Origin of the sequence: Pseudomonas batumici, assembly GCF_000820515.1 — a bacterium.
GTDB classification, from domain to species: Bacteria; Pseudomonadota; Gammaproteobacteria; order Pseudomonadales; family Pseudomonadaceae; genus Aquipseudomonas; species Aquipseudomonas batumici.
Genome location: NZ_JXDG01000068.1, coordinates 111,476 through 304,814, shown reverse-complemented (window position 1 = coordinate 304,814; position 193,339 = coordinate 111,476). Strand labels below are relative to the sequence as shown.

Annotated in this window: 179 protein-coding genes, 1 other RNA gene and 1 pseudogene (1 of these 181 only partly in view); 82 read left to right on the top strand and 99 right to left on the bottom strand. The window is 63.9% G+C overall.

The genetic code is table 11. The annotated features are described in order from the left end of the window. Positions 1-120 precede the first annotated feature (120 nt). The 11 genes from UCMB321_RS26995 to tssA form a co-directional block, all read right to left on the bottom strand. Positions 121-555, bottom strand: coding sequence for a DcrB-related protein (locus UCMB321_RS26995; protein WP_040071742.1), 435 nt, complete (start codon positions 553-555; stop codon positions 121-123). Between the two features lie 15 nt (positions 556-570). Next, on the bottom strand, positions 571-2,502 hold the full coding sequence (locus UCMB321_RS26990; RefSeq protein ID WP_040071741.1) for a type VI secretion system Vgr family protein: 1,932 nt from the start codon (positions 2,500-2,502) through the stop codon (positions 571-573). Positions 2,503-2,506: 4 nt separating this feature from the next. Beyond that, positions 2,507-5,188 carry a type VI secretion system ATPase TssH gene (gene tssH / locus UCMB321_RS26985; protein ID WP_040071740.1) on the bottom strand — a complete coding sequence of 894 codons (2,682 nt, stop codon included), beginning with the start codon at positions 5,186-5,188 and terminating at the stop codon, positions 2,507-2,509. Next, positions 5,181-6,233: a type VI secretion system baseplate subunit TssG gene (tssG, locus tag UCMB321_RS26980; RefSeq protein ID WP_040071739.1), complete on the bottom strand. Its 1,053-nt coding sequence runs from the start codon at positions 6,231-6,233 to the stop codon at positions 5,181-5,183. The genes tssH and tssG overlap by 8 nt, the downstream gene beginning before the upstream one ends. Then, the gene (gene tssF, locus UCMB321_RS26975) at positions 6,197-8,056 is read right to left on the bottom strand and encodes a type VI secretion system baseplate subunit TssF (protein WP_040071738.1); all 1,860 of its coding nucleotides are present in this window, start codon (positions 8,054-8,056) and stop codon (positions 6,197-6,199) included. Before tssF ends, tssG begins: the two co-directional genes overlap by 37 nt. After that, positions 8,053-8,577 carry a type VI secretion system baseplate subunit TssE gene (gene tssE, locus UCMB321_RS26970; protein ID WP_422393869.1) on the bottom strand — a complete coding sequence of 175 codons (525 nt, stop codon included), beginning with the start codon at positions 8,575-8,577 and terminating at the stop codon, positions 8,053-8,055. Before tssE ends, tssF begins: the two co-directional genes overlap by 4 nt. Before the next feature lie 146 nt (positions 8,578-8,723). Next, the gene (locus tag UCMB321_RS26965; RefSeq protein WP_040071737.1) at positions 8,724-9,212 is read right to left on the bottom strand and encodes an Hcp family type VI secretion system effector; all 489 of its coding nucleotides are present in this window, start codon (positions 9,210-9,212) and stop codon (positions 8,724-8,726) included. Between the two features lie 19 nt (positions 9,213-9,231). Then, the gene (locus tag UCMB321_RS30865) at positions 9,232-9,423 is read right to left on the bottom strand and encodes a hypothetical protein (RefSeq protein WP_157016072.1); all 192 of its coding nucleotides are present in this window, start codon (positions 9,421-9,423) and stop codon (positions 9,232-9,234) included. 37 nt (positions 9,424-9,460) lie between these two features. Beyond that, positions 9,461-10,954 (bottom strand): type VI secretion system contractile sheath large subunit, encoded by a 1,494-nt coding sequence (gene tssC, locus UCMB321_RS26960; protein ID WP_040071736.1) that lies wholly within the window; start codon positions 10,952-10,954, stop codon positions 9,461-9,463. 15 nt (positions 10,955-10,969) lie between these two features. Beyond that, positions 10,970-11,485 (bottom strand): type VI secretion system contractile sheath small subunit, encoded by a 516-nt coding sequence (gene tssB, locus UCMB321_RS26955; RefSeq protein WP_040071735.1) that lies wholly within the window; start codon positions 11,483-11,485, stop codon positions 10,970-10,972. A gap of 81 nt (positions 11,486-11,566) precedes the next feature. Further along, complete coding sequence (gene tssA, locus UCMB321_RS26950; RefSeq protein ID WP_209437210.1) at positions 11,567-12,595, bottom strand: type VI secretion system protein TssA; 1,029 nt, start codon at positions 12,593-12,595, stop codon at positions 11,567-11,569. Positions 12,596-12,986: 391 nt separating this feature from the next. Between tssA and tagH the strand changes: the two genes are divergently transcribed. The 13 genes from tagH to UCMB321_RS26885 all read left to right on the top strand — a co-directional run bounded on the left by tagH (position 12,987) and on the right by UCMB321_RS26885 (position 30,939). Beyond that, positions 12,987-14,423, top strand: coding sequence for a type VI secretion system-associated FHA domain protein TagH (gene tagH / locus UCMB321_RS26945; protein ID WP_040071733.1), 1,437 nt, complete (start codon positions 12,987-12,989; stop codon positions 14,421-14,423). 174 nt (positions 14,424-14,597) lie between these two features. Then, entirely contained in the window at positions 14,598-15,110 is a 513-nt protein-coding gene (gene tssJ, locus UCMB321_RS26940) for a type VI secretion system lipoprotein TssJ (protein ID WP_040071732.1), read from the top strand. A gap of 15 nt (positions 15,111-15,125) precedes the next feature. After that, positions 15,126-16,460: a type VI secretion system baseplate subunit TssK gene (gene tssK / locus UCMB321_RS26935; protein WP_040071731.1), complete on the top strand. Its 1,335-nt coding sequence runs from the start codon at positions 15,126-15,128 to the stop codon at positions 16,458-16,460. A gap of 6 nt (positions 16,461-16,466) precedes the next feature. Then, entirely contained in the window at positions 16,467-17,786 is a 1,320-nt protein-coding gene (locus tag UCMB321_RS26930; protein ID WP_040071730.1) for a DotU family type VI secretion system protein, read from the top strand. Then, on the top strand, positions 17,783-21,289 hold the full coding sequence (gene tssM / locus UCMB321_RS26925; protein ID WP_040071729.1) for a type VI secretion system membrane subunit TssM: 3,507 nt from the start codon (positions 17,783-17,785) through the stop codon (positions 21,287-21,289). The genes UCMB321_RS26930 and tssM overlap by 4 nt, the downstream gene beginning before the upstream one ends. Beyond that, the gene (gene tagF, locus UCMB321_RS26920) at positions 21,286-21,939 is read left to right on the top strand and encodes a type VI secretion system-associated protein TagF (RefSeq protein ID WP_040071728.1); all 654 of its coding nucleotides are present in this window, start codon (positions 21,286-21,288) and stop codon (positions 21,937-21,939) included. Before tssM ends, tagF begins: the two co-directional genes overlap by 4 nt. Next, positions 21,940-22,668, top strand: a complete 729-nt coding sequence (locus tag UCMB321_RS26915) for a PP2C family protein-serine/threonine phosphatase (RefSeq protein WP_040071727.1) — start codon at positions 21,940-21,942, stop codon at positions 22,666-22,668. A 13-nt stretch (positions 22,669-22,681) separates the two neighbouring features. Then, positions 22,682-25,753, top strand: a complete 3,072-nt coding sequence (locus UCMB321_RS26910) for a serine/threonine-protein kinase (protein ID WP_040071726.1) — start codon at positions 22,682-22,684, stop codon at positions 25,751-25,753. Then, positions 25,753-26,469: an ABC transporter ATP-binding protein gene (locus tag UCMB321_RS26905; protein WP_040071725.1), complete on the top strand. Its 717-nt coding sequence runs from the start codon at positions 25,753-25,755 to the stop codon at positions 26,467-26,469. Before UCMB321_RS26910 ends, UCMB321_RS26905 begins: the two co-directional genes overlap by 1 nt. Further along, positions 26,466-27,671, top strand: coding sequence for an FtsX-like permease family protein (locus UCMB321_RS26900; protein ID WP_040071724.1), 1,206 nt, complete (start codon positions 26,466-26,468; stop codon positions 27,669-27,671). The genes UCMB321_RS26905 and UCMB321_RS26900 overlap by 4 nt, the downstream gene beginning before the upstream one ends. Next, complete coding sequence (locus UCMB321_RS26895) at positions 27,664-29,391, top strand: formylglycine-generating enzyme family protein (protein WP_040071723.1); 1,728 nt, start codon at positions 27,664-27,666, stop codon at positions 29,389-29,391. Before UCMB321_RS26900 ends, UCMB321_RS26895 begins: the two co-directional genes overlap by 8 nt. Positions 29,392-29,476: 85 nt before the next feature. Continuing rightward, positions 29,477-30,421 carry a type VI secretion system-associated lipoprotein TagQ gene (tagQ, locus tag UCMB321_RS26890; protein WP_040071722.1) on the top strand — a complete coding sequence of 315 codons (945 nt, stop codon included), beginning with the start codon at positions 29,477-29,479 and terminating at the stop codon, positions 30,419-30,421. A 140-nt stretch (positions 30,422-30,561) separates the two neighbouring features. Beyond that, positions 30,562-30,939 carry an SCP2 sterol-binding domain-containing protein gene (locus UCMB321_RS26885; protein ID WP_040071721.1) on the top strand — a complete coding sequence of 126 codons (378 nt, stop codon included), beginning with the start codon at positions 30,562-30,564 and terminating at the stop codon, positions 30,937-30,939. A 150-nt stretch (positions 30,940-31,089) separates the two neighbouring features. Here UCMB321_RS26885 and UCMB321_RS26880 read toward each other — a convergent pair whose 3' ends face one another. From UCMB321_RS26880 to exbB, 6 genes are all read right to left on the bottom strand, one after another. Beyond that, the gene (locus tag UCMB321_RS26880; protein ID WP_040071720.1) at positions 31,090-32,490 is read right to left on the bottom strand and encodes an aminoacyl-tRNA deacylase and HDOD domain-containing protein; all 1,401 of its coding nucleotides are present in this window, start codon (positions 32,488-32,490) and stop codon (positions 31,090-31,092) included. 78 nt (positions 32,491-32,568) lie between these two features. Continuing rightward, positions 32,569-34,644, bottom strand: a complete 2,076-nt coding sequence (recG, locus tag UCMB321_RS26875) for an ATP-dependent DNA helicase RecG (protein ID WP_040071759.1) — start codon at positions 34,642-34,644, stop codon at positions 32,569-32,571. A 5-nt stretch (positions 34,645-34,649) separates the two neighbouring features. After that, complete coding sequence (locus UCMB321_RS26870) at positions 34,650-35,570, bottom strand: hydrogen peroxide-inducible genes activator (RefSeq protein ID WP_040071719.1); 921 nt, start codon at positions 35,568-35,570, stop codon at positions 34,650-34,652. Between the two features lie 101 nt (positions 35,571-35,671). Then, the gene (locus UCMB321_RS26865; protein WP_040071718.1) at positions 35,672-36,421 is read right to left on the bottom strand and encodes a TonB family protein; all 750 of its coding nucleotides are present in this window, start codon (positions 36,419-36,421) and stop codon (positions 35,672-35,674) included. Then, positions 36,418-36,843: a TonB system transport protein ExbD gene (exbD, locus tag UCMB321_RS26860; RefSeq protein ID WP_040071717.1), complete on the bottom strand. Its 426-nt coding sequence runs from the start codon at positions 36,841-36,843 to the stop codon at positions 36,418-36,420. The genes UCMB321_RS26865 and exbD overlap by 4 nt, the downstream gene beginning before the upstream one ends. A gap of 6 nt (positions 36,844-36,849) precedes the next feature. Continuing rightward, complete coding sequence (gene exbB / locus UCMB321_RS26855) at positions 36,850-37,842, bottom strand: tonB-system energizer ExbB (protein ID WP_040071716.1); 993 nt, start codon at positions 37,840-37,842, stop codon at positions 36,850-36,852. A gap of 191 nt (positions 37,843-38,033) precedes the next feature. Here exbB and UCMB321_RS26850 point away from each other — a divergent pair, with 191 nt between their 5' ends. Continuing rightward, positions 38,034-38,891 (top strand): SDR family oxidoreductase, encoded by an 858-nt coding sequence (locus UCMB321_RS26850; RefSeq protein ID WP_040071715.1) that lies wholly within the window; start codon positions 38,034-38,036, stop codon positions 38,889-38,891. A gap of 2 nt (positions 38,892-38,893) precedes the next feature. Here the strand turns inward: UCMB321_RS26850 and UCMB321_RS26845 are convergent, their stop codons facing one another. The 6 genes from UCMB321_RS26845 to UCMB321_RS26820 form a co-directional block, all read right to left on the bottom strand. Then, positions 38,894-39,628 (bottom strand): lipoprotein, encoded by a 735-nt coding sequence (locus tag UCMB321_RS26845; RefSeq protein ID WP_040071714.1) that lies wholly within the window; start codon positions 39,626-39,628, stop codon positions 38,894-38,896. An 86-nt stretch (positions 39,629-39,714) separates the two neighbouring features. Beyond that, entirely contained in the window at positions 39,715-40,095 is a 381-nt protein-coding gene (locus UCMB321_RS26840; protein ID WP_040071713.1) for a RidA family protein, read from the bottom strand. A gap of 37 nt (positions 40,096-40,132) precedes the next feature. After that, the gene (spoT, locus tag UCMB321_RS26835; protein ID WP_040071712.1) at positions 40,133-42,238 is read right to left on the bottom strand and encodes a bifunctional GTP diphosphokinase/guanosine-3',5'-bis pyrophosphate 3'-pyrophosphohydrolase; all 2,106 of its coding nucleotides are present in this window, start codon (positions 42,236-42,238) and stop codon (positions 40,133-40,135) included. A 60-nt stretch (positions 42,239-42,298) separates the two neighbouring features. After that, positions 42,299-42,562: a DNA-directed RNA polymerase subunit omega gene (gene rpoZ, locus UCMB321_RS26830; RefSeq protein WP_040071711.1), complete on the bottom strand. Its 264-nt coding sequence runs from the start codon at positions 42,560-42,562 to the stop codon at positions 42,299-42,301. Between the two features lie 167 nt (positions 42,563-42,729). Beyond that, complete coding sequence (gmk, locus tag UCMB321_RS26825) at positions 42,730-43,350, bottom strand: guanylate kinase (RefSeq protein WP_040071710.1); 621 nt, start codon at positions 43,348-43,350, stop codon at positions 42,730-42,732. Positions 43,351-43,362: 12 nt separating this feature from the next. After that, positions 43,363-44,226, bottom strand: coding sequence for a YicC/YloC family endoribonuclease (locus UCMB321_RS26820; protein ID WP_040071709.1), 864 nt, complete (start codon positions 44,224-44,226; stop codon positions 43,363-43,365). 225 nt (positions 44,227-44,451) lie between these two features. On the opposite strand from UCMB321_RS26820, the gene rph reads away from it, so the two are divergent. Together rph and UCMB321_RS26810 are read left to right on the top strand one after the other, a co-directional pair. Further along, positions 44,452-45,174 carry a ribonuclease PH gene (gene rph, locus UCMB321_RS26815; protein ID WP_040071708.1) on the top strand — a complete coding sequence of 241 codons (723 nt, stop codon included), beginning with the start codon at positions 44,452-44,454 and terminating at the stop codon, positions 45,172-45,174. A 34-nt stretch (positions 45,175-45,208) separates the two neighbouring features. After that, positions 45,209-45,577, top strand: a complete 369-nt coding sequence (locus UCMB321_RS26810; protein WP_040071707.1) for a DUF4870 domain-containing protein — start codon at positions 45,209-45,211, stop codon at positions 45,575-45,577. Between the two features lie 80 nt (positions 45,578-45,657). On the opposite strand, the gene UCMB321_RS26805 is transcribed toward UCMB321_RS26810, so the two are convergent. Continuing rightward, a complete protein-coding gene (locus UCMB321_RS26805; protein WP_003176915.1) occupies positions 45,658-46,437 on the bottom strand; it encodes an exodeoxyribonuclease III in 780 nt (259 codons plus the stop codon). Between the two features lie 83 nt (positions 46,438-46,520). On the opposite strand from UCMB321_RS26805, the gene pyrE reads away from it, so the two are divergent. Both pyrE and UCMB321_RS26795 read left to right on the top strand, forming a co-directional pair. Then, the gene (gene pyrE / locus UCMB321_RS26800; RefSeq protein WP_040071706.1) at positions 46,521-47,162 is read left to right on the top strand and encodes an orotate phosphoribosyltransferase; all 642 of its coding nucleotides are present in this window, start codon (positions 46,521-46,523) and stop codon (positions 47,160-47,162) included. A gap of 36 nt (positions 47,163-47,198) precedes the next feature. Then, positions 47,199-47,756 (top strand): hypothetical protein, encoded by a 558-nt coding sequence (locus UCMB321_RS26795; protein WP_040071705.1) that lies wholly within the window; start codon positions 47,199-47,201, stop codon positions 47,754-47,756. A 140-nt stretch (positions 47,757-47,896) separates the two neighbouring features. On the opposite strand, the gene argB is transcribed toward UCMB321_RS26795, so the two are convergent. From argB to coaBC, 4 genes are all read right to left on the bottom strand, one after another. Then, complete coding sequence (gene argB, locus UCMB321_RS26790; protein ID WP_040071704.1) at positions 47,897-48,802, bottom strand: acetylglutamate kinase; 906 nt, start codon at positions 48,800-48,802, stop codon at positions 47,897-47,899. A gap of 64 nt (positions 48,803-48,866) precedes the next feature. Continuing rightward, positions 48,867-50,264, bottom strand: a complete 1,398-nt coding sequence (locus tag UCMB321_RS31250; protein ID WP_209437214.1) for a phosphomannomutase/phosphoglucomutase — start codon at positions 50,262-50,264, stop codon at positions 48,867-48,869. A 1,280-nt stretch (positions 50,265-51,544) separates the two neighbouring features. Further along, on the bottom strand, positions 51,545-52,000 hold the full coding sequence (dut, locus tag UCMB321_RS26780; RefSeq protein WP_040071702.1) for a dUTP diphosphatase: 456 nt from the start codon (positions 51,998-52,000) through the stop codon (positions 51,545-51,547). A gap of 5 nt (positions 52,001-52,005) precedes the next feature. Then, positions 52,006-53,214: a bifunctional phosphopantothenoylcysteine decarboxylase/phosphopantothenate--cysteine ligase CoaBC gene (coaBC, locus tag UCMB321_RS26775; RefSeq protein WP_040071701.1), complete on the bottom strand. Its 1,209-nt coding sequence runs from the start codon at positions 53,212-53,214 to the stop codon at positions 52,006-52,008. Positions 53,215-53,347: 133 nt separating this feature from the next. Here coaBC and radC point away from each other — a divergent pair, with 133 nt between their 5' ends. After that, positions 53,348-54,022: a RadC family protein gene (gene radC / locus UCMB321_RS26770; protein WP_040071700.1), complete on the top strand. Its 675-nt coding sequence runs from the start codon at positions 53,348-53,350 to the stop codon at positions 54,020-54,022. 135 nt (positions 54,023-54,157) lie between these two features. Here the strand turns inward: radC and UCMB321_RS26765 are convergent, their stop codons facing one another. Next, positions 54,158-55,747 carry an ABC transporter substrate-binding protein gene (locus tag UCMB321_RS26765; protein ID WP_040071699.1) on the bottom strand — a complete coding sequence of 530 codons (1,590 nt, stop codon included), beginning with the start codon at positions 55,745-55,747 and terminating at the stop codon, positions 54,158-54,160. A 451-nt stretch (positions 55,748-56,198) separates the two neighbouring features. On the opposite strand from UCMB321_RS26765, the gene rpmB reads away from it, so the two are divergent. The 3 genes from rpmB (at position 56,199) to UCMB321_RS26750 (ending at position 58,168) form a co-directional block, all read left to right on the top strand. Continuing rightward, positions 56,199-56,432 (top strand): 50S ribosomal protein L28, encoded by a 234-nt coding sequence (rpmB, locus tag UCMB321_RS26760; RefSeq protein WP_007921114.1) that lies wholly within the window; start codon positions 56,199-56,201, stop codon positions 56,430-56,432. A 12-nt stretch (positions 56,433-56,444) separates the two neighbouring features. Then, positions 56,445-56,600: a 50S ribosomal protein L33 gene (gene rpmG / locus UCMB321_RS26755; RefSeq protein ID WP_003177274.1), complete on the top strand. Its 156-nt coding sequence runs from the start codon at positions 56,445-56,447 to the stop codon at positions 56,598-56,600. A 161-nt stretch (positions 56,601-56,761) separates the two neighbouring features. After that, positions 56,762-58,168, top strand: coding sequence for a hypothetical protein (locus tag UCMB321_RS26750; protein ID WP_040071698.1), 1,407 nt, complete (start codon positions 56,762-56,764; stop codon positions 58,166-58,168). On the opposite strand, the gene UCMB321_RS26745 is transcribed toward UCMB321_RS26750, so the two are convergent. Continuing rightward, positions 58,169-58,531, bottom strand: coding sequence for a cupin domain-containing protein (locus UCMB321_RS26745; protein WP_040071697.1), 363 nt, complete (start codon positions 58,529-58,531; stop codon positions 58,169-58,171). It lies immediately after the preceding gene. 237 nt (positions 58,532-58,768) lie between these two features. Here UCMB321_RS26745 and UCMB321_RS26735 point away from each other — a divergent pair, with 237 nt between their 5' ends. Beyond that, a complete protein-coding gene (locus tag UCMB321_RS26735) occupies positions 58,769-60,262 on the top strand; it encodes an aldehyde dehydrogenase (RefSeq protein ID WP_040071695.1) in 1,494 nt (497 codons plus the stop codon). A 226-nt stretch (positions 60,263-60,488) separates the two neighbouring features. Then, complete coding sequence (locus UCMB321_RS26730) at positions 60,489-61,634, top strand: MFS transporter (protein ID WP_040071694.1); 1,146 nt, start codon at positions 60,489-60,491, stop codon at positions 61,632-61,634. A 10-nt stretch (positions 61,635-61,644) separates the two neighbouring features. On the opposite strand, the gene UCMB321_RS26725 is transcribed toward UCMB321_RS26730, so the two are convergent. Both UCMB321_RS26725 and UCMB321_RS26720 read right to left on the bottom strand, forming a co-directional pair. Further along, a complete protein-coding gene (locus tag UCMB321_RS26725; protein ID WP_209437209.1) occupies positions 61,645-63,198 on the bottom strand; it encodes a phospholipase D family protein in 1,554 nt (517 codons plus the stop codon). A 60-nt stretch (positions 63,199-63,258) separates the two neighbouring features. Beyond that, positions 63,259-64,692, bottom strand: coding sequence for an aminotransferase-like domain-containing protein (locus UCMB321_RS26720; RefSeq protein WP_040071757.1), 1,434 nt, complete (start codon positions 64,690-64,692; stop codon positions 63,259-63,261). Positions 64,693-64,874: 182 nt separating this feature from the next. Here UCMB321_RS26720 and UCMB321_RS26715 point away from each other — a divergent pair, with 182 nt between their 5' ends. Continuing rightward, a complete protein-coding gene (locus tag UCMB321_RS26715; RefSeq protein ID WP_040071693.1) occupies positions 64,875-65,120 on the top strand; it encodes a DUF1127 domain-containing protein in 246 nt (81 codons plus the stop codon). 248 nt (positions 65,121-65,368) lie between these two features. Beyond that, entirely contained in the window at positions 65,369-65,722 is a 354-nt protein-coding gene (locus UCMB321_RS26710; RefSeq protein ID WP_040071692.1) for a YkgJ family cysteine cluster protein, read from the top strand. A gap of 145 nt (positions 65,723-65,867) precedes the next feature. On the opposite strand, the gene UCMB321_RS26705 is transcribed toward UCMB321_RS26710, so the two are convergent. Next, a complete protein-coding gene (locus tag UCMB321_RS26705) occupies positions 65,868-66,356 on the bottom strand; it encodes an Lrp/AsnC ligand binding domain-containing protein (protein WP_017125528.1) in 489 nt (162 codons plus the stop codon). 158 nt (positions 66,357-66,514) lie between these two features. Between UCMB321_RS26705 and dadA the strand changes: the two genes are divergently transcribed. The 6 genes from dadA to UCMB321_RS26675 all read left to right on the top strand — a co-directional run bounded on the left by dadA (position 66,515) and on the right by UCMB321_RS26675 (position 72,807). Beyond that, the gene (gene dadA / locus UCMB321_RS26700; RefSeq protein WP_040071691.1) at positions 66,515-67,819 is read left to right on the top strand and encodes a D-amino acid dehydrogenase; all 1,305 of its coding nucleotides are present in this window, start codon (positions 66,515-66,517) and stop codon (positions 67,817-67,819) included. Beyond that, positions 67,791-68,144, top strand: coding sequence for a RidA family protein (locus UCMB321_RS26695; protein WP_040071690.1), 354 nt, complete (start codon positions 67,791-67,793; stop codon positions 68,142-68,144). The genes dadA and UCMB321_RS26695 overlap by 29 nt, the downstream gene beginning before the upstream one ends. 88 nt (positions 68,145-68,232) lie before the next feature. Beyond that, the gene (alr, locus tag UCMB321_RS26690; protein WP_040071755.1) at positions 68,233-69,306 is read left to right on the top strand and encodes an alanine racemase; all 1,074 of its coding nucleotides are present in this window, start codon (positions 68,233-68,235) and stop codon (positions 69,304-69,306) included. A gap of 129 nt (positions 69,307-69,435) precedes the next feature. Beyond that, a complete protein-coding gene (locus UCMB321_RS26685; protein ID WP_040071689.1) occupies positions 69,436-69,984 on the top strand; it encodes a cupin domain-containing protein in 549 nt (182 codons plus the stop codon). 187 nt (positions 69,985-70,171) lie between these two features. Further along, complete coding sequence (locus UCMB321_RS26680) at positions 70,172-70,642, top strand: c-type cytochrome (RefSeq protein WP_040071688.1); 471 nt, start codon at positions 70,172-70,174, stop codon at positions 70,640-70,642. 242 nt (positions 70,643-70,884) lie between these two features. Next, positions 70,885-72,807, top strand: coding sequence for an acetyl-CoA hydrolase/transferase C-terminal domain-containing protein (locus UCMB321_RS26675; RefSeq protein ID WP_040071687.1), 1,923 nt, complete (start codon positions 70,885-70,887; stop codon positions 72,805-72,807). An 11-nt stretch (positions 72,808-72,818) separates the two neighbouring features. On the opposite strand, the gene UCMB321_RS26670 is transcribed toward UCMB321_RS26675, so the two are convergent. The 9 genes and pseudogenes from UCMB321_RS26670 to UCMB321_RS26635 form a co-directional block, all read right to left on the bottom strand. Next, positions 72,819-73,829 carry a fimbrial protein gene (locus tag UCMB321_RS26670; protein WP_245220856.1) on the bottom strand — a complete coding sequence of 337 codons (1,011 nt, stop codon included), beginning with the start codon at positions 73,827-73,829 and terminating at the stop codon, positions 72,819-72,821. 95 nt (positions 73,830-73,924) lie between these two features. Next, positions 73,925-74,446, bottom strand: a complete 522-nt coding sequence (locus UCMB321_RS26665) for a fimbrial protein (protein WP_040071686.1) — start codon at positions 74,444-74,446, stop codon at positions 73,925-73,927. 59 nt (positions 74,447-74,505) lie between these two features. After that, the gene (locus UCMB321_RS26660; RefSeq protein WP_040071685.1) at positions 74,506-75,036 is read right to left on the bottom strand and encodes a fimbrial protein; all 531 of its coding nucleotides are present in this window, start codon (positions 75,034-75,036) and stop codon (positions 74,506-74,508) included. Between the two features lie 76 nt (positions 75,037-75,112). Further along, positions 75,113-75,577: a fimbrial protein gene (locus UCMB321_RS31535; protein ID WP_245220855.1), complete on the bottom strand. Its 465-nt coding sequence runs from the start codon at positions 75,575-75,577 to the stop codon at positions 75,113-75,115. A gap of 15 nt (positions 75,578-75,592) precedes the next feature. Then, a pseudogene (locus tag UCMB321_RS31915) lies at positions 75,593-76,057 on the bottom strand (fimbrial protein); the annotation flags it as partial. Between the two features lie 74 nt (positions 76,058-76,131). Next, positions 76,132-78,732, bottom strand: coding sequence for a fimbria/pilus outer membrane usher protein (locus UCMB321_RS26650; RefSeq protein ID WP_040071684.1), 2,601 nt, complete (start codon positions 78,730-78,732; stop codon positions 76,132-76,134). 136 nt (positions 78,733-78,868) lie between these two features. Beyond that, entirely contained in the window at positions 78,869-79,654 is a 786-nt protein-coding gene (locus tag UCMB321_RS26645; RefSeq protein ID WP_040071683.1) for a fimbrial biogenesis chaperone, read from the bottom strand. A 19-nt stretch (positions 79,655-79,673) separates the two neighbouring features. Further along, positions 79,674-80,444, bottom strand: a complete 771-nt coding sequence (locus UCMB321_RS26640; protein ID WP_040071682.1) for a fimbria/pilus periplasmic chaperone — start codon at positions 80,442-80,444, stop codon at positions 79,674-79,676. A 61-nt stretch (positions 80,445-80,505) separates the two neighbouring features. Then, on the bottom strand, positions 80,506-81,069 hold the full coding sequence (locus UCMB321_RS26635; RefSeq protein WP_040071681.1) for a fimbrial protein: 564 nt from the start codon (positions 81,067-81,069) through the stop codon (positions 80,506-80,508). A 299-nt stretch (positions 81,070-81,368) separates the two neighbouring features. On the opposite strand from UCMB321_RS26635, the gene UCMB321_RS26630 reads away from it, so the two are divergent. Further along, on the top strand, positions 81,369-82,037 hold the full coding sequence (locus UCMB321_RS26630) for a response regulator (RefSeq protein ID WP_040071680.1): 669 nt from the start codon (positions 81,369-81,371) through the stop codon (positions 82,035-82,037). A gap of 14 nt (positions 82,038-82,051) precedes the next feature. On the opposite strand, the gene UCMB321_RS26625 is transcribed toward UCMB321_RS26630, so the two are convergent. Together UCMB321_RS26625 and rep are read right to left on the bottom strand one after the other, a co-directional pair. After that, complete coding sequence (locus UCMB321_RS26625; protein WP_040071678.1) at positions 82,052-82,621, bottom strand: xanthine phosphoribosyltransferase; 570 nt, start codon at positions 82,619-82,621, stop codon at positions 82,052-82,054. 56 nt (positions 82,622-82,677) lie between these two features. Beyond that, on the bottom strand, positions 82,678-84,687 hold the full coding sequence (gene rep, locus UCMB321_RS26620) for a DNA helicase Rep (RefSeq protein WP_040071677.1): 2,010 nt from the start codon (positions 84,685-84,687) through the stop codon (positions 82,678-82,680). Between the two features lie 269 nt (positions 84,688-84,956). Between rep and UCMB321_RS26615 the strand changes: the two genes are divergently transcribed. Beyond that, positions 84,957-86,627 (top strand): putative bifunctional diguanylate cyclase/phosphodiesterase, encoded by a 1,671-nt coding sequence (locus UCMB321_RS26615; protein WP_040071676.1) that lies wholly within the window; start codon positions 84,957-84,959, stop codon positions 86,625-86,627. 24 nt (positions 86,628-86,651) lie between these two features. Here the strand turns inward: UCMB321_RS26615 and UCMB321_RS26610 are convergent, their stop codons facing one another. Then, entirely contained in the window at positions 86,652-88,055 is a 1,404-nt protein-coding gene (locus tag UCMB321_RS26610; protein ID WP_040071675.1) for a NorM family multidrug efflux MATE transporter, read from the bottom strand. A 152-nt stretch (positions 88,056-88,207) separates the two neighbouring features. Between UCMB321_RS26610 and UCMB321_RS26605 the strand changes: the two genes are divergently transcribed. Together UCMB321_RS26605 and UCMB321_RS26600 are read left to right on the top strand one after the other, a co-directional pair. Continuing rightward, on the top strand, positions 88,208-89,128 hold the full coding sequence (locus UCMB321_RS26605) for a LysR substrate-binding domain-containing protein (RefSeq protein WP_040071674.1): 921 nt from the start codon (positions 88,208-88,210) through the stop codon (positions 89,126-89,128). Positions 89,129-89,218: 90 nt separating this feature from the next. Beyond that, positions 89,219-90,433, top strand: coding sequence for an aldose 1-epimerase family protein (locus UCMB321_RS26600; protein ID WP_040071673.1), 1,215 nt, complete (start codon positions 89,219-89,221; stop codon positions 90,431-90,433). A 66-nt stretch (positions 90,434-90,499) separates the two neighbouring features. On the opposite strand, the gene UCMB321_RS26595 is transcribed toward UCMB321_RS26600, so the two are convergent. From UCMB321_RS26595 to UCMB321_RS26585, 4 genes are all read right to left on the bottom strand, one after another. Next, positions 90,500-91,993, bottom strand: a complete 1,494-nt coding sequence (locus UCMB321_RS26595) for a YifB family Mg chelatase-like AAA ATPase (RefSeq protein ID WP_040071672.1) — start codon at positions 91,991-91,993, stop codon at positions 90,500-90,502. 346 nt (positions 91,994-92,339) lie between these two features. After that, complete coding sequence (locus tag UCMB321_RS26590) at positions 92,340-92,903, bottom strand: hypothetical protein (RefSeq protein ID WP_040071671.1); 564 nt, start codon at positions 92,901-92,903, stop codon at positions 92,340-92,342. Positions 92,904-93,151: 248 nt separating this feature from the next. Beyond that, positions 93,152-93,322: a helix-turn-helix domain-containing transcriptional regulator gene (locus UCMB321_RS30405; protein ID WP_245220853.1), complete on the bottom strand. Its 171-nt coding sequence runs from the start codon at positions 93,320-93,322 to the stop codon at positions 93,152-93,154. A 9-nt stretch (positions 93,323-93,331) separates the two neighbouring features. After that, entirely contained in the window at positions 93,332-93,592 is a 261-nt protein-coding gene (locus UCMB321_RS26585) for an accessory factor UbiK family protein (protein WP_040071670.1), read from the bottom strand. 416 nt (positions 93,593-94,008) lie between these two features. On the opposite strand from UCMB321_RS26585, the gene glnK reads away from it, so the two are divergent. The 4 genes from glnK to sutA all read left to right on the top strand — a co-directional run bounded on the left by glnK (position 94,009) and on the right by sutA (position 96,790). Continuing rightward, positions 94,009-94,347, top strand: a complete 339-nt coding sequence (glnK, locus tag UCMB321_RS26580; RefSeq protein ID WP_002555808.1) for a P-II family nitrogen regulator — start codon at positions 94,009-94,011, stop codon at positions 94,345-94,347. A 33-nt stretch (positions 94,348-94,380) separates the two neighbouring features. Continuing rightward, positions 94,381-95,721: an ammonium transporter gene (locus UCMB321_RS26575; RefSeq protein ID WP_040071669.1), complete on the top strand. Its 1,341-nt coding sequence runs from the start codon at positions 94,381-94,383 to the stop codon at positions 95,719-95,721. Between the two features lie 211 nt (positions 95,722-95,932). Then, the gene (locus UCMB321_RS26570; protein ID WP_040071668.1) at positions 95,933-96,358 is read left to right on the top strand and encodes a secondary thiamine-phosphate synthase enzyme YjbQ; all 426 of its coding nucleotides are present in this window, start codon (positions 95,933-95,935) and stop codon (positions 96,356-96,358) included. 102 nt (positions 96,359-96,460) lie between these two features. Beyond that, positions 96,461-96,790 carry a transcriptional regulator SutA gene (gene sutA, locus UCMB321_RS26565; protein WP_040071667.1) on the top strand — a complete coding sequence of 110 codons (330 nt, stop codon included), beginning with the start codon at positions 96,461-96,463 and terminating at the stop codon, positions 96,788-96,790. 69 nt (positions 96,791-96,859) lie between these two features. Here the strand turns inward: sutA and UCMB321_RS26560 are convergent, their stop codons facing one another. Genes UCMB321_RS26560 through lptM form a run of 6 tightly spaced genes read right to left on the bottom strand, consistent with a single transcriptional unit; the run spans position 96,860 to position 101,461 of the window. Further along, positions 96,860-97,567, bottom strand: a complete 708-nt coding sequence (locus UCMB321_RS26560) for an HAD family hydrolase (RefSeq protein ID WP_040071666.1) — start codon at positions 97,565-97,567, stop codon at positions 96,860-96,862. Beyond that, positions 97,567-98,463, bottom strand: coding sequence for a tyrosine recombinase XerC (gene xerC / locus UCMB321_RS26555; protein WP_040071665.1), 897 nt, complete (start codon positions 98,461-98,463; stop codon positions 97,567-97,569). Before xerC ends, UCMB321_RS26560 begins: the two co-directional genes overlap by 1 nt. Positions 98,464-98,465: 2 nt before the next feature. Further along, the gene (locus UCMB321_RS26550) at positions 98,466-99,191 is read right to left on the bottom strand and encodes a DUF484 family protein (RefSeq protein WP_040071664.1); all 726 of its coding nucleotides are present in this window, start codon (positions 99,189-99,191) and stop codon (positions 98,466-98,468) included. Between the two features lie 13 nt (positions 99,192-99,204). Further along, positions 99,205-100,035: a diaminopimelate epimerase gene (gene dapF, locus UCMB321_RS26545; protein WP_040071663.1), complete on the bottom strand. Its 831-nt coding sequence runs from the start codon at positions 100,033-100,035 to the stop codon at positions 99,205-99,207. Between the two features lie 4 nt (positions 100,036-100,039). Beyond that, positions 100,040-101,287, bottom strand: coding sequence for a diaminopimelate decarboxylase (gene lysA / locus UCMB321_RS26540; RefSeq protein ID WP_040071662.1), 1,248 nt, complete (start codon positions 101,285-101,287; stop codon positions 100,040-100,042). Positions 101,288-101,296: 9 nt separating this feature from the next. Then, complete coding sequence (gene lptM / locus UCMB321_RS30400) at positions 101,297-101,461, bottom strand: LPS translocon maturation chaperone LptM (protein WP_040071661.1); 165 nt, start codon at positions 101,459-101,461, stop codon at positions 101,297-101,299. Between lptM and UCMB321_RS31115 the strand changes: the two genes are divergently transcribed. The 4 genes from UCMB321_RS31115 (at position 101,460) to rnk (ending at position 102,902) form a co-directional block, all read left to right on the top strand. Further along, positions 101,460-101,690: a hypothetical protein gene (locus UCMB321_RS31115; RefSeq protein ID WP_167337465.1), complete on the top strand. Its 231-nt coding sequence runs from the start codon at positions 101,460-101,462 to the stop codon at positions 101,688-101,690. The two genes, lptM and UCMB321_RS31115, sit on opposite strands and share 2 nt — an antisense overlap. Beyond that, entirely contained in the window at positions 101,677-102,045 is a 369-nt protein-coding gene (gene cyaY / locus UCMB321_RS26530) for an iron donor protein CyaY (protein ID WP_040071660.1), read from the top strand. The genes UCMB321_RS31115 and cyaY overlap by 14 nt, the downstream gene beginning before the upstream one ends. A 2-nt stretch (positions 102,046-102,047) precedes the next feature. Further along, a complete protein-coding gene (locus UCMB321_RS26525; protein WP_040071659.1) occupies positions 102,048-102,269 on the top strand; it encodes a DUF1289 domain-containing protein in 222 nt (73 codons plus the stop codon). Positions 102,270-102,488: 219 nt separating this feature from the next. Continuing rightward, a complete protein-coding gene (rnk, locus tag UCMB321_RS26520; RefSeq protein WP_040071658.1) occupies positions 102,489-102,902 on the top strand; it encodes a nucleoside diphosphate kinase regulator in 414 nt (137 codons plus the stop codon). A 70-nt stretch (positions 102,903-102,972) separates the two neighbouring features. On the opposite strand, the gene UCMB321_RS26515 is transcribed toward rnk, so the two are convergent. From UCMB321_RS26515 to UCMB321_RS26505, 3 genes are all read right to left on the bottom strand, one after another. Further along, the gene (locus UCMB321_RS26515; RefSeq protein WP_040071657.1) at positions 102,973-105,819 is read right to left on the bottom strand and encodes a class I adenylate cyclase; all 2,847 of its coding nucleotides are present in this window, start codon (positions 105,817-105,819) and stop codon (positions 102,973-102,975) included. Between the two features lie 173 nt (positions 105,820-105,992). Further along, entirely contained in the window at positions 105,993-106,238 is a 246-nt protein-coding gene (locus tag UCMB321_RS26510; RefSeq protein WP_040071656.1) for a TIGR02647 family protein, read from the bottom strand. Positions 106,239-106,414: 176 nt separating this feature from the next. After that, positions 106,415-106,699 carry a hypothetical protein gene (locus UCMB321_RS26505; RefSeq protein WP_040071655.1) on the bottom strand — a complete coding sequence of 95 codons (285 nt, stop codon included), beginning with the start codon at positions 106,697-106,699 and terminating at the stop codon, positions 106,415-106,417. Between the two features lie 124 nt (positions 106,700-106,823). On the opposite strand from UCMB321_RS26505, the gene UCMB321_RS26500 reads away from it, so the two are divergent. Beyond that, the gene (locus UCMB321_RS26500) at positions 106,824-107,483 is read left to right on the top strand and encodes a glutathione S-transferase family protein (protein WP_040071654.1); all 660 of its coding nucleotides are present in this window, start codon (positions 106,824-106,826) and stop codon (positions 107,481-107,483) included. 97 nt (positions 107,484-107,580) lie between these two features. On the opposite strand, the gene argH is transcribed toward UCMB321_RS26500, so the two are convergent. Beyond that, entirely contained in the window at positions 107,581-108,975 is a 1,395-nt protein-coding gene (gene argH / locus UCMB321_RS26495) for an argininosuccinate lyase (RefSeq protein ID WP_040071653.1), read from the bottom strand. Between the two features lie 275 nt (positions 108,976-109,250). Here argH and UCMB321_RS26490 point away from each other — a divergent pair, with 275 nt between their 5' ends. From UCMB321_RS26490 to UCMB321_RS26455, 8 genes are all read left to right on the top strand, one after another. Beyond that, positions 109,251-110,333: a sensor histidine kinase gene (locus tag UCMB321_RS26490; protein WP_040071652.1), complete on the top strand. Its 1,083-nt coding sequence runs from the start codon at positions 109,251-109,253 to the stop codon at positions 110,331-110,333. Next, the gene (locus tag UCMB321_RS26485) at positions 110,330-111,076 is read left to right on the top strand and encodes a LytR/AlgR family response regulator transcription factor (RefSeq protein ID WP_040071651.1); all 747 of its coding nucleotides are present in this window, start codon (positions 110,330-110,332) and stop codon (positions 111,074-111,076) included. Before UCMB321_RS26490 ends, UCMB321_RS26485 begins: the two co-directional genes overlap by 4 nt. Positions 111,077-111,215: 139 nt before the next feature. Next, complete coding sequence (gene hemC / locus UCMB321_RS26480; RefSeq protein ID WP_040071650.1) at positions 111,216-112,157, top strand: hydroxymethylbilane synthase; 942 nt, start codon at positions 111,216-111,218, stop codon at positions 112,155-112,157. Then, entirely contained in the window at positions 112,154-112,921 is a 768-nt protein-coding gene (locus tag UCMB321_RS31530; RefSeq protein WP_040071649.1) for a uroporphyrinogen-III synthase, read from the top strand. The genes hemC and UCMB321_RS31530 overlap by 4 nt, the downstream gene beginning before the upstream one ends. Positions 112,922-112,939: 18 nt before the next feature. After that, the gene (locus UCMB321_RS31525) at positions 112,940-114,067 is read left to right on the top strand and encodes a uroporphyrinogen-III C-methyltransferase (RefSeq protein WP_040071648.1); all 1,128 of its coding nucleotides are present in this window, start codon (positions 112,940-112,942) and stop codon (positions 114,065-114,067) included. After that, on the top strand, positions 114,064-115,287 hold the full coding sequence (locus UCMB321_RS26465) for a heme biosynthesis protein HemY (RefSeq protein ID WP_040071647.1): 1,224 nt from the start codon (positions 114,064-114,066) through the stop codon (positions 115,285-115,287). The genes UCMB321_RS31525 and UCMB321_RS26465 overlap by 4 nt, the downstream gene beginning before the upstream one ends. A 225-nt stretch (positions 115,288-115,512) precedes the next feature. After that, positions 115,513-116,025 carry a disulfide bond formation protein B gene (locus tag UCMB321_RS26460; protein ID WP_040071646.1) on the top strand — a complete coding sequence of 171 codons (513 nt, stop codon included), beginning with the start codon at positions 115,513-115,515 and terminating at the stop codon, positions 116,023-116,025. Positions 116,026-116,213: 188 nt separating this feature from the next. After that, on the top strand, positions 116,214-116,672 hold the full coding sequence (locus tag UCMB321_RS26455; RefSeq protein WP_040071645.1) for an Rsd/AlgQ family anti-sigma factor: 459 nt from the start codon (positions 116,214-116,216) through the stop codon (positions 116,670-116,672). Between the two features lie 65 nt (positions 116,673-116,737). Here the strand turns inward: UCMB321_RS26455 and UCMB321_RS26450 are convergent, their stop codons facing one another. Further along, the gene (locus UCMB321_RS26450; RefSeq protein ID WP_040071644.1) at positions 116,738-117,403 is read right to left on the bottom strand and encodes an FKBP-type peptidyl-prolyl cis-trans isomerase; all 666 of its coding nucleotides are present in this window, start codon (positions 117,401-117,403) and stop codon (positions 116,738-116,740) included. Positions 117,404-117,575: 172 nt separating this feature from the next. Here UCMB321_RS26450 and UCMB321_RS30385 point away from each other — a divergent pair, with 172 nt between their 5' ends. Next, complete coding sequence (locus UCMB321_RS30385; RefSeq protein ID WP_084615161.1) at positions 117,576-118,685, top strand: AlgP family protein; 1,110 nt, start codon at positions 117,576-117,578, stop codon at positions 118,683-118,685. Here UCMB321_RS30385 and UCMB321_RS26435 read toward each other — a convergent pair. Then, the gene (locus UCMB321_RS26435) at positions 118,682-119,146 is read right to left on the bottom strand and encodes a TIGR02444 family protein (protein ID WP_040071643.1); all 465 of its coding nucleotides are present in this window, start codon (positions 119,144-119,146) and stop codon (positions 118,682-118,684) included. The genes UCMB321_RS30385 and UCMB321_RS26435 overlap by 4 nt on opposite strands. A gap of 50 nt (positions 119,147-119,196) precedes the next feature. Between UCMB321_RS26435 and UCMB321_RS26430 the strand changes: the two genes are divergently transcribed. Beyond that, the gene (locus UCMB321_RS26430) at positions 119,197-121,107 is read left to right on the top strand and encodes an ATP-binding cassette domain-containing protein (RefSeq protein WP_040071642.1); all 1,911 of its coding nucleotides are present in this window, start codon (positions 119,197-119,199) and stop codon (positions 121,105-121,107) included. Between the two features lie 77 nt (positions 121,108-121,184). Then, a complete protein-coding gene (locus tag UCMB321_RS26425) occupies positions 121,185-121,817 on the top strand; it encodes a LysE family transporter (protein ID WP_040071641.1) in 633 nt (210 codons plus the stop codon). A 154-nt stretch (positions 121,818-121,971) separates the two neighbouring features. Here the strand turns inward: UCMB321_RS26425 and UCMB321_RS26420 are convergent, their stop codons facing one another. From UCMB321_RS26420 to UCMB321_RS26400, 5 genes are all read right to left on the bottom strand, one after another. Next, positions 121,972-122,715 (bottom strand): hypothetical protein, encoded by a 744-nt coding sequence (locus tag UCMB321_RS26420; protein ID WP_040071640.1) that lies wholly within the window; start codon positions 122,713-122,715, stop codon positions 121,972-121,974. 3 nt (positions 122,716-122,718) lie between these two features. After that, positions 122,719-123,309 carry a penicillin-binding protein activator LpoB gene (gene lpoB, locus UCMB321_RS26415; protein WP_040071639.1) on the bottom strand — a complete coding sequence of 197 codons (591 nt, stop codon included), beginning with the start codon at positions 123,307-123,309 and terminating at the stop codon, positions 122,719-122,721. A 42-nt stretch (positions 123,310-123,351) separates the two neighbouring features. Next, positions 123,352-123,726, bottom strand: coding sequence for a YcfL family putative periplasmic lipoprotein (locus UCMB321_RS26410; protein ID WP_040071638.1), 375 nt, complete (start codon positions 123,724-123,726; stop codon positions 123,352-123,354). A 17-nt stretch (positions 123,727-123,743) separates the two neighbouring features. Continuing rightward, positions 123,744-125,141 (bottom strand): COG3014 family protein, encoded by a 1,398-nt coding sequence (locus UCMB321_RS26405; RefSeq protein WP_040071637.1) that lies wholly within the window; start codon positions 125,139-125,141, stop codon positions 123,744-123,746. 179 nt (positions 125,142-125,320) lie between these two features. Beyond that, on the bottom strand, positions 125,321-126,667 hold the full coding sequence (locus UCMB321_RS26400) for a COG3014 family protein (protein WP_040071636.1): 1,347 nt from the start codon (positions 126,665-126,667) through the stop codon (positions 125,321-125,323). 203 nt (positions 126,668-126,870) lie between these two features. Between UCMB321_RS26400 and UCMB321_RS26395 the strand changes: the two genes are divergently transcribed. Both UCMB321_RS26395 and UCMB321_RS26390 read left to right on the top strand, forming a co-directional pair. Further along, complete coding sequence (locus UCMB321_RS26395; RefSeq protein ID WP_040071635.1) at positions 126,871-128,769, top strand: FTR1 family protein; 1,899 nt, start codon at positions 126,871-126,873, stop codon at positions 128,767-128,769. Between the two features lie 250 nt (positions 128,770-129,019). After that, positions 129,020-130,261 (top strand): sterol desaturase family protein, encoded by a 1,242-nt coding sequence (locus UCMB321_RS26390; RefSeq protein WP_040071634.1) that lies wholly within the window; start codon positions 129,020-129,022, stop codon positions 130,259-130,261. Here UCMB321_RS26390 and UCMB321_RS26385 read toward each other — a convergent pair. After that, positions 130,239-130,841: a DedA family protein gene (locus UCMB321_RS26385; RefSeq protein ID WP_040071633.1), complete on the bottom strand. Its 603-nt coding sequence runs from the start codon at positions 130,839-130,841 to the stop codon at positions 130,239-130,241. The genes UCMB321_RS26390 and UCMB321_RS26385 overlap by 23 nt on opposite strands. A gap of 207 nt (positions 130,842-131,048) precedes the next feature. Here UCMB321_RS26385 and hemB point away from each other — a divergent pair, with 207 nt between their 5' ends. After that, entirely contained in the window at positions 131,049-132,062 is a 1,014-nt protein-coding gene (gene hemB, locus UCMB321_RS26380; RefSeq protein WP_040071632.1) for a porphobilinogen synthase, read from the top strand. A gap of 18 nt (positions 132,063-132,080) precedes the next feature. Continuing rightward, positions 132,081-134,303 carry a polyphosphate kinase 1 gene (gene ppk1, locus UCMB321_RS26375; RefSeq protein ID WP_040071631.1) on the top strand — a complete coding sequence of 741 codons (2,223 nt, stop codon included), beginning with the start codon at positions 132,081-132,083 and terminating at the stop codon, positions 134,301-134,303. Here the strand turns inward: ppk1 and ppx are convergent. Next, the gene (gene ppx / locus UCMB321_RS26370; RefSeq protein WP_040071630.1) at positions 134,290-135,798 is read right to left on the bottom strand and encodes an exopolyphosphatase; all 1,509 of its coding nucleotides are present in this window, start codon (positions 135,796-135,798) and stop codon (positions 134,290-134,292) included. The two genes, ppk1 and ppx, sit on opposite strands and share 14 nt — an antisense overlap. A gap of 426 nt (positions 135,799-136,224) precedes the next feature. Here ppx and UCMB321_RS26365 point away from each other — a divergent pair, with 426 nt between their 5' ends. The 4 genes from UCMB321_RS26365 to UCMB321_RS26350 all read left to right on the top strand — a co-directional run bounded on the left by UCMB321_RS26365 (position 136,225) and on the right by UCMB321_RS26350 (position 140,750). Beyond that, entirely contained in the window at positions 136,225-136,878 is a 654-nt protein-coding gene (locus UCMB321_RS26365; protein WP_040071629.1) for a DUF1120 domain-containing protein, read from the top strand. 152 nt (positions 136,879-137,030) lie between these two features. Beyond that, complete coding sequence (locus UCMB321_RS26360; protein WP_280806665.1) at positions 137,031-137,711, top strand: fimbria/pilus chaperone family protein; 681 nt, start codon at positions 137,031-137,033, stop codon at positions 137,709-137,711. A 70-nt stretch (positions 137,712-137,781) separates the two neighbouring features. Beyond that, complete coding sequence (locus UCMB321_RS26355) at positions 137,782-140,202, top strand: fimbria/pilus outer membrane usher protein (RefSeq protein WP_245220852.1); 2,421 nt, start codon at positions 137,782-137,784, stop codon at positions 140,200-140,202. Next, complete coding sequence (locus tag UCMB321_RS26350) at positions 140,199-140,750, top strand: DUF1120 domain-containing protein (RefSeq protein WP_040071626.1); 552 nt, start codon at positions 140,199-140,201, stop codon at positions 140,748-140,750. The genes UCMB321_RS26355 and UCMB321_RS26350 overlap by 4 nt, the downstream gene beginning before the upstream one ends. Positions 140,751-140,754: 4 nt before the next feature. Here the strand turns inward: UCMB321_RS26350 and UCMB321_RS26345 are convergent, their stop codons facing one another. The 4 genes from UCMB321_RS26345 to UCMB321_RS26330 are packed head-to-tail and all read right to left on the bottom strand — an operon-like array spanning position 140,755 to position 143,601. Then, positions 140,755-141,492, bottom strand: a complete 738-nt coding sequence (locus UCMB321_RS26345) for an amino acid ABC transporter ATP-binding protein (protein ID WP_040071625.1) — start codon at positions 141,490-141,492, stop codon at positions 140,755-140,757. Beyond that, positions 141,479-142,129, bottom strand: a complete 651-nt coding sequence (locus UCMB321_RS26340) for an amino acid ABC transporter permease (RefSeq protein WP_209437213.1) — start codon at positions 142,127-142,129, stop codon at positions 141,479-141,481. Before UCMB321_RS26340 ends, UCMB321_RS26345 begins: the two co-directional genes overlap by 14 nt. Continuing rightward, the gene (locus tag UCMB321_RS26335; protein WP_040071622.1) at positions 142,126-142,791 is read right to left on the bottom strand and encodes an amino acid ABC transporter permease; all 666 of its coding nucleotides are present in this window, start codon (positions 142,789-142,791) and stop codon (positions 142,126-142,128) included. The genes UCMB321_RS26340 and UCMB321_RS26335 overlap by 4 nt, the downstream gene beginning before the upstream one ends. A 24-nt stretch (positions 142,792-142,815) precedes the next feature. Further along, positions 142,816-143,601 carry a transporter substrate-binding domain-containing protein gene (locus UCMB321_RS26330; RefSeq protein WP_040071621.1) on the bottom strand — a complete coding sequence of 262 codons (786 nt, stop codon included), beginning with the start codon at positions 143,599-143,601 and terminating at the stop codon, positions 142,816-142,818. A 250-nt stretch (positions 143,602-143,851) separates the two neighbouring features. On the opposite strand from UCMB321_RS26330, the gene UCMB321_RS26325 reads away from it, so the two are divergent. The 5 genes from UCMB321_RS26325 (at position 143,852) to UCMB321_RS26305 (ending at position 149,219) form a co-directional block, all read left to right on the top strand. Beyond that, positions 143,852-144,550, top strand: a complete 699-nt coding sequence (locus tag UCMB321_RS26325) for a FadR/GntR family transcriptional regulator (RefSeq protein WP_040071620.1) — start codon at positions 143,852-143,854, stop codon at positions 144,548-144,550. A gap of 276 nt (positions 144,551-144,826) precedes the next feature. After that, positions 144,827-145,153 (top strand): thioredoxin TrxA, encoded by a 327-nt coding sequence (gene trxA / locus UCMB321_RS26320; protein WP_040071619.1) that lies wholly within the window; start codon positions 144,827-144,829, stop codon positions 145,151-145,153. A gap of 242 nt (positions 145,154-145,395) precedes the next feature. Then, positions 145,396-146,655, top strand: a complete 1,260-nt coding sequence (gene rho, locus UCMB321_RS26315; RefSeq protein ID WP_040071618.1) for a transcription termination factor Rho — start codon at positions 145,396-145,398, stop codon at positions 146,653-146,655. Between the two features lie 129 nt (positions 146,656-146,784). Next, on the top strand, positions 146,785-148,251 hold the full coding sequence (gene ubiD, locus UCMB321_RS26310; RefSeq protein ID WP_040071617.1) for a 4-hydroxy-3-polyprenylbenzoate decarboxylase: 1,467 nt from the start codon (positions 146,785-146,787) through the stop codon (positions 148,249-148,251). After that, a complete protein-coding gene (locus UCMB321_RS26305; protein ID WP_040071616.1) occupies positions 148,251-149,219 on the top strand; it encodes a CDP-6-deoxy-delta-3,4-glucoseen reductase in 969 nt (322 codons plus the stop codon). The genes ubiD and UCMB321_RS26305 overlap by 1 nt, the downstream gene beginning before the upstream one ends. Positions 149,220-149,328: 109 nt before the next feature. Here the strand turns inward: UCMB321_RS26305 and UCMB321_RS26300 are convergent, their stop codons facing one another. Beyond that, positions 149,329-149,778, bottom strand: a complete 450-nt coding sequence (locus UCMB321_RS26300) for a hypothetical protein (RefSeq protein ID WP_040071614.1) — start codon at positions 149,776-149,778, stop codon at positions 149,329-149,331. Positions 149,779-150,126: 348 nt separating this feature from the next. On the opposite strand from UCMB321_RS26300, the gene UCMB321_RS26295 reads away from it, so the two are divergent. Both UCMB321_RS26295 and UCMB321_RS26290 read left to right on the top strand, forming a co-directional pair. Then, complete coding sequence (locus UCMB321_RS26295) at positions 150,127-150,774, top strand: gamma-glutamylcyclotransferase (protein WP_040071613.1); 648 nt, start codon at positions 150,127-150,129, stop codon at positions 150,772-150,774. A gap of 222 nt (positions 150,775-150,996) precedes the next feature. Then, the gene (locus tag UCMB321_RS26290; RefSeq protein ID WP_040071612.1) at positions 150,997-152,082 is read left to right on the top strand and encodes an anthrax toxin-like adenylyl cyclase domain-containing protein; all 1,086 of its coding nucleotides are present in this window, start codon (positions 150,997-150,999) and stop codon (positions 152,080-152,082) included. 7 nt (positions 152,083-152,089) lie between these two features. On the opposite strand, the gene UCMB321_RS26285 is transcribed toward UCMB321_RS26290, so the two are convergent. Both UCMB321_RS26285 and UCMB321_RS26280 read right to left on the bottom strand, forming a co-directional pair. Further along, entirely contained in the window at positions 152,090-152,698 is a 609-nt protein-coding gene (locus UCMB321_RS26285) for a flagellar basal body-associated protein FliL (protein WP_040071611.1), read from the bottom strand. Between the two features lie 118 nt (positions 152,699-152,816). Next, a complete protein-coding gene (locus UCMB321_RS26280; protein WP_040071609.1) occupies positions 152,817-153,794 on the bottom strand; it encodes an NADPH:quinone oxidoreductase family protein in 978 nt (325 codons plus the stop codon). Between the two features lie 157 nt (positions 153,795-153,951). Here UCMB321_RS26280 and UCMB321_RS26275 point away from each other — a divergent pair, with 157 nt between their 5' ends. Then, entirely contained in the window at positions 153,952-154,368 is a 417-nt protein-coding gene (locus UCMB321_RS26275; RefSeq protein ID WP_040071608.1) for a flagellar basal body-associated protein FliL, read from the top strand. A gap of 2 nt (positions 154,369-154,370) precedes the next feature. On the opposite strand, the gene UCMB321_RS26270 is transcribed toward UCMB321_RS26275, so the two are convergent. The 4 genes from UCMB321_RS26270 to UCMB321_RS26255 form a co-directional block, all read right to left on the bottom strand. Beyond that, positions 154,371-155,489, bottom strand: a complete 1,119-nt coding sequence (locus UCMB321_RS26270) for an ABC transporter permease (protein WP_040071607.1) — start codon at positions 155,487-155,489, stop codon at positions 154,371-154,373. Next, complete coding sequence (rbbA, locus tag UCMB321_RS26265; RefSeq protein ID WP_040071606.1) at positions 155,489-158,212, bottom strand: ribosome-associated ATPase/putative transporter RbbA; 2,724 nt, start codon at positions 158,210-158,212, stop codon at positions 155,489-155,491. Before rbbA ends, UCMB321_RS26270 begins: the two co-directional genes overlap by 1 nt. Next, on the bottom strand, positions 158,209-159,174 hold the full coding sequence (locus UCMB321_RS26260) for an HlyD family secretion protein (RefSeq protein WP_040071605.1): 966 nt from the start codon (positions 159,172-159,174) through the stop codon (positions 158,209-158,211). Before UCMB321_RS26260 ends, rbbA begins: the two co-directional genes overlap by 4 nt. A gap of 120 nt (positions 159,175-159,294) precedes the next feature. Continuing rightward, on the bottom strand, positions 159,295-159,744 hold the full coding sequence (locus UCMB321_RS26255) for an EVE domain-containing protein (RefSeq protein ID WP_040071604.1): 450 nt from the start codon (positions 159,742-159,744) through the stop codon (positions 159,295-159,297). A 185-nt stretch (positions 159,745-159,929) separates the two neighbouring features. Between UCMB321_RS26255 and UCMB321_RS30860 the strand changes: the two genes are divergently transcribed. After that, positions 159,930-160,088: a hypothetical protein gene (locus UCMB321_RS30860; protein ID WP_157016069.1), complete on the top strand. Its 159-nt coding sequence runs from the start codon at positions 159,930-159,932 to the stop codon at positions 160,086-160,088. A 46-nt stretch (positions 160,089-160,134) separates the two neighbouring features. On the opposite strand, the gene UCMB321_RS26250 is transcribed toward UCMB321_RS30860, so the two are convergent. The 4 genes from UCMB321_RS26250 to UCMB321_RS26240 form a co-directional block, all read right to left on the bottom strand. Further along, positions 160,135-160,740 (bottom strand): 5-formyltetrahydrofolate cyclo-ligase, encoded by a 606-nt coding sequence (locus UCMB321_RS26250; protein WP_040071749.1) that lies wholly within the window; start codon positions 160,738-160,740, stop codon positions 160,135-160,137. An 86-nt stretch (positions 160,741-160,826) separates the two neighbouring features. Beyond that, a non-coding RNA gene (gene ssrS / locus UCMB321_RS30380) (6S RNA) lies at positions 160,827-161,005 on the bottom strand. Positions 161,006-161,036: 31 nt separating this feature from the next. Then, positions 161,037-161,354 carry a cell division protein ZapA gene (locus UCMB321_RS26245; RefSeq protein WP_040071603.1) on the bottom strand — a complete coding sequence of 106 codons (318 nt, stop codon included), beginning with the start codon at positions 161,352-161,354 and terminating at the stop codon, positions 161,037-161,039. Then, on the bottom strand, positions 161,351-161,560 hold the full coding sequence (locus tag UCMB321_RS26240; protein WP_040071602.1) for a TIGR02449 family protein: 210 nt from the start codon (positions 161,558-161,560) through the stop codon (positions 161,351-161,353). The genes UCMB321_RS26245 and UCMB321_RS26240 overlap by 4 nt, the downstream gene beginning before the upstream one ends. 145 nt (positions 161,561-161,705) lie before the next feature. Here UCMB321_RS26240 and UCMB321_RS26235 point away from each other — a divergent pair, with 145 nt between their 5' ends. From UCMB321_RS26235 to gcvH, 6 genes are all read left to right on the top strand, one after another. Continuing rightward, complete coding sequence (locus UCMB321_RS26235) at positions 161,706-162,260, top strand: YecA/YgfB family protein (RefSeq protein WP_040071601.1); 555 nt, start codon at positions 161,706-161,708, stop codon at positions 162,258-162,260. Positions 162,261-162,288: 28 nt separating this feature from the next. Beyond that, positions 162,289-163,623 (top strand): Xaa-Pro aminopeptidase, encoded by a 1,335-nt coding sequence (pepP, locus tag UCMB321_RS26230; protein WP_040071600.1) that lies wholly within the window; start codon positions 162,289-162,291, stop codon positions 163,621-163,623. Next, a complete protein-coding gene (gene ubiH / locus UCMB321_RS26225) occupies positions 163,620-164,807 on the top strand; it encodes a 2-octaprenyl-6-methoxyphenyl hydroxylase (protein ID WP_040071599.1) in 1,188 nt (395 codons plus the stop codon). The genes pepP and ubiH overlap by 4 nt, the downstream gene beginning before the upstream one ends. Positions 164,808-164,842: 35 nt before the next feature. Beyond that, complete coding sequence (locus UCMB321_RS26220) at positions 164,843-166,060, top strand: 2-octaprenyl-3-methyl-6-methoxy-1,4-benzoquinol hydroxylase (RefSeq protein ID WP_167337467.1); 1,218 nt, start codon at positions 164,843-164,845, stop codon at positions 166,058-166,060. Positions 166,061-166,283: 223 nt separating this feature from the next. Beyond that, complete coding sequence (gcvT, locus tag UCMB321_RS26215; protein ID WP_040071597.1) at positions 166,284-167,366, top strand: glycine cleavage system aminomethyltransferase GcvT; 1,083 nt, start codon at positions 166,284-166,286, stop codon at positions 167,364-167,366. A gap of 58 nt (positions 167,367-167,424) precedes the next feature. Next, a complete protein-coding gene (gene gcvH, locus UCMB321_RS26210) occupies positions 167,425-167,808 on the top strand; it encodes a glycine cleavage system protein GcvH (protein WP_040071596.1) in 384 nt (127 codons plus the stop codon). A 92-nt stretch (positions 167,809-167,900) separates the two neighbouring features. Here the strand turns inward: gcvH and UCMB321_RS26205 are convergent, their stop codons facing one another. The 6 genes from UCMB321_RS26205 to UCMB321_RS26180 form a co-directional block, all read right to left on the bottom strand. Beyond that, complete coding sequence (locus UCMB321_RS26205) at positions 167,901-169,040, bottom strand: DegT/DnrJ/EryC1/StrS family aminotransferase (RefSeq protein WP_040071595.1); 1,140 nt, start codon at positions 169,038-169,040, stop codon at positions 167,901-167,903. Between the two features lie 229 nt (positions 169,041-169,269). After that, a complete protein-coding gene (locus UCMB321_RS26200) occupies positions 169,270-169,587 on the bottom strand; it encodes a DUF2388 domain-containing protein (protein WP_040071594.1) in 318 nt (105 codons plus the stop codon). Between the two features lie 69 nt (positions 169,588-169,656). Next, the gene (locus UCMB321_RS26195; RefSeq protein WP_040071593.1) at positions 169,657-170,106 is read right to left on the bottom strand and encodes an NfeD family protein; all 450 of its coding nucleotides are present in this window, start codon (positions 170,104-170,106) and stop codon (positions 169,657-169,659) included. Positions 170,107-170,116: 10 nt separating this feature from the next. Further along, positions 170,117-171,037, bottom strand: coding sequence for an SPFH domain-containing protein (locus UCMB321_RS26190; RefSeq protein ID WP_040071592.1), 921 nt, complete (start codon positions 171,035-171,037; stop codon positions 170,117-170,119). Between the two features lie 112 nt (positions 171,038-171,149). Continuing rightward, the gene (gene tfpB, locus UCMB321_RS26185; RefSeq protein WP_040071591.1) at positions 171,150-172,931 is read right to left on the bottom strand and encodes a type IV pilus assembly ATPase TfpB; all 1,782 of its coding nucleotides are present in this window, start codon (positions 172,929-172,931) and stop codon (positions 171,150-171,152) included. A gap of 142 nt (positions 172,932-173,073) precedes the next feature. After that, positions 173,074-173,412 carry a hypothetical protein gene (locus UCMB321_RS26180; protein ID WP_040071590.1) on the bottom strand — a complete coding sequence of 113 codons (339 nt, stop codon included), beginning with the start codon at positions 173,410-173,412 and terminating at the stop codon, positions 173,074-173,076. Between the two features lie 140 nt (positions 173,413-173,552). On the opposite strand from UCMB321_RS26180, the gene UCMB321_RS26175 reads away from it, so the two are divergent. Next, the gene (locus tag UCMB321_RS26175) at positions 173,553-174,029 is read left to right on the top strand and encodes an Lrp/AsnC family transcriptional regulator (protein ID WP_040071588.1); all 477 of its coding nucleotides are present in this window, start codon (positions 173,553-173,555) and stop codon (positions 174,027-174,029) included. Positions 174,030-174,033: 4 nt separating this feature from the next. Here the strand turns inward: UCMB321_RS26175 and UCMB321_RS26170 are convergent, their stop codons facing one another. The 7 genes from UCMB321_RS26170 to UCMB321_RS26140 form a co-directional block, all read right to left on the bottom strand. Continuing rightward, entirely contained in the window at positions 174,034-174,699 is a 666-nt protein-coding gene (locus UCMB321_RS26170) for an alginate O-acetyltransferase AlgF (RefSeq protein WP_040071587.1), read from the bottom strand. Beyond that, positions 174,696-175,355, bottom strand: coding sequence for an SGNH/GDSL hydrolase family protein (locus tag UCMB321_RS26165; protein WP_040071586.1), 660 nt, complete (start codon positions 175,353-175,355; stop codon positions 174,696-174,698). Before UCMB321_RS26165 ends, UCMB321_RS26170 begins: the two co-directional genes overlap by 4 nt. 18 nt (positions 175,356-175,373) lie before the next feature. Further along, positions 175,374-179,270, bottom strand: coding sequence for a cellulose biosynthesis protein BcsC (locus tag UCMB321_RS26160; protein ID WP_040071585.1), 3,897 nt, complete (start codon positions 179,268-179,270; stop codon positions 175,374-175,376). Between the two features lie 23 nt (positions 179,271-179,293). After that, on the bottom strand, positions 179,294-181,591 hold the full coding sequence (gene bcsB / locus UCMB321_RS26155) for a cellulose biosynthesis cyclic di-GMP-binding regulatory protein BcsB (RefSeq protein WP_040071584.1): 2,298 nt from the start codon (positions 181,589-181,591) through the stop codon (positions 179,294-179,296). Then, on the bottom strand, positions 181,588-183,789 hold the full coding sequence (bcsA, locus tag UCMB321_RS26150; protein WP_040071583.1) for a UDP-forming cellulose synthase catalytic subunit: 2,202 nt from the start codon (positions 183,787-183,789) through the stop codon (positions 181,588-181,590). The genes bcsB and bcsA overlap by 4 nt, the downstream gene beginning before the upstream one ends. Next, positions 183,786-184,853, bottom strand: a complete 1,068-nt coding sequence (gene bcsQ / locus UCMB321_RS26145; protein ID WP_040071582.1) for a cellulose biosynthesis protein BcsQ — start codon at positions 184,851-184,853, stop codon at positions 183,786-183,788. Before bcsQ ends, bcsA begins: the two co-directional genes overlap by 4 nt. A gap of 242 nt (positions 184,854-185,095) precedes the next feature. Further along, positions 185,096-186,463, bottom strand: a complete 1,368-nt coding sequence (locus tag UCMB321_RS26140) for a CYTH domain-containing protein (protein WP_040071581.1) — start codon at positions 186,461-186,463, stop codon at positions 185,096-185,098. 159 nt (positions 186,464-186,622) lie between these two features. Between UCMB321_RS26140 and argE the strand changes: the two genes are divergently transcribed. Then, positions 186,623-187,783 (top strand): acetylornithine deacetylase, encoded by a 1,161-nt coding sequence (gene argE / locus UCMB321_RS26135; protein ID WP_040071580.1) that lies wholly within the window; start codon positions 186,623-186,625, stop codon positions 187,781-187,783. A gap of 158 nt (positions 187,784-187,941) precedes the next feature. Beyond that, positions 187,942-189,240 carry an amino-acid N-acetyltransferase gene (gene argA, locus UCMB321_RS26130; RefSeq protein ID WP_040071579.1) on the top strand — a complete coding sequence of 433 codons (1,299 nt, stop codon included), beginning with the start codon at positions 187,942-187,944 and terminating at the stop codon, positions 189,238-189,240. A gap of 206 nt (positions 189,241-189,446) precedes the next feature. Here the strand turns inward: argA and gshA are convergent, their stop codons facing one another. From gshA to UCMB321_RS26115, 3 genes are all read right to left on the bottom strand, one after another. Beyond that, positions 189,447-191,030 carry a glutamate--cysteine ligase gene (gene gshA, locus UCMB321_RS26125; protein WP_040071578.1) on the bottom strand — a complete coding sequence of 528 codons (1,584 nt, stop codon included), beginning with the start codon at positions 191,028-191,030 and terminating at the stop codon, positions 189,447-189,449. Between the two features lie 199 nt (positions 191,031-191,229). Beyond that, positions 191,230-191,613: a PaaI family thioesterase gene (locus tag UCMB321_RS29605; RefSeq protein ID WP_052451361.1), complete on the bottom strand. Its 384-nt coding sequence runs from the start codon at positions 191,611-191,613 to the stop codon at positions 191,230-191,232. Next, positions 191,613-193,339: the 3' portion of a Tex family protein gene (locus UCMB321_RS26115; RefSeq protein WP_040071577.1), read on the bottom strand. The gene runs 598 nt beyond the window's last position; 1,727 of the gene's 2,325 nt are visible here — the last part of the coding sequence; the start codon falls outside the window, past its right edge; it ends in the stop codon at positions 191,613-191,615. Before UCMB321_RS26115 ends, UCMB321_RS29605 begins: the two co-directional genes overlap by 1 nt.

The window sequence follows — 193,339 nt, the reverse complement described above, 5'->3', positions numbered from 1 at the left end:
GATTGCCACGTTGGCCGCGACCTCGAGCACACCGCCGAGAATATCGGCCATCATCGAGGTATGGGACAGTCCATCGCCCAGCCGGGCGGCCCAAAGTGCGTCAGACATGCACGGCTTCCGTCAGGTCACCCGGTCGAATTGCAGGGACTGCTTGATCGTCGCCCAATGCGCGGCCTCGGCATCCCCCAGTTTGTCGGCCTTGACGTAGCTCAGGGCGAGCATCTTGCGGGTGCCCGGCAACACCAGGGCGAGCTGGTACTGGAAGACCTTCTCCGCACCCTTGCTGAACTGGCTGCGTAACTCGATGCCATCCACTGACTGATCGGCCCCCAGGCGCACGGCCTGGCCCGGCTGGTAGCGCAGTTCCTGAACCTGCTGTTCCAGGCGCTTGAGCTGGGCGTCGAAGTTGCTTTGCAGGGTTTCGCCGTCGGCCAACTGGCTGCGGCTGACGATCAGGGACGTCCCCAGCTCCGGGAACTTGAGGATATTGATCGAGGCATCCAGCAGCTCGCTCTCGGGCAGGGCGAACTGGAATTCATTGAGGCGGTAAGTCATGGCTCGCGGGTCTCGTTATTTGGGCTTGGGGAACATCGCCTCGACGCTGGCGTCGATGCTGCCTTTGACGCCTTGGCCTTCAGGCGATGCACCGGGGCCGCCGCCGTTGTTCAGGTGCAGGGTGCCGCCGGTGTTGAACTCGGCATCGCCCGAGGCGTGGAAGCTGATCTGCACGCCGCTCAGGTTGATCTGCCCGCTGGCATTCAACTCCAGCACGCTTTCGCCGCAGACCAGGCGCAGGTTCTCGCCGACCTCGATGACGTAGCTCTGGCTGATGCTGTCGGTCTTCTTGCGGCCCACCACCAGGATGTCGTCGTCCTTGACCGCGCGCAGGCGCACCGAGCCGATGGTCACCGTCTCGTCGTGCCCGATGCTCTTGTTGCGGTCGTGGCCCACCGAATGGCTTTCGTCGACCTCGACCACGATGTCCTGGTTGCGCTCGGCATGGATGTACAGCTGCTCGGCGCCTTTCTTGTCTTCCATGCGGATTTCGTTGAAGTTCGCCGGCGTGCCGCCCTTGCTCGAACGGCTTTTCATGCCGCTCTGGGTCGCATTGGCGGGCAGGTCGTAGGGCACCGTCTGTTCGGCGTTGTAGACCCGACCGGTGATGATCGGCCGGTCGGGGTCGCCTTCGAGGAAGCTGACGATGACTTCCTGGCCGATCCGCGGGATCTGCATCGAACCCCAGTTCTTGCCGGCCCAGGCTTGCGACACGCGAATCCAGCAGGAGCTGTTTTCGTTGGACTGGTCGTGGCGGTCCCAGTGGAAGTGCACCTTGACCCGGCCGAACTGGTCGGTCCAGATTTCCTCGCCGGTCGGGCCCACCACCACGGCGGTCTGCGGGCCCTTGACGGTAGGGCGCGAGGTATTCGCCAGCGGGCGGAAGCTCTGTTGCGCGTCGATGCAGCTCAGGCTGCTTTCGAACTGCGTACCGGGCGAGGCGCCGCCGGTTTCCAGGCTTTCCTGGGCGATGTAGTAACGCGCGCCGACGATCAGGTATTCGCGGTTCTGGTCCAGGCGGCTGAAGCCGGTGAGGCTGAACAGATGCCCGGAGCCCAGGCCGCGGGCGTTGCCGTTGAGCTCGACCCGTTCATGCAGGCTCTGGATGGCTTCGATGCGGGTGCGCGCATAGTGCTCGCCGTCCTGGCTCTGCACGTAGGTGCCGGGGTAGTCGTACAGCGGGTAGTCGCCGGCAGTGTGCGGGCGCGGCATGGCCGAGCGCACGTCGATCCGCGCGCTGGGGCGCTGGAAGTCGTAGTCGTTGAGTTCCAGGGAGCCGGGCTGGACTTCCTGGGCCAGGTGCCAGCCGTTGAGGTGATCGCGCTCGCGATGCTGGCCGTCCGGCGGGTAATACGGCAGCGACTCATAGCCCGGGGCGCTTTGGTGGGCGCCGTAGGCGTCGGCCAGGACCAGCACGTGGCGGTCCTTTTCGTGGCGGAAGTAGTAGTAGATGCCTTCCTGCTCCATCAGCCGGCTGACGAAGTCGAAGCTGCTTTCACGGTATTGAACGCAGTATTCCCACTCGCGGTAGGGCTGGCTGAGGGCGTCTTCGAAGTCGGAGAAACCCAGGTCGCGGAACACCTGCTTGATGATCTGCGGGATGCTCTGGTGCTGGAAGATCCGGCAGTCGGAGGTGCGGGTCAGCAGCCACAGCCAGGGCCGCAGGGTCACCGAATAGCTGGCGAACTGGCCCTGGCTGACGTTCTGGCTGCAGCGCGCGACGATGCCGTGGAAGTAACGCAGACCGCCCTGGACCTGCAGCGACAGGCTCATGGGTTTGCCCAGCAACTGGTTGAGGTCCAGGGCGCCGTCGTTGGAGGTCAGGTGCAATTCGTAGTCGAACAGCCGCCCCAGCTCCTCGCCGCCACCGAAGTCCTTGAGCAACAGGACATCCGGCCCGAGGGGGCTGTTGATCTGGGCCAGGCGGGTGGCTTGGGTGAATAGCATCGGCTCAGGCGCTCGCGTCGCTGAACTGGTAGTGCAATTCGTTATCCCGCTCGCTGATCCGCACCCCCGCCAGCGCCTTGCCTTCGAGCATGCGGGTGAGGAATTCGCGGCTCATGTCCGGCAGCAGGCTGTTGGTCAGGATGGTGTCGATCATCCGCCCGCCGCTTTCGGTCTCGGTGCAGCGCGAAACGATCAGGTCGACGACCTCGTCGTCGAAATCGAAGGCCACCTTGTGGGTGCTTTCCACGCGCTTCTTGATCCGGCCCAGCTGCAAGCGGGTGATCGCCTTGAGCATGGTGTCGCTCAGCGGGTAATACGGAATGGTCACCAGGCGCCCCAGCAGCGCCGGCGGGAAAATCTCCAGCAGCGGCTGGCGCAGGGCCTTGGCGATCTCTTCCGGGTCCGGCACGTTGCCGGCGTCCTTGCACAGGTGCGAGATCAGCTCGGTGCCGGCGTTGGTGGTGAGCAGGATCAGGGTGTTCTTGAAGTCGATCACCCGGCCTTCGCCGTCCTCCATCACGCCCTTGTCGAACACCTGGAAGAAGATCTCGTGCACGTCCGGGTGGGCCTTTTCCACCTCGTCCAGCAACACCACGCTGTAGGGCTTGCGCCGTACCGCTTCGGTCAGCACGCCACCTTCGCCGTAGCCGATATAGCCGGGCGGGGCACCCTTGAGGGTGGAGACGGTGTGGGCTTCCTGGAACTCGCTCATGTTGATGGTGATGACGTTCTGTTCGCCGCCGTACATGGCTTCGGCCAGGGCCAGGGCGGTTTCGGTCTTGCCCACGCCCGAGGTGCCGGCGAGCATGAACACACCGATCGGCTTGCTCGGGTTGTCGAGGCCGGCGCGGGAGGTCTGGATGCGCTTGGCGATCATCCGCAGCGCATGGTCCTGGCCGATGATGCGTTTTTGCAGGTGCTGGTCGAGGTTGAGCACGGTTTCCAGTTCGTTGCGGGCCATGCGGCCCACCGGAATACCGGTCCAGTCGGCCACCACCGAGGCCACCGCCTGGTAGTCCACGGTCGGCAGGATCAATGGGTTTTCGCCTTGCAGGGCGCTGAGGCGCTGTTGCAGGTCCACCAGTTTTTCCCGCAGCGCGTGACCCTGTTCCGTGCCGACCTCGCTGTCCACCACACCGGCGCTTTCACGCAGCTCGGCGCGGGTGGCGAGCAGTTCGTCCACCAGGGCTTTCTCCTCGGCCCAGCGCGTTTCCAGCTCGGCCAGGCGCTCGCGCTCGGCGCTCAGCAGGCTCTCGCTGTGGCTGCGGCGCGCGGCGGTATCGACGCCGATGGCATGCTCGCGGGCAATGATCTGCAACTCGATTTCCAGCGCTTCGATACGCCGGCGGCTGTCGTCCACTTCGGCGGGCACCGCGTGCAGACTGATAGCGACCCGGGCGCAGGCGGTGTCCAGCAGGCTGACGGATTTGTCCGGCAACTGGCGCGCCGGAATGTAGCGGTGCGACAGCTTGACCGAGGCCTCCAGCGCTTCGTCGAGGATCTGCACCTGGTGGTGTTTTTCCATGGTCGAGGCGACGCCGCGCATCATCAGCAGGGCCTTGTCTTCCGACGGTTCGGCGACCTGCACCACCTGGAAGCGGCGGGTCAGGGCCGGGTCTTTCTCGATGTGCTTCTTGTACTCGGCCCAGGTGGTGGCGGCCACGGTGCGCAGGGTGCCGCGGGCCAGGGCCGGCTTCAGCAGGTTGGCCGCGTCACCGGTGCCGGCGGCGCCACCGGCACCGACCAGGGTGTGGGCTTCGTCGATGAACAGGATGATCGGCTTGGGCGAGGCCTGGACGTCTTCGATGACCTGGCGCAGGCGCTGTTCGAACTCGCCCTTCATGCTCGCGCCGGCCTGCAACAGGCCGACGTCGAGGCTGCGCAGTTCGACGTCCTTCAAGGCCGGCGGCACGTCGCCGGCGACGATGCGCAGGGCGAAGCCTTCGACCACGGCGGTCTTGCCGACGCCGGCCTCGCCGGTGAGGATCGGGTTGTTCTGACGGCGGCGCATGAGGATATCCACCAACTGACGGATCTCTTCATCGCGGCCGACGATGGGATCGAGCTTGCCGCTGCGGGCCTGCTCGGTCAGGTCCACGGTGAAACGCTTGAGCGCTTCCTGCTTGCCCATGGCGCTGGGGGCTATGGCGCCGCTGGCTTCGCCCGGCACCGCACCGGCGTTGAAACCGTCACTGGCGCCGAGGTGGTTTTCCGGCGAGTCGCCGACGTACTCGGCGAAGCGCTCGCTCAGGGCTTCGACCTTGATCTTGTCGAACGTAGGCGACAGCGCCAGCAGGGCATGGCGCAGGCTCGGGGTCTTGAGGATGCCGAGCACCAGGTAGCCGGTGCGCACCTGGCTTTCGCCGAACATCAGGCTGCCGTAGACCCAGCCACGTTCCACGGCTTCTTCGACGTGGGACGAGAGGTCGGTGATCGAGGTCGAGCCGCGCGGCAGGCGGTCCAGGGCCTCGGTCAGGTCGCGGGCCAGGCGGGCCGGTTCGATATCGAACTGACGGATCAGCCGGTGCAGGTCCGAGTCCTGCAATTGCAGCAACTGGTGCAGCCAGTGGCTCAGTTCCACATAGGGGTTGCCCCGCAGTTTGCAGAACACCGTGGCGGCTTCGATGGCCTTGTAGGCGAGGCTGTTGAGTTTGCCGAATAACGCGGCGCGGCTGATTTCACCCATGGTCCGGGCTCCTTGAATGGTGGGCCGAGGTGGCCTGGTCGGCGTAGTGCCGGGCCAGGATCAGGTCCTCGGCATCTTCTTGGGGTTGGCCGAGCCAGGTGTTGAAACCCAGGCGGAATTGGCCGTTGAGTTGCAGCTTGGGCACTTGCGGTTGTTCCAGGACCAGGTTCAGGTCCCAGTCCAGTTCGTGCCCCAGGTATTCGGCGACCCAGGCCACCAGGTGGCGGAAGGGTTCGCCGTCGGGCAACAGGCCCATGTAGTCGGCCAGCTTGAGCGGACCGACGCGGATGCGGAATTTGTGCTGGCGGTCCCAGACGTGGCGGCCCAGGCAGAAGTCGACGCCCAACTGGTGCGCGCTGACGCCGAGGCGGCTGCGTTCCGGCAGGTGCAGCCATTGGCCGACGTATTCCTCGATCTGCACCGGCAGCCCGAAATACTCTTCCAGGATGGCGCGCAGGCCGTCCGGGTAGCGGGTCTGGGCGGCGAGGTGGCCGCTGAAGTGCAACTTGGCGGTGTCTGGAATCAGCCCCTGGTTCAGCAGGCTGGGCATGCCTCGGCCACTGAGGGCAGCCAGGCGCGCAGACCAGTAGTCGTCGTCCGGGCGGTCGTGGCTGACGGTCGGCCGTGCTTCGGCCCAGGCCCGGTAGAACAGGCTCAGCAGGCGGTGGTGGAAGATATCGAGGAAGCGCTTGCTGGTGCTGTCGGTGTTATTGCGCTGGCGTTCGCGCATGTATTCGGTCAGGTGCAGCGGCAACGGGCCGTTGGGGCCGCCGAGACCGAAGAAGAACTGCTCCAGGCGCGCCGGCGTGGTTTCGCTGGCCGGTGTCATGGAGGCCAGGGTGGCCGGGGCGAAGGCGCAGTCGAGCTGTTGACCGAGGCGCAACGGGTCGTCGGCCAGGCGCTGGGAATGGCCGAAGCGCGGCAGGTGCGGCGATTCGCACTCGATACGCCGCAAGGCCTGGAAGAAATCGTATTCCCAGGGTTCGGCCTGCATCGCCGTGAGCGTGCTCACAGGGTCGGACGGCGTCCGGGCTTGGCTTTCCATCGCATGATCTCGCCGCGTTCGGTGGTACGGATCACCGTCTCGGTAAAACTGTTGATCGACACGTAGCGTGCCAGGAAGCGTTCGAACACGGCGCCGAGGAGGAACACCCCGGTGCCGCGAAACGCGTTTTCGTCGAATTCCAGAGTGATCTCCAGGCCACGTCCGAAGACGATCGGCCCGGGCATCGGCAGGCGCCGGGTGCAGGGTTTGCTGCTGACCTCGCGCAGGCCCTCGATCTGCAATTGCAGGGCGGCGTCGTTGCTCTCGCCGTACAGGCGCAGCAGTTCGCGCAGGGCGGCGGCGCCCTGGCCGGCTTCGCTCAGCGACAGGTAGTTCAGCGACAACTGGCTGATCAGGCGCCAAGCCTGGTTGTCGTGGGCATGGCTGGCCCGCGGTCGGCTGGGTCCGGCCAGGCAACGGATCGCCGAGACCGGGGCGCTGTCGGCCAGGGTGAAGTCGCTCTTGCCGGTGCCGACGTTCATGAACAGCGGCAGGTCGCGGTTGGTGCACAGGGCGCTGACGCCCAGTTGGCGCAGGTCGTGGCGGTAGGGCGCCTGCCGGCTGTCCACCAGGCTGATGAAGGTTTCACTGCCGACATAGGTCGAGCGGGTGCCTTTGCGCCGTTGTTCGCTGGACAGCACCCGGGGTTCGCGGCGCAGGGTGTAGTAGGCCTGGTCACGGCCGTAGCGCGACGGATCGCGCACGGCATAGAACGGCAGGAACGGCTGGTCGGGCCCGGTGCCGTGGCCGGTGACGCCGGTCAGCGAGTGGATCTCGAAGTCCATGGGCCGGGTACGGTCGGCGATCACGTGGTGTTCGTTGACCCGCTCGGACAGGTGGATACGGTCCACGCGGCGCGGGAACAGGTTGATCGCCGGGGTGCAGAAGGGCACGAACTGCGCGGCGCCGACGCTGTTTTCCAGGCTCGGGTCGAAGCGCTCGAAAAGCACGATCAGTTCCAGCTCCTGGCCGGCGCAGCGCTTGACCGCGCGGCCCAGTTCGGCGAATTCGACGAACAGGTAGCGCTGGGGCAGGGCGAAGTATTCCTGCAACAGCCGATAGCCCTGGAACGCCTGGGCCACCACCGGCATCGCCGCTTCGCGGTCGTCGAAACCGCAGGCGCGCAGGGCGTCGCCGGGCAGGCGTTCGACCCAGTCGCCGCCCGGGGCGCGGGCGAACACCGCGCAGGCATTGCCCAGCAGTTGCTCGTACAGGCGAAACGGCTGCTCGTCGGCACCGTTGAGGTAGAGCGGCAGGCTGTCCAGGTCGAGCTGGTTGAACGGCAACTCGGCGCCGGTACGCAGGGTCAGGCGCAGGCCGGCCTTGGCTTTCGGTTCGCTGGCGGCCAGGCGGCCGAGCACGGCCGACGGGTTGCCGAAGTATTCCGCCTGGCTGACCTGCAACGGCCACAGCGTCACGGCATGGGCGCTGCGGTATTCGCAGGACGTCTGGGTGTCCTTGCCCAGGGTGGCGCGCAATACGCTGTCGCGGGGCAGGGTGAAACCGCCGGCCAGGGAGCCTTCGTCCGGGTCGGTTTGCAGCTGCACCACGGTCATCGAAGGCGTTGGCGCCAGGTAATGCGGGTAGGCGATTTCCAGCAGGTTGTGGGTGAAGGTCGGGTACTCGGCATTGAGCTTGAGCTGCACCCGGGCGGTGAGGTAGGCGAAACCTTCCAGCAGGCGCTCGACGTAGGGGTCGGCGCAGTCGAGTCCGGACAGCGTCAGCCGGCCGGCGATCTTCGGGTATTCCTTGGCGAACTCGGCGGCGCTTTCGCGCACGTGTTGCAGTTCCTGGTTGTACAGGTCGAGCAGGCGCGGGTTCATGAACGTCTCCGTTGCTCGGCGGGCACCACGCGCACATGGCCGGATTCCAGGTCGAGGTCGGTGCGCAACAGCAGCGGCAACGACACCGGCAGGGCCCAGAGATCGCCTTCGATCTCGAAGCTCAGGGCGTTGTGGTTCATCTCGCCGTGGGCGACCTGGGCGCGGACCCGCAGGGTGTGGCTGAGGATGCGCGGCTCGAAGGTGGTGATGGCGGTGTGGATCAGGCCTTCGAGGGCGGCGACATCGATGCTCGAGGCACTGTTGCCCGCCAGCGCCGGCAGGCCGTAGTTGACCACCGAGGTCCCGGCCGGGGTGTGCAGCGTGGCGTCGGCGTCGAGCAGGCTGGTGCTGTTGAGCAGCCAGGTCAGGTCACGCAGCACCGAGGCCTTGAGCTGGCTCAGGGACAGTACGCGTTTGTCGCCGCCTTCCTGGAGGTTGCCGGGCTCGTCGTCGGTCAGCCGGTCGAGCAGCGACGGTTGCAGGCGCTCGCGCAGGGTGAGGTCGCTCAGCACGTTGCTCATCGCGCAACGTCACAGGGGCTGGGCGCTGCGGGGTGGCAGCTCCGCTGGGCGGGAAACGCAGGCTTGGCCATGCTCGGGCACCGGGATTGAATCGAATTCGGGGTAACACCAGACGCCCCCGACGCCGAGCGGCGGGGGCGTGGGGATCAACGCTTGGTGTTCGAACGGATGTTCCAGCCGAACTTGACCGGGCCGCCTTGCTTGGAGCCGTCGGCTTTCTGCTCCTGATACTCGACCGAGACCTGGGCGAAGTTCAGGGTGACGTTTTCGGTCAGGCGATCATCGCTGCCCGAACCACCGGTGCTCAGGGAGGTGATCAGCACTTCTTCCAGGTCGATCTTCATGTACTCGACCTGGCTTTCGCCGCCGGCCTTGCGCACCACCAGGGTGACCTTGTCGATGTGCTTGCCGCTGGCGCAGTGCATCATCAGGTTCGGCGACGCCTTGTCGACGTACTTGGTCAGCGACAGGTCCTGGATATTGACCTTGCCGGCGCCACCGCCACCGCCCATGTGCATGTTGCCGGATTGGGACATGCCCCAGCTCCAGTTGAGGACATCGATTTCCTCTTTGTGAGCCTTGTCCTGGGACTCGCCCTTGATGTCGCCGATCTTGATGAAGATATCAACAGCCATGTTTTCTCCAGTGTGGTCTTCACCACGATGTTGTTAGCCAGGACCCACCATGGTTGGCAGTGGGTTCGCTTTTGTTGCGGATGACGCGGTCCTTGTGGGAGCCGGCTTGCTGGCGATCGGCCGCGAAGCGGTCGTAACTCCTGAGTGCCCGGTCTTTCAGGAAGACCGCGTCCACCGGTTTTGCGAGTGCTGCGCACTCGATCGCCAGCAAGCCGGCTCCCACAGGAGGCGGCGTGTCGCTCCAGTAATCAGGCGCCCTTCGCCGACGGCAGCTTCGAGACCAGGCGCAACGAAACCGTCAGGCCTTCGAGCTGGTAGTGCGGACGCAGGAAGAACTTGGAGGTGTAGTACCCCGGGTTGCCCTCGACGTCCTCGACCACCACTTCCGCCGCGGCCAGCGGGTGCTGGGCCTTGGTGGTTTCGGTGGAGTGGGCCGGGTCGCCGTCCACGTAGTTGAGGATCCAGTCCTGCAGCCAGCGCTGCATCTCGTCCTTCTCCTTGAACGAGCCGATCTTGTCGCGCACGATGCACTTGAGGTAATGGGCAAAGCGGCAGGTGGCGAACAGGTACGGCAGGCGCGCGGCCAGGTTGGCGTTGGCGGTGGCGTCCGGGTCGTCGTACTCGGCCGGCTTTTGCAGCGACTGGGCGCCGATGAACGCGGCGAAGTCGGTGTTCTTCTTGTGCAGCAGCGGCATGAAACCGTTTTTCGCCAGCTCGGCTTCGCGCCGGTCGGAAATCGCGATTTCGGTCGGGCACTTCATGTCCACGCCGCCGTCGTCGGTCGGGAAGGTGTGGGCCGGCAGGTTCTGTACTTCACCGCCGGATTCGACGCCGCGAATCCGCGAGCACCAGCCGTAGTACTTGAACGAACGGTTGATGTTCACCGCCATGGCGTAGGCCGCGTTGGCCCAGGTGTACTTGTCGCTGTCGGCGCCGTCGGTGTCTTCTTCGAAGGCGAAGGCTTCTACCGGGTCGGTCTTGGCGCCATAGGGCAGGCGCGCCAGGAAGCGCGGCATGGTCAGGCCGATGTAGCGCGAGTCTTCCGATTCACGCAGCGAACGCCAGCCGGCGTATTCCGGGGTGGTGAAGATCTTGGTCAGGTCGCGCGGGTTCGACAGTTCCTGCCACGAGCCCATGCCCATCACGGTCGGCGAGGCGGCGGCAATGAACGGCGCATGCATCGCCGCGCAGACCTTGGACAGCTCGCCCAGCAGCTCGACATCCATCGGCGACTGGTCGAAGTAGTAGTCGCCCACCAGGCAGCCGTAGGGCTCGCCGCCGAACTGGCCGTATTCCTCTTCGTACATCTTCTTGAAGATCGGGCTCTGGTCCCAGGCCGTGCCCTTGAACTTCTTCAGGGTCTTGTGCAGTTCCGGCTTGGCGATGTTCAGCACGCGGATCTTCAGCTGCTCATCGCTCTCGGTGTTGTTGACCAGGTAGTGCAGGCCACGCCAGGCGCTTTCCAGCTGCTGGAACTCAGGGTGATGGATCACCTGGTTGACCTGCGCGGTGAGCTTGGCGTCGATGGCGGCGATGATCGACTCGATGGACTTGATGGCGTCGTTGGACACCAGGTCGGTCTGCGCCAGGGCCTGTTCGGCCAGGGTGCGCACGGCACCTTCGACGGCTTCGCGGGCACGTTCGGTCTTGGGCTTGAACTCCTGCATCAGCAGGTTGGCGAACTCGCTGGGCTCGGTGGTGGTGCCTGGCAACGCCTGATTGTCTTGCTGCAACTGGGTCATGATCGTTCGTCCTGATTAAGCGCTGGGCTCGGAGTCCTGGGGCTTTGGCGCACTCGCCAGGGCCTGGAGCAACGCCGGATCCTTGATGGCCTTCATGATGATTTCTTCGGCACCGGTCTTGCCGTCCATGTAGGTCAGCAGGTTGGCCAGTTGGGTACGGGCTTCGAGCAGCTTGTTCAGGGCATCGACCTTGCGCGCGACGTTGGCCGGGCTGAAGTCGTCCAGGCTCTCGAAGGTGATGTCCAGGCTCAGGTTGCCTTCGCCGGTCAGTTCGTTCGGCACGTGGAACGCCACGCGCGGCTGCATGGCCTTGAGGCGCGAGTCGAAGTTGTCGACGTCGATCTCCAGGAATTTGCGGTCCGCGACCGGCGGCAGCGGCTCGGCGGGCTTGCCGGCGAGGTCGGCCATCACGCCCATGACGAAGGGCAACTGGACCTTTTTCTCGGCGCCGTAGAGTTCTACGTCGTACTCGATCTGGACCCGTGGCGCGCGGTTGCGCGCAATGAATTTCTGAGAGCTGGTGTTCGCCACGTTGTTGCTCCTGGTCGCTCAAGCGACGGTGTTGGCGTTATCGGTGGTTGCCGTTAACTAAGCGGCGCGGTCCCGGTGGGCTTATTCGCCCTCGGGGCCCCGCAGGTTTTCAAATTGGGACAGGCCGTCGGGAATCAGGTTGCGGACGATGGTCGCGAAGTCGGCGTGCACCAGGTTCTTGGCCCGGGTCAACAGCACCGGCAGCGGGCTCGAAGGCTCGTGGCGGGCGTAGTAGTTCAGCAGCCGGTCGAGGCTGCGCAGGACGTCGTCGCGGTTGCCGATCTCCCCCGGCGCTGCGGTGCGCGTGGCTGCCGGGGCCGCAGCGGCGCTGTCGTGCCCGCTGGGGGCCGGCTCGGACTCGTTCACGGTCGATTCGCCGGCGTCGCTGCCGGGGGCGTATTCGGCGAGTATCTGCACGGCCAGTTTGAGCGGCTGGCGCAGGGCGCCGAGGTCGACACCCTGGGCCGAGCCGACCTGGTCGCTGACGAAGCGCTCGATGCTGTCGATGGCACCGCGGGCTTCGTTGAGCGCGGCGCGCACCGCCTCCAGCTGCTCGGGGTCGCTGTCGCGCAGAGCGCCGGCCAGTTCGTCGGCGTTCAGGTTTTCGTCGGAGAAACCCTGCAGGCCGCTGGCATTCAGCGCGGCGCGCAAGGTCACGGTGCCGAAGGCCCGGGAGCGGGTCAGCACGCTTTCGCGCAACAGGCGGATATTGGTGTCGCAGGCCAGGCCCGAGAGCGCGTTGATCCGCACCGTGGGGTCGTTGTCGTCATCGGCGTCGAGCAGCGGATAGAGTTCGCCCCAGTACTGCTGGAGCAGCTGGCTGACCAGGGTCAGGGCGTTGGCGAGGCCCGGCAGGCCATCGAGGGCCAGGGCGCTTTGCACGAGAAAATGGCTGATGCGCAGGTCTTTGCTGCGTTGCAGGAGCGCCGTGCTCGACTGCTCGATGGCGCGCCATGCCGGCGGCTCGGCCGCTTGCACCGAGTCGCCCATGATGCGCTCGGGTTTGCCTTGGGCGTCACGCTCCAATTGCAAGAATTGCGCGTCATATTCCAGGTCCTCGCCACAGGGCGAGTTTGCTGAAACAGCGGCGAGCAACAACGGCACATCCACCAAATCGATCTCCTTATCCGCCCGCTGAATAGTCGGGCAATTCCTGCGAAAGTTCTCTCAGAAAACTCTCATATTTCTTGGTGGTATATACGAAGTGACATCATAGTGACATCATCCGTAAACAAGAAGTTGTGCATTTTTGGTGTAGTAGTTATAGCTTGTCAAGGTAAGCTAGCGGCCCTTTGTTACCGTTGTGACACACTCGTCAAGGCTGTCGACCATTGGGTCAGGCCGTGTGCGTTTTTAGGGATTTTGTAGGTAGAATTCACCAGGTTCGGCGAACTGGCTGAAATAGATAGGTTTTTTCCAGGATTTTCATAGCCCTGGCGAGACCCGGCGCAAGGTGTTTGCGCCGGGTGGCTTGTGCGTGGATGTACAGCAAGGAGGCGCAATGTCGCTGTGTTTGACTATCACTAGTTATCACAAGATCACCCCTGGCCAATGTCCGGAGAAATCCATGGACAAGGGAGTGATGGCAATTGGCCGTAGTTCCGAGAATGACTGGGTTCTTCCCGATCCGGAGCGGCTGGTTTCCTCGAAACATTGCGTTATTCAATACAAAGACGGTCGTTACTATCTGACAGATACCAGTACCAATGGCGTGGAGTTAGTTCAGGCCGGTATTCGTTTGCGCAGAGGCAACAGCGAGCCGTTGCAGGACGGCGAAATCATCCGCATCGGTGAGTACGAGATCCGTGCGCGTATCGATTTCAACCTGCAACTGGCGCCCGAGAGTCTGTCGGGGGGCGATTCATCCAACAGTTTCGAAGCGCTGATGGGGCGGGCGGCAGCCGCGCCCGCCATCTCGCCGCCAAGCACCCCGGCCGCGCATTTCCAGGGCGGTTCGGCGATGGATACGTTGCCGGACCTGTTCGATTTCCTGGCGCCGTCGAGCATTCCTCCGGCAACCCAGCCGGATCATGTGCCAGCGCAACAGCATGATTTTCGTCCGCCGACGCCGGTGATCAGCTCGGCGCCCGCGGTGGTGCCGCCAGCGCCGGGCGCGGCGGTGATTCCCGAGGACTGGGATCTGTTTGGCGACACGCCCAAGGCACCAGCCAGTACGCCGGTGACTGTTCCTGTTTCCGTACCTGTGGCGATTGTCGAGGCTATCGTCGAGCCGACTCCGACTCCGACTCCGACTCCGACTCCGACTCCGATCCCGGCTCCGATCCCCACGCCGACGGTGGCCCCGGTTACCCAGCCAGCCCCCGTGGCAATGTCGAGCGGTGCGGCGCGAGCCGATTTGCTGCAAGCCTTCCTGCGCGGTGCCGGTCTCGACCAACTGCGTATCGATACCGCCCAGGCGGAGGCGCAGATGGAGGCCATCGGCCGCAGCTACCGGCTGATGGTCGAGGGGCTGATCGATGTGCTGCGGGCCCGCAGCAGCCTCAAGGGCGAGTTCCGCATGCAGCAGACGCTGATTCGCCCGGTGGAAAACAACCCGTTGAAATTCGCCCCGAATGCCGATGAAGCGCTGCTCTTGCTGCTGCGTCACGGCAACCAGGCCTTCATGGCACCGGACCAGGCGGTCAGCGACAGTTTCGACGACCTGCGGGCGCACCAGATGGCGGTGATGGCCGGCGTGGAAGCAGCGATCAAACACCTGCTCAAGCGTTTCGAACCTTCGGCGCTGGAGACCCGCCTGAGCAAGCCCGGCGGTTTGTCGAACCTGTTCAGCGGTTCGCGCCAGGCCCAGTACTGGCAGCAGTTCACCGAGCTGTACACGAATATTTCCCGTGAGGCCGAGGAGGATTTCCAGGACCTGTTCGGTCGGGAGTTCAGTCGCGCGTACGAGGAACACAGCGCGCGGTTGCGCAAGGGATAAGCCCACCACGGACTTTGTAGGCGCTGGTTTGCCAGCGATGAGGCCCTTGAGTCTTGTGCCGCCTGGCCGGACGCCATCGCCGGCAAGCCGGCTCCCACAGGGTTTCGGGCAAGGCGCTGGTTTGCAGTTGTTATATGGATAAACGGACAGTCAGCAGGTCATTGAGGACGCAGGATGATTCACCGAGTTTTACTGGCCGCAGCCCTCACGCTGCTGCTCGGCGCATGTGCCAAGGACGCGGCCGCTCCAGCGCCCGTCGACGCCCCTGTTGCTGCCGATAGCGCCACGGCTTCCCTGCATTTCCACGCCATTGCCGGCCTCAACCCCGGCGCCGACGGCGTACCCGCGCCCGTGCGCGTACGGATTTTCGAGCTGAAGAACAGCGCCAACTTCAACCGCGCCGACTATTTCGCCCTGGCCGATCGCGCCCAGGCCACCCTCGGCGTCGACCTCATCGACCAGGACGAAGTACTGGTACAGCCCGGCGAGCAACTGGACATCGAGCGGGCGCTCAACCCGGCGACCCGCCAGGTCGGCCTGGTGGTGGGCTACCGCGAAGTCGACCAGGCGCTCTGGCGCACGCTGCTGACCATCGCGCCCAAGCAGCTCAACGACTATCAGATCAGCCTCGATGTGCGCGCCGTGCGCAGCGCCGTCGTCGTGACCCCAACCCGCACCGCCCCCTAGGCAAACGGAGAAGCCATGTCCTGGAACAATCGAGTGGTCTGGTCGGAAGGCATGTTCATCGGAACGCAGCACTTCCAGCAGCATGACCGTTATCTGGAAAACCTGATCGATGCCCGCAGCCGGCCATTGGCCGTCGGCGCCTGGGGTTTTTCCGAGCTGCTGATTGACCAGGGCCTGCTGGCCCAGGGCAAGCTGGCCATCGTCTCGGCCCGGGGCCTGCTGCCGGACGGCACACCCTTCAACATCCCCCACGATGACCTCGCGCCGAGCCCGCTGACCATCGACGAGCACCTGCGCGACGGCCTGGTCTACCTGGCCTTGCCGCTCAAGCGCGCCGGCTCGCGGGACACCGTCGACGAAGGCGAGGAACTGGGCGGGGCGCGCTACCTGAGCCAGGTCCGCGAAGTGCGTGACGACAACGCGCCGTTCGAGAACCGCGCGCCGGTGGCCTTGGGTTCGCGGGCCCTGCGTCTGTTGACCGCCGCGGATGGCCTGGGCGATTACGCCGCCATCGGGCTGGTGCGGGTCAAGGAAAAGCGCGCCGATCGGGCCCTGGTCCTTGATGACAGCTATGTGCCGCCGGTGCTCGATGTGGCGGCGAGCAAGCCGCTGACGGCATTTCGCAGCGAGCTGCTGGGCCTGCTGCACCAGCGTGGCGAAGCCCTGGCCGGGCGCGTGGTGGCCTCGGGGGCCGGCGGCGCCTCGGAAATCGCCGATTTCATGCTGCTGCAACTGGTCAACCGCGCCCAGCCGCTGATCGGCCACCTGAACCAGATCAGCCCCTTGCACCCGGAACGTCTGTACAGCGAGCTGGTGAGCCTGGCCGGCGAGTTTTCCACCTTTTCCAGCAGCGGTCGGCGCCCGGCCGCGTTCCCTGCGTATCAACACGATGACCTGGCGTTGAGCTTCGCCCCGGTCATGCAGGCCCTGCGCGAAGCCCTGTCGATGCTGATCGACAGCAAGGCGACGCCGATTCCGATTGTCGAGAAAGCCTATGGCATCCACGTGGCGATGCTCGCGGACCGCAGCCTGATCGACAGCGCCAGCTTCATCCTGGTGGTGCGCGCCGATATCCCCAGCGAAACCCTGCGCGGTCGCTTCGCCCAGCAGAGCAAGATCGGTTCGGTGGAGCACATCCGCGACCTGGTCAACCTGCAATTGCCGGGTATCGGCCTGTTACCGCTGCCGGTGGCGCCGCGGCAGATTCCGTTCCATGCCGGGTCCACCTACTACGAACTCGACCGGGGCAGTGAGCACTGGAAGCAACTGGTGAACTCCGGCGGTTTCGCCTTCCATGTCGCTGGCGAGTTTCCCGGCTTGAACCTGGCCTTCTGGGCCATCCGAGGATAAGCCGCGATGAATGCCAACGATGATGCATCGGGCCAGTCGCTGCCCGCCAATGACCGTACCCAGTTCATGCCGCGCCCCGGTGGCCGCGCGCCGGAGGCTGCCCGGGCCGAACCGGTGGCGCCGCTGTCGATGCCGGCCGCGCCGCTGCCGGTCGGCCAGTCACAGGGCCTGAACCCGCTGGAGAGTGCCGCCGGGCCCTTGCTGGCGCTGCTCACGCGCCTGCGCAACACCATTGCCCATCCGGCACCGGCCAGCCTGCGGGCGCAGTTGCTGGCCTACCTGCGGCAGTTCGAGGAGCGCGCCGAAAGCGCCGGTATGGTCCGCAACGATGTGTTGCTGGCGCGCTATGCGCTCTGTACCGCCCTCGACGAGGCGGTATTGAGCACGCCTTGGGGCAGTGCCGGCGACTGGGGCAAGCAGAGCCTGCTGATCACCGTGCACAACGAGGCCTGGGGCGGCGAGAAGGTCTTCCAGTTGCTCGATCATTGCCTGCAAAGTCCGCGCGAGCGCCTGTACCTGCTGGAGCTGTTGTACCTGTGCATCTGCCTGGGCTTCGAAGGCCGCTATCGGGTGATGATCGACGGGCGCAGCCAGCTCGATGCCCTGCGCGAGCGCACCAGCGCGGCGATCCGCAGTGCCCGCGGCGAGTATGAGCGCGAGCTGTCGCCGCACTGGCGCGGGCTGGCGGTGGTGCGTGATCGCCTGAGCCAGTTCATGCCGCCCTGGGTCGGCATCGCCATCGGCCTGGCGCTGTTGCTGGTCCTGCTGTTCGGCCTGCGCCTGAAGCTGGCCGCCGACGCCGAACCGGTGTTTCGCAATATCCATGCCCTGGGCGAGATCCCGGTGCAGACCATCGACCGTCCGGTGGTCCAGCCCAAGGTGGTGGAGCGGCCGCGCCTGGCCGGTTTCCTCGCCGATGACATCAAGGCCGGCAAGGTCGCGGTGGAAGACAAGGTCGACCGCTCGGTGGTGACCATTCGCGGCGACGAACTCTTCGCTTCGGCCAGCTCCAGCATCGTCGACGACTACCAGCCGCTGATGCTGCGCATCGCCGACGCCATTCGCAAAGTGAAGGGCCAGGTGCGGATCACCGGCCACAGCGACAACCGACCTATCGCGACCCTGCGCTTCCCGTCCAACTGGGCGCTGTCCCAGGCCCGGGCCGAGCAGGTGTTGCAGATCCTGGCGGCGAAGACCGGCCAGCCGGAACGCTTCAGCGCCGAGGGGCGCAGCGACACCGAGCCGCTGGCCTCGAACGCCACGGCCGAGGGCCGGGCGAAGAATCGTCGGGTGGAAATCACAGTCTTGGCGGAGGGAGTCGAGTGAAGGCGTTTTTCGGTTTTGTCATTCGCTGGGTCATCCCGCTGTTGGGGTTGATCGCCCTCAGCCTGATTATCTGGTTTGTCGGCCCGTTGCTGGAAATGCTGGTGCCGGAAGGTCGGCGCTGGGCGCTGATCGTGTTGATTTTCGCGGTGTGGATCGCCTACCGCGTGTTCCGCCTGATCCAGGCCCGGCGCCAGGCGGCCAGGGTCCTGCAGAGCCTGGCCGCGGAAACGCCGCCGGACCCCGCCAGTGTCGCCACCGCCGAAGAACTGGCGACCCTGCGCCAGCGCATGGCCGAGGCCCTGGCGTTGCTCAAGAAAGCCAAGCTCGGCGGTGACGAGCGCCGCAACCTGTACGAGCTGCCGTGGTACGTGATCATCGGTCCGCCAGGTTCGGGCAAGACCACCGCGCTGGTGAACTCCGGGCTGCATTTCCCCTTGGCTGCGCAGTTCGGCGCCGGGGCGATTCGCGGTGTCGGCGGTACGCGCAACTGCGACTGGTGGTTCACCGACCAAGCCGTGCTGCTGGACACCGCCGGCCGCTACACCACCCAGGACAGCCATGCCCAGGTGGACAAGGCGGCCTGGCTGGGTTTCCTCGACCTGCTGAAAACCCAGCGCTCGCGGCGGCCCATCGACGGCGCCTTCATCGCCATCAGCCTGTCGGACCTGCTGCTCAGCACCGACGCCGAGCGCGCGGCCCATGCTACGGCGATCCGCGCTCGTATCCAGGAGCTGTATACCCAACTGGGCGTGCGCTTCCCGATCTACCTGATGCTGACCAAGCTCGACCTGGTGCCGGGGTTCATGGAGTTCTTCGACGCCTTGAGCAAGGAAGAGCGGGCCCAGGTCTGGGGCATGACCTTCGACCTGGACGACGGCAAGAACGCCGAAGGTCCGCTGGTGCGGTTCCGCGACGAGTTCGCCGGGCTCGAGCAGCGCCTCAATGCGCGGCTGGTGGAACGTCTGCAACAGGAACGCGATCCGGCGCGGCGCGACCTGATCTACGGTTTCCCGCAGCAGTTCGGGGCGTTGAAGGCGTGCTTGCAGGATTTCCTCGACGGCGTGTTCAAACCCAATGCCTATGAAGATCGTGCCTTGCTGCGCGGCGTGTACTTCACCAGCGGCACCCAGGAAGGCAGTCCCATCGACCGCCTGATCGGCGCCATGGCCCAGAGCATGAACCTGGACCGCCAGCAGCTGGCACGGCAGAGCGGCACCGGGCGCAGCTACTTCATCGAGAAGTTGTTCACCGCCGTGGCCTTCGCCGAGCGCGGGCTGGTGGGGGTCAACCCCAAGGTTGAACAGCGGCGCAAATGGCTGGCGCGCGGGGTGCTGGCGGCCACGATGGCGGTGGTGCTGGTGGTCGGTACGCTCTGGTGGGTGAGCTTCCGCGCCAACGAGGCCTATATCGCCCAGGTCGACCAGAAGGTCGCGCCCCTGGGCCAGAGCGTGCAGAACCTCAGCCCGGCGCAACGCGATGTGCTGGCGGTGCTGCCGTTGCTCAATGCGGTCAAGCACCTGGCCGGCGATGCGCCGGGCTGGGCCGAAGGCCTGGGCCTGTACCAGGGCGACATGCTCGAAGCCGAGTCCGCCAGCGTCTATCGCAAGTTGCTGATCGCGGTGTTCGCGCCGCGTCTGCTGACACGGGTCGAGGAGCAACTGCACAGCGGCGGCAATTCGGACTTCCTCTACGAAGGCTTGAAAGCCTACCTGATGCTGGCCGACAACGAGCATTACGACCCGCAGTTCATCAAGGCCTGGATTGCCCTCGACTGGGACCGCAGCCTGCCACGGGATTTGCCGCCGGAGCAGCGCGTGGCCCTCGGTGAACATCTGCAAGCCCTGTTCGAGCGCCGTCCGCCGAATGCCCGGCTGGACGAACGACTGATCGACGACCTGCGTCGCCAACTGCAACAACTGCCGGTGGCGCAGCGGGTCTATGACCGGGTCAAGCGCCAGAAGCTGCCGGAAGGCGTGCCGGACTTCCGCCTGAACGAGGCCGCCGGGCGTGATGCGGCGCTGGTGTTCAGCCGCAAGAGCGGCAAGCCCCTGGGCGATCCCCTGAGCGGTTTCTTCACCGCCAAGGGTTATCGCCAGGCCTTCCTGCTGGCCAGCCTGAACCAGGCCAATACCGTGGCCGAGGAACAGTGGGTGCTGGGCCGCGACGCGGCCGAACAGCAGAATGTCGCCAGCCTGGCGGCGGATGTGCGGCGCCTGTATTTCCAGGACTACCTGCGCCAGTGGGATGCCTTGCTCGCCGATATCGACTTCGTGCCCATCACCAGCGTGGCCCAGGCTTCCGACGTGCTGCGGGTGCTTTCCGGTCCGACCTCGCCGCTGAAGAAGCTGCTGGTGGCGGTGTCCAAGGAGACCGATCTGCAACAGGAAGAACGCCTGCTGGCGGCCCAGGGCAAGCCGGTCGCGGGTAATGTCGACCAGCTCAAGCAACGCCTGGGTTCCCTGCTCGGCCAGGAACAGGCAGCGGGCAACAGCGCCGCGCCGGTGGAGACCCAGGACCCGGTGAGCGCGCACTTCGCCGAGCTCAACGCCCTGGTCAACAAGGGCGAAGGCGAGCCGGCGGCCATCGACGCCTTGCTGGCGGACCTCAATGCGCTCTATGTGCAGGTCAGCGCCATGTCCGGCGCCAGTGGCGATGCGCTGCTCGGCGAGGCGAAGAACCAGGCCTCGGCCGCCGCCACGCGGGTCAGCCTGAACGCCGAACGCCAGCCACCGCTGGTACAGGGGTTGGTCAAGTCGGTGGTCAGCTCCACCACCAACAGCATGATGGGCGGGGTGCGTAACCAACTGAACGCGGCCTGGACCAGCGAAGTGGTCAACGTCTATCGGCAATCCCTCAGCGGCCGTTATCCGCTGGCGCCCGGCAGTGCCCGGGATGCGACGCTGGAGGACTTCGGCCTGTTCTTCGGGGTCGGCGGGGTGATGGACAACTATTTCCGCAAGTACCTGCAGCCCTATGTCGACACCTCGGCGACCCCCTGGCGCTGGCAGCCGGGGGCGGCACAGAAACTCGGCATTGCGCCGGGTGTGTTGCAGACCTTCCAGCGTGCCGCGGCGATTCGCGATGCGTTCTTCCGCTCCGGTGGCACCCAGCCGACCGTGCGTTTCGAACTCAAGCCGGTGGCGATGGACGCGTCCATCACCCAGTTCCAGCTTGAACTCGACGGTCAGCAGGTCGGCTATGACCATGGCCCGAGCCGGCCGGTGGCGATGCAATGGCCGAACCCCGGCAGCGTCGGTGTGGTGCGTTTGTCGATCACGCCGCCGTCGAGCAGCGGGCGCTCCGGGATCACCCTGGACGGACCCTGGGCCTGGTTCCGCCTGCTGGAGCAATCGGACCTGGTGGCCGGCAACTCGCCGGATCGTTTCAACCTGCGGCTGCGGGTGGACGGCGCGAGCATCTCCTACGAACTGCGCGCCAGCAGTGCCTTCAACCCCTTCAAGAGCCGCGTGCTCAGCGGCTTCAGCCTACCGGAGCGGTTATGACGACGGTGGGTTTCTACGGCAAGCTGGCCAGTCGCGGCGACTTTGTCAGCCGCGGCCTGCCGCAGAGTTTCATCCAGCCCTGGGATGCCTGGCTGGCCTCGGGGTTGCTCGCCAGCCAGCAGCAACTGGGGGCTGATTGGTTGAACGTGTACCTGGTCAGCCCGCTCTGGCGCTTCGTGCTGGCGCCGGGCGTCTGCGGACCGGACGCGGTGGCCGGGGTGTTGATGCCGAGCATCGACCGGGTCGGCCGCTACTTTCCGCTGACCGTGGCCCAGCCCCTCGATCCCGGGCATGCCCTGGCGGCGGTGGTCGGCGGTGCGGATGCCTGGTTCGAGCAAGCGGAGGCCCTGTTGCTGGCGACGCTGGAAGAGGGCGCCGGTTTCGAGGCGTTCGACCAGGCCATCCAGGACCTGGGTGGCCTGCCGTTCGCCAACAAGGCGCCCTGCAGCGAGTTCGCCGGGTTGCAGCGCCTGGCTGCGCTCGACGCGTCGAGCCGCGCCGGCGCCCTGGCCGAGCAGGCCTGTGTCGGCAGCAGCCTCTGGTGGGGGCGTGGCTCGCAACGGATCGAGGCGGGCCTGATGCGCTGCGCGGGTCTGCCGGCGACCGCCGATTTCGGCAGTTTCCTCTTGGGCAAGGGGGTATCGATCTAGATGGCTCACGCACCTGCAATCACTTACCAGTCGGCCAGCTACAGCCATGTCGGCATGGTCCGCCAGATCAACGAGGACGCCTTCCTGGAGCTGCCCGGCGCCGGGCTCTGGGTGGTGGCCGACGGCATGGGCGGGCATGCGGCGGGAGACTACGTCAGCAGCCTGATTGTCGACAGCCTGCGGGTCATTCCGCCCTCGGACTCCCTGGCGATCTACACCACGGCCCTGCGCATGCGCCTGGCCGAGGTCAATGCCGCCGTGCGCGAGGAAACCGCCAACCGCGGCGTGGCGATGATGGGCAGCACCGTGGTGCTGATGGCCGTGCGCGGGGCCGAGGGCGTCTGCCTGTGGGCCGGCGACAGCCGCCTCTACCGCCTGCGCGACGGTCAGTTGGAGGGCATCTCGCGCGATCACAGCTACGTCCAGGACCTGCAGGACAGCGGCCTGCTCAGCGAGGCCGAGGCGCGGGTGCATCCACGGGCGAACATCGTCACCCGGGCCATCGGCGTGGAGGCGCACCTGGAGTTGTCGATGGTCCCGTTCCAGGTGCTGCCCGGCGACACCTACCTGTTGTGCAGCGACGGCCTGAACAAGACCGCCGAAGACGCCGAGATCCGCGACGTGCTCGTCCATGCCGACCCCTACGACGTGGTTCGCAGCCTGGTGCACCTGGGGCTGACCCGGGGCGCTCCGGACAACATCACGGCCATCGTCGTCAAAGCCACCTGAAGACCCCGCACACATGGACATTCTGATTCCCGGATTCGATATAGGCGCAGTCATTGGCGAAGGCGCCATGGCTACCGTCTATCTGGCGACCCAACGGTCGCTGGAGCGCAAGGTGGCGCTGAAAGTGATGGCGGCCGCGCTGGCCGCCGACCCGACCTTCTGCGAGCGCTTCCTGCGCGAAGGCCGGACCCTGGCGCGGCTGTCGCATCCGAACACCGTGACCATCCACGACATCGGCAATGTCGGCGAGCTGTACTACATGGCCATGGAATACCTGCCCAACGGCACGCTCAAGGAGCGGATCGCGGCGGGACTGAGCCCGGAGCAGGGCTTGGTGTATGTCCGCCAGATCGCCTCGGCCCTGGGCTATGCCCATGCCCAGGGGCTGGTGCACCGTGACGTCAAGCCGGCCAACATCCTGTTCCGCGCCGACGGCACGGCAGTGCTCTCGGACTTCGGCATCGCCAAGTCGCTGGACGACCGGACCCAGTTCACCCAGGCCGGGTTTGCCGTGGGCACGCCGAGCTACATGAGCCCGGAGCAGGCCCGCGGCCAGGAGCTCGACGGACGTGCCGACCTGTATGCGCTGGGGGTGGTGCTCTATGAAATCCTCGTCGGCAAGTTGCCCTACAGCGGCACCGATGCGCTGTCCACGGCCCTGGCGCACCTGACCGAGCCGCTGCCGGAGTTGCCGATCCAGCATGGGCGCTACCAGGAAATCCTGCGCCGGCTGCTGGCCAAGGACCCGGCGGAGCGTTTCCCGGATGCGGCGGCCTTGCTGCGGGCGCTGGACAACCTGCCGGCGGAAAACCTCGACGCGACCTTGCTCCAGCCTTTGGCGATAGCCGCGGTGACGCCGCCGGCCAGCGACCTGGGCGGACTGACGCCGGTGTCGATCGAGATTCCCACGGCTGTGCCGGCACCTTCGCCAACCCCGCCACCCGTGCCGCCATCGCGACCCGCTCCGACGCCGGTTCTCGACCGCTCTGCCGAATCCGCACAACGGCGCGGTCCGGTGCTGACGCTGGTCGCCGTGGCGGTGGCCGCCGCCCTCGGCTTGGCGGGCGCCGGTTACTGGTGGCTGGGTGGTGCGAAGCATCCCGCCGCGCCCAGCACGGTCGCGCAGTTGCCGGCGAAAAAGACGCCGCCGTCGAATCCACCTCCGACCTCGAACCCGCTGCCGGTGCAGTCGCCCGCTGTCGCCCAGCCCGTGGCGGTGGACAGCGACGGTGGCCAGCGCCCCTTGTTGATGGTTGGCAAGAAGACCCTGTTCCAGCGGGTCCTGAGCAAACCCGGCGCGAGCTTTTCCAGCGAGCCGGGAGCCAAGCCGGACAAGCCGCTGCCGGCGTTCTCGGTGCTGTACGTCTACCAGCGCAAGACCGTCGACGGCAGCGTCTGGCTGCGGGTCGGCGCGGCCAGCGATGGTCGCAGCGAAGGCTGGCTGCCACAGGATGCGGTCAGCGACTGGAAGCAGAGCCTGGTGCTGAAATTCACCGAGCGCTCCGGGCGGGCGCCGGTGATGTTCCTGCGTGACGCCACCGATATCGACAAGCTGCTGGCCAACCCGTCGGCGGCGAAGAACCTGCTGCTCAATGCGCAGAAAAACCCGCAGGACGATCAGCGCGTGCTGGCCCTGGAGCCGGCCGCCAGCGCTGTGCCGCAGAACCAGTTCTACCTGCTGCCGATCTTCGATTCGCGCGAAAGCCTGGATGAGAACGGCCAGCCGGTGCAGTTGCTGAATGTCGCCTCCATCGACCCCGGCAGCACGCCGAAAGCCCTCGGCAATGGCGCCGCACCGGCGCCCGCCGCCGATAGTTTCCGCACGGCCATCGTGCTGGTGGTGGACACCACGGAATCGATGCAGCCGTACATCGATCAGGTCCGCGACGTGGTCCACGAGCTGCAAAGCCAGATTGCCCAGCGTGGCGAGCTGGACAGCGTGAGCTTCGGCCTGGTGGGTTTCCGCAACAATGTCCAGAAAACCCCGGGCCTGGAGTACCTGACCAAGACCATGGTGACCCTCGACCAGGGTCGCGACCCCGAGCGCTTCCTGGAGCTGGCACGGCAAGTGGAGGCGTCGACGATCTCGAGTCATTCGTTCAACGAGGACTCCTTCGCCGGGGTCATGCAGGCGGTCGACGGCATGGACTGGTCGGGCTACGGCGGCCGGCTGATCCTGCTGGTCACCGATGCCGGTTCATTGCGCAAGAACGACCCCTACAGCAGCACCCGGATGAACGAAGCGGAGATCCGCCAGGCCGCGCTGGGCAAGCAGATCAAGATCTACGCGTTGCACCTGCGCACCGATGCCGGGAAGAAGAACCATGCCTTCGCCGAGCAGCAGTACCGGACCCTGACTGCCGACGCCAACCCGCAGATCGGCGATTTGTATATCCCGGTCCAGGGCGGCGACGTGCACAAGCTCGGTGAACGGGTCGGCGAGATCGGTTCGGTGTTCGCCAACCTGGTGCACCAGGTGCGCAGCAACCAGACCCAGGCCGTGCCGCTGCTGGCCGCCTCGCCGAGCCTGGCGGACAAGTCGGCGGCCATCGGTTATGCCATGCAGATGGATTTCCTCGGCCACAAGGCGGCCAGCCAGGCGCCGCAGCTGGTCAGCGCCTGGACCGCCGACCGCGACCTGACCAACCCGGCGCTGCCGGCGTTCCAGGTCTGCGTGATGCTGACCAAGCTGCAACTCAACGAACTGCAACAGTCGTTGAAACTGATCGTCGACGCGGCGCGCAAGACCCAGACCTCGCCTAAGGACTTCTTCCAGGAAATCGCCAGCGCCAGTGCCTACATGAGCCGCGATCCGCAGGCCCTGCGCAAGGGCGGCAACCTGGCCGACGGCGGCATCCTCGGCGAGTACCTGGAAGGCCTGCCGTACCGCAGCAAGTCGTTGAACATGACCCAGGACCTCTGGCTGTCGCTGAGTGTGGCCGAACAGGAAGACTTCATCGACGAACTGGACTCGAAGATCCACCTCTACGAAACCTTCCACAACGATGTGGCCAACTGGGTCCGGTTCGGCGATGCCGAGCCGGGCGATGCGCTGTACCGCGTGCCTTTGTCGACGCTGCCGTGATGATCAGTCTGCGAGAAGTGCGCAAGACGCGGGGCGAGGGGGCCCAGCGCTACAGCCTGGAGGTGCCGCGCCTGAGCTTGGCGCCCGGCGAGCAATGGGCGGTGGTGGGGCCCAGCGGTTGCGGCAAGAGCACCTTGCTCGATCTGCTGGCGCTGGTCCTGGCGCCCGACCGGGCGGGCCTGTTTGTCTACGACGATCCGGCCGGCGCGCTGGATATCGCCGCGCTCTGGCGCCAGGGCCGGCACGATCGCCTGGCGGCCCTGCGCAGCCGGCAGCTCGGCTATGTGCTGCAGACCGGCGGCCTGCTGGGCTTTCTCGATGTGCGCGGGAATATCGCCTTGTCGCGCCAACTGCTGGGCCTGAAGGACGACGGCAGCGTCCGGCGGCTCGCCGAGCAACTGGAAATCGCCGATCAACTGGAGAAGAAGCCCCAGGCCCTGTCGGTGGGCCAGCGCCAGCGGGTCAGTTGCGCCCGGGCCCTGGCCCATGGGCCACGGCTGCTGCTGGCCGACGAACCCACTGCAGCCCTCGATCCGCTGAATGCCGGACGGGTCATGCAGTTGCTGCTGAGCCAGGCCCGGGAGCAGGGCGCCTGTTGCGTCATCGCGACCCATGACGAAGCCCTGGTGCGCGAGTTGGGTGTGCCGGTGCTGCGGATTGCCTGCCAGCGCGATGGCGACGGCGGTGTCACCGCGACCCTGGCGGTGACGCCATGACCCGCACGGCCCTGGTTGCCGGCCTGGCCTGGCAGGATTATCGCGCCGACTGGCGGCTGTCGGCCTGTGCGGTGCTGGCGCTGGTGGCGGTGATCGCGCCGTTGCTGGTGCTGTTCGGCCTCAAGTTCGGCCTGGTCAGCAGCCTCACCGAACGCCTGGAGCGCGACCCGACGGTGCGCGAGATCATTCCCCTGGGCGGCGGGCGTTTCAGTGCGGCGTTTATCGCCGGGCTGGGGCAGCGTGAGGACGTCGCCTTTGCCCTGCCGCGTACCCGGCAGATCGCGGCGACCGCCGACCTGTCGGCCAGCGCCCAGGGGCCGGTGGTCAATGTGGAGATGCTGCCCACCGCCGACGGTGACCCCCTGCTCGGGAACTTGCCCGCACCGGCGGGCCTGGCGGCGATGCTGCTCAGCCAGACGGCGGCGGAGAAACTCGGGGTGAGGGCTGGCGACTGGTTGCAGGTGTCTTTCGGTCGGCAGGTGGCCGGTCGCCTGGAAAGTCGTCAGACGCAGATCCAGGTGCAGGCGGTGTTGCCGCTGGAAGCCTTCGAGCGCGACGCGCTGTTCGCCCCGCTGGGCCTGTTGGAAGCCGCCGAGGACTATCGCGACGGTCGTGGCGTGCCGGTGCTCGGCTGGGTCGGTGAGCCGGCGGGCACCGCCGCGCAGCGGGTCTATCCGGGGTTTCGTCTGTATGCCCGGGGGCTGACCGATGTCGAACCGCTGCGGCGTTATTTCGTCGAGCGCAACCTGCTGGTCGCGACCCAGGCCCAGGCCATCGCCCAGGTGCAGTCCTTGAGCCGCAACCTGGCCATCGTGTTCTGGGTCATCGCCACCCTGGCGCTGGGCGGTGCCTTCGCGGCGATCTTCGCCGGCGCCCTGGCGGCGGTGGAGCGCAAGCGCCGCGAGTTGTCGGTGCTGCGCCTGCTGGGTCTCGGCACCGCCGCGCTGCTGCTGTTCGTGGTGCTGCAAGCGCTCTACAGCGGCCTGTTGGCGGCGCTGTTGAGCGGCGTGCTCTACAGCTTGGCGGAGTGGGGCCTGAACCGTTTGTTCGTGCAGGCGGCCGGCGAGTACGCCAGTCACCTGCTGTTGCCGCATTACCTGCTGGCACTTTTTACCGTGTTGGTGGTCTGTGCCCTGGCTGCTGCCCTGGGGGGCTGGCGCGTGGCGCGGATAGAAGCTTCGGAAGGAATCAGAGATGTATAAGTTGCGCAGCGCGGCCCTGGCGGTTCTCGTCGTTTCCCTGTGCCTGGGCGCCTGGGCGCGGGCCGATGAGGACAGTGAAAAGCTGGACAACCCCAAGCCCTTGGCCGATGACATCAGCCTGCCGCTGCCCTGCGAGGGCGAGATGGTCTTTCGCGCGGTCTATGTGCTGGCGCGCGGCACCCTCGACGACCGTGAGATCAGCCTGGGCTACCCCTTCAGCGAGGACGAGCCGGGGTACAAGCAGTCGTTCATTTCCGGTTATCGCCGGGACTTCATCAACGGTCAGTTCACCCTCAAGGACCTGCCCGACCCCTGGCAGAAATCCATTGCCCCGACCTTGCCGAAGACCGACGCCGACTCGCCGCTCAAGCCGATGTTCTATTTCATCGGCAAGTACCCGGTGACGGCCCGCCAGTACGCCCTGGTGATGGCCCAGGCCCAAGCCCTGGCCAGCGGCGAGCCGGCGCCGGCCTGCGAGGCGCCGAGTGGTGTCGCCGGGCGTCTGCCCAAGGTCAAGGTGTCGCGGTTCGACGCCGAGCGTTTCTCGGCGGTCTACAGCGCCTGGCTGATGAAATATCACCGCGACCTGCTGCCGGTCAGCGGCCGTGGCTCGGCGGCCGAGGACGGCGGCCTGGGCTTTGTCCGCCTGCCCACCGAAGTCGAGTGGGAGTTCGCCGCCCGGGGTGCCCAGGCGGTCAGTCGCCAGGACCTGGAAGGGCGCCTGTTTCCGCGGCGGGCACCGGGCAGCGACAGCGATGGACCGCTGTCCGACTACGCGGTGTTCAACCAGGTGGCCGGCGGTACCGGCCAGGCGGCGCGGCTGATGCCGATCGGCACCAAGCTGCCCAACCCCATCGGTATGTTCGACGTGATAGGCAACGCCGCGCAGATGGTCCAGGAGTCGTTCCAGCTGGTGCATGCCGGGCGGCGCCAGGGCACCTACGGCGGTTTCGTGGTCAAGGGCGGCAACTACCTGGAGGGCGAAGGCACGCTGTTTACCGGCATGCGCCGCGAGTACCCGCTGTTCGCCGCCGATGGCACCGAGCAGAGCAACGAGACCACCGGTTTTCGGGTGGCCGTGGGGGCGCTCTCGGCGCCGCGCTCGCGCTACAAGGAGCTGTTCAGCCAGTGGCAGCAGGAGGGCCGGCTGGCTTCCCTGACCGACGCCATCGACGACGCCCAGGACCCGACCAAGCGCCTGGACGGGATCATTTCCGCCAGCACCGACCCGAAGCTGCAGGCCGAGCTGGGGCTGGTCAACGAGGAGCTCAAGCGCAACGTCTCGCTGATCGCCCGCCAGCGTGAAGAGGCCGCCGGCAACCTGATCCAGTCGGCGGCCCTGGTGGCCGAGACCGTCAACAACTACAACATTCGCCTGACCAACCTGAAGAAGAGTCGCCAGCAGGCCCTGGATGCCAAGGATGAGGCTGGCGCCAAGCTGTTCGCCGTCGCCATCGAGAATGGTACCAGCGCGCTGGACGGCGCGGTGGCGATCTATATCGACAACCTGGCAACGGCCACGCGCTACACCGATGCGGTGATCCAGGCGCAGTTCCAGCGGGTCAAGGAAGAACTCAATCGCAAACCCGTGCTCGGCCATAGCCTGGTGGCACGGGCGACCTTGTTCGTTCGTCATGTCGGAGATTACCGCAAGCAACAGCGGGCCGACCCGGCGGCGATCTTGAAAGCGTTGCTCGCATCGACCGCCCAGCAGTCATGAGCGGTCGGTATCCGGCGAGCGTAGAGGGGACTCGGACGGCAGGGTGCCGTACCGGGCAAGTCAAACCAAAAAAGGGAATACGAACATGATCTTCACCAGCAAACCCCTTGTATCGACCTCCAAGTGCCGTGCCGCGCTGTGGGTAGCCGCCGGATTCAGCACCGTGCTGATGGGCGGTTGCGCCACTTCGCCGACCTCGAAAGTCGGTGCGACCACCAAGGTCGAGTACTACCCGACCTGCTACGAGCCGGTGCAGCACCTGCGTGCCACTGATTCGGACATGACCAAGTCGATCGCCACCGGCGCGGTGATTGGTGCCCTGGGCGGTGCCGCCCTTGGCGCGCTGACCGGCGATGACCCTGCCAAGCGCGGACGTAATGCCGCCATCGGCGCCGCCGGCGGTGCCCTGGCGGGTGGCGCGGCGGGTTACTACACCGAGAAGCAGAAGCAGATCGCCGACGATAACCAGCGTATCGGCTCCTATGCCCAGGACATCAACAAAAGCGCCGCCGACATGGATCGCAACACGGCTTATGCCAAGGCGTCGCAGAGCTGCTACCAGCGTGAGTTCGCCAGCCTGGTCTCGGCGCGCAAGGCCAAGACCATCGGTGATGCCGAAGGCCGCAAGCGCCTGGCGGAAATCGTCTCTGGCCTGAAAGAGTCCAACGACCTGATCGTCGCGGTGAACGGGCGTGCCGCCGAAGACCTGAACAACTATACCCAGGCCTATGAGAAGGACCTGCAGCAGGTCGGCGTGCAGCGTACCGACGTGGTCACCGTGGCGACCGCCGACACCACCCCGGTTGTCGCGCCGACCACCACCAAGGGCAAGAAGGCGAAAGTGGCGAAGAAGCCGGTGCTGCCGACCGTGCCTAAGGAAGCGGTAGCCACCGAGAAGACGCTGCAGGACGCCAACGCCAAGAAAGCTGCGAGCCAGGATGTGGCCAGCAGTGGCCAGTCGCAGGTCAACAGCATGTGCAAGAACCCGGACCTGGGCGACTGGGCACCGGTTCCTTGCCCGAACGCGTGAGTGGCGGATCGTCTGACAATTTGTTGGTATAAGCGTTAAACGCCAGCCGATCTCCCGGGTAAAGTGGGAGATCGGTGGCGTTCTTCAGGTAAAGCGCTACACTGCGCCGGCTGTTTATCTTTTCTGCCGAGGCTGTGTGCATGAAATTTCGCTTTCTTCTCTGGGCAATGGGCCTGTTGATGGCCCGGGCCAGCCGCAATAACCCCGCCTTCCAGCAGCAACTGGCCGACAAGGCCCTGGTGTTCCAGCTGCAGACCCTGGACGGCAAGGTCGCCCGTCACTTCATCGTCAAGGATCAGCGCATCAACAGCCAGTCCGGGACTTATCCGGAGCCTGCGTTTGCCATTGCCTTCAAGGATGCCGCCTATGGCTTCGCCACGTTGCAGGCGAAGAACAAGCAACTGGCATTCATGACGGGGATTCAGGACAAGTCGGTCCAGATCAAGGGCAATCCGGCGCTGGTGATGTGGTTCCAGGGGTTGATGAAGTACCTCAAGCCGAAGAAAAAGAAGGCCTGAAGCCCAGGTTTGCTGGGCGAACGGGTAAACCTGTAGGAGCGAGCTTGCTCGCGATGGTAGTCCAGGCACCGTGGGGTATCAGATGCCCCGCGTTATCGTTGACGTCCATCGCGAGCAAGCTCGCTCCTACAATGAAGCCCCTTAGGCGTCTCAGCCCTGGCTGAACTGCGAAGCCAGTTCGCGCAGCAGTACTTCGGCTTCCAGCACCTTGTTGACCACATCATCGGCCTTGTCGCGGGTCAGCCCCAGGCGTTCCAGCAAGGCATCCGGAATCTCTTCGTCCGGGCCCGAGCCGATATTGCGACTGCGCAGCAGACGCACCGCCAGGCACACCAGGTTCGGATAGGCGGCATAGTCGCCGTCGTAGCCCGGGTCATGCTGGAAGCGCAGCGCGGTGGAGAGTTCCTCCGGCATGTCCCAGTAACGCATCAGCCAGCCGCCGATCTGCTCGCGGCTGATGCCCAGCAGGTGCTGCTCGATGTAGCTGTGGCACAGGTGCGGGTTGACCTCCAGGTGCCGGCAGATCAGCGAGAAATGCGGCGGGAAGACGTGGGCCAGCAGCAGGTAGCCGAAGTTGTGCAGCAACCCGGCGAGGTAGGTCAGGCCGCCTTCCGGGCGCTGGGCGCGCGGCATGGCGCGGGTCAGGCCTTCGATCACCGCGGCGGTGTAGATCGATTGCTGCCAGTAGGGCGTGCTGTGTTGCGGGTGGTCCTTGGGCAGGCTCAAGGTCTTGCCCAGGGCCAGGCCCAGCGCCAGGTTGATCACCAGGTCGAAACCCAGCACGCGGACAATGGCGTCCTCCACCGAGCGAATCTTGCCCGGCGAGGCGTAGTAGGGCGAGGCCGCCCAACTCACCACCTGGGCCGCCAGCGCCGGATCGGTTTCGACCACGCCGGTGATGTCGTCGATGGTCGCGTTGGGATCGACCCGCAACTTGATGATCTTTTGCGCGGTTTCCGCCAACGGCGGAATCTCGATGGTCTCTTCCAGGCGCTGCTGGATACGCCGCGCGGTGAAGGCTTGTACCGCCTGGGTGATTTCCTCGCGGTCATCATGCGGGCGGTCGAGGTTGGGGCGGATGCCGGCCACAGGCTCGCCGAAACTCGCGGCGCTGGCCTTGCTCAGCATGCTCTTGAAGTCGTCGCTGGCAATTTCCAGCAGCAGGCCGGCTTCGCCGGAGTTGATCAGCAGGCTCGGTTCACGCAGTAGTTGCTCTTCGTACAGGCACGGCGAACTGGTCAGCCCGGGCAGGCCCGGCAGCAGGTGCAGGCTGTGTTTGCCGAGCATGCGTTCCATGCGTTCGGTGGGCACGGCCGTCAGCCGCCGACCGGTCAGTTCGGTCAGGCGATTGAGATCCAGCAGTTGGTCCTGGGGAAACAGGACCATGAGTGCGCCGACCGCATCGTCGAGCAGCACGGCCTGGACCTTGCGCGCGGCCGGTAGACCAGGATGGTCCAGCACCTCGCTATAGCGGATGGCGAGCTTGTCGAGCAGCAGCCGGACCACAGACGGGGTGTGCGGGGTTGCATCGATGAGGGCAACTTCTGTCATGGTCTGTATCCGGGTTCCTACAATCTCCCCAGTATAACCAGCTTGACCGCCCTAATGGTCTATAAACTGTGAGGTCTATCACACTTGGCCGTATTGTTGGCCGTGGCGCAGCCAGCGCTCCAGCAGCGGGCTGACATGCTGCGGCCAGCGTGCCAGCAGGGCTTGCGCGGCATCGCGCACGGCCGGCAGCAGGTCGGCGTCGCGCATCAGGTCGGCGACTTTGAATTGCAGGAGCCCGGTCTGGCGGGTGCCGAGCATTTCCCCGGGGCCGCGCAGCTCCAGGTCTTTCTCGGCAATGATGAAGCCGTCGTTGGTCTCGCGCATGATCCCCAGGCGTTGGCGGCCGATCTGTGACAACGGCGGATGGTAGAGCAGCACGCAGTGACTGACGGCGCTGCCTCGGCCGACCCGGCCACGCAACTGGTGCAGTTGCGCGAGCCCCAGGCGTTCGGGGTTTTCGATGATCATCAGGCTGGCATTGGGCACGTCGACGCCGACTTCGATCACCGTGGTCGCCACCAGCAGTTGCAGGGCGCCGGCCTTGAATTCGGCCATGACGGCGGCCTTTTCCGCCGGTTTCATGCGACCGTGGATCAGTCCGACGCGCAATTCGCCGAGGGCGGCGCCGAGTTCTTCGAAGGTGGTTTCGGCGGCCTGGCAGGTGAGTTCTTCGGATTCTTCGATCAGCGTGCAGACCCAATAGGCCTGACGGCCTTCGGCGCAGGCGGCGCGCACCCGCTCCACCACTTCGAAGCGCCGGCTGTCGGCCACCAGCACGGTATTTACCGGCGTGCGGCCCGGCGGCAGCTCGTCGAGGATCGAGGTGTCGAGATCGGCATAGGCGCTCATGGCCAGGGTGCGCGGGATCGGCGTGGCGGTCATGATCAACTGGTGCGGGCACATCCGCCCGCCGACGCCTTTCTGGCGCAGCGCCAGGCGCTGCTGGACGCCGAAGCGGTGCTGCTCGTCGATGATCACCAGCGCCAAGTTGCGGAACTGCACTTCGTCCTGGAACAGCGCGTGGGTGCCGACCACCATCGGGGTGCCACCGGCGATCTGCTCCAGGGCGGCGACGCGGGCCTTGCCCTTGAGCTTGCCGGCCAGCCAGGCGGTTTCGATGCCCAGCGGTTCCAGCCAGCGGCGGAAATTGAGGAAGTGCTGTTCGGCGAGGATCTCGGTCGGCGCCATCAGGGCCACCTGGTGACCGGCTTCCAGGGCCTGCAAGGCGGCCAGGGCGGCGACCACGGTCTTGCCCGCGCCGACGTCACCCTGGATCAGCCGCAGCATCGGTTCCGGTTGGCTGAGGTCGTAGGCCACCTCGTTGCCGACCCGCTGCTGGGCACCGGTCGGCGGGAAGCCCAGGTTGGCGAGAAACTGCCCGGGCAGCCTTTGCGCTTTCGGTAGGGTTGGCGCGCGCAGGGCCCGCAGGCTTTCGCGCAGGCGTTGCTGGGACAGCTGGTGGGTGAGCAGTTCCTCGAAGGCGAGGCGGTGCTGGGCCCAGTGATGACCCAGGGCGAGCTCGTCGACATCGGCATCGGCGGGCGGCTGGTGCAGGTAGCGGATGGCTTCGTCCAGCGGCGCCAGCTGGTAGTCGCGGGCCAGTTCCTGGGGCAGCCAATCCGGCAGGCTGCGCGGGCCGAGCATCGCCAGGCTTTGCTGGCAGAGCAGGCGCAGGCGTTGTTGGGTCAGGCCTTCGGTCAGGGGGTAGATCGGGGTCAGGGTGGTGTCTATCGGCGGCGGTTCGTTGCCACTGATGGCGCGGTATTCCGGGTGGTAGATTTCCAGGCCAGAGGCCCCGGGCCGGGCTTCGCCATAGCAGCGCACATGGGTGCCGCGCTTGAGTCCGTCCTTTTGCGCGGTGCTGAAATGGTAGAAGCGCAGGCTCAGGCTGCCGGTGCCGTCGTTGAGGCGCACCAACAGGCTGCGGCGCTTGCCCATGACCACGTCGGCGCCGCTGACCACGCCTTCGACCACCGCGTCCTGACCTGGGCGCAAGGCACCGATGGGCACCACGCGAGTGCGGTCCTGGTAGCGCAAGGGCAGGTGGAACAGCACGTCCTGGATCGTCTCCAGGCCAACCTTGGCCAGCTTCTCGGCCATGGCCGCGCCGACGCCCTTGAGCGCCGTGACCGAGACTTGCGACAGTTCAGTCACGTCGATCAGCTCGCTACGGGAGGCTTGGCCACCGAGCACAGGCGGATCGAGTCGGCGAGGATTTCAATCGCCTTGGGCCGCGGGAAGCTGGCGCGCCAGGCGATGGCCACGGTGCGAAACGGCACGGGCGGCGCCAGCGGGCGCACTTCGATCACGCCGGGGGCGTAGTGATGGCTGTCCACGGCCGACAGCGGCAGCACCGAAATGCCCAGGCCGGAGGCGACCATATGGCGGATGGTTTCCAGCGAGCTGGACTCGACCGTGGTGTGCTTGGCCGTGTCGCCGCCCTTGGCCAGGGTCGGGCAGGCTTCGAGGACCTGGTCGCGGAAGCAGTGGCCCTCGCCCAGCAGCAGCAGGCTCTTGTCGTTGAGCAGGGCGCTGTCGATGCTTTCCTTTTGGGTCCAGGCGTGCGAGGCCGGCATCAGCACGTAGAACGGTTCGTCGTAGAGCGGCAGGGTCAGCACGTCGGCTTCGTTGAACGGCAGGGCGATGATCACCGCGTCCAGCTCACCGTTGCGCAGCTTGTCGCGCAGCACGTGGGTGAAGTTTTCCTCGATGTACAACGGCATCTGCGGCGCGACCCGGTGCAGTTGCGGGATCAGGTGCGGGAACAGGTAGGGGCCGACGGTGTAGATCGCGCCGACTTTCAGCGGGGCGGTCAGCTGGTTTTTCCCGGCCTGGGCCAGTTCGCGGATGCCCTGGGCCTGTTCGAGGACCTTCTGCGCCTGGGCGACGATGCTTTCGCCGACGGGGGTCAGGCGCACGGCGCTCTTGCTGCGCTCGAAAATCAGCACACCGAGTTCGTCCTCCAGCTTTTTCACGCCTACCGACAGGGTCGGCTGGCTGACATGACAACGCTCGGCCGCGTGACCGAAGTGTTGTTCCTGGGCGAGGGTGACGATATAGCGTAGTTCTGTGAGAGTCATAGCGAGCGTCCATAAGGTTGCCGGGCAAGCATAACGGCTACCATCGATAGACGCACGTTATCAGACGCAGTCTGAACACAGACCGTCGTTATCTCTCTGCATCAGCGATTGCGCCTGTCGATGGAGTACACGAACGGCGCGACGATTTCGATGCTGCCGTTGGTCAGCATCTCGGCCGGCGGCTTGGGCAGTGGCTCGGCACGACGGATCATTTCCAGGGTGGCCCGGTCCAGATCGGCGTTGCCCGAGCGGCCCACCAGTTCATACGAGAGCACCTTGCCTTCGCCATCCACCACGAAACGCAGGCGGTTCAGGCCTTCCTTGCCACGGGATTGCGCGGCCGGCGGGTACTTCTTGTACTTGCCCAGGTGCGCCAGCAAGGTGCCTTGCCAGTTGGCTTTCGCCGCGAGCTGCTGGGGCGAAGGCCCTGGCGCCGGTGCCGTGGGTTTTTCCGTTGGCGTGTGGGTTGGCGGCGTGTCGGCAGGTTTCTCCTCCGCGGGCTTCTCCTTCACCGGTTCCGGCTTCACCTGTGGCTTGGGCGGTTGCGGCTTGGGTTTCGGCTTGACCGGCTTGGGCACCGAGATCGTCGGCTGCGGCGCTTCGGCCAGCTTGGGCAACGGCAATTCTTCCACGGGCGCGGGTGGCTGTGGCGGGGTGATCACCTTGGGCGGTGCCGGGGGCGGTGGGGCCGGGGGCAATGGCGCCAGTTCGACCATCATGGCCTGTGGCGGCAGCTCGATGGGCTTGGACACCGACCCGTTCAGCACGGCGAGGATCGCTACCGCGTGAATACCCAGCACCAGGCCCAGGCTGGCGCCGTAACGCGTCAGCTTTTGGCGCGTATTGATCATTTCTTGGCTGCCGTCTCGAGTCCCACCAGGCCGACCTTCAGATAGCCGGCGGCGCGCAAGGCGTCCATCACGCGCATCAGGTCGCCATAATCCACGCCTTTATCGGCCTGGAAGAAAATGGTCGTGTCCTTTTTGCCGTGGGTCCGGGCGTCGAGGGTGGCGCCCAGGGCATCGGCCTTGACTTCGTCTTCACCGAGGAACAGCCGCTGGTCCGACTTGACGCTGAGGAACACCGGTTTTTCCGGCCGTGGTGCCGGCTTCGCGGTGGACGCGGGCAGGTCGACCTTGATGTCCACGGTGGCCAGGGGCGCGGCCACCATGAAGATGATCAGCAGGACCAGCATCACGTCGATAAACGGCGTGACGTTGATTTCGTGGTTTTCGGCGAGGTCGTCGCCACCTTCGTTCAAATGCAGGCCCATGGCTGATTACCCCACTTTCACCATGTGCGGCGTTTGCGTGGAGCGCTCGGGCGGCAGGTGGTCGAGGTCACGGCTGACCAGCAGCAACACCTGGGCCGAAGCGTCGGCTACCTGGGCCTTGTAGCCGGCGATGGAGCGGGCGAAGACGTTGTAGATCACCACGGCCGGAATGGCCGCGACCAGGCCCAGGGCGGTGGCCAGCAGGGCTTCGGCGATACCCGGTGCGACCACGGCGAGGTTGGTGGTCTGGGTCTTGGCGATGCCGATGAAGCTGTTCATGATGCCCCACACGGTACCGAACAGGCCGACGAAGGGCGCGGTGGAACCGATGGTGGCGAGCACGCCGGTGCCGTGGCTCATGTTGCGCCCGCAGGCGGCGACCAGGCGCTCGAGACGGAAGCTCACGCGTTCCTTGATGCCTTCTTTCTCACGGCTGTTGGTCGACAGGTGCATTTCTTCCAGGGCGTCATGCACCAGCAGGTGGGCGAGGGTGCCTTCCTGGCGGGCGGTTTCGCTGGCTTCCCTGAGGGTGCGGGCCTTTTTCAGGGCGAGCATCTCACGGCGCAGGCGACGCTTGGCGCCCAGCAGTTCGAAGCCCTTGGCGATCCAGATAGTCCAGGTGATGATCGAGGCGATGGCCAGGCCGATCATCACGATCTTGACGACGATGTCGGCGTTCTTGTACATGCCCCACGGGGACAGGTCGTGGGCCATGCCCAGGCTGTTATCCTCGGCGGGCAGCGCGTCGGCATCCGTGGTGTCGCCCGATGTGGCATGCTCGGCCTGGACTGGAGCGCCGGCGGTCGGTGCCGCGACAGGCGCGGCATGCTCGGTCGGGGTTGCTGCGACAGTGGCGGGTGCACTGTGCGGTGCGGCTTCGTCGGCGAACGTCAGTGTCGGTGCCAGCAACAGGCTGAGCAGCAACGCCGCTGCCGAGCGCCAGGCGCGCGATGGGCTATGGGGCAGGGGTGATGAAGCGGGGCGTTTAGTGCGTGTCATGCTGGCCGGACCTGAGAGAAGATAGAAGAGGGTCTTGTCCTTCCAGGCCTCGTGGGGCCGAGAACATTTGGTCGTGCATTATTGCAAGTAATTCTTGTTAGCAACAGTAATAGCGTCTCTTTTTTTCTTCCATTGCTAACTGCTGGTCAATTTTCAGCGCCAGCCTGTGGTTTTTTTCGTGGAGATCCGTGATGTCTGCTCCTTCTGTTCTGATTGCCGGTTGCGGCGATGTCGGTAGTCGCCTGGCAACGCAGTTGCTCGGTCAAGGTTGGCGAGTCCATGGTCTGCGCCGCTCGATCGCGCGTTTGCCGGAGGGTGTCGTGGGGGTGGCGGGCGACCTGTTCGCCGAGCAACGGCCCGACACCTGGCCGAGCGGCCCGCTGGATTACCTGGTGTATTGCGCCGCCGCGACCGATCACGACGAGGCGGGTTATCGCGCAGCCTACGTCGAAGGGTTGCGGCATGTGTTGAGCTGGCTCAGGCAATCGGGCCAGCGGCCGCGGCGCCTGCTGTTTGTGTCCAGCAGCAGTGTGTATGTCCAGCAGGCGGGGGAGTGGGTCGACGAGACTTCGCCGGCCGAAGCCGAAGGTTATTCCGGACGGTTGATGCTGGAGGCCGAGCAGATGGCGCTGGACAGTGGTATTCCGGCGACCCGGGTGCGTCTGACCGGGATCTACGGTCCGGGTCGCGAGTGGTTGTTGACCCAGGTTCGGCGCGGCTATCGGGTGGTGGTGGAGCCGCCTTTATATGCCAACCGGATTCATGTCGACGACGCGGCCGGGCTGCTGGCGTTCCTGCTGCAGGCCGATCGTGCCGGGCAGGCGCTGGAGGATTGCTATATCGGTGTCGATGATGCGCCGGCGCCGTTGGCCGAGGTGGTGGGCTGGTTGCGCGAGTACCTGGGGGTGACCGAGTGGGCGGAGGACGCCAGTGTCCGCCGCACCGGCAGCAAGCGCTGTAGCAATGCCCGGGCGCGGGCCCTGGGCTGGGCTCCACGCTATCCGAGTTTTCGCGAGGGTTATGCGGCGATTCTCGAGGGTCGTTGCTGAGGTTATTTCTCCAGCAACCACTGACGGGCGCCGGGGTTGAGCTGCGGCTGTTCGTCGGCCTGGGCCGAGTTCAGCGCCTGGAAGATTTCCAGCTGCTTGCCCTTGCGCACGAAGATCCAGGCGCTGCCCTTGCCGCCTTGCTGCAGCCAGATGCTGTCGTTCTGGCCGCTCATGGAGGCGCAGTCGCCGGCCAGGCACAGCGCGTAGCGGTCGCTGCCGGGCAAGCCTTGCAGGCGTCCGTCCGGCAGGAATTTCACCTGGCCACCTTCGCCCGGGCCGCTGGTAATCTTCCAGTCGCCCCCCATGTAGGCCGAGTACAGGGCCTGCTCGAAGCTGGCGCCCACCGGCGCATTGGCCGGCAGTTCGGTCTCGGCCCGCACGAACGGCTGTTCCGGTTCCGAATCGCTGGCACCCTGGATCAGCTCCTTGCCGTCGCGCGCCAGCGACGTCCCGGCGCTGCCATAGAAGTCGACATGCCACTGCTTGCCGTCCGCGCGCACATGACCCTCGGGGCGCTCGAAGCCGTTGCTGTACTTGGCCTGACCGTTACGGGTGTCGATGTTCCATTCCAGGTTCGGCCCGTAGGTCTCCAGGGCGTTACGCAGGCTGCCCTTCTTGACGGCGGCATCGATGGCGGCCTGGTTGATCCAGGTGCCGCTGATATCGTACTTGGCAGGGTCGCTGGCGCAGCCGCCGAGCAGGAGGGCAAACACCGAGAGGGCAAGCGCTTTGCGCATGGTGGAATCCTTTGCAGACGAAGCTGGCGCAGCGTGAGGGCTGCGCCAGGCAGTGCGGGGTTGTTCGTGAACGGCGTGGCGGGCGCTTATTCGAGGACCAGGATCGCGTCCATCTCGACCTGCGAGCCGCGTGGCAGGGCGGCAACGCCGATGGCGGCGCGGGCCGGGTAAGGCTGCTGGAAGTACTTGCCCATGATCTCGTTGACCTTGGCGAAGTGGCTCAGGTCGGTGAGGAAGATGTTCAGCTTGACGATGTCCTTGAACGAACCGCCGGCCGCTTCGGCCACGGCCTTCAGGTTTTCGAAGACCTGCACGGTCTGGGCTTCGAAGCCTTCCACCAGCTCCATGGTTTTCGGGTCCAGGGGGATCTGGCCGGACATGTAGACGGTGTTGCCGGCCTTGATCGCCTGGGAGTAGGTGCCGATGGCGGCCGGGGCCTTGTCGCTGCTGATAACGGTCTTGCTCATGAACGGGTTCCTTGTAATGGGCGGCTACGTTGGGGAGCTATGCGCGCATGCGGGTGATGCGGATCACGCCGGTCAGGGCGCGCAGTTTCTTGATCACGCGGGCCAGGTGCACGCGGTCGTGCACGCTGACCACCAGTTGGACCACGCTGATGCGACCATCGCGTTCGTCCATGCTGATTTTCTCGATGTTGCCGTCGGCGGCATTGACGCTGCTGGCCAGCAGGGCGATCAGGCCGCGCTGGTGTTCCAGTTCGACACGCAGCTCGACGTTGAATTCGCCGGTGACATCCTTGGCCCAGGAGAGCTGGATGCATTTTTCCGGATTGTGGCGGATCTCGCTGATGTTGCGGCAGTTGTCCAGGTGCACCACCATACCTTTGCCGGCGGACAGGTGACCGACAATCGGGTCGCCCGGGATCGGCGTGCAGCACTTGGCGTAGCTGAGCACCAGGCCTTCGGTACCGCGGATCGCCAGCGGGCCTTCAGGGCTGGGCAGTTGTTCGCCTTCGCCCAGCAGGCGGCGGGCGACCACATAGGCCATGCGGTTGCCCAGGCCGATGTCTTCCAGCAGGTCTTCGATCAGTTCCAGGCGGTATTCGTGGAGCATGGCCTGCACGCGTTCGCCCGGAATCTTGTCCAGGGCACTGTCGAAACCGTTGAGCACCTTGTTCAGCAGGCGTTCGCCCAGGCTGATGGATTCGGAGCGGCGTTGCAGTTTCAGGGCGTGGCGGATATGGGTGCGCGCCTTGCCGGTGACCACGAAGTTGAGCCAGGCCGGGTTCGGGCGCGCGCCGGGGGCGCTGACGATCTCGACCGTGGAGCCGCTTTGCAGCGGTTCGGACAGCGGCGCGAGACGGCGATTGATCCGGCAGGCAATGCAGCTGTTGCCGACATCGGTGTGCACCGCGTAGGCAAAGTCCACCGCCGTGGAGCCTTTCGGCAGCTCCATGATCCGGCCCTTGGGCGTGAACACGTAGACCTCGTCTGGGAACAGGTCGATCTTCACGCTTTCGATGAATTCCAGGGAGTTGCCGGCCCGTTGCTGCATTTCCAGCACGCCTTTGACCCACTGGCGGGCCCGGGCATGGGTGCCCTTGGGCTGCTCGTCGCCGCTGGACTTGTACAGCCAGTGGGCGGCGATGCCGTTGTTGGCCATCTCTTCCATTTCGCGGGTACGGATCTGGATCTCGATCGGTACGCCGTGCATGCCGAACAGCGTGGTGTGCAGCGACTGGTAGCCGTTGGCCTTGGGAATCGCGATGTAGTCCTTGAAGCGTCCGGGCAAGGGTTTGTACAAATTATGCACAGCGCCGAGGACCCGATAGCAGGTGTCGACCTTGTCGACGATGATCCGGAACGCGTAGACGTCCATGATCTCGTTGAAGGCCCGGCGCTTGCCGCGCATCTTGGTGTAGATGCCGTACAGGTGTTTCTGGCGTCCGCTGACCTCGCCCTGGATGCCGTCGACAGCCAGGCAGTGGCTCAGGGATTCTTCGATCTTGTTGACGATTTCCTTGCGGTTGCCCCGGGCGCGCTTGACCGCCTGGTAGATCCGCGCGGAACGCATCGGGTGCATGGCCTTGAAGCCGAGGTCTTCGAATTCGACGCGGATCGCATGCATGCCCAGCCGGTTGGCGATGGGCGCATAGATCTCGAGGGTTTCCTTGGCGATGCGCCGGCGCTTTTCGCCGGAGAGCACTTCCAGGGTGCGCATGTTGTGCAGGCGGTCGGCCAGCTTGACCAGGATCACGCGAATGTCGCGGGCCATGGCCATGGCCATTTTCTGGAAGTTTTCCGCCTGGGCTTCGGCCTTGGTCTCGAAGTTCATCTGGGTCAGCTTGCTGACCCCGTCGACCAGTTCGGCCACGGTTTCGCCGAACTGCGCCTGCAGCGCTTCCTTGGCGATTCCGGTGTCTTCGATCACGTCATGGAGCATGGCGGCCATCAGGCTTTGATGGTCCATGTGCATGTCGGCAAGGATATTGGCCACCGCCAGCGGATGCGTGACGTAGGCTTCGCCGCTACGACGGCGTTGACCGTCATGGGCTTGTTCGGCGTAGAAGTACGCCCGGCGGACCAGATTGACCTGGTCGGCGCCGAGGTAGGTCGATAAGCGATCGGCGAGGGCGTCTATGCTCGGCATGAGGTTTCCCCCGGCCGAAGCCTTGTACCCTGCGCCGTGCTACGTCGACCAGGCATAGGCTTAGACGGCCTCGTTGGACTCGTCCTCGAAGGCGGCGAAGACTGGGTCTTCATGGACGATATCCTGTTCGGCGATGAACTCGTTCGTCACATAACCTTCGGCGATTTCCCGCAGGGCCATTACGGTCGGCTTGTCATTTTCCCACGCCAGCTTCGGCTCTTTGCCGCCGGTCGCCAGTTGACGAGCACGCTTGGTGGAGAGCATGACCAGCTCAAAACGGTTAGCCACATGTTCTAGGCAGTCTTCAACGGTTACGCGGGCCATGGTGTTCCTCGTAGCAAATACGGTAGTCGCGGTGCCCGGATGGGCGGGCGGACTAAACAGTTTAAAAAATCACCAGCGATTAGGGAAGCGCTGATTTCTCCACCAGGTTCGCCAACGCGCCACGAGTACCAATGTAAAGCCCTCGCGACGCTTTTGGGAAGTGTTGCTTATGCCAACAATTCACTCAACAGTTGAGTGAATTGTTGCTGCTGGGGCAGTTGTTGCAGGCGATTGGCGCGGAAAATCGCCTTCAGGTCGTCCAGTGCGTGGGCAAAATCGTCGTTGATGATCAGGAAATCGTATTCGACGTAGTGGCTCATTTCGCTGACCGCTTCGCGCATCCGCCCTTCGATGATCGCGTCGCTGTCCTGGCCACGGTTGGTCAGGCGCTGGCGCAGGGCCTGCTGGCTGGGCGGCAGGATGAAGATGGAACGGGCCTCGGGCATTTGCCGGCGCACTTGTTCGGCGCCCTGCCAGTCGATTTCCAGGATCAGGTCGTGGCCTTCGTCCAGGGTCTGCTGCAGGTGGCTCTGGGAGGTGCCGTAGAGGTTGCCGAAAACTTCGGCCTGTTCGAGGAAATCACCGTGCTCGACCATGCGCACGAACTCGGCGCGGTCGACGAAGTGGTAGTTCACGCCGTTTTCTTCGCCCGGACGCATGGCGCGGGTGGTGTGCGAGACCGAGACGCGGATCTGCGGCTCGGCATCGATCAGGGCCTTGACCAGGCTGGTCTTGCCTGCGCCCGACGGTGCGGAAATGATGTAGAGGGTGCCAGTGCTGTGGGTCATGTCGGGTTAGCCTTACTCGATGTTCTGTACTTGTTCGCGCATTTGCTCGATCAACACCTTGAGGTTGACCGCCGCCTGGGTGCTGCGCGGGTCGAAGGCCTTGGAGCCGAGGGTATTGGCTTCGCGGTTGAGTTCCTGCATCAGGAAGTCCAGGCGTCGGCCGGCCGCGCCGCCGGACTTGAGGACCCGGCGGACTTCGATGATATGGGTGGCGAGGCGGTCGAGCTCTTCGGCCACGTCGCTTTTCTGCGCCAGCAGGACCATTTCCTGTTCCAGGCGGGCTGGGTCCAGCTCGGCCTGCATGTCGGCGAAGCGGTCGAGGACTTTCTGGCGCTGGCTGGCGAGCATCTGCGGGACCTGTTCGCGCAGGGTCGCGACATCGCCCTCGATGGCGTCCAGGCGCTCCACGATCAGGCGGGCCAACTCCGCGCCTTCGCGCTGGCGGCCGTTCTTGAGTTCCTTGAGCCCTTGGTTGAACAGGGCCAGGGCCTCGTTGTTCAGGGCCTGCGGGTCGCTGGCGTCGGCCACCAGCACGCCGGGCCAGGCGAGGACTTCCAGCGGATTCAGCGCGGCGGGCTGCTTGATCAGGCCGGCGACGGTTTCGGCGGCGGCGATCAGCTGGGTGGCGCGCTCGCGGTCGATCTGCAGGGCCTTGCCGGTGGTTTCCTCGGTGAAGCGCAGGGTGCATTCCAGCTTGCCCCGCGACAGGCCCTGGCGCAGGGCTTCGCGAACCGCGCCCTCGAGGTCGCGGAACGACTCCGGCAGGCGCAGGTGGGGTTCCAGGTAGCGGCTGTTGACCGAGCGCAGTTCCCAGCTCAGGGTGCCCTGGCTGACGGCGCTTTCGACGCGGGCGAAGGCGGTCATGCTGTGGACCATGGAAGTACCTCGCGATTCAGGTTCGCCGCCGCTTGGGCGGGCAGGACCGGTGAATGAATTAAAGCCGACGGGCAGCAAAGGCGCAGGATTGTAGCGCAGTGCGGCCGTTGCCCCCAAACCGCCGCGATGTCGCGGAGCGGGCCCTGAGGTATTTAGAGGTGCCCAGCGCAGTCCCTGGCCTCTATAATGCCCAGTAGATTTCCGTCCCCGTACAGGTATTCCCAGATGAAACGTCCAAGTGGTCGCGCCGCCGATCAGCTCCGCTCGATCCGCATCACCCGCAACTACACCAAACACGCCGAGGGATCTGTACTGGTCGAGTTCGGTGATACCAAAGTGATCTGCACGGTCAGCGTCGAGAACGGCGTGCCGCGTTTCCTCAAGGGCCAAGGCCAGGGTTGGCTGACCGCCGAATACGGCATGCTGCCGCGCGCCACCGGCGAGCGTAACCAGCGTGAGGCGAGTCGCGGCAAGCAAGGCGGTCGCACCCTGGAGATCCAGCGCCTGATCGGTCGTTCGCTGCGGGCCGCGCTGGACATGTCCAAGTTGGGCGACGTGACGCTGTATGTCGACTGCGATGTGATCCAGGCCGACGGCGGCACCCGCACCGCCTCCATCACCGGTGCCATGGTCGCGCTGGTCGATGCCCTGGGCGTGATCAAGAAGCGCGGCGGCCTGAAGGGCGGCAGCCCGCTCAAGCAGATGATCGCCGCGGTATCGGTGGGCATGTACCAGGGCGAGCCGGTGCTCGACCTGGACTACCTGGAGGACTCGGCGGCCGAGACCGACCTGAACGTGGTCATGACCAGCACCGGTGGTTTCATCGAGGTGCAGGGCACTGCCGAAGGCGCGCCGTTCCAGCCCGAGGAGTTGAACGCGATGCTGGCGTTGGCGCAAAAAGGCATGAGCGAAATCTTCGAATTGCAGAAGGCCGTTCTGGCCGACTGAGTGTTCGGACTGTTTCCAGGATAAGGAGAGCGCCATGAGTGACGAGCAACTACCCGTACCCGCCCCGAGCCAGGAAGTCAGGCAATGGGCGATGTTCTGTCATTTGTCGGCGTTTCTCGGCTACTGGTTTCCGTTCGGCAGCCTGATCGGACCGCTGATCCTGTGGCAGATGAAGCGCGAGCAGGACCCGTTCATCGACGCCCAGGGCAAGGAAGCGCTGAACTTCCAGATCACCGTGGCGGTGGCTGCGATGATCTGTATCCCGCTGATGTTCGTCCTGATCGGCATTCCGCTGTTTGGCCTGCTGGTGATCGCGGCGGTGGTGCTGACCATCATTGCCGGCATCAAGGCCAACGAGGGCGTGGCTTACCGCTACCCCTTCACCTGGCGACCGCTCAAGTAGCCTCGGCTGCCGTTATATCAGGCAATGACGCGCAAAAAAGCCGACGTGATGTCGGCTTTTTTGTCGCTGCGAAAAGACGCTTAGATGGTCAGCGTCCAGTCGTAGTCGACGATCAGCGGTGCGTGCTGCGAGAAGCGCGGCTGGCGCGGCAGGCGTGCGCTGCGCACGAAGCGCCGCAGGCCCGGGGTCAGCAGCTGATAGTCGAAACGCCAGCCGAGGTTGAGCATCTCGGCCTGTTCGTTATCCGGCCACCAGCTGTACTGGTCGCCTTCGCGGCTGACTTCGCGCAGGGCGTCGACATAGCCCATGTTGCCGACAATCTCGTCCATCCAGGCCCGTTCCGGCGCCAGGAACCCCGGGGATTGCTGGCTGTCGCGCCAGTTCTTGATATCCAGCTTCTGCTGCGCCACGTACAGCGAGCCACAATAAATGTACTCGCGACGTTTGCGCCGCTGTTTGTCCAGATAGCGGGCGAAGTCATCCATAAGCTTGAACTTCTGGTTCAAGTCTTCATCGCCGTTCTGCCCCGAGGGAAGCAGCAAGGTCGCGATGCTGACCTTGTCGAAATCGGCTTGCAGGTAGCGCCCGTAGCGGTCTGCCGTCTCGAAACCGAGACCGCTGATGACAGCCTTCGGTTGCAACCGCGAGTACAGAGCCACGCCACCTTGGGCGGGGACTTCGGCATCGCAGGCATAAAGGAAGTAGCCATCCAGTTGGAAGGCTGGGTCGTCCAGTTCAAAGGCGGAGGCGCGGGTGTCCTGCAGGCAGATGACGTCGGCATTCTGTGCTTGCAGCCAACTGAGCAAACCACGCTCGACTGCGGCCTGAATACCATTGACGTTCACACTGATGATCCGCATAAATGGCCCCAAAAATCACGTGCGTGTATGATACCCCAAGGTCTACCTAATTAGCTAAATCCGTGGTATTTGGGGCTTTTTTCATGCAGGCGTATCAACGCGATTTCATTCGTTTCGCCATCGATCGCGGGGTTTTGCGCTTCGGTGAGTTCACCCTGAAGTCCGGGCGTACCAGCCCTTACTTCTTCAATGCCGGCCTGTTCAACAGCGGTTCGGCTCTGGCTCAACTGGGTCGTTTCTATGCGGCGGCGATCGTCGAGAGCGGCATTGCGTTCGACGTGCTGTTCGGCCCGGCCTACAAGGGCATCCCCCTGGCGGCGGCCACCGCCGTGGCCCTGGCCGAACATCACGGGCGCGATCTGCCCTGGTGCTTCAACCGCAAGGAAGCCAAGGCCCACGGCGAAGGCGGCAGCCTGGTCGGCGCGCCGTTGGCCGGTGATGTGCTGATCATCGACGACGTGATCACCGCCGGGACCGCGATCCGCGAGGTGATGCAGATCATCCAGGCCCAGGGCGCCAAGCCCGCCGGCGTGCTGATCGCGCTCAACCGCCAGGAGCGCGGCAATGGCGAGCTGTCGGCGATCCAGGAAGTCGAGCGTGACTTCGCGATTCCGGTGGTCAGCATCGTGTCCCTGACCCAGGTCCTGCAGTTCCTGGCCGATGATGAGCAGCTCAAGCAGCATCTGCCTGCGGTCGAGGCTTATCGCGCGCAATACGGGATCTGATTCCCCTTGCGCCGCGGGTATCGGTGGTTGCCCCTGATGTTCTGCGCGTCCTTTGCCGCGCAGGCCGAGGACACGTCCGGCGCGCTGCTGTATCGCTATGTCGACAGCAAGGGCGTCACGGTGCTCGACCGCCAGGTGCCCCCGGAGTACGCGGGCAAGGGCTATCAGGTCCTGAACGCGCGGGGGCGGGTGCTGCAGACGGTCGCCCCGGCCCCGACGGCCGAGGAGCTTGCCCGTCTGCAGGCGCAGAAAGTCCAGGATGATGCCAATGCGCAGCTGTTGCAGCGCTATTCCAGCGTCCATGAGGTCGACAAGGCCCAGGCGCGCAAGCTCGCCGAGCTGGATGCGATGATCGCGAGCATCCAGACCAATCTTCAAGCCTTGCTGGCGCAGCAGGTCAGCCTGCAAGGCCAGGCGGCGGAGCAGGAGCGGGCGGGGCACGAGGTGTCGCCGCAACTGTTGGGGCAGCTCGCGGGGCTGCGTGACGAACAGGCGCGGATGAGGGCGGATATTGCCAAGTACCAGGCGGCACGGGTCCAGGCGCAGCAGGATTTCGCGGCGGATCGGGCGCGGGTGGAGCAGTTGACGCGCTGATCCCGATCCAGGGTCGGCGCAGTCTCTGTAGGAGCCGGCTTGCTGGCGATTCAGGCGACGCGGTGTATCAAGCCACCGCGTTATCGTTCATCGTCGGAACGCCGCCCGCAGCAAGCCGGCTCCCACAGGCTTCTACTTGATCAGTGACGCTTGCGGTTGCTGATCAGGGTGCCCATGCCGGTATCGGTGAAGATCTCCAGCAGCACCGCGTTCGGCACGCGACCGTCGATGATCAACGAGCTGCCGACGCCACCCTGTACCGCTTCCAGTGCGCAGCGAATCTTCGGCAGCATGCCACCGTAGATGGTGCCGTCGGCGATCAGGTCGTCCACCTGGGCCGTGCTCAGGCCGGTCAGGACCTTGCCTTCCTTGTCCATCAGGCCGGCAATGTTGGTCAGCAGCATCAGCTTCTCGGCCTTCAGGGCCTCGGCGATCTTGCCCGCCACCAGGTCGGCGTTGATGTTGTAGGACTCGCCATTGGCACCGACGCCAATCGGCGCGATCACCGGGATGAAATCACCCTTGACCAGCAGGTTCAGCAGGTCGGTGTTGATGCCGACCACTTCGCCCACCTGGCCGATGTCGATGATTTCCGGCTGGGTCATTTCCGGGGTCTGGCGGGTCACGGTGAGCTTTTTCGCCCGGATCAGCTCGGCATCCTTGCCGGTCAGGCCGATGGCGCTGCCGCCGTGACGGTTGATCAGGTTGACGATGCTCTTGTTCACCTGCCCGCCGAGGACCATTTCCACCACGTCCATGGTCTGGGCGTCGGTCACGCGCATGCCGTCGATGAAGTGGCTCTCGATGGAAAGACGCTTGAGCAGGTCACCGATCTGCGGACCACCGCCGTGGACCACCACCGGGTTGATCCCCACCGCTTTCATCAACACGATGTCGCGGGCAAAACCGGTTTTCAGCTCTTCGCTTTCCATGGCGTTGCCGCCGTACTTGATTACCAGCGTCTTGCCGACGTATCGGCGGATGTAAGGCAACGCTTCGGAAAGAACCTTGGCGGTATTGGCAGCGGCATCGCGTTCGAGGGTCATTCAGGGCTCCGGTGGAACAAGTGGTCGGATGGTGCAAAGACTACGCTTTTACACCGTCCAAAGGTCAGAACGGTAGTGGGAGATCAGGGGCAACACGTTTCAATTGGCTGTGGAACACGTCCTTGATGCGCTGCAATTCGGCGTCTGTGTCGGCTTCGAAGCGCAGGACCAGCACCGGCGTGGTGTTGGAGGCGCGTACCAGGCCCCAGCCGTGGGGGTAGTCGACCCGCACACCGTCGATGGTGGTCAGGTTGGCGTCGCCCCAGTCGGCATCGCTTTGCAGTGCATCAATGATGCTGAATTTGCCCTCATCGGTCACATTGATATTGATTTCCGGCGTGGAAATATCGTTCGGGAAGGTCGCGAACAGCTCCTCGGCGCTGGATTTCTCCTGGCTGAGGATCTCCAGCAGGCGCGCGGCGCTGTAGAGGCCGTCGTCGAAACCGAACCAGCGTTCCTTGAAGAAGATGTGACCGCTCATTTCGCCGGCGAGCAGGGCACCGCTTTCCTTCATCTTTTTCTTGATCAGCGAGTGGCCGGTTTTCCACATCACCGGACGACCGCCGTATTCGCGGATCAAGGGCGTCAGGCGACGGGTGCACTTGACGTCGAAAATGATATCCGCGCCCGGGTTGCGTGCCACTACATCCTTGGTGAACAGCATCAGCAGGCGGTCGGGGTAGACGATGCTGCCGGTGTTGGTCACCACGCCCACGCGGTCGCCGTCGCCATCGAAAGCCAGGCCCAGGTCGGCATGGCTTTCCTTGACCTTGGCAATCAGGTCCGCCAGGTTCTCGGGCTTGCCCGGGTCCGGGTGGTGGTTGGGGAAGTGGCCGTCGACCTCTTCGAACAGCGAGATGACTTCGCAGCCCAGGGCTTCGATCAGCTTGGGTGCGATGACCCCGGCGGCGCCGTTGCCGCAGTCGACCACGACCTTGAGTTTCCTCGCCAGCACGATGTCGTCGCGGATCTGCTCGAAGTAGCGGCCGAGGATGTCGACCTTCTCGATGCTGCCCTTGCCGCTGCTCAGGTCGTGGGTCTTGAGGCGGGTGTGCAGGGCCTGGATCTGCTCGTTGGCCAGGGTGTCGCCGGCGATGACGATCTTGAAGCCGTTGTAGTTCGGCGGGTTGTGACTGCCGGTGAGCATGACCCCGGACTTGCCGGCCAGCACGTGGGTGGCGTAGTACAGCGCCGGGGTCGGCACCAGGCCGACATCGCTGACATGGCAGCCGCTGTCGTGCAGGCCCTGGATCAACCGCTGGACCAGCTCCGGTCCGGACAGGCGACCGTCACGGCCGACCGAAACATTCGGTTCGCCCTGGGCCAGGCTCTGCGCGCCGACGGCGCGACCGACCCAGTAGGCGGTTTCGCCATTCAGGGTCTCCGGGACCGTGCCACGGATATCGTAGGCGCGGAAGATGCTGTCAGGGAATGTCGGGATGACCGGGGCACTGCTGTTCATGGCGTGGTGAGGCTCCGTTCCCAGGAAATCCTGGTGTTCGTCGAGAATGTCGATATCGAGAATATCGGTGTCCTGGAACAGCGGATCGGTCCAGACGGCACTTGGGGTGACGGGCTGGATCGGCGCTGGGGCGTTGCGGGTGGCAAGGCCCGGATCAATGCCGTCCGGGGCAGGAGAGGGCTCGGGGTGACCGTTGCGCAGGGAAAAGCGCGCCAGTTCCTGAGCCAGTCCATTGAGCGCCGGCAGGCTCAAGCTGAAGGCTTTGACGGCTTTCCCGCCGGAGAGTTCGTGAAACAGTTGCTCCAGTTGTCGGGCATCGCTGTCGAGACGGTTTTGCAGGCGTTTGTGGGTCAGGCAGATGCCCAGCAGGACGCTGCCCAGGGCGAGCAAGGCGGCGAGGGCCGTCAAGACGTAGGCGCTCAGGGGGTAGGACAGCTTGAGCGAGGGGCCGGGGCTGAATTTCAGTGCCCAGTTGGTGTAGCCGACGCTAAAGGAAACACTTTCGTCCGTTGTGGCGGTTCCGCGCTGGTCCAGCACCTGTTCCGGGCTGCCGAGGACACTTTGCGTCAGGCGCAGCTCGCCGGTCTCCGGGTGCCATTGGCTCAAGGGCTGGAGCAGTCGTTGCAGATCGAAGACCAGCAGCAATGTGCCGCCGCTTTGTGTGCCCGAGGGGGGCTTGAGCGAGGCCACGCTATAGACCAGCCAGCGTTGACCGACCTTGTAGGCTTCAGGGGGCGGCTTGGTGCCTCTTTCGGCCCGGGTGATCAGGTCCAGCGCCGAGAAGTTCAGCGGAGCCGCACGGTCGCTGGTCGGCTGGGCCCGGCCAGGCAGGTACAGTTGGGCGTCCACCAGGCCGTTGACGAAGCGCAGGCCGGCTTCCGTGGCCTTTACCTGTTCGGCGTTCTGGCTTTGCAGGGCCTTGAGCAACGAAGGGTCCAGGGCCGCCGCCTCGGTCTGTGCGATAAGGTCGCTGCTTGCCTGACTCAGGCCCGCGGCGGCCACGGCGCCGGGCATTTGCTTCAGGGTGGTGCGCAGTGTCTGGTTCCAGGGCCCGACCACGCCAAACCACAGGAGCGCGGCGGCCAGGGCCAGCCCACCCAAGGCAATCCGCAATCCCGGTAACAAGGGTTTGGCGGCGTTGCCTGGAGGCGTGTGACCGTTACCTTCATGAGCGTCGACGGGTGTTGCATTGCGCTTGAAGCCTTTCAAATATTGCCTCCGCGAGATTCATCCTGAAATTCAACGCGCCCCGTCTCAGGCCGGGCCTGGACCAGCTTAGGTCAATGGCTGCCCGAGTGCCCGAAACCGCCGGCACCGCGCTGGCTTTCGTCGAAGGCCTCGACCACCTCGAAGTGCGCCTGGACCACCGGCACCAGCACCAGTTGGGCGATGCGCTCGCCGACGGCGATGTTGAAGGCAGTCTGGCCACGGTTCCAGCAGGAAACCATCAGTTCGCCCTGGTAGTCGGAGTCGATCAGGCCCACCAGGTTGCCCAGCACGATGCCGTGTTTGTGGCCCAGGCCGGAGCGCGGCAGGATCAGGGCGGCGAGGCCCGGATCGCCGATGTACACCGACAGGCCGGTGGGGATCAGCAAGGTCTGGCCCGGCTCCAGTACGGTGTCCTGCTTGAGCATGGCGCGCAGGTCGAGGCCGGCGGAGCCGGGCGTGGCGTACTGGGGCAGCGGGAATTCGCCGCCGATGCGTGGGTCGAGGATCTTGGCTTGCAAAGCGTGCATGAAAATTAAACCTGGTTCAGTCGTTCGGCGATAAAGGAAACCAGCTGGCGGGCAATCTTGCCCTTGCTGGTCTGGGCGAAGAGTGTCGCGTGGAGCTCGCGGTCGATCACGCTGCAGGCGTTTTCCTCGCTGTTGAAGCCAATGCTGGGGTTGGCCACGTCATTGGCGACGATCAGGTCGAGGTTCTTGTCCTTGAGCTTGCGTGCGGCGTAGTCGAGCAGATGTTCGGTTTCGGCGGCGAAGCCGACACTGAACGGACGGTCGGGGCGGCCGGCAAGGGTGGCCAGGATGTCCGGGTTGCGCACCATCTGTAGCAGCAGGCCGTCGCCGTTCGTAGGGTCTTTCTTGAGTTTTTGCGGGGCAACGACTTCCGGGCGGTAGTCCGCGACTGCGGCCGAGGCGATAAACAGGTCGCAGGGCATGGCGGCTTCGCAGGCGGCGAGCATGTCGCGGGCGCTGACCACGTCGATGCGGGTCACCCGGTCCGGGGTCGGCAGGTGCACGGGGCCGGTGATCAGGGTGACGCGGGCGCCGGCTTCGACGGCGGCTTCGGCCAGGGCGAAGCCCATTTTCCCGGAGCTGTGGTTGGTGATGTAGCGCACCGGGTCGATGTTTTCCTGGGTCGGGCCGGCGGTGATCAGCACGTGCTTGCCGGTCAGGGCCAGGTGCTGGAAGCAATCGGCGGCGCAGTGCGCCAGGTCCGTGGCTTCGAGCATGCGGCCCAGGCCGACGTCACCGCAGGCCTGGCTGCCGGAGGCCGGGCCGAAGACTTTCAGGCCGCGGCTTTGCAGCAATTGGGTGTTGGCCTGGGTGGCCGGGTCGCGCCACATGGCCTGGTTCATGGCCGGGGCGATGGCCACGGTGGCGTCGGTGGCGAGCACCAGGGTGGTCAGCAGGTCGTCGGCGATACCCTGGGCCAGGCGGGCGATGAGGTCGGCGGTGGCCGGTGCGATCAGCACCAGGTCGGCCCATTTCGCCAGCTCGATATGGCCCATGGCGGCTTCGGCGGCCGGGTCGAGCAGGTCCAGGTGCACCGGGTGCCCGGACAGCGCCTGCATGGTCAGCGGGGTGATGAACTCGCTGCCGCCACGGGTCATGACCACGCGCACTTCGGCGCCCTGGTCGAGGAGTCGGCGAACCAGCTCGGCGCTCTTGTAGGCGGCAATGCCGCCGCCGACGCCGAGAACGATGCGTTTCCGATACAGCCGCTGCATAGACCTGCCTTTTAGTCCGGTGATGGCTACCCCCGACGACGCCTCCCCAGGCCGGATCAGGGGTGAAAATGATGGGCTAAGATAACACAGCGACCGCCAGGGAACAGCGGCGCCAAAGGGACAGGGAGGTGCAATGAGTATTCGTGACTGGCCGGCGGCGGAACGGCCGCGGGAGAAGCTGCTGGAACAGGGGGCGGCGAGTCTTTCCGACGCCGAGTTGCTGGCGATCTTTCTGCGCACCGGCGTCTGCGGCAAGAGCGCGGTGGACCTGGCCCGGCACTTGTTGAGCCGGTTTGGCAGCCTGCGCAAGCTGTTGGAGTCCGACCAGCAGACGTTCGGTCGCCAGTTGGGCCTGGGGCCGGCCAAGTTCGCGCAATTGCAGGCGGTGCTGGAGATGGCCCGCCGTCATCTGGCCGAGCGTCTGCGGCGCGACTCGGTGCTGGAAAGCCCGCGGGCCGTGCGCGATTACCTCAAGGCGATGCTACGGCACGAGCCCCATGAGGTGTTCGCCTGCCTGTTTCTCGACAGCAAGCACCGGGTGTTGGCGTTCGAGCCGCTGTTTCACGGCAGCATCGACAACACCAGCGTCTATCCGCGGCAGGTGGTCAAGCGGGCGCTGGCGCACAACGCGGCGGCGTTGATCCTCTGCCACAACCACCCTTCGGGGGTCGCCGAGCCCAGCCAGGCGGATCATGTGCTGACCAAGCGCCTCAAGGCGGCGCTGGAGTTCGTCGATGTGCGGGTGCTCGATCACTTTATCGTCGGCGAGGGGGAGCCGTTGTCGATGATGGAGCGTGGCTGGTTGTAACGAGATCGGGCAAACACCGCGATCCCTTGTAGGAGCCGGCTTGCCGGCGATGAGGCCCTCAAGACTTGCGTCGACATTGAGGACGCCATCGCCGGCAAGCCGGCTCCTACAGAAGCGGTGTCGATCAATGCCTCATCAAGGCTTGATGCTGACCCTGGAGAAATCCTGCCGCCCGAACGGACTCACCTCATAGCCCTGGACGTTCTTGCGCAGCAAGGCGAAGGCGGTCGGATGAGCCAGCGGCACCCACAACGCCTGCTGCTGGATCTGCGCCTGGGCCTGTTCGTAGAGCTTGCTGCGTACCCCTTGCTCGCTGGTGGTCTTGCCGGCGCTGATCAGTTTGTCCAGGCCCGCATCGCAGTAACGGGCGAAGTTGGTGCCCGATTTCAGCGCCGCGCAGGAGAATTGCGGGGTCAGGAAGTTGTCCGGGTCGCCGTTGTCACCGGCCCAGCCCATGAACAGCAGGTCATGTTCGCCGGCCTTGGCCCGCCGAATCAGCTCGCCCCATTCGATCACGCGGATCTGTGCCTGGATGCCGACTTCGGCGAGATCGGCTTGCAGCAATTGGGCGCCGAGACTGGGGTTGGGGTTGAGCAGGCTGCCCGACGGGCGCGTCCAGATCGTGGTCTGGAAGCCGTCCTTGAGCCCGGCCTTGGCCAGCAGGGCCCTGGCCTTTTCCGGGTCGTGGGCGTAGCCGGGCAGGTCCTTGGCATAACTCCAGGTGTTGGGCGGGTACGGGCCGTTGGCGGCCTCGGCGGTCTCTTCGAACACCGCCTTGAGGTAGCTGGTCTTGTCGACGGCCAGGTTGATCGCCTGGCGCACTTCCGGCTTGTCCAGCGGTGGATGCTGGCTGTTGATGGCAACGAACGCGGTCATGAAGGCGTCGGTCCTTTCCACCTTGAGTGTCGTCTCCTTACTAGCGGCAACGACATCCAGGGGTTTGGGCGAGAGGGCGATCTGGCACTCGTTACGTCGCAACTTTTGCAGGCGGACGTTGGCATCCGGGGTGATGGAGAAGACCAGGCTGTCGACCGCCGGTTTGCCGGCGAAGTAGTCCGGGTTGGCACTGTAGCGGATCGAGGCGTCTTTCTGGAAACGACCGAACACGAACGGGCCGGTGCCGATGGGCTGGCTGTTGAGTTTTTCCGGCGTGCCCGCGGCCATCAGCTTGTCGGCGTATTCCGCCGAATAGATCGAGGCGAAACCCATGCTCAGGGCGGCGAGGAAGGTCGAGTCGGGGTGATCGAGGGTAAAGCGCACGGTCAGCGGATCGGTGGCCTCGATCCGCTTGATCAGGCTCGGCAGTTGCAGCGACTGGGCGTGGGGAAAGCCGCTCTGGGCGATCTGGTGCCACGGGTTGGCCGGGTCTAGCATGCGTTCGAAGCTGAACCGCACGTCGGCGGCGGTCAGGTCGCGGGTTGGCTTGAAGTAGTCGGTGTGATGGAATTTCACCCCCGGATGCAGCTTGAAGTCGTAGACCAGTCCGTCGTCGGACACCGTCCAGCTGTCGGCGAGGCTGGGGACCAGTTTGCCGCTGGCGGCGTCGAAGTCCACCAGGCGGTTCATCAGCACGTCGGCCGAGGCGTTGGTCGTCGTCAGCGAGTTGTACTGCACCACGTCGAACCCATCGGGGCTGGCTTCGGTGCAAACGTTCAAGGAATCGGCGGCCTGGGCCGGCAGCCCCAGGAAAGGGACGAGCAATAGCGGTAGGGCAGCGAGACGCATATTCAGTATCCTTTGCAGGTCGTTGTCCCATCTGCGAGTGCAGTCTGGAAAAGTCCTACCCTAGAGGTATGGACGGTAATTGACTATCCCGTTTTTACCGGGTTGCTCAGTTTGCCTGCTTCCCCCGATGTTTTCACCGCACGGTTTGGCGGGCCTTTTGGGCCGGCGACAGGCATTTGTGCGACGAGCGGCCTTTTATGGCGCAAGCCCGCGTTGCTGGCGTCCTGCACGGTCATTCCCGGTGCGGCGTTGCGGTTTTAATTGCACGGGATGTTGTTGCACCTGAGTCTTTCTGGTATAAAGCAGCGCTCTTTTCTAGGGGCCCGGTTCCTTCGCTTGTAGGTGTAGCCGGTAAGACCCTTAAAGAAACGCGGCGCCTGGCGCCAAATGACTGAGAGATTAAGCGGCCAACCCATGCCGGGTTGGGCATGTGGTTTTAGAGGGCTGAGGCATGTCTAGAGTCTGTCAAGTTACCGGTAAGGGTCCGGTGACTGGGAATAACATTTCCCACGCAAACAACAAAACCCGTCGTCGTTTCCTGCCGAACCTGCAGCATCACCGCTTCTGGGTCGAGTCCGAGAAGCGTTTCGTGCGTCTGCGCGTATCCGCCAAGGGCATGCGTATCATCGACAAGCGCGGCATTGATGTCGTGCTGGCCGAACTCCGTCGCGATGGCAAGGTATAAGGGAGCTAAATCATGCGTGAATTGATTCGTTTGATCTCGAGCGCCGGTACTGGTCATTTCTACACGACTGACAAGAACAAGCGCACTACTCCGGACAAAATCGAGATCAAGAAATATGATCCGGTTGTTCGTAAGCACGTGATCTACAAGGAAGGCAAAATCAAGTAATTGATTTTTTCTTTCGAAAAAAACCCCGACTGGTTCGGGGTTTTTTTTCGCCTTTTTTCGGCCGGATCCTGCCTGTTGCGTGCCTGATTCCTACATTTTTCCCGTTGCGCCTTTCCTAGACTGGGGTGAACACCGAACGGATGCGGATGTGGAGAGCGCTCATGATGATTGCGAAAATGTGTGGAGTCCTGTTGTTGGTGGTCCTGGCGGCGGGCAGTATTGCGGTTCAGGCCGTGGACCGGGGCAGCACAGAAAGCACCGAAAGTATCGAGAGCATTGAGAGTACCGACGCCTATGTGCGGCGCATGGCCGAGGCGACCGTGATGGCCTGGCCGACGCTGGCGAACCTGTTCGACACGACCCGGGTGTTTGCCGATGTCCAGTTGCTGGTCAGCGACGGACAGCGGGCGTGGCTGATGAATGCCCGGGGTGGGCATGAGGTCGACATGCGGGCGGTCGGCGCCCTGGGGCTGCCCTTCGAATACCGACGCTTCGAAAAGATCGAGTGGCAGGGGCGTCCGGCGCTCTTCGTGGGCCTGGGACAGCATTTGCCTGTTGGCGAGGTCCAGCGGCTCAAGCATCCGCAAGCGGTCCCCGAGCTGTTCGACCTGGCAACCCACGAAGCCTTCCATTTCTACGCTGAAGACGACTGGGCCCGCGGTTCGCTGTCGGAGCGCAGCAGCCTTTACCCGGCGCTCGTCGAACCGCGTCTGTACCGCAACCGGATCATTCGCCATTTGCTCGCCGCTATCCGGGGTGAGGCCGATGCGTTGGGGCGCGCCAGTTACTGGTACCGGCGTTGGTCGAGCGAGTTTGCCGACGAGGCCGAGCGCATCCGCGATACCGACCGCTCCGAGGGGAGTGCGCGCTATGTGGAGTCGGTCGCGCAGTTGTTGGCGATGGGGCTGGAGCCCCGGAGTCCCGAGTGGGAGGCGCGGCTGTTGAGGCAACTGATCCCGCTGGGGCGTGCCGACTACCTGGCGGTTGATCATGAGAGCTATGCGTTGGGCCTTCTGGCCGGGTACTTGCTCGATCGTCGACGGTTGGACTGGTTGCCCCGTGTTGCACAAGGGGAAACCCCAGTGGGCCTGCTATTGGGGCCGATCGCGCCGATCAGTGACACGCCCGATGAGGTGCTGGGCCAGCGGCTTCGCGAGTCCCTGGCGGGGACCAACCGTCGGGCGGCAGAGGCGGTCGAGCCATTCCTGCAGCGCTTCAAGGATCCGGCAAGCCGACATCTGCTGGTGCCGGGCACGGCGATGAAAGGCAGTTTCGGCAGCGAGCATTCCTTCCGTCTTGCCGGAATACCGGAGATCATCGAAACCGGGGTTGATGCGCTGTTTGCGCTCAAGGATGGGCGAATCGACCTCCGGGAGGCGACGGTGGCGACACAGCTCAAGGATGCCTGCGGCCGGGAAGAGCTGTATTGGGTGCTGGCCCTGAGCGAAGCTGATTTCCGGGGGCATGACCAAGGCCGTCTTCGGGTCAGGCGTGACGGCCTCGATGTGGATATTCCTTATCCGACAAGGGCCGTCGATGGCGAACGGTCCTGGTGCGCCCGGACCTGATCAGGCCTTCTGTTCGAATACCACGTAGATCTTGCGGCAGTGTTCCAGCACTTCCCAGGTGCCCTTGAAGCCCGCCGGAATCACGAAACGATCGCCGGCGCGCAAGGTCTTGGCATTGCCCTCGCCGTCGCGCAGCACCGAGACGCCCTGGACGATTTCGCAGTATTCATGTTCGGTGTAGTTCACCGTCCACTGGCCTGGCGCGCCTTCCCAGACGCCGGCATTCATCTGCCCGCAGGGGCTGGCGTAGTGGTTGTGGATCGTCTGCTCGGGGTCGCCCTTGAGCACTTTCTCCGATGCCGGACGAAAGCGTTCCGGCGCGGTGCCGGCGTCGCTGAAATCGACGATGTCCTGGATGTTCATGCTGCTCTTCCTCTGCGGTGACGGACCAGTGATCGGGAGCATCGAGTCTATGTTTATTAAAATGAACATGGCAACGGCGTTTCACCCCCTTATTGTCAAATATATTGAAACTTCAGGTGCCGCTGGTTTAGGGTGGTGGGTGCCGTGGGTCCACATCAGGGCCTGTCGGGCAGAATTTCGGAGGGTGCTGGCGCAAGCGCGCGCGGCTCTCGTATTTCATAAGAGGAGGACACTCGAATGACCACCCTGACTCGTGCTGACTGGGAACAACGCGCCCGTGAGCTGAAGATTGAAGGCCGTGCCTACATCAATGGTGAATACACCGCCGCGGTGTCGAGCGAGACGTTCGAGTGCATCAGCCCGGTCGATGGCCGCCTGCTGACCCGCGTGGCCAGCTGTGATGTGGCTGATGCCCAGCGTGCCGTGGAAAGTGCTCGCGCGACGTTCAATTCCGGTGTCTGGTCGCGCCTGGCCCCGGCCAAGCGCAAGGCCGCGATGATTCGTTTCGCCGCGTTGCTGAAGGTCAATGCCGAGGAGCTGGCCCTGCTGGAAACCCTCGACATGGGCAAGCCGATCAGCGACTCCCTGCACATCGACGTTCCCGGCGCGGCCCAGGCCCTGAGCTGGAGCGGCGAGGCCATCGACAAGATCTATGACGAAGTGGCCGCCACCCCGCACGATCAGTTGGGCCTGGTGACCCGTGAGCCGGTGGGCGTGGTGGCGGCCATCGTGCCGTGGAACTTCCCTTTGTTGATGGCCTGCTGGAAGCTGGGTCCGGCGCTGTCCACGGGTAACTCGGTGATTCTCAAACCCTCGGAGAAATCCCCGCTGACCGCTATCCGCATCGCCGCCCTGGCCGTTGAAGCCGGCATTCCGGCCGGTGTGCTGAACGTGCTGCCTGGTTACGGTCATACCGTTGGCAAGGCCCTGGCCCTGCACATGGATGTCGACACCCTGGTGTTCACCGGATCGACCCGGATCGCCAAGCAGCTGATGGTCTATTCCGGCGAGTCCAACATGAAGCGTGTCTGGCTCGAAGCCGGCGGCAAGAGCCCGAACATCGTCTTTGCCGACGCTCCGGACCTGCAGGCCGCCGCCGAATCCGCGGCCAGCGCCATTGCCTTCAACCAGGGCGAAGTCTGCACCGCCGGTTCGCGCCTGCTGGTGGAGCGTTCGATCAAGGACCGTTTCCTGCCGTTGGTGATCGAAGCGCTGAAAGCCTGGAAGCCGGGCAACCCACTGGACCCGGACACCAATGTCGGTGCCCTGGTGGATACCCAGCAGATGAACACCGTGCTGTCGTACATCGAGTCGGGTCATGCCGATGGCGCCAAGCTGGTGGTCGGTGGCAAGCGTACCCTTGAGGAAACCGGCGGGACCTACGTCGAGCCGACCATTTTCGACGGGGTGAGCAATGCGATGAAGATCGCCCGGGAAGAAATCTTCGGGCCGGTGTTGTCGGTGATTGCCTTCGACAGCGTGGAAGAGGCGATCAACATTGCCAACGACACGCCGTACGGCCTGGCGGCGGCGGTCTGGACCGCGAACATCTCCAAGGCGCACCTGACCGCCAAGGCCCTGCGCGCCGGCAGCGTGTGGGTTAACCAGTACGATGGCGGCGACATGACCGCGCCGTTCGGTGGCTTCAAGCAGTCGGGCAACGGCCGTGACAAGTCGCTGCATGCGTTCGACAAGTACACCGAGCTGAAGGCGACCTGGATCAAGCTGTAATCATCAGGGCGCAACAAAACCTGTAGGGGCGGCCGGTCGACGCTCGATTGCCGGCGATGACGTCCGCAAGATCGATGCAAGACTTGCCGGCCTCATCGCCAGCAAGCCGGCTCCTACACCGGATGTTGCGTACATGATCGGGCGATGCCAATAACACAGCCGGACTCTCCGCCAGGAAGTCCGGCTGTGTTGTCTTGAACTGAAATTATCCACAGGAGCGTGGAACATGCGTTGGGCGACTTATTTCGCCGTGCTGGCTTCGGTACTCAGTGTCGGGCTGGCACTGGGCGTGAGCATGCCGTTGGTCTCCCTGCGGTTGGAAAGCTGGGGCTATGGCGCCTTCGCCATTGGCGTGATGGCGGCGATGCCGGCCATCGGTGTCTTGCTGGGAGCCAGTATCTCCAGTCACCTGGCGGCGCGTTTCGGCACCGCCAGGCTCATGGCTCTCTGCTTGTGGGCCGGAGCCTTGTCCATCGGCTTGCTGGCGCTGCTGCCCAGCTATCCGGTGTGGCTGGTGCTGCGCCTGATGATTGGCGTGAGCCTGACGATTGTCTTCATTCTCGGCGAAAGCTGGATCAACCAACTGGTGGTCGAGCAGTGGCGCGGACGCCTGGTGGCTCTGTATGGCAGTACTTATGCGTTGAGCCAACTGTCCGGTCCGTTGCTGCTGGCCGCCATGGGTACCGAGGGCGATTACGGTTTCTGGGTCGGCGTGGGGTTGTTGGTGGCCGCGCCATTCCTGTTGCTGGGGCGTAGTGGTGCGCCCACCTCGGAGTCCAGTCGTGTCACCTTGATGGACTTGCTGGGTTTCTGTCGGAGTTTGCCGGCTATTGCCTGGGCCATTTCGCTGTTTGCCGCCTTCGAGGCGATGATTCTGACGTTGTTGCCGGTTTACTGCCTGCGCCAGGGCTTTACGGCGGATATTGCCTTGGCGATGGTCAGCACCGTGGTGGTGGGTGATGCCTTGTTGCAGTTGCCGATTGGTGCCCTGGCCGACCGCGTTTCCCGGCGCGCGCTGTTCATCGGCTGTGCCCTGGCCCTGATGCTGTCGAGTCTGGCGGTGCCCCTGTTGATCGATACCTTGCTGATCTGGCCGTTGTGGGTGCTGTTCGGCGCCAGCGCGGGTGGGTTGTTCACCTTGTCGTTGATCCTGATCGGCGAGCGTTATCGCGACGATGCGCTGGTGCGGGCCAATGCCCATGTGGCGCAGTTGTGGGGCATCGGCTGCCTGATCGGGCCGTTGGTGGCGGGAGCGGGCAGCCAGTGGATCAGCGGGCAGGCCTTGCCGTTGTTCATGGCGGCTGGAGCATTGGGCCTGCTGGTGTTGCTGTTACGCCAGGGTGCCTTCAGCGCGGCACAGCCGACCGGCTGATCGCGAACCTTCAGAGCATGCGCTCCAGCCCGATGTGGTTGGCGAACCAGGCGTTGAACCGGCGCCACCAGTTGCCCGGCTCCTGGTTCAGTTCGTGGAGCTGCCCGTGGTCCTCGGTGACCCAGGCAATCTCTCCCTGCTCCAGGCGCGGTTGGTAGCTCAAGGCCGGGGCCATGCCGCGCAAGGCCAGGGCCCGAACGTGCTCCGTCAGCTCCGGGCTGTCCACCAGGACACCGACTTCGGTGTTCCACAAGACCGAGCGTGGGTCAAAGTTGAACGAGCCGATAAAGGATTTCTGCCGGTCGAAAATCATCGCCTTGCTGTGCAGGCTGGAGTCCGAACCCTTGTAGGTCGCGCTGTGAAACAGGTGCGGCCCGCTGCCGCCACGGTCCCCGGGCTGGCGCCGCAGTTCGAAGAGTTTCACGCCGTGCTCCAGCAGGGCCTTGCGGTAGGGCGCATAACCGCCGTGCACGGCCGGTACGTCGGTGGCTTCCAGCGAGTTGGTCAACAGGCTGATGGAGACCCCCGCGTCGGCGCGCCCGGTCAGGTAGACCAGCCCCGGCTGACCAGGCACGAAGTAGGCGGAAATCATCATCAGTTCGGTATGAACGTTGGTCAGTTCCGGCGCCAGTTGAGTGGTCAGCAGCAGGCGTGGATCCGGCTCTTCCCTGGCCAGGACCTTGCTCGGCGCATCCCACAGCGCCTGGTTCCAGGCCCAGATCAGCTCGCGGCGCCAGGTGTCCATGTGTGGCTCGCTCTTGTAGGCCCGCAGTTTCAGGTACAGGGCGGTATTGTGCTGGCGATAGCTGCCCAGCGAGTCCTTGAGCCGCTGCCGGGCATCGGCCAGTTCCGCCGCTGAAGGCGTGTCGGTGAGGAAATCACCGATGGGCACGCTCAGGGCACTGTTCCAGTACTGGTCGAAGCTGTGCCCGAGCTGTTCGGCCACGGGGCCGAAGCCGAGCAGGTCGATGTCGGTGAAGTTCAGGTCCGGCTGGGCGCCGAAATATTCGTCCCCCAGGTTGCGGCCACCGACGATGGCCGCGCTGTTGTCGGCCAGCCACAATTTGTTGTGCATCCGTCGATGTTGCTGCGACAGGTTGAACAGGCGCCCCAGGGCGCGGGTGGCGCCGGTGCTGCGGCCCAGGTTCAGCGGGTTGAACAGGCGGATCTGGATATTCGGATGCGCGGCCAGCGTGGCGATGACCGAGTCGAGCCCGTCGCTGGCGGTATCGTCCAACAGGATGCGCACGCGCACGCCGCGATCGGCGGCCTGGAGCAGTTCATCCACCAGCATGCGGGTGCTCAGGCCGTCATGGACGATGTAGTACTGCAGGTCCAGGCTGACCTGGGCATTGCGGATCAGCTCGGCCCGGGCCCTGAACGCCTCGCTGCCGTTGGGCAGCAGGCGAAAGCCCGAGCGTCCCTGCCAGGGCGCGGCCTGGGCCTGGATCGAACGGCCGAAGGTCGACTCGCCCGCCGCCATGGCCTGGCTGGGAAACCGTGGAACATCCAGGGATGCGCATCCGCTCAACAGCAGGGCAATCAGCAGCAAGCAGGCTTTCAACGGTCAGCGTCCCGGGTCATGGCAGGTGTCGGCATCCGGACGCTGTCCGGCGGGTAAAGGTCAATCGATACTGCTCTCGTTTTGTGCCAGTAATGTGATTGCGGCCGCGCCGACTTTGCGTACGGCCTCTTCGATCAACGGCGTTGGCTTGGCAGCGTAGTTCATCCGCAGGCAATTACGGTATTTGCCCGAGGCCGAAAAGATACTGCCCACCGCTATCTGTACGCCCTGGTCCTGCAGCGCCCGGTTCAGGCGCAGGGCATCGAAGCCCTCGGGCAGTTCGACCCAGAGCATGAAGCTGCCCTGGGGGCGACTGGCCCGGGTGCCGGCGGGAAAATAACGGCTGATCCAGTCGATCATCAAGTCGCGATTGCGCTGGTACTGGCTGCGCATGCGCCGCAGATGCGGCTCGAAGTGGCCGTTTTTCAGGAAGTCGGCGATGGCCAGTTGCGGCTGCGGCGCGGTGGAGCCGGTGCTGATGTACTTCATGTGCAGCACCCGCTCGAGGTAGCGCCCGGGGGCGACCCAGCCGATGCGCAGGCCGGGGGCGAGGGTCTTGGAGAAGGAACTGCAGAGCAGGACCCGGCCATCTTCATCGAAGGACTTGATGGTGCGCGGACGAGGGTAGGTGTAGGCCAGTTCGCCATACACATCGTCCTCGATAATGGCCACGTCGAAGCGCTGTGCCAGGGTCAGCAGGGCACGCTTGCGCGACTCCGGCATGATATAGCCCAGCGGGTTGTTGCAATTGGGCGTCAACTGTATGGCCTTGATCGGCCACTGTTCCAGGGCCAGTTCCAGGGCGTCGAGGCTGATGCCGGTGATCGGGTCGGTGGGGATTTCCAGGGCCTTCATGCCCAGTCCCTTGAGGGTCTGCATGGCGCCGTGGAAGCTGGGGGAGTCCACCGCGACGATGTCCCCCGGCTCGCAGATGGAGCGGATGCTGGTGGACAGGGCCTCGTGGCAGCCGGTGGTGATGACCAGGTCGTTGGGGCCGAGTTGGCAGCCGGAGTCGAGCAGCAGTCGCGCCACTTGCTCGCGCAGCCCGAAGTTGCCGTGGATATTGTCGTAGGACAGGCCGCGCATGTCCTGGCGGCGGCTGATCTGCGCCAGGCTGCGCAGCAGCGGTTTCAGGGTCGGGCTGTCGAGGTCCGGCATGCCGCGGCCCAACTGTACGGTGTCTTCGCGGGGAACGGACCGGATCAGCTCCAGTACCTGCTCCCACTGCGAGATGTCCACGGGGCGTTGCGCGGGACGCCCGACCACCGGCAACGCCGGCAGTTCGCGGCCGACAGGCACGAAATAGCCGGATTTGGGTTTCGGTTGGGCCAGCCCACTGTCCTCCAGGACCCGGTAGGCCTGCTGCACCGTGCTCAGGCTGACACCATGTTCCACACTCAATGCCCGTACAGAAGGCAGGCGATCGCCAGGGCGATAGAAGCCTTGTTCTATACGGGTTCCAAGCAGTTCGGCGAGGTTGACGTAGAGGGTCATGGCGCAGTTCTCGGGCAGGGTGGAAAGCATTGGCCGGTACAGATAGGGTGAAAATACAGGATTCAGTCGTGCTTTGGCGAGTTCTGTATGGAATTAATAAAAATTGATTGAATCTGTAATGGTTTTGGCCGTTCGCCCATCCTGTGTACCTATGGCAATCGAGTAACAAAGGAGCACAGGTAATGAACGGTTTAAGCGATGTGCGTCTGGTTTTGCGCAGTCAGGAACTGGTGATCGAACAGGAACGGGCAATCACGGCGTTTTCCGCCCGTCGTTGCACGCCGGCCTTCGGTCTCATGGGTCTGTTCTGGCACCGCCTGCGCACCCGCAAGGCCTTGCTTGAACTCACGTCCGAGGAGCTGCGAGATATCGGCTTGAGCCAGGAGCAGGCCTGGGAAGAAGGCTTGAAGCCGTTCTGGCGGCCGTAGCCCGAAAGGGGCCCCTGAGGGCGCTGCGAAACCTGTGGGAGCTGGCTTGCCAGCGATGGCGTCCGGACGGGCGCCGCAAGGCTCAAGGGCCTCATCGCTGCGATGCGGCGTCCCGACAAGCCAGCTCCTACAGGATTGGGGACCTACTCAAGATCTTTGTTAGACGCCGTACTGTGGACAGCGGTGTGTTCAAGGTTCGGTCTTTTCAGGCAGAATCCGTGCTCATTCTTCTTTCCGGTCGTCGTTCGATGAGTTGCAACAGTCAGAAAATCCGCTTTCTGCGTCAGCAAATTCCGTCTTTCGAATGCGTGCCGGGCTGTCACGACTGCTGTGGGCCGGTGACCACCTCCTCCGAGGAGATGGCCCGCTTGCCGCGCAAGACCGCCGCCGAGCAGGAAGCGGCGCTGAACGAGCTCAATTGCGTACACCTGGGGCCGAACGGTTGCACGGTGTACGACGAGCGTCCGCTGATCTGTCGCTTGTTCGGCACGACGCCGACGCTGCCCTGTCCCAATGGCCGACGCCCGGTGGAGCTGATTCATCCACGGATCGAACGGCAGGTGCACGAATATATCGCCAGCACCCGGCAAGTGCTGGTCTAGGCTCTGCACGAAAACTGCCTGCGCGACGATCATGCTGCGTTAAAAACAGGCTCGGAATGCTCATTTAGTGGACTAAACTCCGCTTCCTCGCCTGTTTTTGCCTTGCCTGATCGCCGCTCGGCGAGTTTTCGTACAGACCCTAGATTCAATCCGGAATCGGCAGGTTCAGGCTCTCTTTCACTTCCTCCATCACGATGTAGCTCTTGGACTCCCGCACATGGGGCAGCTTGAGCAGGATGTCGCCGAGCAATTTGCGGTAGGAGGCCATCTCGGAAATCCGCGCTTTGACCAGGTAGTCGAAATCCCCCGACACCAGGTGGCACTCCAGCACATGAGGCAGCTTCAGCACGGCGCGGCGGAACTCTTCGAAGGTATCGCCCGACTTGTAGTCGAGGCTGATCTCGACGAACACCAGCAGGCTGCCCTTGAGGTGTTGCGGGTTCAACCGGGCGTTGTAGCCCATGATGATGCCTTCGCGCTCCAGCCGACGGACCCGTTCGGTGCAGGGCGTGGTGGACAGGCCGACCTTTTCCCCCAGCTCGGTGAACGAGATGCGCCCGTCGGCCTGCAGGATGCGCAGGATGTTGCGGTCGATCTTGTCCAGCTCGCGCTTGGTCTGATGGTTGGTTCTCATTAGGGAATGCCCCTCCGTCAAAAGCGATAGTGCCGAGAATTCTCGCCAAATATAGGCACTTATATAGTGAAAAGCACTGGCTATTGTTTTTTAAACTGCGCGCATCCTGGTTTCGAACATTAAACACCGGCGTCTGGCGCGGATCGAGAGGTAGACACATGCGAGTTCTGGTATTGGGTAGCGGCGTCATTGGTACCACCAGTGCTTATTATCTGGCCCGGGCCGGTTTCGAAGTGGTGGTGGTCGACCGTCAGCCGGCCGCCGCCATGGAAACCAGCTTTGCCAACGCCGGCCAGGTCTCGCCCGGCTATGCCTCGCCCTGGGCCGCGCCAGGTGTGCCGCTCAAGGCGATCAAGTGGTTGCTGCAGCGTCACGCACCGCTGGCGATCAAGGCCACCGCCGATGTCGACCAGTACCTGTGGATGGCGCAGATGCTGCGCAACTGCACCGCCAGCCGCTATGCGGTGAACAAGGAGCGCATGGTCCGCCTGTCCGAGTACAGCCGTGACTGCCTCGACGAGCTGCGCGCCGAAACCGGGATTGCCTACGAAGGCCGCAGCCTGGGCACCACCCAACTGTTCCGCACCCAGGCGCAACTCGATGGCGCCGCGAAGGACATCGCCGTGCTCGAGGAGTCCGGCGTGCCTTACGAACTGCTCGACCGCGCCGGCATCGCCCGGGTCGAGCCGGCCCTGGCCAGCGTCACCGATATCCTCGCCGGTGCCCTGCGCCTGCCGAACGACCAGACCGGCGACTGCCAGATATTCACCACCCGCCTGGCCGAAATGGCCGTCAAGCTGGGTGTGGAGTTCCGCTTCGGTCAGGACATTCAACGGATCGACCATGCGGGCGACCGCATCAACGGCGTGTGGATCGACGGCAAGCTAGAAACCGCCGACCGCTACGTGCTGGCGCTGGGCAGCTATTCGCCGCAGTTGCTCAAGCCGCTGGGGATCAAGGCACCGGTCTACCCGCTCAAGGGCTACTCGCTGACCGTGCCGATCACCAACCCGGCCATGGCCCCGACTTCGACGATTCTCGATGAAACCTTCAAGGTCGCGATCACCCGTTTCGACAACCGTATCCGCGTCGGCGGCATGGCGGAAATCGCCGGTTTTGACCTGTCGCTGAATCCGAAAAGACGCGAAACGCTGGAGATGATCGTCGGCGATCTTTATCCTCAGGGCGGAGACCTCGAACAAGCCAGCTTCTGGACCGGTTTGCGTCCGACCACACCTGATGGCACGCCGATCGTGGGGGCGACCTCTTTCCGCAATCTGTTCCTGAATACCGGCCACGGTACGCTCGGTTGGACCATGGCATGTGGTTCAGGTCGCCTGCTGGCTGACCTGATGGCGAAGAAAAAGCCGCAGATCAGTGCCGAAGGCCTCGATATTTCCCGCTACGGCAAAACGCCCCAGGAGACTGCAAAACATGTCAATCCAGCGCCAGCTCACCAATGAGCGCATGAGCCAGATCGTCGTGCATAACGGCACCGTGTATCTGGCAGGGCAGGTCGGCGACGACCTGAGCGCCGGGATTGAAACCCAGACCCGGGAAACCCTCGCCAATATCGAGCGTTTGTTGGACCTGGCGGGTACCGACAAGAGCCGGCTGCTGTCGGTGACGATTTACCTGAAAGACATCGATGCCGACTTCGCCGGCATGAATGCGGTATGGGACAAGTGGCTGCCCAAAGGCGTCGCACCGGCCCGTGCCACAGTCGAAGCCAAGCTGTGCGAGCCGGAAATCCTGGTCGAGCTGTCGGTCGTGGCCGCTCTGCCTTAAGTACGATCCCTCTCCCGGTGCGATGGCGGATGCATTGTCTTTCGCACCGGTTTTTTATTCCCCGTTGACCGTCCAGAAGTTTGCCGCCATGCGTCCTGCCCGTGCCCTGATCGACCTCCAAGCCCTGCGTCACAACTACCAATTGGCCCGTGAAGTGTCGGGTGCCCGAGCCCTCGCGGTGATCAAGGCCGACGCCTACGGCCATGGCGCGGTGCGCTGTGCCCAGGCCCTGGAGGCCGACGCCGACGGTTTTGCCGTGGCCTGCATCGAGGAGGCCCTGGAGCTGCGGGCCGCCGGTATCCGTGCACCGATCCTGTTGCTGGAAGGTTTTTTCGAGGCCGACGAGTTGGCCTTGATCGTCGAGCACGATTTCTGGTGCGTCGTGCATGCGCTCTGGCAGTTGGAAGCCATCGAGCGGGCGGTGCTGGCCAAGCCGATCAACGTCTGGCTCAAGCTGGACTCGGGCATGCACCGGGTGGGGCTGGAGCCGGCGCAGTACCAGGCGGCTTACCAGCGTCTGCAGGCCAGCGGCAAGGTGGCGAAGATTGTGCTGATGAGCCACTTCGCCCGTGCCGACGAATTGGGCTGCCAGCGCAGCGCCGAACAGGTGGCGGTCTTCGAAGCGGCGCGCCAGGGCTTGTCGGCCGAGGTCAGCCTGTGCAATTCCCCGGCGGTGCTCGGCTGGCCGCAGATTCCCAGCGATTGGGTACGTCCCGGCATCCTGCTGTTCGGTGCCACCCCCTTCGAGGAAGAAAACCCCGTGGCCGCGCGCTTGCAGCCGGTCATGACCCTGGAGTCGAAAGTCATCAGCGTGCGCGAGCTGCCGGCGGGTGAGCCGGTGGGCTATGGTGGCCAGTTCGTGACGCCCCAGCCGATGCGGATCGGCGTGGTTGCCATGGGGTATGCCGACGGCTATCCGCGTCATGCGCCGACCGGCACGCCGGTGCTGGTGGCCGGTCAACGCAGCCGGTTGCTGGGCCGGGTGTCCATGGACATGCTCTGTGTTGACCTGACCGATGTGCCCCAGGCCGGACTGGGTTCTACGGTGGAGTTGTGGGGCAAGAACGTGCTGGCCAGCGAGGTGGCGGCCGAGGCCGGGACCATTCCGTATCAGATTTTCTGCAACCTGCGTCGGGTACCACTGCTCTACACCGGGAGCTAGCGGCAAAGCACGCCGCGCCACAGGTCGTCTCCCCGAACGGGATTGGGCCCTGAGTGTTGTAAATACTGAACGCTATGCCATGATATCGCTCAATTACAACATCGCCTGAATCCCTGGGAGACTGCCGTATTGGACGTCGGTGAACGACTGCAATCCATCCGTAAACTGAAAGGTCTGTCTCAGCGTGAACTCGCCAAACGCGCGGGCGTCACCAATAGCACCATTTCAATGATCGAGAAAAACAGTGTCAGCCCCTCGATCAGTTCGCTGAGAAAGGTTCTTGGCGGCATTCCCATGTCCATGGTCGAGTTCTTTTCCGAGGAAATCCTCCAGGAAAAACCGACCCAGATCGTCTACAAAGCCAATGAGCTGATCGATATTTCCGATGGTGCCGTGACCATGAAGCTGGTCGGTCGTGCCCATCCCAGCCGCGCCATCGCCTTCCTCAACGAGATCTATCCTCCAGGTGCCGACACCGGCGAGGAAATGCTCACCCACGAAGGTGAGGAGACGGGCATTTTGCTGGAGGGTCGACTGGAGTTGGTGGTTGGCGTAGAAACTTTCGTCCTCGAAGCGGGCGACAGCTACTATTTTGAAAGCACCAAGCCGCACCGTTTCCGCAACCCGTTCGATACGCCAGCGCGACTAATCAGCGCAGCGACACCGGCGAATTTTTAAACGCGAGAGGCGCCAGATCAGGGATTTCAAGGCGCCCGGCAGTGCCGATTCACCGCTCGGCTAATACCCTTGTGAGTCTTGGGGTTGTTTCAGAGTGGCAATCGAACCGCTATACTCACGCCCGCCTGCGAAACCGTGGTTCGGGGCGTGATTAGCCACCATTGAGGGTGTACGCGTGAATCCAATTATGAAAATGCTGGCCGTACCAGCAACCGTAGTCGCCCTGTGGGCAGTCAGCGCTCAGGCTTCGACAATCAATGAAGACATCGCCAAGCGCCTCGAGCCGGTGGGCCAGGTGTGTGTGCAGGGCCAAGAGTGCAAGGGGATGGCAGTGGCGGCTACCGCGGGTGGCGGTGGCGGGGCCAAGACGCCGGATGAAGTGATTGCCAAGCATTGCAACGCTTGCCATGGCACCGGCCTTTTGAATTCGCCGAAAATCGGTGATACCGCGGCCTGGAAAGAGCGGGCCGATCATGTAAGCACCGTGATTGCGAGTATTGCCGGAGCCTCGGCCGAGGAGAAAGCCAAGAAAGGCGTTGCGGGCCTGGCGGCAGTGGCGACTCATGGCTTCAACGCCATGCCACCGAAGGGGACTTGCGCCGACTGTACGCCTGAAGAGCTTCAGGGTGCCATCGAGAAGATGTCCGGCTTGAAATAACACCGATATTCACGAAAAAGCCGCTGATGAGCGGCTTTTTTGCATCTGTCGAAAAGCAGACTTGTAGGAGCCGGCTTGCCGGCGATGAGGCCCTTGAGTCTGGAGTTGCATTCACGGACGCCATCGCCGGCAAGCCAGCTCCCACAGGGCGGTGTTTCCCGGCAGGCACCGGGCTGTCATTTTCAGCCAATTCCCGGCAAGCTCGGTCCAACCTCAATTCAGGGAAAGGCGAGGAGGGTCGGATGGTGCAGTCCTGTTCTATCGAACGTGCAGTCGACGAGGTGCTGGCGCGGCTGCCGGCGCATATTCACATGGCCAGCCCCTTGGGCCTGGGCAAACCCAATCGTTTTATCAATGCGCTCTACCAGCGCATCAGGCAGTTACCGGAACGCCGGCTGACCATCTACACGGCCTTGACCCTCGGCCGCCCGTCCCTGGGCGACGGCTTGCAGCGGCGTTTCCTCGAACCCTTTGTCGAACGGGTGTTCGGTGATTACCCCGAACTGGACTTCCTCGCCGCCCTGCGTCGGGACAGTTTGCCGCCGAATATCCAGGTCCAGCAGTTCTTCATGCAGCCCGGCAGCCTGTTGCACAGCACGCAGGCCCAGCAGGAATACGTCAGCAGCAACTACAGCCATGCCGCCCGCGACATCAACGCCGCCGGCCTGAACCTGGTCGCGCAACTGGTGGCCGAGGACCCGGAGCACCCCGAGCGCCTGAGCCTGAGCTGCAACCCGGACATCACCCTTGACCTGCTGCCGATGATCGCCCGGCGCCGGGCCGCCGGCGAAACCATCCTGATGCTGGCGCAGGTCCACAGCGACCTGCCCTACATGCCAGGGGATTCGGAACTCGGCCGTGATGCCTTCGACCTGCTGATCGACGACGTGGAGCGCAGTACCCTGTTCTCCACCCCGAACATGCCGGTGGATACCCAAGATCACTTCATCGGCCTGCACGCCAGCACCCTGGTGCGCGATGGCGGCACCCTGCAGATCGGCATAGGCTCGATGGGCGACGCGCTGACCGGCGCCTTGCTGGCCCGCCAGTCGAACAACCAGGGCTACCAGGCCTTGTTGGCGGATATCGACCTGTCGCCCTGGAAAGCGCTGCTCGACAAGGAGGGCGGCATTGAGGTGTTTTCCGAGGGGCTTTACGGCTGCAGCGAGATGTTCGTCAACGGCCTGCTGGTGCTGGTGGACGCGGGCATCGTGCGGCGCAAGGTTTATGCCGACCTTGAGCAGCAACGCCAGGCCAATGCCGGAACCCTGGGCAGTGCCGGGCAAGCCGGTGGCGTGATGGTGCATGGCGGCTTCTTTCTCGGCCCGCGCAGTTTTTATCAGCGTCTGCACGAGCTGTCCCGGGACAAGCTGGGCGAGTTCAACATGACCGCCATCAGCTACATCAACGAGCTGTTTGGCCAGGAAGAACTCAAGCGCCTGCAGCGCCGCGCCGCGAGGTTTATCAACAGCGCCTTCACCATGACCTTGCTCGGCGCGGGCGTGGCGGACCAACTCGAAGACGGACGGGTGCTCAGTGGTGTCGGCGGGCAGTACAACTTCGTAGCCCAGGGACATGCGCTGGAAGGCGCGCGGTCGATCCTGATCCTGCGCAGTTGGCGCGAGTCGGGCGGCGAGGTCAGTTCGAACATCGTCTGGGAGTATGGTCATTGCACCATCCCCCGGCATCTGCGCGATATCGTGGTGACCGAGTACGGCATTGCCGACCTGCGCGGCAAGACCGACGTCCAGGTGATCGAGGCGTTGTTGAATATCGCCGATTCGCGCTTTCAGGCGGAGCTGATCGAGCAAGCGCAAAAAGTCGGCAAGCTACCGGGCAGTTTCCGGCTCGATCCACGTTTTGCCGATAACAGCCCGCAACGTTTGCAGGCGATTCGGACACGGCACCCGCATTTGTTCCCGGAGTATCCGCTGGGTTGTGATTTCACGGCGCAGGAGCGGGATCTGCTGCGGGCGCTGAATTGGCTCAAGAGCAAATTCAAGCTCACGGAGATGCTCGACCTGGGCAAGGCAGCACTGGACGCCCCCGAACCGGCGGCCTTTGCGGCGCACCTGGAGCGCATGGGGTTGAGCCACCCGGAGGACCTGAAGGAGGAACTGCTCCAGCGGTTGCTGCTGGCGGGGCTGCAGGCCACTGCGGGCTAGCGGACAGGGTCTTAGTTGTAGGTGATGTTGACGGTGACGGCACTGGCCAGCTTGCCCTGGGTCAGGGGGCCGGTGGTCTTGTGATACTCCGCCCCCAATCGCAGCACGGCCCGGTTGGCTGACACCGCCACGGTGCGGGTGCTGTTGTGGCTGACCGTCTGGCCCGGTGTATGCAGCCATAGCGCAACGCCGCGAGCCGTGTCGGTGTTGGCAAAGAGCGCGGCGTTCCCGGGGGCCGGCGTGCCGGTGAACCTGAAGGTGACACTCGAGGCATTGCTGCAGTTGGCGGTCAGGTCGAAGTATTTGAGGCCGGTCGAGATGCCGGTGAAGTTCGAGATCCGCACGGGGTCCAGTCTGATGGTGCGGTCGAGGTCGCTCGTAGCCAGATTGCAGGTAGGCACCGGAGCAATGATAGTTCCTCTGCCCAACAGGATATTGTATTCACGCGGGTTGAAATGCGAGGGCGTTGGTTCCCACCATGTCCTGGCAATAACGCGAGGAACAATGCCGCCAGAAGAGATTGCACCGGTTTTTATCAGCCTGTAGTTGATTTCATAGGCGTAGGTCCTGTTGCTCGCCGCAGGGTTGGTCTGGCTGTAGGTTCGCTGTGTGGTGTTACTCAGGATCCCGGTGACGATATTGTGCGAACCGACCCCAGTGTCGCCGTGGGTCCTGAATACAATCCCGATGCCGGGCATGCCTGTCGGATAGACGCTATAGGATCGGGAACCATCGTTATAGGTCGATACCGCACCGGCAGTCCCCTGTGCGCTGAATTTCACGTTGGTGCCGCTATCGCAGTACCAGCTGACCCGCTTGGTGCCCTGGCTGACACTCGGAAAATCTCTCCATCCGGTGAGCGGGCTACCGACGGCAGCATTGATATCCGTCACCGTGACCGTGCCAATATCGCCGGAATACCCACCTGGATGGTAGACGGAAGACGTGCACGCGGCGAACGCCTGCCCGGACATGGACAAGAGCAGTGCCGCCGCGGATATTGCCTTGTAAGGTCTGTTCATTTGCCGCCCTTGTTTTTTCAAATACTTATTGTTTTTGAGGTTTCTGGAGTAGGCACACGCTGTCTACCTGAACCGGTTGCCTGCTCACTCATGTCTCAGTTGTAAGTGACGTCCACGGTCGCCAGGCTTTCCAGCTTGCCTTCGCTGACCGCACCGGACTTCCAGTAGGCCGCCCCCAGTGGCAGCACGGCCAGGCCGCCGCTTGGCGTCAGGGTGCGGGCGTTGTCATTGCCGTCTGCGCGGATGGTCTGTTGCACGCCCCCCAGGCGCGAGTACAGCCACAGCGCCAGGCCGTGGGCGTCGCCGGTGTTGGCGAACCGCGCGCCATCCGAGGGGGCCGGCGTGCCTTGGAACGTGAAGGTCACGCTCTTGATGTCCGAGTCGCAGCGGGCGCTCAGCTCGAAGGGCTTGTGACCCGCCGAGTCGGCGCCCGCGAAGTCACCGACCTTGACCGGTGGCAGGGCTATGGGGCGCTCGATGTCATCGGTAATCAGGTTGCAGGTGCCGCCCTCGATAGTACCTTCGATCTGCAGATTGCTCGGGTTCAGGGTCTCCGTGGCTGAAGCTTGGGCGATGGCCGCGAGCGCCAGCCCCAGGGGTATCAGGTAGGTTTTCATCGGGTGTTGTCCGTTCTGGCGGGCCGGCGGAAGGTGGCGGCCTATTAGGGCTCGGGGCGTCAGTTGTAGGTAATGGTCACGCGCGCGGGGGTGATCAGGTTGCCTTTGGTGACGGTGCCGACTTTTATGTAGTGCGCGGCCATGGGGATTACCGCACGGCCGGCGGTTGTTGGAATGGTTCGCGAGCGAGCGGTAGGGTTGCCGTTGGCTGGGATGTTGGAGCCAGTTCCCCCGATGCGCGATTGAATCACGGTAGCGATGCCGCGGACGGTGCCGCCGACATTGGCGAAGCGCTCCGGTGCGACGGAGTCCGGTGTGCCGTCAAAGGTGAAGGTGACATTCCTGATATCCGAGTCGCAGTTGGCGGTCAGGTTGAATGTCTTGAGCCCGGTCCAAGTGGTGGAATCGAAGTCGCTGACCTTGACTGGGGGCAATTCGATCGTGCGGCCGAGATCGCTTGCGTCCAGGTGGCAGGTGCCACCCTGGATATCCCCTGTGAACCGCAGGGTGGTGGTCTGGACAGCTTGAGCCGTGCCGGTGATCGTGGCAGCGGCAACCAGTAGGGACAATACGAAAAGAGGTGTTTTCATTGCAGGTATCCTTGTCAGTTAAAGCGTTGATTGACGCATTGCATTCGACGAGCGATGCCACGAGCGGTCTGTTGGCTCAGTTGTAGGTGATGTTGACGGTGACGGTACTGACCAGTGAGCCTTTGGTCAGGGCACCGGTGGTCTTGTGATACTCCGTCCCCATTCGCAACACGGCTCGGTTACCTGACACCGCCACGGTGCGGGTGCTGTTGTGGCTGACGGTCTGGCCCGGTGTATGCAGCCATAGAGCAACGCCGCGAGCCGTGCCGGAGGTGTTGGCAAAGAGCGCGGAGTTCGTGGGCTCCGGAGTGCCGGTGAACCTGAAGGTGACGTTCGAGGCGTTGCTGCAGTTGGCGGTCAGGTCGAAGTATTTAAGTCCGGTCGAGATGCCGGTGAAGTTCGAGATCCGCACGGGGTCCAGCGGGATCGTGCGGTTGACGTCGCCAGGGGCGAGGTTGCAGGTGGCGGTGGGGGAGACGAAGCTGACTGCGTTGTTCAGTACAACCGTGTGGATAGTGCGCCCATCCCAGTTGTTCACCATGAGGTTTCCGCTGGGGACTGTACCGCTTGATACGTTGCCTATTTTGTAGAACTGAGCCTCCATCGTAACGATAGTGTGTTCATAGCTTGTGTAGGTCAGTGCAGCCGAGCTGCTGTGGAGGGGCATTAAGTATGGGGTCCCCCACTTGAGAGTCGCGTAGACCCGTATGCCAATCCCTGGAACATTGGTTCGATAGACACCCCCCACACCAGGAAGCGCCACCGAATCAGCGGTTGTATATCGTCCGGTGGTTTGCTGCATGATCGGCGGGGTGCAGGTGCTGATGCCGCTGGGGTATGCGCCACTGAAGGCCGTTTTTGCGATCAGGGCTCCCACTGCCAGACTTGACGGCACGCTGATCGTGGCTGGAAACGTCGCGCCGCTACGGGGGTTGTTCGGGTAATAGTTGCAAGCGGCTTGAGCCGCCACGGGCAGTAACAGTGTCAGCAATGCGAAAACTGATTGGATGGAGCATTTCATTTTCTGTCTAGCGTGAAATAAGCTCTGGAGTCTGTCGACAGGGGCGTTTGCGGAGCAGTTATACGTGACCATGATCAAGCCTCATCCGCAGCTGTATCAGACGGGGCCGACCGAGGCGCATCGGTAATCTCGGCCCGACATTTCCCATCCATCTGCCGCAAGCCTTCGGACTCGGCCAGCGTGCCCAGGTCATAGGCGATCCGGCAGATGTCCGTGCTGGCAGGGCCCCACTTGACCGCCAGTTGGCCGCGATCCTGCGGTACCCGGACAAACGCCTTGCTGCTTTGTCCGACCGTGCCCACGCTGGCACCGCTTTCATCGAACACATCGGCACCGAAGGGCAACGGGCTGCCATCCTCGCGCAGGGCATTGATGATCAAGGCCCGCCCGCTGCTGGTCTCGTACTTCATCACCACCACGGCGCCGGCCCGGGGCGCGACGTTGTGCGAGGCGGACTTGAGCTCCACGTCATGGGACATGTCCTTGGGGTCCAGTTCGACCACGTTCTGGCGGTACGGTGTGAGGTGCGGCACCACGGCGTAACCGTTGTCGTCCACCTGCGAGTTATTGCTGCCGACCCAGGCGCCCTTGGCGCCGGGCGCGTTGACCAGGCCGATGGTGTCGCCCAGTTCCGGGGTCAGGGTCACGCCGTCGGCATGGGCCACCAGGCCGCCGGACAGGCCCAGGGATTGCGAGTGGTAACCGTTGCCCTGGCTGTAGCTGGTGGAGGCCAGGGCGTAGCGGCTGCGGTATTGCAGGTCGGCGTTGAAACTGTTACCGCCGCCATTGTCGGCGTGGCTGGCCGAGGCCCCGTAGCTGATCTCGTTGCGTTCACCCCAGGTGCCGCTGAGGCCGGTCCGGACGCTGTTTTGGTTGTCGCCGTGGATCAGTGTGCTCGACAGGTTGGGCGCACGGTTTGAGTAACCCAGCGGCAGGCTGATGGTGAGGTCGATCTGGTTGCTGCTGCGCTCGGTCAGCAGGTCGCGGGTACGTTGGGCACTGACGGTGTAGTTCATGCGTTGCCAGTTGCTGCTGTAGCCGGCGCTGAAGCTCAGGCTGCCGCCCTTGCGGTTCCAGTAGTTCTGCGACGAGCCGCTGAGGAACAGCGAACCCCGCTCCAGGCTCTGGTTGATGCTGAGATCCAGGCGATCGCGTACCCGGCTGATATTGTCCAGGTTGCCTCCGCCCTGGGCCAGTTCACGCAGTTGCGCGGTATCCCGCGCGGTGAGGAAGCCGTCGGTGGAGTAACGGAAGGCGCCGAGGGCGAAGTTGGTCCCGGTGTCGGCGAAGTTCTTGTTGTAGCGTGCCTGCAGGCTCTGGCCCCGGCGATTTCCGTTCCCCGGCAGCTCGGCATGGGAGGTGGTCACATCCAGCGAAATCGCTCCCAGCGGGGTATTGAGGGCCGCGCCGAGGATTTGCGAGTGATAGCCTGACGAGGCCAATGCACCGGTATAGCCGGTGAGCAGGTTGTTGAGGCCGTACTGGAAAGTGCCCTGGCTCAGCCAGGGGGTGCTGTTGACGCCGAGCTCGGCCATCTCGCCCAGGCTCAGCGAATAGCGGCTATAGCCCGGTCGGAGCAGCTTCACATCGGAAGCGAAAGGTACGATGAATTGCCGCTGCCGCCCGTCGGCCTCGGTGACGGTGACCTCCAGGTCGCCGCCGTAGCCGGTGGGGAACAGGTCGTCGAGCGCGAATGGCCCCGGGGCCACGCTGACTTCGTCGAGCAATATGCCGCGCTGGCGTATGCTGACCCGGGCGTTGCTCTCGGCCACGCCACGGACGATGGGCGCATAGCCGGTCTGCGAGTCGGGCAGCATGCGATCGTCGGTGGAGAGGGTCGCGCCGCGCAGGCGAAGGCTGTCGAACAACTCGCCGGTGGTGTAGATCTCGCCGGTCATGAGTTGCGATTGCAGGCCGGGCAGTTCCCGTTGCACGTAGGTGGCGCTGCTCTGGTAGCTGCTGCCGGCATTGCTGCTGCTGTAGGCGCCGTTGTGCCGCAGGTGCCAGCCGTCCAGGTTGAGACCGGTGTTCAGTCTCAGGGAGTTGGAGAACGATGAATGGCCCTGGTTGTTGTTCCTGAAGCCATTGGCGTCGTAGCGGACGAACGCCGCGTTCACGCCCGTGTCCCAGTGCTCCGGGCTGACATAACCGCGGGCCTTGCGTGCCAGGTAGATCTGCGGGACTTGCAGGTCCAGCCGGCTCTCACCGGTATCGAAGCGGGCGCTGGCACCGGGTAGATAGGTACTGATATCGCCGCAGGTTGGCGTGCTCGGCAACGGCGGCGGAACGGTTTCGCCGGCCTCGGCGGCCTTTTGTGCCACCCCGTCGAGGTCGACCCCGAGCCTGATCAGCAGGGCGCGGTCCAGGCAAAGCTGCGCGTTTTTCTGGCCCTCGACCCCGGCGAAGGTCAGTTCGTCGCGGCCGATCCAGTTGCCGTTGACGGTGATATCGGCACGATAATGTCCCGGCAGGACCACATTGCCTTCGTTGAAGCGCGAGATGTCGATCTGCCCGCCACCTCCCGGAAAGAAGGCCGGGTTGAACTCCACCCGCTCGACCTCGTCGGCGGCCAGGGCGCTACCGGCGCCCAGCAGCAGGAGGCTGTGAATGACGTGGGCCAGGCGGCTGCGCACAGGGCGCGATCCGCCGGCTACAGGTTGTGTCTTCGATCTCATCGCTAACGTTCCAATCCTTGTGTATTGCCGGATTCGGGCAAGCCGTTCCCTGCCGTCGCGTGTTCAGGATCGCGACGGGGTCGGAGTTGTCGTCATGGGTGGGCGTTCGAGTGACGCCGGGTCTTCGTTCAGCCCGTCATGGCGTGACCTGGGCCTTGTGCGTGTGCCGGGCGCCGTAGTCGTCGATGAGCTGGAATTCGACCTGGGCGCCGGCACTCGGCGCCGACTTCAGGCTGGGCAGGGGGAAACGGTTGCTGGCATGGGGATTGACCATGTTCTCGGCGGCCGTCTCGCCGACCGGCTTGGCATGGCGTTGGCCGGCCGCCAGCAGATCCACCGAATCGAAGTTCAGGTGGTAGGGCGTGGGGTTATGCACTTCCAGGGCTGGCCCCTGTTCGGTTTTCACCAGCTTCCAGAGCAGTTTTTCGGTGGCCTGTACCGCCTCGTACGGCAGGCCCTGTGGTCGGAAGAACACCTTGATGCGAGTCTTGAACGCCAGTTGCAACTGGTTGCTCTGCTCCGAATCCCGGGCCTTGGGTGGGACTTCCAGCATGTTCAGCCAGAACAGGCTCTCGCGATCCGTGGGCAGCGCTTCACCGGTGTAGGTCAGGCGCACGACCTGCTGCTTGTCCGGCTCCATCCGAAAGATCGGTGGCGAGGCGACAAACGGCACCTTGGCCTGTTCCGGTGTCACTTCCTCGTCGCCACTGTCCAGCCAGACCTGCACCAGTGCCGGTTTCTGGTTCTTGCTCTCGAACCGAATGCTTACTTCCTTCTGGTTCGCCGGATACACCACGCGGGTGCCGGTGATGATGACGCTGGCCTGCACCGTGAAGCCGGCTATCAGCGTCAGGGTCGCCAGGACGAGCCGGGCGACGAGGCGAGTGAAGCGGGTGGTGTGCTGGGATCTGAGGATGTTCATGGGCAATCGTCGGTCCGGTTCAAGAGGGTATGTCGGCGCTGTGGCTGACGCGTGCGCCAAGGTCGCTGATCGCGCTGAACTCGACCTTCAGGGCGCCGCTGGGCAGGGTTCGCAGGGCCGGCAGCGGGAAGCGCTTGATATCGCCGGACGGCAGCAACAGGCTGTCGTTGACCTCCTTGTTCGGGGCCTTTGGATAACGTTCACCGCGGCCTTTGCCTACCAGTTCGACCGAGCCCAGCGAGATGTGATACGGCGTGGGGTTGACGACTTCCAGTGCGTGGCCACCCTCGTGGGGCACCAGCTTCCAGCTCAGCCTGGGGGCCGCGGCGCCCTTCGGATAGGGCAACCCCTGCGGTCGGAAGAACACGCGCAGGCGGGAGCGAAACGACAGTTCCAGCAGGTTTCTGTCCTTGGCATCGGCGGCGCTCGGTTGGACTTCCAGCACATTCAGCCAGAACAGGCTTTCGCGGTCCGTGGGCAACGGCTCGCCGGTATAACGCAGGCGCGGGGCCTGCTGCTTTTTCGGTTCGATGCGCAGGATCGGCGGCATCGCGGTGAAGGGCGCCTGCGCGGTCGCGGGCGTCGCGCGTTTGTCGCCGTCGTCGAGCCAGAGCTGAACCAGGGCAGGGCGTTCGCCCTTGTTCTCCAGCCGGACCACGACTTCCTGTTGTTCGGCGGGATAGATCACGCGCGCGCCATGGATGACCACGGCGGCAAATGAGGAGGTAGCGTGCAGCGATGCCGTCAGAAGGGCACAGATGACCATGCCCGAACGAGCCAGGTTGTTCATTGGCGAAGCTCTCGTGTTGAAGGCTGGACCCGCGACAGGGCGCAGGTCCATTGGAGGACGCTTAGTCGGCGTACTCGACCATGAAGCCAACCCGGGTGTTGACCTCGCCTTCGCCCGCGGCAGCGGTGGCGTAGTACTGGGCGCCCAGGGGGATGAGCGCCTGGTTGTCGGAGATGACCACGCCTTCGGATTTTTCGGTGTAGAGGTGGATCGGCGTGCCGTCGCGCTTGGTCACCTCGACCTGGACGTTGCTGGCGGCGTCCGAGGTGACGTCAATGTTCAGGCGGCCGGTGGTGACGTCGATCGCCGGGCTGCTCGGGTCGAACGCGACCATGGCAGTGCGGCCGTTGGTGCAGGCCGTTTCGCCCGGTGCGCCGACGCGAATCGTGAAGCCTGTGTGGTTGCGGCGATCGCCGGCGTTCGTCAGGAGGGAGGCGGGCACGCCGCCCAGGTCGACGTCCTTGACCACGGTGCCACCGCCCGGCGCTTCGCCTTCGATGGTGCAGGTCACGTCGGTCACCAGGCCGCTGAAGTTGATGATGCCGTCGTTGGCTGCGGAAGCCGGCAGGGCGATGAGGGCGGCCAGGGCGAGAGACACGGCGGCAGAGACTTGAGAGATTTTCATCGGATTACCTTGAATGGTTTCAGTTGATGTCCCATCCGACAGGCTTGTAGGGAAGGCACTAGCCTGTTGGATGAGGGTTACCACTCTCGTGCAAGCCGGCCCTCTGGCCTATCGAGATACCTCGAAGCGTGACACTTTCGTGATTTCTCGAGCGGTTTGTCGTTTGTGCTCTGGGTGTCGGCTGCTATAAGTCTGAAAGTTCTGTAGGTCTTAGCCGGGCCCCTCCCGTTGCCGGCCTGGCTTTATCGTTCAGGAGGTCTGATCCAATGAGTTACGTATTTCCTGGTCCCCGCACCGTCATGCTGCTGGACGACCATGAGGTGATAAGGGTCGGCACGGCCTTGTGGTTATCCAAGGAGTCCGATCTCGAAGTCGTCGGTTCCTTTTCCACGAGTGGGGAGTTGTTCGCCGCGCTGGCCAAGCAGCGGCCCGATATCGTCGTCGTCGATTTCATGCTCGGTCCGATGGAGATCGACGGCATCAACCTGATCCGGGCGCTCAGGGTGCGTTATCCCGAATGCAGGACCCTGGTGCTGTCGGCGCATTACACACCCGCGACCGTGTCGCTGGCCCTGCAGGCGGGAAGCTGGGGGTTCTTCGGCAAGTCCCAGCGGTTGGACGAACTGGCGGCCGCCATCCGTACCGTGGCCTGCGGCAAGATCTACCTGCACCCGGCCATGGCCCGGGAGGTGGGGGTGTCGGAGGCGGCGCTGTGCAAGGCGTCGGTCGCCGCCGAGCAGACGTGCGCCTTTGCCCACGAGGAGATTCTTTCGCCGCGGGAGCGGGAAGTGTTGCGCTGCTTCCTGGATGGCATGTCGGTGAACGGGATTGCCGCCAAGTTCTCGCGCAGCGCCAATACCATCAGCACGCAGAAACAGTCGGCCTACCGCAAGCTGGGGATCAAGACCGACAGCGAGCTGTTCAAGTTATCCGGTTCGCTGCGGGACTCGAACACGATAGGCCTCTGATTTCCAGGCGCTGCTCAGAGAAAGCTGACGACCCCTCCGGCCAGGGATTTGACCCGGGCCAGCGATTCCACGCGATACCCCTGGGCATCCAGCTCCGCACGGCCGCCCTGGAACGACTTCTCGATCACGATGCCCAGGCCCGCCACGGTGGCGCCGGCTTGCTTGATGATCGAGATCAGCGCCTGGGACGCTTTACCATTGGCCAGGAAGTCATCGATGATCAGCACGCGATCGCTGCTGGTCAGGTGGCGCGGGGAAATCGCCACGGTGTTTTCCACCTGCTTGGTGAAGGAATATACCGTCGCCGACAGCAGGTTCTCAGTCAGGGTCAACGACTGGTGCTTGCGGGCGAAAATCACCGGCACGCCAAGGTTCAACCCGGTCATGATCGCCGGGGCAATCCCCGAGGCCTCGATGGTGACGATCTTGGTGATGCCCGAGTCGGCGAACAGTGTGGCGAATTCGTCACCGATCAGTTTCATCAACTGCGGGTCGATCTGGTGATTCAGGAAGGCGTCGACCTTCAGGACCTGATCGGAAAGCACGATGCCTTCTTCGCGAATTTTCTTGTGCAGTGCTTCCACGGAACGTCCTCGAATAGCGCCTTGTGCGCTGAAGATAGATTAAAAAGTGCTCAATTCTAGCGCTTTAACATCGCGCGTATATCCGCCAGCGCCGAATTGCCGCGTACGGCCTTCACTTCGGTCGGCGTGTCGTCGTTGCCTTCCCAGGCCAGGTCGTCCGGTGGCAGCTCATCGAGGAAACGGCTCGGCGCGCAGTCGATGACCTCGCCGTATTGCTTGCGCTTGGCAGCGAAGGTGAAGGCCAGGGTCTGGCGGGCACGGGTAATGCCGACGTAGGCCAGGCGCCGTTCCTCCTCGATGGTATCGGCCTCGATGCTGGAACGGTGCGGAAGGATTTCTTCCTCCATGCCCATGATGAACACGTAGGGGAACTCCAGCCCCTTGGACGCGTGCAGGGTCATCATCTGCACGCCTTCGGCGCCGTCCTCTTCTTCCTGCTGGCGTTCGAGCATGTCGCGCAGCACCAGCTTGCCGATGGCATCCTCGACGGTCATGTCGCCGTCTTCGTCCTTTTCCAGGGTGTTCTTCAGCGCTTCGATGAGGAACCAGACGTTGCTCATCCGGTAGTCCGCGGCCTTGTCGCTGGAGCTGTTGGTGCGCAGCCAGTTCTCGTAGTCGATGTCCATGATCATGCTGCGCAGGGCCGAGATCGGGTCTTCGCCGGCGCACTGTTCACGCACCCGGTCCATGAAGCGCTTGAAGCGCGACAGGCGATCGGTGAAACGGCTGTCCAGGTGTTCGCCCAGGCCGAGTTCGTCGGTGGCGGCGTACATCGAGATCTTGCGCTCGGTGGCGTAGTTGCCGAGCTTTTCCAGGGTGGTCGAGCCGATCTCCCGGCGCGGGACGTTGATCACCCGCAGGAAGGCGTTGTCGTCGTCCGGGTTCACGATCAGGCGGAAGTAGGCCATCAGATCCTTGACTTCCTGACGTCCGAAAAAGCTGTTGCCGCCCGACAGACGATAGGGGATCTGGTGGTGCTGCAGCTTCAGTTCGATCAGCTTGGCCTGGTAGTTGCCCCGGTACAGGATGGCGAAATCACTGTAGGGCCGGTCGGTGCGCAAGTGCAGGCTGAGGATCTCCATGGCCACGCGCTCGGCCTCGGCGTCCTCGTTGCGGCAACGGATCACGCGGATTTCGTCGCCGTGGCCCATTTCGCTCCACAGCTGTTTTTCGAATTCGTGCGGGTTGTTGGAGATCAGCACGTTGGCGCAGCGCAGGATACGGCTGGTGGAGCGGTAGTTCTGCTCCAGCATCACCACTTTCAAGGACGGATAGTCGTCCTTGAGCAGCATCAGGTTTTCCGGCCGCGCACCTCGCCAGGCGTAGATCGACTGGTCGTCGTCACCCACCACGGTGAACTGGTGGCGCTTGCCGATCAGCAGTTTCACCAGCAGGTACTGGCTGGCGTTGGTGTCCTGGTATTCGTCCACCAGCAGGTAGCGGACCTTGTTCTGCCACTTTTCCAGGATGTCGTCATGTTCCTGGAACAGCTTCACCGGCAGCAGGATCAGGTCGTCGAAGTCCACCGCGTTGAACGCCTTGAGCGTGCGCTGGTAGTGGGTGTAGACGATGGCCGCGGTCTGTTCCTTGGGATTGCGCGCGTTCTCCAGGGCTTCGGGCGGCAGGATCAGGTCGTTTTTCCACGAGCCGATCATGTTCTTGATCTCGTCGACGCCGTCGTCGCCCGCGTACTCCTTCTGCATGATGTCGGTCATCAGGGCCTTGACGTCGGTCTCGTCGAAGATCGAGAAGCCCGGCTTGTAGCCCAGCCGCACATGCTCCTTGCGGATGATGTTCAACCCCAGGTTGTGGAAGGTGGACACCGTCAGGCCGCGGCCTTCGCCGCCCCTGAGCAGGGTGCCGACCCGTTCCTTCATTTCCCGCGCGGCCTTGTTGGTGAAGGTCATGGCGACGATGTACTGGGCACGGATGCCGCAGTTCTGGATCAGATGGGCGATCTTGCGGGTGATCACGCTGGTCTTGCCGGAGCCGGCACCGGCGAGCACCAAAAGAGGGCCGCCGACGTAGTTCACGGCTTCTTGCTGCCGGGGGTTGAGTCGGGACATGAGGGCGTCAGACGTCTGCTGCGAAAAAAGGGCGGGCATTTTAACAGGCTGGACGGATTCTGCCGCGACTCTCCGACACTGTGACGCGCCCCGCTATCTAAATTTGCCGGTTTTGTTACTTTCCCGCAGGATGCGCGACAAATTTCGAGCTATTGTTCACATTTGTGCTACAGCGCAAAGCACTTGATAATCAATCGTATTTAAGATTGCCTCCAGAGCGTGTCGCAATGTTGATCGCCAACGTTTTTTGCAGAGTCTAGGGAGTCAGCTTGACTACGCCTGTTGAACCCTTGCGTTTGCTGCTACTGGCCGATGAGTCGGAGTGGGCGGCCTTGTTGCGCGAGTGTCTGGCTCCGATGGGAGACTCGACCGTGCTGATCCATGCGCCGTCCTGGGAGGCGGTCAGCCGGTTGTTCGACGCCGACCGCACGGCGCTGTTATTGACGGTGCCGGGCTTGCAGCCGGCGCCGGGGCGCTGCCGCCTGCCCACCGTGCTGCTGCTGGAAGAAGAGCCCTTGATCGCGCCCTTGGGGGCCAGCGACTGGCTGGTTCGCCAGGGGCTCGATGCGCCGACCTTGCGCCGTTGCCTGCGTCATGTGCGTGAACGCGGCGTGCTGGAAAACACCTTGCAGCGCCTGGCCGAGCAGGACCCGCTGACCGGCATCGCCAATCGCCAGGGTTTCCAGACCCTGCTGGCGGCGCGGCTGGCCGAGAACGCTGGGCGCGGCCTGGCTCTCGGGCACCTGGACCTGGACAATTTCCGGCATGCCAACGACGCCCTGGGTCATCAGGCCGGCGACCGGCTGATCCTGCAGGTGGTCGCGCGGCTCAAGGGCCAGCTCGAGGCCGGTGATCAACTGGCGCGCCTGGGCAGCGACGAATTCGCCCTGCTGATCGACACCCGCCGCGCCCCCCAGCGGGCCGAGCGCGTGGCCGAACGGATTGTCGAGGCCATGGCCGAACCCTACTGGGTCGACGGCGAGAGCCTGCTGATCGGTTGCAGCCTGGGCATCGCCCATAGCCGTGCCAACGCCGGTGCCGACCCGCTGATGTGGCACGCCCATATCGCCATGCAGCAGGCCAAGAGCACCCAGGGCTGCACCTTTCACACCTTCAATGAGCGCATCAATCGCAACGCCCGCAGCCTCGCCGATCTGGAAAGCGAGTTGCGCCGGGCCCTGCGCCGCGATGAGCTGGAATTGCATTACCAGCCGCGCCTGGACCTGGGCAGCGGCCAGATCGTCGGCCTCGAAGCCCTGGTGCGCTGGCGCCATGGCGAGCGCGGGTTGTTGCCACCCAGCGAGTTCGTGCCCCTGGCCGAGCAGAGCGGGCTGATCGTGCCATTGGGCTACTGGGTGATCTCCCGGGCGTTGCGGGATATGCAGACCCTGCGCGAGCGCGGGCTGGCGCCGTTGCACATGGCGGTCAACCTGTCGTTCCGGCAGTTCCAGGACAGCCAGTTGCTCCCGACCTTGAGTCGGCTGATTGCCGAGCGCGGCGTCGAGGCGCAGTGGCTGGAGTTCGAGCTGACCGAAACCGCGGTGATGCGCCGCAGCGACCTGGTCAAGCAGACCATGGATGCCCTGGGGCGGCTGGGGGTGCGCTTTTCCCTGGACGATTTCGGCACCGGGTTTTCCTCCTTCGTGCACCTCAACAGCCTGCCGATCGCCTTGCTCAAGGTGGACAAGAGTTTTGTCGGCGGCATGGAGCTGCGTGAGGAAAACCGCAAGCTGGTGCATGCCATGATCAACCTGGCCCACAACCTTCATCTGGACGTGGTCGCCGAAGGGGTGGAAACGCCGGAGCAACTGGCGCTGCTGCGTGACTTCGGCTGCGACCAGGTCCAGGGTTACCTGATCAGCAAGCCGTTGCCGCTGGCGGATCTGCTGGAGTACCTGACCTTTGGCGCCAGCCTGCCGGCGGTGCAGGAAGGGGGCTGACGCCGCCCGATGCAGCCCGTTGGCTCAGGCTGCATCCATGACGCTGGGTTGTGGGCTTTGCGCCGGATCGCGTCCCAGCATCCGCTTCATCCGCCATTCGAACGCCAGCGTCAGGCTCACGGCCGCGCAGGCCAGGCCCAGTGCCAGGCCCCACCAGACACCGGTCGGCCCGCCGTTGAAGTCGAACGCCAGCAGCCACGCCGCCGGGGCTCCGATCAGCCAGTAGCAGCCAAGACCGACGAGGAAGGTGGTCTTGGCGTCTTTCAGGCCGCGAATCGCGCCCATGGCGATGGTCTGGGTGCCATCGAACAACTCGAACCAGGCGGCCACCGCCAACAGGCTGACGGCCAGTTCGATGACCGGCTGGAACGCCGGGTCGTTGCGGTCCAGGAACAGCCCCACCAACTGATTCGGCGCCAGCCAGAACAGGGCGGCAAAGGCCAGCATGGTGGCCGCGCCGAAGGCGATGCCGACCCGACCGGCCAGGCGTGCGTCCAGCAGTTGCCCGGCGCCATAGTGCTGGCCGATGCGCAGGGTGATGGCGTAGGAGATCCCCGCCGGTACCATGAAGGCCGCCGAGACGATCTGCAGGGCGATCTGGTGGGCCGCCAGTTGCGTACTGCCCATGGTGCCCATGCACAGCGCGGCAAAGGCGAACAGCCCGACTTCCACTGCATAGGTGCCGCCAATCGGCAGGCCCAGGCGCCAGAGCTCGCGCAGATACTGCCCGTTCGGCCGCGACAGGCCCCGCAGCAAGGGGTAGTGGCGGTACGCCGGATGCCGCCTGATATGCCAGGCCAACGCCAGGGCCATGCAGCTGGCGACAAGGGCGGTGACCAGGCCGATGCCCACCAGGCCCAGCTTGGGCAAGCCGAACATCCCGGTGATCAGGGCATAGTTGAGGACAAAGTTGGCCACGGTCCCGCACAGGCTGATCACCATCACCGGCGTGGCGCGGCCCAGGGCGCTGGTGAAGCCGCGCAGGGCCATGAAGCTCAGATAGCCGGGCAGGGCGAACGGCAGCACCGTGAGGAACTGTCCGGCGGCATGCACGTTGCTGGGCGTCTGGCCGAACATCAGCAGCACCGGCTTGAGGTTCCACAGCAGCAGGCCGGCCGCCAGGGCCATCGCCCAGGCCAGCCACAGTCCGGCCTGGGTCAGGCGGGTGGCGCCTTCGACATCGCCGGCGCCCTGGCGAATGGAGACCAAGGTGCCCACTGCCGCGATCACGCCAATGCAGAAAATCGACACGAACGAATAGCTCGCCGCGCCCAGGCCACCGCCTGCCAAGGCCTCGGGGCTGAGCCGGGCCATCATCAGCGTGTCGGTCAGCACCATCAGCATATGCGCCAACTGCGAGGCAATCAGCGGCCCGGACAGCCGCAGGATGGCCCAGAGTTCGGTGCGTGCTGAATGCTTCATGATCATCAGGCTCGACAGGTGGAAGGCAGTGAGAACCGTTGATTTTCAGCGTTCGGGGAGATTTGCACAAAGGGATAAAACCGATTGCTCGCATGATAAAAACTCATGCAGGGCGGTTTCTGCTAGGGTTGGCCCATTGCGTTATCGGAGCGCTCCCCATGTCCCGTCGTCTACCTCCTCTCTATGCCTTGCGCGCCTTTGAAGCGGCGGCGCGCTACAGTTCGTTCACCCGGGCGGCGGAAGAGCTGTCCATTACCCAGAGTGCGGTCAGTCGACACATTCGTACGCTGGAAGAGCACTTTGCCTGTCGGCTGTTCCAGCGCAACGGGCGCAACCTGCAACTGACCGAATCGGCGCGTTTGCTGCTGCCGGGTATCCGCGAGGGTTTCGGTGCCCTGGAGCGGGCCTGCAATACCTTGCGCGCCGAAGACGATGTCCTGCGTATGAAGGCACCCTCGACCCTGACCATGCGTTGGCTGCTGGCCCGGCTCAGCCGCTTCCGGCATTTGCAGAAGGGCAATGAGGTCCAGCTCACCAGTGCCTGGATGGATGTCGACAGCGTGGACTTCAACCAGGAGCCGTTTGATTGCGCGGTGTTGCTCAGCAACGGTCATTTCCCGCCCGATTGGGAGGCCAGCTACCTGTTTTCCGAGTGGTTGATTCCGGTGGGAGCACCCACGTTGCTCAACGAGCAGCCTTGGGATGCCGAGCGCCTGGCCGGCGTCGAGTTGCTGCACCCGACCCCCGATCGTCGAGACTGGCGCAGTTGGCTGGAGCGCATGGGCCTGTCCGAACGGATCTCCCTCAAGGGCGGCCAGGTGTTCGATACCCTGGAACTGGGCATGATTGCCGCCGCTCGGGGGTACGGGGTGTCCATGGGCGACCTGCTGATGGTGGCCGAGGACGTGGCGCAAGGGCGTCTGAGCCTGCCATGGCCGACCGCCGTCGACAGCGGTGAGAAATATTACCTGGTCTGGCCGAAGACCCGTCCGGGCGGGGAGCGTCTGCGGCGTCTCAGCGATTTCCTCCAGGGCGAGGTCGCCGCCATGGTCCTGCCTGAAGTCCAGCGGTTGGGCTGATACGGTTTTCTCGGCGGTATTTGTTCGGCCAGCTTGCTGAAACGTTTCATCAGCGCTATAAAAGTCGAACAACTCCAATAAGGACCGCCCATGACCTCCCTCCGATTGCTCTTCGGCGTCACCGCCTTGACCGCCGCTTCCCACGCCATGGCCTGGGATTACGTGTTGCTCGACAGCGACACTCCCGCGCAGAACCGCCAGATCACCAGCCAGCAACTGGGGATCAAGACCGCCAAACCCTTCTCCGTAACGATGCGCACCTTGCACGGCGGTCGCCAGGAAGGGGTCAGCATCGTCGATATCGACAATGGCACGATGAAACTGTCGGTAGTGCCGACGCGGGGCATGAACGTCCTGCAGGCCTCCGTGGGCAATGTACGCATGGGCTGGGATTCGCCGGTCAAGGAAGTGGTCAATCCGTCCTTTATCGAGCTCAACGGTCGCGGCGGCCTGGGTTGGCTGGAGGGCTTCAACGAGTTGGTGGTGCGTTGCGGCTATGAGTGGGTCGGGCACCCGGGGCTCGATAACGGCGAATTGCTCACCTTGCATGGGCGGGCGGCGAATATTCCGGCCAGCAAGGTCACCCTGCATATCGATGAACAACCGCCCTATGCCATTCGGCTGCAAGGCGAGCTGAAGGAGCAGGCGTTCAAGAAGGTCGACTTCTCCGTGGTTACCGAACTGTCGACGCTGCCCGGCAGCGTGAGCTTTGCGCTCAACGACACCTTGACCAACAACGGCGACTACCCGAAGGAATACCAGGCGCTGTATCACAGCAACTTCAGCACCCCGTTCCTGGAGCAGGGCGCGCGTTTCGTGGCGCCGGTGAAGCAGGTATCGCCATTCAACGACAAGGCCAAGGGCGACCTGCCGGATTGGCAGACCTATCGCGCGCCGACCAAGGACTATGACGAGACCGTCTACAACGTCGTGCCGTATGCCGACGCCAAGGGCGATACCCTGGCGGTGTTGCATAACAAGGCCGGTAGTCTCGGGGTTTCGCTCGGCTTCAATACCCAGCAGTTGCCGGTGTTCTCCCTGTGGAAAAACACCGATACCCAGGGCCAGGGTTATGTCACCGGGCTGGAGCCGGGCACCAGTTTCTCCTATAACCGCCATTATCAGCGTCCCTTGGGGCTGGTGCCGACTATCGAGGCCGGGCAGAAACGCCAGTTCCAGATCAGTTACAGCCTGCTGGCGGACAAGGCGGCTGTGGATAAGGCGGTGCAGCGGGTGACGCAGATTCAGGACGGGCGCAAGACGGAGGTGCGGGGCACGCCGTTGGTGGATTTGAGCAAGGAATAACCCTCTGGGGATGGGCGGGCCGATGACGTGATGTTTCGGCCTGGCCTTGTTCACGCGATGTCATGTCTATTGGGACACTGGCCGATATTGCAACGCTTCGGCCAGATGATCCCGGCCTATGTTGTCCACCTGTTCCAGGTCCGCCAACGTACGTGCCACCTTGAGAAGCCGATGGGCTGCCCGTAGCGAAAGCGTCAGTCGTTCACATGCCGTTTCCAGCCACTTTTCATCGCCTGTGGATAACTTGCAGTGCGCACGTAACCCCGGTAAATCCAAAAATGCATTGGCGCAGCCTTGGCGTTGTTGCTGGCGTTGTCGGGCTTCGGCGACGTGGGCGGCGGCCTGGGCGGTGCTGTCGCCGTCCTGGCGGATGGGGCTGAGCGCCGTGGCTTCGCGGGCCACAGTCAGGTGCAGGTCGATGCGGTCCAGCAGCGGGCCGGAGAGCTTGTTGCTGTAGCGCTGGATCTGTTCCGGGGTGCAGCGGCAGCGTCCGCTGGGGTCGCCAAGATATCCACAGGGACAGGGATTCATTGCCGCCACCAGTTGGAAGCGCGCCGGGAAGCGCACGCGGTCGCGGGCGCGGGAAATCACGATATGGCCGGATTCCAGCGGCTCGCGCAAAACCTCCAGTACCTTGCGGTCGAATTCCGGCAATTCATCCAGGAAGAGCACGCCGTGATGGGCCAGGGTGATTTCACCGGGGCGCGGTCGAGGGCCGCCACCTACCAGTGCCGGGCCCGAGGCTGAGTGGTGGGGTTGGCGAAACGGCCGCTGCGGCCAACTGCTCAACGGCACATGACTGGCGACCGACTGGATGGCTGCAACTTCCAGCGCTTCCTGTTCGTCCAGCGGCGGCAGTAAACCGGGCAGGCGGCTGGCGAGCAGGGTTTTCCCGGTGCCGGGTGGGCCGCTGAACAACAGGTTGTGCGCCCCGGCGGCGGCGATCAGCAGGGCGCGTTTGGCGGCGAGTTGGCCTTGCACTTCGCTCAGGTCCGGGTAGGGCTTGCTCAGGTGCAACAGGCCGCTGGATTCGAAGGGTTTGATCGGCGCATGCCCGTTGAGATGGGCCACCAGTTGCAGCAGATGGTCGACGGCAATCACGGTCAGCCCGGAGGCCAGCGAGGCCTCTTCGGCATTGGCCTGCGGCACCACCAGCGTGCGCCCGGCGGCGCGGGCGGCCAGTGCCGCCGGCAGCACGCCTTGCACCGGACGGATGGCACCGGACAAGGCCAGTTCGCCGAGGCACTCCATGTTGTCCAGGGTCAGAGCGGGCACCTGCACGCTGGCGGCCAGGATGCCGAGGGCAATCGCCAGGTCGAAGCGTCCGCCGTCCTTGGGCAGGTCGGCCGGGGCGAGGTTGAGGGTGATGCGCCGGGCGGGAAAATCGAGGGCCGAGTTGAGGATCGCGCTGCGGACCCGGTCCTTGCTTTCCTTCACGGCGGTTTCGGGCAGCCCGACCAGCGTCAGGGTAGGCAAGCCGTTGGCCAGATGAGTTTCGACGGTGACGGCGGGGGCTTCCACGCCCACCTGGGCGCGACTGTGGACGATGGCCAGGGACATGCTCTTTCCTTGAACGCGAAGGGGCCGCTTCCTGCGGTTCTGGAAGACTAGTTGAGCGGAGGATGGGCTTGGGGGCTTTTGTGTGTCCAGACGATTCGTTGTCTGTTCGTGGGGGAGTGACGCACCGTTAACGCTGGGCAGTGAGGTCGCCAGAAACAAGTAGGCCCCGCATAACGGGGCCACATATACCTAGGTTCTTCACCGTTTCAGTAACCCGGGAGTGGAACGGCTAGGGCTGCGAAGAGATTGTATTGAAATCCTTTTTCTCTTGGTAGTGATGGCTACAGTGGATCGCGCGCCTGAACACGCCTTGGGCTGGCACCAGAAGTAGCGCTGGAGAAACTTATTATTTTTCGTGACAAGCAACTTCTGTACTCGGGGCTGCGCCCTTGTCTGACGACAACTCACATTGCAGTTCCAGGACTTCTTGGGGCAAGGCCCGGCTTCCGCGTTCGAAGCCCCATCCCCGCATCCATTGATTATTGTGTTCGAACTGGATTTGTAGCCGGCTCGCAGGTGTATCACCACGTAGCGGATTTTCAGCGGCTTGATCACGGCTTCGTGGCGTAGGTGTGTCATCGGTTTCTGCTGCGGGTAGATCAACCTCGAAGGGGTAAAAATAAAACTCCCCTTTCGCATTGGTGTAGGTCAACTCGGAGACGGTTACCACGAATTTGAATTCTCTACGGGTTTGCAGTGTTGTGGTCTGGGCAAGCGCCTGGGCCATCACGTGTTGCAGAGGGGTGGTGGTTTCTCGCGGGACTTCGGTAATGATTCTGATCCTCATATTCTCCACAGGTCGGCCATCCTTAAGGACAGTTCCCGAGACTTCGGGGACCTTGATCTTGCTCGCGCAACCGACGATCAAAAGTAGCGAAGTGAAGATGAGAAACCTTGCTGTTCTTTTCATGAGTATTCAAACTGTATTTCAATAGACAGATTGCAGCGACAAGATAATGAGTGGGTAGCGTGTGGTTTGATCAATGATGTTCCCGCAGCAGATCATGATAATTTTAGAGTAATAGATACATATCGTATGTTCTATTAGGCAATAAAAATCGTAAATATGTCGTTGGGGATATTGTAACGACTGGTGTTTTCGATGGGGGGCAGCGCAGGGTATTCAATTGAGTGGGACGTTTTTCGTCCCGCACTCTCTTAGTGAGCTGTAAGTGGCTGAACCGCCAGCCTCAGCCCCATAACGCGCAGGATCGCGGTAAGGCTGCTGACAGCCGGGTTGCCTTCAGCAGACAAGGTTCGATAGAGCTGAGTCGGATTCAGCTCGGCTGCCTTGGCTACGCCACGCACACCGCCAAAAGCTTCGGCCATGATGAACTGTCACTCCACCGGCGGATTCAGCTTCGCCTCCAACTCCGCCACCTTCGCCTCCAGGCTCTCCAGTCGCGCACGGGTTCGGGCCAACACCACCATCTGGCTGTCGAACTCCTCCCGGCTGACCAGGTCCAGCTTGCTGAAGGCGCTCTGCAACAGCACCTTGAACTGGCTTTCGAATTCCTGGCGGGGCAGGGGTGTTTCGCCGCTGAACAGACGGGAGGCGTGGCCGCTCAGGGCATCGAGGAAAGCTTTGGGCGCAAGCATGGCTAAGGTTCCGGAAACAGATTACCGATCAGTGTACCACGCAGTGTCTATAGTGATTTTCATGGGTGTGGGTGCACGCTTTTTGCGCATCGCGCCGGAGCAGTGCGCACCGTTGTTGTGCGTATACCCCGGGCGCAAGGCGGTTTTTCACCCCTCTCGGCGACCAAGGGATTGAAATCATTGGTTTTTACAGAGCTGGCAAGCTTTCTGCTTAGTTGCCGGTGACCCATGCACTGATGCAGTCGCTGTGACGGATGCAGTGCGGCAGACGAAGCTGGGAAGTTTCGCCGGCAGCGGTTAGCTGGCGTCGAGCGGTCGATGAAGGCCGACGATGCGTTACAAAGCCAGGCACTGCGCTTAGACTTGAGTCGGGTTTGTTTTCCTGGGGCAAGTCCACCAATTCGGGAGAGAGTTTCATGAAGCTAGTCACTGCCATCATCAAGCCGTTCAAGTTGGACGACGTGCGCGAGTCGTTGTCCGAGATCGGCGTGCAGGGCATTACCGTTACCGAGGTCAAGGGATTTGGCCGGCAGAAAGGTCACACCGAGCTGTATCGCGGCGCGGAATATGTGGTCGATTTCCTGCCCAAGGTGAAGATCGACGTCGCCATTGACGACAAGGATCTTGACCGGGTTATCGAGGCGATAACCAAGGCTGCCAACACCGGCAAGATCGGTGACGGCAAGATCTTTGTGGTCAATCTGGAACAGGCTATTCGCATCCGTACCGGCGAAACCGATACCGACGCAATCTAAGCCGCCAAACCCAACGCCCCAGGAGAAAACAATATGACTCTGCGTAAATTCGCAGGGCTAGGAGCCCTGTTGTCCCTCGTAATGCCAGCCTTGGCCATGGCAGCGGACCCGGTACCTGCTCCAGTCCTCAATTCCGGCGATACCAGCTGGATGCTGACTTCCACAGCCCTCGTGCTGTTCATGACCATTCCAGGCCTCGCGCTGTTCTACGGCGGCATGGTGCGCTCGAAAAACATTCTTTCCGTGATGATGCAGTGCTTCGCCATTACCGGCCTGATCACCATCCTGTGGTTCATTTACGGCTACAGCATGGCGTTCGATACCACCGGGATGGAAGCCAACGTCGTCAACTACAACTCCTTCGTCGGTAGCCTGGCCAAGGCCTTCCTCGCGGGTATCACGCCAGCCAGCATCACCGGGCCGACGGCGCTGTTCCCCGAAGCGGTGTTCGTCACCTACCAGATGACCTTCGCCATCATCACCCCGGCGCTGGTCGTCGGTGCCTTCGCCGAACGCATGAAGTTCTCCGCGATGCTGGTGTTCATGGGCGTGTGGTTCACCCTGGTCTATGCGCCGATTGCGCATATGGTCTGGAGCGGTCCGGGTTCCCTGCTGGGCGACTGGGGCGTGCTCGACTTCGCTGGTGGCACCGTGGTGCACATCAACGCCGGTGTCGCCGGTTTGGTAGCCTGCCTGGTGCTGGGCAAGCGTAAAGGCTTCCCGACCACCCCGATGGCGCCACACAACCTCGGTTACACCCTGATGGGTGCGGCCATGCTGTGGGTCGGCTGGTTCGGCTTCAACGCCGGTTCCGCATCGGCGGCCAACGGCACCGCCGGTATGGCGATGCTGGTCACCCAGATCGCTACCGCTGCCGCCGCCCTGGGCTGGATGTTCGCCGAGTGGCTGACCCACGGTAAGCCAAGTGCCCTGGGCATCGCTTCGGGCGTGGTCGCCGGCCTGGTTGCCATTACTCCGGCTGCCGGTACCGTTGGCCCGATGGGCTCGCTGATCATCGGCCTGGCGGCCGGTGTGGTGTGCTTCTTCTGCGCCACTACCCTGAAACGCAAACTGGGCTACGACGACTCCCTGGACGCCTTCGGCGTACACGGTATCGGCGGTATCCTCGGCGCGATCCTCACCGGTGTGTTCGCGGCACCGTCCATGGGCGGCTTCAACGCAGCCACCACCGACGTCGCGGCACAAGTCTGGATCCAGTGCAAAGGTGTCGGCTTCACCGTCATCTACACCGCAATCGCGACGCTCATCATCCTCAAGGTGCTGGACGCCGTGATGGGGCTGCGGGTGACCGACGAAGACGAGTCGGTGGGCCTGGACCTGGCGCTTCACAACGAGCGCGGCTACAACGTGTAAATGCAGCAAAAAAAATGCCCGGCTTGCCGGGCTTTTTTTTGTCTGGAATTTGTCCTTGAAAAAAGGACTGAAAGGATTTATCCAAAGGCATTACGGCCAAACCCCCGGAGTGTTTTTGTAAGGGCCGATTGCTTACAGCAAAGCAAGAGTATTAGGCGCTTTGCTTTTTTCCAGAGCGCGCTAGAATGCGCGCCGAAGGGCGGAGAACTGTATGTGGCAACAGACACTGATTACCTTGCGGGCCAGGCCCCGGGGTTTTCATTTGGTGACCCAGGAGTTACTCGACGGCTTGCCTGAACTCAAGGCCTGCCAGGTCGGCCTGTTGCATTTGTGGCTGCAACATACCTCGGCTTCGTTGACCATCAACGAGAACGCCGATCCGGCGGTCCGTCGTGACTTCGAGCGTTTTTTCAACCGGCTGGTACCCCAGGTCGAGGCCGATTATGAACACAACGACGAAGGCGCGGACGATCTGCCGGCGCACTTCAAGGCCAGTTTGCTAGGCTGTCAACTGACGTTGCCGGTGACGGCGGGACGGTTGGCCCTGGGCACCTGGCAAGGTGTCTATCTGGGCGAGCACCGGGATCATGGCGGTGCCCGCAAAGTCCTTGCCACCCTTTACGGTGATGGGGCATAAGCCGCTGTGGTTCAGCGGATGTTGAATTTTTTCTGGCGGCCTTCGACAGTCGGCGCAGCTGGGCTATAACTAATCTGCTTTTCGCAAGTCATGAGGTAGAACATGAGCGACGATGATCTGGAAAACGACGACCTCGAAGTCGGTGAAGACGACGAAACCGAAGAAGGTCTGGAAGCGGCAGCTGAAGACGTAGACGTTGCCGATGACGATGGTGGTGACGCGCCGGTCCCGACCGCCAAGGGCAAGGCCAAGGCTGCGGTGTCGGTTGACGAGCTGCCGAGTGTCGAAGCCAAGAACAAGGAACGCGACGCCCTGGCCAAGGCCATGGAAGAGTTCCTCGCTCGTGGCGGCAAGGTGCAGGAGGTCGAGGCCAATGTGGTCGCCGATCCGCCCAAGAAGCCGGACAACAAGTACGGCAGCCGGCCTATCTGAGCCGCGGCGTCTGCTTTCTGCTTCGTTGAAAAAGCCCGCCGTCGCCGCGGGCTTTTTCATGGCTGCTGATCAGGCGTGGGCGTTCCAGCCGGCCAGCAGTGCCGGCAACTCGGTCAGGCTGCGAACCTGCGCGTCCGGTTGCCGGTCTGCCTCCCAGGCCTTGCCCGTCGGGTTGTACCAGACCGCCCGCAGGCCCGCCTGCTGGGCCCCGGCAATGTCATCCCCGGGGTGGTCGCCGATATGCACCGCGGCGCTGGCCGGGATATTCCCGCCGCGTACCAGGGCCTCATGGAACAGGCGTGAGTCCGGCTTGGCAATGCCAATGTCTTCGGCGCACAGCGCAAAGCGGAAGTAGTCGGCGAGGCCGAGGCGGCGTACGTCGGCGTTGCCATTGGTGATCACCCCCAGGGCAAAGGAGCGGCCCAGGGCCTCCAGGGTCGGCTCGACCTCCGGAAACACCTCGATCTGGTGTCGGGCGTGGATAAACACCTCGAAGCTCTGATCCGCCAGCTCCGAAGCCTGTGCGTGCGGGTAACCGGCCTCTTCCAGGGCATGGAACAGCACCCGGCGGCGCAAGGCGCTGATGCGGTGCTTGAGCGCCGGCTCCTTGAGCAGCACCCGTTCGCGAATCGCCCACAGGTGTTCCACCGGCACGCCACCCAGGTTCGGTGCATGCTCGGCCAGCCATTCGCGCAAGACATTCTCCGCACTGTGGATCACCGGCGCGGTATCCCACAGGGTATCGTCGAGGTCGAAGGTGATCAGCTGAATCGTCATTACTCACTGTCCTTGCTGCGTTTGGCCCGGGGATGGGCGCTGTCATAGACGGTTGCCAGGTGCTGGAAGTCCAGGTGGGTGTAGATCTGCGTGGTCTTGATGTCCGAGTGGCCGAGCAGCTCCTGCACGGCGCGCAGGTCCTGGGACGACTCCAGCAGGTGACTGGCGAAGGAGTGCCGGAGCATGTGCGGATGCAGGTTCTGTCCCAGTTCGCGCTCGCCGGCGGCCTTGACCCGCAGTTGAATGGCCCGGGGGCCGAGGCGGCGGCCTTGCTGGCTGACGAACACGGCATCGTCCACCGGGTTGCTCAGGGCGCGCAGCGGCAGCCAGCTCTGCAAGGCTTCCCGGGCTTTGCGGCCGACCGGCAGGACACGGGTCTTGCTGCCCTTGCCGTGGACCTGCACCAGGCCGTAGGCCAGATCCAACTGTTCCAGATCAAGCCCGGTCAGCTCCGACAGGCGCAGGCCCGAGGAGTAGAACAGCTCGAGAATGGCCTGATCGCGACGGGCGATAAAGTCGTCCTCCATCGCCCCGTCCAGCAGTTGCAGGGCCCGGTCGGTGTCCAGGGTCTTGGGCAGGCGCCGTTCAGCCTTGGGCGGTGCCAGGCCGGTGGCCGGGTCGTGATCGCACAGGCCCTCGCGGTTGAGGTACTGGTACAGCCCGCGCACCGCTGAAAGCAGGCGCGCCAGGCTGCGGGAGGACTGGCCTTGCTGGTGCAGGCGGGCGATCAGGCGGCGCAGGCGCTGGATATCCAGGGCGCTCCAGCTGCTGATACTTTCCTTTGTGCAATAGGCCAGGACCTTGTTCAGGTCGCGGCGATAGGCTTGCAGCGTGTGGGGCGACACCTGGCGCTCACTGCGCAGGTGTTCGCAGTAGGCGTCCAGCTGTCGCTCCATGGCTAGCGCACCGAGCGCAGGGCAGGGGTGAAGCGCGGAATGACGCGGCCCATGACTTCGGCGATGTAGCTGAGGAACAGGGTGCCCACCGAGCTTTTGTAGTGTTGCGGGTCACGGCTGGCCACGGCGAGGACCCCATGTACGCCCTGGTGACTGATGGCGACCACGGCGGTGGAGCCGATCTGCTTGCGTTGTTCTTCGCCGAACAGGAAGTCCAGCTCGTGCTCACGCAGGCTGCCGCTGATGCTCTTGCCTTCCGAGAGCAGGCCGCCGATGGCTTGCTGGGCTTCGGCGTGGCTGACCCAGCGGCCTACCGGCATGGCGTTGTCACCGAACAGGATCAGGCTGACGAAGGGCACCTGGAAATCCTGGCGCAGGCTGTCTTCCACAGCCATGACCAGATCGTCCAGGCTGGCGGCGTCCATCAGGGCGAGGATCAGGCGGCGGGTCTTCTCGAACAGGCGATCGTTGTCGCGGGCGACATCCATCAGTTGCGACAGGCGATGGCGCATTTCGATGTTGCGCTCACGGAGGATCTTCATCTGGCGCTCGACCAGAGACACCGTGTCGCCGCGCCGATGAGGAATGCGCAGCGCCGGCAGCAGTTCCTCGTGCTCGACGAAGAAATCCGCATGCGCCTCCAGGTAGGCGGCGACCTGCGCCGCCTCAAGGCTCTGTGCAGGCGGCTCGTGGGGCTGTTCGGCTGGAACCTGAGGCTGGTCGGTCATGGTATTGGCTCGCTTATAGACGCACTTGTCCTTCATACACCCGAACGGCAGGGCCAGTCATCATCACCGGCTGGCCGATACCTGCCCATTCGATGGACAGGCGTCCGCCGGGCAGATCGACGGTGACCGGCGAATCCATCCAGCCCTGGCTGATGGCGGCTACCGCGGCGGCGCAGGCACCGGTCCCGCAGGCCTGGGTTTCCCCGGCGCCACGCTCCCAGACTCGCAGTTGTGCCCGGTGGCGGTCAATCACCTGCAGGAAGCCGACGTTGACCCGGGCCGGGAAGCGCGGGTGATGTTCGAGCTTCGGCCCCAGTTCATGCACCGGCGCGCTGTTGATGTCGCTGACCCGCAGCACCGCATGGGGATTGCCCATGGACACGGCGGCCAGCTCGACGCTCTGGCCGTCGACGTCCACGGTGTAGCGGGTGGCCTGGCACTCGGCCTGGAACGGGATCTCAGCCGGCACCAGGCGCGGCGGGCCCATGTTCACGCTGATCTGGCCGTCCTGGCGGACATCCAGCTCGATGACCCCGCTCTTGGTTTCGACACGGATCTGGCGCTTGGCGGTCAGGCGCTTGTCGAGCACGAAACGGGCGAAACAGCGGGCACCGTTGCCGCACTGTTCCACTTCCGAACCGTCGGAGTTGAAGATCCGATAGCGGAAATCCACTTCCGGGTTGCTCGGCGCCTCGACGATCAGCAACTGGTCGAAGCCGATACCGGTGTGGCGGTCGCCCCAAAGCTTGGCGTGCTTGGGTTGGATGTGCGCGTGCTGGCTGACCAGGTCGAGGACCATGAAGTCGTTGCCCAGGCCGTGCATCTTGGTAAAACGCAGCAGCATGGTCTTACTCCGGCAGCAGGCTTTCGCCGGCATACAGCTCGGCAACCGTCTCGCGACGACGCACTTCGAACATCTGTTGGCCATCCACCAGCACTTCGGCCACGCGGCCGCGAGTGTTGTAGTTGGAGCTCATGACGAAACCATAGGCGCCGGCCGAGTGCACGGCCAGCAGGTCGCCTTCCTCGAGGGCCAGCTGACGTTCCTTGGCCAGGAAGTCGCCGGTCTCGCAGATCGGCCCGACGATGTCGTAGACACGGCCGGTACCTTCGCGTGGACGCACGGCGCTGACGTCCATCCAGGCCTCGTACAGGGCCGGGCGGATCAGGTCGTTCATCGCCGCGTCGACGATGGCGAAATCCTTGTGTTCGGTGTGCTTGAGGTACTCGACCTGGGTCAGCAGCACGCCGGCATTGGCGACGATGTAGCGGCCCGGCTCGAACATCAGCGCCAGGTCGCGACCGGCGATGCGCTCGCGCACGGCCTTGATGTAGTCGGCCACCAGCGGCGGCTCTTCGTCGCGATAGCGTACGCCCACGCCGCCACCGAGGTCGATGTGCTGCAGGTAGATGCCGCATTCGCCGAGCCGGTCGACCAGCGCCAGCAGGCGGTCGAGGGCATCGAGGAAGGGTTCCAGGCTGGTCAGTTGCGAACCGATATGGCAATCGACGCCCAGCACTTCCAGGTTCGGCAGTTGGGCGGCGCGGATGTAGACATCCTCGGCAGCGGCAATGGCGATGCCGAACTTGTTTTCCTTGAGCCCGGTGGAGATGTACGGATGGGTGCCGGCGTCGACGTCCGGGTTGACCCGCAGCGAGATCGGTGCCCGTACGCCCAGCTCGGCCGCCACCACTTGCAGGCGCTCCAGCTCGTCGGTGGACTCGATGTTGAAGCAGTGCACGCCGACTTCCAGGGCGCGGCGCATGTCGTCGCGGGTCTTGCCGACACCGGAGAAGACGATCTTGTCCGCGCTGCCGCCGGCGGCCAGGACACGCTCCAGTTCGCCACGGGAAACGATGTCGAAACCGGCGCCGAGCCGCGCCAGGACGTTCAGCACGCCCAGGTTGGAGTTGGCCTTCACCGCGAAGCACACCAGGTGTGGCGTGCCTTCGAGGGCATTGGCATAGGCGTTGTACTGCGCCTCGATGTGGGCGCGGGAGTAGACGTAGGTCGGCGTGCCGAAGCGCTCGGCAATGGAGGACAAAGCTACACCTTCCGCGAACAGCTCACCGCCACGGTAGTCAAAAGCTTCCATGGTGATCCCTTAGTAGGAGGTGTCGTGCTGGTGCGCTTTGGTTTGCGAGGACTTGGCCTGGTCGTTCGGATTCTGGTTGTCATCCGGCAGGTACAGCGGACCTTTCTGGCCGCAGGCAGAGACGAGGCAAGCGATCGCAAGGAGCGCAGCAAGGGAAGAGATCAGGCGCTTCATGGCGAAATCCTTTGAAAAAGCATTGATTGCGCCGGAGTATACCGGCCACCCGGCGGCTTGCCTATGCGGGCCGCTGGCCGTCCGGCGGTGTCAGGGCACCGTTGCGCCGATTATTGATGTCACTCTTGGCCCCACGTGGTTATGCTTTGCAATCGTCTGGGAGTGCTCGTATCTTGCGGCGCTTGAAGGGACAGGTATTTTTCGAGGTTCGCGCAATGAGTTTGACTGAAGCCCGTTTTCACGATCTGGTCGATAACACCCTGGAAAACCTGGAAGAGGTGTTCGACGAGAGCGGTCTGGATGTGGACGTGGAAAACTCCGGTGGTGTGCTCACCGTGAAGTTCGAAGGCGGCAGCCAGCTGATCTTCAGCCGCCAGGAGCCACTGCGCCAGCTTTGGCTGGCGACGTCCAAGCCCACCGGCGGCTATCACTTCGAGTACAAGGAAAGCAGCAACGAGGATGAGGACGGCAGCTATTGGTTCTGTGTGAAGAGCGAAGAGAAGCTCAACGAGATCCTGGCGCGCTTTACCCAGCCCTTCGGCGAGGGGCAGGACGACATCAACCTGGATTTCGAAGAGATCTGAGCGTGACGCAGCAAACCGCCCCGGTACGCCCCGCCAAGCCGTTGTACAGCAACGTCAGCCCGGCCGTGCCGTCGCCTTGCGTGAGTCTGTGCCGGCTGGATGAGCAGAAAATTTGTATCGGCTGTTTTCGACACGTCGAGGATATTCGCGAGTGGCGCTCGGCGGACGATGCGCGCCGCCGGGTGATCTGCGAGCAGGCCCGGCAGCGCCAGGCGCAGGCCTGACGGGCTGCGGGGCACTGTAGCCAGGGGCTTGCCACAGGTCATTCCTCTCCCATGCAGGCCCCATCTCTCCACAGGGACCGGGCGCTTTCTCCGGGTTGTGTATTTACGCCGCTGTGGTAGTGTCCGACTACGCCTCATGTTGACGAGGCCTGTGAAAACCCCGCCTTTCGTGGCGGGGTTTTGCTTTTATCGTGCAGAAAAAAGGAGTCTGCCTGGATCATGAGCACCGCACCTTCCATCATCCTCACCCGCCTCGACGTGCAACGTCTGGAACGCCTGATCGACAGCCTGGATGACACGCTGCCCGGCGTCATCGCCTTGCAAGCCGAACTGGACCGCGCCGACAGCGTGGTCGGTCACGAAGAAGTGCCGGCCGGGGTGGTGACCATGAACTCCCGGGTGCATTGCCGGGAAGAAGGCAGCGGCAAGGACTATCACCTGACCCTGGTGTATCCACAGGATGCCAATGCCGATGAAGGGCGGATTTCCATTCTTGCGCCGGTGGGCAGCGCCTTGCTCGGTTTGCAGGTCGGCCAGCACATCGACTGGCCGGCCCCGGGCGGCAAAACCCTGAAGCTGAACCTGCTGGAAGTGGAGTATCAGCCGGAAGCCGCCGGTGATTTCCACCTCTGAGCCCGCTGCGGCGTCCTCGGCCGGGTGCCGCCGCGAGTAGCCCGACCGCGGGCTTTCGTCAGGGATGCCCTCAGATCTGCTCCAGCGCCAGGTTCAGCGCGCTTTCCAGCTCGGCCTTGTAGCGCAGGTAGAGATTGCTCGAACCCTGTCCGTCACCGATCAGCGCGCTCAGGTCCAGGTCGGTGATGTAGCAGCGGTAGCGTTCGACTTCCTGGCGCTGCCCGACGATTTCCTTGGCGACCGTGATAAACAGCTGGTCGCCGTATTCCAGTTCGGAAAACTCCCGCTGATTGCAGTACAGGCTGACCTGGACTTCGTTCGTCCCGGCCTTGCCGACAATCGCCTGGACGTCATAGAACGGCTTGTTGACCGGCGTCTGCGGCGCCGGCCGGGTTTCAATCCGGCGCGCCCGCCCCGGGGCCGAGGGCAGCAACTGGTAGTACAGGGTTTCCAACGCCACCGAAGGCTGCGTGGTGTCCATGGGCATCAGCGCTTCGCGGCGGTAGAGGATCGACTGCAGGAAGCGTTGCAGCGGCACCAGCAGGCTTTGCTCGTCGTGGAAGGGCAGGCGCTGTTGCCACAGGGCGTTGAACTCGTCCAGTACGTACAGCTCGGCGTACGTCTCGTTGATCCGGTAGAACACCTGCACGCAGCCGGGCTGGCCCATGGGCAGCACCAGGGCCAGGTCGTGCTCCTCCAGCGCCCGGATGTCCAGGTACAGCGGGCTGTAGGCGGACAGCTCCTGGCTCAGGTAGTTGAGCAGCGCCGGCAGGCTGTCCAGGGCGATGTGCTTGACATGGCTCTGCAGCAGTTCCAGCACGTGATAGCGCTGCTGGATCTGGACCAGGTAACGATGGTTGAGATGGCCGAGCAGCAGGTCCTGGGCCGTGTCGAGTACTTCTTCCACCCGTTGGGCGATGAACTGCGCGCGGTTGTGGCAGAAGCAGCGCACCCGCAATCGCGGCAGTTCGCGACCGATCGGCAGATGGTTGAGGTAATCGCGCACGCATTCGAGCAGTGCGTGAGGGCCGTGGTAACGCTTGATCAGCACTTCGTTCCAGCTGTTGAGCGTGACCTGGTCGAGAGTCAGCACCAGGTTCTCCCTGACGCCGGCGTAACTCAGGGAGTCGGTGCGCTCGGTGGTCATCAGTATATTCAGGTCGCGGTGATGCTTGAGCGGGTCCACCCCGACGTTCACCAGGATCAGCACGTCGGCCGGGATGCTGGGGCGCAGCAACTGTTCCTCGCCGACGCTGCCCAGCGGCAGGGCGAGTGTCTGTTGCAGGCTGCCCAGCAGGTTGAACAGTTCGAACTCGGTCAGGTCGCTGCTGCCGGGGTGCAGGGACAGGCGCGTGCTGCTGTCGATGACGCCATTGCGGTGGCACCAGGTCAGCAGTTCCAGCAGCTCGCGGCTGCGCTTGATCGGGGCGAAATTTTCCCATTCCAGGGCGTTCAGGCTGCCGTTGTACAGGCTCCAGTAGGTGTGCCCCGGCTCCTTGCGGTTGGGCGACTGGACCAGGGTGAGGGTGTCTTCGGCCAGGTCCGGGGCGATGCCGGGGTTGATGAACTCGATCTTCCCGGCCTTGCGCTCGAACGCGGCGTACAGGCGGCGGCCGAGGACATTGAGGTCGCGCTTGTTGATCAGGCTGACCGCCTGTTCGGTGCGGACGAACTGGGTCAGGAAGCGGTAGCTGTAGTTGAGTTCGTTGACCAGCGCCCGGCGTTCGGCGCTGACCTGGCGGACTTTCCACTGGCTGCGGCTGTCGAGCAGCGCCAGTTGCCGGCGGTCCCAGCCCCATTCGCTGGCCAGCCGCGTCAGCAGCTGACGCTGCCAGCTCTGGTTGCGCGCGCTCTGGCCAGTGAGTTTGCGGTTGACCTTCAGGTACAGGCTGCGCCGCACCAGTTCCAGGCGTTCCGGTTCGTTGCGGGCCTTGAGGTATTCCTCGATACGCCGGTAGACCACGATGTAGGGGTCCAGCTCGTCGAGGTCCAGGTGATTGGCGAACACCGCCTGCTTGAAGCGCAGGCTCAAGCACTCGACTTGCGGATGCTCGCTGGCGTAGACCTCGATCAGCAGCAGCTTGAGTACCGATTTGTAGGGTGACTCGATGCCCTTGAACAGTTGCCAGAGCCCGGCGCCGATGAATTCTCCCGGCGGGATCCGGGCCAGGTGGCCGAGGTCGAGGGTCTCGTTGGCGCCGATGAAGCGCTTGGACAACAAGGTGTGGGTGTACTGGTCGTAGCGCCGCTCCTCGTACACCGGCACCAGCCACCACAGCGGCGTGCGCCCGGCGAGCCAGATCGCGGTGCGGTAGAACTCGTCCAGCAACAGGTAATGCTGGGTGGTGCCGCAGTCTTCCGAACTCAGTTGCGCGTCGCGCTCGCCGCGCACGAAGCGGCTCGGATCGATCAGGAAGAAATGCGCCTCGGCGCCCTGGCTGGCGGCCCAGTCCTCCAGCAACTGGCACTTCTTGCGCAGTTCGGCGAGTTCGCCCGGGCTCAGTTCGCTGGCGTGGCAGACCCACACATCCATGTCGCTCTGCTCGGCCTGGGCCAGGGTGCCGAGGCTGCCCATCAGGAACAGGCCGTGGATCGGTCGCGGTGGATTGCCGTGGCGGGTCTTGTAGGAAAACGAGCGAGTCAGGCGCTGGGCTTCGGCCAGGGCCAGTTCGTCGGGCTCATAGCCCGACAGCCCGGCCGGGGTGCTGCCCGAGACATAGCCGGGCAGCAGGGGGTGATTGACGTGGAAAAACAGCGGCAGCAGGTTCAGCACCACCTGTTGGCGCGGCGACAGGCCTTCGAGGGCACGGTCCAGGCGCCCCTGGTTGAGTTTCAGGAAACGCGCGCGCAGCTGGCTGAGGACTTTGCGATCGATTCCCTCGTCCAGGTTCGGGCGAATTTCGTGGGTACGCGTCATGTCTCACTCAAACCGGCTTGCGGGTCTCGAAAGGAAGGGGGTCGCAAGGGTCGCAGTTTAGCGCCGAAGAGGCAGGACGTTTAAACAGATTTTTCTTGACGCCGGTTTTCCGGCATTTTTCGTCGGCGCCCGCGAGATCCGGCAGGAGGAGATCCCGTGGGCGCGGCGAGGGGTCAGGCGGTTTCTTTGACGGCCAGGATGGTCAGCAGGCCCTGGGCATGCTCGGCTGCGTCACGGCCCAGGCTGGTCAGGTAACCGCCGTCGGGTTGGGTGATGAGTTCTTTCTCGAACAGACGTTGGGCGGCGGCGATGGCTTTTGGCGCGGCAGTCTGATGAATCTTCAGGCCTTCCTGGGAATTGTCCAGATTGAACAGTGCAAGGATTTCCAGTTCGGCAACCAACTCAGGGGTATACGACATAAGGACTCCAGACTTTCTAGGAATTATTGGACGACAGCGCCCCTAAGGTGATCGCAGTTGGGCGCTCTGTCCAGCATTCGATGCGTAGGCGGCCGGACGGTGGGTACAACGCCCCGGGCCCGGGTTGTGGCGGGGCGTTTTCAGTGTAGACAGGGGGCGCTGCAAATCCAGTGGATTCACGAGTTCTCGGGCGGCAGCTCGGGCAAGGCACGCAATGCGCTCTCGTACCATTGGGTATTGAACGGGCGATCCTCATCGAGCATCGCATCGATCTCCACCGCCAGCACATGGGCCATGAGGTTGAGGATCTCTTCGCGCTCGTAGCCCACCAGGGTCAGCTTGTTGAAGGTCGCCTTGGCCGCCGGCGGGTTGTCGGTCTCGATCTGGTTTTCGATGGCCTGGGTCAGGGTGCTCTCGGCGAACGCTTCGTCGTCGTTGTCGATATCGGTTGGCTCGCTCATGGCGGACTCCTCAAGGAAAGGCCGCCAGTTTAACTGCATTCAGGGGGTGATGCCGCTGGCAAGAGAGCGTTCGAGGTTCTATAACTGCTCGGGCCAATCCCCTGCACGGCCTGGAGGCTTTGTGATGCTCAAGCTTTATGGATTTGCGGTCAGCAACTACTACAACATGGTCAAGCTGGCGCTGCTGGAAAAGGACCTGCCCTTCGAGGAAGTGCCGTTCTATGCCGGGCAGAGCCCGGAGGCCCTGGCGATCAGCCCACGGGGGAAGGTCCCGGTGCTGGGCACCCCGCAGGGGTTCGTCAACGAAACCGCAGTGATCCTGCCCTATATCGATGACACCCAGCCGGGGGTGAAACTGTTGCCGGCCGATCCTTTCCAGCGTGCCCGGGTGTTGGCGCTGGCCAAGGAAATCGAGTTGTACATCGAGTTGCCGGCGCGGGCGTCGTTCGGCGAGGCGTTCTTCGGGATGGTGTTGCCGGAGGCGATCAAGGAGAAGACCCGGGCCGAATTGCTCCTGGGCTTCGCCGCGCTCAAGCGCCATGGCGCGTTCGCGCCTTATGTGGCGGGCAGCGAGTTCAGCATGGCGGATATCTACTTTCTCTACAGCGTCGACGTGGCTTGCGAGGTTGGCCAGATACTGTTCGGGATCGATTTGTTGGCGGATATGCCCGAGGCCAAGGCGTTGCTGGAGCGCCTGCATCAGTGGCCGAATGTGCAGCGGATCGCGGCGGACAAGGACGCGGCGATGCCGGCGTTCCTGGCGATGATTGCTGCCAAGCAATAAGAAAAAACACCGTTCTGTAGGAGCCGAGCTGGCTCGCGAAGCTTTTGGCGGCCTTAAGGGCCCCTTCGCGAGCAAGTTCTGCTCCTACAAGTCAGGGTCAGCGGCTGGCGAGCAACGCCTGGCCGCGAACGACCGCTGCCTTCACTTGCGCCGGTGCCGTCCCGCCGATGTGATTACGGGCATTGACCGAGCCTTCCAGGGTCAAGACCGCAAACACGTCCTGGTCGATCTGGTCGCTGAACTGGCGCAGTTCTTCCAGGCTCATTTCCGCCAGGTCCTTGCCGGTGTCCACGCCGTACTTCACTGCATGGCCAACGATTTCGTGGCAGTCACGGAATGGCAGGCCACGCCGCACCAGGTAATCCGCCAGGTCGGTGGCGGTGGAGAAACCGCGCAGGGCCGCCTCGCGCATCATCGCGTGCTTGGGCTTGATCGCCGGAATCATGTCGGCAAACGCCCGCAGCGAATCGCGCAGGGTGTCGGCGGCGTCGAACAGCGGTTCCTTGTCTTCCTGGTTGTCCTTGTTGTAGGCCAGCGGCTGGCCTTTCATCAGGGTCAGCAGGCCCATCAGGGCACCGAACACCCGGCCGGTCTTGCCGCGAACCAGCTCCGGTACGTCGGGGTTCTTCTTCTGGGGCATGATCGAGCTGCCGGTGCAGAAACGGTCCGGCAGGTCGATGAACTGGAACTGCGCGCTGGTCCACAGCACCAGCTCTTCGGAGAAACGCGACAGGTGCATCATCGCGATGCTGGCCGCCGAGCAGAACTCGATGGCGAAGTCTCGATCCGAGACGTTGTCCAGGGAGTTGCCGCCGACCGCGTCGAAACCCAGCAACTGGGCGGTGTATTCACGGTCGATCGGGTAGGTGGTGCCGGCCAGCGCCGCACTGCCCAGTGGCATGCGGTTGGTGCGCTTGCGGCAGTCGACCAGGCGCTCGTAGTCGCGGCTGAGCATTTCGAACCAGGCCAGCATGTGGTGCCCGAAGGTCACCGGCTGGGCGGTCTGCAGGTGAGTGAAGCCCGGCATGATGCTGTCGGCTTCGCGCTCGGCCTGTTCCAGCAGGCCTTTCTGCAGGCGGGTGATTTCAGCCAGGATCAGGTCGATCTCGTCGCGCAGCCACAGGCGGATATCGGTGGCCACCTGGTCGTTACGGCTGCGGCCGGTGTGCAGCTTCTTGCCGGTGATGCCGATACGGTCGGTCAGGCGCGCTTCGATATTCATGTGCACATCTTCCAGGTCCACGCGCCAGTCGAACTGGCCGGCCTCGATTTCGCCCTGGATGGTGGTCAGGCCGTCGACGATGCTGTCGCGCTCGGCGTCGGTCAGCACGCCGACCTTGGCCAGCATCGTGGCGTGGGCGATGGAGCCCATGATGTCGTGACGATAGAGGCGCTGGTCGAACGTGACGGAGGCGGTGAAGCGTGCGACGAAGGCGTCGACGGGTTCACTGAAGCGGCCGCCCCAGGACTGATTGGTCTTGTCGGTGCTCATGGATTCGCTCGTGATCTGCTGAAAGTGGGTTGCCGGAAAAGTTGTCGCCGATCATAGCAGGGTTGCGCCAATGCCCGTCAGCCAGGCCGGCGCGATATCGAAAACACCAGCGCCCCCTTGGACGTCGGCTTGTCCCGGGCGGTGAAGCGCCCCGGCAGCCGTTATTGTCGCCAGCCGGCTTGCACAGGGTAGGTATCCGGCATCGGCGAATTATATTTCGACCGAATCTGTCGGGCGGCTTGTCGCCGCGGGTGCCTGCGCAGAGACTGGGCGCCATGCCTATTTCACGATCGAACGACGGGCGTGAGGCGTCCGCGACCCAGGAATTCTTCCTCCCGGAACTCTGCCTGCCCGAGGCGCTGCTGGTGCTGGTGGTCCTGGCCGAATTGCTGGTGATGGTGCTGGTGCTGGCCGAACCGATGCCCGTCGGCTTCGGCTGGATGCGCCTGGCGCTGACTTCCTTGTATGTGCAATGGATCGTGCTGTTGTCGGCGGCCTTGTTGTGTGGCTCGCGGGCCTGGCTGGCGCGCTTGCGTCCGGGGCTGGCCGGCGGGTTGTGTTGTGCCCTGGTGGTCGGCTTGAGCCTGGCCGGCACCGGCCTGACCGAGTATTTTTCCCTGGCGGGCCCGCCCTCGGGCGAAGGTAGGGCCTGGCGCTATCTGCGCCATGGCTTGATCAGCCTCATCATGTCGGTCCTGATGTTGCGTTACTTTTACTTGCTGAGTCAGTGGCGTCGCCAGCAGCAGGTGGAGTCGCAGGCCCGCATCGAGGCCTTGCAGGCGAGGATCCGTCCGCACTTCCTATTCAACAGCCTGAACAGCATTGCGAGCCTGGTGGCGACCGATCCGCAGCAGGCCGAGCAGGCCGTGCTGGATCTATCCGACCTGTTCCGCGCCAGTCTCGCCAAACCCGGCAACCTGGTGTCCTGGGGGGACGAGCTGGAATTAGCGCAACGATATTTGTCAATTGAGCAATATCGTCTTGGCAACCGTCTACAGTTGGACTGGAGGGTGGGCACAATTCCAGAGGATTTGCCGATCCCGCATTTAACCTTGCAACCACTGTTGGAAAACGCTCTGATCTACGGCATCGCACCGCGCATCGAAGGCGGCGTGGTCAGGGTCGAAGCCGACTATGAAGAGGGAGAGTTCATATTGTGTATCAGCAATCCCTGCGACGATGTCGCACTGCGGCAGGTGTCGAGCGGTACTCAATTGGCGCTGACGAATATCGGTGCCCGACTTACGGCACTTTTCGGACCTCGCGCTAGTCTTAGCGTGGATCGCCGTGACGGTCGTCACTTCACCTGTCTACGCTATCCTTGTGCGAGACTCACGCAGGAATCCAGTGCAATATGAATGTCCTGATCGTTGATGACGAACCCCTGGCCCGCGAGCGCCTGAACCGTTTGGTCGGCGAGCTCGAGGGTTACAGTGTCCTGGAGCCCAGCGCCACTAATGGCGAAGAGGCATTGACCCTGATCGACAGCCTCAGGCCCGATGTCGTCTTGCTCGACATCCGCATGCCCGGCCTCGACGGCCTGCAGGTGGCCGCCCGGTTGTGCGAGCGCGAAGCTCCCCCCGCCGTGGTGTTCTGCACCGCCCATGATGAATTTGCCCTGGAAGCGTTCCAGGTCAGCGCCGTGGGTTACCTGGTCAAGCCCGTGCGTGCCGAGCACCTGCTCGAAGCGCTGAAGAAGGCCGAGCGTCCCAACCGTGTGCAACTGGCGGCCTTGACGCGTCCCGCCGCCGAATCCGGTACCGGCCCGCGTACTCACATCAGCGCCCGCACCCGCAAGGGCATCGAGCTGATTCCGCTGGACCAGGTGATCTACTTCATCGCCGATCACAAGTACGTGACCTTGCGCCACGAAGGCGGCGAGGTGCTGCTGGATGAGCCGTTGAAGGCCCTGGAAGACGAATTCGGCGACCGCTTCGTGCGTATTCACCGCAACGCGCTGGTGGCCCGCGAACGCATCGAGCGGCTGCAACGGACGCCGCTGGGACATTTCCAGCTGTTTCTCAAGGGCCTCAACGGCGATGCGCTGATCGTCAGCCGGCGCCATGTCGCGGGCGTGCGCAAGATGATGCAACAGCTTTAATCCGTGCCTTGCGCAAGGCGCAAGGTACCGTCCACCGGGTATTTCCAGGCCGGGAAGGCCGCGTATTGGCTGATACAAGTCAAAGCGGGGCGGGCCGAGCTGTTATTATCTGCCGTATCTATTCAGTACGGATCGATCCATGTCTTCTCGCGAAATCCGCATCGCTACCCGTAAGAGCGCACTGGCCCTGTGGCAGGCCGAATACGTCAAGGCCCGCCTGGAGCAGGCCCATCCCGGCCTGTCGGTCATCCTGGTGCCCATGGTCAGTCGCGGCGACAAGCTGCTGGACTCGCCGCTGTCGAAAATCGGCGGCAAGGGACTGTTCGTCAAGGAGCTGGAAACCGCGCTGCTCGAGCACGAGGCCGATATCGCCGTGCATTCGATGAAAGACGTGCCGATGGATTTCCCCGAAGGTCTCGGCCTATTCTGCATCTGTGAGCGCGAAGACCCGCGCGATGCCTTCGTTTCCAACACCTTCGCCAGTCTTGACGCGCTGCCCGCCGGCAGCGTGGTCGGCACCTCGAGCCTGCGGCGCCAGGCACAATTGCTGAGCCGTCGGCCCGATCTGCAGATCCGCTTCCTGCGGGGCAACGTCAATACCCGCCTGGCCAAGCTGGACGCCGGCGAATACGACGCCATCATCCTCGCCGCGGCCGGCCTGATCCGGCTCGGCTTCGAAGACCGCATCACCTCGGCCATCAGTGTCGAAGACAGCCTGCCGGCCGGTGGCCAGGGCGCGGTGGGCATCGAGTGCCGCAGCGCCGACACGGAAATTCATGCCCTGCTGGCACCGCTGCACCATCCCGACACCGCCGTGCGGGTCACCGCCGAGCGCGCCTTGAACAAGCATCTGAATGGCGGCTGCCAGGTGCCGATTGCCTGTTACGCCGTGCTCGAAGGCGATCAGGTCTGGCTGCGTGGCCTGGTCGGCGATCCCAATGGCGGCCTGTTGCTCAGCGCCGATGCCCGTGCCCCGCGAGGCGAGGCCGAGGCCCTTGGCGTCCAGGTTGCGCAGGCGCTGCTGGCGCAGGGCGCGGATGCGATTCTCCAGGCGGTCTACGGCGAGGCCGGCGAAGAGTGAGCGGCTGGCGCCTGTTGTTGACCCGGCCGGCGTCAGAGTCAGCGGAGCTGGCGAGCGCCCTGGCCGAAGACGGGGTTTTCAGCAGCAGCCTGCCGTTGCTGGAGATCGAGCCCTTGCCGGTCGACGGGGCTGGGCGGGCGATGATCTACGACCTGGCCCACTACCAGGCGGTGATCGTGGTCAGCAAGCCGGCGGCGCGCCTGGCAGTCGAACTGGTGGACCAGTACTGGCCGCAGCCGCCCTTTCTGAAATGGTTCACGGTCGGCGCCGCGACCGCCGGGATACTCGCCGATTACGGCCTCGAGGTTGCTTATCCGGCCGAGGGCGACGACAGTGAGGCCCTGCTGGCCTTGCCGGCGCTGCAGCAGGCGCTGGCGCACCCCGAACCGCGGGTCTTGATCCTGCGTGGCGAGGGCGGGCGCGAGCTGCTGGCCGAGCGTTTGCGCAGCCAGGGTGTTAGTGTCGACTACCTTGAGTTGTACCGTCGGTGCTTGCCCGACTATGCCGAAGGCGTCCTGGCACAGCGTGTCTCGACGGAACGCCTGAACGCCCTGGTGGTCAGCAGTGGGCAGGGCTTTGAACACCTGCACCAGCTGGCGGCGACGGCCTGGCCGGAACTGGCGCGCCTGCCGTTGTTTGTTCCAAGCCCGCGGGTGGCCGAGATGGCACGCGCCGCGGGGGCTCGATATGTGGTGGATTGCCGTGGTGCCAGTGCCACGGCTTTGCTAGCGGCGTTGCGGGAGCATCCCGTACCCGCTCTCTAGAATGCAAAGGATGGACACGTGAGCGAAACAGCCTTGCCCAAAGAAGAAGCCCAGCCGGTGGTCGATGCCCCGGTTCAACCGCCGGCGGCGCCCGTGGCGCGCCGTGGCAATGGCCTGGCGATCCTCGCCCTGTTGCTCGGCGCTGCCGGCGTGGCGGCGGGTGGCTGGGGCGTCTGGCAGGTGCGCAACCTGCAAGCCAATCACCAGCAGCAGACGGGGCAACTGCAAGACCTGGACAGTCAGGCGCAGTCCCTCAAGCTGAGCGAACAGCGACTGGCCGCGCGCCTGGATCAGTTGCCGGCTGCCGGCGAGCTGGAAGAGCGCCGTCGCCTGGTCACGCAGTTGCAGGGCGATCAACAGCGCCTGAGCCAGCGGCTGGAAAGCGTGCTGGGTGCCAGCCGCAAGGACTGGCGCCTGGCCGAGGCCGAGCACCTGCTGCGCCTGGCCAGCCTGCGCTTGTCGGCCTTGCAGGACATCACCAGTGCCCTGGCCCTGGTGCAGGGTGCCGACGATATCCTGCGTGAACAGAACGATCCGGGTTCCTTTGCCGCCCGCGAGCAGGTGGCCAAGAGCCTCGCCGCGCTGCGCAGCACCGAGCAGCCGGACCGCACCGGCCTGTTCCTGCAACTGGGGGCCTTGCGCAACCAGGTGACCCAGCTCAACGAACTGGCGCCGGAGTACAAGGATCGCGGCGACTCCTTGCTCGGCCTGACCGCCGACGGCGATGGCGCCAGCCGCTGGGCCGTGTGGTGGGACGAGATCTCGCGTTATATCCGCATCGACTTCAATGCCAACAAGAACATCCGGCCGTTGCTCGCCGGGCAGAGCCTGACGCAGGTCCGCCTGGCCCTGAGCCTGGCCCTGGAACAGGCCCAGTGGGCCGCCTTGAACGGCCAGGCCGGGGTCTACACCCAGGCGTTGACCGAAGCCCGGGACGTGTTGGTCGGCAGCTTCAATCCGGACAATCCCCAGAGCAAGATCATGCTCGAGCGCCTGGCCGAGCTGAGCAAGCAGCCGGTGACCGTGGTCACACCGGACCTGGCCGGGACCCTGGCGGCGGTGCAGGCCTATCTCGAGCGGCGGCATGTCGAGATCGAGACCCCGGTCAGCAGCAATGCGACCCCGGCCGAGGAGACCAGCCCATGAAGCGTTTCCTGCTGATCCTGGTGCTGGTCATCGCCATTGCGGCCGGCCTCGGCTATGCGATCTCGCGGCACGCGGGCTACGTCCTGATCGCCTATGACAGCTTCCGTTACGAATCCAGCCTGTGGGCCTTCCTGGCCGTGCTGGTGCTGGCATGGCTGGTGCTGTGGTCGGTGAAGTTCCTGGTGGGATTGGTGACCACCTCGAGTTCCGTGGCCAATCCCTGGTCCCGACGCAATCGCAGTCGCCGTACCCAGCTGGCCATCGAACAGGGCCAGATGGACCTGGCCGAGGGCCGCTGGGCCAGCGCCCAGCGCCATTTGCTGCGTGCCGCCGAGGCCGAGCGCCAGCCGCTGCTGTACTACCTCGGCGCGGCGCGGGCGGCGAACGAACAAGGCAAGCACGAGGAGTGCGACAACCTGCTGGAGCGTGCCCTGGATCGTCAGCCCCAGGCCGAGTTGGCCATTGCCCTCAGTCACGCGCAGTTGCAAGTGGACCGTGGCGACAGCGACGGGGCGTTGAATACCCTGCAAGCCATGCACGATCGTCATCCCCACAGTATTCAGGTCCTGCGCCAGTTGCAGCGCCTGTATCAGCAGCGCGGCGACTGGTCGGCGCTGATCCGCCTGTTGCCGGAGCTGCGCAAGGACAAGGTGCTGGGGAAGGGCGAGTTGGCTGAACTGGAGCGTCGGGCCTGGGGTGAGAACCTGAGCCTGGCGGCCCGGCGCGAGGAGGGCGAAGCGGGCCTGCAAGCGCTGGATCGTGCCTGGCAACAATTGAGCTCGGCCCAGCGCCAGGAGCCGCAATTGGTGTTGGCCTATGCCGAGCAGCTGCGTCAGCTCGGTGCCGATGCCCAGGCCGAAGAAGCGCTGCGCGAGGCCCTCAAGCGCCAGTACGACAGCCACCTGGCGCGGTTGTACGGATTGTTGCGTGGACGTGACCCGGCCCGTCAGTTGCAGACCGCGGAGGGCTGGCTGAAGGAGCATCCGGAGGATGCCGGCCTGCTGCTGACGCTGGGGCGCCTGAGTCTGCAAAACAGTCTGTGGGGCAAGGCCCGCGACTACCTGGAAAGCAGTCTGCGGGTGCAACGCCATCCCGAAGCCTGCGCGGAGCTGGCGCGCCTGCTGGCCCAGCTGGGTGACACCGAGCGCAGTAACCAGTTGTTCCAGGAAGGCCTGGGCCTGCTGGACAAGCGTTTGCTGGCATCGCCGCTGCCGGCGTGAAAGTTCCCGGGAGACGGGGTGCCACTTCCGGCATCCCGTTTTTGTGTGGCGGGATGCTTCCCTTTCCGCAATGAAGTCGGATTCCTACTGTTTACTTAATGGTTTCATAGGATGTCCGTCGGTAATTCCTTACAGGCTTAAGGAATTGTCTGCTCTGACTCGTCTTGAAAGGGTCAAGGGCTTTCCTCTACCGTAACTGCCTGTCTCTCCTGTTACGGATAAGCCATGTTCTTGGCCCGCTCACGTTCTCTGTTCTCCCTGGCCTTGTTGACAGGTGCCCTGGTCATGGGGGCGTCGCTGTACCTGGAGCGGGTGACCGGGCTGGAGCCTTGCTCGCTGTGCATCGCGCAGCGTTTTTTTCTCGCGGGGTTCTGCCTGGTCAGCCTGGTGGCGATGCTGCACGGTCCGGGGCGCATCGGGCGCTGGATCTATGGCGGCCTTGGCCTGCTGCTGGCCCTGGCCGGTGCCGCCACGGCGGCGCGGCAGGTGTTGCTGCAGCGGGTGCCGGCCGAGCAGTTGATGATCTGCCAGCCCGACCTGCAATGCCTGATCCGGCAGGTGCCACCCCTCGAGGCGTTCAAGCTGATGTTTCGGGCCACCGCCGAATGCGCGCAGATCCAGTGGACCCTCTTCGACCTGAGTATTCCCGAGTGGAGCCTGCTGGCGTTTGTCGGCATGAGCCTGCTGATGATCTATCAACTGGTGGGGCCGGATTCGGCGGCGGGCGGGCAGAAGTAACCGGCGGTCGTGCCCTGGATTAAACACTTGTATGAACTTTCTCTCCTGCGTACCTTGAAGCGGCTGTCGAGCGGGCATAATCTGGCCCGCATCGCCTTATCGCAATTAGCGTGTTCTGTTTGGCCAAGTCAGGAGCCCCGAGGTGCTCGGGGTGTCGGTCGGCATGACCCAGAAGGGAAGAGATCACCATGCTCGAAAGTTGTCGAAATGCTCAGGAACGCTGGGGTGGAGTTCATCTGCTGATCGATCGCTGGCTGAAGGAGCGTCACGAGCTCGTGAAGGCCTACGACGGCCTCGGTGCCGAGCCGGGTGCCCTGGCGCAGAATCCCAAGCCCTTGCAGGAATTCTGCGGTCTGCTGGTTGACTATGTGTCGGCCGGCCACTTCGAGATCTACGAACAGTTGACCGGCGAGGCCAAGGCCTTTGGCGACCAGCGCGGGCTGGAACTGGCCGAGACGATCTACCCGCGTATCGATGTCATTACCGAGAAGCTGCTGGCCTTCAACGACCTGTGCGACGAAGGCGAGTGCGTGGCGCATAAATTCCAGGAGCTGGGCGGCCTGCTTCACGAGCGCTTCGAGCTGGAAGACTGCCTGATCGAAGTGCTGCATACGGCCCACAAGGAGAAGGCTGAAGCCCAGGCCTGATGCCGGTTGGTCAGTCATGAAAACGGTGCGCACGGGCGCACCGTTTTTCGTTATGGCGTCGGCGCTCAGCCGGCAACGCCGAGCAGCTCGATCTCGAACACCAGCGGTGTGTAGGGCGCGATCAGGTCGCCGGCACCGTCTGCGCCATAAGCCTGTGCCGAGGGCAGCACCAGGCGCCATTTCGCACCGACGGGCATCTGTGGCAAGGCACTGCGCCAACCATTGATCACACTGTCCAGGCGGAACCACTGCGGCTGTCTGTTCTGGTCGAACACCGTGCCGTTGGGCAGGCGTCCGACGTAACGCACCTGGACCTTGCCGTTGGCCGCGACTTTCTCTCCGCTGCCGGGGGTCAGTTCCGTCATCAGGATGCCGTCGGCCAATTCGTGGACGCCGGGCTTGGCCTTTTCTTCATCGAGGAACTTTCGTTCGGCTTCCAGCGCAATTTCGCTCTGTGGTTTGGAAGCGTCCTGAGCGACCTGGGCATCATGAGCGGCGAGAATCTGCTGAATGCGTTCCTCCTTCAAGGCCAGTGGCTTGCCTTGGTAGGCCTGTTGCAAACCGTCGAGCAAGGCCTTGATCTGCAGGTCCGGAACGTCCTGGCGCAGACGCTCGCCGAGGCTGGCGCCGAGGCTGTAGGCGAGGTCATGAGCGTCGTCGTTCTTGGCCTCTGGCGCGGCCTGCGCAAGCGACCAGAATACACACAGTGACAGCAGAAAATAACGCGGCATAAGTACTCTCCGACCTCAGGTGCAGGGGATTATGCCAGTGCTCCGGGTGGGTTGTTGAAGAAGCATTTTTCAGCGCATGCAACCCGGGCCATTCGATACTGTCAACATGCCCTAGCGGCGGTACTCCCAGAGGGCTAGTATGGCCGCATTCACGTCAGCCAGGAGGTACACCATGTCGGCCACCAAGAAGCCTGTAAATACTCCATTGCACTTGCTCCAACAGTTGTCGGGCAGCCTGCTCGAACATCTGGAAACGGCTTGCACCCAAGCCTTGGCTGATGCTGAAAAACTGCTCGCCAAACTGGAGAAGCAACGCGGTAAAGCCCAGGAGAAACTGCACAAGGCGCGCACCAAATTGCAGGACTCGGCGACTGCCGGAAAAGCCAAGGCACAAGCCAAGGCCAAGAGCGCGGTCGGTGAGCTCGAAGCGTTGCTGGACAAGCTGAAAACCAGCCAGTCCGAAACCCGTGGCTACATCCTGCAACTCAAGCGCGATGCCCAGGAAAGCCTGAAACTGGCCCAGGGTGTGGGGCGTGTGAAAGAGGCGGTCACCAAGGCTCTGTCGACCCGCGCCGCCAAGCCTGTTGTGGCTGTCGCGAAGCCAGCCGCAAAAGCTGCCGCTGCTAAACCGGCTGCCGCCAAGCCAGCTGCAAAAGCCGCTGCTGCGAAACCTGCTGCCGCCAAGCCGGCTGCAAGAGCTGCTGCTGCCAAACCTGCTGCCGCCAAGCCAGCTGCAAGAGCTGCTGCTGCCAAACCGGCTGCCGCCAAGCCAGCTGCAAAAGCTGCCGCTGCCAAACCTGCTGCTGCCAAGCCAGCTGCAAAAGCTGCCGCTGCGAAACCTGCTGCCGCCAAACCAGCTGCAAGAGCGGCGGCTGCGAAACCTGCCGCCACCAAGCCAGCTGCAAAAGCTGTTGCTGCTAAACCGGCTGCGGCCAAGCCAGCTGCAAGAGCGGCGGCTGCCAAACCGGCCGCCGCCAAGCCGGCTGCAAAAGCTGTTGCTGCTAAACCGGCTGCCGCCAAGCCAGCCGCAAGAGCTGCTGCCAAACCGGCCGCTGCCAAGCCAGCTGCGAAAACTGTTGCCGCCAAGCCAGCTGCAAAGCCTGCCGTTGCAAAGCCGGCAGCCACCAAGCCAGCCGCAAAGCCCGCAGTGACCGCAGCCAAACCGGCGGTAGCCGTGAAGCCGGCAGAGCCTGCAGCGGTCGCGCCAGCCAGCGTCGCGCCAACCGCTCCGACTGCTCCAGCTCCAGCGGCGCCTGCCGCGACACCTACCAGCGCTTCCTAAGCCTGGCTCACCGCGACGCGCAGCTGCCGCAGCGCGTCGCGATTCAGGCCCGCGACCTGGGCGGTGACAGCCTCCAGCCACGGGTCCAGATCTTCTGCGCCCACCTCCGGCCAATCCCGCCCCAGCGCTTCCAGTCGCTGCAACAGCTGTTGCTCGGCGGCCAGTTCCAGCGCCTTGACCTGATCCCGCAGAACTTTCAACCCGACGTCCTGTGACGCCGCCGTGCGCCATTGCAGGCGCAACTGCCGTAGTGGCTGCACCACCTGTTCGTGCCAGGGCTCGGCGAGTGCCTGCAACTGTCGTGAGCGTTCGGCCTCGCAGCGCACCCCGCGCCGGCCTAGCCAGGCCGCGCAGAGCAACAGGCAGACATTCGCCCCCTGCGCCTGTAGCGCCAGGCAGGCGTCTTCGACGCCGGGTTTGGCGTAGGTGTTCAGGGAAAACGTCCACAGGTCAGCATGCATGGTGAGATCCGCGCCAGTTGCGAGGGAAGCTGGTAGACTCCGCCGCCATTATGATTCGACTTCAGAACCTGACTTTACAGCGTGGCCCGCAACGTCTGCTAGAAGACGCCGAGCTGACCCTGCACGCCGGCCACAAGGCCGGCCTGATCGGTGCCAACGGCGCCGGCAAATCCAGCCTGTTCGCCCTGCTGCGGGGCGAGCTGCACCCGGACTCGGGTGACTGCTTCCTGCCGGCCGATTGGCGTATCGCCCACATGCGCCAGGAGGTCGATACCCTCGAACGCCTGGCGGTCGACTACGTGCTCGATGGCGACGTGCGCCTGCGCCAGGTGCAACGCGACCTGGCGGCCGCCGAGGCAGCCCACGATGGCGCCGCCCTGGCCCGTCTGCACGCGGAGCTCGACAGCGCCGACGGCTACACCGCCGATGCCCGTGCGCGCAAGCTGCTGGCCGGTCTCGGCTTCACGAACGAACAGATGGATCGTCAGGTCGGGGATTTCTCCGGTGGCTGGCGGATGCGTCTGAACCTGGCGCAGGCGCTGATGTGCCCGTCGGACCTGTTGCTGCTCGACGAACCGACCAACCACTTGGACCTCGACGCGATCATCTGGCTGGAAGACTGGCTCAAGAGCTACCCCGGCACCTTGCTGCTGATCTCCCACGACCGTGACTTCCTCGATGAGGTGGTCGATCACGTGGCCCATGTCGATCAGCGCAAGATCACCCTCTATCGCGGTGGCTACACCGCGTTCGAGCGTGCCCGTGCCGAGCGTCTGGCCCAGCAGCAACAGGCCTACGAGAAGCAGCAGGCGCAGCGTGCGCACATGGAAAGCTACATCGCCCGCTTCAAGGCCCAGGCCACCAAGGCCCGCCAGGCCCAGAGCCGGATCAAGGCCCTGGAGCGGATGGAAGAGCTGTCCGCCGCCCACGTCGATTCGCCGTTCGACTTCACCTTCCGCGAGTCGCAGAAGATTTCCAGCCCCTTGCTCGATCTGTCCGATGCGCGCCTGGGCTATGGTGAAAAGACCATCCTGGAGAAGGTCAAGCTGCAACTGACCCCGGGTGCGCGGATCGGCCTGCTCGGGCCCAACGGCGCGGGCAAGTCGACGTTGATCAAGAACCTCGCGGGCGAGCTGTCGCCGCTGGCGGGACGGATGACCCGCGGGGAAAACACCGTGGTCGGCTACTTTGCCCAGCACCAGCTCGACTCGCTGGACGCCAAGGCCAGCCCGCTGCTGCACCTGCAACGCCTGGCACCGACCGAGCGCGAACAGACCCTGCGCGACTTCCTCGGCGGTTTCGACTTCCGCGGCGCGCGCATCGACGAGCCGGTACTGAACTTCTCCGGCGGCGAAAAAGCCCGCCTGGCGCTGGCCTTGATCGCCTGGGAGCGGCCGAACCTGCTGCTGCTCGACGAACCGACCAACCACCTGGACCTGGAGATGCGCCTGGCGCTGACCATGGCCTTGCAGGAGTTCAGCGGCGCGGTGCTGGTGGTCTCTCACGATCGCCATCTGCTCAAGAGCACCACCGACAATTTCTACCTGGTGGCTGACGGTAAGGTCGAAGAGTTCGACGGTGACCTGGAAGACTATGCCCGCTGGCTGGTCGAGTATCGCCAGCGCAACGCCCCGGTGAGCAACACGCCGGTCAATCCGGACAAGACCGACAAGAAGGCCCAGCGTCAGCAGGCCGCCGCGTTGCGTCAGCAACTGGCTCCGCACAAACGCGAGGCCGACAAGCTCGAAGCCGAGTTGGGCAAGCTGCACGAGCGGCTGGCGAAGATCGAGGCGGGGCTCGGCGACAGCGCGATCTACGAGGCGGCGCGCAAGGACGAGTTGCGCGACCTGCTGGCCGAGCAGGCCAGGTTGAAGGTGCGCGAGTCCGAGCTGGAAGAAGCCTGGATGGAAGCGCTGGAGTTGCTGGAAAGTATGCAGGCGGAACTGGAAGCGCTGTCCTGACCGAGAAAAAACGGTAGTCAATTTCACGCCCACGGATTAGCTTAGAGGTTTGTTACAACTCTTATCCGAGGTGCGTGATGCTGCTTGAGACATGGCTGGCCTTTTTTGCGGCGTGCTGGGTCATCAGCCTGTCTCCGGGCGCCGGTGCCATCGCCTCGATGTCCAGCGGCCTGCAATACGGCTTCCTGCGTGGCTACTGGAACGCCTTGGGCCTGCAACTGGGCCTGGCGGCGCAGATCGCGGTGATTGCCGCGGGTGTCGGCGCGATCCTGGCGGCGTCTTCCTCGGCTTTCTATGCCATCAAGTGGTTCGGTGTGGTCTACCTGGTGTACCTCGCGGTCAAGCAATGGCGCGCCTTGCCCAGCAACATGGCCGATGAGGCGACGATTCGACCGGTCGGCAAGCCTCTGACCCTGATGTTCCGCGGTTTCCTGGTGAACGTCAGCAACCCCAAGGCGCTGGTGTTCATGCTGGCCGTGCTGCCACAGTTCATCGATCCCCACGCACCCCTGGTGCATCAGTACCTGATCCTCGGCGTGACCATGATCGCCGTCGACATGATCGTCATGGCCGGTTACACGGGCCTGGCGGCCAAGGTCCTGCGCCTGTTGCGCACGCCCAAGCAGCAACGTCGGATGAACCGCACCTTTGCCGGCTTGTTCGTCGGCGCGGCGGGGTTCCTGGCGACCTTGCACAAGGCGACCACCTGAAGTTCATCGTTGCCTGAGCGAACGCTATCGCCAGCAAGCCGGCTCCCACAGATGCTGTGTCGTACACAAAAAGGGCGATCGACGCGGACACTTGTGGGAGCCGGCTTGCTGCGGGCGGCGTTCCGACGATGAACGATGACGCGGTCCCGAAGAATCAGTGCAGAACCCGTGGCGCCTCATCCGGCGGCAGGTTGTTGCGTAGCGGTGCCGGTGCGCCCGGCCCCATGTCCGGCCCACCCAACTGCAGGCTCAACTGCCGCGCCACATCCTCGCCCAGCGCCTTGGACACATCGCGCACCACCCGCGGACGGTTCAGCGAGACATGGACATCCCGGCTGTTGACCAGCTTGGTGTCCTGGCCTTCGCCCATGGCGGTGAACGCCGAGGTGATCTCGTAGGTGCGGGTGTTGATCAGGCTGAAATCGCCCACCAGGGTCAGCCCCAGTACCGCCGAGTAGCTGTCGGTGTTGGCCAGCTCGTTGATGTCCTGGGTGAAGTCGATGTCCGACACGGTGCCGAACAGCACGTAGTCGGCGCCCTTGAAGCTGCCACCCTTGATCCGCTTGATGACGTCGTAGACATCACCCTTGGAGCTGGCGGTGTAGGGCGTGCCCTGGACCAGTTGGAACATCCCGGTACGCAGGATCTCACCCTTGATATCGCCGGTGAACTTGCGCAGTTCGCCTTGCTCGATATAGCTGCTGCGGCTTTCGTACTCGTCATAGCTCGACGAGCCGCTGGCGCCGTAGTAACTCTCCTGGTGGTTGTCCCGCGCGGAGATGTTGTGGATGTACTGCTCCACCTTCGCCTGGTACGCCAGGTCCGCCACCGCCACCTTGGGCGCGGCCTGGACGCCGAAGGCGCAGACCAGGCCGATCATGCCAATCCATGCACGCATTGTTCAACGCTCCGTGGTTTTGCGGATCTCTTTTTCGTCCATCCAATCGGCCACGCCGCTTTCGACGTCGATCAGCTGCAGGCTGAACTTGTAGAACACGTCCTTGTAGTCGCTGCTGCGCTTGACGATCGAGCTGATCGAACCTTCCAGGCGGTACTTGGCGGCGATCATGTTGCCGGTCTTGCTGACGGTGCTTTTCTTGTACAGTCCGCTCTGGTTCTGCAGCTTCAACTGATCGACCTGGCTTTGCATGTCGGTGTTGTCGCTGGCGAAACGGGCGGTGCCGCTCTTCATCAGCTGGGTCTTGATCGAGGTGGTGATCTCGCGGGTATCGATGTACTCGCTGGTCTTGTTCTTCACGTCGTAGACCTGCACCACCGGACGGCCTTGCAGGACGCCGGACTGGGCCAGGGAGCGGGTCATGGACTCGGCGATCATCTGCAGGTCGGTGGAACCGAACTCGTTGGTCACCAGTTCCACGGCCTTGGTATCGCCGTAGCTGATGTTCTTCCCGCCCAGCACGGGCGAGGTGTTGTTGGCGCAGCCGCTGGCCAGCAGGGCGACGACGGCAAGGAGGGACAGGCGTGCAAACATGGCTGTGTTCTCTTCAAAAGGACGCGAGAGGGCGGCGTCGACTCAGGGGGTTTTGACTTCTAGACGGAAATCGGTGGCCTTGGGCGTCGGCGCAATGGCCGGCAGGAAGGTGCTCTGGGCGCCATACAGGTTCAGGGTCTTCCAGGTTTCATCGTCGGCCACCGGGAACCCGTCGTTGCCCAGCCAGGCAAAGCGGTAATACATCATCTTGTTCTTGGTGCGGGTGTTGCTCAGCTGCACCTTGACGGTCAGGAAGCCGTTTTCCCGGGCGACACGAATGGCGCCCACTTCGATGTTCTCCATTTCGCCCATGGCGACGATCTTGCTCGCCGCGCTACCGGGGGCCGGTGGTGGCGGCGGGGTGGCACAGCCGGCCAGCAGGGCCAGGGCGACGGCAGCAGTCAGTTTGAAACGCATGCACGAGACTCCGTTCTTCAAGGTTGTTTGAGGCTGGCGACGGTGGTCGGTCCGGCATCCGCCAGCCGGTGAGTGGCCACGCCGCTGGTGAACACCTGGTTGCCGACGGCGCGCAGGCTGATGACCTGGTAGCGCCGGTCGACCGTGAACGCGACGTGCGAACCGCCGAGGGCGTTGGGCAGGGTGACCTGGTGTTCACCCTTTTTCAGCCGCAGCCGCACCACCTGGGTGGTGTCCGGCAGGGTCCGCCAGGTACGGGTGTCGGCGCCTTCGAGGACGGCGGAGGTGATGCCCACGGCCAGTCCGGCCAGGGGATTGGTCTTGTTCAGCTTCGCCTGTGCGGCGCCGCGGCTGATGGCCCGCACGCTGGTGCGCAGGATGATCCCGGGCATGTCGTCGCGCAGGGCGCGGCGGGACATGGCGGTGGTGCTGTTGAGCGCGGTGAGGTTCTGCGGCTGGCCGTCCACGCCGATCTGGGCGAAGGGCGCCGTCGAGGTGTCGGCCTGGATGACCGGGAACGACAGCGGGGTGATGACGAGATTATGGTCGATCGGCAAGGGCAGCGGGATGCTGATGGAGGCCCGGGACGGCGCCAGGCCGCTCTGCACGACGATCAGGATATCGCTGTCGTCATCCTTGCCGGCGGGCTTGTCGAGATTGACCAGCGCCTGCTCCAGCAGCGGGGTGTTCGGGCGCAGTTCGACGGCCTGGCGATAGCCGGGCGCCGCGAGGTCCTTTTCGCCGAGGGCTTCGTAGATGAACCCGGCCAGGTAGTGGCTGAACGCACTCTGGTAGCTGTTCTTCAGGCCGACCACTTCCGGGGCGTCGAGGCTGGCGACCGGATAGCCCTTGAGGTCCTTGTACTGGGTCTTGATGCCCTGCTGGCCGGCCTCGGTTTCACTCTTGAGGTATTGCTTGTCGCGCAGGTCGGCGATCACCGCTTCGCGCTCATGGGTTTTCTTGATGGCGATGCGCGCGCCGTCGAAATCATTCAGGGCCAGCTGGTTCAGCGCCATCTGGGTGGTCAGCATGACCTTTTCGTAGTCATAGCCTTCGTAGCGACGGACCTTGTCGTTGACCAGGAAACTGCCGAACTGGGCGAGGTATTTGGCGCTGTCCAGTTTGACCGCGTCTTCCCACTGGCCAACCATCTGGTCGGCGCTGCCCCAGGCTTTCTGGCTGCCGGCCAGGTCGCCCTTGGCGCGCAGCAATTCGCCTTTTTCGAAGAAATACAGCAGGTCCTTGTCGGGATCGGTGTTGTTCTTTTCCAGCAGGGTCAGCGCCGCATCGACATTGCCCGAGGCCAGTTGCTGGTTGGTTTGCGCCAGTTCGGTGTCGTAGCTGCGCATCATCGAGCAGCCGGACAGCAAGGTCGTGGCGCCAAGGGCGAACGAGAGGAGGGCACGGGATGCCATGGGATCTTCCCTGATGAAAAATCAGCCGGGGATGCGAGTCAGGCTGAGATGGACCCATTGAGAGGGAAAGCGGCTACCCTGCCAATCCCTCATGAAACGAGGAGCTTTAATGCCATATCGCGATAACGAAGGCAGGGCATTATAGCCATGGCCATTGGCTATGTAATGGCTTTTTAGCGTCATCCAGGCAGGAGGAACATCCGGTTGCCGATGACCCGCAGGCTGATCACCTGGAAGGGATGCTCGACGTTGACGCTCACCGGTACCGCGCCTCGCAGATTCGACAGCAATAATTTATGTGCGCCGGGCTTGAGGCGCAGGCGGGCGACCAGGGTGTTGTCCGGCAGGGTGCGCCAGGTGCGGGTGTCGGAGTCGCCGATGAAGCCCTGGTAAACCGACGAAGCCTTGGCCGGCTTGCGTTTGTTCTCCTGGGCCTGCAGTTCGGCATTGAAGCGCACGCTCGAAAGGGCGAAGTTGATGATCGCCGGCATGTCGTCGTGCAGGGTGCGCAATGACATGTCGGTCGTACTGTTGAGCAGGGTCAGCGACTGCTGTTTGCCATCCACGCCGATCTGCTTGAGGGGCGTTGTCGACTTGTCGGCTACCAGCACCGGAAAAGGCTGGTTCACGGTGATCACCTGCCCGTCCTCTGTTTTCACCTGGATGGGCACGCGCAGCGAAATGAGTGCCGGGGCCAGCCCGGTCTGGACGATGATCAGCACATCGCTGTCAGGGGAGGTGTCGGCGGGTTTGCCCAGGTTGGACAGGGCTTTTTCCAGCAGCGGCGTATTGGGCCGCAGCTCGATGGCCTGGCGGTAACCCGGCGCGGCGAGGTCGCGTTCGCCCAGGGCTTCATAAACGAAGCCGGCCAGGTAGTGGCTGAACGCACTCTGGTAGCCGTTTTTCAGGGCAATGACCTGTGGCGAGTCGAGGGTCGTCACCGGGTAACCCTGCAAGTCCTTGTAGTGCAGCTTGATGCCTTTGGCCTTGGCTGCGTCTTCGACCGCGAGGTATTGCTTGTCGCGCCGGGTGGCGATGAGCGCTTCGCGTTCATGGCTTTTCTTGATATCGACGCGGGCGCCATCGAAGTCGTTCCGGGCCAACTGGTTGAGGGCCATTTGCGTGGTCAGCATGACCTTTTCGTAGTCATAGCCCTCGTAGCGATGCAACTTGTCGCCGATAAGTCCGATGCCGAGGATCTGGTCGAGCCCCAGGTCCTTCAGGGTGGCGACGACCTGCGTCCCTTCTTCGTACCGGGACACCTGTTGGTCCGCCGCGCGCCAGGTGTCCTGGCTGCGGGAGAGATCGCCCTTGACCCGCAGCAGCTCACCTTTTTCCAGGTAATAGAGCAGGTCTTTGTCCTCCCAGGGGTTGTGTTGCTCCAGCAACTGCAGCGCGCCATCGACGTTGCCCGAGATCAGCTGCTCGTTGGTGGCCTGGAGTTCCCGGTCGTAGTTGTGAAGCAGCCCGCAAGCGCTCAACAGCAGTGCACAGGAGAGCAGCATGAGTAAGCGGCGGGAGGGCATGGCGTGTCGTTCCTTTCCTTGGCTGACGGCAGTGGGACTCGAGCGCGGGGATTATGCACAAAACCGTGGTCATGGTGGCGTTCTCATGGCCATCACGCGACATGATCCAGAGCAAAACATTGAGGATTCGGGGCGATCAGGGTTGAGTGAAACGCATTGAGAGGGAACAATGTATTACTTCGCATTTACATTCAGGTTTTTTCATGACGGTTCCCTCTCGTTTCCTGGCGTGGCTGATGCTGCCGCTGTTCGCTCTCTGCAGTCTCAACCTGCTGGCCGAAACGGTGGAGGGCGCGCCCAAGGCCCTGCACCTGCTGGACTACATCGGCGCGGATTACCCGCCTACGGTGCAAGCGGGACAGGTGGTCGACGATTCCGAGTACCGCGAGCAACTGGAATTCATCAAGGTCCTGCAAGGGCTGGTTAGCGCATTGCCGGCCAAGCCGGAGCAGGCTGAGCTGGTGCAGGGCATCGAGCGTTTGCAGGCGGCGGTGAGCGCCCGGGAAGAAGGCGAAGAGGTGGCCCGTCAGGCCCGGCAACTGGGGGCGAAGCTGGCGCTGGCCTATGAGGTCAGCCAGGCGCCGATCATTACGCCGGATCCGACACGTGGCGCGCCGCTCTACGCCCAACATTGTTCGGTGTGCCACGGCGCGGCGGGGGCCGGCGACGGTCCGGCCGGTGTCGGCCTGACGCCGCCGCCGGCCAACCTGCGCGATGCCGCGCGGCTGGATCGGCTGAGCCTCTACGCGATCTACACCACCCTCGGCCTGGGGGTCGAAGGCACCGACATGCCGGCCTTTGCCGACCAGTTGGATGAACGTCAACGCTGGGACCTGGCGACCTACATCAGCGGTTTCAGTGCCGCCCCGATCGCGGGTGACGGCGGCAAGACCTACAACCTGGCCGACCTGGCCCGCTCGACGCCGGCTGAAGTACAGGCCGCCGAGGGGCCGGCCGCCGCCGCCACCTTCCGTGCCCAGCGGGCCCAGCCGCCGCAGGTCAAGCGCGGTCCGGGGCAATTGCTCGACTACACCGCGACAACCCTGGACAAGAGCCTGGCGGCCTACCGTGCCGGCGATCGTGAGCAAGCCTACGACCTTTCCGTCGCGGCCTACCTGGAAGGCTTCGAGCTGGTGGAAAGCTCCCTGGACAACGTCAATGCCACGGTGCGCAAGGACACCGAAAAGTCGCTGATGGCCTATCGACAAGCGTTGCAGGACGGCTTGCCGATGGAGCAGGTCGAGCAGCGCCTGGGTGTTGCCAAGGGCAAGCTCAAGGAATCGGCCGATTTGCTCGGCAATGATGGCCTGAGCCAGTCGCTGAGCTTTATCTCCGGCTTGTTGATCCTGCTCCGCGAAGGTCTGGAAGCCATCCTGGTCCTGGCGGCGGTGCTGGCTTTCCTGCGCAATACCGGCCAGCAGTCGGCGGTGCGCAGCGTGCATCTCGGCTGGGGCCTGGCGCTGTTCGCCGGGCTGCTGACCTGGGCGGCCGCGGCTTACCTGATCGACGTCAGCGGTGCCCAGCGCGAATTGCTGGAGGGCTTCACGGCGCTGTTCGCCAGCGTCATGGTGCTCTGGCTCGGGGTCTGGATGCATGACCGGCGGCACGCGGCGGCCTGGCAGGACTACATCAAGAGCAGCCTGGTCAGTGGCGGTGGGCGCTTCGGTTTCGCGGTGCTGGCGTTCTTCTCGGTGTACCGCGAATTGTTCGAAGTGGTCCTGTTCTATGAAACCCTCTGGCTGCAGGCCGGGCCCGCGGGGCACAACGCCGTGCTGGCCGGTGCCGGCACCGCGCTGGTGCTGCTGATCGGGCTGGCCTGGGTGATCCTGCGCGGTTCGGCGAAGCTGCCGCTGGCGCTGTTCTTCGGGATCAATGCCGGGTTGCTGTGCGCATTGTCCGTGGTGTTTGCCGGACACGGGGTCAAGGCGTTGCAGGAAGCCGGGATCTTCGGCACGCGGCCGGTGGCGTTCTTTGAGTTCGACTGGCTGGGGATCCATGCCGACGCCTATTCGCTGGGCGCCCAGGCGCTGGCATTGCTGGCGATCGGGGTGCTGTACGGTCGCAGTCGGTTGGCGGAAAAGCGTCGGGTCCAGGCGGCCTGATATTTTGCAGTGAAGCACCGTACCGTGGGAGCCGGCTTGCTGGCGATGGCGTCCGGATGGGCACCGCAAGGCTCAAGGGTCTCATCGCCGGCAAGCCAGCTCCCACAGGGGATCGCGTTGACCTACTGGAGCCGTGTTCGACGTTCCCTTGTTTCTGGCGTTAAATGTCTACGGGTTTGGCGTTCATTGTCAGCGGATTTTTCCGCGACAGCCCCTAATCTCTGCGGATCGACTCTGAAAGGTTGGCCCCATGGACTTCGTGCCTTACGCGGTACCGTTTTTCTTTGCACTGATCGTCATCGAGCTGCTGGCCGATCGCTGGCGTGGCGTGAGCAACTATCGGGTCGCAGACGCCATCAACAGCTTGAGCACGGGCGTCCTGTCGACCACCACCGGGCTGCTCACCAAGGGTGTCGGGTTGCTCACCTACGCGTTTGCGCTGCAGCACCTGGCGTTGTTCGAGCTGTCCGCGCAAAAGCCCTGGGTCTGGGTGTTCGCCTTTGTCGCCTATGACCTCTGCTACTACTGGCTGCACCGCATGGGGCACGAACGCAACATCCTCTGGGCCGCCCACTCGGTGCATCACCAGAGCGAGGACTACAACCTCAGCACGGCCCTGCGCCAGACCAGCACCGGCTTTCTGTTGAGCTGGATCTTCTATTTGCCGCTGGCCGTACTGGGCGTGCCGCTGGTGGTGTTCATCAGCGTGGCGTCGCTGAACCTGCTGTATCAGTTCTGGGTCCACACCCGGCATGTGCCGAAACTGGGCTGGTACGAGTGGTTCTTCGTCACGCCGTCCAACCATCGGGCTCACCACGCGCAGAACGCGCTCTACATGGATCGCAACTACGGCGGGGTGTTCATCCTCTGGGACCGGCTGTTCGGCACCTTCCAGGAGGAAGACGAGCGCGAGCCGGTGATCTTCGGCGTGACCACGCCGCTGGCCAGCTGGAACCCGCTGTGGGCCAACCTGCAGTTCTATGCGCAGTTATGGGCCGATGCCCGGCGCACTGAAAGCTACTGGGACAAGCTGCGGATCTGGTTCATGCGCACCGGCTGGCGTCCGGCCGATGTGGCGGCCAGATACCCGCTGAACAAGCCGGACCTGGGTCAGTTCCGCAAGTTCGAGGTGCCCCTGGAGGTACGCCAGCAGATCTACGTGGTGCTGCAATTCGCGGTCTATGTCGGCTTGGGCAGTTATCTGATGAACTTCGGCGAGCATTTGCCTTTGGCGGCGCTGCTGCTAGGGGGCGGGACCCTGGTGCTGGGCCTGTTCGTGCTCGGCGCGGCGCTGGAGAATCGCCCTTGGGCGTTGCGCCTGGAGATCGTCCGCCTGGCGTGCAACCTGCCGCTGGTCTGGTGGGCGCCGTGGGTCGGGTTGTGGCCGGCCAGCCCGCTGGGCTGGGTCGGTGTGTTCAGCTACAGCCTGTTGAGCGTGATCGGTCTTTACTACTGCTGCAAGCCGCGGGTCATTCGCCTGGCCGGTTCGTAGGCTCGGCCTGCCGGGCTTCGGCCCGGGCCAGCCGTGCGCTCTTGATGCGGCGCCAGCTCCAGAGCAGCAGGCCGGCCACCAGCAGGCCGCCGAGCACCCACAGCTCGTATTTCTTCACGCTGCCGAGCATGCCTTCGAGGATCGCCCCGAAGTGATAGGCGGCCGCGGCCAGGGCCGCCGCCCAGATCGCCGCGCCGATCCCGTTGAGCAACAGATAGCGTCCCGGCGGATAGCCCGACAGGCCGATCGCCACCGGCATCACCGTGCGCAAGCCGTAGACGAAGCGGAACGACAGCACCCAGATATCCGGATGGCGGCGGATATGCTCCAGTGCCCGGTCACCCATCAATTGCCAGCGCGGCTTGCGGGCCAACAGTTTGCGGCCATGCCTGCGCCCCAGGAAATACCACAGCTGGTCGCCGGCATAGCTGCCGAAGAACGCCACGATAACCACCAGGTTGATGTCCATGTATCCGCGGAACGCGAGGAAGCCGGCCAGGACCAGAATGGTCTCGCCTTCGAAAAACGTGCCGAGAAACAGGGCGAAGTAGCCGAAATCCTGCAGAAATTGTTGGAGCATTGTCTGGATGCTGGCGAAATGAACGCGCAGCCTAACGCTTCGGGGACGGAGAGGAAAGTGTCCAAATGTGTCTTGACGTTAACATTTCCTACAAGAACCACGACTGCGGCGACAGGTCGCAGGAGTAAGCACAACTGTAATTCCTTCGTCATAATGGCCGCCTATAACTGCCATGCTCGCCCGCTTGTGCGGGCTCAGGAGTCTGCCGTGAGCTTTACCCCCGCCAACCGCCTGTTTCCTGCCACCCGCCTGCGTCGCAATCGCCGTGATGATTTCTCTCGCCGCCTGGTGCGTGAGAACGTTCTGACCGTCGATGATCTGATCCTGCCGGTGTTTGTGCTGGATGGGGAAAATCGCCGCGAGGCCGTGGCGTCGATGCCGGGTGTCGAGCGCCTGACCATCGACCTGTTGCTCGAAGAAGCGGCGAAGTGGGTCGAGCTGGGGATTCCGGCGCTGGCGCTGTTTCCGGTGACGCCTGCCGAGCTCAAGTCGCTGGACGCCAGCGAGGCCTGGAACCCGGAAGGTATTGCCCAGCGTGCCACCCGCGCCCTGCGCGCCCGTTTCCCGGAGCTGGGGGTGATTACCGACGTCGCCCTGGACCCGTTCACCACCCATGGGCAGGACGGCATCCTCGACGAGCACGGCTACGTCCAGAACGACATCACCGTCGATGCCCTGGTCAAGCAGGCGCTGTCCCATGCCGAGGCGGGCGCCCAGGTGGTTGCGCCGTCGGATATGATGGACGGACGCATCCAGGCGATCCGCGAAGCCCTGGAGCTGGCCGATCACGTCAATGTGCGGATCATGGCCTATTCGGCCAAGTATGCCAGCGCCTACTATGGGCCTTTCCGCGACGCCGTCGGCTCCGCCCTGAACCTGGGCAAGGCGAACAAGGCGTCCTACCAGATGGACCCGGCCAACGGCGACGAAGCCCTGCATGAAGTGGCCGCCGACCTGGCCGAGGGCGCCGACATGGTCATGGTCAAGCCGGGCATGCCGTATCTGGACATCCTTTATCGGGTCAAGAATGAATTCAAGGTGCCGACTTTTGTCTATCAGGTGAGCGGTGAGTACGCCATGCACATGGCGGCCATCCAGAACGGCTGGTTGGGCGAAGGCGTCATCCTTGAATCCTTGACCGCTTTCAAAAGGGCCGGGGCTGATGGCATCCTGACCTACTTTGCCGCCCGCGCCGCCCAACTGCTACGAGAGCAGAAATAGCCCTCACAGGAACACTCGATGAATACCGAAGGACTCAGCGAAGTTGAAGTAAAAGACGCTCAAGCGGTGATCGAGCAGATCGTCGAAGCCCCGCCGGAGCTGGAATCCGTAGCCGTGGTCGCCGAAGCGCCCCATGTGGCGGTGCCCTCGGCGGTGGTGATTCCCAGCCTGGATGACAGCAGCCTGTATATCCACCGTGAGCTGTCGCAGCTGAAGTTCAACATCCGCGTGCTGGAGCAGGCGCTGGATGAGTCCTATCCGCTGCTGGAGCGACTGAAGTTCCTGCTGATCTTCTCCAGCAACCTGGACGAGTTCTTCGAAATTCGCGTGGCCGGTCTCAAGAAGCAGATCACCTTCGCCCGTGAGCAGGCCGGCGCCGACGGCTTGCAGCCGCACCAGGCGCTGGCGCGCATCAGCGAACTGGTGCACGAGCAGGTCGACCGCCAATACGCGATCCTCAACGACATCCTGTTGCCGGAACTGGAAAAGCACCAGGTGCGCTTTATCCGTCGCCGCTACTGGACCACCAAGCTCAAGACCTGGGTCCGTCGCTATTTCCGCGACGAGATCGCGCCGATCATCACCCCCATCGGCCTCGACCCGACGCACCCGTTCCCGTTGCTGGTGAACAAGAGCCTGAACTTCATCGTCGAGCTCGAGGGCATCGACGCCTTCGGTCGCGACTCGGGCCTGGCGATCATCCCGGCGCCGCGCCTGCTGCCGAGGATCATCAAGGTACCCGAAGACGTGGGTGGGCCTGGCGATAACTATGTATTCCTGTCGTCGATGATCCACGCGCACGCCGACGACCTGTTCCAGGGCATGAAGGTCAAGGGCTGCTACCAGTTCCGCCTGACCCGTAACGCCGACCTGGCGCTGGACTCCGAGGATGTCGAAGACCTGGCCCGCGCCCTGCGCGGCGAGCTGTTCTCCCGGCGCTACGGTGACGCCGTGCGCCTGGAAGTGGCCGACACCTGCCCGAAACACCTGTCGGACTACCTGCTCAAGCAGTTCAACCTGAACGAGACCGAGCTGTACCAGGTCAACGGTCCGGTGAACCTGACGCGGCTGTTCAGCATCACCGGCCTGGACAGCCATCCGGAGCTGCAATACACGCCGTTCACCCCGCAGATCCCGAAACTGCTGCAGAACAGCGAGAACATTTTCAGCGTGATCAGCAAGCAGGACATCCTCTTGCTGCACCCGTTCGAATCCTTCACCCCAGTGGTCGACCTGCTGCGCCAGGCGGCCAAGGACCCGCATGTACTGGCCGTGCGCCAGACCCTGTACCGCAGCGGGGCCAACTCGGAAATCGTCGACGCCCTGGTGGACGCCGCGCGCAACGGCAAGGAAGTCACCGCGGTGATCGAATTGCGTGCGCGCTTCGACGAAGAGTCCAACCTGCAACTGGCCAGCCGCCTGCAAGCGGCCGGTGCGGTGGTGATCTACGGCGTGGTCGGCTTCAAGACCCACGCCAAGATGATGCTGATCCTGCGCCGCGAGGCCGGCGAGATCGTCCGTTACGCGCACCTGGGGACCGGTAACTACCACGCCGGCAACGCCCGCCTGTACACCGACTACAGCCTGCTGACGTCCGACGACGCCCTGTGCGAAGACGTCGGCAAACTGTTCAGCCAGTTGATCGGCATGGGCAAGACGTTGCGCATGAAGAAGTTGCTGCACGCGCCGTTCACCCTGAAGAAGGGCATGCTCGACATGATTGCCCGGGAAACCCAGTTCGCCATCGACGGCAAGCCGGCGCACATCATTGCCAAGTTCAACTCGCTGACCGATCCGAAGATCATCCGCGCCTTGTACAAGGCCAGCCAGTGCGGCGTGCGGATCGACCTGGTGGTGCGCGGCATGTGCTGCCTGCGTCCGGGCATCGCCGGGGTTTCGCACAATATCCAGGTGCGCTCGATCATCGGTCGCTTCCTGGAGCACACCCGGGTGTTCTACTTCCTCAACGGCGGCGAGGAGCAGATGTTCCTCTCCAGTGCCGACTGGATGGAGCGCAACCTCGACAAGCGCGTCGAGACCTGCTTCCCGGTGGAAGGCAAGAAGTTGATCCTGCGGGTCAAGAAAGAGCTGGAAAGTTATCTCACCGATAACACCCACAGCTGGACCCTGCAGTCGGACGGTCGCTATATCCGCAACACCCCGACCGGCAACCAGAACCCGCGCAGTGCCCAGGCGACCTTGCTCGATCGCCTGAGCAACCCGGTCCTCAGCGTACGTTGAGGACGATGCTGACTCGGGTCAGCCACTCCGCCTCCTGGGCGAAGTCGGCCTGAGTCAGCTGGTTCTGCTCCAGCCAGTCCTTGGGAAACACCACATCCAAGCTATCGCCGTCGGCACGCAAGGTGACCTGCGGCATTTCCTGGGTGCCGCGGATGTGATGGAACAGGATTGCGAAGCGCAGCAGTACGCACAGGCGAATCAGCTTGGTGCCTTCATCGTCATCGCCGAACTCGGCGAACCTGTCCTTGGGAATATTGCGCCGGTGCCCGCGGACCAGCAGGGCGAGCATGAGCTGGTCTTCCCGTGAGAAACCGGCCAGGTCCGAGTGCTCGATCAGGTAGGCGCCGTGCTTGTGGTACTGGTAGTGGGCGATGTCCAGGCCCACTTCATGGACCTTGGCGGCCCAGCCCAGCAGCTCGCGCCAGACCCCGTCGTCCAGTTCCCAGGCCTCGGCCACCTGGTCGAAGGCATGCAGTGCCTTGCGCTCGACCCGTGCGGCTTGCTCGAGGTCGACGTGGTAGCGCTCCATCAGCGAGCTGAGGGTGCGTTCGCGCACGTCTTCGTGGTGATGACGGCCCAGCAGGTCGTAGAGCACGCCTTCGCGCAGGGCGCCCTCGCAGTGGTCCATGCGTTGCAGGTCGAGGGCATCGAAGATCGCTTCGAGAATCGCCAGGCCCGCCGGGAAGATGGCGCGGCGGTCGGGCTTGATCCCTTCGAAATCGATTTTCTCGACATCGCCGAGCTTGAACAGTTTGCGCTTGAGCCAGGCCAGCCCCTCGGCATTCACCTCGCCACTGCCCTGGCCGCCCGCCTTGAGGGCCAGGCCGATGGCACGGATGGTGCCGGACGAGCCGATGGCTTCATCCCAGGTCAGGCGGTGCAGCGCGTACTCGATGCTCATGATTTCCAGGCGCGCCGCCGTATAGGCCTGGGCGTAGCGGGCCGGGGTGATCTTGCCGTCGCGGAAATAGCGCTGGGTGTAGCTGACGCAACCCATTTGCAGGCTTTCGCGCAGCAGCGGCTCGAAGCGCTGGCCGATGATGAATTCGGTACTGCCGCCGCCGATGTCGGCCACCAGGCGCTTGCCCGGGGTGTCGGCGAGGGTGTGGGACACGCCGAGGTAGATCAGTCGGGCTTCTTCACGACCGGAGATGACTTCCACCGGATGGCCGAGGATTTCCTCGGCCCGGCGGATGAATTCAGCACGGTTGCGGGCTTCGCGCAGGGCGTTGGTGCCGACGATGCGTACGGCGCCCAGGGGCATGCCGATGATCAGCTGGGCAAAGCGCTTCAGGCAATCGAGCCCGCGCTGGATGGACTCTTCGCTGAGCTGACGCTCCTCGTCGATACCCGCCGCCAGCTGAACCTTCTCGCCGAGGCGCTCCAGAATGCGGATCTCACCGTTCTGGGCCTTGGCCACGACCATGTGGAAGCTGTTGGAGCCCAGATCGATGGCGGCGATCAGGGACAGATTCGTGACTTGGGAATGCGGCATGGTTGAAGGATCTCGGTCGGTAACCTCGCCATCCTGCCACGATCGGGCTCCGACGCCAACGTAGGACGCCGAGGAGCTTCCGGCCGGGAGGGCTTGCTGCGGGGTGGTTGGAAAATTATTACTTCAATTTTCCTACATAAATATTTCACATTGATGACCCAGGTCATGAATTGTGACGACACCGATACTTATTAAAGTTGGCACTGTTTGCCTACCCGTCGCACCCGGCGCGCGGCAACTTCCGGTTTTTTTGTCAGGCGCCAGCGTGGAAACTAACGTCCGGCAATCATGCCTGGGTGTTAATTATTTATCGGACTGCATTCGGGAGGCCTAAGTGCTTGCCCGGTTTCGGGTGTGATCCCGGATTGAATCCCGCAGTCCTGAATAACAGGCATCTGCTAAAACTTGATAATAGGGAGTAGGAAAATGAAGTCGGTATCCGGATGGGCGCTCGGTGCCCTGTTGGTTGCGCTGGGAGGCAATGCCAACGCCGCGGACTTGTTGGTGAAAGGGACGATCGTTCCGGCCAGTTGCACATTGAGCCTGCACAATGGCGGCGTGGTCGATTTTGGGAAAATCCGTGCCGCTGAACTGAGCCCCAATGCCTACACGCGTCTGCAGTCCAGGGGAGTGCCGTTTACGGTCAATTGCGATGGCGGCACCCGGGTGGGGGTGAAGACGCTCGACAACCGCTCCAGCAGCAAGGTACCGGGGATCCTGCAGGCGGCCCTCGGCCCAGGCTATAACGATGCCTACAACTACGGCCTGGGGACCACGGCGGTCGGCCAGCGGATCGGCGGTTACGCCCTGCGCGTGACGGATTCCGTGGCCGATTTCCCGCTGGTCAACACCATCGTCTCGACCAATAACGGTTTGAACTGGAGTCGTGGCAACGGTGCCTTGGGCCAGTATCAGAACGTCATGTCCTGGAGCGGCTTCTTCGCCACTCATCCGGCGTCGGTACAACGGGTCAGCGGTCGGTTGGAAGTCCAGCCGGTTATCAATAAGACCTCCGAGTTGGATATTACCCAGGAACTGTATCTGGATGGCTTGGCAACGCTGGAACTGCGTTATCTCTGAATTGCGCTGATGTAAGTAACAGGGTGGCCGGCACACGCCTATGTGCCGGCACGCTTTTTTATATGTACTGAACAATAAGAACGTATTCGCAAGGAGCGTATCGCTTGAATGTTGTACCCCTTATACCCAGGTCCGGGTCTTTGTTTGCCGGTGTGCTGTTCTTTCTCCTGGGCGTGTTCTGGAGTGTCGCCCGTGCCGATGGCATGCAACCGGAAACCACGGTGGTGATTCTCTATGAGGAGGAAGGGGAAGCGAGTATCCATATCAAGAACACCGACGGCGGTCCGGCCTTGCTGCATTCGGCTATCGAATCCATTCCCGAGGATCCTGAGTCGTTGGTGGTGATCACGCCCCCTGTCACCCGGGTCGATGCCGGTGAGACGCAACTGGTCCGGTTTCTCACCGCCAACGGCCAGCCACTCAAGACCCAGCGTTTGAAGCGCGTCACCTTCGAAGGTATTCCCCAGCGCAAGAGCGGGTCCGGCGCCACCGTCGGCATCAGCCTGCGCCAGAACCTGCCGCTGATCCTGCATCCCAAGGGGCTGGCGCGGCATCCGGCGCCCTGGAAGGAGCTGACCTGGCATTTGGACGGGGCCCGACTGGTGGTGCGCAATGACAGTCCCTATGTGGTGCGCCTGTCGCCGGAACTGGAACTCAATCCGCACAAGGTCAGCGTGATGCTGAGTCGCGGTTATGTCCTGCCAGGGGAGACCCTGGCGGTTGAAACGGACGCGACACAACCCGCGGCCACCTCGGTCACGCTGCAGCCGGCGACGGTCTATGGTTTTGCCGTCGCCCGTCACGAAGCGCCCATTCTGCTCGAGGCGTTGTGACGCCCTCATGAGAAAACCAGGACAGCCAGGTAGGTTCGCCCCTGCATCAGGGGTGGCGAAGGCGCTCGGTGTGGCGGCTCTGCTGGGACTGGGCGAGCCGGTCGCGGCCGAGAAACGGGAGGATGCGGCTGAAGCGGAGTTTGACCTGTCCGTGCTTTCCGAGCGCGGCCTCGATCCGCAGGTGGCCGATTACTTCCGCTCGGCGCCACGCTTTCGCGAGGGAACGCAGCGGGTGGCGCTGGAACTCAACGGCAATCGCCTGGGGCTGGCGGAACTGCGTTTCGACCGGGACGGCCAGTTGTGTTTCACCTCCGGGTTGCTGGACAAGGCCGGCTTGAAGATGCCCGCCGCTGACGCGCAGGCCGCCGAGGAGGTTTGTCACGCCTTTCTGCGCGAGTACCCGCAAACCCAGGTCATCCTGCGCCCCAACCGCGAGGAAGTTGCCCTGCTGGTGCCGACCCGGGCCCTGCGCGGGCCGGCGCTCGACAGTGGTGTCTACGCCCGTGGCGGCACCGCCGGGCTGCTCAACTACGATGTGCTGGGTTTCGATACGCGCTCGCGCCAGGGCGGTGGACGTTTCTTTTCGGCGACTACCGAGGCCGGGTTCAATGCCGGCGACTGGATTGTCCGCAGCCGCCAGTTGCATGTCTCCAATGACGGGCAGGAGCGGACCGAGCATCTGTATGCCTATGCGCAGCGAGACTTCCTGCCGTGGCAGACGACCTTCCAGGCCGGTCAGATCAACAGTGCCGGGCCGGTGTTCGCCGGGGTCCAGCTTTCCGGTGTGCAATTCATGCCCGATGGCGCGCAGCGGGGCCAGGCCGGGCGCGGTGTGTGGGTCGAGGGTATGGCCTTCGATGCATCGCGGGTCGAGGTCCGCCAGTCCGGGGCGCTGATCCATACCAGCCTGGTGCCGCAGGGGCCTTTCAGCCTGGGCGGCTTGCCGCTGCTCAACGGCACCAGCGACCTGGAGGTGAGGGTGATCGGCCAGTCCGGCAGCGAGCGTCGTTTTGTCGTGCCCGCCGCGTCCTTTCCGGGCGCTGCGGCGTTCCAGCCCGGCTACTACCTGGCCCTGGGCAGGCTGCGCAGCAGTCATGGTCGCGGCGAAGAACCGCCGTTGCTCGCCACCGGCAGCGGCACCTGGGGACTGGGCCAGGCCACGTCATTCAGCGCCGGGCTTCTGGGCAGCGATGACTACCGTTCCAGCGGTTGGGCGCTCGACAGCCGCCTTGGGCAGCAGGTCGGTGTCGGCCTGCGCAACAGCTTGTCCCATGACACCCGGAGCTCGCTGGCGGGGAGCCAGAACAGCCTGTCGTTGAACAGCCCGCTGGGGGCGGGTGTCGATCTGGACCTCAGCGCCACGCTGCGCAGTACCGGTTATCGCGATCTGCTGCAGGTCGGCGAAGCAGGCCTGAAGGACGATCCCGGTTCACGCTTCAAGCACCAGTACACGGCCGCGCTTGGCTGGTCGGATAGCCAACTCGGCGGTTTCAGCCTCGGTTACTCGCGCAATCTGATGTTCGACGGGCGCTTGTCCCGGCGTCTGCACGGCTCCTGGAACAAGAGCTACCGCCATGCCAGCCTGAGCCTCAGCGTGGATTCAGACCTCGGTTCGGGCGGCGACCGCCATGCCATCGACTCGGGCCTGGGGGTGCGGCTGGGGGTCAGTGTGCCGCTGGGCGGTGACCGGCGGATCAGCAGCTACCTCAATCGTCGTGGCGAGCGCCTCGATATCGGCGGCGACTACCGCGAGCGGGTCAACGACACGCTCAGCTATGACCTGGGGCTGGAGCAGGACCTCAAGGGCGATCGGCAGATCACCCGTGGCAACCTGAACCTGATGCCGCGTTACACCCAGGTCGGCCTGGGGGTGACCCACAGCCCCGTCAGCACCGGCTACAGCGGGCAGCTCTCTGGCGGCGTTGTGCTGCATGAGGGCGGCCTGACGTTCTCGCCCTACGCGATCCAGGAGACCTTCGGCGTGGTCTCGGTGGGCGATCTGCCCGGGGCGCGGGTCGCCACGCCCCAGGGCCCGGTCTGGACCGACTTCAGCGGCCAGGCGGTGGTTGCCGGCCTGCCGGCCTACCGCAATAGCCAACTGGAGGTCGACACCCGCTCGCTGCCAAGGCGGATCGACCTGCGCAATGGGACGAAAAACCTCGAAGCCGGGCGCGGCTCATTCCACCGGGTGGATTTCACCGTGGTGAAGGTTCGCCGGCTGCTGCTCAAGGTCACCGACGAAAGCGCCGAGCCGTTGCCCCAGGGCGCCTCGGTGTTCAGTGAGGACGGGGCTTTCCTGACCACGGTGGTGGGCGGCGGCATGGTTTTCCTGAACAACGTCGAGGCCGGCCAACGGCTCACGATCAGGCGGGCGGATCACACGGCCTGCACGCTGCCGGTCGAGTTGTCCGAGTCCGCGGACAGTGATCGGCTTTATGAAACGGCCACGGCGGTTTGCCGGGCGAGTCAACCCTATGGAAGACCTCTATGAACGCTCGCGTCCGCGCGGTTTTACGGCGTAGTTGCGTCGTGCTTGTCCTGTTTTCAGCCCCGGCCGGCGCCAATGACTGCACGCTGTCGCTGAGTCAGTCGCAGATCGAGCTCGGTGCGCTGCGCCCGGGCGGCCTGTCGCACGTAGCTGGGCAGCCTGACCTGTTCCTCGGCACCCGCCGGCTGAGCCTGAATATTGCCTGCCCCTGGCCGACCTCGATGGTGCTGCGTTTCGAGGGGCCGGCAGCGGGGCCGCAGGCCTTTCGCTTCGATCGACAGGGACGTTTCACGGTCGGCCTGAGTAACGCCGTGCTCGACGGCCAGGCGGTGACTTTGGCCGCCGCGCAACGCCCGGCCGAGGCGGCGGCCAGTCGCTTGATGGCGCCGGGCCAGAGCCTGGTGGTGCTGGCCCGGGACCTGCCGGCCAAGGGGCGATTTTTCTCGGCGCAGGTCGAGATCGACACTCACCTGCCGGTCAGTGCGACCCAGGTGCGCGACGAGACGCCAGTCGAAGGTCGCGGGCGTTTCGAGTTGCTGTCGGGGGAATAGCGGCTCAGGCCGGCTGTTCCACGCTGCCGATAAAGTTCGCCAGCTCCGCTGTTTGCGGGCGGGCGAACAAGACCTTGGGGTCGCCCGTTTCATGCACCTTGCCCTGGTGCATGAACACTAGCTTGTCGCCGACTTCCCGGGCGAAGCGCATTTCGTGGGTGACCATGATCAGGGTCATGCCTTCCTTCGCCAGCTGGCGGACCACGCTGAGCACTTCATTGACCAGTTCCGGGTCCAGCGCCGAGGTGATCTCGTCGCAGAGCAGCACCTTGGGCGACATTGCCAGGGCCCGGGCGATTGCCACGCGCTGCTGCTGGCCGCCGGAGAGGCGCTCCGGGAACGCGTCGAACTTTTCCCCCAGGCCCACCCGTTCCAGCATCTGCCGCGCCAGTTCGGCGGCCTTGGCCCTGGGCACTTTCTGCACCACCTGGGGCGCGAGCATGACGTTTTCGCCGACACTCAGGTGCGGGAACAGGTTGAACTGCTGGAACACCATGCCGACCTTTTGCCGCAGGTTGCGCAAATCGGCGCGGGCGGCGTCCAGGTAGTGGCCGTCGACCTCGATCACCCCGTCGTTGATCGACTCCAGGCCGTTGAGGGTGCGCAGCAGGGTGCTTTTGCCCGAGCCGCTACGCCCGATGATCGCCACCACCTGGCCTTCCTCGACGCTCAGGTCGATGCCCTTGAGCACGTGGTGATCGCCGTAATACTTATGCAGGGCTGAAACTCTAAGAAGCGGCATGCAGTCTCCTTTCCAGGTAGCGCGCACTGAGGGACAGGGGGTAGCACAGCAGGAAGTAGCCGAGGGCTACCAGGCCGTAGACCATGAAGGGTTCGAAAGTGGCGTTGGCGAGCATGCCGCCGGTCTTGGTCAGCTCGGTGAAGCCGATGATCGAGGTCACGGCGGTGCCCTTGATCACCTGCACCGAGAAACCCACGGTCGGCGCCACGGCAATGCGCAGGGCTTGCGGCAGGATCACATGGCGCAGTTGTTCGTAGGGCGTCAGGGCCAGGCTCGCCGAGGCTTCCCACTGGCCACCCGGAATCGACTCGACGCAACCGCGCCAGATCTCCGCCAGGTAGGCGCTGGTGAACAGCGTCAGGGCGATAGCCGCCGCCAGCCAGGGCGAGATATCCACCCCGAGCAGGGCTACGCCGAAAAACACCATGAACAGTTGCATCAGCAGCGGCGTGCCCTGGAACAACTCGATGTAGGCCCGGGCGCAGCCGCCGGCAAAACGGTTGTCACTGATGCGCAGCACCATCACCAGCAGGCCGATCAGCCCGCCGCCGACAAACGCCGCCAGCGACAGGACGACGGTCCATTGCAGGCCTGCCCACAGATTGCCCAGGATGTCCCACAAGGTGAAATCCATCAGCGGTTCCTCGCGATGTAGCGGCGGCCCAGCCAGTTCAGCAACTGGCGGATCAGCAGCGCCATGACCAGGTAGATCAAGGTGGTCAGGGCGTAGGTTTCGAAGGCGCGGAAGTTGCGCGACTGGATGAAGTTGGCGGCGAAGCTCAGTTCCTCGGTGGCGATCTGCGAACAGACCGCCGAGCCGAGCATGACGATGATGATCTGGCTGCTCAGGGCCGGCCAGACCTTGCCCAGCGCCGGCAGCAGGACCACATGGCGAAAGGCTTCGAAGCGGGTCATGGCCAGCGCCGCCGCGGCTTCCAGTTGCCCGCGCGGGATCGCCTGGATACCGGCGCGGATGATCTCCGTGGAGTAGGCGCCGAGGTTGATCACCATCGCCAGCACGGCCGCCTGCCACTCGGAAATCTGCAGGCCGAGGGACGGCAGGCCGAAGAAAATGAAAAACAGCTGCACCAGGAACGGCGTGTTGCGGATCAACTCGACGTAGACGCCGAAGATCGCCGCGAAGGGCCGGATCTGCCAGGCCCTGACCACGGCCCCGAGAATGCCCAGGCTGACCCCGAGCACGGTGCCGATGGCAGTCAGCTCCAGGGTGAACAGGGCGCCGCGCAGCAGCAGGTCGGCGTTGTGCAGCACCGGCAGGAAGTCGAACTGATAAGCCATGGCGCGGACCTCAGGCGAGCGCGATCAGAGATCGGCCGGAAGCGGTTGCTTGAGCCACAGTTGGGCGTTCTTCTCCAGGCTGCCGTCGGCCTTGGCCGTGGCGAGGATCTGGTTCACCTTTTCCAGCAGGGCCGGTTCGTTCTTGTTCACGCCGACGTAGACCGGCGAGTCCTTGAGCTTGATCTTCAGCGCCGGGATGCGCTTGGGGTTGCGCTCGGCGATGGCCACCATCACCACGTTGCCGCTGGCGATCAGGTCGACCTGCTTGGCCAGATAGGCCGCGATGGTGGTGTTGTTGTCCTCGAAGCGCTTGATGGTCGTGCCCTCGGGCGCCACGGCGGTCAGCTCGATGTCCTCGATGGCACCGCGGGTGACGCTGATGGTCTTGCCCTTGAGGTCGGCCAGGCCGTTGATCGCGGTGTCCGGCGGGCCGAAGACCGCGAGGTAGAAGGGCGCGTAGGCCCGGGAGAAGTCGATGACCTTCTCCCGCTCGGGGTTCTTGCCGAGACTGGAGATCACCAGGTCGACCTTGCCGGTGGTGAGGAACGGGATGCGGTTGGTGCTGTTGACCGGGGTCAGCTGCAGCTTGACCTTGAGTTGGTCGGCCAACAGCTTCGCGGTGTCGATGTCCAAACCGCGGGGTTTCATGTCCGGGCCCACCGAGCCGAACGGCGGGAAGTCCTGGGGCACGGCGACCTTGAGGGTGCCACGGGCGAGGATGTCGTCCAGGCCGTTGGCGTGGGCGGGGGCCTGACTCAGCATCAGGCTGGCCAGCAAGGCGGTGAGCAGGGCGCTGCGGCGTTTGGTCATGGCAACTCTCCGAATCCAGAAGGGCGATCTCTGGCCGGGGCAGTGCACAGCCCATGCCACACTCGCTCGAAGCCTGTTCCCATGGGGATCGCAGGGCTTTTTTGGTCTTACTGGTCTGAACAGTTGCCGGTTTTTCGCACTCTTATCGGGCATCTGCCGGCCGTGCTGAACCAGTGCTGGGCGCGACTTGCCGGATCCGGCCAATAGCTTTACAACTAGCGCTTTCCCGGACCTGACAGTTAGAAAAACGATGAATTCGATCTCCCGCGCCGTCCCGGAAGTGGCGCTGCAAGCCATCCGCAAACTGATCGCCGAAGAAGGTTTCGGCCCGGGTGACGTGCTGCCCTCGCAGCGTGACCTGGCGTTACGCCTGGGGGTGAGCCGGGCGTCGCTGCGCGAGGCCCTGTCGTCCCTGAGTGCCCTGGGGGTGATCAGCGTGCAGCCGGGCAAGGGCGTGTTCGTGCAGGCACCGATGGAGCTGACGCCATCGACCGGCCTGGCGTGGCCGTTCGCGGCCCAGGCTTCGCCCGAGGATATCTTCCAGCTGCGTTATGCCCTGGAGGGTTTTGCCGCGGGCCTGGCGGCGGTGACCTTGACGGCGGATGAGCTGGATGCGTTGCAGGACAACGTCGAGGCCTTGCGGGTGGAGCTCAAGGCCGGGGATTTCGAGGCGGCCGCCCGGCTGGATTTCGACTTTCACCGACGCATCCTGCTGGCCAGCGGCAACCAGGCCATGGTCGCTATCCTCAGTGCCAGTGCCGAGTTGTTCCTGGAAAGCCAGAAGCTGCCGTTCATCCGGGCGGAGCGGGCCATGGAAACCTGGCAGGAACACCGCAAGATCCTCCGCGCCCTGGCGCGTCGCGCCTCGGGCCCCGCGCAGAAAGCGATGCAGGAGCACGTGCGCAATGCGGCCCTGCGCACTGGCATTGCCTTTGTCACGCCCGGCTGACCTCCGCCAAGGCTGAACAAGGACCCTGTAGGAGCGAGCTTGCTCGCGATGGACGTCAACGATTACGCGGAGAGCCTGGAGCTCCGCGGTGTTTGGGCTACCATCGCGAGCAAGCTCGCTCCTACAGAGGGCGCCTTTGTGCAGCGGGCGCGTATTGGGCTATACCCAAATTGATGATTTGTCATAGTTAGACTCAATCAACTGCAGCTTCCTGAACGTAGGAAGGCCAGCTATGATGGACCACGTTTTTTTCTGCTTACAATCACGGAGACTTCCATGAGCGAACACATCAAGCACGTCACCGATGCTTCCTTCGAGGCGGAAGTTCTCAAGGCCCAGCAGCCAGTACTGGTCGATTACTGGGCTGAATGGTGCGGTCCCTGCAAGATGATCGCCCCGGTGCTGGACGAGATCGCCAGCACCTACCACGGCAAGCTGATCGTCGCCAAACTGAACATCGACGAAAACCAGGAAACCCCGGCCAAGCACGGCGTGCGGGGCATCCCGACCCTGATGCTGTTCAAGAACGGCAACGTCGAGGCGACCAAGGTCGGTGCACTGTCCAAGTCCCAATTGACCGCTTTCCTCGACGCCCACCTGTAAGTCGGCGTCGTCAAAAAAGCCCCGCAAATAGCGGGGCTTTTTTCGTTGTCAGGGGCTAGACGCCTAGAAATCCAGGTGTTACATTCGGCCCTGCACTGGTTTCTCCACTGCCCCCTGCAAGCCGTCGCCGACGCACTCCTTTTCGAACAAGTACGCGATCCTGTCGCCTTCTCTGCGGCGCGGCCTCATTAAGCCAAAAGCTTAATTTCTCCCCCCTCCATAAATGATTACGTCATTCCTATATGAATCTGACTGAACTCAAGCAAAAGCCGATTACCGAACTGCTCGAATTGGCCGAACAGATGGGCATAGAAAATATGGCCCGTTCGCGCAAGCAGGATGTGATTTTCTCCCTGCTGAAAAAGCACGCGAAAAGCGGCGAGGAAATCTCCGGTGATGGCGTGCTGGAGATCCTCCAGGACGGCTTCGGCTTCCTTCGCTCTTCGGACGCCTCCTACCTGGCCGGCCCGGACGACATCTACGTCTCGCCAAGCCAGATCCGTCGCTTCAACTTGCGCACCGGTGACACCATCGTTGGCAAGATCCGCCCACCGAAGGAAGGCGAGCGTTATTTCGCCCTGCTCAAGGTCGACACGATCAACTTCGATCGTCCGGAAAACGCCAAGAACAAGATTCTCTTCGAGAACCTGACCCCGCTGTTCCCGACCGTGCGCATGAAGATGGAAGCCGGTAACGGTTCCACCGAAGACTTGACCGGTCGCGTGATCGACCTCTGCGCCCCGATCGGCAAAGGCCAGCGTGGCCTGATCGTGGCGCCGCCGAAAGCCGGCAAGACGATCATGTTGCAGAACATTGCTTCGAACATCACCCGTAACAACCCGGAAGTGCACCTGATCGTCCTGCTGATCGACGAGCGTCCGGAAGAAGTGACCGAAATGCAGCGCACCGTGCGCGGCGAAGTGGTCGCCTCGACGTTCGACGAGCCGCCGACCCGCCACGTGCAAGTGGCCGAGATGGTCATCGAGAAGGCCAAGCGCCTGGTCGAGCACAAGAAGGACGTGGTCATCCTGCTGGACTCCATCACCCGTCTGGCGCGTGCCTACAACACCGTGATCCCGAGCTCTGGCAAGGTCCTGACCGGTGGTGTCGACGCCCATGCCCTGGAGAAGCCGAAGCGTTTCTTCGGTGCCGCGCGTAACATCGAGGAAGGCGGTTCGCTGACCATCATCGCCACCGCGCTGGTTGAAACCGGCTCGAAGATGGACGAAGTGATCTACGAAGAGTTCAAGGGTACCGGCAACATGGAACTGCCCCTGGACCGCAAGATCGCTGAAAAGCGCGTCTTCCCGGCCATCAACATCAACCGTTCCGGCACCCGCCGCGAAGAGTTGCTGACCGCCGACGACGAGCTGCAGCGCATGTGGATCCTGCGCAAGCTGCTGCATCCGATGGATGAAGTCGCCGCCATCGAGTTCCTGGTCGACAAGCTGAAACAGACCAAGACCAACGATGAGTTCTTCCTGTCGATGAAACGCAAGTAAGTCGAGCAGGGCCGCAGAAGCCGGGGAAACCCGGCTTTTTGCTGCCGGGTGTTTGTTCGATTGCACGGTATTGGGGCGAACCGGGTAAACTGCCCACCCCGAACGCCACGGACTCTACGAGGCTCACGCATGCAGTATCGCGACTTGCGCGACTTTATCAGCGGCCTGGAACAGCGCGGCGAACTCAAGCGCATCCAGGTTCCGGTGTCCCCCATCCTGGAAATGACCGAGGTCTGCGACCGCACCCTGCGGGCCAAGGGCCCGGCGCTGCTGTTCGAGAAGCCCACCGGTTTCGATATCCCGGTGCTCGGCAACCTGTTCGGCACGCCCGAGCGCGTGGCCCTGGGGATGGGCGCCGACGCGGTCAGCGAGCTGCGGGAAATCGGCAAGCTGCTGGCCTTCCTCAAGGAGCCGGAGCCGCCCAAGGGGCTCAAGGATGCCTGGTCCAAGCTGCCGATCTTCCGCAAGATCATTGCCATGGCGCCGAAGGTGGTCAAGGACGCGCCCTGCCAGGAGATCGTCATCGAAGGCGATGATGTCGACCTCGGCAAGTTGCCGGTCCAGCATTGCTGGCCGGGCGACGTCGCACCGCTGATCACCTGGGGCCTGACGGTCACCAAGGGGCCGAACAAGGATCGCCAGAACCTTGGCATCTATCGCCAGCAGGTGATCGCCCGCAACAAGGTGATCATGCGTTGGCTCAGCCACCGTGGTGGCGCGCTGGATTACCGCGAGTGGTGCGAAAAGCATCCGGGCCAGCCGTTCCCGGTGTCCGTGGCCCTGGGCGCGGACCCGGCGACCATTCTCGGCGCCGTGACCCCGGTACCGGACAGCCTCTCCGAATACGCCTTTGCCGGCCTGCTGCGGGGTAACCGCACCGAGCTGGTCAAATGCCGTGGCAACGACCTGCAGGTGCCGGCTTCGGCGGAAATCGTCCTGGAGGGTGTGATCCACCCGGGCGAAATGGCCCCGGAAGGCCCCTACGGCGACCACACCGGCTACTACAACGAAGTCGACAGCTTCCCGGTGTTTACCGTGCAGCGCATCACCCACCGGATCAAGCCGATCTACCACAGCACCTACACCGGTCGACCACCGGATGAGCCGGCGATTCTCGGCGTGGCGCTGAACGAGGTGTTCGTGCCGATCCTGCAGAAACAGTTCCCGGAAATCACCGACTTCTACCTGCCGCCGGAAGGCTGCTCGTACCGCATGGCCGTCGTGACCATGAAGAAGTCGTATCCGGGCCACGCCAAGCGCGTGATGTTGGGCGTCTGGTCGTTTTTGCGACAGTTCATGTATACCAAGTTCGTTATCGTCACCGACGACGATATCAACGCCCGTGACTGGAACGACGTGATCTGGGCCATCACCACGCGCATGGACCCCAAGCGCGACACGGTGATGATCGATAACACGCCGATCGACTACCTCGACTTCGCCTCGCCGGTGTCCGGCCTGGGTTCGAAGATGGGGCTGGATGCCACGCACAAATGGCCCGGCGAGACCACGCGTGAGTGGGGCCGGGTGATCGTCAAGGATGAGGCCGTGACCCGACGGGTCGATGCCATTTGGAATCAGTTAGGAATAGATTGATGCGTGTGACCTTGCAGCCGTCCGGTGCCGTGCTTGAGATACGGCCTGGCGAGCGGATTCTCGACGGTGCCCGGCGCCTGGGCTATGACTGCCCGCAAAGCTGTCGCAACGGCAACTGCCATGTGTGCGCCGCGTTGCTGGTGGAAGGGAGGGTCGCGCAGGCCGGCGACGTGCGCGACCATGGCGAGTTCTACACTTGTATCGCAGAACCCCTGGAAGACTGTGTGGTGCTCTGGGATGGCGTGCTCGCGCAAGGAGAACTACCGGTGCGCAAGTTGGCCTGTCAGTTGATCGAATGTGCCGAGATCGGCGGGGATGTCTGGCGGGTGCGCCTGCGTGCGCCGGCGGGCAGGCCGCCGCGTTATCACGCCGGTCAGTACCTGATGCTCGAGCGCGACAATGGCGAGAAATCGGCGTTTTCCCTGGCGTCCGCGCCACATGCCGGCCGCGACCTGGAACTGCATGTGCTGGTGCGCGAAGCCAGCGCCCAGAGTCTGATCGAGCAGTTGCAGCGCAACCGCATGGCGCGGGTCGAGCTGCCGTTTGGCGACACCCACCTGGCGCAACTGCCGGATGGACCGCTGGTGTTGATCGCGGCGGGAACCGGCATGGCGCAGATGCACAGTCTGATCGAACATTGTCGTTCCACGGGTTTCCAGCATCCGGTGCACTTGTATTGGGGCGTGCGCCGGCCCGAGGATTTCTACACGCTGGACCACTGGGACGAGTGGGCGCAGTTGCCGAACCTGTTCCTGCACAAGGTAGTCAGCGACCTGTGTGGCTGGGAAGGGCGTTGCGGCCTGCTGCACGAGGCGGTCTGCGAAGACATTGCCGACCTGTCGACGGTGCACGTCTACGCCAGCGGCTCGCCGGCCATGATCTATGCGACGCTCGACGCCCTGGTGAGCGCCGGAATGGATGCGCATCAGATGCGCGCCGATGTGTTCGCCTACGCGCCGAGGCCTTAGCCGTTAAGAACGCTCGAAGCCGGGCGAGGCCCTGTGGCGAGCGGGCTTGCCCCCTCGCCACAGACAAGCCCCTCACCACAGGGGGGGGCTCAAACCGGCTGACAATCCTTCAGAAGCGCACGCCCGCGGTGAGCATCGCCGCATTGAACCCCAGCAGCACCAGTTCCGTTGCCACCGGCCCGTAATGCGCACCGACGGAAGGAATGATCACCGGCGCAACGCCCAGGTGATTCAACGGAATCTTGTCGCGGTACTGCCCGGTGTACCCTTGCAGCAAGCCGCCGCTGACCTTCAGGTACACCGGATAATTGGCGCTGTCGAAACGCTTGCCGGCATAGGCGTAATACGAGCGCTGGCTGAACGAGTTGCGAAACGTCGCCGCCCCATAGATAAAACCCGAGGCTTCATTACGCTCCAGCCCGATAAGGTCCTGATGGTTGTTGTGGTCAGGGTCCGATGAGAAATGGTGGGTGACGATGCCGGTTTGCAGATACCAGAAGCCCTTGTCACTGGCGTTCGAATCGTCCGGCGATTGGGCCCAGGCGGTGGATACCAGCATGGACAGGCACAGTGCGGGGATAAGAAGTGATTTGCCCATGGTCATTGACCCCTGGTGAATACGTAGCGGTTAAGTAGGCGGCCGTTATACGTACGTCGAGATCGGGTTGTCAGACCGCGGGCTCTGAAATGTATGTAGGAATTATCCTTGGCGCAGTGTTTAGCTTATCGTTATGCGATTTTAATAGTTTATTTATTTATTGCAGAATATTTGGCTATATATCCATCGGACCACCGACGAAGGCAAGCTGGCCTACAGCACTTTTTCGCCACGCGGTTACAGCGGCGCGTTTTATTACGGTAAAGTGACTGACAACTGGTAATGATCAGGAACCCCGCGCAATTCGCCATGACCGCTATCGATCCTGCGTTGCCGAGTTTGGCCTATCCGCCGCGCCTGGAACTGGGGGCGCAACTGACCCACGAGCAACTGCTCTGCTCCATGCAGGCCACCATGGCCCGGCACAAGGGCGGGCCGGTCTGGCTGTTCGCCTACGGCTCGCTGATCTGGCGTCCCGAGTGCTCCACCGTGGAGCGGGTGCGCGGGCGGGTCCACGGTTATCACCGGGGCCTGTACCTGTGGTCTCATGAGCATCGGGGCACGCCGGAGTTTCCGGGGTTGGTGTTCGGCCTGGACCGCGGCGGTTCCTGCAGCGGTTTTGCCTACCGGTTGCCGGACGATCAGTTGGAGGCTTCGCTCTATGCCTTGTGGCAGCGGGAGATGCCGGTGCCGTCCTACCGTCCGCACTGGCTCAGTTGCCGGTTGGAAACGGGGCAGACGGTCCAGGCCCTGGGGTTCGTGCTGGAGCGGCATTTGCCCAGCTATGCCGGCAACCTGCCGGATCATGTGCTGAACCAGGTACTCGAAAGCGCTTGCGGGCGCTATGGCACTACCCGCGACTACGTCGAACAGACGGCCAGCGCCTTGCGCAGCCACGCCATGCCGGATCGCAACCTGGAGGCGCGGCTCAAGCGCTGCCGTTCGGCCTCGCATTAATCCCCCCGAAGACGTTTCAGGCAACACCGTGAAATACAACACTCTATTTTTATAGGCTTCGAAAGCGATATTTGATATCGACTAAATAAGGAGTATGAATGGAAGTGTCGAAAGTTTATTGGGTTGTATTTGTGCTCAAGAATTGTTTCATTATCCGCATTCATGAATGAAGCGGGGCAGTGCTATAACTGATCATCTTTTGACGGTGAGTGGCGTTGCTCTATGAAACTTAATTTGTTGCGTGGTTTATCGGCGATTACCGGTACAGGCATGCCGATAGAGCATGGCAGGGCATTTCAACAGGTGGCCGATGCTCAAAAATGTGTGATCTCCGTACGGGCGGTGGGGCCCCTTGCCACAGGCTTGCTGCTTGAAGGCTATGCAACGAAAGGGTTTCACAATAAGGCTAAAAGTTGTACTTGGGGGCCGATGGCCGGTTTTGTCCTGGCGGACCCCAGGTTCACCAAGAATCCGGACTTTCAAAGTCAGCGTAAAGCATTACAAGAGACCGTGCATTCAGGGGCCGGCCAAACACCGCTTTATATCACCGATAAACGACGTAAAGCGCTGGAGAACCCACTGAAGTGCATGACGTTCGCAGGCGGGAATAATCTTGAAATGCACTATACCGCCGCCGATCCGTCGGGTGCTCCCATCAAGTTTGTATTGAAACAGACAGCGTCCGTTGCGGGCGCCAACGGAGAAGCGCTGTGGGGGGTGTTTTACGGGCCGCAGGAACGCCGCCTGTCCAATGACTTGAAAGAGATGAATCAAGCGCCGGATCGTGCCAGCCTCCTGCCGGTCATGGCCATCGTGGATAGCCACTGCTCGCCGCAAGTACGCGATACTTATCGGGCCGCAACGACCTGTGATTATGACCTGTGGGCGGTATTCCCCCGGCGTCATGCCTATTCCCGTTCAGGCGCAGACCGACGCATGGTGCCTGATACCGATCGCTTTCCCCGGGGTATGGACGTTTATACCCGACATGAACATCCCGACCTGGGCAATATGACCCCGCGCATCAGGGGGATTCGAAACGCCCTGAACACGGCCGTTTGCGCGGCAGGCTATCGTGGGGGAAATGTGGTGCATCACAGCGACGAAGCGGGCCGCCCTCTGGTAACGGACATTGATTTCCCCTCGCTGTTCTTCATTCCGGGGGAAGAGGCTCATTGTGTCGGGAATGTGCATGAGCTGAAGCAGCTGCTCTGCGTGTTGGGGTTTGACTACGTACTCGGATTGAATCCTGGCTGGCATCGTCAGCTAGGCCTCACCATGACTCGGCAAGGCCATTACGAGATATAGCGCAGCTTCAGGAGCGAGCCCCGGTACCGGGAAACGGTGGCTCCTGGACCTTTTCGCTGCGGGACTCGATCAACTGCCCCTGGTGATCGAAGCGCAGCACGATCAGCCAGTCATACACATCTTCCGGCCAGTGCTTGTACCCGGTGAGCTTGGTCGCATCGCCGCCGAAGGCTTCGATCAGGTTGTCGATATGCCCGTGGTGCCAGGCGATCAACACCACCGGTGCGGCGTTGTCCTTGCCCAGGGACTTGACCAGTTTGTCGACCTCGTCGTCGGCGTAGGGTTGTTCGATGGGTAGATTCAGGCGTTGGGACAAGGGCGTGAGGGTCAGGCGTGGTCGTTCGCTTTCCTTGCTGTCGCTGGTGGCGATCAGGCGTCGTGGCGTCAGTTGTCCACCGTCCAGTTGCAAGGGGTCGAAGTAGCTGGCGTAGGCTTCGGCCCGATGTTCACCCTCGGGACTGAGCCCGCGACCCTCGGCGGGTTTCTCCGCATGGCGGACGATCAGCACCGTGACGTCGCGCAGGCCGTCGTCCTTTTGGGCCATGGCCGGCATGGCGAGTGTCAATGCCGAGAAGGCGAGCACGCCGGGGAGCAGTGTCTGTAGCAGCTTGATCATGGATTTGCCTCGATGGGATACAGGGGCGCGCTCCTCATGAGCGCGCCTCGACCATGGGCAAAATATAGCGGTGTTTGGCCGGCTTGCCGGATGAAACCGCGGTCAGCGCCTCAGGTGCTCAACGCACCTGCACCACCACCTTGCCGACCGCCTTGCGCTGGGCGAGGTCATTGATGGCCTGGGCGGTGTTCGCCAGTGGATAGGTCTGCGACACCAGCGGCTTCAATTTGCCCTCGGCGAACCAACTGAACAGTTGCTGGAAGTTGGCGGCGTTGTCCTGGGGCTGGCGTTGGGCGAACGAGCCCCAGAACACCCCGAGCACCGCGGCGCCCTTGAGCAGCGCCAGGTTCACCGGCAGCTCCGGGATGCGCCCGCTGGCAAAACCCACCACCAGTAGGCGGCCGTTCCAGGCGATGGAGCGGATGGCCTGGTCGAACAGGTCGCCGCCCACCGGGTCGTAGATCACGTCGGCACCGTTGCCGTCGGTCAGGCGCTTGATTTCATCCTTGAGGTTGTCCTGGCCATAGTTGATCAGTTCGTCGGCGCCGAGGGCCTTGGCCACCGCGAGTTTCTCGGCGCTGCTGGCGGCGGCGATCACCCGGGCACCCATGGCCTTGCCGATTTCCACGGCGGCCAGGCCCACGCCTCCGGAAGCGCCGAGCACCACCAGGGTTTCCCCCGGCTGCAGCTGCGCGCGCTGCTTGAGCGCGTGCATCGAGGTGCCGTAGGTCATGCTGAAGGCCGCGGCGGTGGTGAAGTCCATGGCGGCGGGGATCGGCATCACGTTATAGCCGGGGACTTTCACCTCTTCGGCAAAACTGCCCCAGCCGGTCAGGGCCATCACCCGGTCGCCGACCTTGAGGTGACTGACCTTCTCGCCCACGGCGGCGACCACGCCGGCGGCCTCGCCACCCGGGGAAAACGGGAAGGGCGGCTTGAACTGGTACTTGCCCTCGATGATCAGCGTGTCCGGGAAGTTCACCCCGGCGGCGTGCACCTGCAGCAGGATCTCGTTCTTGGCCGGTTGGGGACTGGCGACCTCTTCCAGCACCAGCGTTTCGGCGGGGCCGAAGGCTTTGCAGAGCACGGCTTTCATCGGGCTATTCCTTTGGGAGTGATGGCCGATAAGTGTAGGTGTGTGAGTCAGAGGGTCAACGAGCATGCCCCGCCCTGATAGTCCGCCATAAGCTTTTTGCTTGGGCGCTGCGGTGCGGGTCGCTATGCTAGGCCGCAAACCGGATAAGGAGCGAATTGTGAAAGCGTTGATCATGTTGATGTTGGCCTTGTCCCTGCCGATGGCGGCAGTGGCGGCGGAAGAGGCCAAGGAAGGGGAAGGGGCGGGTTCGAAAGTCAGCTATATCAGCTTGACGCCACCGTTTGTCGGTAACTATGGCCTGGATGGCGGCCCGAAACTCAAGGTGTACAAGGCCGATGTGGCCTTGCGGGTGACCGGCGACGAGGCGGCCAAGGCGGTCAAGGCCAATGAGCCGCTGATCCGTAACCAGTTGGTGGCGTTGTTCGCCCAACAGACCGTGGATTCGATGAGCAATGTCGACGCCAAGGAAAAGATGCGTCAGGAAGCGCTGAAGCAGGTTCAGCAGGTGATGAACGACGAAACCGGCAAGCCGGTGGTCGAGGACCTGCTGTTCAATAACCTGATCGTTCAGTAAACCTAAGACGCCAGGCTCTTGCGAAACCGCGCCAGGGCCACGGCGAAGAACACCAGGCCAATGGCCGCCAGCGCCAGCAGGTCGGGCCAGACCACGCTGACCCCGGCATTGCGGAACAGGATCGCCGCGCCCAGGCTGACGAAGTGTGTCGACGGCGAGCCCTGCATCACCCATTGCAGCCACGTCGGCATGCTGTCCAGCGGTGTGCTGCCGCCGGACAGCAGGAGCATCGGGATAATCACCGGGATTGCCAACAGGCCGAACTGTGGGGTCGAGCGCGCCAGGGTCGCGAGGAAGATCCCCAGCGCCGTGCTGGCGAACAGATAGAGCCCGGTCACCCCCAGGAACAACCCCAGCGAGCCGGCCAACGGCACGCCCAGCGCGCCCTTGACGATCACCTCCAGCGACACCCAGGTGCAGATCACCACCACCAGCAGGTTGCTCCAGATTTTCGCCAGCATGATTTCCAGGGCCGTGAGCGGCAGCACCAGCAGGTGATCCAGGGTGCCGTGCTCGCGTTCGCGCAGCAGCGCGGTGCCGGTGAGGATGATCGCCAGGATGGTGATGTTGTTGACGATCTGGATCACCGCCAGGAACCAGCCGCCTTCCAGGTTGGGATTGAACAACGCCCGGCTATTCAGCTTGACCGGTGTCTGGCTCGCCGCCTGGGCCTGGCCGCTGTAGTCGAGGAGCTCGCGCTGGAAAATCCGCCCGATATAACCGGCACCCATGAACGCCTGGCTCATGGCGGTGGCATCGACGTTCACTTGCACGGCGGGTGAGCGCCCGGCCAGCAGGTCGCTCTGGAAGTTGGCCGGCACATTGACCACGAAGGTGTATTGGCCGCTGTCCAGGGCGCTGTCCAGGCGGTCGTAGGCCAACGGCGCCGGGCGCTGGAATTCCGGCGGTTGCAGGGCTTCGCCCAGTTGCCGCGACAGCGCGCTGCGGTCCTCATCCACCAGGGCGACGCTGGCATTGTGCACGCCGATCACCGAGCCGGCCGCCGGCATGTAGATCGCCACGCTGAAGGCATACAGCAGGAACAGCAGCAGGACGCTGTCATGGCGCAGGCTGGTCAGTTCCTTTACGCCGAGGCGCAGGATATGGGTGAGCTTGTGCATCAGGCCTCCTGCTTCTTGAGCATGATCAGGCTCAGGCCGGTAAACGCGACGAAGAATCCGAACAATGCCAGGCACTGCGGCCAGAGCTGGCGCAGATCCAGGGCCTTGGTGAAGGTGCCGACGGCGATGTCGAGAAAGTGCCCGGCGGGGAACAGCATGCCCATCAGCGCGGCGGCACCGTCCAGCGACGAGCGTGGCACGATCAACCCGGAGAACTGGATGGTCGGCAGGCTGGTGATGATCATGGTGCCGAGGATCGCGGCGATCTGGGTGCGGGTGAAGGCCGAGATCAGCAGGCCCATGCCGGTGGTCGCCAGCACATAGAGCATGCCGCCCAGGGCCAGGGTCAGGCCGCTGCCCTTGAAAGGCACGCCGAACAACCAGCGGTTCATCGCCACCAGCAGGCCCAGGTTGACCAGGCTGACCGCCAGGTAAGGCACCTGCTTGCCCAGCAGGAACTCCAGGCGGGTCAGCGGCGTAGCGTAGAAGTTGGTGATCGAGCCCAGCTCCTTCTCGCGGACGATGCCCAAGGCCGTGAGCATCGCCGGGATAAAGGCCAGTATCAGCGCCATCACCCCCGGGCCGATGGCGTTCACGCTGACCACATCCTGGTTGTAGCGAAAGCGGGTTTCCAGTCTGGCCGCGGGTCGGGCGCCGTAGGCCGGGCTGCTTTGCGCCGCCAGTTGTTCGAGGTTGGCCTGGTGCACCGCCTCGACATAATTGCGGCTGGTTTCCGCGCGAAACGGCATGCCGCCGTCCAGCCAGGCCGCGACCGTGGGTTGGCGTCCGGCATACAGGTCGCGACCGAAGCCCGGCGGGATCTCCAGCGCGAGCTTGATCTCCGAGCGTTGCAGGCGCCGGTGCAGTTGCGCGGCGTCGCGGATCGGCGCTTTCTCCTCGAAGTAGCGCGAGCCGCGGAAGGCTTCCAGGTAGGCCCGGCTTTGCGGCGTCTGGTCCTGGTCATGCACGGCAAAGGCGAGGTTCTCCACGTCCAGCGAGATCCCGTAGCCGAAGATCACCATCATGAACAGCGCCCCGAGCAGAGCGAAGGCCAGGCGCACCTTGTCGCGCAGCAGTTCCTTGCTTTCCCGGCTGGCCACCGCCAGCAAGCGCGCCAGGCTGAAGCCGGTCTTGTTCGGTGGCAGGCCGGACGAGGGTGGTGCCGTTTCTGCGACCGCGCCCTGCGGTTCCGCCTGGCTATCCTGGGCCTGTTCCAGGCAGCGAACGAAGGCCGCCTCCAGGGTGTCACCGTGGAACTGCCGTTGCAGGGCGTCCGGGGTGTCGCAGGCGAGCACCTGGCCGGCATGCATCAAGGAAATGCGGTCGCAGCGCTGGGCTTCATTCATGAAGTGGGTGGAGAGAAAGATCGTCACCCCCTGTTCCCGCGACAATTCGATCAGCAGGCGCCAGAAGTCATCCCGCGCGGCCGGATCGACCCCGGAGGTGGGTTCGTCGAGGATCAGCACTTCCGGGCGATGCAGCACCGCCACCGCCAGCGACAGGCGTTGACGCAGCCCCAGGGGCAGGGCAGCGGACGGCTGGTCGGCGATCTCGCCCAGGTCGAAACGCCGGATCAGTTCCTCGATCCGTGCCGCGCTGTCGGCCTTGGGCAGGTCGAACAGGCGTCCATGCAATTCAAGGTTCTGCCGCGTGCTGAGTTCACCATACAGCGAGAAACTCTGGGACATGAAGCCGACGCGCTTGCGGGTCGCCAGGTCTGCGGCGTCCACCGGCCTGCCGAGCAGGCGGGCACTGCCTTCACTGGCCGGCATCAGGCCGGTGAGGACCTTCATCGTGGTGGTCTTGCCGCAGCCGTTGGAACCGAGAAAACCGAAGATCTCGCCCCGACCGATGGCGAAGCTGACCTTGTTCACCGCCGTGAAGTCGCCGAAGCGCAGCGTCAGCTCGTGGGCTTCGATGGCGATATCGGCCTGGCTGTTGTCCCGGGGCGGGATCATCAAGGGCTGGTTGTCGTGGCCGTTGTTGCCCTGGAAATGGGTGAAGGCGTCGTCGAGCTTGCCGCTCACGGTGCTGGCGGCCAGTTCCTGGCTCAGGCCGGCGGCGATCAGGCGGCCGCGGTCGAGCATCAGGCAGTGCTCGAACTGTTCGGCCTCCTCCATATAGGCTGTGGCCACCAGCAGCGTCAGTCGTGGGCGCTGGTGCCGGACGTCGTCCACCAGTTCCCAGAAGCGCCGCCGCGACAGTGGATCGACGCCGGTGGTGGGTTCGTCGAGGATCAGCAGGTCGGGGTCGTGGATCAGTGCACAGCACAGGCCGAGCTTCTGCTTCATGCCGCCGGAGAGCTTGCCGGCCGGGCGCTCGCTGAAGCGCTCAAGGTCGGTGGCGCGCAGCAGGTTGTGCATGCGCAGGTCGCAGTCGGCTTTTGCCAACCCGAACAAGGTGGCGAAGAAGCGGATATTTTCGCGGATCGACAAGTCGGGGTAGAGGTTGCCGCCCAGGCCTTGGGGCATGAAGGCGATACGCGGGTACAGGCTGTTGCGGTGGCGGCGCTCGTCGATGGCGCCGTCGAGCACCTGCAACTGGCCTTGCTGGAGTTGCTTGACCCCGGCAATCAGCCCCAGCAGGCTCGACTTGCCGGCGCCGTCCGGGCCGATCAGGCCGCAGCGGGTGCCGGCGGGCAGGCTGAAAGCGATGTCGACCAGGGCCTGTTGGTCGCCGTAGCGATGATGGATGCCACTGGCTTGCAGCGCCAGCCCGCTCATTTCAGATTGGCCGGCCAGTCCACGGGGGCCGTGCGTACATAACCGGCACCGGGCATGCCGGGCTTGGCCTGGGGCACGGCGGCGGGTTCGGTCAGGCGCAGTTTGACCCGGAACACCAGTTTTTGCCGCTCGTCACGGGTCTCCACTTCCTTGGGCGTGAACTGGGACTTGGCGGCGACGAAAGCGACTTTCGCCGGCAGGGGGTGTTCGGGCAGGGCGTCGAGCACCACCCGCGCTTCGTCGCCCTGGGTCAGGCGACCGACGACGGCGGCGGGCAGGTAGAGGTTCATGTACTGGTCGCCGGGGGCGATCAACAGCAGTACCCGGCCGCCGGCACCCAGGACTTCCCCGGGTTCGGCCAGGCGCAGTTGGATAATGCCGTCGAGGGGTGCGCGCAGGCTGCTGTCGTCGATTTCGCTGGTCAGCTGGGCGACCTGGGCCTGGGCGGCGCCGATGGTGGCGTTGATCGCCGAAACCTGGGCCTTGGCGGCGGCCAGTGCGGCGTTGCCGGTGTCGTAGCGGGCCTGTTGCTGGTCGATCACCTGGCCGCTGGCGAAACCGCGCAGGGACAGTTCGCGAAAGCGCTTGAGTTCCTGGGCGGCCAGCAGCAGTTCGCTCTGGCGCAGTTGCACATTGGCCTGGGCGGCGACGAAGTTCTCGCGGGCGCGCAGCACTTCGGCTTCGGCCTGGTTGAGTTGGGCTTCGAGGGTGCGGGTGTCGAGGCGGGCCAGCAGTTGGCCCTGGGTGACCTTGTCGCCTTCGTGGACCAGCACCTCGGCCAGCCGGCCCGGGGTCTTGCTGGCGATCTGCACTTCGGTGGCTTCGAGGCGACCGTTGCCCATGCCCAGGCCTTGGGGCAGGCGGTCGTGGAGGGATTTCCAGTAGCCGAAGCCGCCGGCGGCGGCCAGCAGCACGAGCAGGGAAGCGGCGAAAAGACGGGAGCGGCGGTGATTCGTCGACATGCTTGCATCCTGCATCAGTAGCGGTCGAGTCTGAGCGAATACGCGGCGAAACGCGTTGATATCGGTCAAATGAACGGCAAGCCTAACCTGAATCGAGCGCGGGATGCATCGCCGGCAGGCTCAGCGCAACGCCAGAACCGTTGCCCACTGCTCGGGCGTGACGGGCATCACCGACAACCGGCTGCCTTTCTGCACCAATGGCATTTGCGCGAGTTCTGCCTGCTGCTTCAGGTAGCCAAGCCCGAGCACTTTGCCGAAGGTCTCGACATGCGCGACCTGCAACGCGCTCCAGGGATTCTTCTCGGCGCTGGCCTTGGGGTCGTGATACGGGCTCTCGGGGTCCAGTGCCGTCGGGTCCGGGTACGCCGCCGCCACGATCCGACCGATCCCGGCAATCCCCGGCTCCGGGCAACTGGAGTGATAGAAGAAAAACTCGTCGCCGACGGCCATTGCCCGCAGGAAATTGCGCGCCTGGTAATTGCGCACGCCATCCCAGCGCGCCTCGCCGAGCTTGGCCAGGTCTGCAATGGACAGCTCGTCGGGCTCGGATTTCATCAGCCAATAGGCCATGGTTTTGCTCCTTGGGCAATTTGTCAGGCAATTTTCCGTACTACCCGACAGTCGGTTGACGTCAATGTTTGCGTAGTGCTTCACGTTATCGCAAAATGCCGGGATTTTAAGCTTGACGCTGCTGCGCGGCCTGATAACGACAACCGCTGCTGTCATCGTGGATCATTTGCCTAGGGGGGCAATCGATGAAACGCAAACCGGATTTACTATGGATTCTGGTGATTTTGTTCGGTTTGGGCGTGGTCACTACAGGCTATGCCCAAGGCCTCTGGTCCGGCAAGAAAGACCTGCCGGTGGAAATCGTCCAGCAGCAACCGCAGCAGTCGACCCTGTTCAAGCGCTGATTCCGGCGGTTCCTGCAGGGGTTGTGATCGACCCGATGTTTTTTTGTCAGGGCGCGAAATACCAGGCACGGTCCGTGACGGTGCCCTGTAGCGGCACATCCCAGCTGGCCTGATTCAACTTTCCAACTTTTTGACACTCATGGGCCAGCCCCAGCAGTGTCGGCTTGCGCCAGCTCTGGCGACGGGCCAGGTAGGCCAGGCTGCGGTCATAGAAGCCGCCGCCCATGCCCAATCGCCCGCCCTCCGTATCGAAACCCACCAGTGGCAGCAGTACCAGGTCCAACGCCCAGACCTTGCGTTGCGCCGCCAGGTTGACCCGTGGCTCAAGGATGCGAAAGCGATTGGGTTGCAGCTTTTCCCCCGGCCGAATGCGCTGGAACACCATCCGGGTGCGGGGCCAGGCGCTCAGCACCGGCAGATAGGTGTGCTTGCCGCGTCGTTGCGCTTCGCGCAGCAGCAGGCGCGGATCGATCTCACCGTCGGTCGGCAAGTACAGGGAAATGTGTCGGGCGCGGCGAAACAGCGGGTGTTGCGCCAGTTGCCGGTACAGGCCGCGCGCGGCCTGGCGTTGTTCGCTGGCGCTGAGCGCCCGGCGGGCCTTGCGCAGCAGTCGTCGAAGTTGCGGGCGGGAAGGCGGCGCAGGTTCGGTCATGGTGTCTGGCTTGGGCAATCGAGCGACCAGGGCGGCCACCCGTTAACGCCAATGCCGGCGGTGATGGCCGGCATTGGGCTGGAATCAGGCTCCCCGACGTACCGCTGTCGGCTTGGCCCTTGAACCCGAGAGTTCAAGGTGGAAGTTGCAGGGGGCGTTAAGGCTTTCCGTCTAGCGGACATGCACACCGGCCCCAACGTGCAACCCCCGTGGTTTTGCGAATCGGCTCAGGGACATCACCAACTGGCAAGCACTCCAGGGAGTGACATCAGTATACCCGAAACTGGCCGTAGGAATCAGCCTTTGCTGTTGTCCGGATCAGAGGACAACGCCAGGTCGACACGATCCAGCAAATCACGCACCTGCTCGCGGGTCGGGCCGCCGGCCTGCACGTCAGGCCGTTCCTGGCGGTGCAGCAGGTCGTGGGTGATGTTCAGGGCGGCCATCACGGCGATGCGGTCGGCGCCGATGACCTTGCCGCTGCTGCGGATCTCGCGCATCTTGCCGTCCAGGTAGCGGGCGGCGCTGACCAGGTTGCTGCGTTCTTCCTGTGGGCAGATGATCGAATATTCTTTATCGAGGATCTGCACGGTCACGCTATTGCTTGAACTCATGAGTCTTGCTCCAGGGCTTTGAGGCGCGAAATCATCGATTCGACCTTACGCCGGGCGATTTCGTTTTTTTCAATGAGGGTTGCGCGCTCCTCGCGCCAGGTCTTTTCCTGAGCTACTAAGAGTCCATTTTGGCTTTTTAGTTGCTCGACCCGGGCAATCAGCAGTTCGAGTCTGGCCATCAGCGCTTGCAGGTCGGTGTCTTCCATCGTGTATCCACTGAATATGACTGATGAGCGGTAGTAAGCGCGGCGCGGAGCAAACGTTTGGACGGCCGATGGTCTGGCTCGTGCGCGAATGCTAGGATACAAGGCCTTCATTCTAGACATTGCGCCGCTTGGCGCCTAGCCGCCCATGCCTATTCAGAATTCCCCGTATAACGCCTTCGCCACCCTGCTGAGCTCCAGCGGTCACCCGGTCTCGCCGGCCGAACTGCACGGCCTGTTGCTCGGGCGCAGTTGCGCCGGTGCCGGCTTCGAACCCGACAGCTGGCTGGTGGATGCCGCCGAACTGCTCGAAGGCGAACCGCAAGACAACGTGCGCAACGCGCTGATCGGTCTGCAGGAGATGGTCAAGGGTGAGCTTACCAGCGATGACATGACCGTTGTCCTGTTGTTGCCCAGCGACGACGCGCCCCTGACCGAGCGTGCCGCCGCACTGGGCCAGTGGTGCCAGGGCTTCCTCGCCGGTTTCGGCCTGACCTACCGCGCCAACGCCCTGAGCGTCGAGGCCACCGAAGTGCTCCAGGACCTGGCGGCCATCGCCCAGGTGCAGGATGCCCTGGAAGAGTCCGACGACGCGGAAAGCGACTATATGGAAGTCATGGAATACCTGCGGGTCGCGCCGCTGCTGTTGTTCACCGAAGTCAACAAACCGGCTGAACCGGCTGCCAAGCCTTCGCTGCATTAAGTCTCTGGACAGGGAGCGCCGTCTGCCCATGATTCATATCCCGAAAGCGGAATACGCCCGGCGCCGCAAGGCCCTGATGGCGCAGATGGAGCCCAACAGCATCGCAATCCTGCCGGCCGCCGCCGTGGCGATCCGCAATCGTGATGTCGAGCATGTCTATCGTCAGGACAGCGATTTCCAGTACCTGAGCGGCTTTCCCGAGCCCCAGGCGGTGATCGTGCTGATACCCGGCCGGGCCCACGGCGAATACCTGCTGTTCTGCCGCGAACGCAACGTCGAGCGCGAACTCTGGGACGGCCTGCGGGCCGGCCAGGAAGGCGCGATGCGTGATTTCGGGGCCGACGACGCTTTCCCCATCAACGATATCGACGACATTCTCCCGGGCCTGATCGAAGGGCGCGACCGGGTCTATTCGGCCATGGGCAGCAACCCGGAGTTCGACCGTCACCTGATGGAATGGATCAACGTGATCCGCTCCAAGGCCCACCTCGGTGCGCAACCGCCGAACGAATTCGTTGCCCTGGATCACCTGCTGCACGACATGCGCCTGTATAAATCGGCGGCGGAAGTGAAGGTGATGCGCGAGGCCGCGGCGATTTCCGCCCGTGCCCATGTGCGGGCGATGCAGGCCTGCCGCGCCGGCCTGCATGAGTTCAGCCTGGAAGCGGAGCTGGACTACGAGTTCCGCAAGGGCGGGGCGAAGATGCCGGCCTACGGTTCCATCGTCGCGACCGGGCGCAACAGCTGCATCCTGCACTACCAGCAGAATGACGCGGTGCTCAGGGAGGGCGACCTGGTGCTGATCGACGCCGGTTGCGAGATCGACTGCTACGCCAGCGATATCACCCGCACCTGGCCGGTCAGTGGACGGTTTTCGCCGGAGCAGAAGGCGATCTACGAACTGGTGCTGGCGGCCCAGGAAGCGGCGTTTGCCGAGATCGCGCCGAACAAGCACTGGAACCAGGCCCATGAGGCCACGGTCCGGGTCATTACCGCAGGGTTGGTGGAGCTGGGACTGTTGCAGGGCAATGTCGACGAACTGATCGCCGACGAAGCCTACAAGGCCTTCTACATGCACCGTGCCGGCCATTGGCTGGGGATGGATGTGCATGATGTCGGCGACTACAAGGTGGGTGATCAATGGCGCGTGCTGGAAATCGGCATGGCGCTGACCGTGGAACCGGGGATCTACATTTCCCCGGACAACCAGAACGTGGCGAAGAAATGGCGGGGCATCGGAGTGCGCATTGAGGACGATGTGGTGGTGACCAGGCAAGGTTGTGAAATCCTGACCGGCGGCGTACCCAGGACCGTGGCCGAGATCGAGGCGCTGATGGCGGCTGCCCGGACCGAAGCGGCATGAGTCGGTTCAACCTGGCGATCATCGGCGGTGGCCTGGTCGGTGCCAGCCTGGCGTTGGCCTTGCAGGCCGGGGCCAAGGCCCGGGGCTGGAAGATCGTCCTGATCGAGCCGTTCGCCCCCGGCGACAGCTACCAGCCCAGCTACGACGCGCGTTCTTCGGCGCTGTCCTTCGGTGCCCGGCAGATCTATCAGCGCCTGGGCCTGTGGCAGGCGATCGGCCAGCGGGCCGAGCCGATCAAGCAGATTCATGTGTCCGACCGCGGGCGTTTCTCCACCGCGCGGCTGTCCGCCATGGAGGAGGGTGTGCCGGCCCTGGGCTACGTGGTGGAGAACGCCTGGCTGGGGCAATGCCTCTGGCGGGCGCTGGACAAGGAGGTGATCAGTTGGCGCTGCCCGGCGGAAGTCACTCGCCTGCAGCCGCTGGAAGACGGCTATCGGCTGACCCTGGGCGATGAAACCCAGCTGGACTGCGACCTGGCGATCCTGGCCGACGGCGGCCGTTCCGGGTTACGCGAGCAGTTGGGCATCGGCGTGCGCAAGCGTCCTTATCACCAGAGTGCGCTGATCGCCAATATCACCACCAGCGAAGCCCACAATGGCATGGCCTTCGAGCGGTTTACCGACGAAGGGCCGATGGCCCTGCTGCCGCTGCCGGATAATCGCTGTGCGCTGGTCTGGACCCGGCTCGGGATGGATGCCCAGCGCCTGGCCGAGCTGGATGAGCGCAGTTTCCTCAGCGAACTGCAGAGCGTGTTCGGTTATCGCCTGGGCACCTTGCGCCAGGTCGGTGTGCGGCACCTGTACCCGTTGAGCCTGGTGGAGGCCGAGGAACAGGTGCGCGGGCATCTGGTGGTGCTGGGCAACGCCGCCCACAGCCTGCATCCGATTGCCGGGCAGGGCTTCAACCTGTCCCTGCGCGATGCCCAGGCCCTGGCCGAGGCCCTGTTGGCGAGCACCGCGCCGCTGGGGGACCTGGCCACCTTACAGGCCTATCAGGCGCGCCAACGCCTGGACCAGCAGCTCACGGTGGGGTTCTCCGACCAGGTCACCCGCTTGTTCGGCAACACCCAGCCGCTGGTAGCCCTGGGGCGCAATATCGGCCTGCTGGGCCTGGACCTGCTGCCGCCGGCCAAACGCTGGTTCGCCCGGCAAGCGATGGGCCTGGGCACCCGTTCCGATGCCTAGGGCATTCACCTTCACTTAAGGCTTAAAGCATGGAAATGCGCGCAGATGTGCTGATTGTCGGGGCCGGAATGGTCGGAAGCGCCCTGGCCCTGGCGTTGAAAAACAGTGGGCTGGAGATTCTCCTGCTCGACGGCAGCCCTCTGAGCGTCAAGCCGTTCGATCCGCAGTCGGCTTTCGAACCGAGGGTCAGTGCCTTGTCCGCCGCCAGCCAGCGGATTCTCGAACGCCTGGGCGTGTGGGACGGGATCAGCGCCCGGCGTGCCAGCCCATACCGCGACATGCAGGTCTGGGACGGTAGCGGCACCGGGCAGATTCATTTCTCGGCGACCAGCGTGCATGCCGAGGTGCTGGGGCACATCGTCGAGAACCGGGTGGTCCAGGATGCCTTGCTCGACCGTCTGCATGACTGCGACATGGGTTTGCTGGCCAACGCGCGCCTGGAGCAGATGCGTCGCTCCGGCGATGACTGGCTGCTGACCCTGGCCGATGGCCGCACGTTGCGCTCGCCCCTGGTGATCGCGGCGGATGGCGCCAATTCGGCGGTGCGCCGCTTGACCGGCTGTGCGACCCGCGAGTGGGACTACCTGCACCATGCCATCGTGACCAGCGTGCGCAGCTCGTTGCCGCACCAGATGACCGCCTGGCAGCGCTTTACCGATGACGGCCCGCTGGCGTTCCTGCCGCTGGAGCGCGATGGGCAGCAGGATTGGTGCTCGATCGTCTGGTCGACCACGCCGGAGCAGGCGCAGCGCCTGATGCTGCTGGAGGAAGAGGATTTCTGCCGCGAACTGGAGCGGGCCTTCGAAGGTCGGCTGGGGACCGTGATCTCAGCGGACTCGCGGCTTTGTGTGCCGTTGCGCCAGCGCCACGCCAAACGCTATGTGGCCGAAGGGTTGGCGCTGATCGGCGATGCGGCGCACACCATTCACCCGCTGGCCGGCCAGGGCGTGAACCTGGGCTTCCTCGATGCGGCGGTGCTGGCCGAGGTGCTGCTGCATGCGCGCGAGCGTGGCGAGCGACTGGCGGATGTGCGGGTGCTGAGCCGTTTCGAGCGGCGGCGCATGCCGCACAACCTGGGGTTGATGGCGGCGATGGAAGGGTTCGAACGGCTGTTCCAGGCCGACTCGCTGGCGCTGCGCTGGTTGCGTAACACCGGGTTGAAGAGTGTCGACCAGATGCCCGAGGCCAAGGCGCTGTTCGTGCGCCAGGCGCTGGGGTTGACGGGCGATCTGCCGGAGCTGGCCAGGGCCTGACGGCCTATCGGGTGGGCTCTTGCCGGTGATCGGGTTGATTCGGTGTTCGGCATAGCGAATCGGCTAGGTGTCAGGGCTTCACCTTGCGGCTACAATGCGCGGCATTCGGTGCGGTCCGTCTGACAGACCGGGTGCGAAACAGGACTCAAGGCCCCCCACTATAAAGGGCTCAAGCCGGTTTCCCACCTGTCCGCGCCTTCGCCAAGCCCGGAAGGAGAAACCCATGGGACAGCGTACGCCTCTCTATGACCTGCATCTCGCCCTTGGCGCGAAGATGGTCGATTTTGGCGGTTGGGATATGCCCCTGCATTACGGCTCGCAGGTCGAGGAGCACCATCAGGTGCGCCGTGACTGCGGGGTTTTCGATGTCTCGCACATGACCGTGATCGATATTGCCGGCAGTCAGGCCAAAGCCTGGTTGCGCCATCTGCTGGCCAACGATGTCGAGCGCCTGCACAGCCCCGGTCGCGCCTTGTACAGCGCGATGCTCAATGAGCGCGGCGGGGTGGTCGACGACATGATCGTCTATCGCACCGAGTCCGGTTACCGCCTGGTGGTCAATGCCGCGACCCGTGATCAGGACATGGCCTGGATGCAGGCCCGGCTCGACGGCTACGACGTGCAACTGCACGAGCGTCCGGAGCTGGCAATGCTGGCGATCCAGGGCCCCCACGCCCGGCACAAGATCGCCGAACTGGTGAGCCAGTCCCGGGGTCAGTTGATCCAGCACCTCAAACCCTTCGAAGGCCGCAGTGACGGTGACTGGTTCATTGCCCGCACCGGCTATACCGGGGAAGACGGCCTGGAGATTGTCCTGCCGGCCGACCAGGCCCCCGGTTTCTTCAATGACCTGGTGGGCGCGGGTATTTCGCCCATCGGTCTGGGCGCCCGGGATACCCTGCGCCTGGAGGCCGGCATGAACCTGTATGGCCAGGATATTCACCAGGACGTTTCGCCGCTGGCGGCGAACATGGCCTGGACCATTGCCTGGGAGCCGGCCACTCGCGATTTTATCGGGCGTAGCGCCCTGGAGGCGGAAAAAGCCACCGGGGCCAAGCTCAAACTGGTCGGATTGGTGCTGGAAGAGCGTGGCGTTCTGCGCGCTCATCAGGTGGTGCGTATCGCCGAGGTTGGCGAAGGAGAGATCACCAGTGGTAGTTTCTCTCCTACGCTTAGCAAGTCGATTGCGCTGGCGCGTGTTCCCTCGGCCACGGCCGATCGCGCTGAAGTTGAAATTCGTGGCAAATGGTACCCGGTTCGCGTGGTAAAGCCGACGTTCGTGCGGCATGGCAGAACCTTGATCTGATTTTTCCGGCGGGCCCCCGGTCGTCCCGTCACCGACACTTAATTTGAGGACACTGAATATGAGCGATATCCCTGCTGATCTGCGTTTTGCCGAAAGCCACGAGTGGGCCCGCCTGGAAGCTGACGGCACTGTGACCGTCGGCATCAGCGACCATGCTCAGGAAGCTTTGGGGGATGTGGTGTTCGTGGAGCTGACTGAAGCCGGCCAGGTGTTCGCCGCTGGCGAGGCTGCCGGTGTGGTCGAGTCGGTGAAGGCCGCTTCGGATATCTATTCGCCGGTGTCGGGCGAGGTGATTGCGGTCAACGAGGCGCTGTCCGACAGCCCTGAGCTGTTGAACTCCGAACCGTACGGGGCCTGGATCTTCAAGCTCAAGCCGAGCAATGTCGCGGAGCTGGAAAGTTTGCTGGATGCGGCGGGTTACAAGGCGGCGATCGGCGAGTAATTCGTCAGTTTCACCGCGTTATCGTTCATCGTCGGAACGCCGCCCGGAACAAGCTCGCTCCTACAAGAGCGGGCTTGCTCGCGATCACGGTGTTACGGTTGCAGTACCGCCTTGACCGCCGCCACCGAACGCTCGACATCGGCCTTGGTCATGACGTTGAACATCGGCAACGACACGATCAGGCGTCCGACGCGCTCTGCGATCGGGAACATGCCGTCCTTGAAACCGCGCTCGCGGTACAGGCTCAGCAGGTGGATCGCCGGGTAGTGATAGCCGATCCCGATGTTGCGCTGCTTCATCTCTTCCATGAAGGTCGCCCGTGCCGGCTGACCGTCCTTACGCTCCGGCAGTACCAGCTGGAACATGTGCCAGTTGCTGTTGGTGAAGTCCTTCACCGGTAGCTGCGCACCGTACTTCTCTTCGAAATCACTGCCGAAGCACTCGAAATAGTACTCGGCCAGCTCACGGCGGTGCGCGGTGATCGCATCGACATGGGCGAACTGGCTCAGGCCGATGGCGGCGGCGACGTCGGTCATGTTGAACTTGCCGCCCAGCACGTCCACGTCCAGGCCGTCATGGCCGGTACGGGTCACGCCCTGCAGGCGATACTTCTCGGCCAGACGGGCTTCTTCGGCGTTGTTCAACACCAGGCAACCGCCTTCGGACGAGGTGATGTTCTTGTTCGCCTGGAAGCTGAACGACACCAGGTCACCCAGGGCGCCGATTTTCTGGCCGTTCCATTCCGAACCCAGGGCCTGGGCCGCGTCTTCGACGATGCGCAGGTTGTGTTTCTTGGCGATGGCGTACAGGCGATCCATGTCCACCGGCAGGCCGGACAGGTAAACCGGGATGATGGCCTTGGTGCGCGGGGTGATGGCGGCCTCGACCTTGTCCAGGTCGATATTGCGGGTCACCGGGTCGATATCGGCGAACACCGGGGTCGCGCCGACTTCGATGATCACGTTGGCGGTGGCCACCCAGGAAATAGGCGTGGTGATGACTTCGTCGCCCGCGCCGATGCCGGCGATCCGCAGGGCGATTTCCATGGTGCAGGTGCCGGAGTTGAAGGTTCGTACCGGGCGCCCGCCGAAGTATTCCGACAACTGGGCTTCAAAGGCCGCGACTTTCGGGCCGCTGGTGATCCAGCCGGAACGCAGCACGTCGCCTACGGCGGCAATGGTGGCTTCGTCGATGGTCGGTTTGGCAAAAGGCAGGAAAGGAAGTTCGCTCATGGGGTCGTGACGTCCGATGTGAAGGCCGGGGAGTGGGCTCTACCGGCGGTAAGGAGTAGACAGCAAGGCTGCAATGGTGCCGATGATACTGTTTTAAGCTGAAATTTCGGTGCTTTTTTTGCTGTCCGCACGCTGAACGGATACGTCGGGTTACGACCGGCAGGTCCGGCGGGGAAACGCAAAACGCCGCTGGGTGAGCGGCGTTTTGTCCAAGGGGGAAATCTTTGGATCAGTCTTCGGCGACGGCGTTCTTCGCCAGGATGGCGTTGGCCAATTCCATGTCGGTGGCTTTCAGGCCCGGGTTGTCGGCCCGCAGTTTCTGCATGGCGGCCTCCAGGTAAGGGCCGCGGATGCCGCCGTTGCTGGCGACGAAGCTGCCGGCATCATCCTGGGCCGCGACCACCAGCTTGTGGTCCTTGAAGGTCAGGTAGGTGGAAGCGGTGGTGGCTCCGGAGGAGAGGACATTGCGCCAGAACTCGTCGGCCATTGCTGCACTGACGGGAAGGGAAAGCAAGGCACTGACGACAACTGCAGTTTTGAAACGCATCAAGGGTGACTCCGGTGTGGGGTATCTGGACGATTTGATTACCGTTGTCACACCGGAGTTCCATCGGTCCTACTCAATCCTTTCCACCTGCAGGGTGCTGCCGTCCTGGCCGATCACCCGGACTTGCGCGCCCACCTCGGTATCCGGTCCGGTGGCCATCCAGACGCTGTCGCCGACCTTGATCTTGCCGCGTCCGGCGACAATGGCGACATGCACCACGAAGGTCCGGCCGAGCAGATCATGACCCCGCTCGTTGAGTCCCGGCTGGTCGCTGGGACGGGCGGCGCTGCGCTGGCGCTTCCACCAGAGCCACGCCGTCAGGATCGACAGCACGCCGAACAGCACGAACTGCAAGGTCCAGTGCAGGCCGGGGATCATGAAGGTCAGGACGCCCACGGTCGCGGCGGCAATCCCCACCCAGAGCAGGTAACCGCCGGCACCGAATATTTCGAAAATCAGCAGCAGCGTGCCGAGGGCCAGCCAGTCCCAGAACGACAGGTGTTGCAGGAGTTCCCACATGGGCGCTGCCTCAGGGTTTCTTGCCGTCGAACGTGGCCTTGACGATCTCGCCGATGCCGCCCACCGCGCCGATCACCTGGCTGGCCTCCAGCGGCATCAGGATCACCTTGCTGTTGTTGGCCGAGGCCAGCTTGCCCAGGGCGTCGATGTATTTCTGCGCGACGAAGTAGTTCACCGCCTGCACATTACCCTTGGCGATGGCCTCGGAGACCACCTGGGTCGCCCTGGCTTCGGCTTCGGCCTGGCGTTCGCGGGCCTCGGATTCGAGGAAGGCCGACTGCCTGGCGCCCTCGGCTTCGAGGATCTGCGCCTGCTTCTTGCCTTCGGCGGTGAGGATCGCCGAGGCGCGCAGGCCTTCGGCCTCGAGGATTTGCGCGCGCTTGACCCGTTCGGCCTTCATCTGCCCGGACATCGCCGCCATCAGGTCGGCGGGCGGGCTGATGTCCTTGATTTCGATGCGGGTCACCTTGATGCCCCAGGGCGCGGTCGCTTCGTCGACGGTGCGCAGCAGGCGTTCGTTGATGGCGTCGCGCTGGCCGAGCATGGCGTCCAGTTCCATGGAGCCGAGCACGGTGCGGATATTGGTCTGCAACAGGTTGCGGATGGCGTGTTCGAGGTTGTTCACCTCGTAGGCGGCCTGGGCGGCGTTGACCACCTGGAAGAAGCACACGGCGTCGATCTGTACCGTGGCGTTGTCGGAGGTGATGACTTCCTGGGGCGGGATGTCGAGCACGCTTTCCATCACGTTGATCTTGCGCCCGATACGGTCCATGACCGGGATGATGATGTTGAGGCCTGGCTTGAGGGTGTTGGTGTAGCGCCCGAAGCGCTCCACCGTCCATTGATAACCCTGGGGTACGACCTTGAAGCCCATGAACACCAGGGCGATGGCCAGGCCGACGAAGAGCAGGAGCACGCTACCGATTTGCATGACGATTCCCTGTTGCAAGTGTTTATCGAGAAGGCGGTTACCTTGAGTGTAACGGGGCTTGCGCGGATAAAAAGTGTTTACTCGGCGCTGGACGCATGTGGTGACACTTTCATCAGCGCTGCTCGCTCTGCGGCGTGACCCGCAACACCTCCTCGAGGGTGGTCAGTCCTGCCGCGACTTTCTGTGCGCCGGACAGGCGCAGGCTGCGCATGCCGTCCTTGAAGGCCTGGCGGCGCAGGGTCAGGAGGTCGGTGTCGGCGTGGATATGCGCCTTGAGGTCGTCGTTCAGGACCAGGATCTCGTAGACCCCGGCGCGCCCGCGATAGCCGGTGTCGCGGCACTCCAGGCAGCCGACGGCGCGCTGGGCGCCGCTCGGCATCGGCGCCTGCCAGGGCCGGGTCAGGCTTTGCCAGTCTTCTTCCTCCAGCTGGATCGGCGCCTTGCAGTGCGGGCACAGGGTGCGGACCAGGCGCTGGGCCATGACCCCGAGCACGGTGGCCTTGATCAGGTAATGTGGCACGCCCAGTTCCAGCAGGCGACTGATGGCGCTCGGCGCGTCGTTGGTGTGCAGGGTCGAGAGCACCAGGTGGCCGGTGAGCGCGGCCTGGATCGCCATTTCGGCGGTTTCCAGGTCGCGGATCTCGCCGATCATGATGATGTCCGGGTCCTGGCGCATCAGCGCGCGCACGCCGCTGGCGAAGGTCAGGTCGATGTTGTGCTGGACCTGCATCTGGTTGAAGGCCGGTTCGATCATCTCGATCGGGTCCTCGATGGTGCAGAGGTTGACCTCCGAGGTCGCCAGCTTCTTCAGGGTGGTGTACAGGGTGGTGGTCTTGCCCGACCCGGTGGGGCCGGTGACCAGGATGATGCCGTTGGGCTGGCGCGTCATCTCCTGCCAGCGGCGCAGGTCGTCGGCGCCGAAACCCAGCTGGTCGAAATTCTTCAGCAGCACTTCCGGGTCGAAGATCCGCATCACCATCTTCTCGCCGAACGCGGTGGGCAGGGTCGACAGGCGCAATTCGACTTCGCCGCCGTCCGGGGTCTTGGTCTTGACCCGGCCGTCCTGGGGTTTGCGCTTTTCCGCGACGTTCATCCGGCCCAGGCTTTTCAGGCGGCTGACAATCGCCATGGTCACCTGGGGCGGGAACTGGTAGACGTTGTGCAGCACGCCGTCGATGCGAAAGCGCACCGTGCCCTGTTCGCGGCGCGGCTCGATGTGGATATCGCTGGCCCGCTGCTGGAAGGCGTACTGGAACAGCCAGTCGACGATGTTGACGATATGCGCGTCGTTGGCGTCCGGCTCCTGGTCGCTGGCGCCGAGGTTGAGCAATTGCTCGAAGTTGCCCGGGTTATGGCTTTTCTGGTCGACCAGGCTGGCCCCGCTGACTGACTTGGCCAGGCGGAAAAACTCCACGGTGAAACGCTGGATATCCACCGGGTTGGCCACCACCCGGCGGATCGGCAGCTTCAGCACATGACCGAGGTCGGCTTCCCAGGCCCTGACATGGGGCTGGGCGCTGGCGATGGTCACGCTTTCGCGGTCGACCGCCACCGCGAGGATCTTGTGGCGTTGGGCGAAGGCGTAGGACATCAGCGCGGTCACCGCGGCCACGTTGATCTTCAGCGGATCGATGCGTAGGTAAGGCTGGCCGGCGTGGCGCGCCAGCCAGACGGTCAGGCTTTCCAGGTCAAGGCATTTACCGGGACGGCTCAGGTCATCCAACTGCTGGCCGGCGATGAACTCCAGTGGATGCTGCTGGGGCGTGCGTGAGCTACGACGTGCGCCCAGGGCCTGTTCAGCCGCATCCTGGCTGATAAAACCCTGGGCGACCAGTTCGTGCAACAGCTCGTTGACATCCAGCCAACGGTCCTGGGAGAGGGGGGCGACGGGCATGCGGGCTCCTGTTCGGTCGGTCCTGCAACCAGCGATTCAGACGTCATCCCTGTCTGATCGTCAATTGCCAAGAATAGACGCGAGGCTGCCTGACGTTGGCGTCGATACCAAGACAAAGATTGCGATTTTTTTCAAAAAGCCTTCAACCCGCGATTTGTGCGCTGCGCAGCTGGGCGCCTTGGGTCGGTTGCAGGGCCACGGAGCAGACGCTGATCAGGTTGCGCATTTTTTCAGCGATGACCTGGGCGCGGTGCCAGCTCAGGCCGTCCAGCTCGATAGCGATCGACAGCAGCCCGTCGTCCTGTTGCGCCTGGACCTGTCGCGGCGTCAGGAACTGCAGGGCGAACAGGTTCAGCAGGCGACACAGCAGATCCGGCTCCGCCTCGGCGAGGACCTGGTAACGCACCTGGCAGTGGGCGTTGCCGGTTGCCCAGACATCGGCGCGGGCAGGCGCGTCATGGACGGCTTGGGGAGAGGGCATGGCGGATCTTCCTGCTTCAGCGGCTGAATGGTCTGAAGAAATTTTTACACGCCCGGCCGGGTATTTCTTATCTATGATGGGCTGATAACGTCTGATCAAGACATGATTTATTCGTCAGTATCCTATTAAAGGGTTTTTTTATGCAGGGTGAGCTGGACAACTATGACCGCCGGATCCTGGCGTTGCTGCAAGAAGACGCCTCGCTTTCCAGCGCCCAGATTGCCGAGCAGGTGGGGCTGTCCCAGTCACCCTGCTGGCGGCGGATTCAGCGGCTCAAGGAGGAGGGCGTGATCCGTGGCCAGGTGACCTTGCTGGACCGCAAGAAAATCGGCCTCAACACGCAGATCTTCGCCGAGGTCAAACTCAACGCCCATGGCCGCTCCAACTTCACCGAGTTCACCGAGGCAATGCGCGGTTTCCCGGAGGTGCTGGAGTGTTATGTGCTGATGGGCTCGGTGGATTTCCTGCTGCGGATCGTCACCGCGGACATCGAGGCCTATGAGCGCTTCTTCTTCGAGAAGCTGTCGATGGTGCCGGGGATCCAGGAGGTCAACTCCATCGTCGCCCTGTCCGAGATCAAGTCCACGACCAGCTTGCCGGTGTTGCGCCCGGCCTGAGTGCTCATTGGGCGAAGGCGTCCTTGACGAACACCAGGACCGGTTTGCCGTCCCGGGACAAGAGCAGCACCGTGTAGCGCTCTCCCGCCTCCAGCAGGCTCAGGTTCAAGGGCTCCGTGACCTGGGTTCCGTCGCAGAAACCTTGCACCGTCAGCTGTACCGGGTTGACGTCGCGCCGTTCCAGCAGACCGGGATTCAGGTCATGGAAAATCGGTGGCTCCTGCCGACCTTCGCGGCGCAAGCCGCCGCCGGTACAGCCCGGATCGGCGTTGATCAGCGCCAGCGAGGCCTGGAGGCGATTGAAGTCCTTCGGTTGCTCGCGCACGGTCAGCAGCTCGAAGTCCTTATCGCCGGGCACCGCCACCAGGCTCACGAACTCTTCGGGCGCCAGGTTCAATGTCACCGGCAAGCTGACGCCGGCACTGCTCAAGGCGCCTGTGACCGGTTTGTCGGCGGGTACCGCGGAGAACACCGAAACGACCGAGGGGGCCAGGGTCGAAGGGGTTTGTTTGCCCTCCGGGCGTACCTCGAGGGGCGTGCCCAGGGCATTGACGAAGCGAATGAAGCCCGATTCCCGGCCCGGTCCGGTGGGATACAGAGCGGTATCGGCCTGGGCGGTAGCGAGGCTTACCAGCACTGCCAGGCTCAACAGTCCGCGTGCCCGGTTCATTTCGCCGCCGCCTTGAGCGCTGACGCCTGCAACAGCGCCTTGACGATGTCCGCGCTCCAGGTCTGGTAGCCGGTGCGGGTCAGGTGCTGGCCGTCAATGGTGGCCCACTCGCCCTTGGTGGAGAACTGCAACGAGTCGATATAGCTGCACGGCGCGACGTTTTTCGCCAGGAAGTCCGACATGGTCTTTACCCGTTCGTAGGTCTTGCCGTACATGCCGCCCTCGCTGCCCCAGTTCGGTCCGACCCAGACGCAGGGGGTATGGTGGGCGGCAAGGGCCCTGACCAGGCTGTCGGTCTGTTTCCAGATCCAGGCCTTGGGGAAGCTCGGCTTGTCGTAGCTGGCCATGGTGTCGCCCATGACGATGAGGGTGAGATTGGGTTTGTCGCTGTCCAGCAACTCGCCGATCGAGCGGGTCGACGCACCGGTCAGCACCACGGCCTCGCCGTTGCCCCGTCGTTCGGCCCCACCGCAAGGGCTGGGCGTCGCCTTGAGCCAATCGCCGGCATTGGCGCCGCAGACTCCCAGGGAATGGACCTGGGCCCCTTGCCGGCTGAGCGCTTCATGCAGTGGGTTGAGCAGAAAATCCGGGGTGGCCAGGTGGCTGTCGCCGATGATCAGGATGGTCAGGCCCGCCAGTACGGATGAAGTTGCCACGGTGCACGCTCCCGGGAGTCAGTTGGAGTAAGGCGAACGATACGGGCTGACCGGCAAGGCCATGGGGCCGGTCATCTTCTCGAACAGGTAGCGCAGGTACAGCTCGGCATTCACCTCCCGATAATCCTGGGCGTTATCCACCCCCAGCGAGCCGCCGAGCAGCAGGTTCGAACCGAGCCGGTACTCGCCCGCCGCGGTCAGGTTGTAGCCGATGCCGGTGCTGCTCTGGCCCGGATACCTGAGGTTGTTGGCGGCCTGCTCGGCGCTGTGGCCGGGAAAGTAGTCGGCGCCTTTCTGGTCGATATGCTGGACACCCACCGCGCCGTTGAGCCGATAGGTGAAACGCTCGGTGCGCTGGGACCAGGTGATCGGCACCGCCACGGAAAAGAACGTCTGCGGACTGAAGTAGCCGCCGTGGCCGTAGGTAAAGAAGCCCTGGTTGTTCTCGTAGGACAGGACCGTGGTGCTCAGGCCCAGGGTCAGCTTGTCGTCGGGTTGGTTGTCCAGGTACCAGTAGATCCCGCCGCCCAGTTCGGCGCGGTTGTTGGACTCGACGTTGTTGCCGACCAGCCTGTGCACGGCGCCGTAGCCGTAGAGCCCAACCTCCTGGTCGTCGTAGCTGAGCTGGGCGCGTCCACCGTTGGCGGTTACACCGCCCCATTTCACGCCGGTCCGTCGGTCTTCGGTTCCGGCGAATGAGGTCAGGCTGTCGGTGACCGGGCGCCGCGAGAGGGCGATGCTGTAGTGCAGGTTGGGACTGGACACCAGCGGCTGGTCCAGACTCACGCCGCCGATCACGGTGTTGTAGGTGAAGCCCACGGGGCTGACGCCGATGTCGGCCTTGATGCCGTGTGCAGGGCTTTCCACCGCCACCGCCAGCCCGACGCCGTTGGCTTGTTGTGAGCCGGGGGAACCGCTGGGCAGGCCACTGCCGAAGCGTGTGAGGCCATAGTTCTGGACACTGCCGGCATGCAACGAAACCGGGGTTACCCGCAGCGCCACGCGATTGTCACCCGCGGGCAGATTGGCTTCGAAGGGGGCTTCGACATCGGTCAGTTTGCTCAGGCCCGATTCATTGTTGTTGCTGCGCAGGCTCAGGCCCTGGGCCACATAACCGCTGCGCTCCTGGAGAATCTCATTCAGCGCCTGCTGGGCCGGACTCAGGTCCTGGCGCGCGGGGTCGCCTGAACGGCGCCCGGCGGCGAAGGGGTTGCCGCTCGGGGCCGGGTCGTTGTCCAGACCACCGTCGGACAAAGCATCCGAGCTGGCGTAGAGCGACGGGGCCATGGCCGGATCGGGTGGCATCGTATCGGCCGCCTCGCTGCCCGGCATCAGCGGATCTTCTGAACGGGCCGCGACCCGGCGCGGTTGTCCGGGCTGATTGCGGAAGGGGTTGTCGCCGTCGTCGTCCAGGCTTTCGAGGGACTGACCATCGCGGCGTTGGCCGCCTTCGATGGCCACGGCCTGGCGCAGCAGCTCGGCGGCTTCGGCACTTTTGCCCATGGCACGGTAGGTTCCGGCGGCGCTGATCAGCACTTTCGGCACGCCCGGCTTGAGCGCCAGGGCGGTCTTGAGGGATCTGTCGGCCTGGGCGTAGTCGTGGTCCTGGGCGGCCAGGTTGGCCACGCTCAGTTGCAGGTCGGCGTTGCGCGGGTCGTTCTGCAGCAGGGGTTTGTAGAGCGCCATAGCCTTGGCGTTATTGCCGTTGGCGGCATACATGCGCGCCAGCGCCGAGATCGCCTGGGTGTCGTGGGGGTATTGCTTCAAGGTCGGCTTGAGGAGGTCGTAGGCCCCGGCCAGATTGCCTTTCTCGCGCAACTGATCGGCCTGTTTGATGCGATACAGTTTCACCAGCTCGGCATAGTGCCGGCGATCGGCCTCGTTGAACCGCGTGCCCTGCAAGGCCCGCAGGATGTCCGCGGCGTCGTTGTCCTGGTCCGCCTTGAACAGGATGTCGGCATACAGCAGTTGCAGTCTGGCGTCGGGGCTGGGGGAGCGCTCCACCAGATCGCGGACCAGGGCCACGCCCTGTTGCGGCTGTCCGGCGTCGATATAGGCCGAGGCCAGGATCGCCACCCGCTCCGGCTTGCCGGCGGTCAGCGCCTGGCTGCGGGCCAGCAGCGCCTGAGCTTCCTGGCGCTGACCGCGCCGGAGGTTGTCGACGGCGGCTGCGGTCTGCACATGCAGGGCGATCTCCTTGCCCAGTTCGTCCATCTCGCGGCTGCGCCGGGCCTGCGGGATGCGCGCCAGGCTGGCCTGGGCGTCCTGCCATTCACCCAGTTGCGCCGAGAGCAAGGTGCGGGTGTACAGGGCGTCGGGCTGGTCGGGGTGGCGTTTGAGCAGGTCGTTGACCTGATCCTTGGCGGCCTGGGTGCGGCCTTGTCCCAGGTAGATCCGCGCCAGGGCAAAGCGCGTCCAGGTGTTCCCCGGGTCGTCCACCAGTGCCTGGCGGTAGGCCTGCTCGGCGGCGCGCAGGTCGCCGCGCTGTTCGGCAAGCCGCGCCACCTGGGTGGCGCGCAACGAGCGGATGGACACATTGGAGCCCAGGCGGGCCTGGTCCGCCGGGGGGATCGAGTCGATCAGCTTGAGTGCTTCATCGGACTTGCCCTGCTGCGACAGCACCGCGATCAAACCGCCCAGGGCCTGGGGATCGTCGCGATGACTGGCGAGAATGCGTCGGTAGCTGGCCTCGGCCTGGGCCAACTGGCCCCGTTCGGCCTGCAGGTTGGCGAGCGCCACCTGACTGGCCGGCTGGCCGGGGTTCTGCTGGGCGGCCTGTTCGATCATGTTCCGCGCCTGGTCCTGGCGCCCGGCTTTTTGGGCCTCGCTCGCGCCGGCCATCAGCCGCCAATAGCGCACGTTGTCCAGCGCCTGTTTCCAAGGGTGTCCCCCCGGCTGTTGGGTGGCCCGGAGCAGCAAGTCCTCGGCTTCGTTCAGGCGCTCCTGCTTTTGCCGCACGACACCCAGGCCGCCGAGGGCGTCCGGGTCGTTGGGTTTTTCCTCGAGGCGGGTCTGAAACGCCCGCTCGGCGGCGGCCAGGTCGCCGCCCTCGAGCGCTTGCAGCCCCTGGGCGTCTTGCGGGTCGCGGTGCCAGGCCGGCACTTTCGCGGTGGCTGTCGCCCGGCTGCGGGCCAGGGTCTTGCCCTTGTTCATCAGGTCGCGGATTGCCTTGTCGTCCGGGTGCGCGGCGAGGAACTGTTCGAACAACGGGACTTGTGCCGGTGACGGCGGGCCGATCCAGGTCAGGGCGAAGCGCCAGGTCTCATTGGCGTCACCGCCGACATCCTTGTCCTTGGCGAGGACCGCCAGACGGCGGATGCCTTCGGCACGGGTGTCGAGGTTGCGCACCATGTGCTTGGCCAGGAACAGCGCCACGGCGCGATCGTCCGGGTGCTCGCGCAGCAGCCGTTCGAGGCCGGCGCGGGCTTCCTGCTCACCGCCTTTGGTGTAACCCAGCAGGTAGTAATACTCGCGGGCGAGTGACCCCTGGGGTTGCCGGCCGTTCAGCAGTTGGCGGTAAACCTTCACGGCTTCGTCGTATTTGTCGGTATCCACCAGTTGCCGGGCCTGGGCCAGCAGCCGAGCCTGGTCATCGCCGCCCAGGGCAATGTCCTGTTCGAGCTGCTGGGCCTGGCGGGGTTGGGGCACCAGGGCCTGCAAACGGGCGAGGTATTTTTTCGCCTCATCCAGGCGCTTGAGCTGGACGTTGCCAAGGCCCAGGCCATAGAGCGCTTCCGGTTGATCGGGGGCGATCAGCAGCAACTTGTTCCAGGCCTCGATGGCCCGGTCGGGGTTGTTCTGCGACTGCCAGTAACGCCCTTGTTCGATCAGTTGCGCCTGGGGATCGTCGGCCCGGGCCTGAAGGGCGGTGCCGGCCAGGGCAAGCAGCAACGTCAGGGTCAGGGTATGGCGCATGCCTGCTCTCCCGCGCACCGGATTCACGACAACCGCCGCTTGGCCTGGGCCCGCAGCCCCAGGAAGATCAGGGCGCAGAGCAGCACGAAGCCGAGCAGGGTACTGAGCAGCATCCCGCTGAGATGCCGCGACAGCAGCAACTGCAGGTGCCTGAACCAGCTCAGTTCACCGACGTAGTAGGGTTGGTCGGCGGTCAGGGTGGTGATCTGCTTGTCCTGGATCACGGCCAGGCGGCCCTGGATCAGGTCCTTGTAGTCATCGCCGCCGATCATCGCCGCAGTCACCTCGGCCAGTCGCGCCGGCTCGCTGCTGGCGACCACCACCACGCTGCGCCCGCTTTTGAGCGGTGACTCGAAGCCCGCCAGGTAAGGCGGGCCGCTGCCCGACCAGATCAGGTTGGCGCGGGTCTTGCGCAGCGCCGCCTTCGGGTCGGGGCTGAACCAGTCGTGAATGCGCAAGGCCAGGTCGCTCAGGTCGAAGAAGTGCCGGCTGCCCTCGCTACGGGCCGGCAACGCGTCGGCCCATTGCTTGAGCAGGGGCTGGTCGTTGCCGGTGGCGAACACCAGCAGGTCCTTGTCGCTGACCGCCTCGACGTCGTGGGCCTGGATCACTTGCAGGCCGGTGGCCGGATAACCGGTGGATTCGCCGAAACGCCCGAGCACGGTGAGGAAGGCGCCAAGGGTCGCGGGCTCCAGGGTGCCGGGCATCACCACGGCGGTCTCCGAGAGGTCGGCCAAGCGGGTGAAGGGGAAGCCGCTGTCGCGGAACTTGCCCAGATCGGGCATCGCCGTGTAGTGGTCCAGGCCGCTCAGGTCCAGGGTCGAATCGCCTTCGATCTGGCCGCGCATGTCTTCGACGATAACGTCCCGGCATTCGCCTTGTTTGACATAGTCATACAGGTAGCGCATTTGCAGCTGCGACTCGAAGGTGGCGATGTCCAGGGGCAGGAACATGCTGGCTTCGCGCGGCAGGCTGTCGTCCTTCTTGAGCCAGTCCAACAGGTCCGGTCCGCCGTTGAGATTGGGGATTGACGGCAACTGCATCGAGCGCACCAGGTGATCGTTGAGGTGCACCAGCAAGGCCGAGTTGGTCGAGAACTGCTGCGGCGTGTAACGGTATTTGAGCAGCAGGGGCGCACCGCGTCCGCGCCATTCGAACAGGTCCGGCGGTAGGCGCAGGGCAATTTTGATGTCCTCGGGGCTGTAGCCGGAGACATGCAATTGCCGGGCGTCGACCAGTTCGCCGAGCTTCACCGGCCGGTCGGTCGGCAGCCAGTTGGGCGCGTCATAGGGCACGCGCACCGGCAGCGGGTCGAAGTGGTCGATCAGCGCGGTGGCGCCGGACATCGACTGGCTGCCCAGGGCGACGGCCATGGCGGCGGTCTTCAGTTCGGCGTCATTGCGCCCGCTGATCACCAGCAACTTGCCATAGGGGTCGTTGGGGTTGGTCATCATGGTCACGCTGGGACCGCTGGCGGCGTTGCTCGACAGCTCGCCCAGCGGCAGGCTTTCGCGATGGGTGACCAAGACAATCGCGTTGCCCTTGGCCGGCAGCTGGCCGACGCTGGCGGGAAAGGTCGCGGTGCGGTAGCTGGCCAGGGCGCCGAACTTGGATGAAAGGGCGGCGGCCGCTTCCAGCTTGGCGGCGCTGGGCGAGGTGTCGAAGACGAAGGGCAGGACCAGTGGACGCGCATCGTGGCGGTCGAAAAACGGCACCGGCAACAGGGCCAGGTCGTTCTTCAGCGCGATGGGCGAGTACTGGATGTTCAGTTGGCTGTCGTTGCTGACCCTGGCCCACAGGCTCGAGTGCAACGGGTCTTCGCATTGCATCGTGTAGTGCCCGATCAGTTGCAGGTCCAGGCGGTTGAAGTCGGTGATCAGCCGCGCGGGGATCTCGACGACTTTCTCCAGATCCTTGCCGGCCTGTTCCCGGGGCAGCGGCAGGCTGGCGGCGACCTTGTCGTTGACCAGCACGTTGATCTGCGACAGCTCGGGCAGCATCAGCGCCGAATAGCCGTAGTGCAGGACCACCTGGACGCCGGTCACCACCTGGTCGGCGCGAATCCCGAAGTCGACGCTGTCGGTCGATTCGACGCCGCGCAGGTACAGGGGGTCGCGTCGTCCCAGTTGCTTGAAGGTCAGGCTGTAGCTGTTCTTGTCGCCGCCGATCGCCTGGGGTTGGCTGGCGCCGACGGGGCTGGTGCGGTTGTCTGTTTGCGTCGCGCTGTGGCCGATACCTGGATAGACGCCGCAGCAGACCAGCAACAGGAGGGCGTAACGAATGCAGCGTCCATCGCTGCCAGCGGAAAATATCGGGCTCATGGCGTGTCCAGGGCAGGTGCTGAGGGAGAGGAGCCGGCGCGCCGCCGTTCGAGCGCCTGGCCGGGTAATCTGAGGGTTGCCTTGAGCAACTCGGCAATGCCATGCAGGCCGATGACGCTGATCTCGCGCAGGGCCATGAGGGGCGAGTCGGGGGTGCCGTTGCCCCAGTTCCTGGCCCAGGTGTCGGCGCGCGAGAAGGTCAGGTGGACCAGGTCGCTTTGCTGGCTCAAGGTCAGCGGGTCGAAGCGGATGCCGACCGTGTTGGCGCGACTGAAGACCACGCTGCCGTCGAAGTCATACGGGTGTTGGTGACGGAACAGCGAGACCCGCAGGCGGGTTCCCAGGGGAATCGATTGGTCTTGCGCAAGCTTCAGGCCAAGGCCGCGCGGGGAGAAGTCCTGGGTGACGCTGCGATACTGCGTGCCATCGGCCAGTTGCAGGCCAACCGGTAGCTGCGCGTCGACCCTGGGTTCGGCCCGCACCTGGCGGCTTTCGCTGGCGACCGCGAGGGCGGCGGCGCACATGATGGCGTTGTAGATGGCCCAGACCTGGTTGAGCAGCACCGTTTCATCGGTGGTGACATCGGCCCCGAGATAGTCGTAGACCCCATACACCACCGCGGCGATGTTCAAGACCAGCAGCACGATGTAGGGACGGGCCATCTTCCAGTCGAAGAACCCCAGGTGCAGGTCGCCGCCCTTGTCCGTGACGTTGAAGTGCCCGGACTTGGGCCTGAGCAGGCCCATCAGTACCGGCGTCAGGATGTACCAGGCCAGTACCGTTTCGTAGACCTCGTTCCAGTACGAATGGCGGAAGCGTCCCTGGATGCGCGAGTTGGTCAGGTTGGCCAGCAGCAGGTGCGGCGCCGCATAGGCGGCCACCATCAGGGGCGCGGCGTGGAAGATCTGTGCGCCGAACACCAGGTAGGCCAGGGGCGCGGTGAGAAACACCAGGCGCGGGAAACCGTAGAAGAAGTGCAGCATGGCGTTGCTGTAGCAGATGCGCTGGCCCAGGGTCAGGCCGCGCCCGAGCATGGGGTTGTCGGTGCGGAAGATCTGCGTCATGCCGCGGGCCCAGCGCACGCGCTGGTTGATGTGCCGCGAGAGGTTTTCCGTGGCCATGCCGGCGGCTTGCGGCAGGGCCAGGTAGGCGGTGTTGTAGCCGGCGCGGTTGAGGCTCAGCGAGGTGTGGGCGTCTTCGGTGAGGGTGGTTTCGTCCATCCCGCCGATGGCTTCCAGCGCCACCCGGCGCATCAAGGCGCAGGAGCCGCAGAACATGGCGGCGTTCCACAGGTCATTGCCGTCCTGCACCAGCCCGTAGAACAGCTCGCCTTCGTTGGGAACCGCCTGCTGGGTCTTGAGGTTTTTCTCGAAGGGATCCGGGGAAAAGAACACGTGCGGGGTTTGCAGCATCGCCAGCTTGGGGTCCTTGAGAAACCAGCCCATGCTGATTTGCAGGAAGGAGCGCGAGGGCACGTGGTCGGCGTCGAAGGCGGCAATGTATTCGCCGTGGGTGACCTTGAGCGCGGCGTTGAAATTGCCGGCCTTGGCATGCAGGTTGTTGTCGCGGGTCAGGTAGTGGGCGCCGACGCTCTCGCAGAACAGTCGGAACTCTTCCCTGTGCCCGTCATCCAGCACATGGACCTTGAGCTTGTCTTGCGGCCAGTCCATCCCCTGCGCGGCGAACACGGTGATCTTGACGATCTCCAGCGACTCGTTGACGGTGGTGATGAACACATCGACGCTGGGCCATTGTCCCGGATCTTCGCTGAGCAGGATCGGCCGCCGCTTGAGCGGCCAGGCGGTCTGCACGTAACCGAACACCAGCACCACCAGGGCATAGAGTTCGGCCAGCACCAGGGTGTAGCCGAACAGGGTGTCGTGCAGGTTCTCCAGTTCCAGTGTCTCGGTCAGGCGCCAGTACATGTAGCGCAGCGAGGCGATCAGCGACAGGCTGATCATCGCGATGATCGGCAAGCGACCCTCCAGGCGCCGCAAGACCAGCACCGCGATCACGCAGGCCAGGCCGAACAGGGCCTGGTGGAGCAGGCTCGCGGGAGCGCTGATGACCCCCGCCAGCACCACCGCGCAGAGCAGCGCGGCACACAGGATGAGGCCCAGGCGCAGTGGCCGGGACCATTGGCGGGCACGTCTCAGGGAGGTGCCGAGCAGGCGCTCGACGCGGCGTTCGAAGGTCATGCTAGCGGTGACTCCAACTGATCGTAGAGTTTGTCGGCGATGGCCAGGATGTCCTGGCAGCCAGGGGAATCGGCGGACTGCTCGAACGGATTGCATTCATAGGCCAGCGCCGCGGCGATCGTCTCGTCCCAGATGACGGTGCCGAGCAATTGCGTTTTCAGTTGGTTCTCAAGGATCTGCGTGATGTCCACGGACAAGGCATGGGCGGTGTCCACGCCGTTGATCACGAACCAGCAGGCCGCCGGCTTTTCCCTGTTCAGATGGGGCTCGAGCGAGGCGATCAGGCGCTCCAGGGCGGCGTGGGAGGCGGCGTCGGGTCGAACCACGGCGACAATCAGATTCGCCATGCGCAGCGCCTGTTCCTGATAGACATTGCTGCCGGCGGGGGTGTCGATGATCAGTGTGTCGTGTTCGCCCAGCGCCAGTTCGCCGAGGTGTTGGGCGAGCCAGTGCGGGTTGCCTTCGAGTTGGTGTTCGAAGGCGTGCAACTGCCTTGGCTCGCTCTCGCCGAAGGCCAGCAGCCGGGTGTTGGCGTAGCCGGTTTGCACGAGATCGCGCCAGCTGCGCCTGTCCAGGCTGGCCTGGCAGATACCCGCTACTTGCGGGTGGGTCCCCAGGTGCTGGTATTGCGCATTCTGTGGGTCGAGTTCCAGGACCATGGCCCGCGTGTCGGCGCTGTTGAGCAGAATCGCCAGCAGGCTGGCCAGTGTGCTGCGGCCGACACCGCCACGGGTCGAGACGATCGCGATGATCTGCGCCGTGACCTGGGGCGCGGGAGTCGGCTGTAGGTGCTGCGCCGCCTGCGCCTGGCGCTCCCGGGCGAGGTCGTGGAGCAGCGTGCGCAAGGACGGGGCGGCGGCTTTTTCAGGCGCGCCGGTATCACCCGGGACGAGGGGCGGCGAGGCCGGTTCGACAGACGTGGGCGCTGGAGGCTGGGGAATCGCGGGGGCGGGCGCGGGCGTTTCGCTGAAGACCCGGGCCACCTCGATTTCTCGATAGCGATCGGCCCTGGCCCCGAACTTGCGCATCAGGTTATCAACATCATCGTCATCTGAAGGCTGCATGACAGCGTCCATCCGTACCATTCGAAGAAAAATCTTGAAAGGGGACAGATACGGCTAATCACACAATGCCGTCGTGCTGCAGGCCCACCGGACGGTGAGACAAACGATGGTGTTCTTAAAGGTGTCGCCTGAATGTCTTGCGATAGAACTGAAAGCACTTAGGGTTAATCCTGAGTGCTTTATCGTTCTATCAGGTTCAAATGTAGACCAGATTTACCGATGCAAGAAATTTTCGGCGTTGTTTACAGACGCAACAAGGTTTTCCAGGCACGGCTCTGGAACACCGTCAGCGCCTGTTGCACCCGCGCCTCCAGCACTTCGTCGCTGATGTCCGTCTCGGCCAGTTGCGCCAGCTTGTTCATTTCGCCAAACAGACGATCCAGTTCCGGCAGCTCCAGCACGCCACGGGCCAGGTGCAGCCAGGCCTGGATCCGCTCGATCCGTGGCAATTGTTCGGCCAGGTCTTCCGGTTGCTGCTGGTAGCGTCCCAGTTGCAACGACGTGGCTTCCTCGGCCAGCAGCCGTGGCAGCCAGCTCTGCAACTGCGCCGCGCCCTGGCGCTGGCCGCGAGTGGTCCGCTCGGCCGTCCAGCTACGGGCCAGCAACCAGCGCGAGGTGTTCAGCGAGAACAGACCCCAACGCACATCTTCCAGCTCCTCCAGGAACTGCTCCGGCGCGGCCTTGCGCACGTCTTCGTCTTCCAGGCCGGCGTTGACCAGCGGACGCCAGTCTTCCAGCAATGCATCCAGGGCGCTGCGCAGTTCGCTGGTGGATTGCCGAGGGGCCGCCTGGCCCAGGCTGCCGACCAACGCCCGCAGTTCGATCAACTGCTGGACCCAGTCCTGCAACAGGCGCCAGTGCCCGTTGAAACGGTATTGTTCGGCCAGTCGCTGGCTGCTGCCGAGCAGGTGCCAGGCCAGCGCGGCGAACGCGTCGTCCACCGGCATTTCAGCGGTCAGTTGCGGGGCCGGCAGGCTCAGCGAATAGCTGTTGGCGTCAAACAGGCGATACCCGCGCTCGGCCTTGCTGATATCGCAAGGCATCAGCGCCAGCTTCTCGGCCAGCTCGGCGGCCAGTTCCAGCAGCGCCGCCGGCTCGCCTTCGCGCAATTCCAGCTCCAGTTCGCAGATTTCTTCCTTCTGTTTGCCGACGATGACAAAGCCCAGGTCCAGCGCGGCCTCGACCACCACCTTGGCCTTGCCGCGACCCCAGGCGATTTCGGCGCGTTCGCGGACGAAATCGGTGGTGAAGATCGGCTTCAGGGTTTTCTTGTCCAGCTCGCTCAACGCCTCGGGCCAGCACTCGCCGTCGAGTTTCTTCACATCCAGCTTGGCCTTGGGCAGGTGCCAGTCGTACTCGTTGCGTTCCGACAGGCCGGCAACGCTCTGGCCACGGGTCTTGAGGGTCTGGATCACTTCTTCGCCGTCGCGGCGCAGGCGCAGGGCGACCTTGGCCTTGGCCAGGTCGCGCTCGGGGGTGTCGAAATACTGATTCATCAGCTCGCGACGTTCCCAGCCACTTTTGTTGCGTTTCTTCAGCAGCGGGTGCTCGCGCAGGGCGGCGAGGGTTTCGCGGCTGACGCGGAGTTTGATTTCGGTTTCTTTCTGCATGGCCGGAAAATCCAGGATCGGTAGCGCAGCCGGGGGAGAAGGGGGCTGCCAAGGCCGTGCAGTGTACAGGACAAGCGGGCGGCACGCGTCGCGACGGTTTATTCCAGTCGCCGGATGGCTCTATGATGAGCTTCGCCTTGGAGTTCGGGAGTCAGCGCAATGCCTTTGCCGTCGATGAAAGATCAATTCGCTGCGCTGATTGCCGCGCCGTCGGTCAGCTGTACCCAGCCGAGCCTTGATCAGTCCAACCGTCCGGTGATCGACCTGCTGGCCACCTGGCTGACCGACCTGGGCTTCACCTGCGATATCCAACTGGTCAGTCCCGGCAAGTTCAACCTGCTCGCCAGCTTCGGCAGCGGCCCTGGTGGGCTGGTGCTGGCCGGGCACAGTGACACCGTGCCGTTCGATGCTGCGCTGTGGCAGACCGACCCGCTGAAACTGACCGAAGTCGATGGCCGCTGGGTCGGCCTGGGCAGTTGCGACATGAAGGGGTTTTTCGCCCTGGCCATCGAAGCCGTGAAGCCATTGCTCGACCAACCGTTCAAGCAGCCGCTGCTGATCCTGGCCACCTGCGACGAAGAAAGCTCCATGTCCGGCGCCCGGGCCCTGGCCGCCGCCGGTCGTCCGCTGGGCCGCGCCGCGGTGATCGGCGAGCCCACTGGCCTGCGGCCGATCCGCCTGCACAAGGGCGTGATGATGGAGCGTATCGAGATTCTCGGCCGCAGCGGCCACTCCTCGGACCCGAGCCTGGGCCATAGCGCCCTCGAGGCCATGCACGATGCCATCGGCGAGCTCAAGGGCCTGCGCTGGCAATGGCAGCGCGAATACAACAATCCGCAGTTCAGCGTGCCCCAGCCGACCCTGAACTTCGGCTGCATTCACGGCGGCGACAACCCCAACCGCATCTGTGGCCAGTGCTCCCTGGAGTTCGACCTGCGGCCCTTGCCGGGCATGGACCCGAACGTCCTGCGGGCGGCGATCCGCGCCAAGCTCGAACCCCTGGCGCAGCTGCACCAGGTCAAGATCGACTACGCGCCGCTGTTTCCCGAAGTACCGCCGTTCGAACAGGCCGAGGACGCCGAACTGGTGCGTATCGCCGAGAAGCTCACCGGCCATCGCGCCGAGGCAGTGGCATTTGGCACCGAAGCGCCTTATCTTCAGCGCCTTGGCTGCGAAACCCTGGTCCTGGGACCCGGCGACATCGCCTGTGCCCATCAGCCGGGGGAATACCTCGAAATGTCACGTTTACAGCCTACCGTGCATCTACTGCGTGAATTGATTCAACATTACTGCTTGAGCCCGGCTGCAACCTTGCGTTAAATGCGCGGTTGCTGACTGTTTTCGAGCCACCTTTTTCCTGGATACCAAGGAGAGCGCGCGTGTCGCCAAGCCTGTTCCGACGATAACCAACAGCCCGTTGTGCGTCTTGACGTTGCATCTATTTTCTATTGGCTGTTTTTTATACAGGTTCAGGTGTTATGCCCGACTACGTGAATTGGCTTCGCCATGCGTCTCCCTATATCAATGCCCACCGGGACTGCACCTTTGTGGTCATGCTGCCCGGTGACGGCGTCGAGCACCCCAACTTCGGCAATATCGTCCACGACCTGGTGCTGCTCCACAGCCTGGGGGTGCGGCTGGTGCTGGTGCACGGCTCGCGTCCGCAGATCGAAAGCCGCCTGGCGGCGCGCGGGCTGACGCCGCATTACCACCGCGGCATGCGGATTACCGATGCGGCCACCCTGGAGTGTGTGATCGATGCCGTGGGCCAACTGCGGATCGCCATCGAGGCGCGCCTGTCCATGGACATGGCCGCCTCGCCGATGCAGGGCTCGCGGTTGCGGGTCGCCGGCGGCAACCTGGTGACGGCGCGGCCGATCGGTGTGCTGGAAGGTGTCGATTATCACCACACCGGCGAAGTGCGCCGGGTCGACCGCAAGGGCATCAACCGCCTGCTGGACGAGCGCTCCATCGTCTTGCTGTCGCCGCTGGGCTATTCGCCTACCGGGGAAATCTTCAACCTGGCCTGCGAAGACGTGGCGACCCGTGCCGCCATCGACCTGGAGGCGGAAAAACTCCTGCTGTTCGGCGCCGATCACGGCCTGATCGATGAAAATGGCAAGCTGGTCCGTGAGCTGCGTCCACAGCAGGTACCGGCGCATCTGCTGCGCCTGGGCAACGATTACCAGGGCGAGTTGCTGGACGCGGCGGCTCAGGCCTGCCGGGGTGGCGTGGCGCGCAGCCATATCGTCAGCTATGCCGAGGATGGCGCGCTGTTGACCGAGCTGTTTACCCGTGACGGCGGCGGTACGCTGGTGGCCCAGGAGCAGTTCGAACTGGTACGCGAGGCGGCCATCGAGGATGTCGGCGGTTTGCTCGACCTGATCAGTCCGCTGGAAGAGCAGGGCATCCTGGTGCGGCGTTCGCGGGAAGTGCTGGAGCGCGAGATCGAGCAGTTCAGCGTGGTGGAGCGCGAAGGCATGATCATCGCCTGTGCGGCGCTGTACCAGATCGCCGATTCGCAGGCGGGGGAGTTGGCGTGCCTGGCGGTGAACCCGGAGTATCGCCATGGCGGTCGCGGCGATGAACTGCTGGAGCGGATCGAGGCGCGGGCACGGGCGCAGGGCCTGAAAACCTTGTTTGTGCTGACGACCCGCACCGCGCACTGGTTCCGCGAGCGCGGTTTCGAGCCGAGCAGCGTGGATCGGCTGCCGAGCGCGCGGGCTTCGCTGTACAACTACCAGCGGAATTCGAAGATCTTCGAAAAAGCCCTTTAGCCTGTGGGGGTTGGCTTGCCGTTGAGCCTTGCATAGGGCTCTCGGACGCCATCGCCGGCAATCGAGCGTCGACCGGCGCTCCTACAGGTCTGTATTTCACTGCGAGAACATCGGCGTGCCCGGACCTTGTAGGAGCCGGCTTGCTGGCGATGAGGCCCTTGAACCTTGCGTAGGTCTTTCGGGCGCTTTCGCCGGTAAGCCGAACCTCAGTTACTGATCGCCAGGATGCTCGCCTGGTACGAGCCGACGAACACGTCGAAATCCCCCACCTCGTTCTGCTCAAGCTCAGCCTGTTGCGCCAGGGACTGACGGGCCGCTTCCTCGAAGCCGGTCTGCTCTTGCGGGCTCAACGGCTGGCTGCGGAAGAACTCGGCATGGGCCAGGCTCTGGCGCATCGAGAACTGCGCGAAGCTTTCCTTGTGCTGGGTCATGCTCGCCAGCACCTGGGCCGATGGCGTCAGGGACGGGTCCTGGACCTTGGCAAACTGCTCGTCCAGGGCCTTGCTGTGGCTATCGCCACCGTGGCTGCTGTCTAGCAGCGCCGCCAGCGGAGCGATCTTCTCCAGCAGTTCAGAGGCCCATTCCTTCATGTCCACGGCCTGGCCTTGACGCTGCAATTGCAGGCCCGGGCGCCGACCTTCCTTGACCACGGTCAGGAAGTTCGAGGTGGCATTGCCGCACTCGTAGCTTTCGAACAGCGGGCTGTCGTTCAGCGCACAATACAGCAGGAACGCATCGAGGAAGCGTGCCTCGGTCAAATCGATGCCGGTCGGCAGGAACGGGTTGATGTCCAGGCAGCGCGCCTCGACATACTGCACGCCACGGGCCATCAGCGCCTGGATCGGCCGCTCGCCGGTGTAGGTCACGCGCTTGGGGCGAATGGTGGAGTAGTACTCGTTTTCGATCTGCAGGATGTTGGTGTTGAGCTGCACCCACTCACCATCCTTGTGGGTGCCGATCTCGACATACGGCGCGTAAGGGGTCGCCACCGCCTTGCGCAGACTGTCGGTGTAGCTGTTCAGGTCGTTATAGCAGGGTGTCAGGCCGGCCTGGGCACTGCTCTGGTAACCCAGGTCGCTCATGCGCAGGCTGGTGGCATAGGGCAGGTACAGCGTATCGGCGTCGAACTGTTCCAACTGATGGGCGCGCCCGCGCAGGAAACCGGCGTCCAGGGCCGGCGAAGCACCGAACAGGTACATCAGCAGCCAGCTGTAGCGGCGGAAGTTGCGGATCAGGGCGATGTAGGCCAGCGACTGGTATTCCCGGTCGCTGCCGCTGAAGCCTTCGGCTTCCTTGAGCAGCGGCCAGAGCTTCTCCGGTAGGGAAAAGTTGTAGTGAATCCCGGCGATGCACTGCATGGTCTTGCCGTAGCGCAGGGCCAGGCCCTGGCGGTACACATACTTGAGCTTGCCGATATTCGAGGTGCCGTAGTAGGCGATCGGAATATCTTCTTCCTCCGGCAGCGGGCAGGGCATCGACGGGCTCCACAGGTACTCGTTGCCGAGCTTGCTGTAGGCGAAGCGATGGATCTTGTCCAGGCTGGCCAGGGTGTCGGCCGGGTCGGCGAGGGCCGGAGTGATGAACTCCAGCAGCGACTCGGAATAATCGGTGGTGATTTGCTCGTTGGTCAGCGCGGCGCCCAGCTCTTCGGGGTGCGGTGTCTGTGCCAGGCGGGCAACGCCCGTGACGCGCAGGCATTCACGCTCGATGCCGTGCAGGCACTGTTCGAGCAGAGAGAGGTGGTCGCGCTCGCCGAGCAGAGCCAGGCGGCGGTTGAGAAGTTCGCTCAAGTTGGATTCCTTCACGCGTCGGTCGCCCCAATATGGGGGTGGGCAAGACGGTCTACAAGGGTGAAGTTGAGAACTGGCGTGGTCGCCTGGTAAATATCAGAAAACGCCGACACTTCTTCCCTGGGTCGGAGGCGGTGACAGGGAAAACCCCGACACTGCGTTCACAGTGTCGAAATTAACCCAAATCGAGCGGGAGCGGCTAGAGAACAGCGAACGTGCCTTGTGCTTTCGCGACAAGTTTGTCGCCTTGACGCACCTCGGCCTCGACCACCAGGGTGCGGCGACCCGGGTGGATGACCGTGGCGGTGCACAGGACTTCGCCCTCGGCCACCGCGCGCATGTAGTTGATCTTGCACTCGATGGTCACGCTGCGCTGGTCGAAGCCATGGGCGCTGGAACAGGCCAGCCCCATGGCAATGTCCACCAGGCTGAAGATCGCCCCGCCGTGCATCACGTTGCCGCGATTGCGCAGGTGCGGCTCCAGCGCCAGGGCCACCTCGGCAACACCGGTTTCCAGGCGTTGCAGGCGGCAGCCGAGCATCTCGCTGAAGGCGCTCTGGGTCAGGCCGTCAGGAATCTCCATCAGCGTTTCTTCAACTGCTTGGCGTTGGCGAACAGCGAGGCCATGGCATTGTTGCTCGGCGCGGCGGCCGTGCTTTCCTTGCGTGGCGCGTTGTTCTGCGACGGCCGTGGCGCCGAGCCCGGACGCGAGCCACGGGCACCGTCGACCTTCTCGCCCGGGGTGTCGCTCATGCGCATCGACAGGCCGACGCGTTTGCGCGGGATGTCGACTTCCATGACCTTGACCTTCACCACATCACCGGCTTTCACCGCTTCACGCGGGTCCTTGATGAACTTCTCGGACAGCGCCGAGATATGCACCAGGCCGTCCTGGTGCACGCCGATATCGACGAAGGCACCGAAGTTGGTGACGTTGGTCACCACGCCTTCGAGGATCATCCCGGGCTCGAGGTCCTTGAGGTCCTCGACGCCGTCCTGGAACGCAGCAGTCTTGAACTCGGGACGCGGGTCGCGGCCCGGCTTCTCCAGTTCCTGGAGAATGTCGGTGACGGTGGGCAGGCCGAAGGTTTCATCGGTGAACTTCTTCGGGTCCAGGCGCTTGAGGAAGCCGGCGTCGCCGATCAGCGAGCGGATGTCGCGGTCGGTTTCGGCGGCGATGCGCTGCACCAGCGGGTAGGCCTCCGGGTGCACCGCGGAGGAGTCCAGCGGGTTGTCGCCGTTCATCACCCGCAGGAAGCCGGCGGCCTGCTCGAAGGTCTTCTCGCCCAGGCGGGCGACTTTCTTCAGCGCGGCGCGGGTTTTGAACGCACCGTTTTCATCGCGGTGGTTGACGATGTTCTGCGCCAGAGTGGTGTTGAGGCCGGAAATCCGTGCCAGCAGCGCCACCGAGGCGGTGTTCACGTCCACGCCCACGGCGTTCACGCAGTCTTCCACCACCGCATCCAGGCCACGGGCCAGCTTGAGCTGGGACACGTCGTGCTGGTACTGGCCGACGCCGATGGATTTCGGGTCGATCTTCACCAGTTCGGCCAGCGGGTCCTGCAGGCGGCGGGCAATGGACACGGCGCCGCGGATCGACACATCCAGGTCGGGGAATTCCTTGGCCGCCAACTCAGAGGCGGAATACACCGATGCACCGGCTTCGGAGACCATGACCTTGGTCATCTTCATGGCCGGGTATTTCTTGATCAGCTCGGCAGCCAGCTTGTCGGTTTCGCGGCTGGCGGTGCCGTTGCCGATGGCGATCAGGTCCACCGAGTGCTTGGCGCACAGGGCGGCGAGCACGGCCAGGGTCTGGTCCCACTTGTTGTGCGGTACATGCGGGTAGACGGTGGCGTGGTCCAGCAGCTTGCCGGTGGCGTCGACCACCGCGACCTTGCAGCCGGTGCGCAGGCCCGGGTCCAGGCCCAGGGTGGCGCGCGGGCCGGCCGGAGCGGCCAGCAGCAGGTCGTGCAGGTTGTGGGCGAAGACGTTGATCGCCTCGGTTTCCGCGCCGTCGCGCAGCTCGCCCAGCAGGTCGGTTTCCAGGTGGGTGTAGAGCTTGACCTTCCAGGTCCAGCGCACCACTTCGCCGAGCCATTTGTCGGCGGGGCGGTTCTGGTTCTGGATGCCGACGTGCTGGCCGATCATGCCTTCGCACGGGTGCAGGGTGCCCGGCAGCTCGTCGCCGACTTTCAGCGCGGAGCCCAGGATGCCCTCGTTGCGGCCGCGGAAAATCGCCAGGGCGCGGTGCGACGGCATGCTTTTCAGGGGTTCGTCGTGTTCGAAGTAGTCGCGGAACTTGGCGC

Coding starts and splice junctions, on each gene's coding strand:
- UCMB321_RS26585 (WP_040071670.1), bottom strand. CDS start 93,592: ATGCTTGCGCCCAAAGCTTTCCTCGATGCCCTGAGCGGCCACGCCTCC.
- rbbA (WP_040071606.1), bottom strand. CDS start 158,212: ATGAGCGGGCTGGCGCTGCAAGCCAGTGGCATCCATCATCGCTACGGC.
- UCMB321_RS26365 (WP_040071629.1), top strand. CDS start 136,225: ATGAAGTCGGTATCCGGATGGGCGCTCGGTGCCCTGTTGGTTGCGCTG.
- UCMB321_RS26465 (WP_040071647.1), top strand. CDS start 114,064: ATGAAGCGTTTCCTGCTGATCCTGGTGCTGGTCATCGCCATTGCGGCC.
- dut (WP_040071702.1), bottom strand. CDS start 52,000: ATGCACGCTTTGCAAGCCAAGATCCTCGACCCACGCATCGGCGGCGAA.
- tssC (WP_040071736.1), bottom strand. CDS start 10,954: ATGACCCAGTTGCAGCAAGACAATCAGGCGTTGCCAGGCACCACCACC.
- UCMB321_RS26600 (WP_040071673.1), top strand. CDS start 89,219: ATGACCTCCCTCCGATTGCTCTTCGGCGTCACCGCCTTGACCGCCGCT.
- UCMB321_RS26400 (WP_040071636.1), bottom strand. CDS start 126,667: ATGCCCTCCCGCCGCTTACTCATGCTGCTCTCCTGTGCACTGCTGTTG.
- xerC (WP_040071665.1), bottom strand. CDS start 98,463: ATGGAGCGACAGCTGGACGCCTACTGCGAACACCTGCGCAGTGAGCGC.
- UCMB321_RS26200 (WP_040071594.1), bottom strand. CDS start 169,587: ATGCGTTTCAAAACTGCAGTTGTCGTCAGTGCCTTGCTTTCCCTTCCC.
- dapF (WP_040071663.1), bottom strand. CDS start 100,035: ATGCTGCTGCGTTTTACCAAGATGCACGGCCTGGGCAACGACTTCATG.
- UCMB321_RS26820 (WP_040071709.1), bottom strand. CDS start 44,226: ATGGTCCACAGCATGACCGCCTTCGCCCGCGTCGAAAGCGCCGTCAGC.
- UCMB321_RS26510 (WP_040071656.1), bottom strand. CDS start 106,238: ATGTCGTATACCCCTGAGTTGGTTGCCGAACTGGAAATCCTTGCACTG.
- UCMB321_RS26850 (WP_040071715.1), top strand. CDS start 38,034: ATGTCTGCTCCTTCTGTTCTGATTGCCGGTTGCGGCGATGTCGGTAGT.
- UCMB321_RS26730 (WP_040071694.1), top strand. CDS start 60,489: ATGCGTTGGGCGACTTATTTCGCCGTGCTGGCTTCGGTACTCAGTGTC.
- UCMB321_RS26170 (WP_040071587.1), bottom strand. CDS start 174,699: ATGAACCGGGCACGCGGACTGTTGAGCCTGGCAGTGCTGGTAAGCCTC.
- UCMB321_RS26420 (WP_040071640.1), bottom strand. CDS start 122,715: ATGCGTGCATGGATTGGCATGATCGGCCTGGTCTGCGCCTTCGGCGTC.
- UCMB321_RS26675 (WP_040071687.1), top strand. CDS start 70,885: ATGGTGCAGTCCTGTTCTATCGAACGTGCAGTCGACGAGGTGCTGGCG.
- UCMB321_RS26550 (WP_040071664.1), bottom strand. CDS start 99,191: ATGACCGACCAGCCTCAGGTTCCAGCCGAACAGCCCCACGAGCCGCCT.
- rnk (WP_040071658.1), top strand. CDS start 102,489: ATGAGCACCGCACCTTCCATCATCCTCACCCGCCTCGACGTGCAACGT.
- UCMB321_RS31115 (WP_167337465.1), top strand. CDS start 101,460: ATGGCGAAATCCTTTGAAAAAGCATTGATTGCGCCGGAGTATACCGGC.
- UCMB321_RS26840 (WP_040071713.1), bottom strand. CDS start 40,095: ATGAGCAAGACCGTTATCAGCAGCGACAAGGCCCCGGCCGCCATCGGC.
- UCMB321_RS26425 (WP_040071641.1), top strand. CDS start 121,185: ATGCTGCTTGAGACATGGCTGGCCTTTTTTGCGGCGTGCTGGGTCATC.
- UCMB321_RS26915 (WP_040071727.1), top strand. CDS start 21,940: ATGGCTCACGCACCTGCAATCACTTACCAGTCGGCCAGCTACAGCCAT.
- UCMB321_RS26665 (WP_040071686.1), bottom strand. CDS start 74,446: ATGAAAACCTACCTGATACCCCTGGGGCTGGCGCTCGCGGCCATCGCC.
- UCMB321_RS31250 (WP_209437214.1), bottom strand. CDS start 50,264: ATGAACAGCAGTGCCCCGGTCATCCCGACATTCCCTGACAGCATCTTC.
- argE (WP_040071580.1), top strand. CDS start 186,623: ATGCCTTTGCCGTCGATGAAAGATCAATTCGCTGCGCTGATTGCCGCG.
- UCMB321_RS26895 (WP_040071723.1), top strand. CDS start 27,664: ATGTATAAGTTGCGCAGCGCGGCCCTGGCGGTTCTCGTCGTTTCCCTG.
- UCMB321_RS30405 (WP_245220853.1), bottom strand. CDS start 93,322: ATGGCCGAAGCTTTTGGCGGTGTGCGTGGCGTAGCCAAGGCAGCCGAG.
- lpoB (WP_040071639.1), bottom strand. CDS start 123,309: ATGTTTGCACGCCTGTCCCTCCTTGCCGTCGTCGCCCTGCTGGCCAGC.
- UCMB321_RS26995 (WP_040071742.1), bottom strand. CDS start 555: ATGACTTACCGCCTCAATGAATTCCAGTTCGCCCTGCCCGAGAGCGAG.
- UCMB321_RS26880 (WP_040071720.1), bottom strand. CDS start 32,490: ATGACAGAAGTTGCCCTCATCGATGCAACCCCGCACACCCCGTCTGTG.
- tagH (WP_040071733.1), top strand. CDS start 12,987: ATGTCGCTGTGTTTGACTATCACTAGTTATCACAAGATCACCCCTGGC.
- UCMB321_RS26575 (WP_040071669.1), top strand. CDS start 94,381: ATGACTCTGCGTAAATTCGCAGGGCTAGGAGCCCTGTTGTCCCTCGTA.
- UCMB321_RS26180 (WP_040071590.1), bottom strand. CDS start 173,412: ATGCCCTCTCCCCAAGCCGTCCATGACGCGCCTGCCCGCGCCGATGTC.
- UCMB321_RS26640 (WP_040071682.1), bottom strand. CDS start 80,444: ATGAACAACCTGGCTCGTTCGGGCATGGTCATCTGTGCCCTTCTGACG.
- pyrE (WP_040071706.1), top strand. CDS start 46,521: ATGCAGGCGTATCAACGCGATTTCATTCGTTTCGCCATCGATCGCGGG.
- UCMB321_RS26810 (WP_040071707.1), top strand. CDS start 45,209: ATGAGTGACGAGCAACTACCCGTACCCGCCCCGAGCCAGGAAGTCAGG.
- UCMB321_RS26745 (WP_040071697.1), bottom strand. CDS start 58,531: ATGAACATCCAGGACATCGTCGATTTCAGCGACGCCGGCACCGCGCCG.
- lptM (WP_040071661.1), bottom strand. CDS start 101,461: ATGAAGCGCCTGATCTCTTCCCTTGCTGCGCTCCTTGCGATCGCTTGC.
- UCMB321_RS26990 (WP_040071741.1), bottom strand. CDS start 2,502: ATGCTATTCACCCAAGCCACCCGCCTGGCCCAGATCAACAGCCCCCTC.
- UCMB321_RS31535 (WP_245220855.1), bottom strand. CDS start 75,577: ATGGTGAACAACTGGGATGGGCGCACTATCCACACGGTTGTACTGAAC.
- exbB (WP_040071716.1), bottom strand. CDS start 37,842: ATGACACGCACTAAACGCCCCGCTTCATCACCCCTGCCCCATAGCCCA.
- UCMB321_RS26350 (WP_040071626.1), top strand. CDS start 140,199: ATGAACGCTCGCGTCCGCGCGGTTTTACGGCGTAGTTGCGTCGTGCTT.
- UCMB321_RS26395 (WP_040071635.1), top strand. CDS start 126,871: ATGACGGTTCCCTCTCGTTTCCTGGCGTGGCTGATGCTGCCGCTGTTC.
- UCMB321_RS26645 (WP_040071683.1), bottom strand. CDS start 79,654: ATGAACATCCTCAGATCCCAGCACACCACCCGCTTCACTCGCCTCGTC.
- rep (WP_040071677.1), bottom strand. CDS start 84,687: ATGTCCCGACTCAACCCCCGGCAGCAAGAAGCCGTGAACTACGTCGGC.
- pepP (WP_040071600.1), top strand. CDS start 162,289: ATGATTCATATCCCGAAAGCGGAATACGCCCGGCGCCGCAAGGCCCTG.
- sutA (WP_040071667.1), top strand. CDS start 96,461: ATGAGCGACGATGATCTGGAAAACGACGACCTCGAAGTCGGTGAAGAC.
- UCMB321_RS26660 (WP_040071685.1), bottom strand. CDS start 75,036: ATGAAAACACCTCTTTTCGTATTGTCCCTACTGGTTGCCGCTGCCACG.
- UCMB321_RS26605 (WP_040071674.1), top strand. CDS start 88,208: ATGTCCCGTCGTCTACCTCCTCTCTATGCCTTGCGCGCCTTTGAAGCG.
- UCMB321_RS26290 (WP_040071612.1), top strand. CDS start 150,997: ATGAAACTTAATTTGTTGCGTGGTTTATCGGCGATTACCGGTACAGGC.
- UCMB321_RS26590 (WP_040071671.1), bottom strand. CDS start 92,903: ATGAAAAGAACAGCAAGGTTTCTCATCTTCACTTCGCTACTTTTGATC.
- rpmG (WP_003177274.1), top strand. CDS start 56,445: ATGCGTGAATTGATTCGTTTGATCTCGAGCGCCGGTACTGGTCATTTC.
- UCMB321_RS26865 (WP_040071718.1), bottom strand. CDS start 36,421: ATGATCAATACGCGCCAAAAGCTGACGCGTTACGGCGCCAGCCTGGGC.
- UCMB321_RS26270 (WP_040071607.1), bottom strand. CDS start 155,489: ATGCACAAGCTCACCCATATCCTGCGCCTCGGCGTAAAGGAACTGACC.
- UCMB321_RS26280 (WP_040071609.1), bottom strand. CDS start 153,794: ATGAAAGCCGTGCTCTGCAAAGCCTTCGGCCCCGCCGAAACGCTGGTG.
- rho (WP_040071618.1), top strand. CDS start 145,396: ATGAATCTGACTGAACTCAAGCAAAAGCCGATTACCGAACTGCTCGAA.
- UCMB321_RS26735 (WP_040071695.1), top strand. CDS start 58,769: ATGACCACCCTGACTCGTGCTGACTGGGAACAACGCGCCCGTGAGCTG.
- spoT (WP_040071712.1), bottom strand. CDS start 42,238: ATGCCGAGCATAGACGCCCTCGCCGATCGCTTATCGACCTACCTCGGC.
- trxA (WP_040071619.1), top strand. CDS start 144,827: ATGAGCGAACACATCAAGCACGTCACCGATGCTTCCTTCGAGGCGGAA.
- exbD (WP_040071717.1), bottom strand. CDS start 36,843: ATGGGCCTGCATTTGAACGAAGGTGGCGACGACCTCGCCGAAAACCAC.
- UCMB321_RS26255 (WP_040071604.1), bottom strand. CDS start 159,744: ATGGCCTATTGGCTGATGAAATCCGAGCCCGACGAGCTGTCCATTGCA.
- UCMB321_RS26430 (WP_040071642.1), top strand. CDS start 119,197: ATGATTCGACTTCAGAACCTGACTTTACAGCGTGGCCCGCAACGTCTG.
- UCMB321_RS26845 (WP_040071714.1), bottom strand. CDS start 39,628: ATGCGCAAAGCGCTTGCCCTCTCGGTGTTTGCCCTCCTGCTCGGCGGC.
- UCMB321_RS26450 (WP_040071644.1), bottom strand. CDS start 117,403: ATGCCGCGTTATTTTCTGCTGTCACTGTGTGTATTCTGGTCGCTTGCG.
- UCMB321_RS26220 (WP_167337467.1), top strand. CDS start 164,843: ATGCGCGCAGATGTGCTGATTGTCGGGGCCGGAATGGTCGGAAGCGCC.
- UCMB321_RS26305 (WP_040071616.1), top strand. CDS start 148,251: ATGCGTGTGACCTTGCAGCCGTCCGGTGCCGTGCTTGAGATACGGCCT.
- UCMB321_RS26900 (WP_040071724.1), top strand. CDS start 26,466: ATGACCCGCACGGCCCTGGTTGCCGGCCTGGCCTGGCAGGATTATCGC.
- UCMB321_RS26240 (WP_040071602.1), bottom strand. CDS start 161,560: ATGGAAGACACCGACCTGCAAGCGCTGATGGCCAGACTCGAACTGCTG.
- UCMB321_RS26505 (WP_040071655.1), bottom strand. CDS start 106,699: ATGAGCGAGCCAACCGATATCGACAACGACGACGAAGCGTTCGCCGAG.
- alr (WP_040071755.1), top strand. CDS start 68,233: ATGCGTCCTGCCCGTGCCCTGATCGACCTCCAAGCCCTGCGTCACAAC.
- rpmB (WP_007921114.1), top strand. CDS start 56,199: ATGTCTAGAGTCTGTCAAGTTACCGGTAAGGGTCCGGTGACTGGGAAT.
- tagQ (WP_040071722.1), top strand. CDS start 29,477: ATGATCTTCACCAGCAAACCCCTTGTATCGACCTCCAAGTGCCGTGCC.
- UCMB321_RS26335 (WP_040071622.1), bottom strand. CDS start 142,791: ATGGCTTATCAGTTCGACTTCCTGCCGGTGCTGCACAACGCCGACCTG.
- UCMB321_RS26650 (WP_040071684.1), bottom strand. CDS start 78,732: ATGAGATCGAAGACACAACCTGTAGCCGGCGGATCGCGCCCTGTGCGC.
- UCMB321_RS26410 (WP_040071638.1), bottom strand. CDS start 123,726: ATGCGTTTCAAACTGACTGCTGCCGTCGCCCTGGCCCTGCTGGCCGGC.
- ppk1 (WP_040071631.1), top strand. CDS start 132,081: ATGAATACCGAAGGACTCAGCGAAGTTGAAGTAAAAGACGCTCAAGCG.
- UCMB321_RS26300 (WP_040071614.1), bottom strand. CDS start 149,778: ATGCTGGTATCCACCGCCTGGGCCCAATCGCCGGACGATTCGAACGCC.
- UCMB321_RS26670 (WP_245220856.1), bottom strand. CDS start 73,829: ATGAACAGACCTTACAAGGCAATATCCGCGGCGGCACTGCTCTTGTCC.
- UCMB321_RS26460 (WP_040071646.1), top strand. CDS start 115,513: ATGTTCTTGGCCCGCTCACGTTCTCTGTTCTCCCTGGCCTTGTTGACA.
- UCMB321_RS26390 (WP_040071634.1), top strand. CDS start 129,020: ATGGACTTCGTGCCTTACGCGGTACCGTTTTTCTTTGCACTGATCGTC.
- UCMB321_RS26870 (WP_040071719.1), bottom strand. CDS start 35,570: ATGACTCTCACAGAACTACGCTATATCGTCACCCTCGCCCAGGAACAA.
- tssH (WP_040071740.1), bottom strand. CDS start 5,188: ATGGGTGAAATCAGCCGCGCCGCGTTATTCGGCAAACTCAACAGCCTC.
- UCMB321_RS26750 (WP_040071698.1), top strand. CDS start 56,762: ATGATGATTGCGAAAATGTGTGGAGTCCTGTTGTTGGTGGTCCTGGCG.
- UCMB321_RS30385 (WP_084615161.1), top strand. CDS start 117,576: ATGTCGGCCACCAAGAAGCCTGTAAATACTCCATTGCACTTGCTCCAA.
- UCMB321_RS26515 (WP_040071657.1), bottom strand. CDS start 105,819: ATGACGCGTACCCACGAAATTCGCCCGAACCTGGACGAGGGAATCGAT.
- ubiD (WP_040071617.1), top strand. CDS start 146,785: ATGCAGTATCGCGACTTGCGCGACTTTATCAGCGGCCTGGAACAGCGC.
- UCMB321_RS26235 (WP_040071601.1), top strand. CDS start 161,706: ATGCCTATTCAGAATTCCCCGTATAACGCCTTCGCCACCCTGCTGAGC.
- tagF (WP_040071728.1), top strand. CDS start 21,286: ATGACGACGGTGGGTTTCTACGGCAAGCTGGCCAGTCGCGGCGACTTT.
- radC (WP_040071700.1), top strand. CDS start 53,348: ATGAGTATTCGTGACTGGCCGGCGGCGGAACGGCCGCGGGAGAAGCTG.
- UCMB321_RS26680 (WP_040071688.1), top strand. CDS start 70,172: ATGAAAATGCTGGCCGTACCAGCAACCGTAGTCGCCCTGTGGGCAGTC.
- UCMB321_RS26905 (WP_040071725.1), top strand. CDS start 25,753: ATGATCAGTCTGCGAGAAGTGCGCAAGACGCGGGGCGAGGGGGCCCAG.
- UCMB321_RS26610 (WP_040071675.1), bottom strand. CDS start 88,055: ATGATCATGAAGCATTCAGCACGCACCGAACTCTGGGCCATCCTGCGG.
- gmk (WP_040071710.1), bottom strand. CDS start 43,350: ATGACCCACAGCACTGGCACCCTCTACATCATTTCCGCACCGTCGGGC.
- UCMB321_RS26250 (WP_040071749.1), bottom strand. CDS start 160,740: ATGACCGAACCTGCGCCGCCTTCCCGCCCGCAACTTCGACGACTGCTG.
- ubiH (WP_040071599.1), top strand. CDS start 163,620: ATGAGTCGGTTCAACCTGGCGATCATCGGCGGTGGCCTGGTCGGTGCC.
- rpoZ (WP_040071711.1), bottom strand. CDS start 42,562: ATGGCCCGCGTAACCGTTGAAGACTGCCTAGAACATGTGGCTAACCGT.
- UCMB321_RS26330 (WP_040071621.1), bottom strand. CDS start 143,601: ATGACCAAACGCCGCAGCGCCCTGCTCACCGCCTTGCTGGCCAGCCTG.
- bcsB (WP_040071584.1), bottom strand. CDS start 181,591: ATGAGCCCGATATTTTCCGCTGGCAGCGATGGACGCTGCATTCGTTAC.
- lysA (WP_040071662.1), bottom strand. CDS start 101,287: ATGGAAGCTTTTGACTACCGTGGCGGTGAGCTGTTCGCGGAAGGTGTA.
- UCMB321_RS26140 (WP_040071581.1), bottom strand. CDS start 186,463: ATGCAGAAAGAAACCGAAATCAAACTCCGCGTCAGCCGCGAAACCCTC.
- bcsQ (WP_040071582.1), bottom strand. CDS start 184,853: ATGCAGCCTTCAGATGACGATGATGTTGATAACCTGATGCGCAAGTTC.
- tssF (WP_040071738.1), bottom strand. CDS start 8,056: ATGAACCCGCGCCTGCTCGACCTGTACAACCAGGAACTGCAACACGTG.
- argH (WP_040071653.1), bottom strand. CDS start 108,975: ATGAGCACCGACAAGACCAATCAGTCCTGGGGCGGCCGCTTCAGTGAA.
- UCMB321_RS26435 (WP_040071643.1), bottom strand. CDS start 119,146: ATGCATGCTGACCTGTGGACGTTTTCCCTGAACACCTACGCCAAACCC.
- ppx (WP_040071630.1), bottom strand. CDS start 135,798: ATGCCGCATTCCCAAGTCACGAATCTGTCCCTGATCGCCGCCATCGAT.
- UCMB321_RS26345 (WP_040071625.1), bottom strand. CDS start 141,492: ATGCCGCTTCTTAGAGTTTCAGCCCTGCATAAGTATTACGGCGATCAC.
- UCMB321_RS26295 (WP_040071613.1), top strand. CDS start 150,127: ATGACCGCTATCGATCCTGCGTTGCCGAGTTTGGCCTATCCGCCGCGC.
- UCMB321_RS26765 (WP_040071699.1), bottom strand. CDS start 55,747: ATGCGTCTCGCTGCCCTACCGCTATTGCTCGTCCCTTTCCTGGGGCTG.
- UCMB321_RS26720 (WP_040071757.1), bottom strand. CDS start 64,692: ATGACCCTCTACGTCAACCTCGCCGAACTGCTTGGAACCCGTATAGAA.
- UCMB321_RS26805 (WP_003176915.1), bottom strand. CDS start 46,437: ATGCGGATCATCAGTGTGAACGTCAATGGTATTCAGGCCGCAGTCGAG.
- hemC (WP_040071650.1), top strand. CDS start 111,216: ATGTCTTCTCGCGAAATCCGCATCGCTACCCGTAAGAGCGCACTGGCC.
- UCMB321_RS26885 (WP_040071721.1), top strand. CDS start 30,562: ATGAAATTTCGCTTTCTTCTCTGGGCAATGGGCCTGTTGATGGCCCGG.
- UCMB321_RS26965 (WP_040071737.1), bottom strand. CDS start 9,212: ATGGCTGTTGATATCTTCATCAAGATCGGCGACATCAAGGGCGAGTCC.
- UCMB321_RS26190 (WP_040071592.1), bottom strand. CDS start 171,037: ATGCAAATCGGTAGCGTGCTCCTGCTCTTCGTCGGCCTGGCCATCGCC.
- UCMB321_RS26485 (WP_040071651.1), top strand. CDS start 110,330: ATGAATGTCCTGATCGTTGATGACGAACCCCTGGCCCGCGAGCGCCTG.
- UCMB321_RS26325 (WP_040071620.1), top strand. CDS start 143,852: ATGAATTCGATCTCCCGCGCCGTCCCGGAAGTGGCGCTGCAAGCCATC.
- coaBC (WP_040071701.1), bottom strand. CDS start 53,214: ATGCAGCGGCTGTATCGGAAACGCATCGTTCTCGGCGTCGGCGGCGGC.
- rph (WP_040071708.1), top strand. CDS start 44,452: ATGAAACGTCCAAGTGGTCGCGCCGCCGATCAGCTCCGCTCGATCCGC.
- UCMB321_RS26635 (WP_040071681.1), bottom strand. CDS start 81,069: ATGAAAATCTCTCAAGTCTCTGCCGCCGTGTCTCTCGCCCTGGCCGCC.
- argB (WP_040071704.1), bottom strand. CDS start 48,802: ATGACCCTCGAACGCGATGCCGCTGCCAATACCGCCAAGGTTCTTTCC.
- UCMB321_RS26630 (WP_040071680.1), top strand. CDS start 81,369: ATGCTGCTGGACGACCATGAGGTGATAAGGGTCGGCACGGCCTTGTGG.
- gcvH (WP_040071596.1), top strand. CDS start 167,425: ATGAGCGATATCCCTGCTGATCTGCGTTTTGCCGAAAGCCACGAGTGG.
- UCMB321_RS26175 (WP_040071588.1), top strand. CDS start 173,553: ATGCAGGGTGAGCTGGACAACTATGACCGCCGGATCCTGGCGTTGCTG.
- UCMB321_RS26795 (WP_040071705.1), top strand. CDS start 47,199: ATGTTCTGCGCGTCCTTTGCCGCGCAGGCCGAGGACACGTCCGGCGCG.
- UCMB321_RS26260 (WP_040071605.1), bottom strand. CDS start 159,174: ATGTCGACGAATCACCGCCGCTCCCGTCTTTTCGCCGCTTCCCTGCTC.
- UCMB321_RS26705 (WP_017125528.1), bottom strand. CDS start 66,356: ATGAGAACCAACCATCAGACCAAGCGCGAGCTGGACAAGATCGACCGC.
- tssG (WP_040071739.1), bottom strand. CDS start 6,233: ATGGAAAGCCAAGCCCGGACGCCGTCCGACCCTGTGAGCACGCTCACG.
- UCMB321_RS26930 (WP_040071730.1), top strand. CDS start 16,467: ATGAATGCCAACGATGATGCATCGGGCCAGTCGCTGCCCGCCAATGAC.
- UCMB321_RS26285 (WP_040071611.1), bottom strand. CDS start 152,698: ATGATCAAGCTGCTACAGACACTGCTCCCCGGCGTGCTCGCCTTCTCG.
- UCMB321_RS26385 (WP_040071633.1), bottom strand. CDS start 130,841: ATGCTCCAACAATTTCTGCAGGATTTCGGCTACTTCGCCCTGTTTCTC.
- UCMB321_RS26500 (WP_040071654.1), top strand. CDS start 106,824: ATGCTCAAGCTTTATGGATTTGCGGTCAGCAACTACTACAACATGGTC.
- tssK (WP_040071731.1), top strand. CDS start 15,126: ATGTCCTGGAACAATCGAGTGGTCTGGTCGGAAGGCATGTTCATCGGA.
- UCMB321_RS26205 (WP_040071595.1), bottom strand. CDS start 169,040: ATGAGCGAACTTCCTTTCCTGCCTTTTGCCAAACCGACCATCGACGAA.
- UCMB321_RS26695 (WP_040071690.1), top strand. CDS start 67,791: ATGTCAATCCAGCGCCAGCTCACCAATGAGCGCATGAGCCAGATCGTC.
- UCMB321_RS26715 (WP_040071693.1), top strand. CDS start 64,875: ATGAACGGTTTAAGCGATGTGCGTCTGGTTTTGCGCAGTCAGGAACTG.
- UCMB321_RS26710 (WP_040071692.1), top strand. CDS start 65,369: ATGAGTTGCAACAGTCAGAAAATCCGCTTTCTGCGTCAGCAAATTCCG.
- tfpB (WP_040071591.1), bottom strand. CDS start 172,931: ATGCCCGTCGCCCCCCTCTCCCAGGACCGTTGGCTGGATGTCAACGAG.
- tssE (WP_422393869.1), bottom strand. CDS start 8,577: ATGAGCAACGTGCTGAGCGACCTCACCCTGCGCGAGCGCCTGCAACCG.
- UCMB321_RS26570 (WP_040071668.1), top strand. CDS start 95,933: ATGTGGCAACAGACACTGATTACCTTGCGGGCCAGGCCCCGGGGTTTT.
- UCMB321_RS26195 (WP_040071593.1), bottom strand. CDS start 170,106: ATGTGGGAACTCCTGCAACACCTGTCGTTCTGGGACTGGCTGGCCCTC.
- UCMB321_RS26560 (WP_040071666.1), bottom strand. CDS start 97,567: ATGACGATTCAGCTGATCACCTTCGACCTCGACGATACCCTGTGGGAT.
- gcvT (WP_040071597.1), top strand. CDS start 166,284: ATGGGACAGCGTACGCCTCTCTATGACCTGCATCTCGCCCTTGGCGCG.
- UCMB321_RS26455 (WP_040071645.1), top strand. CDS start 116,214: ATGCTCGAAAGTTGTCGAAATGCTCAGGAACGCTGGGGTGGAGTTCAT.
- argA (WP_040071579.1), top strand. CDS start 187,942: ATGCCCGACTACGTGAATTGGCTTCGCCATGCGTCTCCCTATATCAAT.
- bcsA (WP_040071583.1), bottom strand. CDS start 183,789: ATGACCTTCGAACGCCGCGTCGAGCGCCTGCTCGGCACCTCCCTGAGA.
- tssJ (WP_040071732.1), top strand. CDS start 14,598: ATGATTCACCGAGTTTTACTGGCCGCAGCCCTCACGCTGCTGCTCGGC.
- UCMB321_RS26595 (WP_040071672.1), bottom strand. CDS start 91,993: ATGTCCCTGGCCATCGTCCACAGTCGCGCCCAGGTGGGCGTGGAAGCC.
- UCMB321_RS30860 (WP_157016069.1), top strand. CDS start 159,930: ATGAAACGCAAACCGGATTTACTATGGATTCTGGTGATTTTGTTCGGT.
- UCMB321_RS26910 (WP_040071726.1), top strand. CDS start 22,682: ATGGACATTCTGATTCCCGGATTCGATATAGGCGCAGTCATTGGCGAA.
- UCMB321_RS26245 (WP_040071603.1), bottom strand. CDS start 161,354: ATGAGTTCAAGCAATAGCGTGACCGTGCAGATCCTCGATAAAGAATAT.
- UCMB321_RS26160 (WP_040071585.1), bottom strand. CDS start 179,270: ATGCGCCATACCCTGACCCTGACGTTGCTGCTTGCCCTGGCCGGCACC.
- UCMB321_RS29605 (WP_052451361.1), bottom strand. CDS start 191,613: ATGGAGATTCCTGACGGCCTGACCCAGAGCGCCTTCAGCGAGATGCTC.
- cyaY (WP_040071660.1), top strand. CDS start 101,677: ATGAGTTTGACTGAAGCCCGTTTTCACGATCTGGTCGATAACACCCTG.
- UCMB321_RS26490 (WP_040071652.1), top strand. CDS start 109,251: ATGCCTATTTCACGATCGAACGACGGGCGTGAGGCGTCCGCGACCCAG.
- dadA (WP_040071691.1), top strand. CDS start 66,515: ATGCGAGTTCTGGTATTGGGTAGCGGCGTCATTGGTACCACCAGTGCT.
- UCMB321_RS26405 (WP_040071637.1), bottom strand. CDS start 125,141: ATGGCATCCCGTGCCCTCCTCTCGTTCGCCCTTGGCGCCACGACCTTG.
- glnK (WP_002555808.1), top strand. CDS start 94,009: ATGAAGCTAGTCACTGCCATCATCAAGCCGTTCAAGTTGGACGACGTG.